The sequence below is a fragment of the Streptomyces iranensis genome, from assembly GCF_017874715.1.
GTDB classification, from domain to species: domain Bacteria; phylum Actinomycetota; class Actinomycetes; order Streptomycetales; family Streptomycetaceae; genus Streptomyces; species Streptomyces iranensis.
This window is the reverse complement of sequence record NZ_JAGGLR010000006.1, coordinates 228,690-452,426: the sequence shown is the minus strand read 5'-3', so window position 1 is coordinate 452,426 and position 223,737 is coordinate 228,690. Positions and strand designations below refer to the sequence as shown.

The 223,737-nt window shown below is 70.9% G+C and carries 212 protein-coding genes, 5 tRNA genes and 4 pseudogenes (2 of these 221 running past the window's edge); 138 read left to right on the top strand and 83 right to left on the bottom strand.

Features of this window, described 5'->3' with window-relative positions; all coding sequences use genetic code 11:
- Window positions 1-149 carry the 5' portion of a zinc-binding dehydrogenase gene (locus J2Z30_RS13835; RefSeq protein ID WP_308279924.1) on the bottom strand. It extends 328 nt beyond the left edge of the window, so only the first 149 of its 477 coding nucleotides appear in the window; its start codon is at window positions 147-149; the stop codon falls past the left edge of the window.
- An 18-nt stretch (window positions 150-167) separates the two neighbouring features.
- Complete coding sequence (locus J2Z30_RS13830) at window positions 168-857, bottom strand: recombinase family protein (protein ID WP_308279923.1); 690 nt, start codon at window positions 855-857, stop codon at window positions 168-170.
- 245 nt (window positions 858-1,102) lie between these two features.
- On the opposite strand from J2Z30_RS13830, the gene J2Z30_RS13825 reads away from it, so the two are divergent.
- Window positions 1,103-1,372, top strand: a complete 270-nt coding sequence (locus J2Z30_RS13825; RefSeq protein WP_209468666.1) for a hypothetical protein — start codon at window positions 1,103-1,105, stop codon at window positions 1,370-1,372.
- 3 nt (window positions 1,373-1,375) lie between these two features.
- On the top strand, window positions 1,376-2,323 hold the full coding sequence (locus J2Z30_RS13820) for an ATP-grasp domain-containing protein (RefSeq protein WP_209468665.1): 948 nt from the start codon (window positions 1,376-1,378) through the stop codon (window positions 2,321-2,323).
- A gap of 50 nt (window positions 2,324-2,373) precedes the next feature.
- On the opposite strand, the gene J2Z30_RS50905 is transcribed toward J2Z30_RS13820, so the two are convergent.
- From J2Z30_RS50905 to J2Z30_RS13800, 4 genes and pseudogenes are all read right to left on the bottom strand, one after another.
- Window positions 2,374-2,943, bottom strand: a complete 570-nt coding sequence (locus J2Z30_RS50905; RefSeq protein WP_308279928.1) for a Tn3 family transposase — start codon at window positions 2,941-2,943, stop codon at window positions 2,374-2,376.
- A 23-nt stretch (window positions 2,944-2,966) separates the two neighbouring features.
- On the bottom strand, window positions 2,967-4,961 hold the full coding sequence (locus tag J2Z30_RS51335) for a Tn3 family transposase (protein ID WP_209468664.1): 1,995 nt from the start codon (window positions 4,959-4,961) through the stop codon (window positions 2,967-2,969).
- 118 nt (window positions 4,962-5,079) lie between these two features.
- Window positions 5,080-5,337 carry a DUF4158 domain-containing protein gene (locus tag J2Z30_RS13805; RefSeq protein ID WP_052701538.1) on the bottom strand — a complete coding sequence of 86 codons (258 nt, stop codon included), beginning with the start codon at window positions 5,335-5,337 and terminating at the stop codon, window positions 5,080-5,082.
- Between the two features lie 146 nt (window positions 5,338-5,483).
- Window positions 5,484-5,783 (bottom strand): annotated as a pseudogene (locus J2Z30_RS13800) (alcohol dehydrogenase catalytic domain-containing protein); the annotation flags it as partial.
- 99 nt (window positions 5,784-5,882) lie between these two features.
- On the opposite strand from J2Z30_RS13800, the gene J2Z30_RS13795 reads away from it, so the two are divergent.
- Window positions 5,883-6,557, top strand: coding sequence for a TetR/AcrR family transcriptional regulator (locus J2Z30_RS13795; protein WP_308279922.1), 675 nt, complete (start codon window positions 5,883-5,885; stop codon window positions 6,555-6,557).
- Window positions 6,558-6,595: 38 nt separating this feature from the next.
- Here the strand turns inward: J2Z30_RS13795 and J2Z30_RS13790 are convergent, their stop codons facing one another.
- Window positions 6,596-7,009 (bottom strand): DUF3592 domain-containing protein, encoded by a 414-nt coding sequence (locus J2Z30_RS13790; protein WP_044574484.1) that lies wholly within the window; start codon window positions 7,007-7,009, stop codon window positions 6,596-6,598.
- Between the two features lie 263 nt (window positions 7,010-7,272).
- On the opposite strand from J2Z30_RS13790, the gene J2Z30_RS13785 reads away from it, so the two are divergent.
- Complete coding sequence (locus tag J2Z30_RS13785; protein WP_044574486.1) at window positions 7,273-8,469, top strand: RNA-guided endonuclease InsQ/TnpB family protein; 1,197 nt, start codon at window positions 7,273-7,275, stop codon at window positions 8,467-8,469.
- Between the two features lie 91 nt (window positions 8,470-8,560).
- Window positions 8,561-8,686: a hypothetical protein gene (locus J2Z30_RS50895; protein WP_281062695.1), complete on the top strand. Its 126-nt coding sequence runs from the start codon at window positions 8,561-8,563 to the stop codon at window positions 8,684-8,686.
- On the opposite strand, the gene yicI is transcribed toward J2Z30_RS50895, so the two are convergent.
- The 5 genes from yicI to J2Z30_RS13760 form a co-directional block, all read right to left on the bottom strand.
- Window positions 8,667-10,961, bottom strand: a complete 2,295-nt coding sequence (yicI, locus tag J2Z30_RS13780; RefSeq protein WP_044574488.1) for an alpha-xylosidase — start codon at window positions 10,959-10,961, stop codon at window positions 8,667-8,669. The genes J2Z30_RS50895 and yicI overlap by 20 nt on opposite strands.
- A 19-nt stretch (window positions 10,962-10,980) precedes the next feature.
- Window positions 10,981-11,745, bottom strand: a complete 765-nt coding sequence (locus J2Z30_RS13775) for a carbohydrate ABC transporter permease (protein ID WP_044581860.1) — start codon at window positions 11,743-11,745, stop codon at window positions 10,981-10,983.
- Between the two features lie 71 nt (window positions 11,746-11,816).
- Window positions 11,817-12,731 (bottom strand): carbohydrate ABC transporter permease, encoded by a 915-nt coding sequence (locus J2Z30_RS13770; RefSeq protein ID WP_044574490.1) that lies wholly within the window; start codon window positions 12,729-12,731, stop codon window positions 11,817-11,819.
- The gene (locus J2Z30_RS13765) at window positions 12,728-14,032 is read right to left on the bottom strand and encodes an extracellular solute-binding protein (RefSeq protein WP_044574491.1); all 1,305 of its coding nucleotides are present in this window, start codon (window positions 14,030-14,032) and stop codon (window positions 12,728-12,730) included. Before J2Z30_RS13765 ends, J2Z30_RS13770 begins: the two co-directional genes overlap by 4 nt.
- A 147-nt stretch (window positions 14,033-14,179) precedes the next feature.
- Entirely contained in the window at window positions 14,180-15,073 is an 894-nt protein-coding gene (locus tag J2Z30_RS13760; RefSeq protein WP_044574493.1) for a LysR substrate-binding domain-containing protein, read from the bottom strand.
- A 93-nt stretch (window positions 15,074-15,166) separates the two neighbouring features.
- On the opposite strand from J2Z30_RS13760, the gene J2Z30_RS13755 reads away from it, so the two are divergent.
- On the top strand, window positions 15,167-16,018 hold the full coding sequence (locus J2Z30_RS13755; RefSeq protein WP_044574495.1) for an alpha/beta hydrolase: 852 nt from the start codon (window positions 15,167-15,169) through the stop codon (window positions 16,016-16,018).
- 31 nt (window positions 16,019-16,049) lie between these two features.
- Here J2Z30_RS13755 and J2Z30_RS13750 read toward each other — a convergent pair.
- Window positions 16,050-17,303 (bottom strand): annotated as a pseudogene (locus tag J2Z30_RS13750) (MFS transporter); the annotation flags it as partial.
- A 121-nt stretch (window positions 17,304-17,424) separates the two neighbouring features.
- Between J2Z30_RS13750 and J2Z30_RS13745 the strand changes: the two are divergent.
- Complete coding sequence (locus tag J2Z30_RS13745) at window positions 17,425-18,408, top strand: LysR family transcriptional regulator (protein WP_044581862.1); 984 nt, start codon at window positions 17,425-17,427, stop codon at window positions 18,406-18,408.
- Here the strand turns inward: J2Z30_RS13745 and J2Z30_RS13740 are convergent.
- A complete protein-coding gene (locus tag J2Z30_RS13740) occupies window positions 18,383-18,667 on the bottom strand; it encodes a hypothetical protein (RefSeq protein ID WP_044574497.1) in 285 nt (94 codons plus the stop codon). The two genes, J2Z30_RS13745 and J2Z30_RS13740, sit on opposite strands and share 26 nt — an antisense overlap.
- Window positions 18,664-19,032: a hypothetical protein gene (locus J2Z30_RS13735; RefSeq protein WP_044574499.1), complete on the bottom strand. Its 369-nt coding sequence runs from the start codon at window positions 19,030-19,032 to the stop codon at window positions 18,664-18,666. Before J2Z30_RS13735 ends, J2Z30_RS13740 begins: the two co-directional genes overlap by 4 nt.
- Window positions 19,033-19,285: 253 nt before the next feature.
- Between J2Z30_RS13735 and J2Z30_RS13730 the strand changes: the two genes are divergently transcribed.
- The 6 genes from J2Z30_RS13730 (at window position 19,286) to J2Z30_RS13705 (ending at window position 26,962) form a co-directional block, all read left to right on the top strand.
- Window positions 19,286-20,686: a nitrate/nitrite transporter gene (locus J2Z30_RS13730; protein WP_044574501.1), complete on the top strand. Its 1,401-nt coding sequence runs from the start codon at window positions 19,286-19,288 to the stop codon at window positions 20,684-20,686.
- Between the two features lie 222 nt (window positions 20,687-20,908).
- A complete protein-coding gene (locus tag J2Z30_RS13725; RefSeq protein ID WP_044574503.1) occupies window positions 20,909-22,075 on the top strand; it encodes a uroporphyrinogen-III synthase in 1,167 nt (388 codons plus the stop codon).
- Window positions 22,076-22,234: 159 nt separating this feature from the next.
- Window positions 22,235-22,837, top strand: coding sequence for a CGNR zinc finger domain-containing protein (locus J2Z30_RS13720; RefSeq protein WP_044574505.1), 603 nt, complete (start codon window positions 22,235-22,237; stop codon window positions 22,835-22,837).
- Window positions 22,838-23,098: 261 nt separating this feature from the next.
- A complete protein-coding gene (locus tag J2Z30_RS13715) occupies window positions 23,099-23,620 on the top strand; it encodes a sigma-70 family RNA polymerase sigma factor (protein ID WP_020870913.1) in 522 nt (173 codons plus the stop codon).
- The gene (locus tag J2Z30_RS13710) at window positions 23,617-24,381 is read left to right on the top strand and encodes an anti-sigma factor family protein (RefSeq protein ID WP_044574508.1); all 765 of its coding nucleotides are present in this window, start codon (window positions 23,617-23,619) and stop codon (window positions 24,379-24,381) included. The genes J2Z30_RS13715 and J2Z30_RS13710 overlap by 4 nt, the downstream gene beginning before the upstream one ends.
- A gap of 64 nt (window positions 24,382-24,445) precedes the next feature.
- Window positions 24,446-26,962 carry a HelD family protein gene (locus J2Z30_RS13705; RefSeq protein WP_063790964.1) on the top strand — a complete coding sequence of 839 codons (2,517 nt, stop codon included), beginning with the start codon at window positions 24,446-24,448 and terminating at the stop codon, window positions 26,960-26,962.
- A gap of 278 nt (window positions 26,963-27,240) precedes the next feature.
- Here J2Z30_RS13705 and J2Z30_RS13700 read toward each other — a convergent pair whose 3' ends face one another.
- The gene (locus J2Z30_RS13700) at window positions 27,241-27,450 is read right to left on the bottom strand and encodes a cold-shock protein (RefSeq protein WP_014061093.1); all 210 of its coding nucleotides are present in this window, start codon (window positions 27,448-27,450) and stop codon (window positions 27,241-27,243) included.
- Window positions 27,451-27,729: 279 nt separating this feature from the next.
- Here J2Z30_RS13700 and J2Z30_RS13695 point away from each other — a divergent pair, with 279 nt between their 5' ends.
- Together J2Z30_RS13695 and J2Z30_RS13690 are read left to right on the top strand one after the other, a co-directional pair.
- Entirely contained in the window at window positions 27,730-29,151 is a 1,422-nt protein-coding gene (locus tag J2Z30_RS13695) for an NAD-dependent malic enzyme (protein ID WP_044574511.1), read from the top strand.
- 255 nt (window positions 29,152-29,406) lie between these two features.
- Window positions 29,407-29,688, top strand: coding sequence for an HU family DNA-binding protein (locus tag J2Z30_RS13690; protein ID WP_009717479.1), 282 nt, complete (start codon window positions 29,407-29,409; stop codon window positions 29,686-29,688).
- Window positions 29,689-29,828: 140 nt separating this feature from the next.
- Here J2Z30_RS13690 and murA read toward each other — a convergent pair whose 3' ends face one another.
- Window positions 29,829-31,172, bottom strand: coding sequence for a UDP-N-acetylglucosamine 1-carboxyvinyltransferase (murA, locus tag J2Z30_RS13685; RefSeq protein ID WP_044574517.1), 1,344 nt, complete (start codon window positions 31,170-31,172; stop codon window positions 29,829-29,831).
- A 255-nt stretch (window positions 31,173-31,427) separates the two neighbouring features.
- Here murA and J2Z30_RS13680 point away from each other — a divergent pair, with 255 nt between their 5' ends.
- The 11 genes from J2Z30_RS13680 (at window position 31,428) to J2Z30_RS13630 (ending at window position 44,728) form a co-directional block, all read left to right on the top strand.
- Complete coding sequence (locus tag J2Z30_RS13680; protein WP_044581864.1) at window positions 31,428-32,015, top strand: YqgE/AlgH family protein; 588 nt, start codon at window positions 31,428-31,430, stop codon at window positions 32,013-32,015.
- Between the two features lie 21 nt (window positions 32,016-32,036).
- The gene (locus tag J2Z30_RS13675; protein ID WP_075200572.1) at window positions 32,037-32,324 is read left to right on the top strand and encodes a DUF3039 domain-containing protein; all 288 of its coding nucleotides are present in this window, start codon (window positions 32,037-32,039) and stop codon (window positions 32,322-32,324) included.
- A 147-nt stretch (window positions 32,325-32,471) separates the two neighbouring features.
- Window positions 32,472-32,882 (top strand): recombinase family protein, encoded by a 411-nt coding sequence (locus J2Z30_RS13670; protein WP_044574522.1) that lies wholly within the window; start codon window positions 32,472-32,474, stop codon window positions 32,880-32,882.
- A 157-nt stretch (window positions 32,883-33,039) separates the two neighbouring features.
- A complete protein-coding gene (locus J2Z30_RS13665) occupies window positions 33,040-34,377 on the top strand; it encodes an extracellular solute-binding protein (RefSeq protein WP_044574524.1) in 1,338 nt (445 codons plus the stop codon).
- The gene (locus J2Z30_RS13660; protein WP_044574526.1) at window positions 34,374-35,372 is read left to right on the top strand and encodes a carbohydrate ABC transporter permease; all 999 of its coding nucleotides are present in this window, start codon (window positions 34,374-34,376) and stop codon (window positions 35,370-35,372) included. The genes J2Z30_RS13665 and J2Z30_RS13660 overlap by 4 nt, the downstream gene beginning before the upstream one ends.
- A complete protein-coding gene (locus J2Z30_RS13655; protein WP_020870924.1) occupies window positions 35,369-36,238 on the top strand; it encodes a carbohydrate ABC transporter permease in 870 nt (289 codons plus the stop codon). Before J2Z30_RS13660 ends, J2Z30_RS13655 begins: the two co-directional genes overlap by 4 nt.
- Window positions 36,239-36,328: 90 nt before the next feature.
- Entirely contained in the window at window positions 36,329-37,984 is a 1,656-nt protein-coding gene (locus J2Z30_RS13650) for a beta-N-acetylhexosaminidase (RefSeq protein WP_044574528.1), read from the top strand.
- 275 nt (window positions 37,985-38,259) lie between these two features.
- The gene (locus J2Z30_RS13645) at window positions 38,260-39,159 is read left to right on the top strand and encodes an FAD binding domain-containing protein (protein WP_044574530.1); all 900 of its coding nucleotides are present in this window, start codon (window positions 38,260-38,262) and stop codon (window positions 39,157-39,159) included.
- Complete coding sequence (locus tag J2Z30_RS13640; RefSeq protein WP_044574532.1) at window positions 39,156-41,390, top strand: 2Fe-2S iron-sulfur cluster-binding protein; 2,235 nt, start codon at window positions 39,156-39,158, stop codon at window positions 41,388-41,390. The genes J2Z30_RS13645 and J2Z30_RS13640 overlap by 4 nt, the downstream gene beginning before the upstream one ends.
- Window positions 41,387-43,708 carry a xanthine dehydrogenase family protein molybdopterin-binding subunit gene (locus J2Z30_RS13635; RefSeq protein WP_044574534.1) on the top strand — a complete coding sequence of 774 codons (2,322 nt, stop codon included), beginning with the start codon at window positions 41,387-41,389 and terminating at the stop codon, window positions 43,706-43,708. The genes J2Z30_RS13640 and J2Z30_RS13635 overlap by 4 nt, the downstream gene beginning before the upstream one ends.
- 216 nt (window positions 43,709-43,924) lie before the next feature.
- A complete protein-coding gene (locus tag J2Z30_RS13630; RefSeq protein WP_044581866.1) occupies window positions 43,925-44,728 on the top strand; it encodes a polysaccharide deacetylase family protein in 804 nt (267 codons plus the stop codon).
- A gap of 60 nt (window positions 44,729-44,788) precedes the next feature.
- Here the strand turns inward: J2Z30_RS13630 and gntA are convergent, their stop codons facing one another.
- The 4 genes from gntA to J2Z30_RS13610 all read right to left on the bottom strand — a co-directional run bounded on the left by gntA (window position 44,789) and on the right by J2Z30_RS13610 (window position 51,464).
- Window positions 44,789-45,481 carry a guanitoxin biosynthesis heme-dependent pre-guanitoxin N-hydroxylase GntA gene (gntA, locus tag J2Z30_RS13625; protein ID WP_044574537.1) on the bottom strand — a complete coding sequence of 231 codons (693 nt, stop codon included), beginning with the start codon at window positions 45,479-45,481 and terminating at the stop codon, window positions 44,789-44,791.
- 226 nt (window positions 45,482-45,707) lie between these two features.
- Window positions 45,708-49,970, bottom strand: coding sequence for a non-ribosomal peptide synthetase (locus J2Z30_RS13620; RefSeq protein WP_044574539.1), 4,263 nt, complete (start codon window positions 49,968-49,970; stop codon window positions 45,708-45,710).
- Window positions 49,971-50,326: 356 nt separating this feature from the next.
- Window positions 50,327-50,398 (bottom strand) — tRNA-Cys (locus tag J2Z30_RS13615).
- 190 nt (window positions 50,399-50,588) lie between these two features.
- The gene (locus J2Z30_RS13610) at window positions 50,589-51,464 is read right to left on the bottom strand and encodes an alpha/beta fold hydrolase (protein ID WP_044574541.1); all 876 of its coding nucleotides are present in this window, start codon (window positions 51,462-51,464) and stop codon (window positions 50,589-50,591) included.
- A gap of 282 nt (window positions 51,465-51,746) precedes the next feature.
- Between J2Z30_RS13610 and J2Z30_RS13605 the strand changes: the two genes are divergently transcribed.
- The 9 genes from J2Z30_RS13605 (at window position 51,747) to J2Z30_RS13565 (ending at window position 60,734) form a co-directional block, all read left to right on the top strand.
- Window positions 51,747-52,652 carry a LysR family transcriptional regulator gene (locus tag J2Z30_RS13605; RefSeq protein WP_044574543.1) on the top strand — a complete coding sequence of 302 codons (906 nt, stop codon included), beginning with the start codon at window positions 51,747-51,749 and terminating at the stop codon, window positions 52,650-52,652.
- Between the two features lie 98 nt (window positions 52,653-52,750).
- A complete protein-coding gene (locus tag J2Z30_RS13600; protein WP_044574545.1) occupies window positions 52,751-53,383 on the top strand; it encodes a cysteine dioxygenase family protein in 633 nt (210 codons plus the stop codon).
- A complete protein-coding gene (locus tag J2Z30_RS13595; RefSeq protein ID WP_078956852.1) occupies window positions 53,380-54,465 on the top strand; it encodes a YeiH family protein in 1,086 nt (361 codons plus the stop codon). The genes J2Z30_RS13600 and J2Z30_RS13595 overlap by 4 nt, the downstream gene beginning before the upstream one ends.
- 88 nt (window positions 54,466-54,553) lie before the next feature.
- Complete coding sequence (locus J2Z30_RS13590; protein ID WP_044574546.1) at window positions 54,554-56,089, top strand: MFS transporter; 1,536 nt, start codon at window positions 54,554-54,556, stop codon at window positions 56,087-56,089.
- Window positions 56,090-56,130: 41 nt separating this feature from the next.
- Window positions 56,131-56,328, top strand: coding sequence for a ribbon-helix-helix protein, CopG family (locus tag J2Z30_RS13585; protein ID WP_044581868.1), 198 nt, complete (start codon window positions 56,131-56,133; stop codon window positions 56,326-56,328).
- Complete coding sequence (locus J2Z30_RS13580; RefSeq protein WP_044574548.1) at window positions 56,329-56,712, top strand: type II toxin-antitoxin system death-on-curing family toxin; 384 nt, start codon at window positions 56,329-56,331, stop codon at window positions 56,710-56,712. It begins immediately after the preceding gene.
- A gap of 111 nt (window positions 56,713-56,823) precedes the next feature.
- Window positions 56,824-58,620 carry a DEAD/DEAH box helicase gene (locus J2Z30_RS13575; protein ID WP_044574550.1) on the top strand — a complete coding sequence of 599 codons (1,797 nt, stop codon included), beginning with the start codon at window positions 56,824-56,826 and terminating at the stop codon, window positions 58,618-58,620.
- A gap of 571 nt (window positions 58,621-59,191) precedes the next feature.
- On the top strand, window positions 59,192-59,833 hold the full coding sequence (locus J2Z30_RS13570) for an IclR family transcriptional regulator (RefSeq protein WP_044574552.1): 642 nt from the start codon (window positions 59,192-59,194) through the stop codon (window positions 59,831-59,833).
- A 115-nt stretch (window positions 59,834-59,948) separates the two neighbouring features.
- Window positions 59,949-60,734 (top strand): S16 family serine protease, encoded by a 786-nt coding sequence (locus tag J2Z30_RS13565; RefSeq protein ID WP_044574555.1) that lies wholly within the window; start codon window positions 59,949-59,951, stop codon window positions 60,732-60,734.
- Here the strand turns inward: J2Z30_RS13565 and J2Z30_RS13560 are convergent.
- The 4 genes from J2Z30_RS13560 to J2Z30_RS13545 all read right to left on the bottom strand — a co-directional run bounded on the left by J2Z30_RS13560 (window position 60,673) and on the right by J2Z30_RS13545 (window position 63,432).
- Window positions 60,673-62,037, bottom strand: coding sequence for an MFS transporter (locus J2Z30_RS13560; protein WP_044574558.1), 1,365 nt, complete (start codon window positions 62,035-62,037; stop codon window positions 60,673-60,675). The two genes, J2Z30_RS13565 and J2Z30_RS13560, sit on opposite strands and share 62 nt — an antisense overlap.
- A gap of 1 nt (window position 62,038) precedes the next feature.
- On the bottom strand, window positions 62,039-62,254 hold the full coding sequence (locus tag J2Z30_RS13555) for a hypothetical protein (protein WP_044574559.1): 216 nt from the start codon (window positions 62,252-62,254) through the stop codon (window positions 62,039-62,041).
- 21 nt (window positions 62,255-62,275) lie between these two features.
- A complete protein-coding gene (locus tag J2Z30_RS13550) occupies window positions 62,276-62,872 on the bottom strand; it encodes an ArsR/SmtB family transcription factor (protein WP_245387933.1) in 597 nt (198 codons plus the stop codon).
- A 92-nt stretch (window positions 62,873-62,964) separates the two neighbouring features.
- Window positions 62,965-63,432, bottom strand: coding sequence for an Lrp/AsnC family transcriptional regulator (locus J2Z30_RS13545; protein WP_020870947.1), 468 nt, complete (start codon window positions 63,430-63,432; stop codon window positions 62,965-62,967).
- A 159-nt stretch (window positions 63,433-63,591) separates the two neighbouring features.
- Between J2Z30_RS13545 and hppD the strand changes: the two genes are divergently transcribed.
- The 3 genes from hppD (at window position 63,592) to J2Z30_RS13530 (ending at window position 67,459) form a co-directional block, all read left to right on the top strand.
- Window positions 63,592-64,740, top strand: coding sequence for a 4-hydroxyphenylpyruvate dioxygenase (gene hppD, locus J2Z30_RS13540; RefSeq protein ID WP_044574564.1), 1,149 nt, complete (start codon window positions 63,592-63,594; stop codon window positions 64,738-64,740).
- Between the two features lie 243 nt (window positions 64,741-64,983).
- Window positions 64,984-65,979, top strand: a complete 996-nt coding sequence (locus J2Z30_RS13535) for a phage baseplate protein (RefSeq protein ID WP_245387932.1) — start codon at window positions 64,984-64,986, stop codon at window positions 65,977-65,979.
- A gap of 112 nt (window positions 65,980-66,091) precedes the next feature.
- Window positions 66,092-67,459, top strand: a complete 1,368-nt coding sequence (locus J2Z30_RS13530) for an FAD-binding oxidoreductase (RefSeq protein ID WP_044574567.1) — start codon at window positions 66,092-66,094, stop codon at window positions 67,457-67,459.
- 100 nt (window positions 67,460-67,559) lie between these two features.
- Here the strand turns inward: J2Z30_RS13530 and J2Z30_RS13525 are convergent, their stop codons facing one another.
- The 3 genes from J2Z30_RS13525 to J2Z30_RS13515 all read right to left on the bottom strand — a co-directional run bounded on the left by J2Z30_RS13525 (window position 67,560) and on the right by J2Z30_RS13515 (window position 71,323).
- Complete coding sequence (locus J2Z30_RS13525; protein WP_044574569.1) at window positions 67,560-68,609, bottom strand: NAD(P)-dependent alcohol dehydrogenase; 1,050 nt, start codon at window positions 68,607-68,609, stop codon at window positions 67,560-67,562.
- Window positions 68,610-68,718: 109 nt separating this feature from the next.
- A complete protein-coding gene (locus J2Z30_RS13520) occupies window positions 68,719-69,639 on the bottom strand; it encodes a helix-turn-helix transcriptional regulator (protein WP_044574572.1) in 921 nt (306 codons plus the stop codon).
- A 475-nt stretch (window positions 69,640-70,114) separates the two neighbouring features.
- Window positions 70,115-71,323: a helix-turn-helix domain-containing protein gene (locus tag J2Z30_RS13515; protein WP_078956853.1), complete on the bottom strand. Its 1,209-nt coding sequence runs from the start codon at window positions 71,321-71,323 to the stop codon at window positions 70,115-70,117.
- Between the two features lie 602 nt (window positions 71,324-71,925).
- On the opposite strand from J2Z30_RS13515, the gene J2Z30_RS13505 reads away from it, so the two are divergent.
- Entirely contained in the window at window positions 71,926-72,270 is a 345-nt protein-coding gene (locus J2Z30_RS13505; protein ID WP_078956854.1) for a recombinase family protein, read from the top strand.
- Between the two features lie 1,813 nt (window positions 72,271-74,083).
- On the opposite strand, the gene J2Z30_RS13500 is transcribed toward J2Z30_RS13505, so the two are convergent.
- Window positions 74,084-74,866 carry a GntR family transcriptional regulator gene (locus J2Z30_RS13500; RefSeq protein WP_044574573.1) on the bottom strand — a complete coding sequence of 261 codons (783 nt, stop codon included), beginning with the start codon at window positions 74,864-74,866 and terminating at the stop codon, window positions 74,084-74,086.
- A gap of 184 nt (window positions 74,867-75,050) precedes the next feature.
- On the opposite strand from J2Z30_RS13500, the gene J2Z30_RS13495 reads away from it, so the two are divergent.
- The 6 genes from J2Z30_RS13495 to J2Z30_RS13470 all read left to right on the top strand — a co-directional run bounded on the left by J2Z30_RS13495 (window position 75,051) and on the right by J2Z30_RS13470 (window position 79,110).
- Window positions 75,051-75,425, top strand: a complete 375-nt coding sequence (locus J2Z30_RS13495; protein ID WP_044574575.1) for an SCO3933 family regulatory protein — start codon at window positions 75,051-75,053, stop codon at window positions 75,423-75,425.
- Window positions 75,425-75,649, top strand: coding sequence for a hypothetical protein (locus tag J2Z30_RS13490; RefSeq protein WP_209468663.1), 225 nt, complete (start codon window positions 75,425-75,427; stop codon window positions 75,647-75,649). Before J2Z30_RS13495 ends, J2Z30_RS13490 begins: the two co-directional genes overlap by 1 nt.
- Window positions 75,625-75,840: a hypothetical protein gene (locus J2Z30_RS13485; RefSeq protein ID WP_209468662.1), complete on the top strand. Its 216-nt coding sequence runs from the start codon at window positions 75,625-75,627 to the stop codon at window positions 75,838-75,840. Before J2Z30_RS13490 ends, J2Z30_RS13485 begins: the two co-directional genes overlap by 25 nt.
- The gene (locus J2Z30_RS13480; RefSeq protein WP_052701544.1) at window positions 75,840-77,186 is read left to right on the top strand and encodes an FtsK/SpoIIIE domain-containing protein; all 1,347 of its coding nucleotides are present in this window, start codon (window positions 75,840-75,842) and stop codon (window positions 77,184-77,186) included. Before J2Z30_RS13485 ends, J2Z30_RS13480 begins: the two co-directional genes overlap by 1 nt.
- Window positions 77,179-77,364 carry a hypothetical protein gene (locus J2Z30_RS13475; RefSeq protein ID WP_198271192.1) on the top strand — a complete coding sequence of 62 codons (186 nt, stop codon included), beginning with the start codon at window positions 77,179-77,181 and terminating at the stop codon, window positions 77,362-77,364. The genes J2Z30_RS13480 and J2Z30_RS13475 overlap by 8 nt, the downstream gene beginning before the upstream one ends.
- Before the next feature lie 273 nt (window positions 77,365-77,637).
- The gene (locus J2Z30_RS13470) at window positions 77,638-79,110 is read left to right on the top strand and encodes a replication initiator (protein ID WP_078956855.1); all 1,473 of its coding nucleotides are present in this window, start codon (window positions 77,638-77,640) and stop codon (window positions 79,108-79,110) included.
- An 80-nt stretch (window positions 79,111-79,190) separates the two neighbouring features.
- Here J2Z30_RS13470 and J2Z30_RS13465 read toward each other — a convergent pair whose 3' ends face one another.
- Entirely contained in the window at window positions 79,191-80,966 is a 1,776-nt protein-coding gene (locus J2Z30_RS13465; RefSeq protein ID WP_078956856.1) for a recombinase family protein, read from the bottom strand.
- Here J2Z30_RS13465 and J2Z30_RS13460 point away from each other — a divergent pair.
- The 3 genes from J2Z30_RS13460 to J2Z30_RS13450 all read left to right on the top strand — a co-directional run bounded on the left by J2Z30_RS13460 (window position 80,965) and on the right by J2Z30_RS13450 (window position 84,042).
- Entirely contained in the window at window positions 80,965-82,707 is a 1,743-nt protein-coding gene (locus J2Z30_RS13460; RefSeq protein WP_044574579.1) for an RDD family protein, read from the top strand. The two genes, J2Z30_RS13465 and J2Z30_RS13460, sit on opposite strands and share 2 nt — an antisense overlap.
- A 157-nt stretch (window positions 82,708-82,864) precedes the next feature.
- A complete protein-coding gene (locus J2Z30_RS13455; protein ID WP_044574581.1) occupies window positions 82,865-83,458 on the top strand; it encodes an RDD family protein in 594 nt (197 codons plus the stop codon).
- Between the two features lie 77 nt (window positions 83,459-83,535).
- A complete protein-coding gene (locus J2Z30_RS13450) occupies window positions 83,536-84,042 on the top strand; it encodes an RDD family protein (RefSeq protein WP_044574582.1) in 507 nt (168 codons plus the stop codon).
- On the opposite strand, the gene J2Z30_RS13445 is transcribed toward J2Z30_RS13450, so the two are convergent.
- Window positions 84,028-84,309 (bottom strand): hypothetical protein, encoded by a 282-nt coding sequence (locus J2Z30_RS13445; protein ID WP_044574583.1) that lies wholly within the window; start codon window positions 84,307-84,309, stop codon window positions 84,028-84,030. The genes J2Z30_RS13450 and J2Z30_RS13445 overlap by 15 nt on opposite strands.
- Before the next feature lie 319 nt (window positions 84,310-84,628).
- On the opposite strand from J2Z30_RS13445, the gene J2Z30_RS13440 reads away from it, so the two are divergent.
- Window positions 84,629-87,016 (top strand): immune inhibitor A domain-containing protein, encoded by a 2,388-nt coding sequence (locus J2Z30_RS13440; protein ID WP_078956857.1) that lies wholly within the window; start codon window positions 84,629-84,631, stop codon window positions 87,014-87,016.
- Between the two features lie 134 nt (window positions 87,017-87,150).
- The gene (locus J2Z30_RS13435; RefSeq protein WP_044574587.1) at window positions 87,151-87,465 is read left to right on the top strand and encodes a hypothetical protein; all 315 of its coding nucleotides are present in this window, start codon (window positions 87,151-87,153) and stop codon (window positions 87,463-87,465) included.
- Window positions 87,466-87,706: 241 nt separating this feature from the next.
- Here J2Z30_RS13435 and J2Z30_RS13430 read toward each other — a convergent pair whose 3' ends face one another.
- Window positions 87,707-88,291, bottom strand: coding sequence for a nicotinamidase (locus J2Z30_RS13430; RefSeq protein ID WP_044574589.1), 585 nt, complete (start codon window positions 88,289-88,291; stop codon window positions 87,707-87,709).
- 75 nt (window positions 88,292-88,366) lie between these two features.
- Window positions 88,367-89,701 carry a nicotinate phosphoribosyltransferase gene (locus tag J2Z30_RS13425; RefSeq protein ID WP_044574591.1) on the bottom strand — a complete coding sequence of 445 codons (1,335 nt, stop codon included), beginning with the start codon at window positions 89,699-89,701 and terminating at the stop codon, window positions 88,367-88,369.
- A gap of 83 nt (window positions 89,702-89,784) precedes the next feature.
- On the opposite strand from J2Z30_RS13425, the gene clpS reads away from it, so the two are divergent.
- The 8 genes from clpS to J2Z30_RS13390 all read left to right on the top strand — a co-directional run bounded on the left by clpS (window position 89,785) and on the right by J2Z30_RS13390 (window position 95,322).
- The gene (gene clpS / locus J2Z30_RS13420) at window positions 89,785-90,096 is read left to right on the top strand and encodes an ATP-dependent Clp protease adapter ClpS (RefSeq protein ID WP_037962133.1); all 312 of its coding nucleotides are present in this window, start codon (window positions 89,785-89,787) and stop codon (window positions 90,094-90,096) included.
- Window positions 90,096-90,707: a DUF2017 domain-containing protein gene (locus tag J2Z30_RS13415; protein ID WP_044574593.1), complete on the top strand. Its 612-nt coding sequence runs from the start codon at window positions 90,096-90,098 to the stop codon at window positions 90,705-90,707. The genes clpS and J2Z30_RS13415 overlap by 1 nt, the downstream gene beginning before the upstream one ends.
- Before the next feature lie 211 nt (window positions 90,708-90,918).
- Window positions 90,919-92,334, top strand: a complete 1,416-nt coding sequence (locus J2Z30_RS13410) for an amino acid permease (RefSeq protein WP_044574596.1) — start codon at window positions 90,919-90,921, stop codon at window positions 92,332-92,334.
- A gap of 80 nt (window positions 92,335-92,414) precedes the next feature.
- Window positions 92,415-92,840, top strand: coding sequence for a M67 family metallopeptidase (locus tag J2Z30_RS13405; RefSeq protein ID WP_044574598.1), 426 nt, complete (start codon window positions 92,415-92,417; stop codon window positions 92,838-92,840).
- 91 nt (window positions 92,841-92,931) lie between these two features.
- Entirely contained in the window at window positions 92,932-93,048 is a 117-nt protein-coding gene (locus J2Z30_RS51675; RefSeq protein ID WP_345662506.1) for a putative leader peptide, read from the top strand.
- Window positions 93,049-93,153: 105 nt separating this feature from the next.
- Window positions 93,154-93,432, top strand: a complete 279-nt coding sequence (locus tag J2Z30_RS13400) for a MoaD/ThiS family protein (protein WP_044574600.1) — start codon at window positions 93,154-93,156, stop codon at window positions 93,430-93,432.
- Window positions 93,432-94,382 (top strand): PLP-dependent cysteine synthase family protein, encoded by a 951-nt coding sequence (locus J2Z30_RS13395; protein ID WP_044574602.1) that lies wholly within the window; start codon window positions 93,432-93,434, stop codon window positions 94,380-94,382. Before J2Z30_RS13400 ends, J2Z30_RS13395 begins: the two co-directional genes overlap by 1 nt.
- Window positions 94,383-94,569: 187 nt before the next feature.
- Window positions 94,570-95,322 (top strand): MBL fold metallo-hydrolase, encoded by a 753-nt coding sequence (locus J2Z30_RS13390; RefSeq protein ID WP_044574604.1) that lies wholly within the window; start codon window positions 94,570-94,572, stop codon window positions 95,320-95,322.
- 78 nt (window positions 95,323-95,400) lie between these two features.
- Here the strand turns inward: J2Z30_RS13390 and J2Z30_RS13385 are convergent, their stop codons facing one another.
- Window positions 95,401-96,651: a PTS transporter subunit EIIC gene (locus tag J2Z30_RS13385; protein ID WP_044574605.1), complete on the bottom strand. Its 1,251-nt coding sequence runs from the start codon at window positions 96,649-96,651 to the stop codon at window positions 95,401-95,403.
- Window positions 96,652-96,848: 197 nt separating this feature from the next.
- Between J2Z30_RS13385 and J2Z30_RS13380 the strand changes: the two genes are divergently transcribed.
- The 4 genes from J2Z30_RS13380 (at window position 96,849) to rdgB (ending at window position 99,033) form a co-directional block, all read left to right on the top strand.
- Complete coding sequence (locus J2Z30_RS13380; RefSeq protein ID WP_044574606.1) at window positions 96,849-97,082, top strand: PTS sugar transporter subunit IIB; 234 nt, start codon at window positions 96,849-96,851, stop codon at window positions 97,080-97,082.
- Window positions 97,083-97,142: 60 nt separating this feature from the next.
- The gene (gene rph, locus J2Z30_RS13375) at window positions 97,143-97,874 is read left to right on the top strand and encodes a ribonuclease PH (RefSeq protein ID WP_044574607.1); all 732 of its coding nucleotides are present in this window, start codon (window positions 97,143-97,145) and stop codon (window positions 97,872-97,874) included.
- A gap of 80 nt (window positions 97,875-97,954) precedes the next feature.
- The gene (locus J2Z30_RS13370; protein ID WP_044574608.1) at window positions 97,955-98,350 is read left to right on the top strand and encodes a hypothetical protein; all 396 of its coding nucleotides are present in this window, start codon (window positions 97,955-97,957) and stop codon (window positions 98,348-98,350) included.
- A gap of 47 nt (window positions 98,351-98,397) precedes the next feature.
- Window positions 98,398-99,033, top strand: a complete 636-nt coding sequence (gene rdgB / locus J2Z30_RS13365; protein ID WP_044574609.1) for an RdgB/HAM1 family non-canonical purine NTP pyrophosphatase — start codon at window positions 98,398-98,400, stop codon at window positions 99,031-99,033.
- A 43-nt stretch (window positions 99,034-99,076) separates the two neighbouring features.
- On the opposite strand, the gene J2Z30_RS13360 is transcribed toward rdgB, so the two are convergent.
- From J2Z30_RS13360 to bcp, 3 genes are all read right to left on the bottom strand, one after another.
- A tRNA-Leu gene (locus tag J2Z30_RS13360) sits at window positions 99,077-99,151 on the bottom strand.
- Window positions 99,152-99,181: 30 nt separating this feature from the next.
- On the bottom strand, window positions 99,182-99,769 hold the full coding sequence (locus J2Z30_RS13355) for an HNH endonuclease signature motif containing protein (RefSeq protein WP_245387931.1): 588 nt from the start codon (window positions 99,767-99,769) through the stop codon (window positions 99,182-99,184).
- Window positions 99,770-100,486: 717 nt separating this feature from the next.
- On the bottom strand, window positions 100,487-100,954 hold the full coding sequence (bcp, locus tag J2Z30_RS13345) for a thioredoxin-dependent thiol peroxidase (protein ID WP_044574611.1): 468 nt from the start codon (window positions 100,952-100,954) through the stop codon (window positions 100,487-100,489).
- Window positions 100,955-101,096: 142 nt separating this feature from the next.
- Here bcp and J2Z30_RS13340 point away from each other — a divergent pair, with 142 nt between their 5' ends.
- Both J2Z30_RS13340 and J2Z30_RS13335 read left to right on the top strand, forming a co-directional pair.
- A complete protein-coding gene (locus J2Z30_RS13340) occupies window positions 101,097-101,459 on the top strand; it encodes a DUF3618 domain-containing protein (RefSeq protein ID WP_044574613.1) in 363 nt (120 codons plus the stop codon).
- A 103-nt stretch (window positions 101,460-101,562) separates the two neighbouring features.
- The gene (locus J2Z30_RS13335) at window positions 101,563-101,865 is read left to right on the top strand and encodes a GroES family chaperonin (RefSeq protein ID WP_044581870.1); all 303 of its coding nucleotides are present in this window, start codon (window positions 101,563-101,565) and stop codon (window positions 101,863-101,865) included.
- A gap of 411 nt (window positions 101,866-102,276) precedes the next feature.
- Here J2Z30_RS13335 and J2Z30_RS13330 read toward each other — a convergent pair whose 3' ends face one another.
- A complete protein-coding gene (locus tag J2Z30_RS13330) occupies window positions 102,277-104,634 on the bottom strand; it encodes a transglycosylase domain-containing protein (protein ID WP_044574614.1) in 2,358 nt (785 codons plus the stop codon).
- Between the two features lie 300 nt (window positions 104,635-104,934).
- Between J2Z30_RS13330 and J2Z30_RS13325 the strand changes: the two genes are divergently transcribed.
- The 4 genes from J2Z30_RS13325 to J2Z30_RS13310 all read left to right on the top strand — a co-directional run bounded on the left by J2Z30_RS13325 (window position 104,935) and on the right by J2Z30_RS13310 (window position 108,409).
- Window positions 104,935-105,735 (top strand): ABC transporter permease, encoded by an 801-nt coding sequence (locus J2Z30_RS13325; protein ID WP_044574615.1) that lies wholly within the window; start codon window positions 104,935-104,937, stop codon window positions 105,733-105,735.
- A 46-nt stretch (window positions 105,736-105,781) separates the two neighbouring features.
- Complete coding sequence (locus J2Z30_RS13320; protein ID WP_308279927.1) at window positions 105,782-106,546, top strand: ABC transporter permease; 765 nt, start codon at window positions 105,782-105,784, stop codon at window positions 106,544-106,546.
- A 5-nt stretch (window positions 106,547-106,551) separates the two neighbouring features.
- Window positions 106,552-107,559 carry an ABC transporter ATP-binding protein gene (locus tag J2Z30_RS13315; RefSeq protein WP_209468659.1) on the top strand — a complete coding sequence of 336 codons (1,008 nt, stop codon included), beginning with the start codon at window positions 106,552-106,554 and terminating at the stop codon, window positions 107,557-107,559.
- Window positions 107,560-107,644: 85 nt separating this feature from the next.
- The gene (locus J2Z30_RS13310) at window positions 107,645-108,409 is read left to right on the top strand and encodes a DUF1707 SHOCT-like domain-containing protein (protein WP_063790966.1); all 765 of its coding nucleotides are present in this window, start codon (window positions 107,645-107,647) and stop codon (window positions 108,407-108,409) included.
- A gap of 223 nt (window positions 108,410-108,632) precedes the next feature.
- Here the strand turns inward: J2Z30_RS13310 and J2Z30_RS13305 are convergent, their stop codons facing one another.
- A complete protein-coding gene (locus J2Z30_RS13305) occupies window positions 108,633-109,943 on the bottom strand; it encodes an SGNH/GDSL hydrolase family protein (protein ID WP_044574619.1) in 1,311 nt (436 codons plus the stop codon).
- 277 nt (window positions 109,944-110,220) lie between these two features.
- On the opposite strand from J2Z30_RS13305, the gene J2Z30_RS13300 reads away from it, so the two are divergent.
- From J2Z30_RS13300 to J2Z30_RS13280, 5 genes are all read left to right on the top strand, one after another.
- Window positions 110,221-111,543, top strand: coding sequence for a DUF445 domain-containing protein (locus tag J2Z30_RS13300; protein WP_372453272.1), 1,323 nt, complete (start codon window positions 110,221-110,223; stop codon window positions 111,541-111,543).
- 134 nt (window positions 111,544-111,677) lie between these two features.
- Window positions 111,678-112,448, top strand: a complete 771-nt coding sequence (locus J2Z30_RS13295) for a class E sortase (RefSeq protein ID WP_044574622.1) — start codon at window positions 111,678-111,680, stop codon at window positions 112,446-112,448.
- Window positions 112,449-112,746: 298 nt separating this feature from the next.
- Window positions 112,747-113,067, top strand: coding sequence for a DUF6412 domain-containing protein (locus tag J2Z30_RS13290; protein ID WP_044581873.1), 321 nt, complete (start codon window positions 112,747-112,749; stop codon window positions 113,065-113,067).
- 112 nt (window positions 113,068-113,179) lie between these two features.
- Window positions 113,180-113,839 (top strand): YidC/Oxa1 family membrane protein insertase, encoded by a 660-nt coding sequence (locus J2Z30_RS13285; protein WP_044574624.1) that lies wholly within the window; start codon window positions 113,180-113,182, stop codon window positions 113,837-113,839.
- A 138-nt stretch (window positions 113,840-113,977) separates the two neighbouring features.
- Window positions 113,978-114,844, top strand: a complete 867-nt coding sequence (locus J2Z30_RS13280; protein ID WP_044574625.1) for a fumarylacetoacetate hydrolase family protein — start codon at window positions 113,978-113,980, stop codon at window positions 114,842-114,844.
- A gap of 62 nt (window positions 114,845-114,906) precedes the next feature.
- On the opposite strand, the gene J2Z30_RS13275 is transcribed toward J2Z30_RS13280, so the two are convergent.
- Entirely contained in the window at window positions 114,907-115,395 is a 489-nt protein-coding gene (locus J2Z30_RS13275) for a heme-degrading domain-containing protein (protein WP_044574627.1), read from the bottom strand.
- The gene (locus J2Z30_RS13270; protein ID WP_044581874.1) at window positions 115,392-116,492 is read right to left on the bottom strand and encodes a Gfo/Idh/MocA family protein; all 1,101 of its coding nucleotides are present in this window, start codon (window positions 116,490-116,492) and stop codon (window positions 115,392-115,394) included. Before J2Z30_RS13270 ends, J2Z30_RS13275 begins: the two co-directional genes overlap by 4 nt.
- Before the next feature lie 68 nt (window positions 116,493-116,560).
- On the opposite strand from J2Z30_RS13270, the gene J2Z30_RS13265 reads away from it, so the two are divergent.
- Together J2Z30_RS13265 and J2Z30_RS13260 are read left to right on the top strand one after the other, a co-directional pair.
- Window positions 116,561-117,649 (top strand): ROK family transcriptional regulator, encoded by a 1,089-nt coding sequence (locus J2Z30_RS13265; protein WP_044581875.1) that lies wholly within the window; start codon window positions 116,561-116,563, stop codon window positions 117,647-117,649.
- Between the two features lie 118 nt (window positions 117,650-117,767).
- A complete protein-coding gene (locus J2Z30_RS13260; protein WP_052701546.1) occupies window positions 117,768-119,360 on the top strand; it encodes a hypothetical protein in 1,593 nt (530 codons plus the stop codon).
- A gap of 43 nt (window positions 119,361-119,403) precedes the next feature.
- Here J2Z30_RS13260 and J2Z30_RS13255 read toward each other — a convergent pair whose 3' ends face one another.
- The gene (locus J2Z30_RS13255) at window positions 119,404-119,592 is read right to left on the bottom strand and encodes an antitoxin (protein WP_044574629.1); all 189 of its coding nucleotides are present in this window, start codon (window positions 119,590-119,592) and stop codon (window positions 119,404-119,406) included.
- Window positions 119,593-119,851: 259 nt separating this feature from the next.
- On the opposite strand from J2Z30_RS13255, the gene J2Z30_RS13250 reads away from it, so the two are divergent.
- From J2Z30_RS13250 to J2Z30_RS13235, 4 genes are all read left to right on the top strand, one after another.
- Window positions 119,852-120,634: an HAD-IIA family hydrolase gene (locus J2Z30_RS13250; protein WP_044574631.1), complete on the top strand. Its 783-nt coding sequence runs from the start codon at window positions 119,852-119,854 to the stop codon at window positions 120,632-120,634.
- 124 nt (window positions 120,635-120,758) lie between these two features.
- Entirely contained in the window at window positions 120,759-121,349 is a 591-nt protein-coding gene (locus J2Z30_RS13245) for a hypothetical protein (RefSeq protein WP_044574633.1), read from the top strand.
- 80 nt (window positions 121,350-121,429) lie between these two features.
- Window positions 121,430-122,137: a class F sortase gene (locus tag J2Z30_RS13240; protein ID WP_107073555.1), complete on the top strand. Its 708-nt coding sequence runs from the start codon at window positions 121,430-121,432 to the stop codon at window positions 122,135-122,137.
- Between the two features lie 196 nt (window positions 122,138-122,333).
- Window positions 122,334-123,416, top strand: coding sequence for a glycoside hydrolase family 6 protein (locus tag J2Z30_RS13235; RefSeq protein ID WP_044574635.1), 1,083 nt, complete (start codon window positions 122,334-122,336; stop codon window positions 123,414-123,416).
- Between the two features lie 3 nt (window positions 123,417-123,419).
- Here J2Z30_RS13235 and glxA read toward each other — a convergent pair whose 3' ends face one another.
- Window positions 123,420-125,366, bottom strand: a complete 1,947-nt coding sequence (glxA, locus tag J2Z30_RS13230) for a radical copper oxidase GlxA (protein WP_044574637.1) — start codon at window positions 125,364-125,366, stop codon at window positions 123,420-123,422.
- Between the two features lie 3 nt (window positions 125,367-125,369).
- Window positions 125,370-127,208, bottom strand: a complete 1,839-nt coding sequence (locus J2Z30_RS13225; RefSeq protein WP_044574639.1) for a glycosyltransferase family 2 protein — start codon at window positions 127,206-127,208, stop codon at window positions 125,370-125,372.
- A gap of 366 nt (window positions 127,209-127,574) precedes the next feature.
- On the opposite strand from J2Z30_RS13225, the gene uppS reads away from it, so the two are divergent.
- Together uppS and J2Z30_RS13215 are read left to right on the top strand one after the other, a co-directional pair.
- A complete protein-coding gene (uppS, locus tag J2Z30_RS13220; protein ID WP_044581878.1) occupies window positions 127,575-128,276 on the top strand; it encodes a polyprenyl diphosphate synthase in 702 nt (233 codons plus the stop codon).
- Complete coding sequence (locus J2Z30_RS13215; protein WP_044574641.1) at window positions 128,273-129,730, top strand: oxygenase MpaB family protein; 1,458 nt, start codon at window positions 128,273-128,275, stop codon at window positions 129,728-129,730. Before uppS ends, J2Z30_RS13215 begins: the two co-directional genes overlap by 4 nt.
- 5 nt (window positions 129,731-129,735) lie before the next feature.
- Here the strand turns inward: J2Z30_RS13215 and J2Z30_RS13210 are convergent, their stop codons facing one another.
- Together J2Z30_RS13210 and J2Z30_RS13205 are read right to left on the bottom strand one after the other, a co-directional pair.
- On the bottom strand, window positions 129,736-130,416 hold the full coding sequence (locus tag J2Z30_RS13210) for a FadR/GntR family transcriptional regulator (RefSeq protein ID WP_044574643.1): 681 nt from the start codon (window positions 130,414-130,416) through the stop codon (window positions 129,736-129,738).
- Between the two features lie 61 nt (window positions 130,417-130,477).
- Window positions 130,478-130,969 carry a Scr1 family TA system antitoxin-like transcriptional regulator gene (locus J2Z30_RS13205; RefSeq protein WP_308279919.1) on the bottom strand — a complete coding sequence of 164 codons (492 nt, stop codon included), beginning with the start codon at window positions 130,967-130,969 and terminating at the stop codon, window positions 130,478-130,480.
- A gap of 572 nt (window positions 130,970-131,541) precedes the next feature.
- Between J2Z30_RS13205 and J2Z30_RS13200 the strand changes: the two genes are divergently transcribed.
- Window positions 131,542-132,129: a choice-of-anchor C family protein gene (locus J2Z30_RS13200; RefSeq protein WP_044574644.1), complete on the top strand. Its 588-nt coding sequence runs from the start codon at window positions 131,542-131,544 to the stop codon at window positions 132,127-132,129.
- Between the two features lie 67 nt (window positions 132,130-132,196).
- Here J2Z30_RS13200 and J2Z30_RS13195 read toward each other — a convergent pair whose 3' ends face one another.
- Window positions 132,197-132,682 (bottom strand): hypothetical protein, encoded by a 486-nt coding sequence (locus tag J2Z30_RS13195; RefSeq protein WP_052701549.1) that lies wholly within the window; start codon window positions 132,680-132,682, stop codon window positions 132,197-132,199.
- Window positions 132,683-132,686: 4 nt separating this feature from the next.
- Window positions 132,687-133,361 carry a TMEM175 family protein gene (locus J2Z30_RS13190; RefSeq protein ID WP_044574646.1) on the bottom strand — a complete coding sequence of 225 codons (675 nt, stop codon included), beginning with the start codon at window positions 133,359-133,361 and terminating at the stop codon, window positions 132,687-132,689.
- 175 nt (window positions 133,362-133,536) lie between these two features.
- Between J2Z30_RS13190 and J2Z30_RS13185 the strand changes: the two genes are divergently transcribed.
- The 3 genes from J2Z30_RS13185 to J2Z30_RS13175 are packed head-to-tail and all read left to right on the top strand — an operon-like array spanning window position 133,537 to window position 136,150.
- A complete protein-coding gene (locus tag J2Z30_RS13185; RefSeq protein WP_044574648.1) occupies window positions 133,537-134,202 on the top strand; it encodes a hypothetical protein in 666 nt (221 codons plus the stop codon).
- Window positions 134,203-134,243: 41 nt separating this feature from the next.
- Window positions 134,244-134,816 carry a hypothetical protein gene (locus tag J2Z30_RS13180; RefSeq protein ID WP_052701551.1) on the top strand — a complete coding sequence of 191 codons (573 nt, stop codon included), beginning with the start codon at window positions 134,244-134,246 and terminating at the stop codon, window positions 134,814-134,816.
- Window positions 134,816-136,150: a carotenoid oxygenase family protein gene (locus tag J2Z30_RS13175; RefSeq protein WP_078956860.1), complete on the top strand. Its 1,335-nt coding sequence runs from the start codon at window positions 134,816-134,818 to the stop codon at window positions 136,148-136,150. The genes J2Z30_RS13180 and J2Z30_RS13175 overlap by 1 nt, the downstream gene beginning before the upstream one ends.
- Window positions 136,151-136,264: 114 nt before the next feature.
- Here J2Z30_RS13175 and J2Z30_RS13170 read toward each other — a convergent pair whose 3' ends face one another.
- Window positions 136,265-136,807, bottom strand: a complete 543-nt coding sequence (locus tag J2Z30_RS13170) for a PadR family transcriptional regulator (protein ID WP_044574656.1) — start codon at window positions 136,805-136,807, stop codon at window positions 136,265-136,267.
- A 152-nt stretch (window positions 136,808-136,959) separates the two neighbouring features.
- A tRNA-Lys gene (locus J2Z30_RS13165) sits at window positions 136,960-137,036 on the bottom strand.
- Between the two features lie 197 nt (window positions 137,037-137,233).
- Here J2Z30_RS13165 and J2Z30_RS13160 point away from each other — a divergent pair.
- Entirely contained in the window at window positions 137,234-137,827 is a 594-nt protein-coding gene (locus J2Z30_RS13160; protein WP_044574659.1) for a lytic polysaccharide monooxygenase auxiliary activity family 9 protein, read from the top strand.
- A gap of 51 nt (window positions 137,828-137,878) precedes the next feature.
- On the opposite strand, the gene J2Z30_RS13155 is transcribed toward J2Z30_RS13160, so the two are convergent.
- On the bottom strand, window positions 137,879-138,088 hold the full coding sequence (locus tag J2Z30_RS13155; protein WP_044574661.1) for a DUF397 domain-containing protein: 210 nt from the start codon (window positions 138,086-138,088) through the stop codon (window positions 137,879-137,881).
- 17 nt (window positions 138,089-138,105) lie between these two features.
- Window positions 138,106-138,990, bottom strand: coding sequence for a DUF5753 domain-containing protein (locus J2Z30_RS13150; protein WP_044574663.1), 885 nt, complete (start codon window positions 138,988-138,990; stop codon window positions 138,106-138,108).
- Window positions 138,991-139,144: 154 nt separating this feature from the next.
- Here J2Z30_RS13150 and J2Z30_RS13145 point away from each other — a divergent pair, with 154 nt between their 5' ends.
- From J2Z30_RS13145 to J2Z30_RS13120, 6 genes are all read left to right on the top strand, one after another.
- Window positions 139,145-139,546: an ATP-binding protein gene (locus tag J2Z30_RS13145; RefSeq protein ID WP_044574664.1), complete on the top strand. Its 402-nt coding sequence runs from the start codon at window positions 139,145-139,147 to the stop codon at window positions 139,544-139,546.
- A 49-nt stretch (window positions 139,547-139,595) separates the two neighbouring features.
- Window positions 139,596-139,997 (top strand): hypothetical protein, encoded by a 402-nt coding sequence (locus J2Z30_RS13140; protein ID WP_044574667.1) that lies wholly within the window; start codon window positions 139,596-139,598, stop codon window positions 139,995-139,997.
- 390 nt (window positions 139,998-140,387) lie between these two features.
- Complete coding sequence (locus J2Z30_RS13135; RefSeq protein WP_044574671.1) at window positions 140,388-141,182, top strand: response regulator transcription factor; 795 nt, start codon at window positions 140,388-140,390, stop codon at window positions 141,180-141,182.
- Between the two features lie 54 nt (window positions 141,183-141,236).
- Window positions 141,237-142,145 carry a LuxR family transcriptional regulator gene (locus tag J2Z30_RS13130; protein WP_044574673.1) on the top strand — a complete coding sequence of 303 codons (909 nt, stop codon included), beginning with the start codon at window positions 141,237-141,239 and terminating at the stop codon, window positions 142,143-142,145.
- 500 nt (window positions 142,146-142,645) lie between these two features.
- Window positions 142,646-143,209, top strand: a complete 564-nt coding sequence (locus tag J2Z30_RS49510) for an ABC transporter permease (RefSeq protein WP_240813168.1) — start codon at window positions 142,646-142,648, stop codon at window positions 143,207-143,209.
- A 26-nt stretch (window positions 143,210-143,235) separates the two neighbouring features.
- Window positions 143,236-144,288 (top strand): ABC transporter substrate-binding protein, encoded by a 1,053-nt coding sequence (locus J2Z30_RS13120; RefSeq protein ID WP_078956861.1) that lies wholly within the window; start codon window positions 143,236-143,238, stop codon window positions 144,286-144,288.
- Between the two features lie 16 nt (window positions 144,289-144,304).
- On the opposite strand, the gene J2Z30_RS13115 is transcribed toward J2Z30_RS13120, so the two are convergent.
- From J2Z30_RS13115 to J2Z30_RS13100, 4 genes are all read right to left on the bottom strand, one after another.
- On the bottom strand, window positions 144,305-145,564 hold the full coding sequence (locus J2Z30_RS13115; protein ID WP_308279918.1) for an MFS transporter: 1,260 nt from the start codon (window positions 145,562-145,564) through the stop codon (window positions 144,305-144,307).
- Window positions 145,561-146,343, bottom strand: coding sequence for an LLM class F420-dependent oxidoreductase (locus tag J2Z30_RS13110; RefSeq protein WP_044574678.1), 783 nt, complete (start codon window positions 146,341-146,343; stop codon window positions 145,561-145,563). Before J2Z30_RS13110 ends, J2Z30_RS13115 begins: the two co-directional genes overlap by 4 nt.
- 110 nt (window positions 146,344-146,453) lie before the next feature.
- Window positions 146,454-147,470: a zinc-dependent alcohol dehydrogenase gene (locus tag J2Z30_RS13105; protein ID WP_044574681.1), complete on the bottom strand. Its 1,017-nt coding sequence runs from the start codon at window positions 147,468-147,470 to the stop codon at window positions 146,454-146,456.
- A gap of 76 nt (window positions 147,471-147,546) precedes the next feature.
- A complete protein-coding gene (locus tag J2Z30_RS13100) occupies window positions 147,547-149,112 on the bottom strand; it encodes an MFS transporter (RefSeq protein WP_044574685.1) in 1,566 nt (521 codons plus the stop codon).
- A 344-nt stretch (window positions 149,113-149,456) separates the two neighbouring features.
- Between J2Z30_RS13100 and J2Z30_RS13095 the strand changes: the two genes are divergently transcribed.
- The 21 genes from J2Z30_RS13095 to J2Z30_RS12995 all read left to right on the top strand — a co-directional run bounded on the left by J2Z30_RS13095 (window position 149,457) and on the right by J2Z30_RS12995 (window position 167,433).
- On the top strand, window positions 149,457-150,206 hold the full coding sequence (locus J2Z30_RS13095) for a helix-turn-helix transcriptional regulator (protein ID WP_044574688.1): 750 nt from the start codon (window positions 149,457-149,459) through the stop codon (window positions 150,204-150,206).
- A gap of 284 nt (window positions 150,207-150,490) precedes the next feature.
- Complete coding sequence (locus J2Z30_RS13090; protein WP_044574691.1) at window positions 150,491-150,742, top strand: acyl carrier protein; 252 nt, start codon at window positions 150,491-150,493, stop codon at window positions 150,740-150,742.
- A gap of 39 nt (window positions 150,743-150,781) precedes the next feature.
- Window positions 150,782-152,023 carry a beta-ketoacyl-[acyl-carrier-protein] synthase family protein gene (locus J2Z30_RS13085; RefSeq protein ID WP_044574694.1) on the top strand — a complete coding sequence of 414 codons (1,242 nt, stop codon included), beginning with the start codon at window positions 150,782-150,784 and terminating at the stop codon, window positions 152,021-152,023.
- Entirely contained in the window at window positions 152,020-153,165 is a 1,146-nt protein-coding gene (locus tag J2Z30_RS13080; protein ID WP_044574698.1) for a beta-ketoacyl-[acyl-carrier-protein] synthase family protein, read from the top strand. The genes J2Z30_RS13085 and J2Z30_RS13080 overlap by 4 nt, the downstream gene beginning before the upstream one ends.
- On the top strand, window positions 153,162-154,295 hold the full coding sequence (locus J2Z30_RS13075) for a beta-ketoacyl synthase N-terminal-like domain-containing protein (protein ID WP_044574701.1): 1,134 nt from the start codon (window positions 153,162-153,164) through the stop codon (window positions 154,293-154,295). The genes J2Z30_RS13080 and J2Z30_RS13075 overlap by 4 nt, the downstream gene beginning before the upstream one ends.
- A complete protein-coding gene (locus J2Z30_RS13070) occupies window positions 154,292-155,284 on the top strand; it encodes an acyl-CoA thioesterase family protein (protein ID WP_044574704.1) in 993 nt (330 codons plus the stop codon). The genes J2Z30_RS13075 and J2Z30_RS13070 overlap by 4 nt, the downstream gene beginning before the upstream one ends.
- A complete protein-coding gene (locus tag J2Z30_RS13065) occupies window positions 155,284-156,528 on the top strand; it encodes a beta-ketoacyl synthase N-terminal-like domain-containing protein (RefSeq protein WP_044574707.1) in 1,245 nt (414 codons plus the stop codon). The genes J2Z30_RS13070 and J2Z30_RS13065 overlap by 1 nt, the downstream gene beginning before the upstream one ends.
- Window positions 156,525-157,562 carry a beta-ketoacyl synthase N-terminal-like domain-containing protein gene (locus J2Z30_RS13060; protein WP_052701555.1) on the top strand — a complete coding sequence of 346 codons (1,038 nt, stop codon included), beginning with the start codon at window positions 156,525-156,527 and terminating at the stop codon, window positions 157,560-157,562. The genes J2Z30_RS13065 and J2Z30_RS13060 overlap by 4 nt, the downstream gene beginning before the upstream one ends.
- Window positions 157,559-158,350, top strand: a complete 792-nt coding sequence (locus tag J2Z30_RS13055; protein ID WP_037956204.1) for an SDR family oxidoreductase — start codon at window positions 157,559-157,561, stop codon at window positions 158,348-158,350. Before J2Z30_RS13060 ends, J2Z30_RS13055 begins: the two co-directional genes overlap by 4 nt.
- The gene (locus tag J2Z30_RS13050; protein WP_044574712.1) at window positions 158,347-158,673 is read left to right on the top strand and encodes a DsrE family protein; all 327 of its coding nucleotides are present in this window, start codon (window positions 158,347-158,349) and stop codon (window positions 158,671-158,673) included. Before J2Z30_RS13055 ends, J2Z30_RS13050 begins: the two co-directional genes overlap by 4 nt.
- Window positions 158,673-159,080 carry a hypothetical protein gene (locus J2Z30_RS13045; protein WP_044581884.1) on the top strand — a complete coding sequence of 136 codons (408 nt, stop codon included), beginning with the start codon at window positions 158,673-158,675 and terminating at the stop codon, window positions 159,078-159,080. Before J2Z30_RS13050 ends, J2Z30_RS13045 begins: the two co-directional genes overlap by 1 nt.
- Before the next feature lie 3 nt (window positions 159,081-159,083).
- Window positions 159,084-159,479 carry a hypothetical protein gene (locus tag J2Z30_RS13040; RefSeq protein WP_044574715.1) on the top strand — a complete coding sequence of 132 codons (396 nt, stop codon included), beginning with the start codon at window positions 159,084-159,086 and terminating at the stop codon, window positions 159,477-159,479.
- 50 nt (window positions 159,480-159,529) lie between these two features.
- Window positions 159,530-160,648 carry a beta-ketoacyl synthase N-terminal-like domain-containing protein gene (locus J2Z30_RS13035; RefSeq protein ID WP_044574720.1) on the top strand — a complete coding sequence of 373 codons (1,119 nt, stop codon included), beginning with the start codon at window positions 159,530-159,532 and terminating at the stop codon, window positions 160,646-160,648.
- Window positions 160,649-160,685: 37 nt separating this feature from the next.
- Window positions 160,686-161,690: an ACP S-malonyltransferase gene (locus tag J2Z30_RS13030; RefSeq protein WP_078956862.1), complete on the top strand. Its 1,005-nt coding sequence runs from the start codon at window positions 160,686-160,688 to the stop codon at window positions 161,688-161,690.
- 34 nt (window positions 161,691-161,724) lie between these two features.
- The gene (locus J2Z30_RS13025) at window positions 161,725-161,979 is read left to right on the top strand and encodes an acyl carrier protein (RefSeq protein WP_044574722.1); all 255 of its coding nucleotides are present in this window, start codon (window positions 161,725-161,727) and stop codon (window positions 161,977-161,979) included.
- A 1-nt stretch (window position 161,980) separates the two neighbouring features.
- Window positions 161,981-162,442 (top strand): 3-hydroxyacyl-ACP dehydratase FabZ family protein, encoded by a 462-nt coding sequence (locus J2Z30_RS13020; protein ID WP_044574723.1) that lies wholly within the window; start codon window positions 161,981-161,983, stop codon window positions 162,440-162,442.
- A complete protein-coding gene (locus J2Z30_RS13015; protein ID WP_044574726.1) occupies window positions 162,439-162,930 on the top strand; it encodes a 3-hydroxyacyl-ACP dehydratase FabZ family protein in 492 nt (163 codons plus the stop codon). Before J2Z30_RS13020 ends, J2Z30_RS13015 begins: the two co-directional genes overlap by 4 nt.
- Before the next feature lie 34 nt (window positions 162,931-162,964).
- On the top strand, window positions 162,965-163,768 hold the full coding sequence (gene fabG / locus J2Z30_RS13010; protein WP_245387929.1) for a 3-oxoacyl-ACP reductase FabG: 804 nt from the start codon (window positions 162,965-162,967) through the stop codon (window positions 163,766-163,768).
- A 30-nt stretch (window positions 163,769-163,798) separates the two neighbouring features.
- A complete protein-coding gene (locus J2Z30_RS13005; RefSeq protein WP_044574728.1) occupies window positions 163,799-164,572 on the top strand; it encodes a DsbA family protein in 774 nt (257 codons plus the stop codon).
- A gap of 110 nt (window positions 164,573-164,682) precedes the next feature.
- Complete coding sequence (locus J2Z30_RS13000) at window positions 164,683-165,612, top strand: alpha/beta hydrolase (RefSeq protein ID WP_044574729.1); 930 nt, start codon at window positions 164,683-164,685, stop codon at window positions 165,610-165,612.
- A 54-nt stretch (window positions 165,613-165,666) separates the two neighbouring features.
- Entirely contained in the window at window positions 165,667-167,433 is a 1,767-nt protein-coding gene (locus tag J2Z30_RS12995) for an acetyl/propionyl/methylcrotonyl-CoA carboxylase subunit alpha (RefSeq protein ID WP_209468658.1), read from the top strand.
- A 56-nt stretch (window positions 167,434-167,489) separates the two neighbouring features.
- On the opposite strand, the gene J2Z30_RS12990 is transcribed toward J2Z30_RS12995, so the two are convergent.
- Window positions 167,490-168,401, bottom strand: a complete 912-nt coding sequence (locus tag J2Z30_RS12990; protein ID WP_044574734.1) for an alpha/beta hydrolase — start codon at window positions 168,399-168,401, stop codon at window positions 167,490-167,492.
- A gap of 278 nt (window positions 168,402-168,679) precedes the next feature.
- On the opposite strand from J2Z30_RS12990, the gene J2Z30_RS12985 reads away from it, so the two are divergent.
- Genes J2Z30_RS12985 through J2Z30_RS12975 form a run of 3 tightly spaced genes read left to right on the top strand, consistent with a single transcriptional unit; the run spans window position 168,680 to window position 170,640 of the window.
- A complete protein-coding gene (locus tag J2Z30_RS12985; RefSeq protein ID WP_052701557.1) occupies window positions 168,680-169,510 on the top strand; it encodes a 4'-phosphopantetheinyl transferase family protein in 831 nt (276 codons plus the stop codon).
- 23 nt (window positions 169,511-169,533) lie between these two features.
- Window positions 169,534-170,388, top strand: coding sequence for an alpha/beta fold hydrolase (locus J2Z30_RS12980; protein WP_044574736.1), 855 nt, complete (start codon window positions 169,534-169,536; stop codon window positions 170,386-170,388).
- Window positions 170,389-170,421: 33 nt separating this feature from the next.
- A complete protein-coding gene (locus J2Z30_RS12975; protein ID WP_044574738.1) occupies window positions 170,422-170,640 on the top strand; it encodes a DUF2277 domain-containing protein in 219 nt (72 codons plus the stop codon).
- A gap of 95 nt (window positions 170,641-170,735) precedes the next feature.
- Here J2Z30_RS12975 and J2Z30_RS49505 read toward each other — a convergent pair.
- The 5 genes and pseudogenes from J2Z30_RS49505 to J2Z30_RS12945 form a co-directional block, all read right to left on the bottom strand.
- Window positions 170,736-172,603, bottom strand: a pseudogene (locus tag J2Z30_RS49505) (DEAD/DEAH box helicase); the annotation flags it as partial.
- A gap of 24 nt (window positions 172,604-172,627) precedes the next feature.
- Window positions 172,628-173,104: pseudogene (locus J2Z30_RS12960) on the bottom strand (BREX system ATP-binding domain-containing protein); the annotation flags it as partial.
- Window positions 173,105-173,571: 467 nt separating this feature from the next.
- Window positions 173,572-174,159, bottom strand: a complete 588-nt coding sequence (locus J2Z30_RS12955; protein WP_044574740.1) for a Uma2 family endonuclease — start codon at window positions 174,157-174,159, stop codon at window positions 173,572-173,574.
- Window positions 174,160-174,280: 121 nt separating this feature from the next.
- Window positions 174,281-175,789, bottom strand: a complete 1,509-nt coding sequence (locus J2Z30_RS12950) for a hypothetical protein (protein ID WP_052701559.1) — start codon at window positions 175,787-175,789, stop codon at window positions 174,281-174,283.
- Window positions 175,732-176,463, bottom strand: a complete 732-nt coding sequence (locus tag J2Z30_RS12945) for a hypothetical protein (protein ID WP_052701561.1) — start codon at window positions 176,461-176,463, stop codon at window positions 175,732-175,734. The genes J2Z30_RS12950 and J2Z30_RS12945 overlap by 58 nt, the downstream gene beginning before the upstream one ends.
- A 15-nt stretch (window positions 176,464-176,478) precedes the next feature.
- Between J2Z30_RS12945 and J2Z30_RS12940 the strand changes: the two genes are divergently transcribed.
- Window positions 176,479-177,102: a hypothetical protein gene (locus J2Z30_RS12940; RefSeq protein WP_245387928.1), complete on the top strand. Its 624-nt coding sequence runs from the start codon at window positions 176,479-176,481 to the stop codon at window positions 177,100-177,102.
- 106 nt (window positions 177,103-177,208) lie between these two features.
- Here J2Z30_RS12940 and J2Z30_RS12935 read toward each other — a convergent pair.
- From J2Z30_RS12935 to ehuB, 6 genes are all read right to left on the bottom strand, one after another.
- Window positions 177,209-177,282: transfer RNA gene (locus J2Z30_RS12935), tRNA-Lys, on the bottom strand.
- Between the two features lie 92 nt (window positions 177,283-177,374).
- Entirely contained in the window at window positions 177,375-178,136 is a 762-nt protein-coding gene (locus tag J2Z30_RS12930) for an IclR family transcriptional regulator (RefSeq protein ID WP_044574743.1), read from the bottom strand.
- A 259-nt stretch (window positions 178,137-178,395) separates the two neighbouring features.
- Complete coding sequence (gene ehuA, locus J2Z30_RS12925) at window positions 178,396-179,166, bottom strand: ectoine/hydroxyectoine ABC transporter ATP-binding protein EhuA (RefSeq protein WP_044574746.1); 771 nt, start codon at window positions 179,164-179,166, stop codon at window positions 178,396-178,398.
- A 22-nt stretch (window positions 179,167-179,188) separates the two neighbouring features.
- Window positions 179,189-179,839 carry an ectoine/hydroxyectoine ABC transporter permease subunit EhuD gene (gene ehuD, locus J2Z30_RS12920; RefSeq protein ID WP_044574748.1) on the bottom strand — a complete coding sequence of 217 codons (651 nt, stop codon included), beginning with the start codon at window positions 179,837-179,839 and terminating at the stop codon, window positions 179,189-179,191.
- Window positions 179,836-180,588, bottom strand: coding sequence for an ectoine/hydroxyectoine ABC transporter permease subunit EhuC (ehuC, locus tag J2Z30_RS12915; protein WP_044574751.1), 753 nt, complete (start codon window positions 180,586-180,588; stop codon window positions 179,836-179,838). The genes ehuD and ehuC overlap by 4 nt, the downstream gene beginning before the upstream one ends.
- Entirely contained in the window at window positions 180,585-181,508 is a 924-nt protein-coding gene (gene ehuB, locus J2Z30_RS12910; protein ID WP_044574754.1) for an ectoine/hydroxyectoine ABC transporter substrate-binding protein EhuB, read from the bottom strand. The genes ehuC and ehuB overlap by 4 nt, the downstream gene beginning before the upstream one ends.
- 120 nt (window positions 181,509-181,628) lie before the next feature.
- Between ehuB and J2Z30_RS12905 the strand changes: the two genes are divergently transcribed.
- Window positions 181,629-182,138 carry a DUF3830 family protein gene (locus J2Z30_RS12905; protein ID WP_044574757.1) on the top strand — a complete coding sequence of 170 codons (510 nt, stop codon included), beginning with the start codon at window positions 181,629-181,631 and terminating at the stop codon, window positions 182,136-182,138.
- Between the two features lie 190 nt (window positions 182,139-182,328).
- On the opposite strand, the gene J2Z30_RS12900 is transcribed toward J2Z30_RS12905, so the two are convergent.
- Together J2Z30_RS12900 and J2Z30_RS12895 are read right to left on the bottom strand one after the other, a co-directional pair.
- Window positions 182,329-183,744, bottom strand: coding sequence for an amidase (locus tag J2Z30_RS12900; protein ID WP_044574760.1), 1,416 nt, complete (start codon window positions 183,742-183,744; stop codon window positions 182,329-182,331).
- Window positions 183,745-183,769: 25 nt separating this feature from the next.
- Entirely contained in the window at window positions 183,770-184,717 is a 948-nt protein-coding gene (locus J2Z30_RS12895; protein WP_044574764.1) for a D-2-hydroxyacid dehydrogenase, read from the bottom strand.
- Between the two features lie 208 nt (window positions 184,718-184,925).
- Here J2Z30_RS12895 and J2Z30_RS12890 point away from each other — a divergent pair, with 208 nt between their 5' ends.
- The 6 genes from J2Z30_RS12890 (at window position 184,926) to J2Z30_RS12865 (ending at window position 193,005) form a co-directional block, all read left to right on the top strand.
- Complete coding sequence (locus J2Z30_RS12890; RefSeq protein WP_044574766.1) at window positions 184,926-185,909, top strand: maleate cis-trans isomerase family protein; 984 nt, start codon at window positions 184,926-184,928, stop codon at window positions 185,907-185,909.
- A gap of 333 nt (window positions 185,910-186,242) precedes the next feature.
- Window positions 186,243-186,998: a maleate cis-trans isomerase family protein gene (locus tag J2Z30_RS12885; RefSeq protein WP_044574768.1), complete on the top strand. Its 756-nt coding sequence runs from the start codon at window positions 186,243-186,245 to the stop codon at window positions 186,996-186,998.
- A gap of 141 nt (window positions 186,999-187,139) precedes the next feature.
- A complete protein-coding gene (locus J2Z30_RS12880; RefSeq protein WP_044574771.1) occupies window positions 187,140-188,387 on the top strand; it encodes an EfeM/EfeO family lipoprotein in 1,248 nt (415 codons plus the stop codon).
- Window positions 188,384-189,607: an iron uptake transporter deferrochelatase/peroxidase subunit gene (gene efeB, locus J2Z30_RS12875; RefSeq protein WP_044574774.1), complete on the top strand. Its 1,224-nt coding sequence runs from the start codon at window positions 188,384-188,386 to the stop codon at window positions 189,605-189,607. The genes J2Z30_RS12880 and efeB overlap by 4 nt, the downstream gene beginning before the upstream one ends.
- A gap of 157 nt (window positions 189,608-189,764) precedes the next feature.
- On the top strand, window positions 189,765-191,639 hold the full coding sequence (locus J2Z30_RS12870) for a phospholipase C (RefSeq protein ID WP_044574776.1): 1,875 nt from the start codon (window positions 189,765-189,767) through the stop codon (window positions 191,637-191,639).
- 238 nt (window positions 191,640-191,877) lie between these two features.
- A complete protein-coding gene (locus J2Z30_RS12865; RefSeq protein WP_209468656.1) occupies window positions 191,878-193,005 on the top strand; it encodes an LLM class flavin-dependent oxidoreductase in 1,128 nt (375 codons plus the stop codon).
- A 48-nt stretch (window positions 193,006-193,053) separates the two neighbouring features.
- Here the strand turns inward: J2Z30_RS12865 and J2Z30_RS12860 are convergent, their stop codons facing one another.
- The gene (locus tag J2Z30_RS12860) at window positions 193,054-194,697 is read right to left on the bottom strand and encodes a putative bifunctional diguanylate cyclase/phosphodiesterase (RefSeq protein WP_281062697.1); all 1,644 of its coding nucleotides are present in this window, start codon (window positions 194,695-194,697) and stop codon (window positions 193,054-193,056) included.
- A 696-nt stretch (window positions 194,698-195,393) separates the two neighbouring features.
- Here J2Z30_RS12860 and J2Z30_RS12855 point away from each other — a divergent pair.
- From J2Z30_RS12855 to J2Z30_RS12845, 3 genes are all read left to right on the top strand, one after another.
- Complete coding sequence (locus J2Z30_RS12855; protein WP_044574780.1) at window positions 195,394-196,659, top strand: M6 family metalloprotease domain-containing protein; 1,266 nt, start codon at window positions 195,394-195,396, stop codon at window positions 196,657-196,659.
- 190 nt (window positions 196,660-196,849) lie between these two features.
- Complete coding sequence (locus J2Z30_RS12850; protein WP_052701563.1) at window positions 196,850-198,493, top strand: AMP-binding protein; 1,644 nt, start codon at window positions 196,850-196,852, stop codon at window positions 198,491-198,493.
- A gap of 150 nt (window positions 198,494-198,643) precedes the next feature.
- Window positions 198,644-199,249 (top strand): response regulator transcription factor, encoded by a 606-nt coding sequence (locus tag J2Z30_RS12845; protein ID WP_044574783.1) that lies wholly within the window; start codon window positions 198,644-198,646, stop codon window positions 199,247-199,249.
- 65 nt (window positions 199,250-199,314) lie between these two features.
- Here the strand turns inward: J2Z30_RS12845 and J2Z30_RS12840 are convergent, their stop codons facing one another.
- The 3 genes from J2Z30_RS12840 to J2Z30_RS12830 all read right to left on the bottom strand — a co-directional run bounded on the left by J2Z30_RS12840 (window position 199,315) and on the right by J2Z30_RS12830 (window position 203,412).
- A complete protein-coding gene (locus J2Z30_RS12840; RefSeq protein ID WP_245387926.1) occupies window positions 199,315-200,535 on the bottom strand; it encodes a sensor histidine kinase in 1,221 nt (406 codons plus the stop codon).
- A gap of 137 nt (window positions 200,536-200,672) precedes the next feature.
- Complete coding sequence (locus J2Z30_RS12835) at window positions 200,673-203,132, bottom strand: TOMM precursor leader peptide-binding protein (RefSeq protein WP_044574789.1); 2,460 nt, start codon at window positions 203,130-203,132, stop codon at window positions 200,673-200,675.
- Between the two features lie 7 nt (window positions 203,133-203,139).
- Window positions 203,140-203,412, bottom strand: a complete 273-nt coding sequence (locus J2Z30_RS12830) for a hypothetical protein (protein WP_044574790.1) — start codon at window positions 203,410-203,412, stop codon at window positions 203,140-203,142.
- A 183-nt stretch (window positions 203,413-203,595) separates the two neighbouring features.
- On the opposite strand from J2Z30_RS12830, the gene J2Z30_RS12825 reads away from it, so the two are divergent.
- The 5 genes from J2Z30_RS12825 to J2Z30_RS12805 all read left to right on the top strand — a co-directional run bounded on the left by J2Z30_RS12825 (window position 203,596) and on the right by J2Z30_RS12805 (window position 209,357).
- Entirely contained in the window at window positions 203,596-204,420 is an 825-nt protein-coding gene (locus J2Z30_RS12825) for an AfsR/SARP family transcriptional regulator (RefSeq protein ID WP_037953152.1), read from the top strand.
- Window positions 204,421-204,746: 326 nt separating this feature from the next.
- Window positions 204,747-205,982, top strand: a complete 1,236-nt coding sequence (locus tag J2Z30_RS12820) for an FAD-dependent monooxygenase (protein WP_044574792.1) — start codon at window positions 204,747-204,749, stop codon at window positions 205,980-205,982.
- A gap of 92 nt (window positions 205,983-206,074) precedes the next feature.
- Window positions 206,075-207,025 carry a GlxA family transcriptional regulator gene (locus tag J2Z30_RS12815; protein ID WP_044574794.1) on the top strand — a complete coding sequence of 317 codons (951 nt, stop codon included), beginning with the start codon at window positions 206,075-206,077 and terminating at the stop codon, window positions 207,023-207,025.
- A 103-nt stretch (window positions 207,026-207,128) separates the two neighbouring features.
- Entirely contained in the window at window positions 207,129-207,935 is an 807-nt protein-coding gene (locus tag J2Z30_RS12810) for an SDR family NAD(P)-dependent oxidoreductase (RefSeq protein WP_052701565.1), read from the top strand.
- A 90-nt stretch (window positions 207,936-208,025) separates the two neighbouring features.
- The gene (locus tag J2Z30_RS12805; protein WP_044581894.1) at window positions 208,026-209,357 is read left to right on the top strand and encodes a nucleotide disphospho-sugar-binding domain-containing protein; all 1,332 of its coding nucleotides are present in this window, start codon (window positions 208,026-208,028) and stop codon (window positions 209,355-209,357) included.
- Window positions 209,358-209,435: 78 nt separating this feature from the next.
- Here the strand turns inward: J2Z30_RS12805 and J2Z30_RS12800 are convergent.
- The 7 genes from J2Z30_RS12800 to J2Z30_RS12770 form a co-directional block, all read right to left on the bottom strand.
- Window positions 209,436-209,509, bottom strand: a tRNA-Lys gene (locus J2Z30_RS12800).
- Window positions 209,510-209,565: 56 nt separating this feature from the next.
- Window positions 209,566-210,252, bottom strand: coding sequence for a bifunctional DNA primase/polymerase (locus J2Z30_RS12795; RefSeq protein ID WP_044574796.1), 687 nt, complete (start codon window positions 210,250-210,252; stop codon window positions 209,566-209,568).
- 114 nt (window positions 210,253-210,366) lie between these two features.
- Window positions 210,367-210,732, bottom strand: coding sequence for a DUF8844 domain-containing protein (locus J2Z30_RS12790; RefSeq protein ID WP_044574798.1), 366 nt, complete (start codon window positions 210,730-210,732; stop codon window positions 210,367-210,369).
- A gap of 279 nt (window positions 210,733-211,011) precedes the next feature.
- Entirely contained in the window at window positions 211,012-212,394 is a 1,383-nt protein-coding gene (locus tag J2Z30_RS12785) for an AAA domain-containing protein (protein ID WP_308279926.1), read from the bottom strand.
- Window positions 212,394-214,100, bottom strand: coding sequence for an ICP22 family protein (locus tag J2Z30_RS12780; protein WP_044574801.1), 1,707 nt, complete (start codon window positions 214,098-214,100; stop codon window positions 212,394-212,396). Before J2Z30_RS12780 ends, J2Z30_RS12785 begins: the two co-directional genes overlap by 1 nt.
- On the bottom strand, window positions 214,091-215,269 hold the full coding sequence (locus J2Z30_RS12775; protein WP_107073556.1) for a hypothetical protein: 1,179 nt from the start codon (window positions 215,267-215,269) through the stop codon (window positions 214,091-214,093). The genes J2Z30_RS12780 and J2Z30_RS12775 overlap by 10 nt, the downstream gene beginning before the upstream one ends.
- Window positions 215,270-215,300: 31 nt before the next feature.
- Entirely contained in the window at window positions 215,301-216,326 is a 1,026-nt protein-coding gene (locus J2Z30_RS12770) for a phosphatase PAP2 family protein (RefSeq protein ID WP_044574805.1), read from the bottom strand.
- A gap of 309 nt (window positions 216,327-216,635) precedes the next feature.
- Between J2Z30_RS12770 and J2Z30_RS12765 the strand changes: the two genes are divergently transcribed.
- The gene (locus J2Z30_RS12765) at window positions 216,636-217,229 is read left to right on the top strand and encodes a histidine phosphatase family protein (protein ID WP_044574806.1); all 594 of its coding nucleotides are present in this window, start codon (window positions 216,636-216,638) and stop codon (window positions 217,227-217,229) included.
- A 50-nt stretch (window positions 217,230-217,279) separates the two neighbouring features.
- On the opposite strand, the gene J2Z30_RS12760 is transcribed toward J2Z30_RS12765, so the two are convergent.
- Entirely contained in the window at window positions 217,280-218,734 is a 1,455-nt protein-coding gene (locus J2Z30_RS12760) for an NsdA family TPR-like regulatory protein (RefSeq protein ID WP_044574809.1), read from the bottom strand.
- Window positions 218,735-218,938: 204 nt separating this feature from the next.
- Here J2Z30_RS12760 and J2Z30_RS12755 point away from each other — a divergent pair, with 204 nt between their 5' ends.
- Window positions 218,939-219,496, top strand: a complete 558-nt coding sequence (locus J2Z30_RS12755) for a hypothetical protein (RefSeq protein ID WP_044574813.1) — start codon at window positions 218,939-218,941, stop codon at window positions 219,494-219,496.
- A 40-nt stretch (window positions 219,497-219,536) separates the two neighbouring features.
- The gene (locus J2Z30_RS12750) at window positions 219,537-220,427 is read left to right on the top strand and encodes a spermidine synthase (protein WP_044574816.1); all 891 of its coding nucleotides are present in this window, start codon (window positions 219,537-219,539) and stop codon (window positions 220,425-220,427) included.
- Between the two features lie 260 nt (window positions 220,428-220,687).
- On the opposite strand, the gene J2Z30_RS12745 is transcribed toward J2Z30_RS12750, so the two are convergent.
- Window positions 220,688-221,269, bottom strand: a complete 582-nt coding sequence (locus tag J2Z30_RS12745) for a hypothetical protein (RefSeq protein WP_044574818.1) — start codon at window positions 221,267-221,269, stop codon at window positions 220,688-220,690.
- Between the two features lie 42 nt (window positions 221,270-221,311).
- Between J2Z30_RS12745 and J2Z30_RS12740 the strand changes: the two genes are divergently transcribed.
- From J2Z30_RS12740 to J2Z30_RS12730, 3 genes are all read left to right on the top strand, one after another.
- Window positions 221,312-222,025, top strand: coding sequence for a response regulator transcription factor (locus tag J2Z30_RS12740; RefSeq protein ID WP_044574822.1), 714 nt, complete (start codon window positions 221,312-221,314; stop codon window positions 222,023-222,025).
- Window positions 222,022-223,416, top strand: a complete 1,395-nt coding sequence (locus J2Z30_RS12735; protein WP_044574825.1) for a sensor histidine kinase — start codon at window positions 222,022-222,024, stop codon at window positions 223,414-223,416. The genes J2Z30_RS12740 and J2Z30_RS12735 overlap by 4 nt, the downstream gene beginning before the upstream one ends.
- 139 nt (window positions 223,417-223,555) lie before the next feature.
- Window positions 223,556-223,737, top strand: the beginning of a protein-coding gene (locus tag J2Z30_RS12730) for a chitinase (protein ID WP_044574826.1). 871 nt of this gene lie beyond the right edge of the window; 182 of the gene's 1,053 nt are visible here — the first part of the coding sequence; it begins with the start codon at window positions 223,556-223,558; its stop codon lies beyond the right edge, outside the window.

Here is a 223,737-nt window from a genome sequence, read left to right as displayed (position 1 = left end):
ACCACGTCCACCACCCCGTGCACCGGCTCGCCGACCTCCTCCGGCCCCGCGATCACCTCATGTGCGCCCAGCGCCCGTAGGTCGTCGCCGTGGGCGGCGGGGTCGCCGGTGGTGGCGATGACATGGGGTGCCGGTAAGAAGGCTGTCACCAGCCGCAGACGAACCCGTCAGGGCTTCGTGGGCGCAGTGCTTTTGGGCTGTCGTGGCACGGTCTTCTCGAGGTCGAGGTGCCCATAGACCGTTGAGCGTGGCACGCCGAACAGGTCGGCGATCTGCTGGACGGTCTTCTCCCGGGCGTCGTAGAGCTGCTGGGCGAGTGCGGCCTGATCCTCGGTGAGGCTCGGGCGCCGGCCGCCCTTGCGGCCGCGGGCGCGTGCGGCAGCCAGGCCGTCCATTGTGTTGGCCACGATGAGTTCGCGCTGGAGCTCGGCCAGTACCGACAGCATCCCGAACATTGCGCGCCCTTCCACAGTGGTGGTGTCGATGCCCTGCTCGATGACGTGCAGGCCGATGCCGCGCTCACGCAGGTTGGCGCCGAGTGTGACGAGGTGGAGGACGGAACGGGAAAGCCGGTCGAGCCGGGTGATCTTGAGCGTGTCGCCGGGCCGCAGCAGCTGCAGCACGAGGTCGAGCTTCGGGCGGGACGCCTTCGCGCCACTTGCGGTGTCGATGTGGATGTCGCCCCGCTCCACCCCGTGCCGCAGGTGCGCGTCGATCTGATGATCCGGGTTCTGGTCCGCGGTCGAGACCCGGGCGTAGCCCAAGAGCATGCGTCGGAATCCACCTGATACACCGTTCACCGACGTTGATATTCGACGCCAGTTGTCGACACTGCCCACCTGCGGGTTCGCGATCACGGTGCCGAGTGTCGGCAGACGATCGTTTGTCGACACATTGGCTGGTTGTGATCGGCGCGACACGGGTCGTGTGAACCGGCGCTGACGACCACCCGTTGTAGACCTGCGGCGGCCATGGTTGCCGCAGGTGTCGATCGATGGCGTCGCCGACCTGCTCAAAGAGGTGTAGAACCCTGCGAATCAGCTCAATGATCTGGCGCAATCGGCGGCCGGTAGGCCGGCAGTCGGGAGATAGGGGAGTGAATTTGTCCGGCAAGCAGGAGCATAAGGCTAGCCCGTCGACCAACCAGGAAGAGGAGTCGGCTCCTGTTCCGGAGCGACCGACCGAATCCGCGGCGGAGGCGTCGTCGAAAGCCGCAGGGACAGTCGATGCAATCGATGAGGTTCTTGAGGAGTTCGATGATCTGACGCTCGAAGAGCTGGGATTCCAGAAAGAGGACAAGGTGGACCCTGCTTTGGTGGACAAGGCCATCGAGGAGAAGGTCAAGGGGTTCCAGCAGAAGGGCGGCCAGTAGTCGATGGCCCGTCCGGCATCGAAACCCGCACTCCTGCTCAATGGCGAAGAACTCGGCGAGCATATCGACTTCGCGAGCGAGCTGCTCGCCGCTGGGGTTGATGTCGTTTTCTGCAACATCGAGGAACTCGCCATCGACATCGGGCCGGGAGGAGCCCGTATCCGTGAGACGGTGAGCGGGCGGGACCTAGCCGACTTCGGCCTCGTGCAAATCCTGGCTTACCCACGGCCCACCGCGACTCTGTTGAACACGGTCGCGGACTACCTCGCCGCCAATGGTGTCCGCGCTGTTAACGCCACGGGTGTTGGCGTGCCCACCAGGCTGTTCAAGTACGTGAGGCTGGCCAACCGAGGACTGTCTGTGCCGTCCACGGTCTATCTACCACCCCGATTGCCCTCAGACGCCTATCGCGATCTCGCTCTCCGGCTTGACCTGCCGTTCGTGTTGAAAACGGTCACGGGAGGCGGCAGGGACAGCATCGTCGGCAATGAAGAAGCGTTCACTGAGAAGCTCCAAGGTGCGGGAAACGCACGAGGGTTCCTCGCCCAGGAGTTCGTCCCACCTGATGGCTCGTATTTCCTGCTAGTATTGGGAGGTTATGTCTCGTTTGCTCTGCGGCATCGCAGCATCGATGGCGGTGATCTGCTGGAGAGTTCGGGCTGGGCGGAAGCAATTCTCGTCGAACCGCAAAGCCTGGATCCAGTGGCGCGGGCGACGGCTGTGCAAGCCGCGACGTCATTGGATTACGACATCGCCGGTGTCCACCTCGTCCGGCATTGGACGACCAGACAATGGTGTGTCGTGGATGTGAGCCCGAACCCACCGATTGGCAGTGGCGGGCACGTAGCCGACAAGGTCAGTGCTTACTCGGCATACCTGAAAGGACGACTAGCCGATCCTCATCAGGAGGATGCCGAAAGCTTGTTGGACCCGATGCGCCGCCTGGATTGACCCTCGACGCATTTCCGCACTACGTCAAGGGCCCTCGACGGTACGCGAGCTCACACGTACTCGGCCGACTGCTGGTCGTCGGCGTCCGCTGGTACCCGAGGGCCCGGCACGGTGACCGCGGCGAGGTTCAGTCGGGTGTCCATGTTGAGGTTCACCTCCCCGTACGGACGCACGTGCGACCAGAACAGCGGGGTCAGGCCACGCAGATCGGCCGGCGTGAGGAGGTCGGCCCACTCCGGTTCGCCGAGGATGTCCTGAAGCATCAGGGTGTTGACGAAGACCAAGGCGGATTGCGGGATCCGCAGGCACAGCACGAACATCTCCTGTTCGTCGCGCCGGTTCGAGGCGATCTCGCCGCCCTTGCCGTAGGCGATCACGGAGCCCGCGCCGTTGGAGGACTCCATCACGTTCAGACCCTCCTCGATCTCCCGCTGAAGGTCCCGAAGCCGCAGGTAGCGGGCCACGAAGATGGTCTTCTGAGCGCGCCCGACCTCCAGCATGGCCGCGTAGGTGGGGTGGGAGGCGTTGCGGGTGAAGCGGCGCAGGATCGCCTCGGTGGAGGCGGTCCTGGTGCGGATCGCGGTCGCGTACTTGAACATCTGGTCGTACTGCTGGGCGATCAGTTCCCAGCGGATGGGGCGGGTCAGCGCCGGGGCGAGCCGTGGGTAGGCGTCCGGCTCGCCCCGGCGACGGGCCGGTAGAGCTTCACCTTGTTGATCGGCTTGATGCGCGGGAGCCGGTCGAAGTTCAGCAGTCTGGTGATGCCGAACCCGATCTCCGACTGGCCGTGCGAATCCGTGTAGTTGGCCTGGACGTCCATGGTGGTGCCGTGCCGCATCGCGCCCTCGACCATTGCGGCGACCTCGGAAGCGGTGCAGTTGATCAGTTGGGAGTGGATGGCCAGGGACTTCTTCTCCATGTGCCAGTAGATGAGCACCCCGCGTCCGCCGTAGCGCGAGTGCCACTCGGTGAACAGGTTCTGGTCCCAGGCGCGCACGTGCGTCGAGTCGGAGGCGACCGCGGTCGAGCCCTGCCCCCACAGCTGCGTGCTGCGGGCGGCGAAGGTGGCGTTCGCGATCTGCACTGCGATGGCGCGGGCGGCCTCGGCGGACAGGTAGCGGCTGCGCACGTAGCGCAGTTCGTCCTCACTGTGGCCGTGGCCACCGGAGGAGACGGCCTTGATCCCGGTGTTCGTACCGTAGGCGTAGATCACCAACAGCAGGCGTTCGGCCAGATCGTCCGCCGGCAGGCTGCCGCCGCCGGAGACAGGGGTGACCGCGTCCAGGCAGCCGGTGCGCAGCACCGCCTCCTTGAGGATGTCGATGAGCGGCACGATGCCCCAGCGGCGTTGGACCTCGCCCTTGATCCGGCGCAGGTTGCGTGGCTCGGGCTGGGCCTCGGCCGGGGTCAGTCGGATCGCGCCGGACTTCCGCTCGGCGATGTCCAGCCAGCTCAGCTTGGGCAGCCGGTCGTCCAGCAGGGCAAGTTCGGTGGTCATCTGCTCGCGCAGCTCGTCGATGAAGACCTGCGGGTCCAGCGGTTTGCGCAGCTCGCGGTAGTTCTCCTCACGCCGTTCGCTGAAGTCTGGGGGCAGGTCCGCATCCGGGTTGCGCCACCTGTCGGCGCCGATGACCCAGATCTCCTTGCACTTGAGCTGGTCGCGCAGGGCCTGGAAGGCGACGACCTCGTAGACCATGCGCACCACCCTGGGCCTCCCGCGTTTGTCGGTGCGGTGGACGACCTCGGCCCAGTCCCCGCCCATGGCCTTGTGGACCGGCACGGTCTCGCCCAGCGGGTAGTACGTGGTGTTGCCCGCCGCCGCGTACCGGGCCACCAGCGCGAGGGCCTCGATCACCGGCTGGTGCGTGTGGTTGGACGAGCGGAACTCCAGCACGTCCAGCAGCCTGATCAGCCCGCGCCGGTAGTGGTTGGTGTACGACGCCTTCAACGTCGTCTGCACCGTGCGCCGGTAGACCGGGCCACGGGTCTTGAACTCGTGCACCAACTCCCGCAACGTCTGCTCACCGCCCGACACGGCCGGGTAGACAACCTCGCGGACCGTGCCCTCCGGCTCGCACAGCGACGCCTCCGCCAGCTTGAACAGGATGTTCTCCTTGCCCGACACCTTCTTGAACGCGTTGACCAGCTGCTCGGTGACCCTCTTCTCCGCCCGCGCTCCGATCCGGTGCACCGTGGAAATCAGCAGTTCCACAAGCGTGTCCGTGATCTCCCGCTCCCGCTCGTACAGCAGCGCGGCGAGTAGCGTGACCCGCAGCGGCAGCGGGTGAGTGCGCAGGTGGGAAGGGGATTCCACTGCGGCCCGTGCTCGCCATCCGGCTACCACCTTCGGCGCGACGTCGGCGAACAGGTCTGCCGGTAGCCTGACTGCGCGGACCGCGAGCAGCTTGTGGATCTCGGTGAGCATCGTCTCCAGGCTCACATTGCCCGGAGCCTCCTTGATCTTCCTCAGGACCGGCAAGCCGTCCCCGTCGCCGCCACCGCCCTCACCGGTCACGGCGTCGTCCTCCTGGGCAGCGCCGGCGACCAGGGCGACGATCCGCTCGGTGCTCTCGACCGTGAGCCGCGCCGAGATCCTCGCCGTCAGCGTCTCCTCGGCCACTCTCAGTGCGGCGCCCACGATCCGGTCGCACCTGCTCCGGCCGCCGCTCCTTACACGCGACATGCTCAGCAAGCCAGACAGTCAGTTTCTCCGCGTCCGCGACACTGCACTCACGGAAGCCCAGGTGCCCGCGGATCTACGCGCGGTGGTACTCGATCGTCCGGCCGCTCCACTCGTACACATCCAGCTCGGACGCTGGTACCTGCACCTGCCGGGCGACGAACTCCACGGCCTCGCCCGACAGTTCGAACCGGCCCCGGGGAAACCGACCGTACTGCGTGTAGAACTTCAGCAACACGGCGAAGCCCAGTCGCGTCGCACCGCGCTTGCCGGACACGAGCACCTGCTCGTCCTTCAACAGCGTCCAGTGCTCAACCAGCTCGTCAAGATCCATCGGCGACCGTGTCACGGTCGCCGATCGTCCCGTCACGACACCGCCCGCCGCAGCGCTAGAGCTCTCCACTCACCCGAAAGAGTGACGCGAGGGCCCGCGAGTCACGTTTGCGGCTGGTGACACGGTTCTTACCGACACCCCGGGACGCCGAGCATTCCGGTGTCCACCGCGCGCAGCTCCGCCCAGCCGCCGTCCGCGCCCAGGGTGACGACGGGGGTTCCGGCGGCCGGTCCCGAGCCGTCGGCGGCGGCGCGCTCGACCACTCCGGCGGCGTCCCAGCCCAGCACGGTGCCGTCGGGGGCCTCGGTCCGGTGGGTGACCTCGCCGTAGTTGAGGGAGGTGGCGGTCACCCGGACCAGCGCCTGGTGGGGGGCGGGTTCGGGGTCGGCGGCCGCGCCGAGGCGGAGGCCGGAGAGGGAGGAGTGGTCAACGAGCAGGGGGCGCATGGCGGTTCGCCTTTCCGGTGAATGATGGCGACATCAGTTATGCCACTGAGTGGCAAACGCGTGCAAGTGGCGTCATCGATGACGGCTACACTCTTCGCCGTGACTGCCGCTCCCAACTCCTCACTGCGCGAACGCAAGAAGCGGCGCACCCGTCAGACGCTGATAGACACCGCGCTGGAGCTGTTCACCCGGCGCGGCTTCGGCGGGGTGACGCTGGACGAGTTGTGCGAGGAGGTGGAGGTCTCCAAGCGCACCTTCTTCCGCACCTTCACCAGCAAGGAAGATGTCGCGATGGCCCCCGACCAGGACCTGTGGCGGGCCTTCCTGGAGGAGCTGGAGACCGCGGAACCGGCCGAGTTGCCGGTGGTGGAGCTGGGGCGGGACGCGCTGCTGGCCGCGCTGGCGCGGATGGACGACGAGGGCTGGGCCCGCCGGATGCTGCTCAGCCGGCGGCTGGCCGAGCGGACGCCCTCGATGGGCGCGCACGGTTTGCAGTTCTGCGAGGCCACCACGCAGGAGGCGCTGGCGATCCTGCACCGCCGCTTCGGCCTCGGCGCGCCGGGCGACCTCCGGCCGCGGCTGGCCGTGGACATGCTGGTCGCCGCGTTCCACGGGGCGCTGGCGAGCTGGGTGGCACAGGCGGATGCGGCGGGCGGCGTGAGCGGGACGGGCCGTACGCGTAGCGAGCCGCCGCACCGCCACGACCTGGCCGACCGCCTCCGCGAGGCCGTCGCCGCCCTCCCCGCGAGCCTCGCCCTGACCACGTCCCGCTGACGCCCGGCGGCCGTGCCCACCCGTGCTATGGCCGCCCTTCAGCTGAAGGCGATCACCAGGCCGAAGCCGAGGAAGATCGTGCCGATCAGGGTCAGGACCGCCGCCGGGCCGAGTATGTGGCGTCGCATCCATACCCGGGCCTTTTGCGACTCGCCCGGGAGGTACATCACCTCCACCCTCCGGCCGTTCGCCAGCCCCAAGCCGACGCCCTGGACCGCGGTCGTGAACTCCACCATGTAGCCCTGGTGGTCGTGGAACCGGATGACCGGCGTCTGGGTCGTGCTGCGGCTCCTGTTCTGGCTGTGGTGGTTCACGATGTTGGCGACCACCACCCCCTCCGTACGGACCCCCTCGCGGCGCAGCCGTCGCACCAGCCGGGTGTCGCGCCAGGCGCAGGCGTAGAGCGACAGTCCGACCGCGGCGCACAGCAGATCCGCTCCGGGCATGGCCATCGATGAACCGCCTCTCGTCGTGTTCGATTCCCCCCTCTGAACAGGGGACGCGGTGATCCGGAACTTCGGTTGCCATCCGCGGGTGCTCTGTCGCGAACGGGCGGGGTACGGGCTCCTGCCGTGCCATGAGGAGACCTGTGAACCGTCATGCGCGTGCCTGGAGCTGGCCGTCGTTATTGAGCTGGTCGCCGCCCAGGGCGGGAACGGCGTCCAATTATCCGGCATGTGAGGCGGTTACAGACTGGCATGTGAGTGTGTGACCCGTGGCTACTCGTGTGAGGCGGGCGTTCAAGTACCGCTTCTACCCAACGGATGCGCAGGCGGCGGAGCTGTCACGCACGTTCGGATGCGTGCGGAAGGTCTACAACATGGCCCTTGCCGCCCGCACCCAGGCGTGGGTGCGTGGGGAGCGAATCAACTACAGCCGCACCTCGGCGATGCTGACGGCGTGGAAGAAGACCGAGGAACTGGCGTATCTCAACGAGGTGTCGTCCGTTCCGCTCCAGCAGGCTCTGCGGCACCTCCAGGCGGCGTTCACGAACTTCTTCGCCAAGCAGGCCAAGTACCCGCGCTTCAAGTCCCGTAAGCGGTCGAGGAACAGTGCCGAGTACACCACGTCCGCGTTCCGGTTCCGAGACGGTGAGCTGACCCTGGCGAAGATGTCAGAGCCACTGAACATTGTGTGGTCCCGGCATCTGCCCGAAGGGGCCCAGCCCTCGACAGTGACGGTGTCGCACGACAGCGCGGACCGATGGTTCGTATCCCTGTTGTGCGAGGACCCGGCAGTGGGACCGCTTCCGGCAACGGACGCGGCGATTGGTGTGGATGTGGGGCTGGACCACCTGCTGACGTTTTCCACCGGGGAGAAGATCGTCAACCCCCGGTATGAGCGCAGGGACCGTGCCCGGCTGGCCAGGGCCCAGCGGGCACTGGCGCGTAAGGCCAGGGGCGACGGAGCGAACCGGGCCAAGGCCCGGCGCGCGGTCGCCCGCGTCCACGCTCGAATCGCCGACCGCAGGCGTGACCTGCTGCACAAGATCACCACTCGTCTCGTCCGCGAAAACCAAGTGGTCGTAATCGAGGACCTGACCGTTCGGAATATGGTGAAGAACGGCGCGCTCGCCTGTGCTATCTCCGATGCTGCGTGGCGAGAGTTTCGCACGATGCTGGAGTACAAGGCCCAGTGGTACGGCCGCGAAGTGATCGCGGTGGACCGCTGGTTTCCCTCGTCCAAGCTGTGCTCGAACTGCGGCAATCTCGCCGAAGTGATGCCGTTGCACGTCCGTACCTGGACGTGCGGCGACTGCGGCGTGACCCACGACCGGGACGTGAACGCGGCGAATAATCTTCTGGCCGCCGGGCTGGCGGTGTCTGTCTGTGGAGCCGGTGTAAGATCTCAACGGAGAACTCCGAGCGGGCAGTCGGCGGCGAAGCAGAAACCCCTACAGCGCGAGCCGTAGGGATCCTCCTCCTATTAGGAGGAAGCCAAGAAGCTGTCCAACAACATGCCAACGTCCCTCACCTCAACAGCCTGGAGGCGAGGACGCGATCGTGGTGACGCTCGCGAAGTCCGGCGAGGGCCGTGCGGAGGCGGTGCGGCCCCGTGCCGTACGGGGCGCCGCTACGGCCGACGCCGGACTACTCGAATGCTCCTGGGTCAAGCCCCGCCGCTGTTAGGCGCCAACGGCGGGAGCGGCACCGTCAGCACCGCCGTCCCCGCCGCCGCCTCCGCGGACGGGCCGCCGGCCACCTCCAGCCGCCACGGCGCCGAGGTGCCGGCGGCCTCGGCGCGCAGCACCGCCCCGTCCCGGACGACGGTGAAGGTGGCGGCCGTCGTGCCGTCCGGGCGCGGCACCCGCACCGTGACCGGGCCCGCCGCCGGTTCGTACACCCACAGTGTGATCCCGTCCGCCCAGTCGGCGTCGGGGCGGTCGTCGGCCGCCCCGAACGGGATCACCGCGCCGGGGCGGGCCAGCAGCGGGACGCCGAGGAAGCCGTGGGTCTCGCGCACCCAGCGCGGGCCGCGCACCGTCCGCCCGCTGGGCACATGCGTCCAGACGCCCTCGGGCACGTAGTACGTCACGTCGCCCTCGTCGTCGAAGACCGGGGCGACCAGCAGATCCCCGCCGAGCATGTACTGCCGCTCGAGACCCGCGCACCCGGGGTCGTCCGGGAACTCCAGGACCATGGCGCGCATCACCGGGATGCCCTCGGTGTGCGCCTGCCGCGCCGCCTCGTACAGATACGGCATCAGCCGCAGCTTCAGCCGGGTGAAGTGGCGCAGCACCTCGACCGACTCCTCGTCGAAGAGCCACGGCACCCGGTAGGAGGACGAGCCGTGCAGTCTGCTGTGCGAGGACAGCAGCCCGAAGGCGATCCACCGCTTGAACAGGGCCGGGTCCGGGGTGCCCTCGAAGCCGCCGATGTCATGGCTCCAGAAGCCGAAGCCGGAGAGACCCAGCGAGAGCCCGCCGCGCAGCGATTCGGCCATCGCCTCGTAGGTGGACTCGCAGTCGCCGCCCCAGTGCACCGGGAACCGCTGGCCGCCCGCCGTGGCCGAGCGCGCGAAGACCACCGCCTCGCCCTCACCGCGCCGCTCGATCAGCGCCTCGTGGACGGTGCGGTTGTAGAGGTGGGTGTAGTAGTTGTGCATTCGCTCGGGGTCGGAGCCGTCCGCGTACACCACGTCCAGCGGCACCCGCTCGCCGAAGTCGGTCTTGAAACAGTCCACGCCCATGTCCAGCAGCGCGGTCAGCTTGGCCGCGTACCAGGCGCGGGCCTCGGGGCTGGTGAAGTCCACCAGCGCCATGCCCGGCTGCCACAGGTCCCACTGCCACACCGAGCCGTCCGGCCGCTTCAGCAGATGCCCGGCGGCCTTGCCCTCGGCGAAGAGCGGGGAGCGCTGGCCGATGTACGGATTGATCCAGACGGAGATTCTCAGCCCCCGCTCGCGCAGCCGTCGCAGCATGCCCTCCGGGTCGGGGAAGACCCGCGGATCCCAGGTGAAGTCGCACCACTGGTACTCGCGCATCCAGAAGCAGTCGAAGTGGAAGACGGACAGCGGCAGCGCGCGCTCCGCCATGCCGTCGACGAAGCCGGTGACCGTCTCCTCGTCGTAGGAGGTGGTGAAGGAGGTGGACAGCCACAGCCCGAAGGACCACGCGGGCGGCAGCGCGGGGCGGCCGGTGAGCGCGGTGTAGCGGCGCAGGATCTCCTTCGGGGTGGGCCCGTGGATGACGTAGTACGTGAGCTCCTGGTCCTCGGCGCTGAACTGGAGCCGGGAGACCGCCTCCGAACCGACCTCGAAGGAGACCCGGCCGGGGTGGTCCACGAAGACGCCGTAGCCCGCGTCGGTGAGGAGGAACGGGACGTTCTTGTACGCCTGCTCGGTGGCGGTGCCGCCGTCGGCGTTCCAGACGTCCACGGCCTGGCCGTTCCTCACCAGCGGGCCGAAGCGCTCGCCGAGGCCGTATACGGAGGTGCCGACCCGCAGCGCGAGCCGTTCGCGCAGGTGGTGGTGGCCGTCGGCGGTCTCCATGATGCCCATGTCCTTGACGCCGCTGCTGGTGAGCGTGCGCCCGGCGGCCTCGAAGTCCATGCGCCAGGGTCCGGTGCGGGCGAAGCGTACCGAGAGCGCGCCCGAGGTGAGCCGGGCCTCCCCGTCATCGCGGCTCACCTCGGCGCCGTACGTCTCGCGGGCGATCTCGAAGGACGGGCCGCGCTCCACCCCGCCCGCGAAGTGGGTGATCCGGACGGCGATCACATCGGGCATGGGGGCGGTGCAGGTCAGGGTGAGGGCGGGGCCCTTGAGCAGATCGCCGCGGTGGCGTACGGGATGGGTGGGGGCGTGGACGGTGAGGGTGCCGGGGCCGGTCTCCACATCGAGCACCCCCTGGGGGTACGCGGCGTGGACGCCCTCGCGCAGTCTCCAATAGCCATCGCTGAACTTCATGCGAATGCGGCCCTCCTCGTCATTTGACCGCGCCCATGGCGATGCCACGGGTCAGGGTCCGCTGGAAGATCAGGAAGAAGCAGAACGCGGGGAGCACCCCCAGCAGGGCGGCCGCGTTGGTCATGGTGGCGTCCATCAGCCGCTGGCCCTGGAGGACGCCGAGCGCCACCGAGACCGTCTGGTTGTCGTTGGAGATCAGCATCACCAGGGGCAGCAGGAACTCGTTCCAGGTCCAGATGAAGAAGAAGACCAGCAGGACTCCGATGGTGGGGCGGCTGACCGGCACCACGACCCGCCACAGCACCTGCCATTTGGTGGCGCCGTCGATCCGGGCCGCCTCGATGACCTCCTTGGGGAAGGCGCCGAGCACGGAGGAGAGCAGATAGGTGCCGAAGGCCGACTGGATCACGGTGAAGACGATGATCACGCTCAGCCGGGTGTCGTACAGGCCCACCTGCTTGGACAGGTAGTAGACGGGGTAGACCAGGGCCTCCTGCGGCAGCATGTTGGCCAGCACGAAGAAGGCCAGCACCCAGGGGCGGCCCCTGACCCGCCCGATGCCGATCGCATACGCGTTGAGCACCGAAAGCAGCGCGGCGAGCACCGCCACCGAGCCGGAGATCAGCACGGAGTTGAACAGCTTCCGGCCGAAGTCGACCCGCTGCCAGAAGTCCCTCAGGCCGTCGAGGTGGATCCCCTCGGGCAGGCTCAGCGGGCCGTTCGCGGAGTAGTCGGCGGGCGATTTCACCGCGTTGAGGGCCACCACGAGGAACGGCAGCACCATGAGGGCGGCCGCGACGATCAGCGCGGCAAGCACCGGAAAGCGGGCTGGGGCGCGTTGTCCCTTGACGGCGTTCACTGGTCCTCCGCCCGGGTTTGCAGGCGCAATGCCACCAGGGCCAGCGCCAGGATGATCACGGTGAGGGCGGTGGAGACCGCGGAGCCGTAGCCGACCTGTGTCTTCTCGAAGAAGGACTGGAAGGAGAAGTACGAGGGGACATTGGTGGCCCCACCCGGTCCGCCCTTGGTGAGCACATACACCGCGCCGAAGACCTTGAGCGCCGCGATGGTGCACCACAGCAGCACGACATAGATCTCCGGGCGGATCTGGGGCAGCGTCACATGCCAGAACCGCCGCCACCACGACGCCCCGTCCAGCTCGGCCGCCTCGTGCAGGGACGGGTCGGCGCGCTGCAGCCCCGCCATGAAGACCACCAGTGGAAAGCCGAGCTGGACCCAGACCATCACCGCCATCACGCTGTAGAGCGCGAAGTCCGGGTCGCCCAGCCAGTCGTGGCGCAGCGAACCGAGGCCGACGGCGCCCAGCGCCTCGTTGAGCGCGCCGTTCTCCGGGGCGAGGATCCAGCTCCAGACGATTCCGGCCACCGCGATCGGCAGCACCTGCGGCAGATAGAAGCAGGCGCGCAGCACGCTCGCGGTGCGGGTGGAGACGTGTTTGGCGATGTAGTCGAAGAGCGCGGCGGCCAGCACCAGGCCGAGGACGGTGGGGAGCACCGCCATCGCCACCACCATGGCCAGGCTGTGCCGGAAGGACTCCCAGAAGGCGGAGTCGTCCAGCAGATCGCGGTAGTTGGCGAGCCCGGCCCACTTCGGGCTGCCCACGCCCTGCCAGTGGGTGAGGCTGATCCCGGTGTTCATCAGGAACGGGACGACGATGACGGCGAGGAAGGCCAGCGCGCCGGGGAGCAGGAACAGGGCGTACGGATACTCGCGGCGCCCGCGGCGGACGCCGTGGCTGTGGGAGCTCATCCCTTCGGCGCGCCCGCGTCGTACGCCTTCTTCAGCGCGTCCAGATAGGCGTCCGGTTCCGCGCTGCCGGTGAGCAGCTTCTGGGTCTCGGAGACGAGGACGTCATAGAAGCCGGGGACCGGCCAGTCGGGGTAGAAGGCCAGGCCATCGCCGTCGGCGTAGGTGGTGAAGTCCTTGATCAGGGCCTTGGACTTGGGGTCGGTGATCGCCGAGGGATCGGCGGCCACGGGCACTCCGCCGTTGTTGCCGAGGGTGTTCTGGATGCCCTTCTTCATCGTGATGTCGATGAAGTCGTAGGCGAGCTCCTTGTTCTTGGCGCCCTTGGGGACGACCCAGAGATTGCCGCCGGAGCCGAGGGTGAGCTTGGAGCCGGGGAAGGGGAAGGTGCCCCATTCGTCCTTCATCTCGGATTTGAAGCGGCCGAACCACCAGCTGCCGGAGAAGAACATCGGATACTTCCCGGCGATGAAGGCCGCGCCCGCGTCCTCGGCCTTGGCGCCGCTCGAACTCTTGGCGATATAGCCCTTCTTCACCCAGTCGGCGAAGGTGGCGGCGCCGTAGGTCCAGGCGGCGTCGTGGAAGTCCGGCTTGCCCTGGTACTGCTCGTAGGCGTCCACCCAGGAGCGGTCGGCCTTGGAGAGGGCGAGCTGGTAGACGTACTGGTGGGCAGGGTATTCGGCGCCCGCGCTGGCCAGTGGGGTGACGCCCTTGTTCTTGAACGCCTTGAGGGCGGCGGTGAATTCGGCGAAGGTGGCCGGGACCTTGATGTGGTGCTGGTCGAAGAGGGTCTTGTTGTAGAAGACCATCGTGTATTCGGCGTAGTTGGGGATCCCGTACCAGTTGCCTGAGCCCATCACGCCCTGGGCGTCGTAGCGGCTGGTGGTGCGCACGCCGGGGCTGAGCGGCTTGTCCCAGCCACGCTTGGTGACCTCGGGGGTGAGGTCGGTGAGCAGGCCCTGCTTGGAGAGCAGCCCGGTGGTGGCGTTGCCCTTGTTGTACTCCATCAGATCGGGTGCGTCACCGGAGTTGAGAACCATCGAGGCGGTCTTCTGAATCTGTTCGAAGCCCTTCTCCTCGACCTTCACCGTGACGCCCGGATGGCTCTTCTTGAACTCCTCGATGGCCTGTTTCCAGGCGATGCCCATGGCGCTGTTGGGTGCCTCGTAGTGCCACAGCTTGAGTGACTTGCCGTCCCCGGCCTCGTCCCCGCCATCCCCGCAACCCGCCATGAGCAGGGAAGTTGCGAGCATGGCCGCGATGACGGCCACCGTTCGTTTCGTCCGTTTCCATGCCGTCAACATCCGCTGCCTCCGGGAGGGTTGGAAGGAAGGGCGCATGTGCAACGTTCGTCGAAGCGCTTCGATGGGGAGAGGTATACGAGGGGTGATAGAGATATGTCAATGCCGTTGACAAAACGGGCGGGAGCGGGCACGCACCGGGCGGCGGTGTCAGCCCCGATGGACCTGGCGCACCGTGCGGAGGAAGGCACCCAGGACGCTCGGGACCGGGCCGAAGCGGTGGGCGAGGTGGAACTCCAGCCCGGCGGCGGCCGGTTCCAGCGGCAGCAGGGTCACCCCCACATGCCGGAAGCGCCGCATCCCCGCCGGTCCGATGCCGATGCCGAGCCCGCAGGCGACCAGCCCCAGCAGGGTGTGCAGATTGTGCGCCTCATGCGCGATCCGCGGCTCGACCCCGGCGGCGCGGCATACGGCCAGCGCCACATCGGCGGCGGCGGGCTCGGCCTGCCGCGAGGAGAGAATCAGCGGCTCGCTGTCCAGCGCCCGTACGGGCACGGCCGCGGCACTGGTCAGCGGATGGCCGGACGGCACCGCCGCGACCAGGGTCTCCCGGGCCAGCGGCAGGCTGGTCAGCCGCCGCCGGGCGGCCGTGGGCGGCGGGCCGCAGATGACCCCGGCGTCCAGGCTGCCGTCCAGCAGCGCCTCGATCTGCCGGGCGCTGGGGAGTTCCCGCAGCTCCAGCCGGACCTGCGGGCGGCGGGTCCGGAAGGCGGTGAGCACCTCGGGCAGCACGGCGGCGAGCGCGGTGCCGAGGAAGCCGATGGCGAGCGAACCGGTCTCGCCCCGCCCGGCGTCGGCCGCGTCCCGTACGGCGAGGTCGAGATGGTCCAGCACCTGCCGGGCGCGGGCCAGGAACGCCTCACCCGCGGCGGTGGGCCGCACCCCGTGCCCGGTGCGGTCGAAGAGCCGTACGCCCAGCTCGGTCTCCAGCGCCTTGATCTGCTGGGACAGCGGGGGCTGCCGGATGCCCAGCGCGGCGGCGGCGCGGCCGAAGTGGGCGTGCTCGGCGAGGGCGAGCGCGTAGCGGAGATGGCGCAGCTCCATAAGGGCCAAGCCTATATCTGATCGCGAATAATCCCTTCACCTCTCATATATTAAAGAGGAAAGCATCGTCGCGCCGGTGCTCGACTGGCCCGCATGAGCGAAACGCCAGAACACCGCGAGACGACGATCGAAGGCGTACGGCTGCACTGGGTGCGGGCGGCGGGGCCGGGAACCCCCGTCGTCCTGCTCCACGGCTGGCCGCAGACCTGGTACGCCTGGCGCAAGGTGATCCCCGAACTCGCCCGCCACCACGAGGTGTTCGCGGTGGACCTGCCGGGCCTGGGCGACTCGGGCTCCTCCCCGCACGGCCACGGGGTCCGGATAGCCGCCGATCTGCTGGACGCCTGGCGCGCCGAGCTGGGCCTGGACCGGGTCCATGTCGTCGGCCACGACCTGGGCGGCCCCATCGGCTATGCGTGGGCCGCCGCGCACCCCGCCCGGGTCCGCAGCTTCACCCTGCTCGCCGTGCCACTGCACGGCTTCGGGCTGAGCGAGCTGATCGCCCGCGCCGGGCTCTGGCACTTCGGCTTCTTCTCGGTGCCCGGTCTCGCGGAGGAGCTGGCGGAGGGCCGGGAGCGGATCCTGCTGGAGCACTTCTACGGGCACGCCCTGGAGACCGGGGCCATCCGCCCCGCCGATGTCGACACCTATCTGCGCACCTACACCCGTCCGGGCCGGCTGGCCAACGGCTTCGCGTACTACCGCAACGCCCCCGCCGACACCACCGCCCTCACCGAACTCGCCCGCACCCCGCTCCCGATGCCCACCCTGGCCATCGGCTGCGGCCAGGCCGGTGGCCCGGCCCCCGTCCACAGCCTCGGCCAGGTCGCCCCGGCGACCCGCGGCGCCGTGATCGACGACAGCGGCCACTTCCTCCCCGAGGAACGCCCTGGCCCCCTGCTGTCCCTGCTCGGGCCCTTCCTGGCGGAGGCCGACGCGTCGTGACCGCCCGTTCGGACCGGGCACCGGGGCGGGGCCGCAGGCGGCCCCGCCCCGCCCAGGCGATGGCGAAGGCGAGGGCGGCTGCCGTCGCCGGGGTGAGGTAGGCGGAGGTGGAGCCCAGGTGGTCCACCGTCCAGCCGCCGGCCGCGGCACCCGTGGAGATGCCGATGAGCAGACCGGTGTAGACGGTGGTCATCCCCTCGTTGAGGCGGGCGGCCGGGACCAGCCGGTGGACCAGGGTCATACCGGTGATCATCGTGGGGGCCGTGGCCATGCCCGCCAGGAAGAGCAGCGGGGCGAGGGCGGCGAGGCTGTGGGCGGTCAGGAGGGGGAGGACGGCGAGGGCCATCGCGGCCACGCCCGCCACCAGCCGCCCTCCGGCCGTACCGCGCGGTGGCAGCGCGCCGAAGGCCAGCCCGGCCGCGCAGGACCCCGCGGCCTGGAGGGCGAGGACGGCGCTGCTCGCCGTGGAGCCCCCGTACGAGCCGACGGCGGCGACCGTCGCCACCTCCATCGAGCCGAAGACGGCGCCGGTCGCGAGGAAGGTCATCAGGACGACCCGCAGACCGGGGGTGAGCAGGACGCGGCCCCGGGCGGGGCGGGGATCCGGCGGTGGTTCGGTGCGGCGCTGGGCGGCGAACAGCAGGGTGCCGATGAGCAGCAGCACCGCCGCCGTGACCAGCCCCGCCTCGGGGTGGACCGCCGTGCACAGCACCATGGCCAGCGCGGGCCCGGCCATGAAGCAGACCTCGTCGACGACCTGCTCGAAGGAGGCGGCGGTGTGCCGGGCGGCCGGGTCGTCGCGGTGGAGCGCGGCCCAGCGGGCGCGGGTCATCGAGCCCAGGCTGGGCACCCCGGACGAGCCCACCGCGCAGCAGAACAGCGTCCAGGCCGGGGCGCCGAGATGGACGCAGAGCACCATGGCGATCGCCCCGGCCACGAAGACGAGGACGGCGGGGACCGCGACCCTGGCCTGTCCGTACCGGTCGACCAGGCGACCCAGCAGCGGTCCCGCGATCGCCGTCGCTGCGACTCCGGTCGCCGAGACGGCGCCCGCGAGCGCGTACGAGTCCCGCACCGTGGCGATCATGAGCACCGTGGAGACGCCGAGCATCGAGCCCGGCAGCCGCCCGACGGAGGCCGCGAGGGTGAAGGCGAGTGCGCCGGGGGCGGTGAAGAGGCGGCGGTACGGGGTGAGCGGGGAGCGGTGGCGCGGTGGGGTGGTGCCGGGACGGGAAGGGCGGGAGGGGCGGGGGACGACGGGGCGGGAGGCGAGGAAGAGGATCACGCCACTACGGTCCCGGGCCCGGCCGGGGGCGGTCCAACACCTGATCGGGAGGCATTCACGCAGCTCCGTTGTCAATGCCGGCCGGGTGAGGATCGAGGGGCGCGTCGGTCACCATGTGCGGGTGAACCGGGACATCGAACCGCGCCTGCTGCGCGCCTTCGCCGCCGTCGCCGACGAGCTGCACTTCACCCGTGCCGCCGCCCGCCTCTACGTCGCCCAGCAGGCCCTCAGCCGCGACATCCGGCGCCTGGAGCGGGAGTTGGGCGCGGAGCTGTTCGTCCGTACCACCCGCCAGGTCGCCCTCACGGCCGCGGGCGTACGGCTGCTGCCGTACGCCCGGAGGGTGCTCCAGGCCCAGGACGACCTGGCGGCGGCCTTCAGCGGGGCCGAGCGCCGCCCGCTGCTGGTGGACGTGAGCGCCCCGGTGAGCACCGGAAACCAGGTGCTGGCGGAGGCGCGGCGCCGCATCGGCCCCGAGACCGAGCTGGTGGCCCGCTTCCACAGTGGGCTGGCCGGGGCCGCCGCCGAACTCCTCGCCGGACGCCTGGACGTCTCCTTCGGCCGGGCCCGCGGCCTCGACCCCGCCGTGCTCGCCCGGCTGGACCACCGGCTGATCCGCTACGAGCGCATCGCCGTGGTCCTGCGCGAGGACCACCCGCTCGCCCGGCTCGAGGAGATCCCGCTGTCCGCGCTGGCGGGCGAGACCCTGTACGCGGCGGCGGGCAACGACACCACCACCGAGTGGACGGACCTGGCCGCCCAGCTCTTCGCGGGGCGCGGGATCGCGATGGCGGAGCCGTTCCCGGAGATCGACGGGGACGAGGAGTTCATCCGGGTGGTGACCAAGCGCCGCTGGTCGGTGCTGGCCAGCGAGGTGTTCACCCACCTCCCCGGCGCGGTGCTGCGCCCCCTCACCGAGCCCGTTCCGCTCTCACCGGTCTCCATCGTGTGGCGCAGGGGCCTCACCCACCCCGGCCTGGACGCCCTCCACGCCGCGGCCCGCGCGCTCTCCACCACGTCCGGCTGGCTCCACCGCCCACCGGGCTTCTGGCTGCCGCGCCCCGAGGCGGGCCGGGTGCTCAGAGATCTTCGAACGGCGGAATGACGCGTGTGACGACGAGGAGCCGCAGACGTGGCATGGCCAGGAAATACAGCCAGCCGTCCCCGCCAATACCGAGGCGGCGCAGCCCACCCGGGACACCCGGTTGAGGCCCCTTGCCGATGTCCGTGACATCGACGCCCAGGTCGGCGAGGTCGACCAGTTCATGCGCGAGGCGCTCGACCTCGCCGAGCACGTGGCTGGGCAGCCCCGCGACGACGTGCGCTTCGTCCGGGTCGTACTCCCAGCGCCATGCGTCGCTCACGCCTCTCCTCGCTTCACCCCGGCCTCGGCGAACGCGGCGTCCAGGATCCGGCCGACCTCCGCGGCGGCCTCGCGTGCCTGGACGAGGTCGTCCGTCTCGGCGATCAGCGCTTCCAGCTCGCGGAGACGGGCAGCGCGCGCCGGATGGCGCGCGATCGCCACGTTGACCGCCCATTGCCGGGTGAAGCTGCGCAGCGGGGCCGCGCTCACCTCGGCGCGGGCCTGCCGCACCACCTCCGCTCGCTCGGCGTCGAAGGCGGCCAGGGACCCGGGTGCGACCTGCGCCACCGCCGCGCGCAGCGCCTCGGGCGTACTGGCAGGTTGTGCGGTCACCGGGTCGTACGGGTGATCCGGCTGGCTGCTCATGCGATCCTCCGGCGGGGCGGGGCGGGCGGTGCACCGCGTACGGTACCGGGCGATACCTCGCGCCGCGTATGCGATGGGCACGGCTCCACCGGATGAGGGAATCCCCGGGGCGCGGGACCCGGGCCCCGGACTCCCCTCACCGCCACCCGGCCCTCCGGGTGAGAGCAAGGTTTCGTCCGCGTCACCTGCCGCCACAGCCCGGAAATCCACCGTCCCTACCGTCTGTGGCGACACCGAGAACTGTGGAGGCGTGATGACTGCCCCGACCACCACCGCCGCGCGCAAAGGGGGCCGCTGGATCGAGCAGTGGGACCCGGAGGACGAGAGGTTCTGGAGGGAGAAGGGGGAGCGGATCGCCGCCCGGAACCTGGTCTTCTCCATCCTCTCCGAGCACATCGGGTTCTCGATCTGGAGCCTGTGGTCGGTGATGGTGCTGTTCATGGGGCCGGAGTACGGCGTCGACCCGGCCGGTAAGTTCTTCCTGGTCGCCATGCCCACGCTGGTGGGCGGGGTGCTGCGGGTGCCGTACACCTTCGCCGTCGCGCGGTTCGGCGGGCGCAACTGGACGATCGTCAGCGCCGGGATGCTGCTCGTGCCCGCGATCACCGCCGCCGTGGTGATGGAGCCCGGGACCTCGTACACCACGTTCCTGGTGGTCGCGGCGCTCACCGGGGTCGGCGGCGGCAACTTCGCCTCGTCCATGACCAACATCAACTCCTTCTACCCGCTGCGCAGGAAGGGCTGGGCGCTCGGCCTCAACGCGGGCGGCGGCAACATCGGCGTCCCGGTGATCCAGCTGGTCGGGCTGCTGGTGATCGGCACCGCCGGCGCGGCCCATCCGCGGCTCGTGCTCGCCGTCTACATCCCGCTGATCGTCGTCGCGGCGGCGCTCTCGGCGCTGTTCATGGACAACCTGGCGCCGGTGCGCAACGACGCCGGGGCGGCCAAGGAGGCGGCGCGGGACGCCCACACCTGGATCATGTCGCTGCTCTACATCGGCACCTTCGGTTCGTTCATCGGCTACAGCTTCGCCTTCGGTCTCGTGCTGCAGAACCAGTTCGACCGCACCCCGCTCCAGGCCGCCGCGCTGACCTTCATCGGCCCGCTGCTCGGGTCGCTCATCCGGCCCGTCGGCGGCCGGCTCGCCGACGCCCACGGCGGTGCGAAGATCACGCTGTGGACCTTCGCCGCCATGGCCGCCGCGACCGTCGTGGTCGTCTACGCCTCCGCGCAGAAGTCGCTGTCCGTCTTCCTCGTGGGCTTCATCGCACTCTTCGTCCTCAGCGGGCTCGGCAACGGCTCCACCTTCAAGATGATCCCCGGCATCTTCCAGGCGAAGGCCGTGGCCCGCGGTCTGACCGGCGAGGAGGCCGCGGCCTACGGGCGGCGGCTGTCGGGCGCGGCGATGGGGCTGATCGGGGCGGTCGGCGCGCTCGGCGGGCTCGGGATCAACCTCGCCTTCCGTGAGTCGTTCGCGGGCGCCCACTCCGGGACCCCCGCCTTCGTCTCCTTCCTCGCCTTCTACGCGGTGTGCTCCGCGGTCACCTGGGCCGTATACCTCCGTGGCGCGCGCCGCCCGGCCGCGGTGTCCGGCGCGCAGGCGGATGCGCATGATCCGCGGTCGGAGCGGCAACCCGCCTACGCGGACGTCTGAGCGGGCCGCCGAGGGGCGCCCGACCGGGCCGCCGAGCGGCTTACGGGCGGGCGTTGCGGCGACTCGGGGCGTACGGTCGGCCGGGGAAGCCCCCGGCCGTACTCCCCGTTACACCTGGGAAACCTCCGCGAACCGCCACCGACACGGGACGGCGACAGGATGCGGAACCGAAGGCGCCCATACACGAGTGAATCGGGAGATCGGAAGATCGGGACGAGAGCCATGCACCGAGAACAGACCGGAGCCGCGGGCGGCGAGACGCCCGTCGGCCCTCTCGCCGGATTCACCGTGGGAGTCACCGCAGCACGGCGCGCGGACGAACTCGGCGCCCTGCTGCGGCGCCGTGGCGCGGAGGTGATGCACGCGCCCGCACTGCGGATCGTGCCACTCGCCGACGACTCCGAACTCCTCGCCGCCACCAAGCAGTTGATCGACAGCGCGCCCGATGTCGTGGTCGCCACCACCGCCATCGGCTTCCGCGGCTGGGTCGAGGCCGCCGACGGCTGGGGCCTGGGCGACGCCCTGCTCGACCGGCTGCGCGAGGTGCGGCTGCTGGCCCGCGGGCCCAAGGTACGCGGGGCGATCCGGGCCGCCGGGCTCACCGAGGAGTGGTACCCGGCCTCCGAGTCGATGGCCGAGGTGCTCGAGCGGCTGCTGGAGGAGGGCGTCGAGGGCCACCGCATCGCCGTCCAGCTGCACGGCGAGCCGCTGCCCGGCTTCGTCGAGTCGCTGCGGGCCGGGGGAGCGGAGGTGGTCGGGGTGCCGGTGTACCGCTGGATGCCACCGGAGGACATCGGACCGGTGGACCGGCTGCTGGACGCGACGGTGGCCCGCGCCCTGGACGCCGTCACCTTCACGAGCGCGCCCGCCGCCGCGAGCCTCCTGGACCGGGCGGAGCGGCGCGGAATGCGCGAGGAGCTGCTGGACGCGCTCCGCCATGATGTGCTGCCCGCGTGTGTCGGGCCGGTCACCGCGCTGCCGCTGGAGGCCCACGACATTCCCACCTCCCAGCCCGAACGGTTCCGGCTCGGGCCGCTGGTGCAGCTGCTGACCGCGGAACTTCCGGGGCGGGTGCGGCCGTTGCCGGTCGCCGGGCGGCGGCTGGAGATCCGTGGCCACGCGGTGGTCGTGGACGGGGAGCTGCGTACCGTGCCGCCCGCCGGGATGGCGTTGCTGCGGGCCCTGGCCCGCCGGCCCGGCTGGGTCGTGGCGCGGTCGGAGCTGCTGCGGTCGTTGCCGGGGGCTGGGCGTGATGAGCATGCGGTGGAGACGGCGATGGCTCGGCTGCGGACCTCGCTTGGCTCGCCGAAGCTGATCCAGACGGTGGTCAAGCGGGGGTATCGGCTGGCGCTCGATCCGTCGGCCGACACGAAGTATGGGGGCGAGTAGCTGTTCTGTTGCCGGGGCTCCGCCCCGGACCCCGCTCCTCAAACGCCGGAGGGGCTGGGTTGACCGGAGGGGCTGGGTTGAGGGGGTTACGGGTAACACCCGGGGCGGGCACTCTGAAGGGTGACCGGATCGGGCCTTCCCCGAAGGGGTGACGGGAACATGGCGTCGGCGTCGGCCTACGACCTGCGGTTCGACTCGGGGCGGATCTGCCTGGACCTGGTGGCCACGGTCGGCGGCCGGCTCAGCGAGGCGCCCGTCGAGCGGCTCGGCGGGGTGGAGCCCCTCCGGGCGTGGCTGCTGGGCACCGGGCTGGTGCCCGGCGGCACCTCGCTCGAGGCCGTGGACCACCGCTGGCTCATCCGCTTCCGGGCCGCCCGCGACCTGCTGCACCGCATAATCCACACCGAGGTCGAGGGCCATGCCGCGGCCGCCGATCTGGAGCGGATGAACGCGCTGGCCGCCACCGGCCCGCCCGCCCTGCGCGCCGTACGGACCCCCGACGGCACCCTGGTCGGCGCCTTCGCCGGGAAGGCGGACTGCGGTGCGCTGCTCTCCCAGATCGCCCGGGACGCGGTGCAGTTGCTCACCGACCCGGTGGCGCGCGGGCAGCTGCGGCGCTGTGAGGGGGAGACCTGCTCGCTGGTCTACCTCGACACCTCGCGCGGCCGCCGCAGGCGCTGGTGCTCCAGCGAAGTCTGCGGAAATCGCGAGCGGGTTGCCCGTCACCGCCGCCGGGTAAACCCGAGCATCAGCAAAGCATGAGCGAAATTCAGTCATGACCCGGACATGACGCAGGCCCCGGATGGGGGGACCGGGGCCTGCGGGGCGGATTTGGGGAGGGAGCCCTTCCTGGTAGCCGACACCCGCCCGGCGTCGGCCTTACTCGGACTCAAGTACGCACCGCACACCGGGAGATGTTCAGTCCGGGATTGGGATGTACATCACACGGTGGTCGATGAACGGCGAGCGTTTCCAGCCCGTACCCCCCTCGACCCGGCGGCTTGCGTACGCAAAGATGCCCTCGTGACCGAGAGGACGACACCGGACGACGCGCTCATGCGCGCGCTCTACGCGGAGCACGCAGGCCCGCTTCTCGCCTTCGTCCTGCGCCTGGTCGCGGGCGACCGGCACCGCGCCGAGGACGTGGTCCAGGAGACCCTCCTGCGCGCCTGGCGGAACGCCGACCAACTGCGGCGCTCCGGAGGATCGGTACGACCCTGGCTGGTGACCGTGGCCCGCCGTATTGTCATCGACGGCCACCGCCAACGCCGCGCACGTCCCCACGAAGTGGACGCGGCGCCGCTCCATGTGATGCCCGCCGCGGACGACATCGACCGCGCGTTGCGCCAGATGACCATTTCTGACGCGTTGAATGACCTCACCGACGCACATAGAGCGGCGCTCGTCGAGACATACTTCAAGGGACGGACGGTGAGTGAGGCGGCCGAAGTGCTGGGCGTTCCCGCCGGGACGGTGAGGTCCCGGGTCTTCTACGCGCTGCGCTCCCTGAAGCTCTCGCTCGAGGAACGGGGGGTCACGGCATGATGCCGGCAGCGGACGACCAGCAGCACACCGCGGTCGGCGCCTATGCGCTCGGGGTGCTCGACCCCGCCGACGCGGCGCGCTTCGAGGACCACCTCATCGGGTGCGAGCGGTGCGCCGCCGAGCTCGATGAGCTGATGGGCCTCCCGCCGCTGCTGGCCGAGTACGCCACCGCCGCCGACGGCACCGCGCTCCCGGATCCGGCGGTGGTCACCGCCCGCCCGGGGCCCGAACTGCTCGACCGGCTGATGGACGACGTCGCGGTGAGTCGCAAGGCCTCCGGCAGACGGCGTCTCTTCCTCGTCGCCGCGGCCGCCGTCCTCATCGTCGGCGGCCCGCTCGCGGGAGCGGCCATCACCGCGAGCTCCGACGGCGGCGGGGGCAAGGACCAGGTGGCGGCCTCCTCCTCCAAGCAGGTGTACGACCAGGGCGAGAAGTTCGGCTCGGTCGACCCCGTCACCAAGGTGGACGCCTCCGTCTCGCTCCAGCAGAAGGGGTGGGGCACCTCCGTCGCCCTCAAGCTGGGCAACCTGAAGGGGCCGCGCAGCTGTGACCTGGTCGCCATCGGCAAGGACGGCCACGAGGAGACCATCACCACCTGGGCCGTGCCCACCTCGGGCTACGGCGTCAAGGACGGGGACGGCTCCCGCTGGAGCAAGGAGCCGCTCTACGCCCAGGGCGGCGCCGCCATGAACACCAACGACATCGAGCGGTTCGAGGTCCGCACCCTGGACGGCCAGCGCCTGGCCCAGGTCAGGCTCTGAGAAACCCCCTCCCCTTCAGGTGTACGGTTGACGGCTGCCCTTAAGAACACAGAAGGGGGCCTGGGTGGCCGCGCAGAACGCCACGCATGACGACCGGACGGCACCGCGGGGGGACCGCGGGGACGGCGTCCGGGACAGCGAGATCCGGATCGAACAGACGCATCTGGACCGGGTGTACCACCGCCTCGCGGAGAAGATCCACGAGGCGGAGTTCCTCATGGACGACGCCGCCAAGCGCGGTCAGGTCGGCACGCCCGGCGCGCTCGCCGAACGGGACGCCCAGGTCTTCCGGGCCGGGGTCCACCTCAACCGGCTGAACAGCGAGTTCGAGGACTTCCTCTTCGGCCGCATCGATCTGCTGCCGGGCAAGGACGGCCGACGCGGGCCCGACGGCGCCTACACCTCCGTGGAGCCCGCCGACGACGCCATCCGCACCGGCCCGGACGGCGACCGCGCGGAGATCGCGGAAACGTTGCACATCGGCCGCATCGGCGTCCTGGACGCCGACTACGCCCCGCTGGTGATCGACTGGCGGGCGCCCGCCGCCGCGCCCTTCTACCGCTCCACCCCGGTCGCCCCCGGCCGCGTCGTCCGCCGCCGGGTGATCCGCAGCAAGGGCCGCCGGGTGCTCGGCGTCGAGGACGACCTGCTGCGCCCGGAGCTCAGCGCCACCCTCGACGGCGGGGCGCTGCCGGTGGTCGGCGACGGCGCGCTGATGGCCGCGCTCGGCCAGGCCCGCGGCCACACCATGCGCGACATCGTGGCCTCCATCCAGGCCGAGCAGGACCAGGTGATCCGCGCCCCCGCCGCCTCCGTCACCGAGGTCGAGGGCGGCCCCGGCACCGGCAAGACGGCGGTCGCGCTGCACCGCGCGGCGTACCTCCTCTACCAGGACCGGCGGCGCTACGCGGGCGGCATCCTCGTGGTCAGCCCCACCCCGCTGCTGGTCGCCTACACCGAGGGCGTGCTGCCCTCGCTGGGCGAGGAGGGCCAGGTGGCCATCCGGGCGGTGGGCTCGCTGGTGGAGGGCGCCGAGGCCACCACGTACGACACCCCGGCCGTGGCCCGCGTCAAGGGCTCGTCCCGGATGGTGAAGGTGCTGCGCAACGCCGCGCGCGGCGCGCTGGAGCTGCCGCGCGGGGCCGCCGCGTCCGCCGGTCCGGCCTCTTCGTCGCCATCGGCTTCGTCCTCGCCATCGGCTTCGTCCTCGTCATCCGACGAGGGCCAGCTGACGCTGGACGGGGCGCTGGAGGCCCACGGCGGCAGACCCGGTGCGGGCTCCGGGTCCAGACCCGGCGGCCCGCCCGAGCGGCTGCGCGTGGTCGCCTTCGGCGCCCGGATCGAGCTGGGCGCCGATGAGCTGCGCACCATCCGTCGACACGTGCTGGGCGGCACCGCGCCCGTCAATCTGCTGCGCCCGCGCGCCCGGCGGCTGCTCCTGGACGCGCTGTGGGCCCGCTCCGGCGCCCCCGGGCGGTACACCGACGCCGAGCTGGCCGCCGAGGCGCGGGAGGGCTTCGACGAGGACATCTCCTCCGAGGACTCCTTCCACGAGTTCCTCGACGCCTGGTGGCCCGAGCTCACCCCCCGCTCCGTCCTCGCCGCGATGGCCGATGAGAAGCGGCTGAACCGCTGGGCACGGCGGGTGCTCAACCCCCGCGAGGTCCGCCAGGTGGCCCGGTCGCTGGCCCGGCTCGGCCCGGACGGGCAGGGCCGGCTGTCGGTCCACGACGTGGCGCTGCTGGACGAGCTGACCACCCTCCTGGGCACCCCCGCCCGCCCCGCGGGCCCCCGCGAGGCCGATCCGCTGGACCAGCTCACCGGTCTGGACGAGCTGACCACCTACGCCGACCGGGTCAGCCCCCGCCGCAGCCGCGCCGAGCGGGCCGAGCGGGAGCGCGCCGACTACGCCCATGTGATCGTCGACGAGGCGCAGGACCTCACCCCGATGCAGTGGCGGATGATCGGACGGCGTGGCCGCCACGCCACCTGGACGGTCGTCGGCGACCCGGCCCAGAGCTCCTGGTCCGACCCGGAAGAGGCGGGGCGGGCCCGGGACGAGGCGCTCGGCAGCCGCCCGCGCCGCCGCTTCACCCTCACCGTCAACTACCGCAACCCCGCGGAGATCGCCGAACTGGCCACCAAGGTCCTCACCCTCGCCATGCCCGGCACCCCCGCCCCCGAGGCGGTCCGCTCCACGGGCGTGGCGCCGCGCTTCGTACCGGGCGCGGACGGCGACCTCGGCGCGGCCGCGCGCCGCGAGGCGGTCCGGCTGCTGGACGAGGTGGACGGCACCGTCGGCGTCGTCGTCGCGATGAACCGGCGCGCCCAGGCCCGTCAGTGGCTGACGGGCCTGGGCGACCGGGCGGTGGCGCTGGGCAGCCTGGAGGCGAAGGGGCTCGAGTACGACGCGACGGTCGTGGTCTCGCCCGCCGAGATCGCCGACGAGTCCCCGGCGGGGCTCCGGGTGCTGTACGTGGCGCTCACCCGCGCCACCCAGCGGCTGACGGTCGTGTCGGGCGACCGCGACGAGCCGGACGGCAACGCCGTCCCCGACCTGCTGCGGGACCCCCCTTTTTGAGGCTTGGTTCTCCCCCAGCTACCGCTGGGAGGTGCCCCCGGCCGGAGGACCCCCGCGCCCGGTGCACTCAAATGCCCGGTGCTCGGAGGGCCTCCAAAATCCACCCCCGGGAGGGGAATCCCTTCCCGGGCCTGTTTGTTAGCCTTGACGTGGCACCGGCCCGATCCAAGCCCCCGGGCCCAACCTTCGTCGCTTCGAGCGACCACTTGCCGCGAGGCGAGCATGGCGGGTCGGTGCCACTTTCCATCTCTTCCGCGAGAGGTCCGCGCCCGGCGGCGTCAGCCGCCCAGGATGCGGACCTCTTCCGCTTGTGGGCCCTTGCGGCCCTGCACGATCTGGAATTCGACCCGCTGCTCGTCGACCAGGCTGCGGTAGCCGCTGCCGTCGATCGAGCTGTAGTGGACGAAGACATCCGGTCCGCCGTCCTCCTGGGCGATGAAGCCGTAGCCCTTCTCGGCGTTGAACCACTTCACGGTGCCCTGAGCCATGCCCGCGCTCCTCGTTGTCTCTTCCTCGACGTCCTTACGACGCTGTAGCGCGCCAGAGCCTAGGGCGGCGGCTGCGGCGGGCGGCCCGCCTCGCCAGGCGTTCCCGCGAAGGAGTGGGGCTTTCCACTCGCCTGACCCCACTCTGCTATGTCAGAACAATATGTCCGAAAGTCGGGCCGGGTTACCCCGTACCCAGAGGTAGGTGTAACCATCTGAGGACGTGGCCCGGCATCCCGAGGCCCGGAGAGCATGAACAAGGGAAAGCAGAGGAAGCAGGCCATGGCAACGGCGCCCAGCGTCTCGTACTCGATGACGGTCCGGCTGGAGGTGCCCGCGAGCGGAACCGCGGTCAGCCAGCTGACCACGGCCGTGGAGTCCTCCGGTGGCTCGGTAACGGGCCTCGATGTGACCGCCTCCGGCCACGAGAAGCTCCGTATCGACGTGACCATCGCCGCGACCTCGACCGCGCACGCCCAGGAGATCGTGGAGAAGCTGCGGGGCATCGAGGGTGTCTCGCTCGGCAAGGTCTCCGACCGTACGTTCCTGATGCACCTCGGCGGCAAGATCGAGATGTCGTCGAAACACCCCATCCGCAACCGTGACGATCTCTCCATGGTCTACACCCCGGGCGTGGCCCGGGTCTGCCAGGCCATCGCGGACAACCCCGAGGACGCCCGCCGCCTCACCATCAAGCGCAACAGTGTGGCCGTCGTCACCGACGGCTCCGCGGTGCTGGGCCTCGGCAACATCGGCCCCAAGGCCGCCCTGCCGGTCATGGAGGGCAAGGCGGCGCTCTTCAAGCGGTTCGCGGGCATCGACGCCTGGCCGATCTGCCTGGACACCCAGGACACCGACGAGATCGTCGCGATCGTGAAGGCCATCGCCCCCGGCTTCGCCGGGATCAACCTGGAGGACATCTCCGCACCCCGCTGCTTCGAGATCGAGGCGCGGCTGCGCGAGGCCGTGGACATCCCGGTCTTCCACGACGACCAGCACGGCACCGCGATCGTGGTGCTGGCCGCCCTCACCAACGCGCTGCGGGTGGTCGACAAGAAGATCGAGGATGTGAGGGTCGTCATGTCCGGCGCGGGCGCCGCCGGCACGGCCATCCTGCGGCTGCTGATCGCCGCGGGCGTACGGCACGCGGTGGTGGCCGACATCCACGGGGTGGTGCACGCCGGGCGGCAGGACCTGGTCTCCGCCGACCCGGAGTCCCCGCTGCGCTGGATCGCCGACAACACCAACCCTGAGGGCGTCACGGGCACCCTGCGCGAGGCCGTGCGGGGCGCGGACGTCTTCATCGGCGTCTCGGCCCCGAACGTGCTCTCCGGCGACGACGTGGCCGCCATGGCGGACGGCGCGATCGTCTTCGCACTGGCCAATCCGGACCCCGAGGTGGACCCGGCGATCGCCCGCCAGACCGCCGCCGTGGTCGCCACCGGACGCTCGGACTTCCCGAACCAGATCAACAATGTCCTGGTGTTCCCGGGCGTTTTCCGTGGTTTGCTGGACGCGCAGTCGCGTACGGTGAACACCGAGATGATGCTGGCTGCTGCCGGTGCGCTCGCCGACGTCGTCCACGACGACGAGCTCAATGCCAACTACATCATTCCGAGCGTCTTCAACGACAAGGTCGCGGGGGCGGTCGCCGGGGCCGTGCGAGACGCGGCCCGCGCTGTGACCGGTACCACTGCGGTCTAGGCGGGGTACGGCGCGTCGCGCGCTCCGGGGTCCCGGAAGCGGCCATAGGGTGGCGGACAGGAAAACGACCGCCACGGCGCTTTTCGTGTGACTCTCCAGGGCTCCGGATTGGCATTCCCGCCACAGGTGGGGGCAGGATGCGTTCCGGGCGCGAGGGTCTGAACAGCAGACCCGGGTCCGGGGACTGTCCGAGGGCCCTGGCAGCATCGGCTTCGATCTCACGCCTCATTGGCAAGATGAACACGGGAGTACAACATGAACCGCAGTGAGCTGGTGGCCGCTCTGTCCGAGCGCGCCGAGGTGACCCGAAAGGACGCCGACGCCGTGCTGGCCGCCCTCGCCGAGGTGACTGGTGAGGTCGTCGCGAAGGGCGACGAGAAGGTCACCATCCCCGGCTTCCTGACCTTCGAGCGCACCCACCGTGCCGCTCGCACCGCGCGCAACCCGCAGACCGGTGAGCCGATCGAGATCCCGGCCGGCTACAGCGTGAAGGTGTCCGCGGGCTCCAAGCTCAAGGAAGCCGCCAAGGGCAAGTAAGCCCCCGCGAATGAGAGGGGCGGCCACCCGTGAGGGTGGCCGCCCCTTCGGCGCTCCTACGGGCCCTGAGGCCCATCCACGAGCCTCCACGAGGCCCCAGGAGGCTCTACACGGCGTTTTCCCCGCCGCCCGGGAGCTCCCTACGCGGTGTTGCCGCCGCCCGGGAGCTCGACCTTCGCGCCCAGCTCCACGAGCTTCTCCATGAAGTTCTCGTAGCCGCGGTTGATCAGGTCGATGCCGTGGACCCGCGAGGTGCCCTGGGCGGCCAGGGCCGCGATCAGGTAAGAGAAGCCGCCGCGGAGGTCGGGGATGACCAGGTCGGAGCCCTGGAGCTTGGTGGGTCCCGAGACGACCGCGGAGTGCAGGAAGTTACGCTGGCCGAACCGGCACGCGGAGCCGCCCAGGCATTCGCGGTAGAGCTGGATGTGCGCGCCCATCTGGTTGAGCGCCGAGGTGAAGCCCAGCCGGGACTCGTAGACCGTCTCGTGGACGATGGACAGGCCCGACGCCTGGGTCAGGGCCACCACCAGCGGCTGCTGCCAGTCCGTCTGGAAGCCGGGGTGTACGTCGGTCTCCAGGGCGATCGCGTTGAGCTTGCCGCCCGGGTGCCAGAACCGTATGCCCTCGTCACCGATGTCGAAGGCGCCGCCGACCTTGCGGTAGGTGTTCAGGAAGGTCATCATCTCGCGCTGGCGGGCGCCGCGCACATAGATGCCACCCTCGGTGGCCAGTGCCGCGCTCGCCCAGGAGGCGGCCTCCAGGCGGTCCGGGAGGGCGCGGTGGTTGTAGCCGCCGAGCTGGTCGACACCGGTGATCCGGATCGTACGGTCGGTGTCCATGGAGATGATGGCGCCCATCTTCTGCAGTACGCAGATGAGGTCCTCGATCTCCGGCTCGACCGCCGCGTTGGAGAGTTCCGTCACACCCTCGGCGAGCACCGCCGTCAGCAGCACCTGCTCGGTGGAGCCCACCGACGGGTACGGCAGCCGGATCTTGGTGCCGCGCAGCCGGTGCGGGGCCTCCAGGTACTGGCCGTCCGCCCGCTTCTCGATCGTCGCCCCGAACTGGCGCAGCACGTCGAAGTGGAAGTCGATCGGCCGGCCGCCGATGTCGCAGCCGCCCAGGCCCGGGATGAAGGCGTGGCCGAGGCGGTGCAGCAGCGGGCCGCAGAAGAGGATCGGGATCCGCGAGGAACCTGCGTGTGCGTCGATGTCGGCGACATTGGCGCTCTCCACATGCGTGGGATCGAGCACCAGCTCACCGGACTCGTCACCGGGGCGCACCGTCACGCCGTGCAGCTGCAGCAGCCCGCGCACCACCCGCACATCGCGGATGTCGGGGACGTTGCGCAGCCTGCTGGGCGCACTGCCGAGCAGGGCGGCCACCATGGCCTTCGGCACGAGGTTCTTCGCGCCGCGGACACGGATCTCGCCTTCGAGCGGGGTGCCGCCATGGACGAGCAGGACATCGTTCGAGCGGGTCATCTGGTCTCGCGTTCCTGAGACGGGCAAGGGCCAAAAGGCACAAGGGCCAAAGGGCAAGAGTAATAGCCCCGGAGACCGCCTCCGTAAGGCTCTTGCACCCTTTGCGTCACCCCGTAGGCGACGCAACACGTTCCGTTTCGATCGAAAGGCCCACAGTCACGTGCGCCGCATCTGCTGTCTTGCGCCCCGACCTGCTCTCATACGGGACTCGACTTCCACTCCCCCTCGGGCCCGGATATGGGGGATCATGTGGCCATGACCGAGGTGTCCTCGCTCACAGGACGGCTGCTTGTCGCGACACCGGCGCTTGCTGACCCGAATTTCGACCGTGCGGTGGTGCTCCTCCTCGACCATGACGAGGAGGGCTCGCTCGGCGTGGTCCTGAACCGCCCGACCCCGGTGGGGGTGAGCGACATCCTGGAGTCGTGGGCCTCGCTGGCCGGGGAGCCGGGGGTGGTCTTCCAGGGCGGTCCGGTCTCGCTGGACTCGGCGCTGGGCGTGGCCGTCGTACCGGGCGAGTCGGGCCGGTCCTCGGCGCGCAGCGAGGACGGGCCACTCGGTTGGCGCAGAGTGCACGGCGCCATCGGCCTGGTGGACCTGGAGGCGCCGCCGGAGCTGCTGGCGGCGGCCGTGGGCTCGTTGCGCATCTTCGCCGGTTACGCGGGTTGGGGGCCCGGCCAGCTGGAGGACGAGCTCGCCGAGGGCGCGTGGTACGTGGTGGAGTCCGAGCCGGGCGATGTGTCCTCGCCCGCCCCCGAGCGGTTGTGGCGGTCGGTGCTGCGCCGCCAGCGCAGTGAGCTGGCCATGGTCGCCACGTATCCGGACGACCCTTCTCTCAACTAGGCATGAGTACCCTAGGGCTGTATGAGCACTCTTGAGCCCGAGCGCGGGGCAGGCACGGGGACCCTCGTTGAGCCGACACCGCAGGTGTCGCACGGTGACGGCGACCACGAGCGCTATGCCCACTATGTACAGAAAGACAAGATCATGGAGAGCGCCCTCTCCGGATCTCCCGTCGTCGCACTCTGCGGCAAGGTCTGGGTCCCGGGTCGTGACCCGAAGAAGTACCCGGTCTGCCCCATGTGCAAGGAGATCTTCGAGGGCATGGGCGCCGGCGGCGACAAGGGCAAGGACGGCGACGGCAAGAAGTAGCCGGTCCGTCGGCCCTGGGCGCTGACGAAAAGCCTCGCGCGAACAGACGGCACGCCCGGCCCGCGATCCCGAGACGGGGTCGCGGGCCGGGCGTGCCGTGCCTTGTGCGCCCTGCCGCGCGCCGGACGGCCCCAGTAGGGTCGGCCCATGAGCGGGCGTACGGAGAACGGGGCGGCGCGGGCCGCCTATCTGGTGTTCGGGGCGCGTGAGGTCGACGAGCCCGAAGCGGAAGGCGCCAGCGCCTACTGCCAGTTCGAGAAGGACTGGGACGCCCAGCTGGAGCGGTGCGGGCGGCTGGCCGCCGAGCGGGGCTACCGGCTCTCCGGCGGGTGCGTGATGTCGGTCGCCCAGCCGACCCTTCCCAGACTCCTGGAGTGGGCGGAGGACCCGGGCGCCGATGTGGTGCTGGTGGCCAGCGACCGCGTTCTGGAGCGGTTCCGGAAGACCTGGCCGGACTGGGACCGGGTGGTCGAGCGCCTGGCGGAAGCGGGTGCGCGGGTGGAGGCCGTGCCGTATGTTGAACCCGCCTATCCGGGCGAGGAGTTGCCGCGTCGCTAGCGCGAAGTTCCTTTTGTCGCGGAGTGCTTCGGCTCGCTTTATCACGAAGTGGTTCAGACCTCTTGTGGGGTCGCTCAAGGTTCCCTAGCCTCACGCATATTGTGCTGAGCGAAACATGCGTTGCATTACTTGCAACGCCAAATGTTTAAGGGTCCTTATGAAGTCGTCCCATCTCTCTGTTTCCTCCCGGTTGTCCTCCCGCGTCACCGTGCCCGTGGTGGCACTCGCCCTGGCGGGGCTGGCCATGACCGGATGTGCCCCCTCCACCTCCGACAACAGCTCCAAGGAGGACGAGAAGAGCGGCAAGCTGCGTGTCTGGCTCTTCCAGGAGGTCAATAACGCGCCCAAGAAGAAGGTGATCGACGCGGCGGTCGCCGGCTTCGAGAAGGAGCACGACGGAACCGACGTCGAGGTGACCTACATTCCCATCGACACCCGGGCGCAGAAGATCAAGGCGGCTTTCAACGACCCCAAGAGCGCTCCCGACGTCATCGAGTTCGGCAACACCGACACCGCCGGCTATGTCAAGGACGGCGGGCTGCTGGACATCAGCAAGGAGTTCGGCGCCTGGGTCGACTCGACCAATATCGACCCCACCGCGAAGTACTCGCTGACCATCGGCGGCAAGGTCTACGGCGCCCCGCTCTTCGTCGGCGTACGGGCGCTGTACTACCGGACGGACGTCTTCAAGGATCTCGACCTGGAGCCGCCGGCCACCCAGGACGAGTTGATTGCGACCGCGAAGAAGATCCACTCGGAGCGGCCGGATCTGTACGGTCTCGCGGTCGGCGGCGCCTACACCTACGGCGCGATGCCCTTCATCTGGGCCAACGGCGGCGACCTCGCCGATGAGAAGGGCAAGTTCGGCTCCAACGAGTACGAGGCGGCCATCGACAGCGCCGACGCCCAGAAGGGCGTCAAGGCGTACACCTCGCTCTTCGGCAACGACAACTGCCCGGCCGCCAAGTGCGCCCAGTGGGGCGGCAACGACACCGTCGAGGCGTTCGCCTCGGGCAAGGCGGGCATGGCGATCGGCGGCGACTTCAACCGCCAGGCGATCGAGGCGGGCAAGGCCAAGGGCAAGTACAAGGTCGTGCCGCTGCCGGGGGTGAAGAAGGGCGACATCGCACCGGCCTTCGCGGGCGGGAACAACCTCGGGGTGCTCAAGAGCACCTCGCACCGCACGATCGCCGTGGACCTGCTCAAGAGCCTCGCCGGGAAGCAGACCCAGCGCGAGCTCTACGACGCCATGGGCTTCCTGCCCACCTTCACCGATGTGCGCGGCGACGTCGCCCACAAGGACGCCTTCGTCAAGCCCTTCGTGGAGACCCTCAACGACAGCGCCAAGTTCGTGCCCGCCTCGCCCGGCTGGGCGGCCATCGACGCGCAGCTCGTCCTGCCCACCATGTTCCAGGAGATCGTCAGCGGCCGTAAGAGCGTGCCGGCCGCCACCCAGGACGCCGCGAAGAAGATGGACGAGGCATTCGAGCAGTGAGCGCCGGCACCGCACAGCACGCCCGGCGAGCCCCCGCCAAGGGCCGCCGGTCCCGGCCGGGATCCACCGCCCCGGCCGGGCGCCGATCCGGGAAGGGCTCCCGGCGCGGCACCTGGACCCCCTGGCTCTATCTCGCCCCGGCGCTCATCGTCCTGGGCGGGCTGCTCGTCTACCCCATCTACCAGCTCGGTCTGATCTCCTTCCTGGAGTACACCCAGGCGCAGGTCAGCGGCGGTGAACCGACCACCTTCCAGGGGTTCGCCAACTACGCCGAGCTGTTCGGCGACAGCGAGTTCTGGAACGTCGCCGTCGCCACCCTGCTCTTCGCCGCCGTCTGCGTGGTGTCCACCCTCGCGGTCGGCTGTGCGCTGGCGGTGCTGCTGACGCGCGTACGGGCGATTCCGCGGCTGGCGCTGATGCTGGCCGCGCTCGGCGCCTGGGCCACTCCGGCGGTCACCGGCTCGACGGTCTGGGTCTTCCTCTTCGACCCGGACTTCGGACCGGTGAACAAGGTCCTGGTGTGGCTCGGCCTCTCCGGCTTCGAGAACTACTCCTGGACCTACGACCGCTACAGCGCCTTCGCCCTGGTGCTGTTCGAGGTCGTGTGGTGCTCGTTCCCGTTCGTGATGGTCACCGTCTACGCGGGCATCCGGGCCATCCCCACCGAGGTGCTGGAGGCCGCGGCCCTGGACGGCGCCTCCGCCTGGCGGATCTGGCGCACGATCATGGCGCCGATGCTGCGGCCGATCCTCGTCGTGGTGACCATCCAGTCCATCATCTGGGACTTCAAGGTCTTCACACAGATCTACGTCATGACGAACGGCGGCGGGATCGCCGGCCAGAACATGGTGCTCAACGTGTACGCGTACCAGAAGGCGTTCGCGTCCTCGCAGTACAGCCTGGGCTCGGCGATCGGCGTGGTGATGCTGCTGATCCTGCTGGCCGTCACGCTGGTCTATCTGCGGCTGCTGCGACGCCAGGGAGAAGAACTGTGAGCCACTCGCGCGTCTCGCTGCGCATCCGCCGTCCCTGGCGCTTCGCCGCCGAGGTCACCGCCCTGATCGTGGCGGCCGTGGTCGCCTTCCCGCTGTACTGGATGGTGCTCTCGGCCTTCAAACCGGAGGGGGAGATCCAGTCCACCGAGCCCCGGCCGTGGACGGGGTCCCCGTCGCTGGACTCCTTCCGGCGCGTCTTCGAACAGCAGGACTTCGGGCGCTACTTCCTCAACAGCCTGTTCGTGGCCGGGGTGGTGGTGGTCGCCTCGGCGCTGATCGCCTTCCTGGCGGCCACGGCGGTCGCCCGCTTCAAGTTCCGCTTCCGCACCACGCTGCTGATCATGTTCCTGGTCGCCCAGATGGTGCCGATCGAGGCGCTGACCATCCCCATGTTCTTCCTGATGCGCGATCTGGGGGAGACGGTGCCCGGGGTGGGGCTCAACACCCTGGGCTCGCTGATCCTGCCGCATATCGCCTTCTCGCTGCCGTTCGCCATCTGGATGCTGCGCGGCTTCGTCAAGGCGGTGCCCGAGGCGCTGGAGGAGGCGGCCTATCTGGACGGGGCCAGCCGCTCCCGCTTCCTGTGGCAGATCCTCTTCCCCCTCGTCTTCCCCGGACTCGTGGCGACGAGCGTCTTCTCCTTCATCTCCGCATGGAACGACTTCCTCTTCGCCAAGTCCTTCATCATCAGCGCGACCGAGAACTCCACCCTTCCGATGGCGCTGCTGGTCTTCTTCAAGGACGAGGGGAACGACTGGGGAGGGATCATGGCGGCGTCCACCGTCATGACCATCCCCGTGCTGATCTTCTTCGTGCTCGTCCAGCGCCGGCTGGTCTCCGGCCTCGGCGGCGCGGTGAAGGACTGACGCGTACGGGTGAAGGACTGACGAGTGCTGAGGACTGACGAGCACTGACAAGAGCTGACAAGAACTGACGAGGGGCCGACAGGGGAGCAGATGACTCACGACGCCGCGGGGCTGATCCCCGCGCCCCGCCATGACCAGAGCCGTCCCGGCCGCGCGGGCGCGCGGATCCACCCGCGGCGCACCGCCCTGGCCGCCGGGCCCGGCACCGAGGGGGTGGCGCGGCTGCTGCGCACCACCCTCGGCCAGGCGCTCGGCCTGTCCCTGCCGGACGGCGCGCCCGGCGGCGACGACACCATCAGCCTGCGGATCGACGCCGCGCTGGAGCCCGAGGGCTACCGGCTCACCGTGGCCGACGGCCGGGTGGAGATCGCGGGCGGCACGGCCGCGGGCGTCCACTGGGGCACGCAGACCCTCCGTCAGCTGCTGGGTCCCGACGCCTTCCGCCGGGCCCCGCTCAGGGGCGCGGAGCCCGGCTGGGAGCTGGCGGAGCGGACGGTCGAGGACGCGCCGCGGTTCGCCTGGCGCGGGCTGATGCTGGACGTGGCCCGGCACTTCATGCCCAAGGACGGCGTCCTGGCCTATCTGGACCTGCTCGCCGCCCACAAGCTCAATGTGTTCCACTTCCATCTCACCGACGACCAGGGCTGGCGTGTCGAGATCCGCCGCTACCCGAAGCTGACCGAGGTCGGCGCCTGGCGCGAGCGCACCAAGCTGGGCCACCGGGCGTCCCCGCTGTGGGACGAGCGGCCGCACGGCGGCCACTACACCCAGGACGACATCCGCGAGATCGTCGCCTACGCCGCCGAGCGGCATATCACCGTCGTGCCCGAGATCGACATCCCCGGACACTCGCAGGCCGCCATCGCCGCGTACCCGGAACTGGGCAACACCGACGTCATCGACACCGCCTCCCTCGGAGTCTGGACCACCTGGGGCATCAACCCGAACGTACTCGCCCCCACCGACAACACGCTCCGCTTCTACGAACACGTGCTGGAAGAGGTCCTGGAGCTGTTCCCCGGTGCCTTCGTCCACATCGGCGGCGACGAGTGCCCCAAGGACCAGTGGAAGGCGTCCCCGGCCGCCCAGGAGCGCATCCGCGCCCTGGGCCTGGCCGACGAGGACGAGCTGCAGAGCTGGTTCATCCGCCACTTCGGCCACTGGCTCGCCGAGCGCGGCCGCCGGCTGATCGGCTGGGACGAGATCCTCGAGGGCGGCGCGCCCGACGCCCCGCTGCCCGAGGGCGCCGCGGTCTCCTCCTGGCGCGGCTACGCGGGCGGGATCGCCGCCGCGCGGGCCGGCCACGACGTCGTCATGTGCCCCGAGCAGCAGGTGTACTTCGACCACCGGCAGGCCCCGGGCGAGGACGAGCCGGTGCCGATCGGCTACGTCCGCACCCTGGAGGACGTCTACCGTTTCGAACCGGTTCCCCCGCAGCTCACCGGCGCCGACGCGGACCGGGTGCTGGGCGCCCAGGCCAATCTCTGGACCGAGGTGATGGAGGACCGCCGGCGGGTGGACTACCAGGCCTTTCCCCGGCTCGCCGCCTTCGCCGAGGTCGTCTGGTCGGCGCTGCCGCCCTCTCCCGAACGGGACTTCGAGGCGTTCCAGGGGCGCATGGAGGCACATTACGCGCGCCTGGACGCGCTCGGTGTGAGCTACCGCCCGCCCGCAGGGCCGCTTCCCTGGCAGCGGCGCCCCGGCCTTCTCGGACGCCCGCGCGAGGGGGCGCCCCCGATCGTGTGAGCCGCCCGTAAGGTGCGCACCGCGCTCCGCCGCCCCTGGGAGCGTAGTCCCACCGGCGCAAGCCCAAATCGCACAAGGGTCCCTGAAACGTGGCAATCCACTCCCGACGGAGACGTCGTAAGAAACCCGTACCATCCCCCAGGTCAGGGACGGATCCACGGATCACGGACCCCCGCGACGGCGGGCTCGCAAGATGTGCCAGAGTTGCCACGTCCGGGCTGTCAGCACGTACCGTACGGCGCAACAGCCGGGACACCGGGGAAGGGGCAGCTGGGTTGACCACGCACGCACCGCAGGCGGCGCACACGGTGACGTTGCCGGGCACGCTCGACGAGGCCGTGGCGGCGCTGGCCGCCATGCCCGCCGCCGTGCCCGTGGCGGGCGGTACCGATCTCATGGCCGCGGTCAACTCCGGCCTGCTGCGGCCCGCCGCGCTCGTCGGCCTCGGCCGGATCAGCGAAATCCGCGGCTGGCGCTATCTGGACGGGCACGCCCTCCTCGGCGCCGGACTCACCCACGCCCGGATGGGCCGCCCCGACTTCGCCGCGCTGATCCCGGCGCTGGCCGCGGCCGCGCGCGCCGCCGGGCCCCCGCAGATCCGCAACGCCGGCACCCTGGGCGGCAACATCGTCACCGCCGCCCCCACCGGCGACGCGCTGCCGGTGCTCGCCGCCCTGGAGGCCACGGTGATCATCGCCGGGCCCGAGGGGTCCCGCCGCGAGATCCCGGTCAGCCATCTGCTCGCCGGGGTCGATCTGTTGCGCCCCGGTGAACTCGTCGGATTCGTCCGGGTTCCGCTGCTGCACGCCCCGCAGACCTTCCTGAAGGCCACCGGGCGCACCGGGCCCGGCCGGTCCACCGCCTCCGTCGCCCTCGTCCTGGACCCCGCGCGGCGCGGGGTGCGCTGCGCCGTCGGCGCGGTCGCGCCGATGCCGCTGCGCCCCCTGGAGGCCGAGCGCTGGGTCGCCTCGCTCATCGACTGGGACGGCGACCGCGGCCATCTGGACCCGCAGGTCACAACCGCTTTCGGCGAGTACGTCGCCGCCGCGTGCATCCCCGATCCGCTGCCCCCGCAGGACGGAAGTGAGCCGGTCCCCCTGCCGCCTGCCGCGATCCACCTGAGGCGTACCGTGGCAGCCCTGGCCCGCCGAGCACTGGGGAGGGCACTCGCGTGAGTGATGAACAGCAGCCGCACCGGCCGGAGCCGGGGAGCGGATGGCAGCCGATGCCGCACGGCCCGGAGTACGACGCCGAGTCGACGGCCTTCGTCCAACTGCCGCCCGAATTCGCCCACCCGGACCCGACCGACCCCTCCGGCCGTTGGGACCCGCTCGCGGCGCCCGGCACGGGCTACGCGCCCCCGCCGATGGACACCGGGCACGGTGACCCGTCCCAGGGCGGCCACTGGCAGCCGTCCGGCCACGGCCAGGGCGTGCCCCACGACCAGGGCATGACCGGGCAGTGGACCACCGCGGAGACCGACGGTGGCTACCTCTATGGCGGCCACCACGAGCCCCATCACGGGTCAGGCCAGTGGCCGGTGCCCGCCGAGGACCAGCAGGGCCACCATCTGTCGCACACCGGCCACTGGCCGGCTCCGGCGGCCGAGGAGCCGGTGGACGACTGGCCGGTGGACGACTGGCCGGTGCCCGCCCCGTCCGACGACGGCGCCGGCGGACCCGTGCACACCAGCCAGTGGACCATCCCGGTCGCGGGCGACGACGGTGTGGACGAGACCGGTGAGTACCGCGTCGACGAACACCCGGGCCCGGCCGCCCCTCCGTACGGCGGCCACGCGGACGGGCCCCAGGACCCGCAGACGACGGCCCAGTTGCGGATGCCCTTCGCCGGGTCGGCACAGCCCCGGCAGCAGCCCCATCAGCAGCCCCATCAGCCCCATCAGCCGCACCCTGGGCAGCCGCAGCCCGGAGGGCAGCAGCAGGGGCACTCCGGCCAGTGGTCGGTTCCGGCCGCCGACGAGGGCGCGGAGGACTCCGGGGAGTACGCGGTCGAGGGCCGCGCGTCCGCACCACCGGCCGCGCCCATGCCGCCGCCCGCCCGCCGCCGGCTGCGCATGCCCGACCGCGACGAACCGGCCCCGGCCGCGGACCCGGCGTGGCCGGGCCCCTCCGCCGGGGACTCGGGCGAGTTCGCGACCGAGGGGCACCAGGGGCTGCACACCCCGCCCCGCGGCACCCCGCCGCACGGCACGCTCCCGCACGGCACGCCCCCGCACGGCACCCCGCCGCACGGCGGCCCCGCCCCCGGGCGGCCCGCCGCCGACGATCGCGGCCGGCGGCCGGGCGATCCGGCCGCCGGGGACTCCGGCGAGTTCCCGGTCGACGGGCAGCACGCCGGGCTGGAGACCCCGCCGCACGGCAGACCGGCGCCCGGACTGCCCCAGGAGGCGTCCTGGCACGGCGCGTTCGCGGACGACCGGTTGGCGGACAACCGGCCTGCGGGCGCCCCATTCGCGGGGGACGCCCATGGGCACGCCCCGCACCCCGGTCCCGAGGGCGGCGCGGGCCACACCGACGCCGCCGACGCCGTGCCGGGCGCCGCCGAGGCCCCCGCCGAGGCGGTACCGGACGACGCCGGGCCCGAGTTCACCGATACCGCGGTCGAGTCCGAACCGGCCCCGGCCGAGGGCGAGTTCACGGACGCGCCAGTCGCCGCCGGAGCACCCGCGCCGGCCGGGACCCCCGCGGACGCTCCCGAGGCCGCTGACACCCCCGTCGAGTCCCTCGCCGAGGCCGCCCAGGTCGCGGACGAGAGCCCGAGCCACAGCGAGCATCCGCTCGCCTCGTACGTGCTGCACGTCAACGGCGCCGACCGCCCCGTCACCGACGTCTGGATCGGCGAGTCGCTGCTCTACGTCCTGCGCGAGCGCCTCGGCCTCGCCGGGGCCAAGGACGGCTGCTCCCAGGGCGAGTGCGGGGCCTGCTCGGTCCAGGTCGACGGGCGGCTCGTCGCCTCCTGCCTGGTGCCCGCCGCCACCGCCGCGGGCAGCGAGGTCCGTACCGTCGAGGGTCTCGCCACCGGCGGACAGCCCTCCGACGTCCAGCGCGCGCTCGCCCAGTGCGGGGCCGTGCAGTGCGGTTTCTGCGTGCCCGGACTCGCGATGACCGTGCACGACCTCCTCGAGGGCAACCACGCCCCGACCGACCAGGAGACCCGCCAGGCGATCTCCGGCAACCTCTGCCGTTGTTCCGGCTACCGCGGGGTCCTCGACGCCGTCCGCGAGGTCGTCGCGGGCCGTGAGGCCGCCGCCGAGGCGGAGGCCGAGGCGGACGAGGGACACGACGCCCACCAGGACCCGGCCCGCATCCCGCACCAGACGGGACCGCACGGCGTCACGGGCAATGGGAGCGTCAACGGAAGCGGTAGCGGAAGGGCATCGGCATGACCGGAATCGCGGACGGCGCGGGCGCCGTCACCGCCACGCCCGCCGCCGGAACGCCCGTACAGCCCCCGTCCACCATGGGCCTCGGTGTGTCCCTGCCGCCCACCGACTCGGCCGCCAAGACCTCGGGCACCTTCCCGTACGCGGCGGACCTGTGGGCCGAGGGGCTGCTGTGGGCCGCCGTGCTGCGCGCCCCGCACCCGCACGCCCGCATCGTCTCCATCGACACCAAGCAGGCCGTCGACATGCCCGGCGTACGGGCCGTGGTGACCCACACCGACGTGCCCGGCGACGCCTCCCACGGCCGCCGGGTCGCCGACCGTCCGGTGTTCGCCAAGGATCTGGTCCGCCACCACGGCGAGCCCATCGCCGCGGTCGCCGCCGACCACCCCGACACGGCCCGGCTGGCGGCCGCCGCCATCGCCGTCGAGTACGAGGTGCTGGAGCCGGTCACCGACCCCGAGCAGGCGTTCTCCGCCGAACCGCTGCACCCCGACGGCAACCTGGTCCGCCACATCCCGCTGGCCTTCGGCGACCCGGACGTGGTCGGCGAGGTCATCGTCGAGGGGCTGTACCGCATCGGCCGCCAGGACCCGGCGCCCATCGGCGCCGAGGCGGGCCTGGCCGTGCCGCGCCCCGACGGCGGGGTGGAGATCTACACCGCCTCCACCGATCCGCACGCCGACCGCGACCTGGCCGCCGCCTGCTTCGGTCTTGAGCCGGAGCGGGTGAAGGTCGTCGTCACCGGCGTCCCGGGTGCCATGGGCGAGCGCGAGGACCCGGGGATGCAGCTGCCGCTCGGGCTGCTGGCGCTGCGCACCGGCCATCCGGTGAAGCTGGCCGCGACCCGGGAGGAGTCCTTCCTCGGCCACGCCCACCGCCACCCCACTCTGCTGCGCTACCGCCACCACGCGGACTCCCAGGGCAAGCTGGTCAAGGTCGAGGCGCAGATCCTGCTGGACTCGGGCGCCTACGCCGACTCCTCGGCGGACACGCTGGCCGCCGCCGTCTCCTTCGCCTGCGGCCCCTATGTCGTTCCGCACGCCTTCATCGAGGGCTGGGCGGTGCGCACCAACAACCCGCCCTCCGGCCATGTGCGCGGCGAGGGCGCGATGCAGGTGTGCGCGGCGTACGAGGGCCAGATGGACAAGCTGGCGGCCAAGCTGGGCCTCGACCCGGTCGAGATCCGGATGCGCAATGTGATGGCCACCGGCGATCTGCTGCCCACCGGACAGACCGTCACCTGCCCGGCCCCGGTCGCCGAACTGCTGCAGGCCGTAAGGGACGCACCGCTGCCCACCCTCCCCAAGGACGACCCCGAGGAGGAGTGGCTGCTGCCGGGCGGCCTGGAGGGCGCGGGCGATCCGGCCGCGGTGCGGCGCGGGGTCGGCTACGCCCTGGGCATGGTCCACATGCTCGGCGCCGAGGGGAGGGACGAGGTCTCCACCGCCACCGTCAAGGTCACCGGGCCGGTGGCCACCGTCATCTGCGCGGCCGTCGAGACCGGCCAGGGTTTCACCACCCTGGCCCGCCAGATCGTCCAGGACGTCCTCGGTATCGAGGAGGTCCATGTGGCGCCCATCGACACCGACCAGCCCCCGGCCGGGCCCGCCTCGCGCGGCCGCCACACCTGGGTCTCGGGCGGTGCGGTCGAGCGCGCCGCGAAGATGGTCCGCACCCAGCTGCTGCAGCCGCTGGCGCACACGTTCGGCATGTCCACCGAGCTGCTCAGCATCGCCGACGGCAAGATCACCTCGTATGACGGGGTGCTCAGCACCACCGTCGAGGAGGCCCTGGAGGGCAAGGAGCTGTGGGCCACCGCGCAGTGCCGCCCGCACCCCACCGAGCCGCTGGACGAGACCGGCCAGGGTGACGCCTTCGTCGGGCTCGCCTACTGCGCGGTGCGCGCCGTGGTGGACGTCGACATCGAGATCGGCGCGGTACGGGTCGTCGATATGACGGTGGCCCAGGACGTGGGCCGGGTCCTCAACCCGCGTCAGCTCAAGGCCCGTATCGAGGCGGGCGTCGCCCAGGGCATCGGCGCGGCCCTCACCGAGAACCTGCGCACCTCACGCGGTGTGGTCCGGCACCCCGACCTGACCGGCTACGCCCTGCCGACCGCCCTGGACATCCCCGACGTCCGCATCGTCAAGCTGGTCGAGGAGCGGGACGTGGTGGCCCCCTTCGGCGCCAAGGCGGCCAGCGCGGTGCCGGTGGTCACCACCCCGGCGGCGGTGGCGGCAGCGGTCCGCGCGGCCACCGGCCGTCCGGTCAACCGCCTCCCGATCCGCCCTCAGGCGGCGGTGGTCAACCGGGGCTAGGCGCTCCGCGGGAAGTGGCGCGAGGTGCGGTCGTCCATCCGCGGAAGAGGCCGCGGGCGGGCTCGCCGCCCGCGCCTCGCCGGCCGCGGCGCGGGACTGTGTGAGACGTGCGGTCGCGGGATTGTGCGAGATATGTAACAGAGGGATCCCTTCCCGCCCCAACTCCATCCTCATGTTTGCGAAAGCGACACAGGAGACATGGGGAGCGAGGCGGACATGGCACGGCACCGGGTTCTGGGGACGAACGGCCGAGTACTGGTGGCGGCGTTCGGCGTGGTGGGGGTGACCGCCCTGGCCGCCGTGTGGACCGCCCAGGCCGGAACCGCCGAGGCGGGGGCGGGTGCGTCGGCGACGCCGAAGCCGACGCCGATCGTGGGCCAGACCTCCAAGCCGGACCCCGAACTGCCCGACCCCGTGGTCAACATGGACATAGCCCACGCCTCCGACAAGGGCGCCAAGGGCGTCAACATCACGATCGACGACGGTCCGGATCCGACCTGGACCCCGCAGGTCCTCCAGGTGCTCAAGGCCAACGGCGTCAAGGCCACCTTCTGCATGGTCGGTCCGCAGGCCCAGGCCCATCCGGACCTGGTCAAGGACGTGGTCGCGGACGGGCACCGGCTGTGCGACCACTCCATCTCGCACGACACGACGATGGGCACCAAGTCATCCGCCTACCAGTCCAAGGAGATCCTCGACGCCCAGCGAATGATCACCAAGGCGTCGGGGGGCGTCAAGCCGCTCTACTACCGTGCCCCGGGCGGTGCGTTCACCCCGTACAGCCGTCAGATCGCCGCCTCGCAGGGCATGCGGCCGCTGGGCTGGAACGTGGACTCCAAGGACTTCGAGAAGCCGGGGGTCGAGGCGATGGTCAACACCGTCAAGAACGAGATCTCCAGCGGCCCCACCGTGCTCTTCCATGACGCGGGCGGCGACCGCGGCCAGACGGTCGAGGCGCTGCGCCAGGTCCTGCCGTGGCTGAAGCAGGAGGGGTACAGCTTCGGTTTCCCGGTGCGCTGACGGCCGCCGTGGCCGTCACCGGCGGGCGCCAGCCGCCCGCCGGTGACAGGTGCTGTGCGCTCAGGCCGGGGGCGGACCCGTCAGGGCGGGCTCGCGCTCGCCCTCGTGGGCGGCGAACGGGCACTGCCAGTCAGCGGGCTTCGGGCGGCCGGAGTAGCGGCGGGCCTCGGAGAGCTCCTCGTACTCGAGCAGGTTGGGGTTTATGTCGCCCTGGAGCTGGATGTCCTGCTTGCGTATCTTCTCCGCCAGCCGGTCCCACATCTTGGCGCCCTTGATGCGGTCGAACTGCTCATGGGAGTTGAAGGCCAGCATCGGGAAGGGCGGACGGCGGCCCCAGCGGCGGTGGGTCTCGTGCAGACCGATGACGAAGAAGGGGTGACCGGCGACGCTGTAGGCGAACTCCTCGGCCTGCGGATCGGATGAACGGCCCTCGGCCCAGCGATAGGACCGGGAGTCCTGTTCGTGGAGTAGCTGGAGCTGTTCCCACAGCAGCTCCTCGAACCGCAGTTCATCCACCCCGCGAGGTCGCTCGAAGGTCGCGATGAAGCTCGTGAACGACCGGTGGCTCCAGTCGGCCGAGTCCACGAAATCCGCGAGATCGAGTGCCATCAGCCGGGCCGAGTCGTCGGATCCCATCAGGTCGTAGTGACGATGGGTGATGCCACCCTTGCGCCAGGCGGACCGTCCCGCCAGGCAGGCGAACCGGTCCCCCAGAATGAACCGCTCCACCTCGTCCGTTACGTCCACTGTCATGGCCAGCCTTCCTTCCAACTACGTGCCTCCTCGCTGGGAGCTCATCTCCTTCTCCACATGAAGGCGCCCACCCTGCTCACCTGCGTAGGAGAGCAGGAGAACGAGATGGGGCGCCTGGCTGAATTGTGATCGGCGAAGGGCCCATAGGCGAAATCCGGGTCGGGGCCCGGCCCGAGGGGCCGCCCCCTCGGGGGCTGCCCCGACCCGGACCCCGGGCCCCGGCCCTTCAGTTCCGGGCGCGGTCCAGCGCCGCCGCCACCACCGGGCCGATCCGGGCCACATGCTCCTGGCGCATCATGTGGTGGTGCTGCGCCCGCACATGGTGCACCTTCACCGCACCGTCCAGATGCGGCCGCCACGACTCCGGGGTGTGCGCCGGACGCGGGAAGCCGGGGGTCTCGTACTCCGCCGCGAACAGCAGCAGATCGCCGTTGAACCGGTCCGGGCGGAACTTCTTCGTCAGCTCGATATCGCTGCGCATGATGTCCAGCAGCGGGAACGTGGCCTCGCCCGCCAGCAGCCGCGCGGGCAGTCCGGACTCGCGCACGAGGTCCGCGGCCAGTTCGGCGGCGTCGCGCTCCGGCTCGTCGGCGGTCTCGGCGAACTCGGCCGTCCCGGCCCACGGGATGATGATGTCGCCGCCCCGCAGGCTCTCCAGGAGCATCTCCAGCCACTCGCGCTTGCTGTAGTCGGGCAGCCCGAACTCCCACTGGTTGTCGGGGTAGGCGTCCAGGATCGACAGCACGCCGACCCGCTCGCCCTCGCGCTGGAGCCGTGTCGCCATCGCGTACGCCACCAGACCGCCGAAGGACCAGCCCAGGAGGTGGTACGGGCCCTCGGGCCGGACCTCGCGGATCTGCCGCAGATAGTCGGCGGCCATCTCGTCCACGCTGGAGGGCAGGATCTCGTCCTCATGGAGCCCGCGCGACTGGAGGGCGTAGACCGGGCGTTCGGGGCCGAGATGGCGCAGCAGACCGGTGTAGAGCCAGCCGAGGCCGCCGCCGGGGTGGACGCAGAACAGCGGGGCATGACGCCCCTGGGCGCGCAGCGTGAGCAGCGGCTCCAGCCCGCGCTCCACCGTACGGCCATCGGCCGCCTCGTCCTCGTCCGCCGCTTTGTCCGCCGTCTCGTCCTCGTCGAGGCGCTCGGCGAGCTGGGCGACGGTCGACGCCTCGAAGAGGGTGCGGACCTCCAGGGGGACGTCGAGTGCGTCGCGGACCCTGGAGACGAGCCGGGCCGCGAGCATCGAATGGCCGCCGAGTTCGAAGAACCCGTCGTCGACGCCGACCGAGGGAAGGCCGAGCACCTCGGCGAACAGCCCGCACAGGGTCCGCTCGCGCGCCGTGCGCGGTGCGCGCGAGGCGGCGGTGCCGGTGAGGTCGGGGGCGGGCAGGGCCCGGCGGTTGACCTTACCGGTCTCGGTCAGCGGCAGGTCGTCCAGGACGACGGCGGCGGCCGGGACCATGTGGTCGGGCAGCCGGCGGGCCACCGCGCGGCGGATTCCGGCGGGGTCCAGGTCGGCGTTCCCATCGGCGTCGGTGCCGGCGTCCTGGCCGTGGCCGCCGGCCGGTACGACATAGGCGATGAGCCGCTTGTCCCCGGGCCGGGTCTCGTGCGCGACGATGACCGCCCGCTCGACGCCGGGGAGCGACCGCACCGCCTCCTCGACCTCGCCCAGCTCGATCCGGAAGCCGCGGATCTTGACCTGGTCGTCGGCGCGGCCGAGGTACTCCAGCTCCCCGTCGGCGGTCCACCGGGCCAGGTCGCCGGTGCGGTACATCCGCTCGCCGGGGGCGCCGTACGGATCGGCGACGAACCGTTGGGCCGTCAGCCCCGGACGGTTCAGATAGCCGCGGGCCAGACCCGGCCCCGATACGTACATCTCGCCGACCGTCCCCGGCACGGCCGGGCGCAGCGCCGTGTCCAGTACCTGGACCCGCAGATCGGGGATGCCGGTGCCGACGACGCTGCCGGGCAGGGTCGCGGCGGCCGCGCGGTCCAGGGCGCGGTAGGTGACGTGCACGGTGGTCTCGGTGATCCCGTACATGTTCACCAGCACGGGCGCGGTGTCGGAGTGTCGCGCGTACCAGTCCGCCAACCGCCGCAGGTCCAGCGCCTCGCCGCCGAAGACGACGGCGCGCAGCGCGGTGAGCCTCGCTCCGGTCGCGGGGTCCTCCTGGTCCGCGTGGATGAGCTGCTGGAAGGCGGAGGGGGTCTGGCTGAGCACGGTGACCCGTTCGTCCGCGAGCAGGCGCAGGAACGCGTCGGGGGAGCGGCTGATCGCGTGCGGGACGACCACGAGCCGGCCGCCGTGCAGCAGCGGGCCCCAGATCTCCCAGACCGAGAAGTCGAAGGCGTAGCTGTGGAACATGGTCCACACGTCGTCGGCGCGGAACCGGAACCAGCCGTCGGTGGCGCCGAAGAGCCGGACCACGTTCTGGTGGGGCACGACGACGCCCTTGGGGGTGCCGGTGGAGCCGGAGGTGAAGATCGTGTACGCGGGGTGCCCGGGGGAGAGCGGGGCGCGGCGCTGTGCGTCGGTGGGGTCGTCCTCGGGCTGTCCGGCGAGGGCCGTAAGGGTGTCCGGAGCGTCCAGGGGCAGCGCGGCGGAGGCCGCCCCGGTCAGCGTTCCGGCGAGGTCGCCGGTGGTGATGACGAGCGTCGGGTCGGCCTGCCGGAGCATCAGCTCCAGGCGCTCGCGCGGATAGCCGGGGTCCAGCGGGAGGTATCCGGCCCCGGACTTGAGCACCGCGAGCACGGCGACGATCAGGTCGGCCGAGCGAGGGAGGGCGAGGGCGACGAGCCGTTCGGGGCCCGCGCCCCGGGCTATCAGCAGATGCGCCAGGCGGTTCGCGGCGCGGTTGAGCTCGGCGTAGGTGAGGGAGGCCGTGCCGTCGCCGACCGCCACCGCGGAGGGGGTGCGGGCGGCCTGCGCGGCGAACAGGTCGGGGAGCGTGGCGGCGGGGATGTCCGGGACCGCGGGAGTCTCCGTTGCCGTGCTGCGGTCCGTGCCGCCGCTCGTGCCGCTGTCCGCGCCGCTGTGCGTGCCGCTGTCCGTGCTGCCGCCAGTGCTGCCGTCCGTGCTCCGGTGGCCGCTCCAGGCCAGCACCTTGGCCCGTTCCTCGACGGTCAGCAGCTCGATGCCGCCGATGGTGCGCTCGGGGTCCGAGGCGTCGGCGAAGGCGTGGACGAGCGTGAGGAAGCGGGCGCGGTGGGCGGCCAGGTCCTCCTCGCCGTACAGATCCGCGTTGGCGTTGAGGTCGATGCGGATGCCCGTGCCGTCGGACCGGTCATAGGCCATGATCGACAGGTCCTCGACCAGCCCGTTCGAAATATTGTGGGCGGTGACGCGATGTCCCGCGAAGTCGAAGTCGTACTCGAAGGACATGATGTTGACGTGGGGGCCCAGGAAATTGTTGCCCCCGTCCGGGAGATGCAGATCCCGCACCATGTCGATACGGCGGTAGCGCTGATGCCGCAGCGCCTTTCGCGCCTCCTTCGAGGCCCGTCGGATGAGATCCCGCACCCGCATATGCGGGGTGACGTCGAGCCGGAGCGGGGCGACGTTGGCGAACATGCCCGGATGTGCGCGCATCGCGGCGTCGGTACGGGCCGATACCGGCAGGGTGAGAATGATGTCCCGCTTTCCGGTCATCCGGTGCAGATAAGCGGCGGTCGCCGCGATCATCAGGGCCGACCAGTGGGTGCCCGCCTTTCGCGCGGCACCGCGCAGCGCGGTCGCCTCCTCCTCGGTCAGATACGCGGTCTCGCGCCGGAAGTCCCGCAGGTTCTTGCCCGGCCGCCCGGCGAGCCGGGCTGGTTCCGGGCAATCCCCGAACCGCTCCAGCCAGTATTTTCGGTCCGTGTCGAAATCGTCCGACGCGCGGTATTTCTCATCCCATTCGAGCATGTCCCGGAGAGATCCGCGATCGGCCCCCGGGTCCGTCTCGCACCGGTCCTCGTCGGCCCCGTTCCCGGCCCTGTCACCGTCTCCGGCCACGCGCCGCGTGTAGAGCTCCGCCACCCGCCGTGCGGTGCCGGCCGCCCCCGCGGCATCCGTCACGATGTGATGCGGCGCCTGATACCACGCGAACTGCTCCGGGCCCAGCTTGAACAGAGCGAAGGCGAACAACGGGGCGCGGGTCAGATCGGTCGGCCGGGCCATCTCCGCCCGCATCCACCGCTCGGCCGCCGCCCGGGGCTCCGCCTCGCCGCTGACGTCGAGATACGGCAACTCCCAGTCGGTCACCGGTTCCAGGACCTGCCACGGCACCCCGTCGTCCGCGCCGAAACGCGTGTTGTACGGCTCGGTTTCGGCGACCGCCTGACGGAGCGCCGATTCAAACAGCTCCCGGTCGACCGGGCCATGGATTTCCAGATACTCGCCCACCCGGAAGCGAGTGCTCTCCGGTGTCAGTTGCTGGCCCAGCCAGATTTCGCTCTGGCTGGTCGACAGCGGGAGGCGGGTACCCCTGGCGTCGGGCTGCAAAATTCCCCCATACGGGATAAGAGGCGTGGTCGAGTCGGAAATGCCTGGCGGTCACGGGGAGTGGTTGCAGGCGCCGGTCCGACCTTAAAAGAGGAACCTTGCGGGACCGCGAGCGGGTCCGGGAAGTTGACGCGATTTTAACCGGGAGGCGGAGAATCTTTACATGCCTTGCGGAGAGTCGGAAACCATTCGGTGACGGTCGTGTGAACGCGGTTATCCGAATCTTCCGAAAAGGGAACCTGTCGCCCCTTCGGGGATGGTTTCAGCGATACGGGTCCGAGCATGCGCCCAGCGCCTCCGGGTGTCCAGAGATTGGCCGGAAGTTCACCAGGACGGGCCGATCGACGGTCCATCGGAGGCCGTGGCGGGAATCGAACCCACGTAACTCGATTTGCAGTCGAGCCCCTCAACCACTCGGGCACACGGCCGATGTCGTGCTGTGTTCCCGACGGTAGGCCGGGAGCGGGGCGGGCACAACGGCGCGGCGGGGGCTGCCATACGACTGACACACTGCGTTCATGGCCCGCCGTTCATGGCCCGCCGGGGCGCCCCCGCCGGGCGCGCCCCGGCCCCCTTCACGGCGTGGGCACACGGCCTGTTTTCACCGCGTGGGGCGCTTCACCGCGTGGGGCGCTGCGCCAGGAAGTCCTCGACCACCTGGCGGAAGAGATCCGGCTCGTCGACCCACGGATAGTGGCCCACCCCGGGCAGCGGCCGCGCCTGGCCGTCCGGGAAGGACTCGGCCACCAGCTCTCCGGCCCGCATCCCGGTCACCGCGTCCCGGTCGCCGGTGATCGCCAGTACGGGGCACGGCACCTCGTGCAGCCGGGCCAGCACCGCGCGCCGCCCCGCCTCGTCGACGCCCTGCCAGAAGCCCGCCCGCGCCACCCGCCCCAGCTGCTCGCCCTCGCTCTCGGCGTGCGCCCGCTGAGGCTCCTCCCAGCGGCCGTACGCCATGGGGGCGGCCTGGAGCAGCAGCCTGCGCATCTCGGCGAGGTCGGTGGTGTCGGGCAGCAGCTGCACCGCCGTGTACGCGTCCTGCCACCAAGGCTCGCCGGCGCGGGATTCGAAGATCTCCCGGGCGTCCTCGGGGAGTTCGCCCTGCAGCCGGGCGCCCGGACTGACCAGGATCAGCCGGCTGAGCCGCTCGGGGTGGGCGGCCGCGTACGCCTGGGCCGTGGCGGCGGCCGCGTCATGGGCGAGCAGCGGGAAGCGGACGAGGTCCAGATGGCGGCGGAGCGCCTCGAGGTCCTCGGCGAGCCCGGGGAAGGCGTAGCCGATGGGGTCGAAGGCCGGCGGGGAGTCCCCGGTGCCGCGGCTGTCGGGGATGAGGAGGGTGTGATGGGCGTCCAGCCCGCCGAGGTCGCCCAGATAGGCGGCGTTCCGCCCCGGCCCGCCCGCCAGGCAGATCAGCGGTGGCCCCGCCGAGCCGTCCCGGGCCTCCAGGACGCGGTAGGCCAGCTCGGTTCCGTCGTACGAGGTGTAGTGCGGCATGGGGTCAGCTTGCCCCAGCTTCGCCTTCTTGACCGTGCTTGACGCTTGACCGGGTGTCCTCGTGTACCGGGTGTGGCGCCGGGCGGTATGTCGCGTGGCGCCGGGCGGTATGTCTCATGGCGCCGGGCCGTGGCGCGGCTCCGGCCCGGCTCAGTGGCCGGGCTCGGTGGCCGGGCTCAGTGGCGCGGCGCTCCGCGTGACGCAAAAGCGCCGGTAGGGGTGATCTTGTGTGGCCCCAAATCCCGCTTATGGTTTCGGTTCCGGGCTCCGTATGATGCGAGTGTGTTCGATTCCCGGCACATCAAGACGTTTCACGAGGTGGTCCGCTCCGGCTCCTACTCCGGGGCCGCCCGTGCCCTCGGGTACACCCAGCCGGCCATCACCCAGCAGATGAAGGCGCTCGAACGGGCCGTGGGCAGTCCGCTGTTCATCCGGGTCGGCCGGGGGATGCGGCTCACCGAGGCGGGGGAGACCCTCGCCCGGCACGCCGACACCATTCTGACCAGCATCTCCACCGCCCAGCAGCAGATGAGCGCCATCACCCGGCTGCGCTCGGGCCGGGTGCGGGTCTGCGCCTTCCCCAGCGCCAACGCGACCCTCATCCCCGAGACCATGGCCCGGCTCGCCGCCGCCCATCCGGGGGTGCGGGTGGAGCTGCTGGAGGGCGAGCCGCCGGATTCGCTGGGGCGGGTGGTGCGTGGGGAGTGCGACATCACCCTCGCCTTCACCTATCCCGGGCTGCGTGAGGAGGCACCCGCCGAGCTGGTGGAGATCCCGCTGCTGGAGGACCAGCTGACGGTGCTGCTGCCGACCGGGCACCCGCTGGCCCGGCGGCGGGCGGTCAAGCTGGCCGAGCTGAGCGAGGAGCGCTGGATCGCCGGATGTCTGCGGTGCCGCGCCAACTTCCTGCACGAATGCGCCGAGCAGGGCTTCGCCCCGGACATCGCCTTCACCACCGATGACAATCTGGTGGTGCAGAGCATGGTCGCGGCCGGGCTCGGCGTGGCGATGATGCCGGGCCTGGTGCTGTCGTTCCTGTGCCACCAGAAGGTCACCGGGCGCGCCCTGGACCCCGCCTCGCGCCGCCATGTCTCGGCGTACGTCCTCCGCGAGCACCTGGGGATACCGGCCACCGCGCGGGTGCTGGAGGAGCTGAGGACGGTGGCCGGGAACCGGGTCGGTTGTTGACCCCTTACCCATAAGCGCCTCACCCATAAGCGGAGCTTGGGGAGGGCTCAACAACCTGTCGTTGGACGTGATGGTGCGGGCGGCAGGACGCTGCCGCCATGACCACCCCGACCGCGTATCCGTCCTCCCGTCTTCTCACGGCACGCCTCGGCGCGTTCGTCGGCGACGTCCGCGAGGCCGTCGGCCGGGGCCTGGCGCCCGATGTGACCGCCTATCTGGTGGGCGAGCGGCTCGCGCCCCACCTCGGCGCGGACGATCTGCTCACCCCCGGGCAGCGCGAGGGCGACCCCGACCGCTACCGCCAGCACATCCTGCACGCCGAGCCCGACGGCAGCTTCTCGATCGTCGCGCTGGTGTGGCTGCCCGGCCAGCGCACGGCGATCCATGACCATGTGTCCTGGTGTGTGACCGGCGTCCACGAGGGCGAGGAGCACGAGCGGCGCTACCGCCTCGTGCCGGACGGACCGGGCTCGCGGCTGATCGCGGTGGAGGACGTGGCCAATCCGCGCGGCGCGGTGTGCGGATTCGCGCCGCCCGGAGATATCCACAGGGTGTGGAACGCCTGCGGGGCGAAGGCGATCTCGATCCATGTCTACGGGGCGGACATCGCCCGCCTGGGCAGCAGCGTCCGGCGGGTCTACGACCTCCCGGTGGCGGACGACCACCTTCCGGTGGCGGGCGACCGCCTTCCGACGGCGGACGGCCATCTTCCGACGGCGGACGGCCAGTGACGCTGACCGCCGCGCCCGGCCGGGCGCGGCAGGCTGCCGGATGGCGGCCGCCCGCCCCGGCGTACGGGCTCGGGCTGGCCGCGGCCGGGGTCGGGGCCGCCTGGGGCGTCCACCGGCTGCTTCCCGCCGTGCCCCTGCTGACCGCCGCCGTGGTGCTGGGCATCGTCGCCGCGCATCTGCCGGGGGCGCGCGGCCTGGTCCGGGGCGTCTGCCGGGCCGGGCTCTCGCTCGCCGGGAAGCGGCTGATGCGCCTGGGCATCGTGCTGCTCGGCCTCAAGCTCAGTCTGAACGATGTGCTGGGCCTGGGCTGGGCCACCGTGGCGATGGTCCTGGGCGTGGTCGCCGCCACTTTCTGCGGCACCTGGTGGCTCGGCCGCCGGATGGGGCTGAGCGGCGACCAGCCGCTGCTGATCGCGACCGGCTACTCGATCTGCGGTGCGTCCGCGATCGGCGCGGTGGGTGAGGTGTCGGACAGCGATGAGCGCGATGTGGCCACCTCCGTGGCGCTGGTGACGCTGTGCGGCACGCTCGCCATCGCCGTCCTGCCGCTGCTTCAGCACCCCTTGGGGCTCGGCGACGAGGCGTTCGGCCGGTGGGTGGGGGCCAGCGTGCACGACGTGGGCCAGGTGGTGGCCACCGCGCAGACCGCGGGGCCGTCGGCGCTGGGCGACGCGGTGCTGGTCAAGCTGGTGCGGGTGGCCCTGCTCGCGCCGCTGGTCGCGGTGCTCGCGACGTCCGTACGGGCGCGGGGGCGCGCCAGGAAGGCGGAAGGCGAGCAGGCGCAGGGTGAGCAGGCACCAAGCGAGCAGGCGGAGCGGCGGCGGCCGCCGCTGGTGCCGCTCTTCGTCCTCGGCTTTCTCGCGATGACGGCCCTGCGCAGCACGGACGTCCTGTCCACCACCGTGCTGGACAGCGCCGCCACGGCCCAGGAACTGCTCCTCGCCGCCGCCCTCTTCGGCCTCGGCAGCGCCGTCCACCTCCCCTCCCTCACCCGCACCGGGGCCCGGGTCGCCGCGCTGGGGCTGTGCGCGTGGGTGGTGATCGCGGGCGCGTCCTACGGGGGCGTCCTGCTCACCACGTAGGGCGTCGGATGTACCTAGGCCCAGCGGCCGAGCGCGGCTCCGTCCCGCGACAGGTGTGACGCCCCGGAACGCCACTTACCCTGACGCCATGACCCCTCGCGACCCCCTCGATGTCGGTGCAGCCGACGCCGCCGTCGCGGACGGCGCCCTGCCACCCCAGGCGGCCGCCGCCTCCGCCGTCCACCCCGATCCGGCAGCCGGAGACCTCGGTCCGGCGCCGGCCGGTGACCTGGACTTTACGGACGACGGCGACACCGGCGGCACCGTACTGGGGAGGCGCTACCGCGCCCTCACCCTCGGCATCGTCACGGTCGTCTCCCTCATCGCCTTCGAGGCGAGCGCGGTCAACACCGCGATGCCGGTCGCGGCCCGCGCGCTGGACGGGGTCGAGCTCTACGCGTACGCCTTCTCCGCCTACTTCACCGCGAGCCTGTTCGCGATGGCCCTGTCGGGGGAGTGGTGCGACCGCAAGGGGCCGCTGGCGCCGCTGTTCGCCGGGATCGCGGCGTTCGCCGCCGGGCTGCTGGTGGCCGGTTCGGCACAGCGGATGTGGATGTTCGTGGGCGGGCGCGCGGTGCAGGGCATAGGCGGCGGGCTGGTGATCGTCGCGCTGTACGTGGTGGTGGGCCGTGCCTATCCGCAGCGGCTCCAGCCCGCCGTGCTGGCGTCCTTCTCCGCCGCCTGGGTACTGCCCGCCATCGTCGGCCCGCTCGCCGCCGGGACCGTCACCGAACACGCGGGCTGGCGCTGGGTGTTCCTCGCCATCCCGGTGCTGGTGCTGCCGCCGCTCGCGGTGATGCTCCCCGCGCTGCGCGCACTGCCCCCGGGCGAGCTCTCCGCGGGCATGAACCGCCGCCGCATCCTGCTGGCGCTCGCCGTCGCGGTGGGCGCCGGACTGCTGCAGTACGCGGGCCAGGACCTCAACTGGCTCTCCCTCGTCCCGGCCGCCGCCGGGCTGGCCCTGCTCGTCCCGTGCGTACTGCGGCTGCTGCCCAAGGGCACCTTCCGCGCCGCCCGCGGCCTGCCGTCGGTGATCCTGCTGCGCGGCGTGGCGGCCGGGTCCTTCCTGGGCGCGGAGAGCTTCGTCCCGCTGATGCTGGTGACCCAGCGCGGCCTGTCCGCGACCGCCGCCGGGCTCTGCCTCACCGGCGGCGGCCTCACCTGGGCCCTGGGCTCCTACACCCAGAGCCACCCCCGCCTGGAGCCGCACCGCGAACGGCTGATGGGCCTCGGCATGCTCCTCATGGCCGTCTCCATCGCCATGGTGCTCCTGGCCCTCACCGATTCCGTCCCCGCCTGGATCGTGGCCGTGGCCTGGGTGATCGGCGGCTACGGAATGGGGCTGGCCATCTCCAGCGGAAGCGTGCTGCTGCTGAAGCTCTCCCGCCCGGAGGACGCGGGCAGCAACTCCGCCTCCCTCCAGGTCTCCGACGCGCTCGGCAACATCACGCTGGTGGGCCTCAGCGGCGTCCTCTTCGTTACCTTCGGCGGCGGCGAGATCGCCCCCACCGGCACCGCGGCCACCCACCAGCCGGCCGCCTTCGGGTCGGTCTACGTGGCGATGACGGCGGTGGCGCTGGCGGGCGCCTGGGTGACGACGCGGTTGCGGCCCGTCACTGTATAGTACCAATCTGGCCCCAAGGGTGGTACCGTTTTGGTATGGCTATGAATCTCCGACTGCGCGACGACCAGCAAGAGGCGCTCAAGCAGCGGGCCGAGGAGGAGGGCCGCAGTATGCACGCCATAGTGCTTCAGGCGATCGACCGGTATCTGGAGCAGGAGGCGGACCGGAAGACGGTCCAGCGCCTGGGGGCAAAGTACGCGGCACGCCACGCGGACCTTCTGCGGAGGCTGGGGGAGTAAGTGAAGTACCTGACGGTCCAGGAAGTGCTGGACCTGGCGGAAATCGCCTGTGGGGGGCAGCAGATCGCGGTGCGCGATCTGGGGTTGCTGAGCTCGGCTGTGCATCGCCCGCAGTCGCAGATGTTCGGCATAGAGGCGTACACCGACCTCTTCGAGAAGGCCGCCGCGCTGCTCCAGTCGCTCGCCATCAACCACCCGCTGGTGGACGGCAACAAGCGAATGGCGTGGATGTGCACCGTGGTCTTCCTCGACCTCAACGGCACCGAGATGCTCGACATCGACCAGGACGAGGCGTACAAGCTGGTGGTCGGTGTGGCCTCGGGCGTGCTCGAGGACGTGGGGGACATCGCGTCGAGATTGCGCAGGCTGTACGAGGCGATGTGAGCCTGATCCCACCCTCGGGTGGGATCCGCCCGTACCCCGGAGTGTGAAGGACGGCACCGGTAGGCTGACGCGGTTCCCGATCGACCCCGCCGAGTCAGCCCGACGGAGACCGTGAGTACTACTGCCGCCTCCACCAGCCATCACCTCTCGCCCGCCTTTCCCGGCCGGGCGCCTTGGGGTACCGCGAGTAAGCTGCGCGCCTGGCAGCAGGGCGCGTTGGACAAGTACATCCAGGAGCAGCCGCGGGACTTCCTCGCGGTGGCGACCCCCGGCGCCGGTAAGACCACCTTCGCCCTGACCCTCGCCTCCTGGCTGCTGCACCACCACGTCATCCAGCAGGTGACGGTCGTCGCGCCGACCGAGCACCTGAAGAAGCAGTGGGCGGAGGCCGCCGCGCGGATCGGCATCAAGCTGGACCCGGAGTACAGCGCGGGCCCGCTGAGCCGGGAGTACCACGGCATCGCCATCACCTACGCGGGCGTCGGCGTCCGGCCCATGCTGCACCGCAACCGGATCGAGCAGCGCAAGACGCTCGTCATCCTCGACGAGATCCACCACGCCGGTGACTCCCGCTCCTGGGGCGAGGCGTGTCTGGAGGCGTTCGAGCCGGCCACCCGGCGGCTGGCCCTCACCGGCACCCCGTTCCGGTCCGACACCAACCCCATCCCCTTCGTCACCTACGAAGAGGGCAACGACGGCATCCGGCGCTCCTCCGCCGACTACACCTACGGCTACGGCAACGCGCTGGGCGACGGCGTCGTGCGCCCCGTCATCTTCCTCTCCTACAGCGGCAACATGCGCTGGCGCACCAAGGCGGGCGACGAGATCGAGGCGCGGCTCGGCGAGCCGATGACCAAGGACGCCGTCTCCCAGGCGTGGCGCACCGCGCTCGACCCGCGCGGCGACTGGATGCCGAACGTGCTGCGCGCCGCCGACCAGCGGCTGTCCGAGGTCCGTAAGGGCATCCCCGACGCGGGAGCGCTCGTCATCGCCTCCGACCAGGACTCGGCCCGCGCCTACGCCAAGCTGATCCGCGAGATCACCGGCACCAAGGCGACGCTCGTGCTCTCCGACGAGGCGGCGGCCTCCCAGCGGATCGAGGACTTCACCCACTCCGACGACCGCTGGATGGTCGCGGTCCGCATGGTGTCCGAGGGCGTGGACGTGCCCCGGCTGGCGGTCGGGGTGTACGCGACCACCATCTCAACGCCGCTCTTCTTCGCCCAGGCCGTCGGCCGCTTCGTACGGTCGCGGCGGCGCGGCGAGACCGCGTCCGTCTTCCTCCCCACCATCCCGAACCTGCTCGGCTTCGCCAATGAGATGGAGGTCGAGCGCGACCACGTCCTGGACAAGCCGAAGAAGGACGGCGAGGAGGAGAACCCGTACGCGGAGGAGGAGAAGCTCCTCGAAGAGGCCGAGAAGCAGCAGGACGAGGACACCGGCGAACAGGACCAACTGCCCTTCGAGGCACTGGAGTCGGACGCGGTCTTCGACCGGGTGCTGTACGACGGCGCCGAGTTCGGCATGCAGGCGCACCCGGGCAGCGAGGAGGAGCAGGACTACCTCGGCATCCCGGGGCTCCTCGAACCCGACCAGGTGCAGATGCTGCTCCAGAAGCGCCAGGCCAAGCAGATCGCGCACAGCCGCAAGAAGCCGGATACGGAGGCGGATCTGCTGGAGCTTCCGGCGGAGCGGCGACCGGTGGTCACCCACAAGGAGCTGCTGGAGCTCCGCAAGGAGCTCAACTCGCTGGTCGGGGCGTATGTCCACCAGAGCGGAAAGCCGCATGGCGTGATCCACACCGAGCTGCGCCGGGTGTGCGGCGGACCGCCGAGCGCGGAGGCGACGGCGGGGCAGATCCGCGAGCGGATCAAGAAGGTCCGGGAGTGGGCAACGCGCATGCGCTGACCCGCGGTTCTTTCCCCTCCCCGCCCCTCCCCGCACCAGGGGCCCCGCCCCTGGACCCCGGGCCCGGGGAGCCCCGGGCGCCCTCTGGTGCGCTGGCATGTCAGGGCCACGGGGTCTGGCGGTTGGGGTGGCGGGGTTGGCGGATTGATGTGCGGCTGCGGGGCGTGGCAGGGGCTTCGCCCCTTGAGCCGGGGTCTGGGGCGGAGCCTCAGTTTCGGGAAGGGGCGGGGAGGGGAGCAGCGCCCGCCGCAGGCGTCCCGTTCTGCGCAACCCTCTTTCGAAAAATTTCATGAACCGGTCGCAGACCCCCCTCATGAAACCGGGCAAAACGGGATAACCTCGGGCGCTCTTGCGCCATACGCTTTGGCAGCTCCGCTCGTATTCTGGACAAACCCTTCCGCAAAGCGGACCGGCTCGCTAGCGTTCGGGCACGCACACGCCCCGTGGCAGCGCCGCCGCGGAGCGCAGCCGGTGCGTGACCACCGCGACCGGCGGCCTCTTCGCGCGCCGTCGTCGGGACCGGCGGGGCACCGCACGAAGAGCCGCCACTCATCACCGAGGAGGGGGCGTCGTGACCGCGGAGACCTCTCAGACGCTCGATCGGGGACTGCGCGTCCTCAAACTGCTCGCCGACACCGACCACGGGCTGACCGTGACCGAGCTGTCCAACAAGCTCGGCGTCAACCGCACCGTGGTCTACCGGCTGCTGGCCACCCTCGAGCAGCACTCCCTGGTCCGCCGGGACATCGGCGGGCGGGCGCGCGTCGGGCTCGGGGTGCTCCAGCTCGGCCGCCAGGTGCATCCGCTCGTACGGGAGGCGGCGCTGCCCGCGCTGCGCTCCCTCGCCGAGGACGTCGGCGCGACCGCCCACCTCACCCTGGTCGACGGCACCGAGGCACTCGCCGTCGCGGTCGTCGAGCCGACCTGGACCGACTACCACGTGGCCTACCGGGCCGGATTCCGGCATCCGCTCGACCGGGGCGCCGCCGGGCGCGCGATCCTCGCCGCCCGCGCCGGCCGCCCCGACGATCCCGGGTACGCCCTCACCCACGGCGAACTGGAAGCGGGCGCGAGCGGCGCGGCCGCCCCGCTCATCGGGGTGACGGGGATAGAGGGCAGCGTCGGGGTCGTGATGCTCTGCGACTCGGTCCCGGAGCGGGTCGGCCCCCGGGTGGTCGACGCGGCCCGAGAGGTCTCGGACGCCTTGAGGTGAGCGCGGGCCGCCACGCGGCGGCCGGGCACCACGGTCGGGTGCACACCGCCCCCGGGCGGCCCCGTGGGGCCGGGGTGGCGGCTCATGCCTCCCGGTAGTCAACTAGATTCGCACCATGCCTGCCGTCTCCCCCCGCGCCCGTCGCCTCGCGCTCTGCTCCGCGCCCGTGCTCGCCCTGCTCGCGGTGGCCGCGTTCGCGCCGCTGCCGTTCACCGTCGCCCAGCCCGGTTCGACCGTGAACGTCCTGGGCTCCGACCGCGGCAAGCAGGTGATCAGCGTCTCGGGGACCGGCACCCGCAAGACCGCCGGGCAGCTGCGGATGACGACGATCCTGGCGACCGGCCCGGACGCCACCGTGCGGGTGAAGGACGTGGTCAGCGGCTGGTTCGCCACTGACCGCGCCGTCATGCCGCATGACTCGGTCTACGTCGGCGGCACCACCGAGGAGATCGAGCGGCACAACTCCGAGGAGATGCGGGAGTCCCAGTCCTCGGCCACCAGTGCCGCGCTCGGCTATCTCCACCGCTCCCCGCGCGACGTCAAGGTCACCCTGCGCCTCGCCGACGTCGGTGGTCCGAGCGCCGGGCTGCTCTTCTCCCTCGGCATCGTCGACAAGCTGGACGGCGACGGCAGCGGCGGCGACCTCACCGGTGGCCGGACGATCGCGGGCACCGGCACCATCGACGCCAAGGGCAAGGTCGGGGCCGTGGGCGGGGTCCCGCTGAAGACGCAGGCCGCCAAGCGGGACGGCGCCACGGTCTTCCTGGTGCCGAAGGCCGAGTGTGCCGATGCCACGGCCGAACTGCCCAAGGGGCTGCGGCTGATCCCCGTCACCACCCTCAAGGGTGCGGTGACGGCTCTGCGGGCGCTGCGGTCGGGCGACGCGGTCCCGCACTGCTGACCGGCGCCGCCGCCCCCTCCTCCGCCGTCGTCGCCGCCCCCTCGTCCATCCCGCGCCAGGCCGGGAAGACCAGCGGACTGAGCGTGGCCAGGAAGTAGACACCGCCCGTCATCAGGAAGGCGGCGGTCAGCCCCACCCCCTCGACCAGGCACCCGGCGGCGAGCCCGCCGAGCGGCATCACCACCCACACCCCCGCGGTGAGCGCCCCCGAGACCCGGCTGCGCAGCTCATCGGGGACGGCCTCGTACGTCACCGTGGTCAGGATCGGGTTGAGCATCCCGGCCGCGACCCCGCTGATCGCCATCGTCACGGCGAGCGGGGACACCCCGGGCACGAACGCGGCGATCAGGAACCTCGGCAGCCCGCACACCAGGAAGCTCACCGCGAACACGGTCCGGCGCGGAAAGCGGTCGCCCACGGCCCCGTACAGCAGCGCCCCCACCAGCGCCCCGCCGCCGAACAGCGCCGTGAGCAGCCCCAGTTGCACGGAACCGCCCAGGTGCCGCTCGGCGTGGACCGGCAGCAGTACCGAGGACAGGCCCTGGTCGAGGCCGTTGGTGACCATGACCATCAGCACGATGGCCAGCAGCAGCCGGTGGCGCAGCAGGAAGCGGTAGCCCTCGCCCAGTTCGGCGCGGTAGGCGCGGGCGGACACCGGGACGACGGGCTTGCGCGGCGCGGCGGCGGGCAGTCCGCGCAGCCCCGCCATGATCAGCACCGCGGATGCCGCGAACGTCGCCGCGTCCAGCAGCAGTACCGCCGGCGGGCCGAGCAGCGCGATCAGCAGCCCGCCGAGCGCGGCGCCCAGCATCCTGGCCCCGCGCGAGGCCCCGTCGTAGAAGCTGGCCGCGCGGCTGAGGGTGGTGCCCGCCCGTTCGGCCAGCGCGGGGACGAGGACCTGGCGGGCGGTCTCGCCCGGCGCGTGGAGCAGTCCGCAGAACGCCATCAGCGCGCACAGCTGCCAGAACCGCAGCACCCCGGCGAAGTGCAGTACCGGAATCGCGGCGACGGCCGCCCCGCACAGCGAGTCGGAGGCGATGGAGACCCGTCGGCGGCCGATCCGGTCGATGACCGGCCCGCCGATGACGGCGGAGACGACCACCGGCAGGGTCGCGCAGAAGGACACGAACCCGGCCTTGGCCGCGCTGCCCGTCGTCTCCAGGACGAACCACGGGACGGCGATCAGGGTGAGGGAATTGCCCGCTATGGAGACGGTGTTGGCGGCGAGGACGAGAAGGAGTGGTCTTCGGTCGTCCCCGCTGTTCCCCCGGCGCTCTCTGTCTCCTATGTCGTCGGAGCTCATATCAGTGGTCGAACCTGGCGGTCAGACCGGATTGCGGTAGCCGCGGCGTGGCCAGCCGCAGCCCGACCTCCACCAGCGTCCAGCCGACCCGGGCGCGCAGCACCCGGGCGCGGGCAGATCGGGAGCGGCGGTGCGGCCGGGACGCCTCGCGGGCCTCGTCCCGCAGACGCTCGGCGCGTATGTGGTGCAGCCACAGATGGATCTCGTCGCCGTACATGTGGTTCCCCCCAGGGATCGGTCAGTCCTCGTCGCGCGGGAAGGCGTGCAGATGGACGCGGTACGGGGCGGAGCCCTCGGTGTCCCGGTCCGCTTCCTTCTCGCGGTAGCTCTCGATCAGTTCTTGCACCTTGTCGCGCATTTCGCGGGCGAGCTCAGGGGTGAGGCGCATGCGGAAGTCGCTGATCTCCCAGGCGGCCCGCCACTCCTCCGGCCAGTCGTGGAGGGTGCCCAGAGAGGTGGACATCTCCTGCATGTGCTGGGTGGCCATCTCGTGCAGCACGGTGTTCACCGCCCCCCGTACGGCCGGGTCGGGGTGGGCCAGGAACTTGGGGATACCCCAGCGCGTACGCCTGTGCACCGCCTTCCACCACCGCTCCCGCCCCTTGCCTCGCTCCGGGTCGTCCTCGACGAAGCCATAGGTGGCCAGTTGTCGCAGATGGTAGCTCGTGGCGCCGCTCGACTCCCCCAATCTGTCGGCCAGTTGGGACGCGGTGGCCGGTCCGTACTCGCGCAGCGCGCTGAGCAGGCGCATCCGCAGCGGATGCGCGAGCCCGCGCAGGGAGCGTGGGTCGAGCACCCGGACTTCGTCGGACGCAGGCTGTTCGTTCTCTGCCATGCACCGCAGCGTAAGCATGCAAAGACTCCGTTGCAACCCTTTCTTTGCAACGGAGTCTTTGGATCCGCTTCAGCGACCCGGAGCCGCCCCGCTCAGTCCCGCGCCGCCTGCCGCACCAGCGGGATGATCCGCAGCGGCACCGGGTTCTCCATCACGATCGCCGTCGAGGCCCGGACGATCCCCCCGAACCCCACCACCAGGTCGATCACCCGCTGGAGATCGGCGTTGGAGCGGGCCACCAGTCGGCACAGCATGTCCCCGTGGCCCGTGGTGGTGTGCAGTTCCAGCACCTCCGGAACGGTCGCCAGATGGGCCCGTACGTCCGGCCCCTGCCCCTGTTCGATCTCCAGCGTCGCGAAGGCGGTGACCGGGTAGCCGAGCGCCGCCGGGTCCACTTCGGGGCCGAAGCCCCGGATCACCCCCTGCGCCCGCAGCCGGTCCAGCCGCGCCTGCGCCGTGCCGCGGGCGACACCGAGGCGGCGCGACGCCTCCAGCACCCCTATCCGTGGCTCCTCGGCGAGCAGCTCGATCAGGCGGGCGTCGAGCCCGTCGATTCCCATGCGGTCCCCCTCCAGGTCCCAGGCTTCTCTCCAGGCGTCCTCTGTGGCGGTAGTCACCCTGTACAGGATGCGCGGTCGGGCGCAGCCGCGGCTATACACACTGACCAGCGATTTCGCGAAGTGTTGCGCACCTTGAGCCACCGAGGGACGCTTCGAAGTATGACTGAGACGACAGAGATGCTGCAGCAGGGGGACGCACGGCACGCCGACCCGTTCCCCGTGAAGGGGATGGACGCGGTCGTCTTCGCCGTCGGCAACGCCAAGCAGGCCGCGCACTACTACGCCACCGCCTTCGGCATGAAGCTCGTCGCCTACTCCGGCCCGGAGAACGGCAGCCGGGAGACGGCCAGTTACGTCCTCGTCTCGGGCAGCGCCCGCTTCGTGTTCACCTCCGTCGTCAAACCGGTGAGCGCCTGGGGCCGCTTCCTGTCCGAGCATGTCGCCGAGCACGGCGACGGGGTGATCGACCTCGCGGTCGAGGTGCCGGACGCGCGCGCCGCGTACGCGTACGCCCTCGAGCACGGCGCCACCGGGATCGAGGAGCCGCACGAGGTCAAGGACGAGCACGGCACGGTGGTCATGGCCTCGATCCGCACCTACGGCGACACCCGCCACACCCTCGTCGAGCGCACCGGCTACTTCGGCCCGTACCTCCCCGGCTACGCCGAGGCCGAGCCGATCGTCGCCCCGCCGGCGCGCCGGAACTTCCAGGCCATCGACCACTGCGTGGGCAATGTGGAGCTCGGCCGGATGGACGAGTGGGTCGGTTTCTACAACAACGTCATGGGCTTCACCAATATGAAGGAGTTCGTGGGCGACGACATCGCCACCGAGTACTCCGCGCTGATGTCGAAGGTCGTGGCGGACGGCACCCGCAAGGTGAAGTTCCCGCTCAACGAGCCCGCGGTCGGCAAGAAGAAGTCCCAGATCGACGAGTATCTGGAGTTCTACGGCGGCCCCGGCGTCCAGCACATCGCGCTCGCCACCAACGACATCGTCGCCACCGTGCAGGCGATGCGTGCGGCCGGGGTGAGCTTCCTGGACACGCCGGACTCGTACTACGACACCCTGGGGGAGTGGGTCGGCGACACCCGCGTCCCGCTGGACACCCTCCGTGAGCTGAAGATCCTCGCCGACCGGGACGAGGACGGCTATCTGCTCCAGATCTTCACCAAGCCGGTCCAGGACCGGCCGACCGTCTTCTTCGAGCTGATCGAGCGGCATGGCTCGATGGGCTTCGGCAAGGGCAACTTCAAGGCGCTCTTCCAGGCGATCGAGCGCGAGCAGGCCAAGCGCGGCAACCTCTGACCGCCCCGGGGGGCGGGCCGCGGCCCGCGGCCCGCCCCGCACGGCCGCGCCCATCCCCCCAATTCCGCGCACATGCGCCCACACTCCCGTACTCATGCGCCGCTGGTGCCAGAAAAAGCGAACACCTGAATGGGAGCGCTTTCTCACCGTCTACACTCACGGCGATCTGTTCACTCCAACACGGCGTGATCACACGGGAGTTGTTGAGTATCAATGCACACGGAAAAGTACACTGCGGGCCGTTTGACCAGGCGTAGGTTCACCCTCGGCGGGGGAGTCGCCGCGGCCGGCGCGCTCGGTGCCTTCGCCGCCCGCGCGGGGGCCACCACCGTGGCGGGCGGCCGGTTCGACCTGTCGGTGCCCTCCACCCAGCTGATCCGCGAGAAGACCCCGCACAACTCCACCGTGCTGCAGTCCTTCGCGTTCGACGACGTGGGCGGGCACGTCTACACGATCCAGCTGATGGAGGGCGGGATCCGGCTCAGCGGGGAGTCCGCCCCCGTCTCCGGCGCCGACCGCGCCGCCCACGGCGATCTGTGCGTCACCAAGCTGTCCCTGGCCGGGGCGGAGCTGGGCTCGATGTACCTCAAGGGGTTCGGGCACGGCGTCGCCATGGGCTGTGAGCCGGTCGGTTCCACGGCCTATCTGTGGACCGAGTCGGACGCCAACCCCGACTCCGGCTACGGCCGCGCCATCAGCCGCTTCAAGTTCGCCGACGGCACCGTGCTGTCGTCCGGTTCGTCCTCGCCGGCCAAGCACCGCCCGGTGGCGGGCTCCACCAGCAATCAGCCCGCCGTCGACATGCTCAACCGCCGGCTGCTGCTGCGCCACCGCCTCGACGGCGAGGTCCGCTACCGGCTGATGAGCCTGTCCGGGGTCAGCGCGGGCGACTACACCGCGGTGTACGACGACATACCCCAGACCGGTGTCGAGGACGGCGAGGTCTTCCAGGGCTTCACGGTCCTCGGCGACTACGTGTACCAGCTGACCGGCACCGCCTACACCGGCGAGGACGGCGCCAACCCGCCCTCCGGCCACGGCAACACCTATGTCTCCTGCGTCGATCTGCGCACCGGTGAGCTCGTCCAGCGCGCCCGCACCGAGGCCGCCTACTCACTGAGCTACCGCGAGCCCGAGGGGATGGCCGTCCAGCTGTCCAGCCCGCGCCGGCTGTGCATGGGCTTCGCCTCGGGCGCCGCCGGGGACCGTAAGGTCAGCGTCTACTACAAGCCGCAGTAGCGTCCGTGCCGCACGGCGGCCCTGCTCGCGGGCCTCCTCAAGGCCCTCCTCGCGGTCATCCGTCCGCTGCAGCGATCTTCCCCGGGCGCTTCCCGAGTGCGAGTCTGGAGATATGACGGACCTCATCGAGCTGCTGCGGGAGGGCCTCCCCGAGGAGGCGGTGCTCACCGACCCCGATGTGACCGGGGCCTACGCCAATGACATGGCGAGCTTCTGCGAGGCGGGCGCGCCCGCCGTGGTCGTTCTCCCGCGCACGGTGGAGCAGGTGCAGCACGTGTGCCGCACCGCCACCGCGCTGCGCGTCCCGATCGTGCCCCAGGGTGCGCGCACCGGGCTGTCGGGCGCGGCCAACGCGTCCGACGGCTGCGTCGTGCTGTCCCTGGTCAAGATGGACCGGATCCTGGAGATCAACCCGGTGGACCGGATCGCGGTCGTCGAACCGGGCGTGATCAACGCGACCCTGTCCCGCGCGGTCATGGAGAAGGGCCTCTACTATCCGCCGGACCCCTCCAGCTGGGAACAGTGCACGATCGGCGGCAACATCGGCACCGCGTCCGGCGGGCTGTGCTGTGTGAAGTACGGCGTCACCGCCGAATACGTGCTCGGGCTCGATGTCGTCCTCGCCGACGGCCGGCTGCTGAAGACCGGCCGCCGCACCGCCAAGGGCGTCGCGGGCTACGATCTGACCCGGCTCTTCGTCGGCTCCGAGGGCAGCCTCGGCATCGTCGTACGCGCGGTCCTCGCCCTCAAGCCCGCCCCGCTCGAACAGCTCGTGCTCGCCGCCGAGTTCCCCTCCACCGCGTCCGCCTGCGACGCCATCTGCCGGATCATGGAGCGCGGCCACGCCCCCTCGCTGCTGGAGCTGATGGACCGTACGAGCGTCCGCGCGGTCAACGCGATGGGGAACATGGGCCTCCCGGAGTCCACCGAGGCGCTGCTGATGGCCGCCTTCGACACCCCGGACCCGGCCCCCGACCTCGCCGCCGTGGCCGAGCTGTGCACGGCGGCCGGTGCCACGGAGGTGGTCCCGGCCGAGGACGCCGCCGAGTCCGACATGCTGCTCCAGGCCCGCCGGATGACGCTTCCGGCGCTGGAGGCGGTCAAGGGCGTCACCATGATCGACGACGTCTGTGTGCCCCGCTCCCGGCTCGCCGAGATGATCGACGGCACGGCCGCCATCGCCACGAAGTACGGCCTGACCATCGGCGTCGTCGCCCACGCCGGGGACGGCAACACCCATCCCACGGTGTGCTTCGACCCCGCCGACCCCGATGAGTCCCGCCGCGCCCGGGAGTCCTTCGACGCCATCATGGCGCTGGGCCTCGAGCTCGGCGGCACCATCACCGGGGAGCACGGCGTCGGCGTCCTCAAGCGGGAGTGGCTGGCGCGTGAACTGGGCCCGGTGGGGGTGGAGATGCAGCGCGGTATCAAGCAGGTCTTCGATCCGCTGGGCCTGCTCAACCCCGGCAAGTTGTTCTGAGGGCCGGCTGTTGTGAGGCCGCCCGGACCCGGGGGTGGTCCGGACGGCCTCGGTCCCAGTGGCCGATCAGGTTTCGGCGCTGATCATGCCTCGACGCCGATCACGCCTTGAGCGAGGCGATGTCGATCACGAAGCGGTACCGCACATCGCTGCTCACGACGCGGTCGTACGCCTCGTTGATCCGCTCGCCGTCGATCACCTCGATCTCCGCGCCGAGCCCGTGCTCGGCGCAGAAGTCGAGCATCTCCTGGGTCTGCCGGATGCCGCCGATCTTGGATCCGGCCATCGACCTCCGGCCCGTGATCAGCGAGAACTGGTTGAACGCGCTGGAGTTCTCCGGCGCGCCCACGTGCACCAGCGTGCCGTCCAGCTTCAGCAGCGACAGATAGCCGTCCAGCGGGAGGTTCGCCGAGGTCGTGTTGACGATCAGGTCGAAGGTGCCCGCCAGCTCGGTGAAGGTGGACTCGTCGCTGGTGGCGTAGAAGCGGTCGGCGCCCAGCCGCAGCCCGTCGTCCTTCTTGCGGAGCGTCTGGCTCAGCACCGTCACCTCGGCGCCCATCGTATGGGCGATCTTCACACCCATGTGGCCGAGGCCGCCGAGGCCCACGATGGCGACCTTCTTGCCGGGACCGGCGTTCCAGTGGGCCAGCGGGGAGTAGAGGGTGATCCCGGCGCACAGCAGCGGGGCGGCGACGTCCAGCGAGATCCCCTCGGGGATGCGCAGCACGTAGTTCTCGTCCACCACGGTGTGGGTGCTGTAGCCACCGTAGGTGGGGGCGCCGTCGTACTCGTTGCCGTTGTACGTGGGCACCTCGCCCTTGAGGCAGTACTGCTCCTCGCCCGCGAGGCAGTTCTCGCACTCGCGGCAGGAGTCGACGAAGCAGCCCACGCCGACCCGGTCGCCGACGGCGTACTTGGTGACGGCGGAGCCGACCTCGGCGACCACACCGGCGATCTCATGGCCGGGCACCATCGGGAAGAGGGCGGTGCCCCACTCCTCACGGGCCTGGTGGATGTCGGAGTGGCAGATACCGGCGTAGGCGATCTCGATCAGCACGTCGTGCTCGCGCAGGGCGCGGCGCTCGACGGTGGTCCTTTCCAGCGGGGCCTTCGGAGCGGGGGCTGCGTAGGCGGTGACGCTGGTGGTCATAAACGTATCTCCCTGTGACGAACTAGGAAAAAGAGGATGGGTGAAGGGAAGGGGGAGGTAAGGAGAGGGAAGGGGGAAGGGGAAAGGGTGTGCGGGGGGAGGGGTGGGATCAGGGGGAGACGTCGGAGGACGGTCCCCCCGGAGGACGCGCTTCGGACGAGGGCGCGGAAGGATCGACCGAGGGGGTCGCGGTCCAGCTCGCCAGCAGCCGCAGGGCCGCCTCGGAGGGGGAGCCGGGCTCGACCGTGTAGATGCACAGAGCCTGGTCGGGATCGCCGGGCACGGTCACGTTCTCGTAGGCCAGCGTCATGTCCCCGACCACCGGATGGTGGTAGAGCTTGACGCCGTGGGTCTTCTCCCGCACGTTGTGGTCGGCCCACCACGTGCGGAACTCAGGGCTCTTGATGGTGAGCTCGCCCACGAGCTCGGTCAGCCGGGGATCGTCGGGATGGCGCCCGGCCTCCAGCCGGAGGGACGCCACCATCTCCGCCGCGACCGTCTCCCACTCCGGCCACAGCGAACGGGCCGCCTCGTCGAGGAACATGAAACGGGCCATGTTCCGCTCGTGGTACGGGAGCGCCTCGAAGTCGATGATCAGCGCCCGCGCCAGCTGGTTGGAGGCCAGGACATCGCCCCTGCGCCCGAGGACGAAGGCCGGTGAGACCCCGTCCAGCATGCGCAGCAGCGCGTGCACCCCGGGCCGCACCCGCTGGGCGCGGGGCGGCCGGCGGCGCACCGTGCGCCGGGGGCGCGGCCGGGTCAGCTCGAAGAGGTACGCACGTTCGGTTTCGTCGAGCTGAAGAGCGCGGGCCACGGCGTCCAGCACCGTCTCCGACACATTGAGGTGACGGCCCTGCTCCAGACGCGTGTAGTAGTCCGTGCTGACGCCGGCCAGCTGCGCCAGCTCCTCGCGGCGCAGCCCCGGCACCCGACGGGGGCTGTCGTTGCTCACGCTCACGCCCGCGTCGCCGGGGCTCAGACGTGCCCTGCGGCTCCGCAGGAACTCACTGAGCTCGGTGTTGCGGTCCATGGGTTCCAGTATTGGCAACGGAAAAGGCATCTGAGCGTGCCAAAGTAGGTCTGCTGAACCTAGGCCGGGCGGGGCCATGCGGGCCGTCGCCGCTCGTACGGCTTCGTGGCGCTCGCACGGGAGAGTGGTGGCGGGAGCGGTGGGCTGGTGCCGGTGGGCCGGTCTGATAGACCTTGACCGCGCGCTCCGGGTTGCACTGCGGCTCCTGTACGGCAAACTGCTTACGCCCCACCCTCACCGCGAGGCACCGCAAAGGCGCAGCGCAGTACAGCACGGCCGAGCAGATACGGGACATCGGAGATCATGAGCGCCCCTACCTCAGGATCCGCGGACGGCAGCTCCATTCCTGGTTTTTATCCTGATCCTTCATACGACTAACCGGCTATTTTCTGTGGTCGCTTTGACCTGCGGAAATAGCCGGACAGTGATCGTTGGCGGGGCGCTGCTCGTGAGCTGGGCCGAGCGTCCGTGTTGATCAGCGGCCGATCGACTTCATGCCCTGGTACGCCTCGCGTAGGTCGGACGCCTCGGGTAGCTGTCGGGCTTCAACGGCCTTCACTACCTCCAGCCCTCGCCAGTGGTTCGAGGGGACCACTCGACCGCTCTGTATGGCCTTGGACGCCGAGTCGCATGCTTCGTCCAGGCGGTTGTCTTTCAGCAGTACCAAGGCAAGATCGATGTTGGCCGATGCTACGCGGCGTGGCCACTTCGTGATATCGGTGCCGGGTTGCAGTCGAGCGATCACTTCCCGTGCATAGGGTTCGGCACCTCGATCACCAAGCCATGCGAGGGTGGTTGCTGTGTAGGCCAGCGCTTTCGCTGGGTCGTACCGATAGTGGTGCTCTGGGTTATCTGGCTTCTGAAGGGACCCGGACAGCTTTTGCACCCGTTCGATTGCGTCGTAGGTTTCGTCGGCCTGCCCTAGGCGTGCTCGCGCCCTGCCTTCTTGGGCTGTCGATTGGATGAGTGCGGAGCTTCCTGAAGGAGCGATGGCTTGGGCGGCCTGGGCGAGCTGGACGGCACGCGAGTAGTCCCCTGACGTCAGAACGCGCCAAGCCTCTGTCTCCAGGCACCATGCTTGGATTTCGGGATGCTCGGCCTGCTTGGCGAGTGCAGCGGCAGTCTGTAGCCGAGCCGTGGCTGCGTTCTCCTGCTTTAGGTCAATATGGAGTGTGGCGCCGAAAAGGGAAAGCCAGCCGCCTACGACCAATAGGCGTCGGTGCTCTTTCAGAGTCTTTCTGGCGTCCAAGAGTCGGGCAACATAAGCAGAATGCTGCTTAACGTGCTGCAAGAGTTGTTCCGGTGACGTAATTGGGTACGCCATCGCGAGATCATCGAATGTCTTTTCAAGGCGATTAAGAGTTTCTGGGCCGACGTCGCTAGCCTCCACTCGGCGCATTAGCTCCCACGCCTCGAACTCGTCATTATCGGACGACTCGATCTGTGCATTGAATAGGTTTGCTTGGGGCTGTGCCGAGGCCCCAGTCAGGAGAGAATTGAGCTCTTCCGGACTGATACCTAGAGCTTTTTGGATCGCCGGACGCTGGAATGGGTGCGGATCGGCATCCCCTGCTTCCCACCGATAAACGGTGCTGCGATTAGTGCCGACCGCTTCCGCGAATGATTCTTGACTGTACCCGCGTGCCTTGCGGCGATCTGCGAAGCGCTGTCGCTTGCCAGGCATCTCCCCACCCTTCTCTTGGCCTAGGGCAAGGGTAGACCCCTGAGCGGAACTGCATCAGTAGTGCATCAAACATGCACTGTTCGGATGAGCCTGGCCAGAGTTACCTGGATGGGACGCCATGGAAGGGACCCCCGCGACCGTCCGACCGGCCCGGGGGCGTGGCCATCAACTACAGGGAGTTGACGACATGGGCAAACATATCCGATGGCTCTTAGAGTCGCTGCTGCGGCGGTTACTTCCGGGCCGTGGGCATCACCGAGCCGTGGGGGTAGTGGTCTCGACGCTGCGTCAGGCGTCGCCGGTAGCCACGTGTAATGCGGCAGCGGCGGTTCAGCGGCCTAGCCTCGCTGCGGTGTGGTCGCCGGATGCCGACACGCTGATCTTCCTTCGTCCGTTCCCGGACCCGAATCCCGTGCGGCCGTATGTGCTCGCGCACGAGCGGAAACGACGGGAGGCCGAGTGGTGAGCGCGAACAATCCCTCTGCTGATCCGCAAGAGCCACAGCAGGGATCCGGTGGTCCCTCCACTCCTCAGGACTTGGATAAGCTCGCGCGCGACCTGAAGAAGAAGATTGACAAGCATCTTGGCCGAGGAAAGAAGTCATGACCGACGATGCGCCCGCGTTTGTGTTCATCTACGATCGCGAATTTGCCGACGACGCGGAATCGTCTGAATCGCGCATCAGTGCCTGCCGTGAGTACGCACGGTTGATGGGCTGGGAGGTAGCCGGGCAATGGGTGGAACCCCAAGGCTCGGGGAATCGGCTTAACTGGCGTGGGATGGCGGCAGCGATGGCACACCAAGGGAACGGCAGGAAGGCTATCTGCCTTGTTTCCGGCTGGGACCGTATCAGCATTGATCCGCAGGAATGGGTTGCGCTTCGTCGTCTTGTCCATCGAGCGGGCGGAATGTGCTGGTCAGTCGATACCGCTAGTTCCGTTTCGTAAAGCTCCTGCCTCAATCCCGCATAAGTGGGGCAGGAACAGCCTGAGGGCTTTGGTCGAACACTCTCGGGCTGCAACCTCCGAATAGGAGGGCAGTGGAAAGGATCTCCCGCCCGATTTCCCAGTCGCGTAGGTGTCGGGCGGGGGATTCCAACCCTGGTTGGTCTTTCTTGGCTCCGCTTTGGCTCTCTCGCCGTAGCCGAAGCGGTTCAGGTCCCGTCCATGCGCTACCCCTGTCGCGTGGGCGGGGCCTTCTGTTGTCTCTGGCTAGCTGTGGTTAACAGCCGTCACGTATGGCGCTAAGTGGTTGACATGTACCCGGGTGGTCTCTGCATGCTGGCACTCATTGGAACGAGTGACGACCAGATGAGTGGTCGGCTCCCTGTGAGTGGAGAGGACGTGATCATGTTCTATTGGCGGCCTGGGTTGGTGATGTGGTTCCTGGTGCTGGTGGCGTTAATGGGGCTGTGCGGGCACCCGGGGACGCGGTAGCGGTGTCCCCTCAGAAGCGGCTTGTTTCGGGCTCAACGCGCACAGACCGTGCGCACGCCATCCCGAGCAGTAGTGAAATCCGAGTGTCAGACGTGACACGAGTGACTCTGGTCATATTGGATCGTGTGTGCGGGGGCTGGATGGCCTATGGGTGGGGAGGTGACCACTCCGGTGGTGGATCGTGACCCTGAGTGGGATGAGCATCAGCGGCCGCGAGAGGTGGAACAGCCGGAAGAGGCTGTGTGGGTGCCGGATGCTCGGTACGTGGCCGCGTGGCGCGAGGCTCGGGACGCAACCGATGCCCTGACTGACGCGCTGGCTGCCGTGGACGGCGGGTGTGTAAGCAGAGGTGACGTGGTGCTGACACCGAGCACCGATGGCGTGGGCAGGCCCGTGGTGCGTTTCGCGGGTCGGGCCAGTCCTGAGGCGGTTCGGCGGGTGGCTGATGTGCTCAGGCGCGGCGCGGGGGCGCGGCCTGGGTGGTCGGCTGGTCGGTGAATTGAGCGCGCGGTGCTGGATCGGCGCGCTGTGGGCACGCCGCCGGCCGTAGCGGCTTTTTGGGCGGGAGCTGCCACGGGGCGAGAGAACAGGGGGCCTTACGCTGGCCCGGCGAATCGGGCGGGTCTGTGATCCTGCCCGCGTTTGCGACCGATTGGCCCCCTGTTCTTAGAGGCTCGCCCCGTGGTGGCTGCCTAAAAAGCCGCGTAGGCCGTCGGCCCCAGCCACGACGGCTCAGCCTCGATGGATGCTGCGGAGTGCCCCTTGCTGTGGGGGCAGATGGCGCGGAGCATGGCCAGGGACCGAACGACATAGGGAGGTCGGTATGAGGTTCTTCGGTGAAAGGCGCAAGCCAGATCCGCCGTTACGGACTCGCGGGCGCGGCAAGGTGCGAGTTGAGAAGGACAGGCGGGGGCGTGAGTGGGTGACGTGCACGGGGTGCGGTCGCCGCAAGATGAATCCCGGCTTCGCGCCAAGCAAGTTCGCTGCCCGCGACCATGCGGACTCGTGCACCTGCTGAGTGGCTTGCGTCCGGCGCGGAGCCTGGTGAGAGGCTGTTAGGCGAGACAGCTGAGCGGCACCTAGAACGGGCCTGGTCGGCGCGGTGGTTCGTGGAATCCGCGGGAAGGGTCCGCCTATCTGCGAACGCATGAGGAAAGCCCCCGCGCGGTATGCGGGGGCTTCTTGCTGTCCGGGGCCGAGCGAGTGTGTCGGGCGGCGGGGCGTCCGGACGGACCGGCCGCTAGGCCGCAGCCGTCCGGGGCGGCCTGGCCGACCGGCGCGCCGCTAGGCGCGCCCTTGAGGAAGTAAAGAAGATCTAGTCGCGTTAGCCGCGCTTGGGCGTTGTTGGTGTGATGCGGTAGCTGAGGCTGGCGGACTCCGCGCTCATGCGCAGCTCTTCCACGAGTAGCGCGCGGCCGTTCTGGTCCTCGGTCACGCGGTGCGTGATCAGGATCGTGTCGGCCATGCCGAGGGCGGCTTGCTCGTCCGGGCGCGCGGATCGGGCCGTCACGTTCTCCCAGAAGGAAAGTGTGTGTCCGGCGGCGGTGAGCATGGCGTACAGCTCTTCGGGGTGGGCGTCGGGACGGTCGGCTAGGGCCGGTACTTCGTCGGCGATGTCGAACGGGATCACGGTGACGGCGGCGGCCCGAACTCCGGTGTCCTCGTCGATGATCAGCAGTTCTGCTGTGAGGGTGTGGACGGCGCCTCGGCCGATGAGGCGGGCGATGGTTCCGCGTGCGTGACCCCGCGTGACAGTCACGGTCTCGGCCATCGTGAACGGATGGCCGAGCTCCAGCTTCTTGCCCTTGCGGATCAGCGTCCGCTTGATCGCGTGGGTCTGCTCGGGCTCCTGGCGGACGTAGGTCCCCTTGCCCTGCTGGCTGACCGCAAGCCCCATCCTGCGCAGCTCTGCAACCGCCTGCCTGACCGTATTGCGGGACACCTGGTATCGCTCCAAGAGTTCTGTCTCAGACGGCAGTTGGCTGCCCGGGGGATAGTCGCCTTCTTCGCCTTCTGCGATGGCGTCGGCCAAGATCCGTGCGAGCTGGCGGTAGCGCGGCTCGCTATGCAACGGCTGAGCGTCGGTGCTGTGGCTGCGTCCCGGCATGGTGCGTGCTCCTCGGGGTCTGGCCCTGCGGCGGGCTTCGGCTCGGTTACGGGGGTGGAGGTGCACTCATCAGAATAAGTGCTTGCCCCTTCGGGTCAACATGGCGCATGCTCTCACTCATTGGTACGAGTAATAACCAGATGAGAGGTCTGGTGCTCGTGTGATCGCAGAGAGAGGTGAGCTTGTGCAGACCATCCCTGTGGACGTGGCGCGTCTGGGCGCACTGATGTGCGTCGTTCCACCCGAGCCCCGGGTGAATCGGGAGACAGGAGAAGTCCGCACGGACCGGGAGGGACGGCGGCTCTACGTGGTCGGCGTCTCGGTCCGTCAGCCGGAATCCCGGCGGGCGGATGTGATCGAGGTCGTCGTACCGGGCGGGGCTCCGACCGTCGCGGAAGGTATGCGGGTCCGGATTCAGGATCTCGTCGCGGTGGCCTGGGAGATCGACGGTCGGCGTGGCACCAGTTACCGCGCTGTGGCCATCACCCCTGCGGAGAGCGAGGGGAAGGCGGCGCCGATCGCGGGCCGGGCCAAGTCGTCGTCTGGGGGTGACGCGTGATGGATCCGTCCGAGCTTCGGCTTGCCGCCGTGGACTGGACAACCCTGCGGCGGCATGTCCGGGAGTTGGCCAGCCAGATGGATGCCGACTTCGACCAGATGGACGCGGGTGATCGCGAGCGGCTGGCGCGGGTCGCGCTGGCAGTCGCGCATCTCGCTCAAACCATGATCACGCGCTCTGGAAGTGGGGGGTACCAGTGGTGGAATCCACCGACATCGTCGTGAGGCGGCTGATGCGGAATCTCCGCATGCTGAGCGGCTGTGACGACTTGCTGACCGCCATGGAGGGCGGCTCGATGGTCGCTGAGGTCATGGCGCTCACGGCGCGCACTGCTCAGCAGACCGCCGACGACGCTCGAACCATGCTCCTGACGCTCCGTCAGGACGGCAGTAGCGGTCGGGGAGGTGATCACTGATGCCGTGGGAACTGGTGGTCTGGCTGCTCCTCCTGCTGGCCTTCCTGACACAGGCGCGCTGGGAACACCGACTGCCTACGATGCCTCGTGGGCTGCGCCGGTTGGGGGCGCTGCCGTGGCGCTGGTACTTGGGCGGCTTCCCTTCCGCGGTGTTCAGGATGCGGTTCACCTGGCGCCGGTTCACCAGGAACGCCGACCTGGCGGTGCAGCGTCAGCCGCCGCGTGCACTGGTCGGCCGCGAACTGATCGTGACGGGCCGGGCTGTGCGGATGATCCCGCCTCGGCTGGGGCTGCCACGTCCTACGCGAGATGGCCTGGTGGCGCGGGTTCAACTGCATCCCGGACAGACACCGATTCCGTACATCGAGGCGGCACCGGCTATGGCGCATGCCTGGCGGATGCACTCGGTTCGGGTGGTCTCGTTTCGGCGTGGTGAGGTGACGATCACTGCCACCTGGCGGGACCCCCTGACTGATGCGGGCACCGAGCCGAAGCGCTTCCCGGGGCGGATACTCGCTGCGCAGGTGGGCCGTACAGAGCTGGGTATGGGCTGGACTCTGGACATGCGGCAGGTGCCGCATTGGCTGGTGGTCGGCGCGACCCAATCGGGGAAAAGCACCCTGCTTGCGTCCCTGGTGGCTGAGCTGGCACCGCAGCCGGTAGCGCTCGTCGGTATCGACTGCAAAGGCGGCATGGAGCTGTCGCTGTTCGAGCGTCGGCTGTCCGCGCTGGCCTGTAGTCGGACGGAAGCGCTGGCGCTCCTGGTGGCGCTCCTGGATGAGGCGCGCGACCGCATGGCCGTCTGCCGTAGGGCTGGTGCCCGGTCTATCTGGGAGCTGCCTGAGCACGTACGGCCGGTGCCGGTCGTGCTCCTGGTCGATGAGCTGGCTGAGCTGTACCTGGTCGACGGATCGCGGGTCAGTCGGCAAGAGGCGGCCGAGTGCTCAACGGCTCTGCTCCGGCTGGGGCAGCTCGGGGCGGCTCTGGGGTTGCACCTGGTGGTAGCCGGACAGCGCATCGGCTCCGAGCTGGGGGCCGGGGTAACTGCTCTGCGGGCTCAGCTCGGCGGCCGTATCTGCCACCGAGTGCATGACCAGCAGACCGCAGAAATGGCCCTTGGTGACCTTGCTGAAGACGCAGTGGTTGCGGCTCAGGTGATCACTGAGGAAGAACAGGGCGTCGCTATTACGACGGTCGGCGGCACCTGGACCCGTGTGCGGTCCCGACTGACCACTACTGCGGATGCTCGGGAAGTCGTGGCGCAGAATGTCGACAAGACACCGGCCATTCCCGCTCTGGTGCGTGCCATGGACGCAGTGAATAAGGAGGTGGGCGGAAATGACTGAAGCACAGGCAATGCCGATTGCGATCGTCGTCGGCCTGCTCTGCATTCTGATCCTCCGGTCCCGAGAAGTTGTCTGGTGGGTCGGGGCGCTCTTCTTCCTCTGGGGATTCACCATGGCAAGCACCACTCCGGGGCTGACCATCACGGATTTCTTGCAGTGGGCGGTCTACCAGAAATAGCGGGTCCAGGGGAGGAAGGAATGTCTCACCTGTATGTGAGGTGCCGTGCCTGCGGTCGGTGGCGCCTGCGCACTCGGGGCGGCCGTCTGAGGCGGTGCCGCTGCTGTCGGCGTCGTCCGCCACGGGGCTGACGTCTGATAGCTGACCGTGACGGCCGGCGTGAACCCAGCGTGACAATCCCCAGCTCAAACCCTAGAGGAGCAATGCCCGTGTACCTGGCCATCGATCGCCTCTCCGCCATGGCGGCGGACTACCAAGAAAGGGCACCGCCGCATGACGTCCCCGTGGGACACCCCTCGTGCGCGGCGCTCCGCACTCGAAATCGCGGGGCGCCTTCGCACGCTCTCAGAGACTGAACGCGACATGATCCGACTGGTTGGCGCTCCCGGTTTCCGCCGGTGGCTCGACCAAATCCACAACATCGGCGGCTGCGCCGACCCCATTTACCTGGCTGGGCGGACCATAACCCGCGACGCTGTCACGGGTGCCGTAATGCGCGTCTACACCACCGCCAATGAACCGGGCGGGGTGTTGGCCCTGCGGTGCGGTAATCGGCGTGATACACGCTGCGCGCCATGCTCGCGCATCCACGCTGGCGACACATTCCATTTGGTACGGGCCGGGCTTCTGGGCGGCAAGGAAGTTCCCTCGACAGTGACCGGACATCCGCGGCTGTTCGTCACTCTGACAGCGCCTGGATTCGGTGCCGTACACAGAGTCACGGACTCAAGGGATCGTAAATGCCGCCCTCGCCGTGATGGCGGGGAATGTCCGCACGGAAGGCCGATCGGATGTAATCAGGTTCATTCCGAAGCTGACCCAAGAGTCGGACAGCCCATATGCGGCCGGTGTTACGACTACGCGGCACATGTGCTCTGGCATGCAAAGACAGGGGCACTCTGGAATCGCACCACGATTCTGATCAGGCGTCACCTTGCGGCGGCGATGGGGATTACACAGAGAACACTCAATTCCCATCTCCGTGTCTCGTTTGCCAAGGTGGCCGAGTATCAGAAACGCGGAGCTATCCACTTGCATGCCGTGGTGCGCGTCGATGGCCCTTCCGGGCCCGAGGACGCTCCGCCATCTGAGGTCACGGCGGAGATTCTAGAGACGGTCGTCCGAAGCGCTGTAGAGGCCGCTGAGGCCCGTACGCCATACGCCCCGGGCTTGGGGGAGCACATCATCCGTTGGGGCGCCGAGATCGACGTACACGCGATCCACAGCGTGCATTCGGAGATTGACGGCGTGCCGATGACCGATGAGGCCGTTGCCGCGTACATCGCGAAGTACGTGTCGAAGAGCGTGGGGGAAGTGGGAGGCATTGACCGGCGCATCGCATCAGCCGGTGAGATCGATCGGCTGCGGATCAGCCCCCATGTGCGCGCACTCATGGGCACCTGTTGGCGCCTGGGCGGCGTAGTCGAGCTGGCCCCGCTCCGCCTGCGCCTGTGGGCTCATGCACTCGGCTACCGAGGCCATGTGCTCACCAAGTCGCGGCGCTACTCCACTACCTATGAGCAACTGCGCGCCGTCCGTGCTGAATACCGAAAGACGAAAGCGGCTGGCGGCTCAGTTCCGGCTGATGTGCCTACGGAAATTGAGTCCGCGTGGAGATACGTGCGGTCGGGACATACACCCGCTGAGGCAGAGATAGCAGCGGGTGTTTCGCAAGACCTTTCCCGTAGCCGCGACATAGGTCGCTCTGAGCTAAGTAATGAAGAGGGAAGGCGGGTTTATGGCTGAGCGGCACGGCAGGGTCAATCGCAATGATCCTGCCGTGTGCGCTTGGGTGGCCCGCCATTTGGCGCGTGCTCCGGATCTAACTAATGAGGAGCGGGTACATCTGCGGTCGCTTCTCCGGGGGTTCGGCCAGAGGGGCGACCCCCCTGCTCCCGCCAGATAGGAATTACGGTATTCGGGTCGAATTTGCCTCGACCCTTAGGCCCCTTGAGAAGCTGTATGTGTTTCATGTAGCGCTTGATTATCGTGCGCTTCTCAACGTTGTCCCCTGACCTCCATAGCATTAGGTCGCTCTCTACGGCTTTGGGGTCAGGGGCGGAGCCTAGGTCTTCGAGTTTCTCGATAAGCTCTCGAATCTTCTTCGATATCACTCCGATGTGTTCGTAGTAATCCTCGTTTGACCACCCAACGTCAGAGAGTTCTCCGCGCTCCCACTTCTCCTTAAGTCGATCCTTTTCCCCGATCGCTGCGCTTTTCTGCTCCTCTAGTTCGGTGCGCTGCTCGGTGATTTCTTCATCTTCTTCATCGCCCTCGTTGAGTGAAACTCCTAGTTTCTCAATCAGGAACTCCTCCATGAGTATGTCTATGAGATCGTCAAGGGGTGCCATCTTTCGTGCGGTTGAGCCGCATGCGCCGTTTCGTCCGCGAGATTGGCAACGGTACTGGTGGTATTGCGCCTTTCCGTTCCAGCGGCCTTCCATGGGCTTCTTGCATTTGTAGCAACGGACAACCCCTGTTAGTAGGTACTTTCCGTATTCATGCCCTCCTACGGGGGTGGTGTCTACCCCGTTCTGCTCTTGGCGTGCTTTTAGAATGCCTTGGGCTTTGAACCATGTCTGTGGGGACACGATTTCATCCCAGGTCCCCATTACGGGATTCCCGTTCTCGTCGGTGAGTAGCTTAGACATTCCGTCGTGTTGCTTGGATGGTTCGAGCCGGTGGCGTCCGCTGTAGAGAACCATTCCCGCATATCGTGGATTCGAGAGAATGAGTTTCACTGTGGCCGTGGTCCAATCGCCTCCACCCGGAGAGGGGATTTCTGAAAGCGTCAGACCTCGTGTGATGGACGACGGAGTTCCATTCTTCTCCACTAGCTCACGGAAGATGCGCCTTACGACTTTTGCCTCTTCCTCAATCTTCGTGCCTACATCCTCGCCCTTGCGCACCCATCCGTAACCGAGGCGGCCTATGGGGATTCCCACCTCAGCTGCTGCTAATGTGTCTCGGGCAACGCGTCGGGCTGTGTCCTGGGACTGTTTCAACAGCATGACGCACATGACGCGCGCCATATTGCAATCGGATTCCCTGACGAGGTTGAGTTCGCTTGTTGCTCCGATGGCGGGCCGCTTTACTTCGTTGACCACATTCGCGAGATCTTCTAGGTCCCTTGGCTGCCTAACGAGGCGGTCCAAGTCATAGAAGATGATTCCGTCAATCACTCCATTTAGCAGATCTTTCAGCATTTGTTGAAAATCTTCGCGAAGTACGACCCAATCGACGCTCCCGTCAGGGCGGGTGATCCTCTTCTTCTTGTAGGCGCTCGTATCGTCGTCTATGTACAGCTTGGCGAACTTGCCCCACTTGAGTGCCTGGCGCTTGGCCTCGATGTCCTCGGTCTGTCGTTCGATGGCGGTCTTCCTTTTGGACGCCTCCTTCCGGGCTCGTCGTTCTTCGTTAATGTCATGCATAGAGAGACGTAGGTATCCGCCCGGTCGCTGTGGTACGTACTGCGCGTAGCCCGCAGAGAGGTCCAGGGTGGTCGTGCGGCCTCGCTCGCGTAGCTGCGTGATCATCGGGTCGTCGATGCCGGATACGGCGGACAGGTCAAGCGTGTTGGCCGTGAAGGGAGTAGGGGACATGGCGACGCCTCCTAGTGGCGGGGGTTCGGCAGAAATGCCCGGGGTGGGGTACTACCCAGATCCGTCCATCCCTGGCTACATCCGTTACTGGAACGGCGCCGCCTGGGTGCCCGGCACCAGCCGTCCCGCCCCGGCCGAGGGCGAGGCCATGCCCGCGCCGCCGCCCGGGGTCACCCACACCCAGGTGATCAGCCCGCCGCCGGACGAGACGGGCCCGATGTTCCTGGACGAGGATCCGGCGCCGCAGGCCGCCGAGGAGACCGGCAGCGCACTGCCCGAGCTGCGCCGGAGCGCCGAGATGGACGTCCGGGGCGCGGGCGGGCCGCCCGAGGCCGCGGGCGGTGGCATGGGAGCGCAGCCGGTGCCGCCCGGCGGGGTTCCGGCGTCCGTGGACTGGAACGATCCCCAGCGGCTGCACGGCACCCGCCCCGACGCCGGCACGGCCTGGCACGCGGACGCCGCCCAGCAGGGCGGGTTCGGCGGTGAGCAGGACCGCCGGATCTCCTGGGGCGCGGAGCCGGACGCCCCCGGCGACCCCCAGGCCGGTGGGGGACAAGCCGGTGGCGGGCAGTGGCCCGGCGTGCCCGACCCGCGCCGCGCGGGTCCGGGTGAGGACGCCGGGCGCGATGACGGCACGCTGACCATGCGCGCGGGCGGGAGCGGGCGCACGTCGGACCGCTCGACGCAGGCCCTGCCGCCCGTCCGCCGGGCCCCGGAGCTGCCCCCGGCGGACGAGGGCGGGACCCCCGCCCCGGCGGGCGACGGGACGATGACGTTCCGCACGGTGGGGCGCGGCGGCGGAGCGGCACCCACGACCGGCCAGGGGCAGGGTCAGGGGCAGGACCAGGGCTGGGACCAGGGCCGGGGCCAGACGGCGGGCCGGGACGACGGGACGATGGCGATCCGGGCGATCGGTCGCGGCGGCGCGAGCAAGGGCGCCGAGGCCGCACCCCCGGCCCAGCCCCCGCACCAGCCCCAGCAGCCTCCGCAGACACACCAGCCCCAGCAGCCCCAGCAGCCCTTCGGCGGTATCCCCGCCCAGGGCGGCGGCCCTGCCTGGCAGCCGCAGGGGCAGTTCACCCAGCAGCCCGGCCCGCCGCAGAGCCCGCCGCAGGCCGCCCCGCACGCTCCCCAGGCGGCCCCGCAGGCGGCGCCCCAGGCGGCCCCGCACGGCGCGGCCCCGGGCGCGCCCGAGGGCGTCATCCCCTGGAAGCCGCCGGTCGACAATCCCTTCCTCCTGGCCGCCCAGGCCGAGGGCCGGCCCGCCTCGCTCGGCCGCCGCCTCGCCGCCCGGCTGATCGACTCGGTCGTGCTGCTCGGCGTCGTCGGCGCCGTCGCGTTCCCGCTGTGGAGCAAGGCGAGCGACCACATCGACGAGAAGGTCGAGACGGCCAAGCAGAGCGGCGAGACCGTCACGGTCTACTTCCTGGACGGCACCACCAGCGGCTATCTGGGCATCGTCCTCGGTCTGCTGCTCGTCCTCGGCGTCGTCCTGGAGACTCTGCCGACCGCCAAGTGGGGCCGCACGCTCGGCAAGAGGCTGTGCGGGGTGCGGGTGCTGGACATCGAGGAGCACGACACCCCGTCCTTCGGCACCGCGCTGCGCCGCTGGCTGGTCTACTCGGTGCTGGGGGTGCTCGTCATCGGTGTGCTGAACGTGCTGTGGTGCCTGTTCGACCGCCCGTGGCGGCAGTGCTGGCACGACAAGGCGGCCCGCACCTTCGTCGCGTCGGCCGACTGAGCGCCGGCCGACTGAGCGTCGCCGACTGAGCGCCGGCCGACCGAGCCGCCCTCCGCCGAACCGAACATCCGCCCCGGCTGCGGCGGATGGACGATCCCGGTCGCCCGAACGGGGCGCGCCGGATGCGGCGGTCCCGGCTCCGGGGTCGACTCGGGCCATGAGCACCGACCAGCCGCCGCCCGGGTCCGACGAGCCCCGGGACCGGGACAGCAGCGATCCGTTCGCAAAACAACCGCGTGCGAACGGCTCCCCGTACGGGGACCACGGGGACCACGGGGACCACACCGCGGGACCCGAGCCGTACGCCGGGATGCCCCCGCTCGCGCACCTCGGCCGCCGTCTGATCGCCCGGATCATCGACGCGCTGCTCATCGGCATCCCGGTCGGGCTCGTCGTGACCGCGATCGCCGGGGGCTATGACCCGATCGAGGGCAGCGCGCGTTCGACCACCGTCACGCTGGTCTACGTCCTGGTCTACTTCCTCTACGAGGGGCTGATGCTGACCCGGGACGGCCAGACCGTCGGCAAGAAGGCGATGAAGATCCGGGTCGCCATGCTGGAGAACGGGCGGCCGCCGGCCGGCCAGGCGGGCTGGCTGCGCGCCGGGGTGTATGCCCTGCCCGAGATCGTGCCCTGCTGTGGCTTCCTCTTCTGGCTGATCAATGTGTTGTGGTGCACCTGGGACCGGCCCTACCGGCAGTGCCTGCACGACAAGGCGGCCAAGACGCTGGTGGTCTCGGCCGTGCCCTGATCCCCGGGGTGCGCCCCGAGCCCCCGAGGTGCCCCCTGAGCTTCCGGTCCTCCGGGAGCGCTGATGTAATCGGGGGCATGGCCCCCGACCCGCTGTCCTCGCCCCCGCCTGTGATCCCCCCGGGGATGCCCCCGCTGGCCACCCCTGGTCAGCGCTTCACCGCCCGGCTCATCGACATCGTCATCCTCGGCGCGATCTGGACGGTGGCGCTCACGGCGACCGGCGCGCTCCAGTACACGATGGACCACCCGGGCGAGCAGGACATGGGCAAGGTGACTCTCGCGCTCGTCATCACGATGGCGCTCTACTTCGGCTACGAGGGCGTCATGCTGGCCCGCAGCGGACAGACGCTCGGCAAGAAGGCACTGCGCATCCGGGTGGCGATGCTGTCCGACGGGAATGTGCCGGCCGGTCAGGGCTGGGTCCGCGCGGCGGTCTACGTGCTGCCGGGGATGCTCATCCCGCTGCTGGTCGGCACGGTCTTCTGGCTGGTCAACTCGGTCTCACTGCTGTGGGACAAGCCGTTCCAGCGCTGTCTGCACGACAAGGCCGCGCGGACCGTCGTGGTGTCAGCCGTGCAGTGAGTCGGCGTGCGCCCGGGTGTGCGCCCGCGCCGGGTCGGCCGGTCCGGACCCCGCCACCGGGCGGCTGGTGCGGACGGTGCGGCCGGGGCGGGACACCCGGGCCACCGGCACGGTGACAGCGACGATGAGCCCGAGAACCAGCCCGACCACGGTCACCACCGCCACCCCGAGCCCCGATCGGGTCTGGGAGAGCAGCAGCATGGCGAAGGTCGAGAGAACGACGGTGGCCGAACCATAGGCAAGCTGTGCAGGAGTCGGACGCGGCATGGCGGGATCCGTCCTCGGGGGCGATATGCAGGGGGCATGAGTCAGGCTGAAGTGCACCGTCAGTCCTGACTCTACGGTCCTGCATGCCCGTGGGGAACGGAAGTAAGCGTGACCTCACCCACGACGCCGTTGCACAGGGGGCGCACGGAATCATCGGGTGTGCCAACCGGCGTGCATGGCGCGCCCGTTGCTGTCCGTTAAACGGAACATCGGGATCGCAGAACGTACTTGTCTCACCAGTCCAAGTCAAGGTCTGTCTTTTCTCCTGCCACTCCGGTCAAATGTCCGGCACTGGTGTGGAAAGGGGAGGACTGAGCGAGTGAACAGCCAACGGAGGACGGCCAGATCGGCCGCCATAGCCACTGTGGTGGCCGCGCTCGGAGCGGCGGCACTATCGACCGGCATGGCCCAGGCGGACGCACCGTCTACGCGTGTCGAGCGCCATGATCCGGCGCCCGCGAAGACGGATGTCCAGCACGACCTCGAGGGCCCCTACAGCAAGCAGCGGGAGGCACAGCGCCAGGAGGCGCTGCGCCAGGTCATCTCCGGCGACACCAAGGCGACCACGCGCGGGGCGTCCAAGGTCGTGAAGCTCGGCAAGGGCAAGTACGTCGAGCTGGCCCGGGAGAAGACCGACAAGATCTTCACCATCCTGGTCGAGTTCGGCGACAAGGTGGACGACACCACCATGTACGACCCGGACGGGGACGGCCCCAAGCCGCCGGTGAAGAAGTACGGCGGCGACCCGGGCCCGGCGCACAACACCATAGGCCGGCCGGACCGCGCCGACGACAACAGCACGGCCTGGCAGAAGGACTACAACCGCCAGCACTTCCAGGACCTCTACTTCTCCAAGGACAAGAAGAAGGAGTCCCTGAAGAAGTACTACGAGAAGCAGTCCTCGGGCCGCTACTCGGTGGACGGCGAGGTCTCCGACTGGGCCAAGGTCGACTGGAACGAGGCCCGCTACGGCTCCAACTACTGCGGCGACACCAACTGCGCCAACGCCTGGGACCTGATCCGCGACGGCGTCAACCAGTGGGCCAAGGACCAGAAGGCGGCCGGCCGCACCGACGCGCAGATCAAGGCGGACCTGGCCAAGTACGACCAGTGGGACCGCTACGACTACGACGCCGACGGCAACTTCAACGAGCCCGACGGCTACATCGACCACTTCCAGATCGTCCACGCCGGTGAGGACGAGTCCGCGGGCGGCGGGGTCCAGGGCGAGAACGCCATCTGGGCGCACCGCTGGTACGCGTACGGCACCGACGCGGGCAAGACCGGCCCCGGCGAGAACAAGTCGGGCGGTACGCAGATCGGCGACACCGGCATCTGGGTCGGCGACTACACCATGCAGCCGGAGAACGGCGGCCTCGGCGTCTTCGCCCATGAGTACGGCCATGACCTGGGCCTGCCGGACGAGTACGACACCACCGGCAAGGGGGAGTCGTCCGTCGCCTACTGGTCGCTGATGTCCGCGGGATCCTGGCTCGGCACCGGTAAGGACGCCATCGGCGATCTGCCCGGGGACATGAACGCCTGGGACAAGCTCCAGCTGGGCTGGCTGAACTACGCCTCGGCCAAGGCCGGTAAGAAGTCCACCCACACCCTCGGGGTGGCCGAGTACAACACCAAGAACAAGCAGGCGCTGGTGGTCGAGCTGCCCGCCAAGGCCGTCACCACCGAGGTGGTCGCCCCCGCCGAGGGCTCCAAGCAGTGGTGGAGCGGAATGGGTGACGACCTCAAGAACACCCTGACCCGGTCCGTGGACCTCACGGGTAAGTCCAAGGCCAGCCTGGACCTCCAGGGCTGGTGGGACATCGAGGAGAACTACGACTACCTCTACGCCGAGGTCTCCACGGACGGCGGCGCCAACTGGACGCCCGTCGACGGCACCGCGGACGGCAAGGCCATCCCGCGCGACGCCGGTGACAAGCCCGCGCTGACCGGCACCTCCGGCGCGTACAAGAAGCTCTCCTTCCCGCTGGACGCCTACGCGGGCAAGAAGATCGACCTGCGCTTCCGCTACCAGACCGACGGCGGTGTGGCGCAGAAGGGCTTCGCGGCCGACGCGATCACCCTGACCGCGGACGGCGCCCCGGTCTTCAGCGACGGCGCCGAGGGCGACGACAACGGCTGGACGGCGAAGGGCTTCTCGCGCATCGGCGGCTCCTTCACCAAGGACTACCCGCAGTACTACCTCGCCGAGAACCGCCAGTACGTGTCGTACGACACCACCCTCAAGACCGGTCCGTACAACTTCGGCTGGGCCTCCAGCCGGCCCAACTGGGTCGAGCACTTCCCGTACCAGAACGGGCTGCTGATCTGGCAGTGGGACACCTCGCAGCCGGACAACAACGTCGGTGTCCACCCGGGCAGCGGTCTGATCCTGCCGATCGACGCGCACCCCGCCGCCGAGAAGTGGGCGGACGGCGCGCTGATGCGCAACCGGATCCAGGCGTACGACTCCCCCTTCAGCCGGCTCCCCTCGGACGGCTTCACGCTGCACAACGACGGCAAGGCCGCCAAGGTGAAGCCGAAGCCGGGCCTTCCGGTCTTTGACGACCACAAGGGTACGTACTGGGACAAGAGCAACCCGACCGGCAGTGTCGAGACTGCTGACACCAATACCCGGATCAAGATCCTCAAGGAGCTCCCGGGTGGCTCGACGATGACCGTCCAGGTTGGACCGTCCGCCTCCTAGATCCACACCAGTCTGCATTTTCGCAGGTCAGAGCGGTAGCGGCCGTCGCCCCCTAGCGGGCGGCGGCCGTTCGCGTTTAGATGCCCCTTAGACCTTCTTGTTGACACGACGTCTCACGGGGGACATGACCCGCAATGGCCGACGGAGGATTCACCAAGCTGCCGGGCGGCAGTGTGGTGGTCGCACTGACGCTGCCGCGCCCGCTGGGCGAGGGCGGCGTCCGCGTACTGGTACACGCCGCGAACCGCCAGCGAGCCCTGACCAGGCTCCGCAATCTCGGGCTTCGCGCTGTCTATCTGCGCGGCAACGCCGCGCCGCCGACGCCCGACGAGGTGACGGCGGTGCTCCACCATCCCGACGGGGTGGTCTGGCGCGCCGCGCCGGACCGCGGAGGGGAGCTCTGGCATCCCATGGCCGCCCTCCTCAGACCACCGGCTCCGGCCTCGTAGGGGTGCCCGGCGGCTTGTGTCGCCTGCGGCGGGCTGTTCCCCTACCCGCCCCTTCCCGAAACTGGGGCTCCGCCCCAGACCCCGCTCCTCAAACGCCGGAGGGGCTGATTTCAGCCCGTCCGGGGTCCAGGGGTGGGGAGGGGGAAGATCCGCCGGATGCGCCGCGTAGCACCGGGGCCCGGGAGGGCGGGGGAGCCGTCGGGAAGGGCGCTGGGGGCCGCTGTGAGCGCCTCCGGCGCCGTCAGACGACCGGCTTGCCGCTGAGCTCGACCCCGGCCGCCCGCAGCTCCTCCAGGGCGCGCTCGGTCGTGCCCGGGGAGACGCCCGCGGTCAGGTCCAGCAGGACATGCGCCGCGAACCCCTCGCGGCGCGCGTCCAGCGCCGTGGCCCGCACGCAGTGGTCGGTGGCGATGCCCACCACGTCCACCTCGGTCACCTCCCGCTCGCGCAGCCACTGGGCGAGCGGGGTCCCGTGCTCGTCGGTGCCCTCGAAGCCGCTGTACGCCCCCGTGTACGCGCCCTTGTCGAAGACCGCGTCGATCGCGCCGGAGGCGACGGCGGGCGCGAAGTTCGGGTGGAAGCCGACGCCCTCGGTGCCCGCGACACAGTGCACCGGCCAGGTGTGCTCGTAGTCCGGGTTGTCCGAGAAGTGATCGCCCGGATCGATGTGGTGATCACGGGTGGCGACGACATGCCGGTAACCGGGCGTGGCCTCCCCGATCAGATCGGTGATCGCGGCGGCGACGTCCGCGCCCCCCGTCACCGCGAGGCTTCCGCCCTCGCAGAAGTCGTTCTGGACGTCGACGACGATCAGTGCCCGGTGCATGTCACCGAGGGTAGACACTCCGCGCCGATTGCGGCAGTGGGCGTGCCCCGTGTTCCCGCTCATGACCCGCCCGCCTCAGGCCCGCGCGTACTCGGTGGGCAGGACCGGCTCCCCGCGCGAGAGCTGGGTCGCCGACAGCGGCAGCCCGGCCCGTGCCGCGATGTGCCGGTCCCGCGCCGCGTCCAGCGGCTCGCGGGCCACGATCTCGCCCCCGCGCACCAGCTCCACCAGCAGTTGATGGTCCGCCAGCTCATCGGGGACCTCACCGGTGCCGATCACCTCGGCCTCGGCCACACCGTGCTCGTCCACCCGCCGCGCGGCCCATTTGCGGCCGCCCACCGAGGTCTTGGCGCCCATGGACTTCTTGGCCACCGGCAGCAGCGGCGCGTCCGCGTCGTCCGAAACCGCCCGCGCCACCAGCTTGTAGACCATCGAGCTGGTGGGGTGGCCGCTGCCGGTGACCAGCTGGGTGCCGACCCCGTACGCGTCCACGGGGGCCGCGGCCAGCGAGGCGATCGCGTACTCGTCGAGGTCGCTGGTCACCACGATCTTGGTGTTCTTGGCGTCCAGCTCGTCCAGCTGCTGGCGCACCCGGTGGGCGAGCAGCAGCAGATCGCCGGAGTCGATCCTTACGGCGCCCAGGTCCTTGCCGGCCACCTCCACGGCGGTGCGCACCGCCTCGGCGACGTCATAGGTGTCCACGAGCAGGGTGGTGTCGCTGCCATGGGCCTGGACCTGCGCCGTGAAGGCGTCCCGTTCGCTGTCGTGCAGCAGGGTGAAGGCGTGGGCGCTGGTGCCCACGGTGGGGATGTTGTAGCGGAATCCGGCCGCGAGGTCGGAGGTGGTGGTGAAGCCGCCGACGTAGGCGGCGCGGGCGGCGGCCACGGCGGCCAGCTCATGGGTGCGGCGGGCGCCCATCTCGATGAGCGGCCGGTCGCCGGCGGCGGTGGACATCCGGGACGCGGCGGCGGCCACCGCGGAGTCGTGGTTGAGGATGGAGAGGATGACCGTCTCCAGCAGCACCGCCTCGGCGAAGGTGCCCTCCACCCGGATGATCGGCGAGCCGGGGAAGTAGACCTCGCCCTCGGGGTAGCCCCAGATGTCGCCGCGGAAGCGGTAGTCGGCGAGCCAGCCGAGCGTGGGCTCGTCCACGATCCGCTGCTGGGCGAGGAAGTCCAGCACGCCGGCGTCGAAGCGGAAGTTCTCGACGGCGTCCAGCACCCGCCCGGTGCCCGCCACGACGCCGTAGCGCCGGCCCTCGGGGAGGCGCCTGGTGAAGACCTCGAAGACCGAGCGGCGGTCGGCGGTGCCCGCCCGCAGCGCGGCCTGAAGCATGGTGAGTTCGTACCGGTCGGTGAAGAGTGCGGTCGACGGCACGTCCACCGGCAGTCCCAAGTCCGCAGTGTCCATGGTTGACGATGCTACCTCCCGTACTCGTCAGAGTGACGAGATCTGGGTGCCGGTTTAGGCGGCGGCCTGTGCCGGGTGGCAGCATGGGACGTGTGAGTGTCGCGCCCGTGGAGATCGAACGTCCTGAATCCCGTGAAGCACCGTCGTCGGTGCCGGAACCCGACGTTCCCTGGGTGACGGTGGTCCACAACGACCCCGTCAATCTCATGAGCTATGTGACCTACGTCTTTCAGAGCTACTTCGGCTACTCCAAGGACAAGGCCAACCGTTTGATGCTCGACGTCCACCACAAAGGCCGCGCGATCGTCTCGAGCGGCACCCGCGAGGAGATGGAGCGCGACGTGCAGGCGATGCACGGCTACGGCCTGTGGGCGACCCTCCAGCAGGAGCGCTGATGTCGGGACGTTTCGAGCCTCTGCCTGGCGGCGGCGCCGCCATCGCCCTGGACGAGGTGGAGATCTCCATCCTGCGCAGCCTGGCCATGCAGCTCGCCGAGCTGATCGGTCCGGGCGACCAGCCCGCCGGGGGCGACGACCCGCTGGCCGCGCTCTTCGCGGACGGCCCCAGCAAGCCGCCGGAGGATCCGGCGCTCGCCCGGCTCTTCCCGGACGCCTACTCCCCGCCTGACCAGGAGCTCGGGGCGCGGGAGGAGAAGGAGGCGCGGGAGGCGTCCGCGGAGTTCCGCCGCTTCACCGAGAACGACCTGCGGGCGCGCAAGCGGGACGACGCCCTGACGGTGGTGCGCGACCTGGACGCGCTGGGCTCCGGCTCCTCGCGCGGGGCCCCGGCGGTGCTGGAGCTGGCGCCGGAGCGGGCCCGGCACTGGCTGTGCGCGCTCAACGACCTGCGGCTGGCCATCGGGACCCGGCTGGAGGTCACCGACGAGGACGACGGCGGTGAGCTGCTGGGGCTGCCGGACTCCGATCCGCGCAAGCCGATGGTGATGGCGTACTTCTGGCTCGGCGGGCTCCAGGAGACCCTGATCGAGACGCTCATGCCGGAATGATTCCCTCCGGCAATCACTGAGTGTTCGTTTAGAGGATGCTCAACTCCGGATAACGATCGCATCACTGCGATCGTCAACTTTGTTGAGCACCACAACTTTTGTCCGCTTCTCCCTGTGGTGTGCGCCACACGTGGCTCAGCCGGTCAGTGTTGCCGACGTGATAAATCTTCACGATCGCAGCCAGCCGCCACAGGGAGAAAGGCGCAGCAATATGACCTCAGCGGCTCCTGAAGAGGGCTATGAGCGCGGCCTTGGCAGTCGCCAGGTCCAGATGATCGCTATCGGCGGCGCCATCGGCGTCGGCCTGTTCATGGGTGCCGGGGCGAACATCGCCAAGGCGGGCCCGAGCATCATCCTGATGTACGCCCTTGCGGGCGTGATCGTCTTCTTCATCATGAGAGCGCTCGGTGAGCTGCTCCTCTACCGGCGGTCCACGGGCTCCTTCGCGGAATACATCCGGGAGTTCCTGGGCCCGTTCTTCGGCTATGTGACCGGCTGGACCTACTGGCTCCTGTGGGTGGTGACCGGCATGGCCGAGCTCACGGCCGCCGCCATCTACATCAACTTCTGGTTCCCCTCGATCCCGCAGTGGGTCAGCGCCCTGGTCTTCCTGGTGGTGCTCTTCGGGGTCAACCTGATCTCGGTCAAGGTCTTCGGTGAGGTCGAGTTCTGGTTCTCGATGGTCAAGGTCACCGCGATCATCGGCATGATCGTGATCGGCCTCGGTGTGCTCACCCTCGGTTTCTCCGACGCCGGTGACACCGCCGCCGCCTCGAACCTCTGGTCCCATGGCGGGTTCTTCCCCAACGGCATCGGCGACAGCCTGATGACCCTCCAGGGCGTGATGTTCGCCTACATCGCCGTCGAGCTCGTCGGCGTCACCGCGAGCGAGTCCGAGGACCCGGAGAAGACCCTGCCCAAGGCGATCAATACGCTGCCGTGGCGCATCATCATCTTCTACGTCGGCGCCCTGGTGGTGCTGCTCGCCGTCGTCAAGTGGACCGAGTTCTCGGCCGGTGAGAGCCCCTTCGTGCACGGCTTCTCCAAGATCGGCATCCCCCTCGCCGCCGGTATCGTCAACTTCGTCGTCCTGACCGCGGCCCTGTCCTCCTGTAACTCCGGTATGTACTCCACCGGCCGGATGCTGCGCGACCTGGCGACCAGCGGTGAGGGGCCGAGGATCTTCGCCCGGCTCAACGTCCGCAAGTCCCCGGCCCTCGGCATCACCTTCTCCGTCCTCTTCATGGCTATCGGCGTGGTCCTCAACTACGTCGTCCCCGAGAAGGCGTTCACCTACGTCACCTCGGTGTCCACGGCCTGTGGCATCTGGACCTGGCTGATGATCCTGTTCGCCCACATCCGGTACCGCCGCGCGTTCCGCGCCGGCCGGCTGCCCGCCTCCTCCTTCCCGGCTCCCGGCGGCTCGGTCTTCAGCTGGGTGGCGGTGGTCTTCCTGCTGTTCGTGACCTGCCTGGTCGCCTACGACAAGGACGGCCGGGTCTCCCTGTACGTCGGCGCCGGGTGGGCCGTCTGTCTGGTGATCGGCTGGTACGTCCTCAAGGCCCGCGGCGGGGCTCAGCCGCTCGACCAGAGTGACGCGGTGGAGCCGGAGTACGCGCGTAAGTAAGCCGTATCGCCTTTCGGGCGCAGCATCTCAGCAGGCGGGCTCCGGACCTCTGTCCGGAGCCCGCCTCCTATTGTGTGCTCATGCTGACCATCACCCAGGCGCTCCACGACAAGATCGTCGCGCATGCCCGCGCCGACCACCCCGACGAGGCATGCGGTGTGATCGCGGGCCCGGCCGGAAGCGGCCGCCCCGAGCGGTTCATCCCGATGCTGAACGCGGCCCGTTCCCCCACCTTCTACGAGTTCGACTCGGGTGACCTGCTCAAGCTCTACCGCGAGATGGACGACCGGGACGAGGAGCCGGTGGTCATCTACCACTCGCACACCGCCACCGAGGCGTACCCCTCCCGTACCGACATCTCCTACGCCAATGAGCCCGGGGCCCACTACGTTCTGGTCTCCACGGCCGAATGCGGCAATGAGGAGGGCCCCATCCAGTTCCGGTCCTTCCGGATCGTGGACGGCGAGGTCACCGAGGAAGAGGTGGAGATCGTCCCGGGCGGCTGAATCGCCATGCTGTCTCGTATCGCGGTCACTACCCGTCCGTATCGCGGGATCACCTACCGGAGTCCGGTTCGGGAATCGATACGATGAGTCCATGGTTTCCGATGACGTGAGCGAGAAGACGCCGGGCATGCTGCTCGTGGCGCGGCTCCACGTCGACCTGTGCCGGCTCGCCAGCGCGATGTGTCCGCGCCGCGCCGTGGCCGCCTGAGCGCGCGCCCGAGACGCCCGACGAGACGCCCGACGCCCTTCGACGACGCCTTCCCGGCCGCTCCCGGTCCGGGAGTCCACCCCGCCCTCCGACAGGAGCCCAGACATGGCCATCGAGGTCCGCATCCCGACCATCCTCCGCACCTACACCGACGGCCAGAAGGCGGTCGAGGGCAGCGGGGCCACGCTCGCCGAGCTCTTCGCCGACCTGGAGAGCCGGCACTCCGGGATCCAGGAGCGCCTGGTCGACGGCGGCGAGCTGCGCCGCTTCGTCAACGTCTATCTGAACGACGAGGACGTCCGCTTCCTCGACGGCATCTCCACCAAGGTCTCGGACGGCGACAATGTGACGATCCTCCCGGCTGTCGCCGGCGGAAGGCTCTGATGCGGTACGACAGCCCCCTGGCCGCGGTCGGCAATACGCCGCTCGTCGGGCTGCCGCGGCTCTCGCCCTCGTCCGACGTACGGATCTGGGCCAAGCTGGAGGACCGCAACCCCACCGGCTCGGTCAAGGACCGCCCCGCGCTCCATATGATCGAACAGGCCGAGAAGGACGGCCGGTTGACCCCCGGCTGCACCATCCTCGAGCCCACCTCCGGCAACACCGGCATCTCCCTGGCGATGGCGGCCAAGCTCAAGGGCTACCGCATCGTCTGCGTGATGCCGGAGAACACCAGCGAGGAGCGGCGCCAGCTGCTCGCCATGTGGGGCGCGGAGATCATCTCCTCGCCCGCCGCCGGCGGCTCCAACACCGCCGTCCGGGTGGCCAAGGAGCTGGCCGAGCAGCACCCGGACTGGGTGATGCTGTACCAGTACGGAAACCCGGACAACGCCGGCGCCCACTACGCCACCACCGGCCCCGAGATCCTGGCCGACCTGCCCTCCATCACCCACTTCGTCGCCGGTCTGGGCACGACCGGCACCCTGATGGGCGTCGGCCGCTTCCTGCGCGAGAACAAGCCGGGCGTCCAGATCGTCGCCGCCGAACCGCGCTACGACGACGTCGTCTACGGACTCCGCAACCTCGACGAGGGCTTCGTCCCCGAGCTGTACGACGAGTCCGTCCTGACCACCCGCTTCTCCGTCGGCTCCGAGGACGCGGTGTCCCGTACCCGGGAACTCCTCGCCCAGGAGGGCATCTTCGCGGGCGTCTCGACCGGGGCCGCGCTGCACGCCGCCCTCGGTGTCGCCCGTAAGGCGGTCACGGCCGGGCAGAGCGCCGATGTGGTCTTCATCGTCGCCGACGGCGGCTGGAAGTACCTCTCCACCGGTGTCTACACGGCGGCCACCACCGAGGAGGCGATCGAGACGCTGCACGGCCAGCTCTGGGCGTAGGGGCCGAATCGGCCGACGGGGGGCATGGCCGGGCGCCACCCGGCTCCGTCCTGGTGATTCCGCCCACAACGCGGCCCAGTGGAGGAGCTGCCTGGGCTTTTGCGCCTTACGCTCGTGGGCACCGCATGACCCCCCGCACCTGCCCATGGCCCTCGGCATGGGGACCCCTCAAGGAGGTTCCTGCTTCATGAAGCTCACCGTCGTCGGATGCTCAGGGTCGTTCCCGTCCGCGGAATCGGCCTGCTCGAGCTACCTCCTCGAGGCCGACGGCTTCCGGCTGCTCCTCGACATGGGCAATGGCGCCCTTGGCGAGCTGCAGCGCCACTGCGGTCTTTACGACCTCGACGCCGTGCTGCTGTCCCATCTCCACCCCGATCACTTCATCGACATGTGCGGATACTTCGTCGCGCGCTACTACCGGCACGACGGTGGCCGCGCCGAGACGATCCCCGTCTACGGCCCCGAGGACACCGAGCGGCGGCTGGTCCAGGCGTACGACGACGTGCCCGACGAGAAGTCGATGCGCGAGGTCTTCGACTTCCGCACGCTCACGCCCGGCAGCTTCGAGATCGGCCCCTTCACCATCCGCGCCGAGCGCGTGTGCCATCCGGTGGAGGCGTACGGCTTCCGGATCGAGTACGGCGGCCGCTCGCTGGTCTACTCGGGCGACACGGGCCCCTGTGAGGCCCTGGTGGACCTGGCCCGGGGCGGCGACCTCTTCCTGTGCGAGGCGGCCTTCACGCACGGCAAGGAGGACATCCCGGGGCTGCACCTCAACGGCCGCGAGGCGGGCGAGCACGCGCTGCGGGCGGGGGTCGGGGCCCTGGTGCTCACCCATGTGCCGCCGTGGACGGACCCACAGATCAACCAGCGCGACGCCCAGGCGGTCTTCGGCGGCCCGGTGGAGCTGGCCAAGGCGGGCGCGGTCTACGAGGTGTAGGCGCACGGTCCCCGTACGCGCGAGGGCCCCGGAACCGAACCGGTTCCGGGGCCCTCGCGCGGGGCGCGGGTCGAAGGTCTACGCCTTGGTGAGGTCCTCGACCTCTTCCTCGGGCTCACGGCCCGGGGTGGGCAGATCGAACTTGGTGATCGCGAAGCGGAAGACCACGTAGTAGACCACCGCGAAGACCAGCCCCACCGGGATGATCAGCAGTGGTTTGGTGGCATGGCTCCAGTTCAGCACGTAGTCGATGAACCCCGCGGAGAAGTTGAAGCCCGCGTGTACGCCCAGGGCCCAGGTGATCGCCATCGAGAGCGCGGTCAGCACCGCGTGGATCACATAGAGCAGCGGGGCGATGAACATGAACGAGAACTCGATCGGCTCGGTCACGCCCGTGACGAACGAGGTCAGCGCCAGCGAGATCATCATGCCGAGCACGGCCTTGCGGCGCTCGGGGCGGGCGGTGTGCGCCATGGCCAGGGCGGCGGCCGGCAGACCGAACATCATGATCGGGAAGAAGCCGGACATGAACATGCCCGCGCTCGCGTCGCCGGCCAGGAAGCGGCTGAGGTCGCCGTGCACGGTCTCACCGGCCGCGTTGGTGAAGTCGCCGAGCTGGAACCAGGCCACAGTGTTCACGAACTGGTGCATGCCGATCGGGATCAGGGCGCGGTTGACGGCACCGAAGAGGGCCGATCCCGCGGAGCCGAGCCCGGTCATCCACTCACCGAAGTTGCTGATGCCGTCGCCGATGGGCTCCCAGACCAGGCCGAAGAAGACGCCCACCACGATACCGGTGAAGGCCATGATGATCGGCACCAGCCGGCGGCCATTGAAGAAGCCGAGCCAGTCCACCAGCCGGGTGCGGTGGTACCGCTGCCACAGCACCGCGGTGAGCAGCCCCATGATGATGCCGCCGAGCACCCCGGGGTCGTTGAACTTGGCCGGTATGTCCTCGCCCTTCTGGATCACCGCGTCGGCGACCGGGAACGCCTCCAGCACCTTGCTGTAGACCAGGAACCCGACCACGGCGGCCAGCGCGGTGGAGCCGTCCGACTTCTTGGCGAACCCGATGGCCACGCCGACGCAGAACAGCAGCGGAAGGGCGCCGGTGAGCGCGCCACCGGCGTTGTTGAACACGGCGGCGACCTTGTCCCAGCCCAGTCCGTCGGCGCCGAACACATCGGGCTGTCCGAGCCGGACCATGATTCCGGCGGCGGGCAGGACCGCGATCGGCAGCTGAAGGCTGCGGCCGACCTTCTGGAGTCCCTGGAACAGGCCGGCACCCCGCTTCTGGGCGGGCGCCGCCTTGGCGGTGGCCGTACTCATCGGATTCCTCCTGGTGAGGCGGGCTCTCGGGGGAAGGGACGGCCCGCTTTATGGTCTAAACCACATGTGGTGTAGACCTGTTGTAGCACGGAGGGATCCGATGAAGGAATCTATCGTTCCAAGTGACGTGTAACGTCTTCGCCCGCATAATGGTGTAGACCACTTGCCGCATGGCGAACGGACGACAGGGAGCGAACATGGCCAGCAAGGCTGAGAAGATCGTCGAGGGGCTCGGCGGCATCGACAACATCATCGAGGTCGAGGGCTGCATCACCCGACTCCGTACCGAGGTCAAGGACGTCTCCCTGGTCGACGAGGCGCTGCTGAAGGCCGCGGGCGCCCATGGCGTGGTGAAGATGGGCAGCGCGATCCAGGTGGTCATCGGCACCGACGCGGACCCCGTCGCCGCCGAGATCGAAGACCTGATGTGAGCCGCTGAGCCCGCCGCGGACGCGGACCGGAGCCCTTCGCGATGCCGATAGGCTCATCCCATGTCTCGTATCGACGGCCGCACCCCCGACCAGCTCCGCCCCGTGACCATCGAGCGCGGTTGGAGCAAGCATGCCGAGGGCTCGGTCCTCGTCTCCTTCGGCGATACGCGGGTCCTGTGTACCGCGAGCGTCACCGAAGGCGTGCCGCGCTGGCGCAAGGGCAGCGGCGAGGGCTGGGTCACCGCGGAGTACGCGATGCTGCCGCGCTCCACCAACACCCGGGGCGACCGCGAGTCCGTCCGCGGCAAGATCGGCGGCCGTACGCATGAGATCTCCCGGCTCATCGGCCGCTCGCTGCGCGCCGTCATCGACTACAAGGCGCTCGGCGAGAACACCATCGTCCTGGACTGCGATGTCCTCCAGGCCGACGGCGGCACCCGCACCGCCGCCATCACCGGCGCCTATGTGGCCCTGGCCGACGCCGTCGGCTGGGCCCGGGGGAAGAAGCTGATCAAGGCCACCCGGCAGCCGCTGACCGGCACCGTCTCCGCGGTCAGCGTCGGCATCGTCGGCGGCGTCCCCCTGCTCGACCTCTGCTACGAGGAGGACGTGCGCGCGGAGACCGACATGAACGTGGTCTGTACCGGTGACGGACGCTTCGTCGAGGTGCAGGGCACCGCCGAGGGCGAGCCCTTCGCCCGCGAGGAGCTGAACGGGCTGCTGGACCTCGCCGTGGCGGGCTGTGACGCCCTGTCCGGAATCCAGCGCGCGGCACTGGCCGAGGAGAACTGACGGCGGCACCAGGCAACCGTCGCACGGCGCCTGGCGTTTAGTCAGGTACCAGCACCTTTTCTTGGGGAAGGACCCATTCCATGGCGCCGCGCCACCGTCACCGCCGTACCACTGTCATCACCGCCCTCGCCGCCGTCGCGCTCGCCGTGCCGGTCACCGTGGGCTGCAGCGCGGTGGAGAAGGCCCTGGACTGCGCCCAGCTCGCGGTCGAGATATCCAACGACGTGGACAACCTCCAGGACGCCCTGACCGACGCCGCCGTCGACCCGCAGCAGGCCGACAAGATCCTGGACGCCCTCGATGCGGACATCGACAAGGTGGGCGACCGCACCGACAACGCGGACGTCGGCAAGGCCATCGACGACCTCCAGAAGGCCGTGGACAACGTCCAGAAGTCCGTCGACAGCGGCAAGGACCCGGATCTGACCCCGGTCAAGGACGCGGCGGGCGAGCTGACCAGCGTCTGCTCGCCCTGACCTCCCCCTGATCGGCACGAATCACGCACCCTCGATAATCGAGAGCTATGCAGCAACGCACTGAGGGACACCCTCCGCACCCCCGCCGTCTCATCCTCGCCACCCGCAACGCCTACAAGATCACCGAGCTGCGCTCGATCCTGGGCGAGACCGGCCTCGACGTCGAACTCGTCGGCGCCGACGCCTATCCGGAGGTCCCGGACGTCAAGGAGACCGGCGTGACCTTCGCGGAGAACGCCCTCCTCAAGGCCCACGCCCTGGCCGGGGCCACCGGCCACCCCGCCATCGCCGACGACTCCGGGCTCTGCGTGGACGTCATCGGCGGCGCCCCCGGCATCTTCTCGGCCCGCTGGTCGGGCCGGCACGGCGACGACCGCGCCAACCTCGATCTGCTGCTGGCCCAGCTCGCCGACGTCCCCGACGAACACCGCGGCGCCCACTTCGAATGCGCCGCCGCCCTCGCCCTCCCCGACGGCACCGAGCGCGTGGTCTCCGGACGGCTCACCGGCACCCTCCGCCACGAGCCCGTGGGCGGCGGGGGGTTCGGCTACGACCCGATCCTCCAGCCCCACGGCGAGACCCGCACCTGCGCCGAACTGACCCCCGACGAGAAGAACGCCATCAGCCACCGCGGCAAGGCGTTCCGCGCCATCGCCCCGGTCGTCCGCGAACTCCTGGGGTGAACAACGAAGGCGCGGCACCCGCGTGGTGCCGCGCCTTCCGCGATGGGCCCGGTGGGACTCGAACCCACGACACACCGGACCTAAACCGGCGCCCTCTGGCCAGCTGGGGTACGGGCCCGCGAGCGCAACTGTACTGTGTGTCGATTCCCTAACGCCAAGTGGTGGTGCTCAGCCGTCCTCGGCCGGAGAAGTTCTTTGTCTGGCTATGACAGGACGGGCAGAGATACCGTAGATTTCCGATGTTGTTGTCCAACCGGTCCCCATTGATGTGGTCGATCTCCAGAACGAGTCGTCTGCCCTGCCAGCTGTCGCCTGTGCCGCACTCGTCGCAGACCTGGGGCACACCAATCTCATCGAGGGCACGCCTCAGCAGTGCGGTCCTCGTGCGGGTACTACCGGGATCAAGCCGCTGAAGGACCGTCGACGCGGACTTGCGCTGGGGAGAGGCATGACCGCGTCGGTGCCCTCGGCCGGTGAAGTGAGCGGTGGAGATCCCATACGCGGCGACACTCCTCCGTACCAGCGAACGTCCTGCGCCGCCCACGGGTATTTCCAGAAGGCGCAGCACCCCCGCCACGCTGTACGAGTCCGAGATGGCCCGCGCCAACGCGGATCGGGGGAGCAGCCTCTCCGGGGCTGTGCCCCGTTTGCCGGTAAAATGCGCGGTGTCGATGCCGAACTGTTCCAGCTTCTTTCTGAGGTGGCTGTAGGCGCTGTCGTAGGGAGGGATGTCCATGAACGCGAGCATCTCCCGGACACTGTGACCCGCAGATTTCCCATGCGGTTGTCCCACCAGTCCCCGTTGATGTGGTCGATTTCGTGGCGCAGTGGCTTGCCGTTCCACTTCGGGCCGGTGCCACACATCGCGCATCTCTCCGGAAGGCCACGGCCAATGAGCTCTCTGCGCAGCCGCTCGCCGGGAATTCTCCCGCCCGAAGGCGACCCCAGAATCAGGCGGTCGCGGGTCGGCCTCTTGGGCTGCCGAGGGACCTGAGGTGAAAAGTGTGAGGTGTCGATCCCGAAGGCGGCCAGGCGCCTTCCGATATGCGCCTGATTGCCGCCCACGGGGCTGATCCCCAGGCGCCGAACCACCTCGGCCACGCTGCTGGAGCGGGCGACGACCTCCCTGAGCCTCGTTTCGGTGTGCCGCACCCGCTCCGTGCGCAGGTGAGGGGCGTCGATGCCCGCTTCGGCCAGCTTGCGCCGGAGGTAACTCCTGCTGCCGGCGGTGGGCTCGCCGCCGCAGCGGCGTATGGCTTCGTCGATGGTCTTCGCGCTGCTAGCGGTTTCGACGAGCAGCTCATAGGTGTATCTCGCGGGCATTGCCCTCCCCTCCCATGCGATCACATGTCGTGCGATCGCACTGAGTAACGCACAAGGCGCCGGAGGGTCACCCACGCATGAGAGAGGTCCCGCACCGATCTGGTGCGGGACCCTCGGGGAAGCGTCGGGGTCACAGCCCCAGGTCTTTGATGATCTTGGCGACGTGGCCGGTGGCCTTCACGTTGTACAGGGCGCGCTCGACCTTGCCCTGCTCGTCCACGATGACGGTGGACCGGATCACGCCCGTCACCGTCTTGCCGTAGAGCTTCTTCTCGCCGAAGGCGCCGTACGCCTCCAGGGTCTCCTTGGAGGGGTCGGCGAGCAGGGTGACCTTCAGGTCCTCCTGGGCGCGGAACTTGGCCAGCTTCTCCGGCTTGTCGGGGGAGATGCCGATGACGTCGTAGCCGTGGCCGGAGAGGAACTCGAGGTTGTCGGTGAAGTCGCACGCCTGCTTGGTGCAGCCCGGGGTGAGGGCCGCGGGGTAGAAGTAGACGATCACTTTGCGGCCGGTGTGGTCGGCGAGCGAAACCTGCTTGCCGTCCGCGTCGGGGAGGGTGAAGGCGGGGGCGGTGTCGCCGGGCTGCAGTCGCTCGCTCATGGTCTGGTGCTCCTCGTGGCATCGGGGGGTACACACCCGACATTAGCCAGCTTCCCGTCCGGGGGTGCCGTGGGGCGGTGAGGAGAGCGAGCTGACAGACTGTCCACTACGAATCATCGAGACTGACGACGGAGGCAGCGCGGTGTCGGATGCCAGGACCCCTGCGCAGATCGAGGCGGACATCGCCCGCAGGCGGCAGGAGCTCGCCGTGACGCTCGACGAGATCGGGGTGCGGGTGCACCCGAAGACGATCATCGGGGACGCGAAGGCGAAGGCGGCGTCGGCCGTGGACCGGACCGCCGGGCGGGCCTATGTGTCCGTCAACCGAGTGGTGACGGGCGTGCGCGGCCAGCTGGTGTCGGAGGAGGGCGGGCCCCGCATGGAGCGGATCGTGCCGGCCGCGCTCCTCGTGACCGGGCTGGTCGGCCTGCTCGCGCTCTCGGCCAGGTCCTCCCGGTCCGCCAAGGCGTCCCGCTCCTCGTGGTGCGCCAAGCGGCGCCGGTGACGGAAGGGCGGCGGGCTCCGGCCCTGGGGCGTCATCCCGCCCTCCGGCCAGGTACGGTCATGGCGTGAGTGCGAACACGACCCATGACAAGCTGCCCATCCGGATGCTGCACGACCGCGTGCTGGTCCGCACCGACATTCCGGAGGGCGAACGCCGGTCGTCCGGCGGAATCGTCATCCCCGCCACTGCGGCGGTCGGCCGGCGGCTGGCCTGGGCCGAGGTGGTCGCGGTCGGGCAGAACGTACGGACCGTGGAGCCCGGTGACCGGGTGCTCTACGACCCGGAGGATCGGGCCGAGGTCGAGGTCCGCGGGGTCGCCTACGTACTGATGCGGGAGCGCGATCTGCACGCGGTGGCCGCGGAGCGGCTGGAGGGCGCGGACGACTCCACGGGCCTTTACCTGTAGGACTGCCTGTAGGACTGCCTACTGCCTGTAGGGCCGCCCAGGGGTGCCCGCCGGGTCTTGGCGCCTGCGGCGGGCTGTTCCCCTCCCCGCCCCTTCCCACAACTGGGGCTCCGCCCCAGACCCCGGGCCGTGGCTGCGCCCCAGACCCCGGGGCAGTGGCTGCGCCCCAGAGTCCGGGCCGTGGCTCCGCCCCAGACCCCGGGGTCCAGGGGCGGAGCCCCTGCCACGCGGCGGAGCCGCATATCGATGCCGCGGGAAGGGGCGGGGAGGGGAAAGAGTCGTCGCAACTCCAGCGCTTCGCTGGACGTGCCCGACCTGCCGTCGGTCGTCTGCGGCGACCGCGGTCGGCCGTTCGCGCCCACGCGGCGGAGCCGCACATCGACACAGCCCCGCGCCCCTTCGGGGCGCCCCTCAGCCGCCCACCGGGCCTCCTGGGTCGCCACCGGGATCACCTGGCCCACCCGGGTCGCCGGGACCGCCGGGGCCGCCCGGACCGGGCTCGGTCGTCGGGCCGCCGGTGGGGAAGTCCGTCGGCGGGGTGGGGATCGTCGGCTCGTCCGTCGGCAGGGTCGGCGGGGTGTAGGTCGGTGCCGTGGGGACCGAGGTGTCCGGCGGCGCGCCGGTCGGGGGAGTGGTGACCACCGGCGGCGGGGAGCCCGGAGGCTGCTGGGTCTCGGAGCCGTCGGGGGCGCCCGCGCCGTCCTCCAGCCGCAGATCGAACTCGGCCGGTTCCTTGCCGTCCAGTGCCCCCGATGTGTACTGCGCCCAGATCTCGGCGGGGTAGCCGCCGCCGTTGATCCGCTCCAGGCCCGTCGCCCCGTACAGCGGCTTCTGCACGCCCGTATTGGAGTCCTGGCCCATCACCGCGACCACGGTCGCCAGATCCGGGGTGTAGCCCGCGAACCAGGCGGCCTTGTCCTCCTCCGCGGTGCCGGTCTTGCCCGCCGCCGGGCGCTCGGCGGCCTGGGCGGCGGTGCCGGTGCCGCCGTCGACCACGCTCTGCAGTATCGAGGTGGTGGTGTCGGCGGCGCCGCGCGGGATGGCCTGACGGCTCTCCCGCGCCGGGAGCTTGATCCGCGCACCGTCCTTGGTGACCTCATCGACCAGGCTGTACCGGCCGTGCTCACCGTGGTTGGCGAGGGTCGCGTACGCCTCGGTCATGTCCAGCACGCTCGCGGTGGCCGGGCCGAGCGCGATCGAGGGGGAGGCGTGCAGATCGGGGGTGCTCTTGGGGACGCCCAGGTCGATGGCGGTCTGCTTGACCTTGGAGGGGCCGACGTCCTCGGCCATCTGCGCGTACACCGAGTTCACCGAGTTGTCGGTGGCCGTGGTGACGTCGATGTCGCCGTAGTCCACGTCGTCCTCGTTGGCGGGGGCGTAGCCGGTGGGCCCGTCGGAGCCGATGACCTCGCGCTTGTTGTCGCCGTTGTAGAGGGTGTCCGGCGTGATCGTCTGGCCGTCCTGGGTGGTGGCGCCATAGCGCACCGCCGAGGTGAAGACGAATGGCTTGAAGGTGGACCCCACCTGGTAGTCACGGCGGGTCGCGTTGTTGACGAACTGCTTGGTGTAGTCGATCCCGCCGTAGAGGGCGACCACCTTCCCGGTCTTGGGGTCGATCGAGGCGCCGCCCGCGCGGACGTAGGCGTCGACCTTGCGGTCCTTGCTGAGCTTGCTCATCAGCCGGTCGCGCACGGCCTCCGTGAAGGAGTCCTGCTTGTCCTTGTCGATCGTGGTGGTGATGCGGTAGCCGCCGCGCGCCAGAGTCTGCTCGTCGATGATCCCGTTGCTGGTGAGGTAGTCCTCGACGGCCTCGATGAGATAGCCGCGCTGGCCGGACATGCCGGAGGGGGCCTTGGCCTCGGAGGGCCCGGGGAAGGTCATCTTCTGCCGCTCGGCCCTGGTCAGCCAGTGCTTCTTCACCATGCCGTCGAGCACGTAGTTCCAGCGGGCCACGGCCCGGCCCTTGTTCTGCGGATGGGCGACGATGTCGTAGGAGCTGGGGGCGTTCAGCAGGGTGGCGAGATACGCGCCCTGGGCGGTGTTGAGCTCGCCGATGTCCTTGCCGTAGTACGCCTGGGCGGCGGCCTGGATCCCGTAGGCGTTGCGCCCGAAGTAGCTGGTGTTGAGATAGCCCTCGAGGATCTTGTCCTTGCTCACCTCGCGGTCCAGCTTGATCGCGATGAAGAACTCCTTGGCCTTGCGGGAGACCGTCTGCTCCTGGTCCAGGTAGTAGTTCTTCACGTACTGCTGGGTGATGGTGGAGCCGGACTGCTTGCCCTTGCCGGTGGCGGTGTTCCAGGCGGCCCGGATCATCGCCTGGGGGTCGATGGCCGACTCCGAGTAGAAGTCCCGGTCCTCGGCCGCCAGCACCGCGTGCTGGATCCGCTTGGGCACCTGGCTGAGCTGTACGCTCTCCCGGTTGACCGCGCCCTCGCGGGCCAGCTGGGAGCCGTCGGAGTAGAGGAAGACATTGCTCTGGGCGATGGCGGCCTTGTTGGCCGGGGGGATGTCGACGAGCAGATAGCCGGTGACGAGCCCGCCCGCGACCAGCAGGACGATCAGCAGGAAGCCGCCGAGGACCATGCGCCAGGTGGGCAGCAGACGGCGCCATCCGGTGCGCTGGGGACGCCCCTTTCTGCCCTTGGCCGGTTTGCCCTCGGGGAGGCCGTCCGCACGGTGCGGCGTGTCGTGGTTGCCATCGTCGGTGCCGGGCCGGTCACCCAGTCCGGCCGCGTTGCCACCATCGATCAACTGGGGCTCGTCGCTCATGTCTCCTGAGACTCCTCGGCCGCCGTCGAGGGTTGCGCGGCGGCAGGATCGTGCACGGTCGGGCGATTCGCGTCGTACGCCCGATAAAACACTGTCGCATCATCCGTTCCGGGCCGAGGACGAGGCGCGCACCTGTGACTGGTCTGTGACCGGTCGAATGGATGATTCCGCTCACACCATCCGGTGAATAATGCCTGGCCGCCTCTCCCGTCACCCCGCTAGGCTCCGGATTTTGGCGCCGTTCGGGGCGGTGCGGTCGGGCCGGTCGGGCGATGCGGTCGGGGAGGGAGGCAGGAGCGGATGCGGCTGTACACGGCCGTCGCGGTCAGCGGCTTCAAACGCTACGCGACGTATCGGGTCGCCACGGTGGCCGGGGTCTTCACCAACACGGTTTTCGGCTTCATCCTCGCCTACACCTACACCGCGCTGTGGAACGAGCGGCCGCACCTCGGCGGTTACGACCACGCCCAGGCGCTGACCTTCGTCTGGCTCGGCCAGGCGCTGCTGGCGGCCATCGGGCTGCTGGGCGGCGGCTTCGAGGAGGAGTTGCAGGAGCGCATCCGCTCCGGTGACATCGCCGTGGACCTCTACCGCCCCGTCGACCTCCAGACCTGGTGGCTGGCCACCGAGCTCGGCCGGGCGCTGTTCCAGCTGCTGGGGCGCGGCGTGGTGCCGATGGCGATCGGGGCGCTGGTCTTCGAACTCCGCATGCCCGCCTCGCCCTTGACCTGGCTGTGGTTCCTGCTGACCGTGGCGCTCGCGGTGTGCGTCGGCTTCGCGGTGCGCTATCTGGTGTCGCTCGCCTCCTTCTGGCTGCTCGACGGGGCGGGTCTTTCCATGCTGAGCGGGCTGCTGTGCCTGTTCTTCTCCGGGATGATCCTGCCGCTCAACGTCTTCCCCGGGCAGCTGGGCGAGATCGCCCGCGCGCTGCCCTGGGCGGCGATGCTCCAGGTGCCCGCGGATGTCTTCCTGGAGGAGCGCCGGGGCTCGGGGCTGCTGGAGGCGTTCGCCTTCCAGGCGGGGTGGGCGGTGGTGCTGCTGGCGGCCGGCCGTGCGCTGCAGTCGGCGGCGACCCGGAAGGTGGTGGTCCAGGGTGGCTGAGTCCGCCGTGGCCAACGGGCTGCGGGCCTACGGCCTGATCGTCGGGATGTGGGTGCGCTCCACGATGGCGTATCGCACCTCGTTCCTGATCATGACGCTGGGGAACTTCCTCGCGACCGGTCTTGACTTCGTCACGATCGCGCTGATGTTCACTCACATCGGGGAGCTGGGCGGCTTCACCCTGGACGAGGTCGCCTTCCTCTACGGCACCACCAGCGTCGCCTTCGGCCTCGCCGATCTCGTGCTGGGCACCATGGGCCGGCTGGGCCGGCGGGTGCGCGACGGCACGATGGACACCCTGCTGGTGCGGCCGGTGCCGATACTCGCCCAGGTGGCCGCCGACCGCTTCGCGCTGCGCCGGCTGGGCCGGATCACCCAGGCGGCGGTGGTGCTCGGCTGGTCGCTGGCCCGGCTGGACATCGACTGGACGGTGGACCGGGCGCTGCTGATGCCGGTGATGCTGCTGAGCGGGGGCGCCATCTTCGGGGCGCTGTTCGTGCTCGGCGGCGCCTTCCAGTTCTGGGCCAAGGACGCCTCCGAGGTGCAGAGCGCCTTCACCTTCGGCGGGACCACGCTGCTGGAGTACCCGCCGACGGTCTTCGGCAAGGAACTGCTGCGGGGCGTCACCTTCGTCATCCCGCTGGCCTTCGTCAACTGGCTCCCGGCGCTGCACATCCTGGGCCGGCCCGATCCGCTGGGGCTCCCGGCCTGGATCGGCTTCGCGGCGCCGCTGGTCGCGGGCGGCTGCTGTGCGGTGGCGGGGCTGGCGTGGCGGGCGGGGCTGCGCGCGTATCAGAGCACGGGGAGCTGAGGGGAATGGCCGTGGGGAATGGCATGGGGAGTGCCGTGGACGATCTGATCGAGCTCGACGGCGTCGAGAAGGTCTTCCAGGTGCGGCGCAAGGCCGGGCTGATGCGCCGTGAGCGCCGCGAGGTGCGCGCCGTGGACGGCATCAGCTTCCGGGTGCCGCGCGGCGAGATGGTGGGCTACATCGGCCCGAACGGCGCCGGGAAGTCCACCACCATCAAGATGCTGACCGGGATCCTGGTGCCCAGCGGCGGACGGCTCAGGGTCGCCGGAATCGACCCCGCCAGGGAACGGACGAGGCTCGCGCGCCGGATCGGGGTGGTCTTCGGGCAGCGCACCACGCTGTGGTGGGATCTGCCGCTGCGCGACTCGTACGCGCTGGTGCGGCGGATGTACCGGATCCCCGACGACCGCTACCGGCACAACCTGGACCGCTGTGTGGAACTGCTCAACCTCGGTGCGCTGTTGGACGTGCCGGTGCGTCAGCTCTCGCTCGGCCAGCGGATGCGCGGCGATATCGCGGCCGCCCTGCTGCACGACCCCGAGGTGCTCTATCTCGACGAGCCGACCATCGGGCTCGACGTGGTCAGCAAGGCGAAGGTGCGGGAGTTCCTGCGCGATGTGAACGCCGAGCAGGGTACGACGGTGCTGCTCACCACCCACGATCTGACCGATATCGAGCTGCTGTGCAAGCGGGTGATGGTCATCGACCACGGGCGGCTGGTCTACGACGGCGGGCTGGACGGGCTGCACGCGGTGGGGGAGAGCGAACGCACCCTCGTGGTCGACCTGGAGCGGGAGCTGCCGCCCATCGAGGTCCCCGGCGCCCGGACGGTGCGGGTCGAGGGGCCCCGGCAGTGGCTGGCCTTCCCGGCGAACAGCAGCGCGGCGCCGATCGTCGCGGCGGTCGCCGACGGCTGGCCGCTGGTGGACCTCTCGGTGCGCGAACCCGAGATCGAGGACGTCATCGCGAGGATGCTGCACGGGGCGGAGGACCGGGCGGGGCGGACCTCGTGAGAGGGCGAGGGCGCGGTGTGCGAGAACGACGAGGGCACGGTGTGTGAGAGGGGCCAGGGCCGGTGCCCGCCATTAGTCTGTCCGTATGACGAGCGCTGGTTCTTCCCAGGGGGCGAGCCCCGACCTCCCGGACCCGGCCGGGATGCGGGCATCGGACGCCGAGCGTGAGCGGATCGCCGAGGTTCTCCGCGAGGCGGTCGCCGAAGGCCGCCTGGACATGGAGGAGTTCGATGAGCGGCTGGGCGCGGCCTACGCGGCGCGCACCCATGGCCAGCTGGAGCCGCTGGTACGGGACCTCCCGGTGCCCGGCAGCGCCGCTCCGGCCCCGCCGTCCCCCGCCGACCGCACCGGCTGGGCCGAGCGGATCGGCGGCATCCCGACCTCGAAGTGGGCCGTGGCGATCATGGGCGGCTTCCAGCGCAAGGGGACCTGGACCGTCCCGCGTGCCTTCACCGCCTTCGCCGTCATGGGCGGCGGTGAGATCGATCTGCGCGAGGCCCGGTTCGAGGGCCGCGATGTGGTGATCCGCTGCTTCGCGCTCATGGGCGGGGTGCAGATCATCGTCCCGCCGGACCTGGAGACGCATGTCAGTGGCATCGGTCTCATGGGTGGTTTCGACCACACCGGGTCCGCCGACGGGGATCCCACCGGCCCTCGGGTGACCGTGACCGGCCTCGCGCTCTTCGGCGGGGTCAGCGTCGAGCGCAAGCTCCGCAAGGAGGAGCACCGGCGCATGAAGGAGGAGCGCCGTCGGCTGAAGGCCGAGCGCCGGGAGGAGCTGCGGAGCGCGCGGCGCGATGAGCGTGAGGAGCGGCGGCTGTCCCTGGAGAAGGAACGCCGCGAGGACTAGCCGACGACGGAGATTGGCACCTGCGGCGGGCTGTTCCTCACCCCGCCCCTTCCCACAACTGGGGCTCCGCCCCAGACCCCGCTCCTCAATCTCCCCCAGCTACCGCTGGGAGGTGCCCCCTGGAGGGGCTGGAAGGCGGGGCTCCGGCCCAGGCGCCGGGGTCCAGGGGCGGAGCCCTTGGTATCGGGAAGGGGCGGGTGGGGAACGACCCGGCCGACGTCCTCTAGAGCTCGGCCGCCGTGCGGCCCCGCAGGTGGTCCAGGTTCAGCGCTCGCGCCATCGCGCGGTAGCCGTCGTCGCTGGGGTGCAGATGGTCGCCCGAGTCGAACATCGGGCGCAGCCGCAGCGGGCTGATCGGGTCGCGCAGCGCCTTGTCGAAGTCCACGACCTCGTCGAAGACCCGCCCGGCGCGGATCTGCGTGTTGACCTGTTCGCGCACGGCGTCCAGCCGGGGGGTGTAGCCGCGGTGCCCGTAGAAGGGCGTCAGGGTGGCTCCGATGACCCGCAGGCCCCGGGCGTGGGCCTGCTCGGTCAGCCGCTTCAGACCCCACACGATCCGGTTGGGGTCGGTCTGGTGGGGGATGCGGAGTATGTCGTTGACGCCCAGCTCGATGATCACGGCCTTGACGCCCGTACGGGACAGTACGTCGCGGTCGAAGCGGGACAGCCCGCTGGGGTTGTTGGGCGGGAACTGCGTGCCGTCGCTCAGTACGCGGTTGCCGCTGATGCCCTGGTTGAGAACGCCGAAGCGGGGCGCCCCGGGCTCGCTGCGCAGCCGCTCGGAGAGGAAGTCCGTCCACCGGTGGTTGGCCCCGGCGGTGGAGGTGATTCCGTCGGTGATCGAGTCGCCCAGCACCGCGACGGCGCCCTCGGCCTGCTTGGACCACACGTCCACACCGGTCAGATAGCGCCAGTACGGGCTCTGCTGGGTGTAGGCGGAGCCCGCCGTGTCCTCCGTACGGTCGCCACGCGCCATGTACGACGTCTGGCGGGCGTGCGGGTGGTAGGTCACGGAGCCGGACGCCTGCGGGGTGTAGGTGGTGACCAGCAGATCGGCCGCGTCCGGGACGGCGAGCCGCACCGGGTCGCTGGCGGCGGCCTTACCGGGCGGGATCGTCACCCAGGTGCGGTTGTTGAAGGTGAGACGGCGCATGGTGCCGGCGGCCGCGGTGGGGTTGCTGGGCGCGGCGGCCAGTGCCACCGAGGCATGCGTGATCGTCAGCGGACGGCTGCTGTAGAAGTTCGAGAGCTGGATCCGGGTGCTGGTGCCGCCGATGCTGGTGTGCACCACGTTCCGTATCGACATGCCCGAGGGGCCGCCGCGCAGCGCCCTCGGCTCGGCGGCCGCGGCCGAGGTCGACCAGGTGCCCACCCAGGCACCGGCCGAGGCCGGGGCGGCCGAGCCGCGGGCTCCCTGCGCACGGGGGTCCGAACCGTCCTTGTCGCCACCGAGCCCGATGAATATCGCGGTGGAGACGAGGACCACCACAGCCGCCAGCGCAGCGAGCACGGCATACCCCGTGCGTCTGGGCATTGGGGGCACGCTCATGGGCGGGTTGTCTCCTCGGGCAGACGGAGCCCGAGGCTCCGGAAGTGGACGGGAACGGCGGGTGGTATCCGGCAATGCCGATGCGGTCCGGTCGGTCTCCCATGATCCCATGGTGGGACCCGGCTCCGCCCGTCGGCCTGCCCCCAATGTGCTGGGTCGCTCCCCCGGACAGACGACGGGAACTCACCGTTCGTTCCACACATGGGCGACTGAGACCGGAAAGAGACAATGCATGGGGAGACGGGTCGACCAGGTGGAGCGTATGGAGCGAAGAACGACGGGTGAGACGGCGGCCCCGCCGTCTCGGGGCGCGGCCGTGCCCTTCGTCACGGACAGCCCCCTCGACGTGGAGCGGCGGCGCGGGGTGCGCCGGATGAAGGCGTTCGCCACCGGACTGCTCCTCGGCGTCGCACTGGTGTACGTGCTCGCCACCTGGGCGCGGTCCTCCGGCATCGACGGCTGGCCCGGCTATGTGGCCGCGGCCGCCGAGGCGGGCATGGTGGGCGCCCTGGCCGACTGGTTCGCGGTCACCGCGCTCTTCCGGCGGCCCATGGGGCTGCCGATTCCCCATACGGCGATCATCCCCACCAAGAAGGACCAGCTCGGGGCCAGCCTCGGGGAGTTCGTCGGGGAGAACTTCCTCTCCGGCGACGTCGTACGGATGCGGCTGCGCGCGGTCGACATCGGCAGTCGGCTCGGCACCTGGCTGGCCGAGCCCGAGCACGCCGACCGGGTGACCGCCGAACTGGCCACCGCGCTGCGCGGCGCGCTCACGGTGCTGCGCGACTCCGATGTGCAGGCGGTGGTGGGCGAGGCGATCACCCGCCGGGCCGACAGCCAGGAGATCGCGCCGGGCCTGGGCAAGCTGCTGGAGCGGGTGGTCGCGGACGGCGGCCACCGCCGCGCCGTGGACCTGGTGTGTCTGCGCGCCCACGACTGGCTGGTGGAGCACAACGACTCGGTGATGCAGGCGGTGACCGGTGGCGCCCCCGGCTGGACGCCGAGGTTCGTGGACCGCAAGGTCGGCGAGCGCGTCTACAAGGAACTGCTGCGCTTCGTGACCGAGATGCGCGACATGCCCGACCATCCGGCGCGCGGCGCCCTGGACCGCTTCCTCACCGACTTCGCCGGGGACCTGCAGTCCGACACCGACACCCGGCTGCGGGTGGAGCGGGTGAAGAGCGAGGTGCTGGGGCGCGGCGACGTCCAGGACCTCATCGCCTCGGCCTGGGCCTCGGTGCGAGCGATGATCGTCGCGGCGGCGGAGGACGAGCGCAGCGAGCTGCGGCAGCGGGCGCGGGCGGCGATTCTGTCGCTGGGCAGCCGGATGGTGACGGACCGACGGCTGCGGGACAAGATCGACGGCTGGCTGGAGGACGCCGCCGTCTATGTGGTGACGACGTATCGGGACGAGATCACCTCGCTGATCACCGAGACGGTGGCGAGCTGGGACGCGGACCACACCTCGCGGAAGATCGAGGCGCACATCGGCCGTGATCTGCAGTTCATCCGGATCAACGGCACGGTGGTGGGTGCCCTGGCCGGGCTGGTGATCTATACGGTCTCGCGGACGCTGGGCGGATAGCGCGCGGGCGGTGGGAGTTGGCCCGCGGCGCCGGGCGGACAGCGCGCGGGCGGTGGGCGGTTGGCCCGCGGCGCCGGGCTGATTGCCGCGCCGCGGCTCTGGAAGGTGTACGCGGCCTGGCCTATGGTGCCCGCGTGCGACGTCGTGGAGGGCGTGCCGTGCTCGCCCGGGGGCTGTGGACGGCCGGTGAGCTCGCCGTCACCCTCGGGGTCGTGGTGCTGCTCTTCGTCGTCCACCAGCTGTGGTGGACCAACCGGCAGGCGAGGGCGGGCGCGCGGCACGAGGTGTCGGTGCTGGAGCGGCGGTGGCAGGACGGGGCGGTGGAGTCCGCGACGCCGAAGCCGGGGGCGACGGGATCCTCCGATTCCGCTCAGGGGGACGAAGGCGACCGTGACCGGTCGGCCGGGAGCGGCGCCGGGAGCCAAGGGCCGCGCCGGGACCAGGCGTACGCGGTGCTCAGGATCCCGCGTATCGGCCTTACGGTGCCCATCGCCGAGGGCATCAGCCGCGCGGCGGTGCTCAACAAGGGCTATGTGGGCCACTATCCGCGCACCGCCCAGCCGGGCCAGGCGGGCAACGTCGCCCTCGCGGGCCACCGCAACACCCACGGCGAGCCCTTCCGGCAGCTGGACGAGGTGCGCCCCGGCGACACGGTGCGCATCGACACCGCCGACGCCCGCTATACGTACGTGATCGAGCGCACCCTGCCGCGCACCTCGCCCGCCGACGGCACGGTGGTCGCGCGAGTGCCCTACAGCTCCGCCCACCCCCGCTACCGCTACACCGAGCCGGGCTACTACCTCACGCTGACGACCTGCACCCCCGAATTCACCTCCCGCTACCGCCTGGTGGTCTGGGCCCGGCTGAAGACCGCCGCGCCACGGGATGTCGGCGGGGGTCACTAGGGGATGTCGGGCGGTCGTGACGCCTGCGGCGGGCTGTTCCCCTCCCCGCCCCTTCCCGTAACTGGGGCTCCGCCCCAGACCCCAAACCGGGGCTTCGCCCCTTCCCGCAGTATCGATATGCGGCTCCGCCGCGTGGCGGGCCTTCGCCCAGACCCCCGGGGTCCAGGGGCGGAGCCCCTGGTGACGGGAAGGGGCGGGGAGGGGAAAATATCGATATGCGGCTCCGCCGCGTGGCCCCCGATCTGCTTAGACTGGCGGAGCCAGGAGGGGAGACCGGCCGGGAGAGGGGGACGTGACGGTGTCGCGACGACTTGAACGCTTGCGGACGCATCTGGGCGTCTGCCTGTTCCTGCTGACCGGGGTTCTGCTGACGCAGAGCGGTGTGGTCAGCGCCGTCGCCCTCGCCGCCACCGTCGCGACCACGACCGCCGTCGCCGCCGCGCTGGCCATGTGCGCGATCCTCGCCTCCCGTGGCCGGATGCCCGTCCCCGCCGGGCGGGTTCGCACCGCGATACGGGACCGGGAGCGCCGTACGGCGTTCCTGCCGCAGCGGGATCCCGATGCGGCCGGACGCCCGAGGCCCCGAGCGCCGGGCCGTCGCCTGCCGACGGCCGCGTAGGCGCACCGGGGCGGAGCCCCAATGGGGTCCAGGATCCGTACCGCCGCGCCACGCGGCTCGTCACGCCGATGTCTTCCTCACTCCGGCACGACGAGACCCGCGGAGGGCTCCCATGTCCCTTTTCTCTTCCCTCGGCTCCCTGTTGACCACCATGGCGGACGGACTCGATCCGCTCTTCGGCGCGTCCGCGGCGGCGGTCGCCATCATCCTGTTCACGCTGTGCGTCCGCGCCGCGCTGCATCCCCTCGCCCGCGCCGCGGTGCGCGGCGAGAAGGCGCGGGCCGCGCTCGCGCCGAAGATCACCGAGCTGGGCCGCAAGCACCGGGACGACCCCGAGCGGATGCGGCGCGCCATGGCGGAGCTCCAGACGAAGGAGGGCGCGTCACCGCTGGCGGGGTGTCTGCCGACGCTCGCCCAGCTTCCGGTCTTCTTCGTCATGTACCACGTGTTCTCCACCGGCAGCGGCGCCGGAGACCTCCTCGACCACACGCTCGCCGGGGCCCCGCTCGGCGCCGACTGGGGCGGGGTGCTCAGCGGTGGGCCGGGTCTGGTCTACTCCGGGCTCTTCGCGCTGATCGCGGCCGTGGCCACCTGGACGTATCTCCGCGCCCGTAAGGCGACGGTCCCCGGGGCGCCCGGAGTGGCCAGGGCGCTGCCGCTGCTGTCGTTCGGCACCCTCGTCACCGCCGCCGTGGTCCCGCTGGCGGCGGCGCTCTACCTGGCGACCAGCACGACCTGGACGGCGGTGGAGCGGGCCCTGCTGCACCGCTGACGACGACGCCGGCCGTGGTCACCCTTGAGACCGATGTCCCAGTCCGTGAATGAGGTCTTGCGGGCTGGACGCCCCTGAAGGGAGGATCAATCGGCCGGTAGGCGCCTCGCACCGGCCTGTGACCTCGGGAGTCTTGGGATGAAACTGCTGCGAGTCGGACCGGCGGGCGCGGAACGCCCCGCGCTGCTCGATCAGAACGGCACCCTGCGCGATCTGTCCGCCCTGGTCCCGGACATCGACGGCGCCCTCCTCGCCGATGAGGCCGCCCTCGCGCGGGTGCGCGCGGCGGCGGCCGCAGAGGGGGACGACGCGCTGCCCGCGATCGAGGACGGCGGGGTGCGGATCGGCCCGCCGCTCGGCCGTATCGGCAAGATCGTATGCATCGGGCTGAACTACCACGACCACGCCACCGAGACCGGCGCGAGCATCCCCGAAGAGCCCATCGTCTTCATGAAGGCCCCGGACACGGTCGTCGGCCCCGATGACACGGTCCTCGTCCCGCGCGGCAGCGTGAAGACCGACTGGGAGGTCGAGCTCGCCATCGTCATCGGCCGCACTGCCCGCTACCTCGACTCCGACGAGGCCGCCCTCGCCGCGGTCGCGGGCTACGCGGTGGCCCACGACGTCTCCGAGCGCGCCTTCCAGATCGAGCGCGGCGGCCAGTGGGACAAGGGCAAGAACTGCGAGACGTTCAACCCCCTGGGCCCCTGGCTGGTGACCGCCGACGAGGTCCCCGACCCGCAGGCCCTGGGCCTGCGCCTCTGGGTCAACGGCGAGCTCCAGCAGAACGGCAACACGGCGGACCAGATCTTCGGCGTGGCCGAGGTGGTCCGCTACCTCAGCCAGTTCATGACCCTCTACCCCGGCGATGTCATCAACACCGGTACCCCGGCGGGCGTGGCCATGGGCCGCCCCGAGCCCAAGCCGTACCTCCGCGCGGGCGATGTCGTCGAGCTCGAGATCGAGGGGCTGGGCCGCCAGCGCCAGGAGTTCAAGGACGCCTGACGCGGGACCGGATCATTTGGATGGGGGAGGGGCGGCCCCGCCGGGGCCGCCCCTCCCTCGACTCAGCCCTGGGCCGTCGACAGATAGCGCTCCAGCGCCTCCACCACCAGCGCGTGGTCCTCGGCCTGCGGCAGCCCCGAGACCGCGACCGCGCCGATGACGCCCGTGCCCGTCACATGGATCGGGAAGGCGCCCCCGTGCGCCGCGTACCGGTCGGGGGCGAGGCGCGAGGACTCCTCGAAGCTGCTGCCCTTGGCGCGGAAGCGGGTGCCGACCAGGAACGAGCTCGCCCCGTAGCGCTCCACGACCCGGCACTTGCGCTCCAGCCAGGCGTCGTTGTCGGGGGAGGTGCCCGGAAGCGCGCGGTGGAAGAGGCGCTGACCGGCGCGCTGGACGCCGATCGTCACGGCGGCGCCGCGCTCCTGGGCCAGGTCGGCGATGAGGCAGCCCAGCCGCCAGGCGTCGTCGTTGTCGAAGCGGGGGAGCCGCAGCCGGCGCTCCTGCTCCTCCAGCTCCGCCACGTGGGATATCGCGTCAGTGTGCTCGCTCATGCGGGGACCTCGATCCGGACGGTACGGCGCTCCGCGGCCGCCACCCGGGCCGCCGCCAGCACATGCAGGGTGGCCGCGGCCTCGGCGGCGGTGACCGGCGGCGGGGTGCCGTCGCGGAGGGCGGCGGCGACGGCGGCGTAGTACGCGGGGTAGTCGCCCCGGAGGGTCTCCACCGGAACGCCGCCGCCGGTCGTCGGGGACTCTCCCGCGCCCAGCCGGCCCCAGTCGCCCTCCGGTTCGGCGCCCCATGCGACGGACGGGTCGCCGGGGCGCAGCCCCTCGCGCAGGGCGGCCTCCTGCGGGTCGAGGCCGTACTTCACATAGCCGGACTCGCTGCCCAGCACCCGGAAGCGCGGGCCGAGCTGGGCGGTGGTCGCGCTCATCCACAGATGGGAGCGGACCCCGCCGGTGTGGGTGAGGGCGATGAAGGTGTCGTCGTCGGTCTGTGCCCCGGGACGGCGCACATCGACCTCGGCGTAGACGGACTCGACCGGGCCGAAGAGGGTGAGCGCCTGGTCGACCAGATGGCTGCCCAGGTCGTACAGCAGCCCGCCGGCCTCGGCAGGGTCGCCGGACTCCCGCCAGCCGCCCTTGAGCTGCGGCCGCCACCGCTCGTAGCGGGACTCGAAGCGCTGCACCTCGCCCAGCGCGCCCTCGGCGAGCAGCTTGCGGAGGGTGCGGAAGTCGTTGTCCCAGCGGCGGTTCTGGAAGACGGTCAGCAGCAGCCCGCGGGCCTCGGCGAGCGCGGCCAGCTCCTCGGCCTCGGCAGCGGTCGCGGCCAGCGGCTTGTCCACTACGGTCGGCAGCCCGGCCTCGAGGGCGGCGCGGGCGAGCGGGACATGGGTGCGGTTCGGGGAGGCGATGACGATCAGGTCCAGCTCATCCGCCCTGGCCCACACCTCATCGGCGGAGTCCACGAGCCGGACGTCGGGGAACTCGGCGCGCGCCTGCCGCTGCCGCTCCGGGCTGGAGGTGACGATGGTGTCGAGGACCAGTCCCTCGGTGGCCGCGATCAAGGGGGCGTGGAAGACGGATCCGGCCAGGCCGTAGCCGATCAGTCCCACTCGGGTGGTGCTGCTGTCATCGGTGGCATCCATGAAGCCCACTTTGACAACAGTGTTGCCAAAGTGCAAGCGGTGGCCACAATGGAGGGGTGAACAGCACGATGTCCGGAGCGGCCGGGCCCGGAGCCAATCTGACCGCCCTGCGCAGCCACAACGCCGCACTCGTCCTGCGACTGCTGCGGGACGCGGGCGAGGACGGCGTCAGCCGGCCGGAGCTGGCCGGGCGCACCGGCCTCACCCCCCAGGCGGTCAGCAAGATCACGGCCCGGCTGAGGGCGGAGGGGCTGCTGGCGGAGGCCGGTCAGCGCGCCTCGACCGGCGGCAAGCCGCCCACCGCGCTCCGGCTGGTCCCGGACGCCCGCCATGCGATCGGGCTCCAGCTCGACCGCGACGAGGTGACGGCGGTCCTGGTCGACCTCGCGGGCACCTCGGTCGCGGCCCGCTCGGCCCCCTTCGACTTCGGCGCGCCCGCGGAGGAGGCGCTCGCGGCGGCCACGGCCGAGGTCAGGGCGCTCCTCGCGGACGCGGCGGCGGGCGGCGGGCTGCTCGGCGTCGGCGTCGCCGCGCCCGGACCGCTCGACCACGGCTCGGGCGTGCTGCACCGCGTCACCGGCTTCCCCCAGTGGGACGGCTTCCCGCTGCGCGACGCGCTCGCCGACCTGCTCGCCCTCCCCGTCGTCCTCGACAAGGACACCAACGCCGCGGCGCTCGGGCTGGTGACCGCCGGGACCGCCGAGTCGGCCGCGTATCTCCACCTGGGCACCGGCCTGGGCGCCGGTCTGGTGCTCGGCGGGGATGTGTACCGGGGGGCGCGGACCGACGCGGGGGAGTTCGGGCACCAGGTGATACAGCTCGACGGGCCGCCCTGCGACTGCGGCAACAACGGCTGTCTGGAGGCGCTGTGCCTCGCCGCCGTCGCGCGTGGCGACCGTACGGACGCCGCGCGGCTGCTCGGCATCGGCGCGACCAACCTCGTACGGCTCCTCGACATCGACCGGGTGCTCCTGGGCGGCCGGATGGTGCTGGCCGACCCCGAGCCGTACGTTCGCGGTGTGGCCACGATGATCGCCGAGGACTCCGCCCGCGCCAGCCGCCCCCCGGTCTCCGTGGACGTCGTGGAGCGGGGCGAGCGGGCCGTCGTCGAGGGCGCCGCCCGGCTGGTGCTCGCACCGCTGTTCGCACTGGGCTGATCGAGGGGGATCCTGACCGCCAGTCGGGGGCAATCCGGGCCTGGTGCGGTGTGTCGGCGTGCGGACGCGGAATGTAGCGGAGTGCTCGGGGAAAACCGCAGCACAGCAGAGGTCACTCATGCGCTTGCCCACCGCACTGTCCCTACGAGCTGTCCTTCCGGCGGCCGCGCTCGCGTTCGCCCCGGCCCTCTATGGGGTCCCGGCGTACGCCGCCGAGGCCGAGCCCGCCGCCTGCGGGGACCGGAACGCCTCCGACTTTCCGATCGAAGCCCATCTGCGCGGCGGTCCTGACCAGTACGCCCTGGGCGGCGGCTGGCGCGGCTGGCACCTCGAACTGCGCAATGCCACGGACACCGGCTGCCGCGCCATCCACCCCATCGCCGTCCTGGTCGACCAGGCCCATCAACTGCGGCCCCGCCATATCGGCTTCGAGTTCCTTGACCCCTCCGCGGACGGCGGTGCCACCTGGCGGACCGTCTCCTTCCAGACCACGGACGAGGACGAGAACATCGGGGTCTTCGACGACCACTTCAAGGGCTTCACCGTGCCCGCGCACAAGACCGTCGACGTCCAGGTGCGCACGCGCTTCACCGCGGACGCGCCCGAGGGGCCGGTGACGGCCAACGCGATCGCCGTACAGCGGCGCGCGGACGACGGCGACTGGGTGGGGCAGTCGAACGACTACGTCTTCCGCATCGGCGGGGCGGCTACGGGTTCGGGTACGGGCTCGGATACGGATGCCGGTACTACGGGCACTGGTACCGGCACCGGCACCAGCACCGGAACCACGGGCCCGGACGCCGGAACGCGTACGAGGGCGGCCACGCGCTCCGGCGGGCTTACGGAGGCCGGGACGGACACCGGTGTCGGCGCCGGAGCCGCCACCGACGGGGACGCCGAGACGAAGCCCGCTCCGGAACCGACCACCCGTTCCAAGCGCCCCACGGCCACGCCGAGCCGAACGTCCGAGGAGACCGCCTCGGCCGCGCCGAGCCGGAAGCCGAGCGCCACCAGAAGCCCCGGCGCGATCCATAAGGAGAGCAGCCCGGCCGCGGTGCCGCCCCGTGCCGACAGCGACGTTGACGCCGACACGGAGGCGGACGCCGACGTCGGCGCGGAGGCCGACATCGACTCCGACCCCAGCGTCGAAGAGGACGCGGGGACCGGAGCGGATACCGGCACCGATACGGATTCCGAGTTGGGCGCGGATGTCGATACGGACATGGACACCGACCTCGGGGCGGACACGGATCCGGGCTCGGACTCAAGCGCGGACGCCGATACGGGCACCGACACCGAGACGGGTACTGACACCGGCACCGACACCGACACCGAGACGGGCTCCGACACCGGCACCGGTACCGACCTCGACGAGGGCCTGGAGACCGACACCGACCTCGGTACGGAGACCGATCCCGGCACTGACGTGGGGACCGACCTCGGCACCGACACCGGGCTGGGTACGGAGACCGACGACCCCGGCGCCGAAACCGACCCCGGACGCGAGCCCCAGACCGAGCCCAGCACCGGTACCGGCAGTGACGGCCGTCACGAGGAGGACGGCGGCCACGAGCGCGAGCACGAGCGGATGCCCGAACTCGCCGCGACGGGCCGTCACACCGCCCTGCTCGTGGGGCTCGGCGTCATCAGCGCCGCGCTCGTGACCTGCGGAACCGTCCTCGTGGTGAGGTCCCGGCGCTCGGGGGTCTGAAGTCCCGAACCCCCGGCGCCCTCACATCCGGCGCATGTACGAACTACTGGCCCCGGGGCCCCTCGCCCCGGCGGCGCAGTTCGTCGTCGACCTTGTCCGAGCCGGACTGGATCTGCTCCGAGTGCTTGCCGCCGGTCTTCTTGTCCGCGGTCTCGGACCCCTTACGAGCGCCCTTCCGGGCCTTGTCCGGGTTCTTGCTGATCGCGCCCTTGAGCTTGTCCATCATGCCCATCGCGGCCTCCTTACGGTCCGGCCTCACGGTCCGGCTCGTTCCACGGAGGGGCGGATTCCGCCCCTTCCCCAGGATCAGACACCTGTGCGGATCTGTCGCGCTGGGACGGAACGCGAACGGATGGCGAAACGGACGGCGAAACGGATGGCGTAACGGACGGCGAACGGATCGTGCTCCGGAACACAGGGCGGTCTCCCCAGCGCTTTCCCCGGTTACGCTGAGGTCGTCGTAGAGGCCGATTCCGAGCGGAGAGCAACCAGTGGCAGAGCGCAAGCCGATCGAGTCATGGCTCACCGACATGGACGGTGTGCTGATGCACGAGGGCATACCGGTGCCCGGTGCCGACGCTTTCATCAAGCGGCTGCGCGAATCCGACACGCCCTTCCTGGTGCTCACCAACAACTCCATCTACACCCCGCGCGACCTCCACGCCCGGCTGTCCCGGATCGGGCTGGACGTTCCGGTGGCCAACATCTGGACGTCGGCGCTGGCCAGCGCCCAGTTCCTGGACGAGCAGCGCCCCGGCGGCACCGCGTATGTCATCGGCGAGGCGGGGCTGACCACCGCGCTGCACGACATCGGCTACGTCCTTACGGATGTCGAGCCGGACTATGTGGTGCTCGGCGAGACCCGTACGTACAGCTTCGAGGCGCTCACCAAGGCCATCCGGCTGATCAACGACGGTGCGCGGTTCATCGCCACCAACCCCGATGAGATCGGCCCCTCCGCCGAGGGCGCGCTGCCCGCCACCGGCTCCGTGGCCGCGCTGATCACCAAGGCCACCGGCCAGGAGCCCTACTTCGTCGGCAAGCCCAACCCGCTGATGATGCGGTCCGGGCTGAACGCGATCGGCGCCCACTCCGAGTCCAGCGCGATGATCGGCGACCGGATGGACACGGATGTGCGGGCCGGGCTCGAGGCCGGTATGGAGACCTTCCTGGTGCTCACCGGGGTGACCAAGGCGGGAGAGGTGGACCGGTATCCGTACCGCCCGTCCACGGTCGTCGACTCCATCGCGGACCTCGTGGAACGCATCGCATGACCCGCGCGTGAGCCCTGGCACGACCCGCCGGTGAGCCCTGTGCCCCGGATGGCGCAGTAGGCGCCCGCAGCGGATGCGGGGCCCTGCCGGGCGCGTGAGCCTCTTGGTATCGGGAGGTTTCACCATGCGCATTGTCGCACTCACTCTCTGTAGCGCAGCGTGCGCCGTCGTCGCGGCGGTGACGGCCGCGGCTCCGGCCCTCGCCGAGCAGCGCCACTCCGCCACCACCACGATCCGGATCAGTCCGCGGGCCCTCGCCCCCGGCGCCGAGGTCGAGGTCTGGGCCTTCGGCTGCCCGGACCGGGTGGCCACTGCCTCGTCACCGGTGTTCGTGGACGACGCGGAGCTGACGCCCGAGGGGGACGCGCTCTTCAGCGAGGCGACGATCCGCTCGACGGCGGCCAAGGGGGCGCACCGGGTCACCCTGGACTGCGCGGACGGCGGCCTCGTCCGCGCGGACGGAACGGGCGCGGACAGCGCGGGCGGGGACGGGCAGGGCGGCGCGGGCGGGGTCGCCCTCGCCGTGGAGCGCCCGCCCTCGCCCGTCGCCCCCGTCCGCGCCGGCGGGGGCGGTACCGCGCCCGACGAGGCGCGGCCACGCGACGACATCGGCGCCGCGGAGGCGTACGGCCTGGTGCTCTCCGGCGGTACGGCCGTGGCCGTCGGCGGCCTCGCGGTCCACCGCCGCCGCCATCCCTCCCGTGCCGCGAGCTGACCCCCATGGATCTGGATACGGAGATGGACGGAAGCAACGGAAGCAACGGAAGCGATGGAAACGACGGAAACGACGGAAACATGGACGGCATCAGGAAGCGCTTCTCCAGCCTCGGACGGCCGGCCATCGGACTCGCCTGGGCGGCACTGCTGCTGGGCCTGTGGATGTGGGGCCGGGACGCGACGGAGGGCACGGGCGGTCCGGCGCCCATGACCGGGGACGTGGCCGCGGTCGGGCGGCCGTCCGCCCATCCGCTGCCCCCGGCGCACGCGCCGCTGGCCTCCGCCCGGCCGAAGCGGGTCGTGATCGAGGCGGCGGGGGTCCGCGCCCCCATCGTCGCCAGCGGCCTGGACCGCGACGGGGCCGTGCAGCCCCCGCCCTTCAGCCGCCCCGGCACGGTCGGCTGGTACCGCGCCGGCCCCGAGCCCGGCTCCCCGGGCGCCGCCCTGCTGGTCGGCCACCTGGACACGAAGAGCAAACCGGCGGTCTTCCACGAGCTGAGCGACCTCAAGCGGGGGGAGCGGGTGCGGGTCGCGCGATCGGACGGGACGACGGCGGAGTTCACGGTCGAGGACGTCGAGGTGGTGCCGGAGAAGCACTTCGACGCGCGACGGGTGTACGGGTCGCGGTCCCATGACCGCGCGGAGCTGCGGCTGATCACATGCGGGGGCAAGTACGACCGCTCGACCCGGACGTACTCGGCGAACGTCGTCGTCTCGGCCTACCTGACGGGCACGACGGGCTCCCCCGGCAACGTGTCGGCGGGCAGCCGCAGTGCGCCGCACTAGCCGGTGCGACGGCACCCCCTCCGAGGGCCGCGCCGCGCCGCGTCGCGGCTCGTCGTGGGCGTACGGGCGAAAAGCGGGGCGGGTCGTGGATGAGGGCACGGTGGTTCGGGGTGGTGTGTAAGGATTGATTCGACCGGTCTTGTCCCGCCGGGGGAGCGCCGTTTGTTCCCCGGAGCGTGCACCCAAGGGGGAGTGGATGTACGGCAGTTGCGCCGGCCGTTCGCATCACGTCGCCCGTGCCCACGTCGGCGCCCGCAGCCGTACCCGCGTGGTCTCCGTCGCCGGGGCGCTCTTGTCGTGCGCCGTGGTCTCCGGGTGTTTCGGGGCCTCGGAGGGGGACAGTGACCATGCCTCGCTCGCCGGGCAGCCGAAGCAGCGGCCCAAGGCCACGATCCCCTATTGGGTGAATCCGGACGGCAGCGCGGCGCGCCAGCTCGCGGCGTATCGGAAGAAGGGCGAGGACGGCGAGGCCAGGCTGATAGCGAAGATCGCGGAGCAGCCCGTCGCGGAGTGGCTGGGGGTGGACGACCCGGAGGGGCAGGCGCGGGGGTTCACCGCGGCCGCGGATCAGGTGAACCGGGATGCGCTGCTGGTCTTCTACAACATCCCGCACCGCGACTGCGGGCAGTACTCCAAGGGCGGCGCGGCCGATGGCGACGCCTATCGCATCTGGCTGGACAAGGTGGTCCGGGGGATCGGCGACCGCCGGGCGACGGTCGTCCTGGAGCCCGACGCGCTGCCGCACGTGGTGGACGGCTGTACGCCCAAGCAGTTCCACGAGGAGCGGTACGACTTACTGACCGGCGCGGTGGACAAGCTCAAGGGGCTGCCGCGCACCAAGGTCTATCTGGACGCCGGAAACCCCCACTGGATCAAGGACCCGCGCCGGATGGTCGAGCCGCTGAAGCGGGCCGGTATCCGTAAGGCCGACGGCTTCGCGCTGAACACCTCGAACTACCAGACGACCCAGGAGAACCGGGCCTACGGCAAGCGGCTGTCCGCGCTGATCGGCGGCAAGCCCTTCGTGATCGACACCAGCCGTAACGGCAATGGCCCGGTCCCGGGGAAGAACGACCCGCAGGCGTGGTGCAATCCGAAGGGCCGGGCGCTGGGCGAGAGGCCGACCGTCGACACCGGGGACAAGCGGATCGACGCCTATCTGTGGATCAAGCGTCCGGGCGAGTCGGACGGCACCTGCAAGGGCGGTCCCACCGCGGGTCGGTGGTGGCCCCGGTACGCGCTCGATCTCGCCCGTAACGCCGACCGTGGAAGTAGTTAGCCGTCACTTCCTCTTCGGGGCGGGCACCTTCACCCACGCCGCCTTCGACGGCGTTCCCTGGTCGTCCACCGCGTTGAGCATGTACCACCCCGGCGGCACCACGGACGAGTCCTTCGGCAGGGTCACCGTCACCCCGTCCTTCGTCCGGGTGAAGTCAAGGGCGATCGACCGCTGCTCGACATTGGTCACATGGGTGAAGGAGCCGGGCCGGATCAGCCGCATCTTGGTGATCGCCGATGCGTGCGCGGTCCGGTAAGTGGTCTTCCCGCCGAGCTTGACCGTCCTGGGCGCGGTGTCGGCGAGCTTCGGACGGGAGTCGCGGAAGAGATACGGCGGGGTGTAGAGGTCGATCTGCTGCTGGAACTCACCCGGCGTGGTGTTGGCCTTGTCGGCGAAGAGCGAGTCCGAGCCGAAGGTCATGACCCGGCCGTCCGGCAGGAGCAGCGCCCCCGAGTGGTAGTTGCGGCCCACCAGCGGATCGGCCACCGCGCGCGCGGTGTTGCTCTTCGGGTTGTAGAGCTCGGCCTTCAGCACGTTGGTGGCGCCGCGGCCCCGGTAGTCGCCCGAGCCGTTCGTGGTCAGAACGGTGTCATCGGGAAGGATCACACTGCTCGGATAGCGCACCTTCGCATACAGTTCCGGGCCATTGCGGAACCGCGGCTTATCGGCGTGCAGATCGACGATCCGGGTCTTCGCCGAGGACTTGGGGTCCTCGCCGACCCCGCCCCCGCCCTGCACCATGTACCGCTGGTCCTGCGCGGGCGGCAGCAGCACGGACATCGACGTCTCCAGGGCGTCGGAGTCGCTGATGCCCGGGACCACATCGAACCGATTGGTCTTCAGATCCCAGATGCCGGGCGTGCGGCCCTTGTCATCCGGGCCGTATCCGGCGTTCGAGCCGGTGTAGAAGACCCGGCCCTTGTCGGTCAGGAACAGCGCGGGGTAGGTCGGGAAGAAGCGCTTCTTGGGCAGGTACTTCCACTTCTTGGTCTTGGGGTCGTAGATCTCGTTCTTCCCCGGCACCACCTGGCCGATCTCGTCCAGCCCGGAGACCGCGAGCACCTTGCCGTCCTGGAGGGTGGTCAGGGTCGGATACCAGCGGGCCTCGTTCATCGGACCGACCGGGACATACCGCTCGGCCTCCGGGTCGAACTCATACGCCTGCTTGATGCCCTGGAAGTCCTTCTTGTCGAACGACAGCTTCTGGGCGATCCCGTAGAAGTTCCGCTTGTCCTTTCCCCTCAGCCCGGAGATCCGGTAATTGTCCTCGGTGCCGGTCTGGTACTTCTTGCCCTTGCGCAGCGCCTCCACATAGACCCGCGCCGTGCTCGCGGTGACGGTGACCTTCCCCTTGCGATTCTTGCTCTTCTTCGCGCGCGGAACGAGAATCGGGTCCTTGGACTCGAAGGTCTTGCCGCTCTCCTTCCCCGTGAAGCGGGTCCCGGCGGGGAGGGTCTTAGGCTTGTCGGGGCTCTCGTTGTGGACGAACATCAGTCCGCCCGCCTTCTCGACATTGCCCCTGAGCTTCTCATAGCGCTGGGTACCTCCCGCCACCAGCAGCTTTCCGTCCGGGAGCTGGCTGTGCCCGGAGCAGAAGAGGTCCTTGGGGGTGGGAATGTTGGTGAAGGTGTTCTGCTCCGGGTCCCATAGGACGCTGCGGAAGGATTTGGCGGCGAAGTTCTTGGCGTTGTTCCCGGAGCCGGCCACCAGCAGCACTTTGCCGGTGTGCAGCAGGGCGGCGTGGATCGTATTGATCCGGTATTCCTCGGGGACATCGACCACATCCCAGTGGCCGTTCTCCGCCTTGTACTCCGGTTGGTCGATTTTGTACGCGTGGTACTTGTCCGAGCTGAAACGGTAGAGGGCCGGGCCGTTCATCCCGGCCAGCACGAAGACAGCCGCCGCACCGATCCCGAAGCGGCGGGTGCGGCGACTCGGTCGGTACTTCACTTCTTATCGTCCCCCAAGGGCGGGCTGCGTGTTCCGTTTCTCCTGGCGGACGGTCCACCGCCAGGCGATGATCGGCGCGGCTGTGACAGCCAGGGCAAGTGATGCCCAAACGGTCATCGCGGGATGACTGTGGCCGAAGTAGAAGGAAGAGGCGAGCGACCCGCCGAAGACCACCAGGAAGAAAAGATGGATCCGGAAGGTGCCGAAGAGGGTGTCGGGGCTCGCGGAGTCGCCCTTCGGAGTCACCACGAAGCGGCTCTTGCGGCGCAGCACGGTATCGAGCAGCGAGCGGGCGTAAATGGGCGCGGCCAGCGCCGACATGACCATTCCGGCCACCCCGCCGGACCCCTCCGGCTCATGGGGGGAAACGTTGTGTCTCCGGTTCCAGACATAGAGGCCGATCTGGAGCGCGGAGGCATTGCCGTAGAGCATCATCCAGATGGCGGGGTCGATCTCGACGCCGGAGGCGCCGAAGCCCAGGAACAGCGCGCAGCTCAGCGCGGCCAGGATCCAGTTCAGCGCCGACATCGGATAGAAGATCATCATCAGGGAGTAGTTGAAGAGCCTGCCGGGCCGCAGCGAGAACGGCGCCTTCCAGAGCTGCTTGACGATCGTCTCGTAGGTACCGCGCGACCAGCGCAGCTGCTGGGTGAAGAAGTCCGTCCAGGCGTTCGGCCCCTCTCCGACCGCCAGTACATCCGGGGTGTAGACCGACCCCCATGAGCCGCCGGTCGCCGGATTGCGGTGGCGGTGCAGCTCGAATCCGGTGGCCATGTCCTCGGTGATCGAGTCGTACACCCCGCCGATCTGCTGGATCGCGCTGATCCGCACCGCGTTGTTGGTGCCCACGAACATCGGTGCCCGGTAGGCGTTCCCCGCCCGCTGGATCAGCGCGTGGAAGAGGAACTGCTGACTCTCGGCGGCCTTGGTGACGGCCGCGTCGTAGTTGCCGTAGACCTGCGGGCCGACGACGAAGGCGATGTCCGGATCGCGGAAGTAGCCGAGCATCCGCTCCAGATAGTTGGGCAGCGGCACATGGTCGGTGTCCACGGAGGCGAAGAAGTCGTACTCATCGCCGTGCGCGTCCAGCCAGGCGTTGTAGTTGCCGTGTTTGGTCCTGGCGCGGTGCGGGCCCTTGGGCTGGTTCCACTTCTCGACGCCCTTACGGGTGAAGTGATAGACGTTCAGCCGCCGGCAGACCTCCCTGACCTCCGGATCGTCCCCCTCGTCCAGCAGCCAGACATGCAGCACCCCGCGGTGCCGGACGCGGATCGCGGCCTCCAGGGTCTTCCGCACCATCGCCGGCGGCTCCTTGCCGGGGACATAGGTGGTGATGAAGGCGACCTTGGTGCCGGTCTCCGGCACGACGGGGACGGGGTCGCGGGCGACGAGCGTCGCATGCGCGTTGGACGTGACGTTCAGCGTCCGGAATAACTCGATCAGCCCTATCGAGACCAGCATCACGACGTCCATGACCGCCAGGACCGGGCCGGTGCCCTCCCGGCTGGTCCAGTGCGCGGGCTGCGTCAGCCAGACCAGCAGCCCCAGCGAGACCAGCGGCGCGGCGCCGAGCAGCAGCGCCGCGCGGATCCGGTGCGGCTCCTCGGCGAGCAGACTGCGGTAGCGCACCCGGTACGGTTTGCCGGGCTCGGGCTCGGGCTGGGTCAGCGGTCCGGCCAGCCTGCTGTAGTGCTCGTAGTCGTACTTCGGCAGTGGCCGCCGCCGGGGCCGGTGCCGGTCCGGCCCGGTCGGGTGCTGCCTCGGGATGCGCAGGCGCCTGGTCGTGGACGAGTCGTACTCGCCGTACGACGGATGGCGGGCGCCAGTCGGCGTCGACGTCATGAGTCATCCCCCCGCACGCAGGACTGAGTGCGTGCCGTCACGTTCTGTCGGCCCCCGGCCCCCCTTCGGCCGCAGGGGAACGATAGTGGAGGCAGCCGACCTTACGGACATGGAATGGCTGCCTTCCGGATTCGGTGCCGATTGATTCGGACAACAGATCCAAGGGTGAATGCGTGGCTCCGGCGCGCCATTCGGGCTCGGGGGCTGGCACCCTGCTTCAGGTGCGATCGCCGTGTCGACCTGTGGTGGCGGGCCAAGGGGAGGGCTGCCGTGGTAGCTGGGCACACTGTGGGCGATGCGTTCGCCGATCCCGCTTCCGCGTTGCGGTTCGCCGATGGTGACCGGTCGCTCAGGGTGCCGCGTCACGTGGCGTGTGTGATGGATGGCAACGGACGGTGGGCGGCCCAGCGGTCGCTGCCGCGTACGTCGGGTCATCGGGCGGCGGAGACGACCGTGATCGACGTCATCGAGGCGGCTCGGGCCGCGGGCGTGGAGTGGCTGAGCCTGTACGCCTTCTCCACCGAGAACTGGAGCCGGCCGAGTGCCGAGGTCGACTATTTGATGCGGCTGGTGCGCACGGTGGTGCGCAAGCACGCGCCGCTGCTGCACGCACGGGGGATCCGCTGCCGCTTCCTCGGGGTGAGCGACCCGAGGATCCCTCGGGCACTGGCACGCGACTTCGCCGACCTGATGACACTGACCGGCGACAACCGAGGGATGACCCTGACCGTCGCGTTCAATCACGGCGGCCGCGGGGACATCGTCGCGGCCGCGCGGTCACTGATCCGCGCGGGTGTGGCGGCCGAGGCGGTGGACGAGCGGAGTTTCGCCGCCCATCTGCCCTTCCCCGACACACCCGACGTGGACCTGGTCATCCGGACCTCGGGGGAACAGCGCATCTCCAACTTCATGCTCTGGCAGGTCGCCTATGCGGAATGGGTCTTCCCGACCGTGCTCTGGCCCGACTTCCGCGCGCCGCACTTCCTCGAATGCCTGCACACCTACCGGCAACGCGATCGCCGCTTCGGTGGCGTGCTGCCCGAGCAGAACGGAGATTCCCGATCGTGACCATCGCAGACGGCGGAACCCCCGACAGCGCCCAGGACGGTGGGTTGTTCGGCGCGGGCTCGCAGTTCCAGGAATTCGTCAACGATCCGCGATGGGCCCTGGCCATGGTCCGGGCGACTGTGCTGGAGGCCGCGCACCCGCAGGTCGGCGCCGCGCTGATCGACAACTCCACTTTCGTCGCCCACCCGTGGCGACGGCTGCGCAACACCATCCGCAGCTTGCAGCGCATGTTCGGTGACGACGAACAGCTACGGCTCCGCGAGGCGGCACGGCTCAACCGCCTCCACGCACGGCTCAGCGGAACCGACCCGCGGGGCCGGCCCTACAGCGCGATGGACCCCGCCGTACGGGCCTGGGTGGTGGCCACCATCTTCGAGTCCACCGTGACCATGTGCCGACTGAGCGGACAGCCTCTTGAGCAGCACGCCATGGAGCGGCTGTACACCGAGTTCCAGGCATACCTGGCCGCCATGGGAGACGAGGCCGGTCACCTGCCGCCCACCCTCTCCGAGTTCTGGCTCTACTACGACGACGTGGTGGCGCGGGAGCTGGAGAACACCGAGGCGATGCGGATCATCCTCTACAAGCTGTTCGACCATCTGCCCGCTCCGGCCCTGTTGGGCGGGTTGCCCACGCTGTGGGCCACCGGCCGGGCCGTCGTCGGCCCGCTCATCGGGGCGATCACCGTAGCCTCGCTCCCGGAGCCCTTCCGACGGCGTGCCGGGCTGCCCGAGATGCCCGGTGCGCAGACCCTGATGCAGGGGGCTTATCTGGCCGTCGGTCTGACCCGGTTCCTGCCGGACGGCTGGGTCCGAGCCGACGCCATCGCCGACCTGCTGGCTCTCTCGCCCCACAGTGACGACCCACGAGCTCGGGCGGTCACCGCCCTGCACGACAAAATGCGGCGAGCCGGTGCCCTGATCCGGCTCATCACGCCTCTCCCTCCGCAACCGGAACCCGGCTCCCGCACCGGCACCGAACGCGGTGCGGAGGAGTTCTTCCGCGAGGTGCTCGACCAGACCGGCGACGGGTACGTGGACTGGCCGGACCTCGCCGCCATGGCCCGCGAACTGTCCACCCGCCTCGATCTGGAGGAGCCCGAGGAAACGAGGCTCTACAACGCCTACGCCGACTGGTGGCGTGAGCTCCAGACGGCACTGGACACCGACGGTGACGGCCGCGTCAGCGCCCGCGAGTACGCCGCCGCCGTTCCCTCCCTGGCCGGCCCCGCACTGATCAAGGTCGCCGAGGTCCTCTTCGACGCCACGGACAAGGACGGCGACCAGCACATCGACGCCGACGAATACCGGACGCTGTTTCAGACCGCGTTCCACCGCGACACCGTCGGCACCGGCCGTACCTACACGCGCGGCGCCTTCATCGGGGACTTCCTGGCCTTCATGTCCGGCCGCCGACGATCGGCAGCCTACGACCCTCTGCTCGCCCAGGCGTGAGCCGCTCAGTCGCTATGCGCCGACCGCAGTCGGATGCGGATGTTCCCGAAGTGGTCGCGGATCGCCTCTTCGGCCCGTAGGGCGTCCCCCGAGCGCACCGACTCCAGGATCTCCCGGTGCTGTTTGCAGGTGACCTTCGGATCGGTGGGCACGTCCACGAGGTCGGTGCGCACCCGGTGGAAGGCGTCCCAGAACGCCTCCAGCACCTCGCTCAGCAGCGTGTTGTCCAGGCTTCCGTAGAGCGCGGCGTGAAAGGCCCGGTCGGTCTCGGCCCGCACCGAGCCCTCCGCCGCCTCCGCCTCCATCCGCCGCACGACCGCGTCCAGCTCGGCGAGATCCGCCTCCGGGATCCGCCCGGCCAGCCGCGCGATCAGCCCCGTCTCCACGGCCTCGCGCAGCTCGAGCAGTTGGAGGAGGCTGTCCTCGCCCCGGTAGTGCCCCGCGACGGTACGGAAGATCAGCCCCTCGATCATCGGCGCCATCGACATCGGCCCGACGTACGTCCCGAAGCCGTGCCGGATCTCCACGATCCCCATCGCCTGGAGCGCCTTGAGCGCCTCCCGCACGGAGTTACGGCTGACGCCGAGCAGCTCCATCAGCTCGGTCTCGGTGGGCAGCGGGGCGCCCGAGGGGAGCCGCTGGTCGATGATCAGCCGCTTGATGCGTTCCTGGATGTCGTTCGTCATCCCCCGCGAATGCGAATGCGAATTCGAGTGCGCCGTCACCGCCACCTCCGATCCGAACAGCTTAGCGGCGGCGGCGCGAGCAGGTCAGATGTGTGCGATGAAGGCGGCGCTGGAGGAGGACGCTCACGTCTTTCGGCGCAACTATCAGGCTGCTCGAACGTTGCCCTTCGGTGTAGCCGACCCACTGATGGTCCGAGGTCTCGGCCAGGTACATGTGGCCGTCGACACCGGAGTGCTCCTCTCGTCGCAGCGGCATGAGCTGGATCTCCACGTTAAGCCGATGGCCCACCTCCAGCAGATGGTCGATCACCGCCCGGGTCACCTCCGAACCTCCCATGTTCCGTTCGAGGACGGCCTGTTCGATGATGAAGCTGAACGCCGTGTTCGGCCTCTCGGTGAGAAGGCGCTGGCGGTTCAGGCGGGCTGTCACCTCGCGCGCGACCTGTTCCTCGGTGGCGGGCGGCAGCCTCCGCTCAAAGAGGGCGCAGAAGGCGCCCACGTCGGACGACGAGGAGCGAAGGGGGCCGGGCAAGACCGTATGGGCGCGGATCACCGAGGCGAGGTGACTTTGAGCATGGGGCCGGGGGTGGGGGGCCGGGGCCTCGCCGCCGGCCGCCGGGCCGGTGGGGGCCGGTGCCGTGGCGGCTTCCGTGTCCGAGGGCCGGGGCCGATCCGGGGTGCGGGCCGACGGGCCCGGGGCGGCCCCTCCGGGTATCCCTCCCAAAAACGCTTGATCTGAAGCAACTAATTTGTCAAACAGTTTCGAGACCACCCCCCGGCAGGCGGTCCGGCAACGGCCTTCGCTCCGGAAGACCGTGGCCGCCACCGGCGGCCACAACCGGCCGCCCGGCGCCCGGCGACGCGGCCGCGCCCCCCACCCCCTGCCCCGCTGCTCAAATGCGCCGAAGGCGCGAGACGGTGCCGCACCCGACCAAATCGAGCAACCCACACCCTCCCTCCCCGAGGGGCGGCTAGGCGTGATCGACCGGCGCACCAGCCGCGCTCGACCCGGTCCGCACCACGGTGCGCCGGGGGGCGGGCCCTGGCGTGTGATCCTCCGGTACGGAAGATTCAGCGGCGCCATCAATTCGGCACATTGCCGAATGAGTCGCACTGGAGGGGAACATGTCGCCTATTCGCATCTTTGTCGCATCGCTCGCCGTCGCCGGGGTGCTGGCCGGTATGGGGGCCGGTACCGCGACGGCCGCCGCCGTCAGCCGCTTCGACGACGGCAGCTTCGAGACGCCCACGGTGGCGGCCAACACGTTCGTGGACCTGGGGATGGGCGCGTCCATCGGGCCGTGGAAGGTCACGGCCGGAAGCGTGGACCACATTGGGGACGGCTACTGGCAGGCGGCCGAGGGGGGCCAGTCCGTGGACCTCAACGGTCAGGGCGCCGGGGCCGTGGCGCAGACCTTCAGCACGGTCCCGGGGAAGCGGTACTCGGTGACGTACTCCCTGGCCGGTAATCCGGGGGGAGGCCCGACCGTGAAGACCGGGAAGGTGATGGTGGACGGGCAGAACTTCCAGGATTTCAGCTTTGACGTCACGGGCAAGACCTTCGCGAACATGGGCTATGTGACCCGGGAGGTGACCTTCGTGGCGCGCGGGACCTCCACGACGCTGGCGTTCGCCAGCACGAAGGACAGTGCCTACGGGCCGGTCATCGACGACGTCAGGGTCAGCGCCTGCACGCCCTGCCCCTCCTGCTGAGCACCATGCCGACCCGGAGTCCCGGCGCGCAGGCGCGCCGGGACTCCCCGTCTCGGGAGCCCGCCGCTCAGACCGCCGCCCGCTGGTCACGGGCCACGGCGGATACCGCGCCCGTGGCGATGGCCAGGACGAAGGCGATGCCCATGGCCGGGTTGACGTATCCGGGGACCGCGGCGTCGTAACTTCCGCCCTCGTCGATCCGGCAGGTGAAGCGCAGCGGAAGGTAGCTCGCCGAGTAGCGGTCGACCTGGGCCGCCTTCGCCGCCCCGCCCGCCTTGGCGCACTCCTCGCGCATGTTGTCGCTCTCCATGAACATCACGTGGAGCGCGCCCCAGGCGTACAGGGCGATGGTCGCGCAGACGGACAGCAGGGCGGTTCCCCCGAGCCATTCGGCCCGCGTCTTCCGGCGGCCGGTGCGCCGGGCGATGCCGGAGCCGAGCATGCCGATCAGGGTGAAGATGACGATGACCCCGATCAGGCAGATGAACAGCAGCAGGATCGAGTCGTGCCCGCCGCCCGAATCGGCCGCCAGTAATGAAGGTGCTTCGCTCACCGCATCATCTTGTTGCACTTCCCGAAGCCGTAGTAGAGGGGCGGGGCGACTCGGTCGCCGCGTGCTTGCGCTTCTTGGCGTGGTGCCGTGCGAGGCAGTACCGGACGGGAACGGCCAGGATCCACCAGTACTCCGCCACGTCGGACGAGACGATCACCGCCACCGGCACCGAGCTTCCGAAGACGATCGCGACACCCACGGTCTGCTGGAGCGTCTGGGTGACCAGGCCGCGCGGAGTGTCGCTGTCGCGCAGGTCGGGGCGGTTGAGGAGGTGGGCCGCCATCGCCGTGATCAGCAGAGCGGCCAGGGTGATCGTGCCGGCGTACAGCGAGGTCGCGATCGCGCTGCTGTGGTACTCCGTGACGATCTTCGTCGGAAACGGCAGGGCGGCGACGAGGGCCATCAGCGCCAGATCCAGGTAGAGCAGCGGGCCGTTCACCACCTTGGCCATCCGGAACAGCCGGTGATGAGAGATCCACAGCGCCCCGACCACCACGAAGCTGAGCAGGTACCCGGCGATGGACGGGAGCGCCTCCTCCTTCAGGGCGTGCCCGAGCTCGGCCGCCGGGAGGCCCTCGGGGACCTTGATTTCCAGGGCGAGGAGCGTGATCGCGATGGCGAAGACCGCGTCGGCGAACGCTCGTATCCGCTCGACGTCGATTCCGTACAGAGGTCTCACCGTCAACAGCTCCTGACTCATTCCGGGTGTGGGTGCGGCCTGGTGGGACTCTGCACACTACAACTCTGACATGTCAAGTCGGCGCATGACTGTTGAGTCCTGCCTTGTTGGGCGGGTGTCCAGCCATGCAAGCGTTGCTTTTGACATGTCGAGGATGACATGTAGGTTGAGTCGCATGAGCTTCTTCGAGGTTTTGGCCGCCGTGGCGGTCGTCGTGGCCCTCATCGCGCGCCAATTGCGAGGAGAGGCGCTCACCGGCCGGCGGCTGATGCTGCTGCCCGTGGTCCTCACGGTGATCGGCATAGCCGATCTGAGTCGGCATGGCCGCCATCCGGCCTCCATCGACGTGGTGTGCCTGGTGGCCGGAGCGCTGCTGGCCGCCGGTATCGGCGCCGCTCAGGGCGCGACGATCCGGCTGGAGCGGCGCGCCGGGGTGCTGTGGGCGCGGATGCCGGCGGTCGGCCTGTGGCTGTGGGCCCTGCTGGTGGTCACCCGCGTGGGGATGATGGCCGTCGCACACGTAGTGGACGCGAAGGTGGCGGCGTCCTCGGCGACCATTCTGCTGATGCTGGGCGTCAACCGGCTCGGACAGGCGCTCGTCCTCGTTCCGCGCGTGCTGTCCTCCGGCATGGCGTTCGCCCCGGAGCGGGACGGCAGGACGTTTCCGGAACAGGTGTCGCAGCGGTTCACGCCCCCGCCACTGGACGAAGAGGCCCCCGGGCGGCCGTACGGCCCCGCCCCGGCGGCGCCGTACGCCGACGGACATCAGGGCGATCGGCTGGACCTCATCCGCAGCCGTAGGCAGCAGCGCCGGGCGCGCCGGTTCAGCGACTGGAGGTGACGGCCCACGGTGGCCGAAATCCCCCATCAACAAGGAGTGGAATGCAATTCATCAAGGGTTTCCTGCCATGGGTGGCTTTCGCGGGCCTGGCCGCTTTCGGATGGCAGTGGGCATCCCTGGGCGCTCTCGTCGTCAGCACCTTGGTCCTGGTCAAGGGGATGATGGACGGCTACAAGGCCGACGCCCTCGTTCTGGAGTACAGCAACACCCTGTTCTTCGCGCTGTGGACCGTGCTGGCCTTCGCCGACACGAACAGCCCCGCCGAGCATCTCGACGGGCCGGTGTCCATGGCCTGGCTGGCCGCCACCGCATGGGGGTCGATCGTCTTCGGCCACCCGTTCACCACCGGTCTCGCGAAGCGGGACGTAAGGCCCGATATGTGGAACCACCCCGGCTTCATCAGGACCAACCTGATCCTCACCAGGGTCTGGGCCACCGCCTTCTCGATCAGCACCCTCACCCTGGGCCTGGTCGTGGTCGCCGACCTGAACGTGGCGTTCAGGGTCTTCTTCCAGGTCACCGGGCTCGTCGTCCCCGCCATCGTCACGGTCCAGTACCCCAAGCGCGTCCAGGCACGGATGAACGACGCCATGGTTCAAGGAGTCCGATCATGATGACCACGACACCCGTCCCGCACCTCGCGCAGAACTTCGCCCCGGTGATGGACGAGATGACCGTCCGGGACCTGGAGGTCACCGGGGCGATTCCGCCGGAGCTCAGCGGCTGGTACGTGCGGAACGGGCCCAACCCCCAGGACGCCGACTCCGCCCACTGGTTCTTCGGCGACGGCATGGTGCACGGCGTCCGTCTCGACGGCGGCAGGGCGACCTCGTACCGCAACCGCTGGGTCAGGACCACGAAGTACACGGACGGCCGGACGACCTACGCCAACGGTCCCGAGGAGGACTTGGCCGCGGGCTCGGCCAACACCCACGTGGTGCGGCACGCGGGGCGCACCTTCGCCCTGGTGGAGGGGACCCTTCCGTACGAGCTCGACAGCCGCCCCGGTCGCGAGCTCGACACCATCGGGGCCCACGACTTCGGCGGGCGTCTCACCACCGGCATGACCGCGCACCCCAAGACGTGCCCGGTCACCGGCGAGCTCCACTTCTTCGGATACGGCGGCTTCAAGCCCCCCTTCCTCACGTACCACCGGGCGGACGCGTCGGGCGCCCTGACGGTCAGTCGGCCGATCAATGTGCCGGCGCACACGATGATGCACGACTTCCATCTGACCGCCTCCTACCTCGTCTTCATGGACCTGCCCGTCCTCTTCGACCAGGACACGGCCCTCCACGGCGACGGTCTTCCGTACAAGTGGCACCCGACGTACGGGGCGCGGCTCGGCGTGCTGCGCCGCAATGACCCGTTCGGTGTCGTCCGCTGGCTCCCCATCGAGCCGTGCTACGTGTTCCACGCGCTGAACGCGTACGACGGGGGGCCCGACAGCGGGCGGATCGTGATGCACGTGGCCCGCTACCCGGTCTACAACGAGACCAATGCCACCCTGTGGCGGTGGGAGATCGACCTCGACGCGGGCAAGGTCACCGAGGTCCAGATCGACGACACCCCGTGTGAGTTCCCCCGCGTGGACGACCGCCTCGCGGGCCAGGACTCCCGATTCGGGCACGTCACGGTGGCCGACAGCCCGCATGTCGGCACCGGCCTGCCGCGCTCCTATCTGGTCCGCTACGACCTGCACTCGGGCACCGCGACGCGCCACGAGTTCGCCGCGGGCCGGACTCCGGGCGAGGCCGCGTTCGCCGCGGCCGACGACACTCCGGGCGGCCCCGGCTGGCTGCTGAGCTACGTCTACGACGCGAGCACCGACAAGAGCGACCTGGTGATCCTGGACGCCCAGAACGTCGTGGCACCACCCGTGGCCACGATCCACCTTCCCCGCCGCGTCCCGTTCGGCTTTCACGGCAACTGGCTGCCGGACGAGTGACGGCGTCGCCGACCGGGACGCGGCGGCGGAGCACGGACGGGGGCGCCACGGGTTCCGTGGCGCCCCCGTCCGTTGGGCCGTGGCGGGCCCGGAGGAGGCGAGGCGAGGCGATGCCTATGCCGAATCGGACCCTTGGCGCCTGTTCACGTGCTCGATGGCCCACAGCGCCCAGTCGTGAGTCGCCTGGTACTGGCGCAGGCCGTACTCCGCGGCGAGCTGCCCGAGGGTGTCGCGGCCCTGTCGTGGTTCGGCGTCCTGTTCCTCGCGGAGCCTGCGGAGCTCGGAGATGCGCCCCTCGGCGTGTTCGACGAGGTCGCGCAGCGCGGTGACGGTCTCGTCCGGTTCCAGTGCCTCGAGCAGGAACAGCCGCAGGACCTGCTCATTGCGCACCACGCCCTGACCCCATGGCGCGAGCAGCCAGCTCCTCAGTTCCTCGCGGCCCTTGTCCGTCACCGCGTAGGTCCGGCTACGGCGAGCGCCCTCGTGCGTCACCTCGACGAGCCCTTGCTCCGTCATCCGGATCAGCTCGGGGTACACGCTCGTGTGGCCGGCCTGCCAGGCGTACCGCCCGAGGTCGCGCTCGAACTCCTTGCTCAGTTCGTAGCCGCTCGCGGGCTCGATGGCGAGGAGGCCCAGCAGTGCGTGCGACAGAGACATATGCGCATCTTACATGTCATCTTTGGCAGGTCTCGCGGCGTAAGCAGCACTGCTGGGGCCTTTTGACGCGTCAAGTGAAGAGTGAAGACTGTTCGCCACAACGAATGGGCGTCCTCGGAGGCCGAGGACGCCCTGGTCAGCGATATGGGTACTGGTGCGCCGCCAGGGACTCGAACCCCGGACCCGCTGATTAAGAGTCAGCTGCTCTAACCAACTGAGCTAGCGGCGCCTGCTGACGTGGAAATCCTACCCGACCCGGCAGGGTGGTCGGGGCGCCGTCAGGGCCCGTCCACCCCGCGTCCACCCGCCGCGCGCACCCCACGCCATTGGTATGGACATGACTATTGCCCCTGGATACTCTCAAACTTGGTCTAGACCGCCGTGCACGGCTCGTCGAAGCACTCCCCACGTCTTCAGGAGCGAAGCATGCGCAAGAAGATCAGCGCCGCCGTCATCGGCATCGGTCTCGCGGCGATTTCCGTCCTCGCGACCGGCGGCAGCGCCTCCAGCCACGGCTACACCGACTCGCCCATCAGCCGCCAGAAGCTGTGCGCCAACGGCACGGTGACGGGCTGCGGCGACATCCAGTACGAGCCCCAGAGCGTCGAGGGCCCGAAGGGCTTCCCCTCGGGCGGTCCCGCGGACGGCTCGATCTGCGCGGGCGGCAACAGCCGGTTCTCGCAGCTCGACGACCCGCGGGGCGGCGGCTGGCCCGCGACCAAGCTGACCGCCGGCCGGAGCTACACCTTCAACTGGCGGTTCACGGCCTCCCACGCGACCACGGACTTCAAGTACTACATCACCAGGAACGGCTGGAACCCCAGCCAGAAGCTGACCCGTGCGAGCCTGGAGTCCCAGCCCTTCCTGACCGTTCCGTACAACGGTCAGCGTCCGCCGTCCACGCTCTCCCACTCGGGCACCATCCCGAGCGGTAAGACCGGCAGACACGTGATCCTGGCCGTGTGGACCATCGCGGACACCTCGAACGCCTTCTATGCCTGCTCGGACGTCCAGTTCTGACGTCGCTGGTGTGGTGCCGTCCCGGGGCGGCACCACACCGTCGTCATACGATCAGGCGTCGAACGCGCCCGCCTTCGCGCTCCGGACGAAGGCGGCGAGCACCGCCGGCCCGGTGGTCAGGACGGTGCCGGGGTCGTCGCTCTCCCGCAGCCGGACGCGGCCGGCGGCGGAGGTGACCTCGACACACTGTCCCTCGCCCACGGAGTACGAGGACTTGCGCCAGTGAGGGTGGCGATGCGCGGTCATTGCAGAGGTGTTCATATGTGGGGCCCTCTTTCTCATACCAGACCAGCGATGAGGGCCTTCGTCGCATCCGTGGACAGCGCGCGGTCCACGATATGGCCGAAGGCGTCGGCGAAGACGTTGACGTCGTCGACTCCTTCGACGTATGTGGGGCCGCGCAGGTTCTCCTGGGTGACGACATCCGGCATGGGCCCCGGGAAGGCCACGAGTGTGAACGCTCCCGCATCCCCGGGGTTGGGGGCCGCGTCGATCGGCATCACCTGGAGGGTGACCGTGGGCCAGTCCGCCACATCCAGCAGCCGCTTGAGCTGAGCTGTCATGATGCCGCGCCGGCCGGTGAACCTGCGGCGCAGCGCCGCCTCGTGGATGACCGCCCACAGCCGCAGCGGTTGGCAGGAGCGGGTGAGGACGGCCTGGCGGGCCAGGCGCACCTCGGCGAGGGCGTCGACCTCGGAGGCGGTGCGGGCCACGGCGTTCGCCGCGATGGTCTCGCGGGCGTAGTCGGCCGTCTGGAGCAGGCCGGGGACGACGAGTGAGGCGTAGTCGCGGACGCTCTCCGCATCGCTCTCCAGCGAGATGTAGTCGGCGTAGGCCGGGCCCACGACGCCGCGATAGGTCTGCCACCAGCCGCGTTTGCCCGCGTCCTTGGCCAGTCCCTCCAGGGCTGTGCGGGTGCCCGGGTCGGTGACGGCGTAGGCCCTCAGCAGGGTTTCGACCTCGGTGGTGCGGATCGTCGCGTTGGCGTTCTCGATCCGGGAGAGCTTCGGCGCCGTCCAGCGGCGGGCGTCGGACGATCCGTTCGCGGCCGCATTGAGTGCGTCGGCCGCCGCGTCCAGTGTCATCCCCGCTTCGGTGCGCAGTTTCCGTAGCGTGGAGCCCAGGCGCCTGCGCCGAACGGTGGGCACTGGCTGGTAGGACATGTCGCCAGTCTGTCGTATTGCCAACTACGCCTACCAGCCAGGCATATGCCACTCTTGTGCGACTGGGTCGAAACATTGCGAGTGGGACGTTCCATAGGCCAGGATCGCTAGGGGACACGGCAGCGCGTCGTGCTTTGGAGGGGCCCCGGAGCATATGGCTGAGAACATCTCGCAGCGATACGAACTGCGCCTCCGTGCCCATCCGCGGATACTCGCCGACATACGCCGCGCCGTTGGGGCGCGACTGCGGCTGTGGGGGCGTGAGGAGCTGATCAGCGCGGCGGGGATGTGCGTCACCGAGCTGTTGTCCAACGTCCACAAGCACGCGGCCTCTCCCGAATGCGTCCTCACCCTGGAGAACCTCCCCCACGGGATCCACGCGGCGGTCAGCGACACCGAGTCCGGGCTGCCGGTGGTCAAGGAGCCGGACTTCCTCTCCGAGAGCGGCCGGGGGATGTTCCTGCTGAGCAAGACGGCCCATGACTGGGGCACGGATCTCACCCCGACCGGCAAGACGGTCTGGTTCACCCTCCGCGCGGAAGCGGTGGAACCGTGACCAGCGGCGCCGGTAGCGTAGGGCCCCGATCGAGGGCAGGGGGTGGGCCATGGACCCGGTGACGGGGGGTGCGCTGGTCGCCGCGGTCAACGCGGCGGTGTCGGGCGCCGGCGGCGAGGCCGGGCGGCGGGCCCTGGAGTCCTTCGGCACGCTGGTCCGCAGGGTGCTGCGGTGGGGCGAGGGCGAACCGGCCGGTGAGCCGGATCCGGATCCGGATCCGCTGGCGATTCCGTACGACGATGGCGCCCGGCTGCGCCAGTTGGCCGATCTGCTGGTCGAACGGGCCCGGCGGGACCCGGAGTTCGGCCGTGACCTGGCGGCCTGGATGCGTGAGCACGGCGAATCGGCCGGGGAGGCGGGGGCCGTGCACAACCGCATCGGGGGCAACGCCCGTATCACCGGCCCGGTCATCCAGGCGAAGGACATCAACGGGCCGATCAGCTTCGGCTGATACCGATCTTCGGTGCCGAGTTGGCAGTAACCGGACACCGGCCCCCACTCCGCGTCGCCGAACGGCGTCGAATCGCTGCGGTCCGTAGTCACCCCGGAGCCGGAAGGTGCACTCGCCGGTAACTTGTGGACATGCGCCCCCGGCGCATCGGCGGCGCGACAGCATGACGCACGCCGCCACGCGCCGTTTTGACAACTCTTTACCTCACGCCCTGCGTTGACGCGGTCGCTGTGCGCGAATTAGTGTCGTCATGGATTTCGCACAATGCTGCCCGCGCATTTCGGGGCAGGGAAATTGACGAGAATCAGGCCGGTATTCGCATAACCAGGTCACTGTCACCCGGCAGGGGAAGTCATGGTTGGTCTTGTGAGGGTGTCCGAGCCTTCTCCCATGAGCACGGAGAGCACGGAGACTCCCTCGTCAGGCGCCATCGACTATGTCGAGCACGCGCTGCTGGCCGCCCGTGATCTGATCGAGTCCACGGTCACCCGGCACCGAAGGGAGCTGGCCCAGGACTCCTGGGCGGGGACGGCTCTGGGGAAGGTGCCGCTCGCCGAGGTCGTCGACACGCTGGTCGACTGCGCCGAGCGGACCGTCAGCGTGGTGCTGTCGGGGAACGAGGAGCAGACGCGGGCCGTCTGCGCCGCGCTCGCCCGGCCGGCCAGGGGAGCCCGGCGCGCCGTCGTCGTACGGCTGTTGTGCGAGGAGCCGGTGCTGGCCTCGGGGGCGGTACGGGCGCTGGCGCGCACCGATCCGCGGTGCGAGATCCGGATCTGCGACGGCGGGCTGCCGGCGTTACCCGAGGCGCTGCTCATCGACGCCGAGGTGGTCTACCTCAGGAGGGGGCCGTCGGAGCCGGGGCGCGGCCCGGGGCAGGCGTCGCTCGTCGAGGACCCCGCCACGGTGCGGGCCCTGGAGATGATGTTCGCCGGGACCTGGGGGAACGCCGTGGCGCTCGCGGACTATCCGCGGCTGGGCGGGCGGTTGTGCCCGGACTCCGTACGGCGGATCCTGGAGTGTCTGCGCACCGGCCACACCGATGAGGTGGCGGCGCGCCAGATGCAGGTCTCCCTGCGCACCTACCGCCGGTATGTGGCGGAGATCATGCGCGAGCTGGGGGCCAACTCCCGCTTCGAGGCGGGGGTGCGGGCGGTGGAAATGGGGCTGCTGCCCAGCCGTCACTGAACGGCGCTCGAGACCTTGACCACGTCACGAGGCGGAAAGTGCGGGAATATCGACATGATGGAGCGCGGACGCGATCCTGGACCGGAGGCCGCGCTCGCGGGGGACACTCTGGAGGGGACGCTACGGGAGGTACGGGACCTCATCGAGTCCACGGTGATCCAGCACCGCGCCCGGCGGACCCGGGACGCGCGGTTCACCGAGGTGGGGGTGGAGGACGCCGCGTTCCTCGCCGCCGCCGAGGAGGTGATCGGCCAGGCGGGGCGGAGCGTGGACGCCGTCTTCCCCGAGTGCTCGTCCCGGATGGCGCCGGTGCAGGCCGCGCTCGGCGCGCTGCTCACGGACCTCGGCGAGCCGGTCGGGGTGCGGGTGCTGCGCGGCAGATCCGCCCCTGGCCCCGGATCGACCGGGCCTGCCTCCGGGTCCACGGGGTCCGCCGGACCCGCCTCTGGGCCCGGGGCCGCTGCCGGAACTGCGCCGTCGGGGCCCGTACCGCGGCCGATCCCCGGGCCCGCGCCGCCCGCCGAGGCCTCCGGCGCCGCCCCGGCCGCGCGCCCCGCGCAGGTGCGGATCGCGTCGGTGCCGCTGCCCACGGCGGTGATCGCCGACGGCCGGACCGCCCTGGTGTGCACCGAGGCCGAGGAGGGGCGGCAGACCTCTGTCATCGAGGACCCGGTGGTGGTGGCCACCCTGTACGGCATGTTCCGCTCCATCTGGGGCGGCGCCGTGCCCGCCGCCCGCCCGCTCGACTTCGGCAACCGGGCCCGCACCGAAATGGTCCGCCGGGTGCTGGCCCGGCTGCGCGACGGGGTCACCGACGAGGCCGCCGCCCGCGACCTGGCGATCTCGGTGCGTACGTACCGCCGCTATGTCACCGGGATCCTGGAGCTGCTGGAGGCGAACTCCCGTTTCCAGGCCGGGGTGCGCGCCACTGAGCTCGGCATCCTTGGAAATACGTCCACATGATAATTTCGTTTTCCCCATCGACATTGTGATCCGGAGCGTGCTGGCGATAGGTTGCCTGCGGGCGTGCCGAGATCTGGCAACAGCCGGTAATGCAAGGGGATTTGGGGATGACCGAAGGGCACGGAAGGGGCGCGACCGCCACGGCGGGCGCGGACGGCGAGTCGACTGCGGACGAGCCGTATTCACCCCGACCGGGACATGCGCGAAAGACCGGCGACGGCGGCGGAAATGGTGAGAAGTCGCGGTCCGGGGCCGGCCGGAAAATGACCGGAGCGGGATCCGGAGCGGCATCCGGGACGGCTCTCGCCGACCGGCGCGGAACGCTGCTCCGGAGTGTGCTGCCGCCGCTGGTATTCGGGGTGTTGCTGCTTGCCGTCTGGGACATCGTGACCCGGACCGGAGCCGTTGCGGAATTCTATCTTCCGGCTCCGCTGGACCTCGCGCGGCAATTCCTCGATGACGTCTTCCACGGTGATCTCGTCGACTACACCAAGGAGACGGTGTGGGAGGCGCTGGCGGGCAGCGGAATCGGCATCGGAGTGGCGCTGCCGCTCGGCTATCTGATCGCCCGCAGCGAGATCGCCGCGGCGGCCCTCCAGCCCTATGTGGCCGCCTCGCAGGCCATGCCCGCGGTGGCGCTGGCCCCCCTGCTGGCCCTGTGGATCGGGTACGGACTGCTGCCCATCGCGGTCCTCTGCGCGCTGCTGGTCTTCTTCCCCATCCTCGTCAACACCGTGCTGGGGCTGCGGTCGCTGGACCCCGATGTGATGGGGGCCGCGCGGGTGGACGGGGTGGGGTGGTGGGGGATGCTCTGGTACATCGAGCTGCCGCTCGCCCTGCCCAGCGTCCTCGCGGGGGTGCGCAACGGCCTCACGCTCTCCATCACCGGCGCGGTCGTCGGCGAATTCGTGATGGGCGGCGACGGACTGGGGCAGCTGCTGTCGGTGCAGCGCCAGGAGGCCGACACCATCGGACTGTTCTCGACGCTCGTCATGCTCGGCCTTCTCGCCGCCGTCTCGTACGGAGTGGTCCGCCTGGTCGAGCGGCTCGTTCAGCGCGACTGACAACTTTCACCCAAGAGGAGAAGTACGTGCGTTTCGTGCAGACGTCCATGAGGCGTGCTCACAGACATCGGGTCACGGGCACGGCCGTCCTCGCCTCGGTGGTGGCGCTGGCCACTTTGACCTCATGCGCCGAGGAGCCGAAGAACGCGAGGGCCAAGGGCGGCGCAAGCATCACCGTGGGACTGACCTACACGCCCAACATCCAGTTCTCGCCGTTCTATGTGGCCGCCGAAAAGGGCTACTACAAGGACGCCGGACTCAATGTGACACTGCGCCACCACGGCGCGGCCGAAGATCTCTTCGGGGCCCTCACATCGGGCAAGGAAGATGTGATCTACGCGGGCGGCGACGAGATGCTCCAGGCGCGCGCCAAGAATGTGCCCGTCGTGGACATCGCCACCTTTTACCAGAAATACCCGGTGGGGCTGATCGTGCCCAAGGAATCCGACATCCGGACCCCCGCCGACCTCAAGGGCCGGAAGATCGGCACCCCCGGCGCCTTCGGCGAGACCTATTTCGGTTTGCTGGCGCTCCTGAAGGAGGGCGGCCTTTCCGCCAAGGACGCCAAGGTACAGAACATCGGCTTCACCCAGCAGGCGGCCCTCACCGGAAACAAGGTCGAGGGAGTGATGGGCTATCTGAACAATGACGCCGTCTCGTTCAAGGAGGCGGGCAAGGCCGTCCGGTCGATAACCCTCAACTCGGGGTCGGCGGGGGATCAGCTGGTCGGCGTGGGCCTCGGCGCCAAGAAGAAGACGCTCGACAAGCGCGGCGACGACATCAAGAAGTTCGTCGACGCGTCCTTGCGCGGATTGCGCTATGCGATCGACCACCAGGACGAGGCCATCAAGCTCAGCGAGAAGTACGTACCGGGGCTGCGCGGCGAGAAGCAGCGGAACAACGCCCGCGCGGTGCTCAAGGCCACCGCGCCGCTGATGAAGAACGATCAGGGCGAGCTGGGCGCGATCGACCCGCAGACCTGGACCCGGATGGCCGACTTCATGTACGACCAGGGGCTCCTGGAGAAGAGCGTCACGCCTGAGGACGCCTACGACACGTCGTATCTGCCCAAGTCGTGATGGTGCTGGACGGCGGTCAGGAGCCCGCCGTCCGGCTGTGCAGCGCGGCGGCCACCGTGAACGCGGCCGCCGCGCCGAGGGCGAGGGCCAGCCAGCCGCCCGTGGCCGAGGCGTTGGCCACGACGAACAGCCCGATCGGTGGGCCGGAGGCGGTGCCCAGGTTCCAGGCCAGCGACGCCAGGGCGCCCGCCCGGCCCACCGCCTCCTCACCCGACCAGCGCAACAGCAGTGGGTAGAAGGCGGAGGAGTACATCAGCTCGCCCGCCGCGAAGATCACCGCGAAGGCGAGCAGGAGTCCGTACCGCACGGCGGCCGGAGCCGTCTCCCAGGCCAGCGCCGCGCCCAGACCGCAGCCGAACGCCCCGGTCCACAGCACCGGACCGGCGGCCAGGCTCACGGTCTCCGGCAGCCGTTCCAGCCGTCGGCGCAGCAGCGGCTGCAGGGCGATCAGGGCGAAGGAGTTGGCCGCCACCACCGTGCTGACCCAGCCCAGCGTGACCGCCATACGGTCGTGCATCAGCAGCGGTACGGTCGCCTCGATCTGGGTGAAGCCGACGATCGCGAAGAGCGCCTGGGCCAGGATCAGCAGCGCCATCGGGCGGGCCCGCAGCAGGGTGCGATAGGTCGGCCCGCCCCCGGGCTTCTCCGCGGAAGCGTCCCGTTCCTCCGGCTCGGGCCGGGTGCGGGGCCGTACGCCCAGGATCACCGCGATCAGCGGCAGCGCCGCCAGCCCGTTGGCCAGGTACAGCCAGCGCAGCGCCCCCACCGGGGTGGCCGCGCCGTGCAGCGCGAGCCCGGCCGCGACCGAACCCAGCCCGATCCCCGCGTTGTTGACGATGTGCCGGATGGTGAAGGCCGAGCGGCGGCCGCTCTCGGGGACGGCGGTGTCCACGATGCCCACGATCGAGGCGTAGAAGAGCCCGAAGCCCGCCCCGACGCACACCCCCGAGGCGAGCACCAGCGCCACCGAACCGGCCGGTGCCAGCAGGGCGTACCCGACGGCGAGCGCCGCGCCGCCCAGCGCGCCCACCCGGTGCGGGCTGCCCCGGTCGGCCAGCGGCCCACCGGCCAGGGCGGCGGCGAAGCTGGCCGCGGCCATCGCGATGAAGTAGCCGCCCGCCGCGCGGCCGCCGAGCCCCAGCAACTGGCTGATGTAGATCGAGGTGAACGGGAAGCACAGCCCGTTGCCCAGGCTGGAGAGCAGCAGCGCGCCCATGAGCAGGCCGAAGCGGCGCCCCAGGGGCGTACGGGGCGCCGTGGCGCGTATGGCCGTCACGAGGTGAGCGCGGCGCGCACCTTGAGCAGCTCCTCGACCCTGCGCAGGTCGTACGGGGCCGGGAGGGAGAGCACCACATGGACCGCCCCGGCCTCGGCGAACCCCTCGACCAGCGGCAGCTGGTCCGGGTTGACCATCACCGTACGGGCCACCTCGCCCGGGTCCCGGCCGACCCGTTCGCACCACTCGTCCAGCACGCCGCTCAGCTCGCGGAACTCGGCGACCGGGTCCTCGGAGGCCCAGCCGTACCAGTTCCACCAGTCGGCCTCGCGGGCCACCAGCTCCAGGGTGCGCCGCCGTCCGGCGCCGCCGATCAGCAGCGGAAGCGGGCCCGCCGGGCCGGGGTTGAGCTTGGCCAGCCGATCCTTGACGGCGGTGACGGACGCGGCGAACGCGTCCATGCGCCCGGCCGGTCCGGGGAAGGGCAGCCCGTACTCGGCGTGCTCGGCCTCGAACCAGCCCGCGCCCAGGCCCAGCACCAGCCGCCCGCCGCTGAGCTGGTCGACGGTGCGGGCCATGTCCGCCAGCAGATCCGGATTGCGGAACGCGGTGCAGCTCACCAGCGGCCCGATGGTGGCCCGCCGGGTCTCGACCGCCATCGCGGACAGCAGCGACCAGCACTCGTAGTGGCGCCCGGCGGGGTCGCCGGTGTGCGGCAGGAAGTGGTCCCAGGTCCACAGCGAGTCGACCCCGATGGCGTCGGCCTCCCGCCACGCGGTGCGCAGCTCGGCGATTCCGGTGTGCTGGGGGTGGAGTTGGACGCCTACGCGCAGGGACACGGAGGGGAATCCTTTCTCTTGGCGATCCTCATGGCGATTCTCTTGGCGATGCACTTGCGATTCGGGCGAAAGCGCTGTGCGGCAGCGCTACGGAGGGGCGCCGCGGACGGCTACGGCGTGACGACGACGCGGTAGACGGGCGTCTCCGCGGCCTGCTTGAGCGCCTTCTCGACCTCGTCCAGCGAGTAGCGCGCCGTGACCAGCGTCTCCAGCCGCCCGGACAGCTGCCCGCCGCGCAGCAGTTCGGCGGCGGCGCGCCAGTCGTCCGGCTCATGGCTGAAGGAGCCGGTGACGGTCAGCTGGCGGCGGTGCACCTCATAGCCGGGGAGCTCGGCGGGCGGGCCGCCGGGGCCGCCGCCGTAGAGGACGACGGTGCCGCCGTCGGCGACCGCGGCGAGCGCCGACGCGATGGCCTCCCTGGACGCGATGGTCACGAAGACCACGTCGGCGGGCGGCAGTTGGCCGACCTCTTCGGGGGTGACGGCCGCGTCGGCGCCCGCCGCCGCGATGGCGGCCAGCCGCTGCTCGTCCCGTTCGACCACCGCGACGCCGCGGGCCTGGAGACGCGCGGCGACGGCGAGGTGGAGATGGCCCATGTAGCCGGCGCCGATGACGGTGACCCGGTCCCCGGCGCGGAAGCCGCCGCGGCGCAGCGAGTGGACCACACAGGCCAGCGGCTCGCCCATGGCGGCCACGGCGGGGTCGGCGTCGCCGACCGACCACACCCGGGAGGCGGGCAGGGCGATGTACTCGGCGAGCCCCGCGCCCATGGTGATCGCGCCGTCCTCCCGCTTGTGCCCCTGGAGCGCGACGCAGATGGCGGTCTGGCCCCGCCGGCAGCTGCGGCAGGCGCCGCAGCGCGGCAGTCCGTCGAGCGCGACGAGGGAGCCGACGGCGGGCATGTCCTCCAGCGCGGCGGCCTTGGCGCCGATCCGCTCGACCCAGCCGGATATCTCATGTCCGGCGGCGGCGGGGTAGACCGTCATCCGCCCCGCGTAGAGATTGGCCTCCATGGTGCAGATGCCGCAGGCCGCGATGCGTACCAGCACCTCGGAGTCACCGATGTCGGGGACAGGTATCTCTCTGGTCTCCACCTGGCCTGCCGCCGTGATGACAGCTGTACGCATATGAACTGCCTTCCCCGTTACGGATGTTGTGCCCGGGAGGCTATGCCGGGGCGACGGGGGTGGCAAGGAAGAACGATCACATGCTGGATCGCGCTCCGGAAGATGTCCTGCGGAAGCCCCACCAGATGATCAGGGCTCCGGCCGCGGCGGCGGCCGCGCCGACGACCGAGGCCACGTGCATGGCGTGGACGAACCCCTCGTCGGCGATGGCCGACAGCCGGGGCAGCCGCATCTTCGCGCCGAGCAGCCGGGTGGCCTCGGGCGACTCCGCGGCGCCGTCGGCGGCACGGGACGGCAGTCCGCTCAGGCGCGGGGTGACCCGGTCGCGGTAGACGCTGACCAGGACGGAGCCGAGGACCGCCACCCCGAGGACGCCGCCGATCTGCCGCAGCGAGTTGTTGACGGCGGAGCCCGCGCCGGTCCGGTCGGCGGGGAGGATCGCCATGATGGCCTCGGTGGTGGGGGCGACGGCGGCGCCCATGCCCAGGCCCTGGAGGATGAGGAAGACCCAGAACAGCGGCAGTCCGCTGTGCTCGTCGAGGAACACGTAGGCGACGAAGCCGGTGGTGGCGATCAGCATGGCCGCGGTGACGACCGGGCGCACCCCGTAGGCCCGTACCAGCTTGGCCGAGAGCGGGGCGCCCAGCAGTACGCCGAGGGCGACCGGGGCGATGGAAAGACCGCACTCCAGCGGGGTCTGGCCGTGGACGCCCTGGAGATAGAAGCTGGTGTAGTACATCGAGCCGTTGAGCCCGAAGAACGTGAGCATGACGGCGACGCTGGCGCCGGTGAAGCGGATGTCGCGGAAGAGCCGTACGTCGAAGCTGGGGTTGGCGACGCGCAGTTCGACGAGGACGAAGACCGCGACCAGCAGCACACCCCCGGCCAGCGAGGCGACGATGGCCGGGTCGGTCCAGTCGTTGCGGTGGCCGCCCTCGATGACGCCCCAGACGATGGCGAAGAGCCCGGCGGTGGAGAGCACCACGCCCAGCGGGTCGAACTTCTGCCGCACCCGGGTGACCACACCGGGCAGGAATACGAACGATCCGGCCACGCACGCCACCACGATCGGCACGTTCACCAGGAAGACCGAACCCCACCAGAAGTGGTCGAGCAGCACTCCGCTGAGCATCGGCCCGGTGGCGATCGCGATTCCACTGGAACCCGACCAGATGGCGATGGCGGTGGCCCGGTGCCGCTCGTCGAAGACCTGGGCGATCAGGGCGAGGGTCGCGGGCATGATCAGGGCGCTGCCGATGCCCATCGCACCGCGCGCCACGATCAGTTCGGTGGCGGAGCCGGAGTAGGCGGCCCAGGCGGAGGCCGCGCCGAAGAGCACCATGCCGGTCAGCAGTAAGCGGCGGTGGCCGTAGCGGTCGGCGAGCACCCCGCCGGTGAACAGCAGCACCGCGAAGACCAGGGTGTAGGAGCTGATGCTCCACTGGAGCTGATTGGGGCTGGCGCCGAGCCCCTCGGTGGGGTCGGCCAGGGTCTTGAGGGCGACGTTCAGCACGGTGTTGTCCAGCCACACCGCGAGTTGGGACAGGACGAGCACCGAAAGCGCGAGCCACTGGCGACCGGTGGGGGAGTGCGAAGGACCGGCCTGGGTGGCATCGGTGGTCGCGGTGTTCTGTGCAGCCATGGGGGCGGCGCCTTTCGGGACCCAAGGCATGGTGGGGGGTCCGCGTCGTATGGCAAGGGATGGCGTGCTGGCTCTAGAGGAAGTTACCAATCCGCCGAGCGGAGGCGCAGCCCCTTGCCGACACGGGGAGGTGTGGTGGCCGGAACGCGAGGGTATTTCCCGGCGGGAAGTGTCCCATAAGGAGCGATCTTCCTTGCCGTGTGCCAGGGGGCTCGTTACTGTTCCCGGAAAGGGAACGGGGGTGTCCTTTGAGCCATTTCGGAATTCAACCAAATGGGCGAGTGCCTATTGATGGATTTGACGGGGAGGTGGGTACGGGGGGCGCGGTTCGAACGGAGCCGGACATGGGGTCGGACAACCTGGAGGAGACTCTGGGCCAGGCGTTACGCCTCCTGGAGTCCGCCGTGCACCACCACCGCCGCTCCGCGCTGGCCTCGGCGTCCGCCGAACTGCCGGTGGACGGGGAGGCCGTGGCCGGGTGGGTGGCGCGGCTGGTGCTGCGCGCCGAGCGGGATGTGATCTGGAGTCTGCCGGAGGTCACGGGCGAGGACCACGCCCGGCTCGTCGGGCAGACGCTCGCCCAGCTGGCGGGCAAGGGGGTCAGGACCCGGATGCTGTGTCCGCCGGCGGTCATCCGGGGCGCGGCGTGGCAGCGCTCGGTGGGCACCGTGGCGCGCCTGGAGGTGCGCGTCTTCGAAGGGGTGCGGCAGGAGTTGGTGGTCGTGGACGGTGCGGCGGTCATCGCGCCCGACGCCTCGCCGGGCGAGCCCGGCGGCTCCCGCGCCTCGATGATCCAGAACTCGACCGTGGCCGATATGCTGCACCAACTGCTGTGCGGCATGTGGGACACGGCCCAGCGCCCGATGCGGCCGCTGTCGTTCGAGGGCGGCGCGCGCGGCCGGGTGCTGCGCGAGGTGCTGACGCTGATGGCGGAGGGCTACAAGGACGACGCCGCGGCGCGCAAACTCGGCCTTTCGGTGCGTACCTACCGTCGCTATGTGGCCGACATCATGCGGGACCTGCAGGTCGAATCGCGGTTCCAGGCCGGAGTGCGCGCCGTGCGCGCCGGGCTGATGGAGTCCGACCTCGAGTAGGGGGGCCGTCGCACCGCGACGGTGGCCGGGTTGTTGGCGGTTTGAATGATATTGGCACGCTTCTGTCCGCCGGCGACCTGGCAGCTTCCTGCAGATTCCATCTTCTGACCGTCGGGTAACCGGCTGCCATCTGCAGCTTTATGACACGCCGACTAGTCGAACGCTGGTGTTCATCGGGCGCGTGACAGCTAGTGGACTCTGGGGTTGTCCCCTCCCGGACCGGCGCCTAGCGTCAGCGGAAGCTTCGTCGCTTTGCCCATGCCCGAAAATGGAGGTGCGCGGTAATGACCGCCATCGTCGAAGAGCGTCGTGAATCCATCAAGGAAATCGTCACCGATATTCTTGAGATCGACCCCGACGAGGTCACCGAGACCAGTCTCTTCAAAGAAGAGCATGACGCGGATTCACTGCGTGCCATTGAAATACTCGCGGCATTGGAGAAGACCTTCAACATTGTCATAGACCAGTCCGAACTCAGCCGGATGGTAAACCTCCGGGGCGTCTATGAGGTTGTCTCCGACGCGGCGGGCTGGTGACCGCCGGATCCTGGCGGACTCCTCGGAAGGCAGGGCGAAATGCGTGGTGAGCCGGGTCGTAGGGTCGTTGTCACCGGCCTCGGAGCGGTGTCCGGCATCGGCATCGGCGCGGCGGAATTCCTCGCCGGACTGCGCGCCGGGAAGAGCGCGGCGGGGCCCATCACCGCGTTCGACACGGAGGGCTTCGACCGATCTACGGCGTGTGAGGTCAAGGATTTCGAGCCGGACCGGTGGATTCGAAATCTCGATGTGCGGACGCTCGGCCGGGCGAGCCGGTTCTCGGTCGCGGCGGCCCGTATGGCGGTGGCCGACGCCGGATTCCCCGAGCCGGAGAGCGCGCTGTGCGACGTTCCCTGTCTGATCTCCGTCGGCACGACCGACGGCGAGTCCAGGGACCTGGACCATCTGGTCGAGGAGGAAGTGGACCTGGGGCCCGAGCGGATGGACCCCACGGTCGCCCGGCGGGTGCCCGCCGGACGGCTTTCGAGCGCGATCGCCCAGGAGTTCGGCCTCACCCGCGCCGAGGCGGTCACCCTCCCCACCGCGTGCGCCGCCGGGAACTACGCGGTCGGCTACGGCTACGACGCCATCCGCGGCGGGGACGTGGACGTGGCGCTGTGCGGCGGGGCCGACGCGCTGTGCCGCAAGACCTTCACCGGCTTCTACCGCCTGGGCACCATCGCCCCCGAGCGCTGTCAGCCCTTCGACAAGGACCGCAAGGGCATCCTGACCGGCGAGGGCGCGGGCATCCTGGTGCTGGAGAGCCTGGAGTCGGCGCTGGCCCGCGGCGCCCGTATCTACGCCGAGGTGCTCGGCTACGGCCTCAACTGCGACGCGGACCACCCCGTGGCCCCCAATCAGGACAGCGTGGTCCGCTGTATGCGGCTCGCCCTGGACAACGCCCGCGTCAAGCCGGACGAGGTCGACTTCATTTCCGCGCACGGCACCGGCACCAAGGCCAACGACATCACCGAGGCCCGCGCCATCCGCCAGGTCTTCGGGGACGCCGCCCCGCCGCGCACGGTCTCCATCAAGTCGATGATCGGCCATTCCATGGGTGCCGCCGGGGCCCTGGCCTCGATCGCCTGCTCCCTCGCGCTCACCGAGGGCTTCATCCCGCCGACCATCAACCATGAGCACACCGACCCCGAGTGCGGTCTGGACTGTGTGCCCAACCAGGCCGTGGCAGCGGACCTGAAGGTGGTCCAGAACAACGGGCTGGCATTCGGCGGCAACAACGCCGTCGTCATCTTCGGCAAGGCCCGAGCGGACTGGTCATGAGTCAGCTGGTGACGGGCGCGGGCGCGGTGGCGAGCGTGGGCGAGGGCGTCGACGAGGTCTTCCGGGCCCTGTGCGCGGGCACCAGCGGACTCGGCGAGCTGCGCGGCTTCGACCGGGAGCGGTACCGGACCCGCCACGCCTACGAGATCGACGACCGTCCCGCGCCCGGCACCGACCTCCCGGGCCGCGCCACCGACTGGCTGCTGCGCGCGGTCGGCGAGGCCGCGGCCCAGGCGGGGCTCGGCGAGGACCTGAGCGACGTACCGGTCCTCGTCGGCACCGGGCTGCGGGAGCTGCGCTCGGCCGAGCTCGCCTGGCGCGACGGCACCCCCTTCGACATCGGCCGGCTGCACTTCGGCACCGCACTGCGGACACGTTTCGGCGCGGTCCGCACCCACACCTTCTCCGGGGCCTGCTCGGCCTCCCTCTACGCGCTCGCACTCGCCGCCGACCTGCTGACCACCGGCGCCGAGGACACCGTCGTGGTGGCCGGAGTCGACACTCTCACCGAGTCGATGTACGGGCTGCTGGACCGCGTCAACGGCGAACCCCCCGACCGCCTCCGGCCGTTCGACCGGGACCGCCGCGGGGTGCTCATGGGCGACGGCGCGGCCGCCGTGGTGCTGCGCCGGGAGGAGCCCGGCGCGGAGACCCGCGCGCTCGGCCGGGTGCGCGCCGTCAGCATGAACTGCGACGCGACCCATGTGACCGCCCCCGACCCCCAGGGCATCGCGCGGGCGGTGCACGAGGCGCAGTGGCGGGCGGGCGTCAAACCGGGCGACATCGACCTGGTGCTGCTGCACGGGACCGGCACCCAGCTGAACGACGCCGCCGAGGCGGCCGCCATCGCCGAGGTCTTCGGCCGCGAGGTCAGCGGGCCCCTGATGACCGCCATAAAGTGCATGACCGGCCACACCTCGGGCGGCTCCGGGCTGCTCAGCCTCATCGTCGCGCTGGAATCCCTGGCCTCCGGCCGGGTGCCGCCCACCCTGGGCCTGGCCGAACCGCTGCCCGAGGCCGAGGCGTTCCGCTTCGTCCGGGAGGAGGCGCGGGAGGACGGGGATCTGCGGGTCGCGCAGATCGACGCGTTCGGCTTCGGCGGGGTCAACGCGGTCGCCATCGTCGAGAGGGCCGGCCGATGACGCATGGCCCCGGCGAAGTCGTCGTCACCGGCGTCGGCCTGGCCCTCCCCGGTGTCGGCACCCCCGAGGCGCTGCTGCGCCGCACCGCCTGCCCCGTCACCGGGCCCGCCCCCGAACCGTTCGACACCGGCGCCCGGATCGGCCGCCGGGGCCACCGCTACAAGGACCGGGCGACCCGGCTGGCGCTGTGCGCCGCGCTGGAGGCGCTGCGGAACGCGGACCTGATCCCCTCCGACGGCGAGGAGGTGACCGTGCCCGGCGACACCGTCGGCGTGGTCGCCAGCTCCAACCTGGGCAACCTCGACACCGCCTGCCTCACCGCCGCCGCCATCGCCGAACGGTCGGCCTTGGACCTCAGCCCCATGAGCCTGCCGAACGCCTCCAGCAATGTGATCGCCTCCTGGGTGGCCATCCGCCACGGGCTGCGCGGCCCCAATCTGATGCTGTGCAACGGGGCGACCTCCGGCCTGGACGCCGTGCACTGGGGCGCCGCGCTGGTCGCGGCGGGCCGGGTGCGGCGCGCGGTGGTGATCGGCGTGGAGACGCACAACGCGGTCGTGGAGGATCTGCTCGGCCGGTCCGCCGGTGAGCTGCTGGACGGCGCCGCCGCCGTCGTCGTCGAGGGCGCGCGCTGGGCCGGGGCCCGGGGGGCGCGGGCCGTCGCCGTCCTCGGGCCGTACGAACGACGGGCCGGGCTCGGCGGCTGCGTCGAGGCCCTGCTGCCCGACGGTGCCGCCCCCGGCGTCTGGTTCACCCCCGAGCGTTACGCCGAGGGGCTTGCCGGGGCCGTACCGGTGCCGGGGGCCGTGCCGCGCTACGACGTCACCGGTGCGGTGGGCCGGGCCTCCGGGGCCCTCGGGGTGCTCCAGTGCGCGGCGGCCGTCGGCTGGCTGGCCCGCGCCGGGACCGGAGCCGGAACTGGGCCGGGAGCGGGAACCGGGAGCGCCGCCTTCGAGGCCGCCGGTCCCGGGGCCGCGCCGGGCCCGGCGCCCGCGTTCCGCCAGGCGCTGATCACCAGCGGGGACGACACCGCGGACGCCGTGGCCGGACTGCTGCTGCGCCCCGCGCCCGACCGGTGCGCCCCGCACCCCGCACGTGCCGCCCTTATCTCCATGGAGTGTTCCCGATGACCGCCGCCGCCCCGCCGATGTCGACCAAAGCCCTGCTGACGGACGTCACCACCGTCCGGCTGCGCCCGCGCTACGAGGGGTCGAACATCTGCACCTGGATCGGCTTCAAACACGTCAACTACCTCGTCGAGGAGGCCGTGCTGGTGCACTTCGCGGACTCCGGCGCGCCCGCCCGGCGGCTGTACGAGGAGCACGGTCTCGGGCTGGACATCGTCGCCCTGGAGACCCGCATCCTGCACGCCTTCCACATGGACGACATGGCCGAGGCCGAGGTGGTGCCGGACACCCAGGACGACGACCGCACCCTCGGCTTCCGGGTGACCCTCCGCGTGGAGCGCGACGGCTCGGTCCTCAAGGCCGTGGCCGCCAAGGTGCGGGTCTCGCTGCGCGCCGACACCTATCTGCCGGAGGTCGGCGAACCCCCGGCCGAATTCGTGCCCTTCGTGGTGGACCGGCTGGGGGCCGAGGCGCGTACGGGCGAACTCGCGCCGATCCGGGTGCAGATGCCGGACGGGGACGAGGCCGCCGTCCTGGCGTCGCTGACCGACGGCCGCAACGCCCACGCCTGGAAGTGGAACATCTCCTACCCCTACTGCCACTTCACCGAGCGGCTCCAGATGTCCGGCTATCTGCGGCTGCTGGAGGAGGCCAAGGACCGCTTCGTCCTGGACCGCGGCATCTCCATCAAGACCCTGCTGGACGAGCGCAAATGGATACCGGTCGTCCCCCAGTCCTCGGTGCGCGTCCTCGACGAGGCGGTGATGGAGGAGGACCTCTACTCCGTCTACACGGTCGAGGAGATCTTCAAGGACCTCACCTACACCGCCCGGATGGACTGCTTCGTGGTCCGCGACGGCGCGCTCACCCTCACCGCCACCGGCCGGATCACCCACGGCTACGCGGTGATCGACAACCGCAGCGACTGGCGGCTGGTCCCCTTCGACCGGCGGGTGCTGGACGCGCTCGGCGCGGAACAGAGCGGCACCTGATGGACGACGTACTGGTCACCGGCCTCGGCGCGCTGTCCCCGCTGGGAGCGGGCACAGGCGCCTTCTGGCGCGGGATGCACAAGGCGGACACCGCGCCGACGCGGGTCCCCGATCCGCTCGCCCACATGGACCGTCCACTGATGTACCTGGTGCCGGAGGCCGACCTTCCGGACGGGCCCGAGGAGCAGGACGGCCTGCCGCTGGGGCGCGGCTCGCGGTTCGCGCTCGCGGCGGCGCGCGAGGCGGTCGCCGACGCGGGGCTGGCCGCGCTGCCGGGGCCGGCCGAGCTGCCGGGGCCGGGCGGGAGGCCGGAGGCCAAGGGCCTCGATCCGCGCCGGGTGGCCGTCGCCCTCAGCACCGGTATGGGCGACACGGATCTGCACGAGGGCTGGTGGACCGGCGAGGCACCCGCGTCCGGCCGCTGGGCGCCGCCCTTCCCGCTGGCCTCGGTGGTCGGCGGGTGGTTCGGCGCCCAGGGCGTCAACACCTGCGTCAGCAACGCGTGCGCCGCCAGCGGCTACGCGCTCTCGGTGGGCGCTGACCTGATCCGCTCCGGCGAGGCCGACGTGGTCATCGCGGGCGGCGCCGAGGCGTACTCCCGCGTTGCGCTGGCCTGCTTCAACCGGCTGGGCGCCATCGACCCCGAGCGCTGCCGCCCGTTCGCCGCCGAACGGCGGGGCACCGTCTTCGGCGAGGGTGCCGCCGTGCTCGTCCTGGAGTCCGCCACGCACGCCCGCGCGCGCGGCGCGCGCACCGTCTACGGGCGTCTGGCGGGCGCCGGCTGGAGCTGCGACGCCTACCACGCGACCGCCCCCGAGCCCTCCGGTGAGCAGATCGAGCGCGCGATGCGCGAGGCGCTCCGGGAGGCGGGGGCCGGGTCCGGGGCCGAATCCGGCTCCGGCGGGCTGGGGTTCGTGATCCCGCACGGCACCGGCACCGAGCTCAACGACGTGGTGGAGAGCCGGGTGCTGGACGCGCTGACCCCCCGTACGCCCCTCTACAGCGTCAAGGCGCTCATCGGGCACACCGGCGGTGCGGCGGGCGCCTTCGCCGCGCTGGCCGCCAGCTTGATGCTGCACCACAGGACGCTGCCGCCGAACGTGCCGGTCGGCGAGCAGGACCCGGAGTGCGCGGTGCAGCTGCCATCCGGCTCGGCGCCTATGACCGGGGCGTACGGCCTGGTCAACGCCTATGCCTTCGGGGGCAACAACATCTCGCTGGTCTTCGGGGAGGCCGCCGCGTGAGTAACGAACCGGCCGTCGGCCTGGTGGTGACGGGCATCGGCACCGTGGGCGCGGACGGCTTCGACTTCCGTACGGCGCTCGGCAGGCACGGCTACAAGTACCTGCCCGCCGCCTCCCAGTACTTCCTCGCCGCGGCCAAGCGCGCGCTGGCCCAGGCGGGCCCGGACGCCCTGGAGGCGGTCGGGCCCGAGGAGCGGGGCGCCGCGGTGGGCACCAACAGCGCGGCCGTCGCCCTGCACCACACGATGGACCGTACGGTCACCGCCACCGGGGCGGGCGATCTGTCCCCGGTCACCGCGCCCTACTTCTCCATCAACCTCTTCGGCAGCCGACTGGCCACCGAACACGACCTCAAGGGCTTCAACCTCACCTTCACCAGCCCCCGGATCGCGGGCCTGGAGGCGCTCCAGACCGGCCAGCGCGCCCTCGCCACCGGCCGGGCCCGGCGGCTGCTGGCCGGGGCCACCGAGGAGGCGCTGCCCGAGGTCGAACCGGGGGCGGACACCTCGGAGGCCGGAGCCGTCGCGCTGGTCCTGGAGCCCGAACCGGCCGCCCGGAGCCGGGGGGTGGCGGCGCTGGGGCGGGTGGGCGTCCGCTCGTTCTTCCTGCCGCCGAAGGTGGCCGCCTCCGCCGAGGGAGCCGAGCGGGCCGCGGCGCTGCTGCGGGACGCGCTGGACGCCCTCGGCCACCGGCCGGACCGGCCCCTGGCCGTCACCGCCGTCCTCGACGGCTCCCCGGTCGGCGAGGCCATGGCGGCGGCGCTGGACGAGAAGGCGCTGGGCGGGCGGGCCCTGGCGGGGAAGCCCGAGTGGGTCCCGGCGGGCGCGGGCGCCCTGGAGCCGGTGGCGCGGGTGGCCGCCGCCCTCGCCGCGCCGGAGGGCCACCCCCACGCCGTGGTCACCGCGGCGGCCGAGGGGAACGCCGCCGTCTGCCTGGTGACCCCGGGCGCCCAGCTGGACGAACTCTCCGGGACCGAAGCGAGCGACGGGGGCGAGCAGCCCATGAGCGGACGACGGAGGGCGAGCGACCGATGATCACCCGACTCGAAGGTTCCTGGTGCCTGGTGCTGGGCGCCTCCAGCGGTATGGGCCTGGCCATCGCCCATGAACTGGCCCGCGAGGGTGTCCACATCCTCGGCGTCCACTTCGACACCACCGACGGCCAGGAGAAGGCCGCCGTCGCCCGGGAGGAGATGCGCGGCCACGGCGTCGAGGCCCACTTCTTCAACGCCAACGCCGCCTCCGCCCGCACCCGCGAGGAGCTGCTGCCCCGGTTCGAGGAGCTGACCGGCGGCACGGGCATCCGGATCGTGGTGCACTCCCTCGCCTTCGGCACCCTGCTGCCGTACGTCGGCGCCGAGGGCGAGGACAGCCTGACCGCCCGCCAGATGAACATGACGCTCGACGTGATGGCGCATTCGCTCGTCTACTGGACCCAGGACCTGTTCACCGCGGGGCTGCTGCGCCAGGGCGCCAAGGTGTACGCGATGACCAGCGCCGGGGGCGCCAGGGTGATGCCCCACTACGGCGCCGTCTCCGCCGCCAAGGCCGCCCTGGAGTCCCATGTGCGGCAGCTCGCCCTGGAGCTCGCCCCCTCCGGCATCGCCGTCAACGCGCTGCGCGCCGGGGTCACCCCGACCCCGTCCATGGAGCGCATCCCCGGCAGCGACCGGCTCGCCGCCTACGCCCGGGATCTCAATCCGCACCGGCGGCTGACCCGGCCCGAGGACGTCGCCGAGGCGGTATCGCTGCTCTCGCGCACCGACTCCTCCTGGATCACCGGCAATGTGATCGGCGTGGACGGCGGTGAGCTGCTGACATGACGGCCCATCTGCTGATCGAGAGCGGCGGGCCGCAGACCGGACCCGCCTGTGAGCGGTTCCTCGGCGATGCCGCGCGGCTGGCCAGGGACGGCCACCAGGTGGTGCTGTTCCTCGTGGAGAACGGCGTGACCGCCGCCGTCCCCGGCACCGCCCCGGGCATCGAGACGTTCCTGAGCGACGGCGGCGAGCTGTGGGTGGACGCCTTCTCCGCTGCCCAGCGCGCCCTGCCCGCCGACGATCTGACGCCCCGGGCGCGGCTGGTGGAGATGGACGACGTGGCCGCCAAGCTGCTGGAGCCGCGGATCAGGGCGGTGTGGCACTGATGCCCAGGCCCGTCCCCCGTACCGATGTGCTGCTCAACCTCTTCGGCGCACCCCACCAGACCGACCTGGTCACCTCGGCGCTGCGGCTGGCGGCCGCGCTGCTGCGCCGGGGCGCCCGGGTGCAGATCTGGACCTGCGGCGACGCCACCCGGCTGACCGGCGCGGCCCTCGGCGACACCAAACCCCGCGACTACACCGACCTGGGGCGCGAGCACCCCTCCACCGCCCGAATCGTCCGCGAGCTGATCGAGGATCACCCCGACCGGCTGTACTGGTACGTGTGCCGGTTCTGCGCCGCGGAGCGCGGCGCCGCCGACCAGATCCCGCAGGTCCGCACGCGGGCGCCGTTCGTCTTCGCCGAGCATGTGAACGCGGCGGACAAGAGCCTGCTCATGGGGGTGTGCTGAGCCATGGGCGACCAGGCGCGCTGGCTGCTGATCGTGGAGAAGGCGTACCGGGGCTCGGTCGAGACCCAGTACGCCGACGTGCTGTACTGCGTGCCCGATCTGCACCGGCAGAGCGGCGGCTGCGATCTGGCGCTGCGCGGCCCCGCCGCCGGCTACGCCCTCGACACCGGCCCCCGGCCCGCGCTGCGCCTCGGCGGCCGCACCCTGGACACCCTGCCCGATCCGCCCACCTCCGTGGCGAAGCTGCTGGCCGCCGGGGTGACCGTGCTGGTCGAGGAGGACGGTCTGGCCGCGCTCGGCCGCACCGCCGCCGAGCGGCTGCTGCCCGGCGTATGCGTCATCGGGGGCGACGACCTCGCGGCCCGCTGGCCCTCCTACGAACAGGTGTGGTTCCTGTGACCCGCCCCTCCCACGGCCCCCTGGGCCCTACCGAAGGAGTACCCGTACCCATGGTCAACGCCCCCTCCGGGGCAGCCCCGGTCATCTCGGCCTGGACCGCCGTATCGCCCCTGGGACTGCGCGGGGCCGACTTCACCGCGGCCCTGCGGTCCGGCCGCCCGGCCGCCCGGCCGCTGGACCCCGAGGAGTGGTCGGCGCCGTTCCGCGAGGCGAGCCTCGTGCCCGACTTCCACATCCGGCAGATCCTCGGCCGCAAGGGCACCCGCTCCATGGACCGGGCCACCGGCCTTGCCGTCACCGCGATACGCCATCTGCTGACCGGGGAACGGGAGTACGGCGAGGGCGAGCGGCTGCCGGGGGTGGGCGAGGAGACCGGTCTCGCGCTCGGTACCAGCACCGGCTCCGCCCAGAGCATCATGGACTTCACCCGGGACTCGCTGGTGGGCGAGAAGCCCTTCTACGTGGACCCGGCCCGGTTCCCCAACACCGTGATGAACTGCGCGGCCGGCCAGTCCGCCATCTGGCACGGGCTCAGGGGCCCCAACACCACCATCGCGGGCGGCCGCGCCACCGGGCTGCTCGCCCTGCGGTACGCGGTGCGGCTCCAGCGGGCCGGCCGGGCCGAGGCCGTGCTGTGCGGGGCGGTCGAGGAGTTCTCCTCCGCCCGCGCCTGGCTGGAATGGCACGCCCGCGCGGACGGGAACAGCGCCGCCGTGCTCGGCGAGGGCGCGGCCGTATGGCTGCTGGAGCCCGACGCCTCGGCGCGCGAGCACGGCCGCGACGGGCTCGCCGAGGTGGTGGGCCTGGAGTTCGGCTGCGCCGCGGACGCGAAGGCCGCCCGTACGGTGCTCGCCGAGGCGATCGGCCGGCTGCTGGACCGCACCGGTGTGGCCCCCGGCGAGCTGAGCGCCGTCGCCGACTCCGGCGCCCCCGGCGCCGAGGGGGAGGCCGAGCTCGCCGCCCTCGCCGACGCCCTCGGCGGCAAGGAGCCACCGAGGATCACGGCCGCCGACACCATCGGGGACACCTGCGCCGCCGCGGCGGCCTTCCAGATCGCCGCCGTGCTCGCGATGGCCGAGCGCAAGGAGATCCCCTCCGGCGGGAGCGCCCTGGTCACCACCGTGGACCGGGACGGCGTGGTCGGCGCGGCCCTGCTGCGGATCCGGTGACGGGCCGCCGCCCCCTGAACTGAAGGAGCTGGTTGAGATGACGGACCGAGAGACGATGGCCGCGGCCCCCGCGGCCCCTGCGGCCCCTGCGGCCCCCGCGGACGAGGGGCCCCGTACGGCGCTGGTCTTCCCCGGGCAGGGCGCCCAGAAGGCGGGCATGGGCGAGGCGTGGCGGGACACCGCGTCCTGGGCGCTGGTGGCGGAGATCTCCGAGTACACCGGTGTCGACGTCGACGAACTCCTCCTGAAAGCCGACGACGAGACGCTGCGCCGCACCGACCTCGCCCAGATCGCCGTCTTCACCACCGAGGTGCTCGCCCACCGCGAGGCGGAGGCCGCCGGGCTGCTGGCCGGCGTGGTGGCCTGCGCCGGGCACAGCCTGGGCGAGTACACCGCGCTGCACGCCGCCGGGGCCGTGCCGCTCGCCGACACCGCCCGCCTCGTGGCCGCCCGCGGCCGGGCCATGCGCGCGTGCGCCGAGGAGTCGCCCGGCACCATGGCCGCCGTGGTGCGGCTCGGCCCGGAGACCGTGGAGGCGCTGGTCGCCCGGGTCCAGGAGGACGGCGGCCAGGTCTGGATCGCCAATGTGAACGCTCCCGGCGCCATCGTGCTCTCGGGCACCGCCGAGGCCGTCGACCGGCTCGCCGAACTGGCCGTGGAGAGCGAGGGCAAGGTGATCCGGCTCGCCGTCGGCGGCGCCTTCCACAGCCCGCTGATGGCTGCTGCCGCCGACGAACTGCGCGCGGCCCTGGCCGCCGTGGACTTCGCCCCCGAGCACACCCCGGTCGTCGCCAACGTGGACGCCCAGTCGTACGCGAGCGGCGGGCACTGGCGGGACCTCGAACTGGCCCAGCTCACCAGCCCGGTGCGCTGGGAGGAGAGCGTCCGCACGCTCGCCGGCGAGCTGGGCTGCGTCCGGTTCGTGGAGCTGGGCCCCGGGCGTCAGCTGACCGGCATGATCCGCCGGATCGCGGACGGCGCGCTCACCGTCCCGGTCGAGTCGGCCGCCGCCCTCGCCAAGCTCATCACCCCCGAACCCTGAGCCCCACGCTCTGAGAGCGGAAGGAGACCCCCGCATGGCCGACGCCACCGCCGCCCTGGACATGGACGAGCTGCGCACCTTCGTCGCGGATGTGCTCGACGTGGACGAGGAGGACGTCACCGACGACGCCGACTTCGTCAAGACCCTCGGCGTGGACTCCCTGATGGCCCTCGAGGTCATGGTCGTCCTGGAGAAGAAGTACTCGGTGAAGCTGGAGGAGCGGGAGATGAAGGACATCACCACGCTCCGGAAGGTGCACGACCTGCTCGCCTCGAAGCTGGGGGAGTGAGATGCCGGCGGCGGCGTGCGGGCCGGTGGACGGCACCGTGGAGGTCGTGGACCCTGGCCTCCCCGGTGAGCGGCCCGCCCGGTGCGTGGCCGTGGTCGGCGTGTCGGAGAAGGTGTTCGCCGGGCACTTCCCGGGGTTCGCCATCTTCCCCGGGGTGTGTGTCGTGGAGTACGTGCAGCGCGGCGCCCTCGCCACCATGCCGGAGCGCGAACCGGGCGGACGCTGGGTCCTGGCGGCCGTCGAATCCTCCCGCTTCCTCAGCCCGGTCTACCCCGGTGACGAGCTGACCAGTGAATACGTCTGGTCGCGCAAGGACGGTGGCTGGCGCTGCCGGGCCTCGGCGGCCACCGGGCGCGGGCCCGCCGCGCAGATAAGGCTGCGCTTCGAGAACCGGGACGCTCCGGGCCCGGTGGCCGGTGCGGGGGAGCGGAGCGAGCAGGACCGAGGAGCGGACGCCGGATGATCACCGTCGACGAGATCAAGCGGATGCTGCCGCACCGCTACCCCATGCTGCTGGTCGACCGGGTCACCGAGCTGGTGCCGGGCGAGCGGGCGAGCGGGCTGAAGGCGGTCACCTGCAACGAGCCCTGGTACGAGGGGATGCCGGACACGGCGACCGAGGAGGACTACCACTATCCGTGGACGGTGCTCATCGAGTCCTGGTGCCATGTGGCCGGGGTGCTGGTCACCTGGGACCGGCCCAACCCCGATGTGCGCTCGGGCAAGGCGATGCTGCTGGGCGGCATCGCGGACGCCGAGTTCCACCGGCCGGTGGTGCCCGGCGATGTGGTGGAGCATCATGTGCGGCTGGCCCGCCAGGTCGGCGAGACCTATGTCTTCGAGGGCGAGAGCCTGGTCGGCAAGGAGACCGCCCTCACCATAGGGCGGCTGACGATGACCATGCGCCCGGCCTCCGACCTGACCGCCCCGCCCGTGCCCGACCCGCTCTGACCGCACACCACCCCCGGGAGAAGGACCTCACCGTATGTCCGACCGAATATCCGACGACACGGGCCGCGCATCCGGTGACGAGGAGCCGACGCCTGAGGAGAGGCCGACGCCGCGCGTCGCGCTGGTCTCCGGCGGCTCCCGCGGCATAGGCCGGGCCACCGTGCTCCGGCTGGCCCGGGACGGTCTCGATGTGGCGTTCTGCCATCGCTCCAGCCCCGACGCCGCCCGTGAACTGGAGGAGGAGGCGGCGCGGCTCGGCGGCGGGCGGGTGCTCGGCCGGCAGACGGACGTCCGCGACGCGGGCGCGGTGCGCGAGCTGGTCGCCTTCGCCGAGGAGTCGCTCGGCCCGGTCGAGGTCGCGGTCACCTCCGCCGGGATCACCCGGGACAATCCGCTGCTGCTGATGACGGACGAGGAGTGGCACGGCGTCCTGGAGGTCAACCTGGACGGCACCTATCACCTGTGCCGTTCCGTGGTGTTCGGAATGATGAAACGCAAGTCCGGATGCGTCATCAACATCTCGTCCGTGGCCGGTGTCCACGGCAATGCGACCCAGAGCAATTACGCGGCCTCCAAAGCGGGGATCATCGGCTTCACCAAGTCGCTCGCCAAGGAGGTCGGCCGCTACGGCATTCGAGCCAATGTGGTGGCACCCGGCTTTGTCGAGACCGATATGACGGCCGAGCTCTCCGACCGGGTGCGCAAGGAGGCGGAACAGAGCATCCCGCTGCGCCGCTTCGGCCGTCCCGAGGAGGTCGCCGACATGGTCGCGTACCTGGTCGGAGCGGATTATGTGACCGGTGCGGTGTTCCAGGTGGACGGCGGCATCGTCCTCTGACCGGAGACGGACGAGCGAGGGGGTACGGACGTGGCAGCCAAGCGCAGCAAAGTACCGCGGTTCTATTTCAATTTCCGCAGCCCGTACAGCTGGATCGCCTACCGTGATCTGATGGGCCGCTATCCGGATGTCGCGCAGGCGGTGGAATGGCACCTGTGGTGGGAGCCGGACGCGGAAGGGGAGCGCCGTATGGCCGAACACGGCCATCACTTCCCCTATTCGGCGATGTCCCGGGAGAAGCATCTCTATATCCTCCAGGATGTGCGACGGCTGACGACCGACCGCGGCCTCGCGGTCAGCTGGCCGGTGGATCACGACCCGGTCTGGGAGGTGCCCCATCTGCCGTACTTCCTCGCGCTGGACGCGGGGCTCGGCCCCGCCTGGATCGAGCGCGTCTACCGAGCGCGCTGGCAGGAGGGCCGCGACATCTGCGACCGTACGACCATCGCGGACATCGCCGGGGAGCTGGGGCTGCCGGCCGAACGGGCGGCGGCGGCCGCCGATGACGAGGAGCTGCGCGCCGGCCGGGGGCTCCAGGCCCTGCTCGCGCTCAGCGACGCAGGGGCGTTCGGCGTGCCGTTCTTCACCCACGGCTATGACAAGTTCTGGGGCGTGGACCGGCTGGCGGCCTTCGTCGCCTCGGTCCGCTCGGGGTCCGGCTCGGGGTTCGGACCCGGGTCCGGCTCCCGGTCCCGGGACACGCCTCTTGTCGGGGCGCCGGACGCGGACGTCGCCGAGCTTCCGGACGCGGGCTTCGCCGCCGCCCGGTCGGCCGATCCGGGCCATGCCGGAGGCTGTGGCTGACTCTTCGCCCGCCCGCTCGTTCACACGTTGTCGCCCGTCCATCCGCCCGTTCAGACCGAGACGAGAACGCCCTGACCGCCGACGGACACTCCCCCTCCTGGAGGACGCAGATGCCCGAGCCACGCCAGACGTCGGCGCGGCCTCCTTCCCTGGGAGCCCGCGCCCTCTCGGCCGCGGCCCTGCCGGTCGCCCCGCTGTTCGGGGTCTCGCTGGCGTATCTGGCCTTCCATCCGCGGCGCCGGGAACAGCGGGAGCACCCCCGGGACCACGGGCTGCCCTGCACCGAGCTGAAGGTCCCCTTCGCGGCGCGGAAGCACCTCGACACCTGGCTGTGCCCGGGGTCCCCCGAGAAGGTGGTGGTGCTCGGGCACAGCATGGCGACGGCGAAGGACCACAGCCTCCGCCACGCCAAGTTCCTGCACGACGCCGGGTACACCGTCTGTCTGTTCGACCACCGCAACCATGGGGCCAGCAGCGACGACCGGGCGCTGTTCGGGCTCGGCGACCGGTTCGCGAGCGATGTCACCGCCGTGGTGTCCCATCTGCGCGGCCGGCGCGGGTACGGCACGGCGCGGATAGCCTTCTACGGCTTCTCGTTCTCGTGCTTCTCGTCCATGTGGGCGCTGACGCACGACGGGTTCGAACTTGACGCGCTGGTGTGCGACAGCGGGCCGGGACACGACGTCCCGCCGCTGCTGCGCAAGTTCCTGGAGGCTGGGGCGCTGCCGCTGCCCGCCGTGCTGAAGGGCGAACCGGCCCGTTCGGTGGTGGCGCGGACGCTGTGCGCGGTGGGACCGGCCATGCTCCGGGCCCAGTGGCCGCCGCCCGCGACGGGCAAGTTCGCCAAGATCCCCCTGTTGTTCATGTCGGGCGAGCACGATGCGATCGTGCCGCCCTCCTCGGTGGACGCGCTGGCCGAGCGCTATGCCCAAGCCGAGACGCACGTCCTACCGGGAGCCGAGCATCTGCTCGGGCTGGAGACCGATCCCGAAGGCTACGCGAGCGTGGTGCTGGATTTCCTCGAGCGGGCCCTGGGGTAGCCACCTTGACCGTCCCCGACGGGACGGAACTTTTCGGAAGAGGGAAGAGAGAGCATGCAAAAGGTGCTCATCGCCAACCGTGGCGAGATCGCTGTCCGTGTTGCCCGTGCCTGCCGGGATGCCGGGATCGCGAGCGTAGCCGTCTACGCCGATCCGGACCGGGACGCATGTCATGTGCGCGCGGCCGATGAAGCCTATGCACTGGGCGGTGACACCCCGGCGGCCAGCTATCTCGACCAGGCCAAGGTCCTGGCCGCGGCCGCCGAATCCGGCGCCGACGCCGTCCACCCCGGCTACGGATTCCTCTCCGAGAACGCCGAGTTCGCCCAGGCCGTCCTCGACGCGGGACTGACCTGGATCGGCCCCCCGCCACACGCCATCCGCGACCTGGGCGACAAGGTCGCCGCCCGCCACATCGCCCAGCGCGCCGGCGCCCCGCTGGTCGCCGGCACCCCCGACCCCGTCTCCGGGGCCGAGGAAGTCCTGGCCTTCGCCGGGCAGCACGGCCTGCCCATCGCCATCAAAGCCGCCTTCGGCGGCGGCGGCCGCGGCCTGAAGGTCGCCCGCACGATGGAAGAAGTCCCCGAGCTCTACGACTCCGCCGTCCGCGAGGCCGTGGCCGCCTTCGGCCGCGGCGAATGCTTCGTCGAGCGCTACCTGGACAAACCACGCCACGTCGAGACCCAGTGCCTGGCCGACACCCACGGCAACGTCGTCGTGGTCTCCACCCGCGACTGCTCCCTCCAGCGCCGCCACCAGAAACTCGTCGAAGAGGCCCCCGCCCCCTTCCTCACCGAGGACCAGAACGCCCAGCTCTACGCCGCCTCCAAGGCCATCCTCAAGGAGGCCGGATACGTCGGCGCGGGCACCGTGGAGTTCCTCGTCGGCAACGACGGCACCATCTCCTTCCTCGAGGTCAACACCCGCCTCCAGGTGGAGCACCCGGTCACCGAAGAGGTCACCGGCATCGACCTGGTCCGCGAGATGTTCCGCATCGCCGACGGCGAGGCCATCGGCTACGACGACCCGCCGATGCGCGGCCACTCCTTCGAGTTCCGGATCAACGGCGAGGACCCGGGCCGCAACTTCCTGCCCGCACCGGGCACCGTGACCTCCTTCGTCCCGCCGACCGGCCCCGGTGTGCGGCTGGACGCGGGCGTGGAGTCCGGCAGCGTCATCGGCCCCGCGTGGGACTCCCTGCTGGCCAAGCTGATCGTCACCGGCGCCACCCGCACCCAGGCCCTCCAGCGCGCGGCCCGCGCCCTGGCCGAGTTCCAGGTCGAGGGCATGGCCACCGCGATCCCGTTCCACCAGGCGGTGGTGACGGACCCGGCGTTCACCAGCGAGCCGTTCACCATCCACACCCGCTGGATCGAGACCGAGTTCAACAACACCATCGCCCCGTTCACCCCGACCGGGGCGGACGAGGCCGAGGAGCCCACCGCACGCGAGACAGTCGTCGTCGAGGTCGGCGGCAAGCGGCTGGAGATCTCCCTCCCGGCGGTCCTCGGCCTGGCGGTGTCGCCCGGGGAGGCCGCGGGCTCCGTGGGCGGTTCGAAGAAGCCGAAGCGCAAGGCGGTCAAGAAGTCCGGCTCCGCCGCCTCCGGCGACGCCCTGGCCTCCCCGATGCAGGGCACCATCGTCAAGGTGGCCGTGGGCGAGGGCGACACGGTGGCCGAGGGCGATCTCATCGTGGTCCTGGAGGCCATGAAGATGGAGCAGCCCCTCAACGCCCACCGCGCGGGCATCGTCAAGAACCTGAACGCGGACGTCGGCGCCTCGGTCAGCGCGGGCGCGGTGATCTGCGAACTCAAGGACTGACCCGCCGCCATGGCGTCCTTACGGTGGGCCGGGTCCGGCCGGGCCCACCGTAAGGCTCAGTCCTTGAGCGTCCGCTCCAGGAAGGCCAGGACGGTCTCCGCGTACGTCTCCGGCTGGGTCTTGATGCCCTGCAGATGCTCGGTGTCGGGCAGGGTGTGCACCTCGGCCAGCGGATAGCGCTCGGCCAGCGCCCGGACCCCCGAGGCGGGGATCATGGTGTCGCGCTCACCGGCCAGGAAGAGCATCGGGGTGCGCTCGTACGCCCCCCCGAGCGGCGGCGGCCACTGCACCCGCAGCATCGCCACGGCGGCCGACGAGGCGACCGACTCCACGACCGGGCGGGAGGGACCGGCGCCCAGCGGGCCCGGGATGGGCACCCCGCCGGCCGCGACGAAGTTCCGGAACAGCGGGGCCAGCTCGAGCGCCGGGCCGCTGTCGAAGACCACCGCGTCGACCGGGCAGTCCTCCCTCTTGAGCATGTAGAAGGAGGGGAAGGTCGAGATCGAGAAGCCGTAGATGGCGATGCGCGCCGCGGCGTACTCGTCCATCGACCGCATGTGCCGCACCACGGCGACCACGTCGTCGGTGTGACGGTCGCTCATGCCCCAGCCCGCCCGGTCCGCGACGCTCTTACCGTGGTTGCGGTGGTCGAACATGGCGACCGTGTAGCCCGCCTCGCTGAGCAGTCGCGCGTGCGCCAGGCTCGCGGACTTGCTGAGTCCCAGGCCGTGTCCGAGCACCACGACCCGCTCGGCGTCGCCGGGGATGAGCCAGACATGCAGCCCGCGGCCCTGCCGCCCGTTCAGCGGAACGTTGACGTCGGTGCTGGTCAGCCCCAGGTCGGCGGGGGTCTTGTGATGCGGTCTGCGGGGCGGGTGGAAGATCATGTACGAGAGGAAGGCGCCGTACAGCGGTGCCACCGGCAGGGTCACCGCTGAGGCCGCCTTGGCCAGGAATCCCGTCGCCATGGTCGTCAAACCCCCATCACCGATCGTGCCCGGACGTGCGCGATCGTAGTGCGGACGGACAGGTGACCGCGTCGGCCGGACCGTGAACGTGGCCTAAGTCACCGGGTGTCCGCGATCGGCAACGCGGCCTTGTGACAGGGGGGTTGGGGGCGTGTGAAGCGGTCGTGGTGGCGCGTTCCGACGGCGGGCCACCCACGGCGCGCCGCGCGCGCCGCTGTACCGTCAGTACGTCCGCAGCGAGCGCATCATCGGCCAATAGCACGGGGGGAAGCCGAACAGTGTCCTTCACCAGCCCGGTTCAGCCCGCACATGAGCCCCGGCGATGGGCCCCGGTCCGCGCCCTGCCCGGCCCCGGGGACCGCCCCGGCCCCGGTGAGGTGGCCGTATGGCTGCTGCGGATCCCGCCGTACGCCGCCGCTGCCGCCGCCGTCGCGGAGGGCATGCTGGACGAGCGGGAGCGCGAGCGCGCGGCGCGGCTGCGGTCGGACGTGGCGCGCGAGCGCTATGTGACCTCCCATGTGGGGCTGCGGACGCTGCTCGGCGGCTATCTCGGCATCGACCCGGCCGAGGTCGCGTTCACCCGGGAGACCTGTGGCATGCCGGACTGCGACAAGCCGCACGGCCGCCCGGCCCTGGCGGGCGGGGACGCGCTGCACTTCTCCCTCTCCCACTCCGGGGACGCGGCCCTGTGTGCCGTCGCCGGAGTACCCGTCGGCGCCGATGTCGAGGAGCGGGACCCCGGGCGCGCCGGGGCCCGGCTGACGGGGCTGGTCGGGCAGTTGCACCCCGAGGAGCGGTCGGCGATCGACGCGCTTCCGGAGGAGCTGCGGGAGGAGGCGTTCCTGGGCTGCTGGGTCCGTAAGGAGGCGTACCTCAAGGGCATCGGCACCGGGCTGCCGGGCGGGATCGGCGCCCACCACGTCGGGCTCGCCGAGGGCCTGGCCCCCGCCGGTGCCCCGCCGGGCCCGCGCGGCTGGGCCTTCGCCGACCTGGACGCCCCGCCCGGCTACCACGCGGCGGTCGCCGTAAGGGACGCCGTACGGGGCGAGGGCGCGTCCGGCGACGCGGCGCGTCCGGTGGTGACGCTGGCCGGTCTGCCTCTGGAGTGATCACCCCGGGTACAGTCGGCGCCATGCCGCATCTCGAGGTGGAACTCTCGGCAGGCGTCATCGAGTACGAGGACACGGGAGGCGAGGGCCCCGTCGCGGTCCTGCTGCACGGAGTCGCCATGGACGGCTCCCTGTGGCGCGATGTGGTCGCCGCGCTGGCCCCCGACATCCGCTGTGTCGTCCCCACCCTCCCCCTGGGCGGGCACCGCCGCCCGATGCGGCCCGACGCGGATCTGTCGGTGCTCGGAGTGGCTCGGCTGGTCGCCGAGTTCCTGGACCGGCTCGACCTTACGGATGTCACGCTGGCCATGAACGACTGGGGCGGCGCGCAGGCGCTGATCGCCGACGGCCGCGACCAGCGGATCGGCCGACTGGTGATCACCTCCTGCGAGGCGTTCGAGAACTACCCTCCCGGGCTGCCCGGCAAGAATCTGCGGCTGGCCGCGAAGCTGCCGGGCGGGCTCAACGCCGCCTTCAAGCTGCTGAAGCTCGCACCCCTGCGACGGCTGCCGATGACCTGGGGCTGGATGACCAAGCGCCCGGTGGACCGCGAGGTGATGGACGCCTGGTTCCAGCCGCTGTGGACCTCCCCGGAGGTCCGCCGCGACCTGCGGAAGTACGCCCTCGGCGTGCCACCGGTGAACGAGCTGCTCCACTGGGCCGACGCCCTGCGCACCTTCGACCGACCCGCCCTGGTGGCCTGGGCGTCCGAGGACCGCGTCATGCCGCCCGAGCACGGTCTGCGCCTGGCTGGTCTGCTGCCCCGGGGCAGTCTGGTGGAGATCCCCGACAGCTACACCCTGATCCCCCAGGACCAGCCGGGCCCCCTGGCCGACCTGATCCGCGCCTTCGTCGTGGGCGGCCCCGAGACGGCCTAGGGGCTGTCGTACCCCCGGCGTACCGTCGTCAGTATGTGCAGATCCATCAAGACGCTCCGCCCGCCCTACGCCGAGTCCGTCACCGAGGCCGATATGCGCGCCGCAGCCCTCCAGTACGTCCGCAAGATCTCCGGCTTCCGCAGCCCGGCCGCCCACAACGCGGAGGCGTTCGACAAGGCCGTCGAGGCCATCGCCGCCGCCACGGGGGAGCTGCTGGACTCGCTCGAGGTGCGCGGCGGGGCGGCACGCTGAATGGCCCGGGGCTGTCGAGAGCACCCGGGCCATTCGCTTGATCAGTTGTGCGCCGAAAATGCCAGGTCACCGCTCAGCTGAGGCGAATCTGACGGCGCAGTGTTGAACTTGAGCCCGCTTGCTGCACGGGCGTCCACGGCAGGCAGGCAGAGCCGACTTTCGGCCTCGGCCTTCGCTTTTTGCCAATCGTCAGGGGTGAGATCCTCGCGAAGCCTGACATAGGTGTCTGTGGGGCGCTGGAGCGGGTCGGCGATGTTCGTGAGCGTGGCCGCCAGGGTGGCGTTGGCGCGATAGCCGGCCCATGTCCACCACCGGACGTTGGTGTCCCGTCCGCCGCGTAGGATCACCGTTCCGTCCGGGTGAACGTATTCCGCGTTGTCTTCCCGAACCTGGGCCAGAGCCGACTCTGCGCGCTTGGTCAGCGTCACCGGTGGATCGGCTCCCAGGAGAACCTCCCGAGCCGCGCCCGTCAGCTCGTGCGAGAGTGCCCGCAGGGCCCGACCGCTGCTCCACCGGGCCTTGCCGCCGCCGTCCACCGGCTCGACGAAGCAGCGCCGCCGGGACCAGTCGATGTAGGTCACTTGCCAGTTGCGCCCCGCCAGCAGCAGCCGCCGCGGTCCGGCCACCTCCTCGGTCAGTAGCTGTGGATCGGTCGTGCCGATCTCGCTGCGGCCGGACAGCACCGTGAACTCTGGTGCGGCAGTGAACACCGCCGTCAGGTCCATGAAATGCCGGTACCCGAAGCGTCGCTCGGCCTCCGGGCCGATGAACAGCAGGTCACCGTCCCGTTCGAGATATCCCTCACCCACCAGGTGCCGGACAATCGGTTCGGCCGCCGGTCCGAAGGGGCCCAGCCCGCCCCACCACTCCTGCCACAGCCGATCCCCGACTGTATGTTCCTGGAGGCAGAGGGCCAGCACCTGCTGCGCCACGATGTGCCGTGGTTCCGGGGGAGCTACGACCGCCTCGACCCAGCCACGCGACCACAGCAGTAGCAGTGCCGAAGCGGCGAGCAGCCCGCCCTCACCCGTCGCGAGGAACAGACAGTTACGGACCGACCCCGCTCGTCGATCGACAGCGACGCATGCGACAGGAACGTCGTCACGCCTTTGGCGCGCAGACTCTCGCCCAGCTCCTCGACCTGCTTGCGGGATTCGCAGAACACCAGCCGTTTTTCGCCCAGGTGCAGAGCGGAGATCACCGTGGCCGCGTTCTCCAGTGAGCCGACATGATCGAGCTGGATATCGCCGGGCGGAGGCAGGGTGGGGGCCGTCTCCCGCAGGTGTGGCGCCACCACCTGGGCCATGCGCTGTCCGGCCCCCGAGCCCTGCAACCAGCCCAGCAACTGTTCCGGGTTCCCGACCGTCGCCGACAGCCCCACCCGTTGCACCGGCCGCCCGACCACCCGTTCCAGCCGCTCCAGCACGGCCAGCAGATGCCATCCACGGTCGTCCCCGGCGAAGGCGTGCACCTCGTCCACCACGATCGAACGCAGCCCGGCGAAGAACGCCCGGTGATCCACGTTGGCGCTGACCAACATCGACTCAAGGGACTCCGGCGTGGTCAGAAGGATGTCCGGCCGCGCCCGCAGGATCCCTTTCCTGCGTGCTGACGACACGTCCCCGTGCCAGAGTGCCGCGGTCCGGCCCAGCCAGGAGGCGTACGTCTCCAGGCGCGGCAGCAAGTTGTTCAGCAGGGCCTTCAGCGGACAGACGTACAGCACCGAGGTGCCGCTTCAGTTCTCCTCCGCCATCCGCGACAGCAGAGGGAAGGCCGCGGCCTCTGTCTTACCGCCCGCGGTGGGAGCGAGCAGGATGGCGTCCGAACCGTCCAGCAAAGGGACGATGGCCTCATTCTGGAGAGGACGCAGAGCGCGCCAGCCAAGGGTGTTGACGATGTGGTGGACCAGGCCGGGGTGCAACCGGTCCAGCCGGCGTGGATCGAAGTCCGCGTGTTCGTCCACCCGGTCCAACACGTCCACCAGCTTTTTCAGAAAGAGCCGGGGTGCGATGCCCACGCGCCCGCCGAGCGTTCCGGTGAGAGCGGTGGCCAGCTCCCCGATGTACGCGTCGTCGGCCCGTTCGGCGATCCGCTCGGGGTGGCGGGTGCCACCCGCGTAGAGATCGCGGACCGACCTGCCCAACTCGTCGAGCTTGGCCAGGTCGAATCCGGTGAGCCGGAGCTGTACGGCGCGCGGCGAGTCGAAGCGGGGTCGGTGGAGAAATCGGTGGCGAGCCGCCCGGCGAGTGGGGGGGAGCCGCTGTACACCCTGCTGCCCGTCGTAGAAGGCCGGGGTACCGGTGATGACGAGGAAAAGCCCGGGAAAGCGTCCCGCGTCGATCTCGTCCAGCAGCTGGCGAAGGGCGTTGAGTCCTTTCTCCCGTACGTCTCCGCGAACGCGTTGCAGGGTCTCGATCTCGTCCAGGACGACGAGCAGTCCGGGGTGGCCGCAGTCCTTCAACACGGTCAGCAGTCCCTGAAGGAAGCCGAGCGCCCCGACACGGGGCCTGCGCCGCCCCGACGGCGGCGTACTCGCACTGCCACTCCAGATCAGCGGCGGCGGACGGCAACTCGCCGTCACCGAATTGCGGCTGACCCCCGCCTCGGCGGAGCAGTTGCACGCGGCCCTGTGCCATGCGCTGGACGGACAGCTTCCGCCCAGTGACGCCCCGGAATGCCGACAGCCGGTCCGCTACCCGGGCGGTCGGCAGCGGTACTGAAGACCGCCGCCCGCCCTTGCCGCCCCTGCTCAAAGGCGGCAGGGCGGGCGGCTCACGGCCCCGGAAGCGCGGGGCATGCGTCCCTGTTGCGCGGCGCCCCCGTGCCCGTTTCATGCGTCCGGCGGCAGAGTTCATGCCCTCTGAGTCCAAGCCCGGGTACGCCAGTGTGTACCCGGGCTGCTGTTCAGGCCGCAGGCCTGGCGGCCGGGCCTCAGCGGACGTAGTTCTTGAGGATGTCCGTGTCGAGCGTGATGCCCACCGGGTCGGGCAGGTCCACCCGCTCGCCGAAGGGGGCCCGGTGGATGTCGAGGTAGCAGCCGCTCTTCGGGTCGGGGTTGGTGTGGACGATGACCGCGCAGGCGTCACGGTCCACGAGGAGATAGACGGGAATGCCCGACGCCGCGTAGGCAGCGGGCTTGTCGATACGGTCGCGGCGGTCGGTGTCTCCGTCATGCGAGGTGACCTCGACGGCCATCAGGACCCCCTCGGGGTCGGACCACTCGCCGTGTCCCCTGAAGTGCCCCTCCGGCGCCAGCACTCCGTCCGGGCGGGCCCGCCCCTTGCGGTAGGCCTCGACCTTCAGCCCACGCTCGCCCGCGTAGAGCCAGAGGTCGGGGCGGTGCTGCATGCAGCGCTTCTGCAGCCACCTGACGATCTCGTCGTGATCCCCGTCCGGCACGTACTTCTCCTCGATCCGTCCGTTGATGAACTCCAACGTGACGGTTTCGGGCGCGGTGGAAGCGATCTCCTCGAACTCCTCCACCAGCATGTGGGACGTGCGCTCGGTCATAACCGTCATGTTGCACCCCTTTCCTGGAGGAAGCCAGTGTTCCCGGGCACCTGCGCGGCTGGGGTGCGGTCCGTGGTGGATCACTCCCACGAGTGACGGCTCGACATCAGGCGGTGACGCGCGCAGAGGCTCAGCCGAGTCGGGTCGCCCCGGCGTCACCGCTCCGCGACGGCGCCGGCTCCTCCGCACGCTCCAGCTCCTTTTCGAGCTTGCGCAGATACGACTCCGTCAGCACCACGCGCTCCGCGTCGCCGCCGGTGATCTCCACCGTGCGCCCGTCCAGCACCGGTACGCCCTGGGGGTTGCGCGTGGGCGTCAGCAGCCACAGGCCGCCCGGCAGCCCACCGGGCTGCCGGGCGGAACGTTGCAGGCCGACCAGCAGGTCGTGGCCGCCCGCCTCGTAGTAGTGCGCGAGCAGGCCCGCAGTGTGGCCGAAGAGCACCGTGTCACTCTCCTTCTGGGCCACGGCGTCCAGCCGGGCCTGGACGCGGGACCAGACGCGGGACACGTAGGAGCGCAGGCCGCCCGGAAGCTCGCCGGTGCGGGTGAAGCGCGTGTCGGCGCCGAGGACCTGATCCCAGGCGGTGCCGTGTTCCCGGGCCAGGCCGCGGAACTCCGCGAGGAACAGCCCGGCGAGGTCCACCCGCGTGACGGGGAAGGCGGCGGCGATCAGGTCGGCGGCGCCGCGCAGGTGCCTGACGTCCACGTTGAGGGCGAGGAAACCGCCCTGCCGGGTCGCGGTGTCCAACTTGGCCGTGAGCAGTACCCAGGGTTCGCGCCGCTCGCGCCCCGCCCGGGTTCTGGCCCGCTCGGCCAGAACACTCGCCGTCGCGGCGCTTCGGCTGACCGAGGTGGCAGAGCTTGTGGTGAGTGACACCCGGGTGCCGGTGAGCCAGCTCGTGCCGGAGACGGCGGGCGGGGCGGGCGGGCGGAAACGGTCGGTTTCCGTGTCGTACGTGAGGGGGAACCCCGCGTGCTTGAGTGCCTCCTCGACCTCAACGTACGTCGGTGTGCCGAGTCGCATGTCCGGGAAGCGGGAGCGCACCCGGGAGAGCAGACCTTCCAGGCTGATGCCGACTTCACGGCGCACGCCGGCCGCCGCCTGGGAGAGCGCCAGCGCCCGTGACAGCTCCAGCGTCCTCGGGTACAGCTCCAGCCGGGGCGACGAGGCCGCAGTCTCGGAAGCCGCCGCCGCCAGAGGGACGATCCGGGACTCCGGCAGTGGGGCCATACCCTTCGGCAGTGATACACCGCGCAGGTCACGCAGTATGGCGGGCCGGTCCGCGAGTGGATCGGCCGCTGCCAGGACGTCCGCTTTTTCCCCCAGCTCGATGGCGTAGTCGGCCATCTCCTCGGACGTCGGGTCGTCCGACCCCTCCAGCGACTCCATGGCGATCAGTACCCGGCCCCGCCTTCGCAGCGCGGCGAGCCGTGGCTCGTGGTTCTTGGCGTTGCCGTTCAGGAGTTTCTCGGCGGCCAGCGCGGCCCGTACGACCGCCAGTGCGGTGGCCTCCGTACGTTCGGCGGAGTCGCCCCCGGCGCCGTGCCGGGCCCGCAGTTCCAGGGCGAGCTGCCGGGCGGTCATGACCCGGCCCGCCTCGCGGACGGTCTCCACCAACTCGTCCCGCAGCGCCGACATCCATCCGGCCTCCGCCCACTCCGTGCTGGCGGCGGTGATGTGCTTGGAGACGGTGAAGTGGGAGAGGCCGAGTGCCTCTGCGACCTTCTTGCCGGTGACCCAGGGGGGCAGGTCCAGGGGGGGGCGTCCGGAACGCCTTCGGGCGCGGGAAGGCCAAGGAACGCGGCGATGACCTGGGGGAGCTTGTTGTCCTTGCGGCCGGGGCGGGGCGGGTTCAGCAGTCCGGCCAGCCGCTCAATGGGCAGGCGGGCGTCCAGCGAGGCGGTGAGTAGATCGTCCTCCTCGCGCGCAGGGCGCCGTGCCTTGGCGGGGGCCGTCGTCGGCTTCTTGGCGCGCAGGGCGGCCGTCCACTGGCGGTGGCGCCGGTGCAACTCCCGCTTGACGACCACGCCAATGCCACGCTGCTTCTGCTGGAAGCGGTACAGCGGTACGTTCAGCAGTTCCCTCACGGTGGTGGCGCCGAAGTCCGCTGCGACGCCCTGAGCACGCGGCGTGAGCCCGGACTGCTCCAGCGGGGTGTCCAGGGTGGCCCGCTCCGCGTACAGGTCCCGGATCTCGTCCAGGGACAGGTGCTCCGGCACATCGCCCAGGGTGGTCAGGGACAGAGTGTCGGACGTGGGCGAGGGCGCCGCGGTCTCCGCCGCCCTGAAAACCGCCCGCCATGCGTCGTGCATCAGCTCCAGCGAGTCATGGCGGCGGTTGATATCCCGGTGCAGGGCGCGGCGGAAGAACTCTTCGAGGTCCCGGCGCAGGGACTGCTCGAAGGAGTCGGCGAACAGATGGGGGTCTCGTCGTCCAGGTCGGCCGCCTCGGTCGCACCGTCGCCCCACACCGGGCGCTCGCCGGAGGCCATCGGCGTCCTGGGGTGGCCCGGACGGGAGCAGCGCACCACGATCTACACGACGACAGCAACTGTCGCCGCGCTGGTGGGCAGCTTCGTCACCGCAGCCATTGCCCAGTACGCGGCTTCGACTGGTCGGCGCATGCATGAACTGCGCACGAACCGACGCCTTGGCCCGCAGTTCCGTCGCAACTGGGTCAGCATCCTGAGTGCCACGCTGACGATTTCCGGACTGTGCCTGTTGGCCACCGTCCTTGACACGACGGAGCATGACCCAGGAGGGGTGCACTGGCTGACAGAGATCGCGATAATTCTTGGTGCGGTGCGATCGATGCGCCTGATCTGGCTCTTCAACAAGGTCATTGAGGTGGGCGACGAGGATCTCGCGGATAATCGCCCTTCCCTGCCTGAAGCTGGCACGCCATCGTCCGCCGCGCCATCCCGGACTCGGGTACTTCCTCCGGGGACGTAGCGAAGTGCAGGCACCGGACATCGACGTGATCCCCGACCATGACCTGTACTGGCCAAACGCCGACTGGGGTTTCTCGAAGAATCGAGAAACCCCAGTCCTGTCACGGTGCGCCGCCAGGGACTCGAACCCCGGACCCGCTGATTAAGAGTCAGCTGCTCTAACCAACTGAGCTAGCGGCGCCTGCTGACGACATAAATAGTACCTGGTCCGAAGGGGTGGTTTTGACCATCCCGCTCCGGGGCCGAGCAGCTCAGATGGAGAGGCCGAGCAGTTCAGATAGAGAGGGAGAGCAGCATCGGGGCCGCCTCGCGGTTGAGGGCGTCGGCGGCCTGGCGGAGGCGGTGGGCATGGGCCAGGGGGAGGGAGAGGGCCAGACAGCCCACCGAGCGCCCGGCGCTGATCGGAACCGCCGCACAGACCGTGCCGACCGCGTATTCCTGCAGGTCAAGGACGGGGACGGTGGCGGGCTGGCTGTCCAGCTTGCGGAACAGCACCTTTTCGTTGGTGGTGGTCCGGGAGGTGAGCCGCACCGTCTTGTGGCGGGCGAGGTGATCGCGGCGGCTGTCGTGGTCGAGCTGGGTGAGCAGGCATTTGCCGAGCGCCATGGCGTGGGCGGCGGAGCGGAAGTCCACCCATTCGTTGACCTTGGGGGCGCGCGGCCCGTCCGCATACTGGGTGATCTTGATTTCGCCGTCCACATAGCGACTCAGGTAGACCGCCGCGCCCACCGAGTCGCGCAGGGCGATGAGCGACTGCTGGAGCTTGTCCCGGACGGCATGGCCGCGGTCGGGGGCGGCGGAGCCCAGCAGGGTCAGGGCGTTGCCACCGACGTAGGCGCCGTCGGCGATCTGCTCCACATAGCCCTCGCGGCGCAGCATCCGCAGCAGATCGGCGAGCTGGTGGGCCGGAAGCCGGGTCTCCCTGGCGAGCATGATGTCGCTGACGCCGGACGAGTGTTTGGCGACGACCTCCAGGATGCGGAGGGCGTGCTGCACCGAGTGGAACGGCGCGGTCGGCTCGGGCCTGAGCGCCACGATTTCCCCCCTCGCAGGTTGGCGTGGCTTTGTATCACGATAACCGCCAAGGGGCTTATCCGGATCGGCTGTTGAGGATATTGCCGAGGCGCCTCGGCCCCGGTCAGCTGGGGCGTATGTCCTGGGCATATGACAATGGCGTGCCCCCGCGGGAGGGTCGCGGGGGCAGCGCCGGACCGGGCCCGGCCGGGGCCGGATGATCTACCCGTCAGGGGGCGGGGGATCAGCCCGGCAGCGGTTGGACGGGCCGGCCGGAGGGCTAGAGAACCGCGCTCAGGAACTCCCTCGTCCGCTCGTGCTCCGGCTCGGTGAAGATCTTCTCCGGCGGTCCGGACTCGATCACCCGGCCCGAGTCGAACATCAGTACATCGTCGGAGATGTCCCGCGCGAAGTTCATCTCATGGGTGACACAGAGCATGGTGATGTCCGTTGTGTGAGCGATGTCACGCAGCACATCCAGCACCCCGGCCACCAGCTCCGGGTCCAGCGCCGACGTCACCTCGTCCAGCAGCATCACCTGCGGCCGCATCGCCAGCGCCCGCGCGATCGCCACCCGCTGCTGCTGCCCGCCGGACAGCTGCGTCGGGTACGCGTCGCACTTGTCGCCGAGCCCGACCAGGTCGAGCAGCTCCCGGGCGCGGGTCTCGGCCTCGTCCTTGCTGAGGCCCAGCACATTCACCGGGGCCTCGGTGATGTTCCGCAGCACCCGCATATTGGGGAAGAGGTTGAACTGCTGGAAGACCATTCCGATCTTCTTGCGCACCTCTCTGGTGTGCTTCTCGCCCGCCGGGACCAGCTTGCCGGCCCTGTCCTCATGGGTCAGGTAGTCGCCGTCGACCTTGATCGTGCCCTCGTCCGGCTTGATCAGCGTCATCAGCAGCCGCAGGATCGTGGTCTTGCCCGAACCCGAGGGGCCGATCAGGGTGACGTGCTTGCCGGAGGAGACCGAGAAGTCGAGGTTGTCCAGGACCGTATTGCTGCCGAAGCGCTTGGTCACCTGGTCGAAGCGGATCAGTTCACTGCCGTCCACGGCAGGGTTCGTGTGGTCGGTTTCAGTGGCCAAGACGACGCTCCAGGGCTCGCATCAGAAGGGAAGCCGGATAGGCGATGACGATGAAGGCGATGCCGACCATCGTGTAGGGCTCGATGTACTGGAAGGACGACGCGCCCTCCGCGCGCGCCTTCTGCAGCATGTCGACGACGCCGATCAGCGCGAGCATCGGGGAGTCCTTCAGCATCGCGATGACGTAGTTGCCCAGTGCGGGCACCACCCGGCGAATGGCCTGCGGCAGGATCACCGCAATCCAGGTACGGCCGCGGGAGAGGCTGAGCGCGGTCGCCGCCTCCCACTGGCCCTTGGGCACACCGTCGATACCGGCCCGGTAGACCTCGGCGGTGTACGTCGAGTAGTGCAGACCGAGCGCGATCACCCCGGTGGTGAGCGCCGAGAACTTGATGTCCCAGGTCGGCAGCACGTAGTAGAAGAAGAACAGCTGCACCAGCAGCGGCGTGTTGCGGATGAACTCCACGACCGCCGCCACCGGCCAGCGGACGAAGCGGGTAGGCGAGCGGAAGGCCATCGCCCACACCAGGCCGAGCGCGAACGCCAGGACCGAGCCCAGGGCGGTCGCCTCCAGGGTGATCAGCAGTCCCTTGCCCAGCTCGGGGAGGAAGTCCTTCGCCACATCCCAGTTCCAGCTCACTGGGCACCTCCCGCCGTGATGATGTTGGACGACTGCTCGGCCTCCTGGCGCGCGGACAGCTTCCGGGTGATCAGCGGGCCCTTGCCGGACTTCACGGGGGCCTGGCCGATGCCCGCCTTGGCGCGCCGCTCCAGCAGCCGCATCAGCCGGGTGAGGACGAAGGCCAGCACGAAGTAGAGGACCAGGATGATCGCGTAGATCTCGAGGCTGTCACCGGTCGCCAGCCGCGAGAGCTGGGCGGCGAAGGTGATGTCGGCGACGCTCACCGCGGAGACCAGGGCGGTCGCCTTCAACAGCTCGATCAGCAGATTGTTGAAGGGCGGGATCATCTCCGGGATCGCCTGCGGCAGGATCACCCGGCGCATCCGCTGCGCGGGCGTGAAGCTGAGCGCGATGGCCGCCTCACGCTGTGCCGGAGCCACCGCGGCGATCGCGCCACGCACGATCTCCGAGCCGTACGCCCCGTAGGTGAGCCCCAGCGCCAGTACCGCGGCCCACATCGGCACCAGCTGGTACTGGAACGCCAGCGGCATCACGAAGAACAGCCAGAACATCAGCACCAGGGCCGAGGTGCCGCGGAAGACCTCCACATAGAAGCCGGTCAGAAAGCGGACGATCCACAGCGGGGAGGTGCGCGCGATCCCGATGCCGAACGCCACGACGGCCGCGAAGATCGCGCTGTACAGGGTCAGCTGGATGGTGATCCAGACGCCCGGAAGAAGCCAGTTTTCCCACAGCCCGGCCGTCATGAGCACAGCTCCTTGGCGGTCAGATCGGTCATCTCTTCCTTGGTGAAGCCGAAGGGCCGCACGATGCGCAGCAGCTCGCCGCTCTTCTTCATCTTGTGCAGCTCCACGTTGAAGGCGTCCCGGAGCTTGGTCTCCTCCGGCCGGAAGGCGAAGCCGCCGGCGCCGATGTCCGGCTTGCCGTCGACGTACGCCTGGAACGGCTCGGTGGCCTCGGCCCGCTGGCTGTTCCGCTGCTTCACCACGTTGTGGACGGTCACGGTCGTGCCCGCGAAGACATCGGCCCGGCCCTGCTCCACGGCGAGCAGCCCGGCCAGCTGGTCGGGGAGGATCAGCATGTCGCTCTGCTTGATCCCGACGTCCTCCGCATAGCCGATCTCGGCGTAGGCGGTGCCGGTGGCCATTTTGGCCTTCTTTTTAAAGATATCTTCGTAATTGTGCAGGTTTTTGGGGTTTCCCTTGCGCACGATGAACGCGTCACGCATGCGGTAGTCGGGGTCCGAGAAGATCACCTGGGCGCAGCGCTCGGGGTTGATGTACATCCCCGCCGAGACCACGTCGAACTGCTGCGACCGAAGGCCCGGGATGAGCGAGCCGAACTCGGTCGGAACCGGCTGGACCTTGGGCACGCCCAGCCGCTTGAAGATGACTTTCGCGATCTCCGGCGCCTCGCCGGTGAACTCGCCCTTCTCGTCGATGTAGCCGAATGGGATCTCCCCCGCAATTCCCAGCCGGACCGTCCCTTGCGACCGCAGTCGCTCCAGCAGGTTGCCCCCGTCCTTGGCGCCGGAGCCGGACACCCGGCTGCAGCCGGCCGCGCCCAGCAGACCCAGAGCCGCACCGCCGGCGAGAAGGGCGCGGCGGCTTGGGCCCATTTTGGCTATTTCTCTGCTATCGGTGTCTTTCCCACGTGGTGGAGCCATGGGCGCGCGGCTACCCGACTCCGGCAAATGTATGCAGGTCGTTTCCGGCCCTTGATACAGCCGATGTCTGGGTAGTCCCCTGGGACAGGACTGGTTCCGAAGCGACCTGGAGGAAAGTCGATGGTTGACCGAGCCGACCGGTTCATCGAGGTCTCGCTCGACAAGCGCGGGGTGAGGTGCACGGCCAAGCTCCTTGACGATCTCGCGCCGATCACCTGCGACGCGGTGTGGAACGCGCTGCCGCTCGGGGGTGATGTGTATCACGCGAAGTACGCACGCAACGAGATCTACGCGCTGCTGCCCCCCTTCGCGCCCGAGGAGCCGCCCCTCGAGAACCCGACGATCACCCCGATCCCCGGGGACCTGTGCTACTTCACCTTCTCGGACACCCAGCTCGGGACCAAGTCGTACGGCTACGAGACCGAGGCCAAGCACCAGGGACGGCGGCAGGTGATCGACCTGGCGCTCTTCTACGAGCGGAACAACCTGCTGATCAACGGCGACGCGGGCTGGGTGCCCGGGATCGTCTGGGGCACGATCGTGGACGGCCTCGACCGCATGGCCGACGCCTGCCAGGATCTGTGGCGCGCGGGGGCGCTGGGGGAGACCCTGAACTTCCGCCGAGCGTAGACCTCGGCGCTCGCGCCGGGCGTAGACCTCGGCTCGCGCCGGGCACAGGCCCTCGGCTTGTGCCCGGCGCGGCGCATGGCCCTCGGCCTGCGCCCGGCGCGGCGCATGGTCCCCGGCCTGTGCCTCGCGCAGCGCATGGGCGGGGCCCGTGGCCCTGGGCGGAGCCGCCCCGGGCCACGAGCAGCGGGCCTTACGCCGCCGGGGGGCGCACCCCGTCCGCCAGCCCCGCCTCGAACAGCGCGTGCGCCGCGCGCAGCACAAGCGCGTCCGCGTGGCGCGCGCCCACCAGCTGCACCCCGATCGGCAGGCCCGCGCCGCTGAGGCCGCACGGCACCGAGGCCGCGGGCTGCTGGGTCAGGTTGAACGGGTAGGTGAACGGCGTCCAGCCGGTCCACCGGGGGTGCTCCGACCCCTTGGGCACCTCGACCCCCGCCTCGAACGCGGTGATCGGCAGCGCGGGGGTGACCAGCAGGTCGTACGCGGAGTGGAACCGCCCCATGGCGTGGCCGAGCGCCATCCGCACATCCACGGCCGCCAGATAGTCCAGCGCGCTGTACGACGCCCCCTGGGCGCAGATCTCGCGCAGCCCCGGGTCCAGCAGCTCCCAGTCCTCCTGCCCCAGCGGCTGCACCACCCGGGCCGCGCCGCTGAACCACAGCGTGTGGAACGCCTCCACCGGGTCCTCGAACCCCGGGTCGATCTCCTCGACCACCGCGCCCAGCTCCGCCAGCAGGTCCACCGCCCGCCGCACCGACGCGGCCACCTCCGGGTCGACCACGGCCGCGCCGCCGAGCGCGGGGCTGTAGGCGATCCGCAGGCCGTCCACTCCGCCCCCGCCGGAGGTGAGCGCCTCCCGGAAGCCGCCCTCGGCGGGGCCCAGCTGGGACCAGTCGCGCCAGTCCGGACCGGAGATCACATCCATCAGCAGCGCCGCGTCGGCCGCGTCCCGGGCCATCGGCCCCACATGGGCCAGGGTGCCGAACGCGCTCGCCGGATAGAGCGGAACCCTCCCATAGGTGGGTTTCAGCGCGAAGATGCCGCAGAAGGCCGCCGGGATACGGACCGAGCCCCCGCCGTCCGTCCCCAGGCTCAGCGGACCCGCGCCCAGCGCGACCGCGGCCGCGCTGCCGCCACTGGAGCCGCCCGCGGTCCGCTGGGGGTCGTACGGATTGCCGGTGACCCCGTGGACCGGGCTGTCGGTGACGCCCTTCCAGCCGAACTCCGGGGTCGTGGTCTTCCCGACGAACACCGCGCCGTGCTCGCGCAGCCGCGCCACCGAGGGCGCGTCCTCGTCCCATGCGCTGCCCTCGGGCCGTACGGTCCGCGAACCGCGCAGGGTGGGGGCGCCGCGCTGCAACAGGATGTCCTTCACCGACACCGGGACGCCGTCCACCAGGCCCACCGGGGTCCCGCGCCGCCACCGCTCGGCGGACTCCTCCGCCTGCCGCAGCGCGCCCTCGGCGTCCACCCGGGTGAAGGCGTTCACCTCCGGCTGAATCTGCTCGATCCGGTGGAGGACGGCACGGGTCGCCTCGACGGGGGAGAGCTCGCCGGAGGCATAGCGCTCGACGAGTTGAACGGCTGTCAGGTCGTGAATGTCGGTCATCCGGCTCTCCGTTCAGGTCCTGCGATCAGTCCACCGGTACGTACCCGAGGCGTTTGTCGACGATGTTGAGCAGTGGTTCGCCCGCGCACCAGCGCTCGTAGTTGTCCTGGAACTGGTCGGCCAGATGGTCGCGCCACCCGACCGTGTCGCCGCTCATATGGGGCGAGACGAACAGCCCGGGTACGTCCCACAGGGGATCGTCCGAGGCCAGCGGCTCGTGTTCGAAGACGTCCAGGGCCGCGCCGGCGATCCGCCGGGCGACCAGGGCCGCCGTAAGGTCCTTCTCGACGACCAGGGGGCCGCGGCCGACGTTGATGAACCGGGCGGACGGCTTCATCCGGTCGAAGACGGTGCGGTCGAACATGCCGCGGTTGGCGTCGGTGAGCGGCGCCGCGCTCACCACCCAGTCGGCCGACGGAAGCAGCTCGGGCAGCTCGTCGCCGCCGCGCACGCCCTGCCGCGCGGTGCGGCCCACCAGGTCGACCACCACGCCGAGCGCGGCCAGGGTGGAGCCGATCGCCCGGCCGATGGGACCCGCGCCCACGACCACGGCGCGCGTTCCGGCCAGCCGCATCGTCTCGCGGTGCTGCCAGCGCCGCTGCCGCTGCAGCTCCCAGCTTCCGTGGAAGTCCTTGGCCATGGCGACCACGAGACCGGCCACGTACTCCGCGATCGGCTGCTCGAAGACCCCTCGGGCATTGGTCAGTACCGTGTCGGACGCGACGAGTTCGGGGCAGAGCAGCCGGTCCACCCCCGCGCTCGCGGTATGGACCCACGCCGGCCGGGGGCCCTCGCCGGGCCAGGCGTCGCGGACCGCGTCGGAGGTGAAGTCCCAGACCAGGAGCACATCCGCGGTGGGGAGCGCCTGGGGCAGCGAATTCTCGTCACACACGAGCACCTTGGCCCGGCCGGCCACCCGGTCCAGGTGGACCGGCGGCTGGTCGCCGAAGACGACAACTGTGCTTTCGGACATAGGCGGGAAACCGTTTCGAAACGTGGATGGGTTTGCCTGAAGAAGGAGCGGGCAGGCGCCTCAGTTTGAGGATTGACCACGCTAGGCAGCGGAAACTACCGTCGTCAACAACGGCATCTGTCCCGGCGTCCCCCGGCATCAGTCCGGCTCTCTCCATCCAAATCTCTGGCCAATGGTCCAGTCCCTCCGTTCCGTATTGGGGCTCGCTTTGGACGTCTCTTTTCTGGGTGGCCCACGACCGCAGCGCGGCGTGGGTGTGGTGGCACCGTTCGACTTCGCACTCGACCGTGAGCTGTGGCGCTGGGTGCCGGACGAGGTGTCCCTCCACCTCACCCGTACCCCGTTCGTACCCGTCGAGGTGAGCCTCGACCTGGCGCGGCTCGTAAGTGAGCACGAGACCTTGCACGACGCGGTGCAGGCGCTGGCGGCCGTCGCACCGGAAGTGGTGGCGTACGCGTGCACCTCGGGCAGTTTCGTCGGCGGTGTGGCCGGGGAGCGCGCGATGTGCGCGGCCATGTCCCAGGCGGGTGAGATCCCGTCGCTGACCACCTCGGGCGCGCTGCTGGAGGCGCTGCGGGAGATCGGCGCCCGGCGGATCGCGGTGGTGACGCCGTACACCCAGTCCGTCACCGACTCGCTGGAGGAGTATCTGGCCGAAGGCGGGATGACCGTCACCGGGCGGGCGTACCTCGGACTGACCCGGCACATCTGGAAGGTGCCGTACCGCGATGTGGTCGACATGGCCCGGCAGGCGGTGGTCGGGGCCACCGACGCGCTCTTCATCAGCTGCACCAATCTGCCGACCTACGACGTGATCCCGCAGCTGGAGGCGGAGCTGCGAATGCCCGTGCTGTCCGCGAACCAGGTCACCATGTGGGCGGCGCTGCGGGCGATCGGCGCCCAGGCCGTGGGGCCGTACCAGGCGCTGCTGGACCCGGTGGCCCGGTCCGGTCCGGCGGGGATGTCGGTGTCGCCGAGCGGCCCGTTCCCGGTGACGGACCCGGTCGTCGAGTCGATGCTCGGGGCCGTGGAGGCGGTCGAGTCCGTGGTGGACGAGCCGGAGGCGGCGCTGGCCGGGGCGGCCTCGCCGGGGCCGGACGGCGACCCGGCCGACGGGCTCGACCCCGGCTTCGGCACCGGCCTCGGCGAGGGCCCGTACCTGGACGATTCCGGAGGCCCGGCCGCGGGGTGAGACGGCCCGGCGGGATGTGACGTGATGTGACGGGTGCCCGCCGCTGGGCGAGGGGGCGGGCGCCCTGGCGCGGCCGGACCCGGCCCGGCGTTCGGGGTGGGTGCCCCGTGCCCCGGCGTGGCGTTCGGGGCGGGTGTCCCGTGTCCCGGCGCGACGTTCGGGGTGGGTGCCCCGGCGTGGCCGGGAAGCCTGTCCGGGTGGGACGGGCAGGCCCGGCACCTACGCGAGGGAGGCTGTCCGGCGGGTGGGAACCCGCCGGGTGTCCGCGGTGTAGAAGAAGTGACAGCAGTGCAGCGGCGGCGCTCGCGGGGGCCGCCAGTCAAGGAGGCAGTCATGGTGGACTCGACGCACCCGGCCCCGGACACGGTCGGCTTTCTCTACCCCGGATACTCCGCCGAGGACGAATACCCGCGCCTGGAAGGCATGCTCGGCGGCGACAGCGGCGACATCCGGCTTCCGCTCGTCCACACCGACATCGGTGAGGACGCCCATCGGGTGGACGCCCTGCTGGAGATGGGATCGGCGGCCCGCCTCTCGGCCGGGGTCGCCGAGCTCGCCGAGCGCGGCGCCCGTGCCGTGGTCTGGGCGTGCACCAGCGCCAGCTTCGTCTTCGGCTGGGAGGGTGCCAAGGAGCAGGTGCGCGAGCTGAGCGAGACGGCGGGGATGCCCGCCTCCAGCACCTCCTTCGCCTTCGCCCACGCGGTGCAGGCGCTCGGCGCCGACCGGGTGGCCATCGCCGCCACCTACCCGGAGGACGTCGCCGACTACTTCCGGGCATTTTTGAAGGCGGCCGGCGCCGAGGTGGTCTCGATGCGCGGCAGCGGGATCATCACGGCCGCGGAGGTCGGCACCTGGGGCCGGGAGGAGGTGCTGGAGCTGGGCCGCGCCGGGGACCACCCCGAGGCCCAGGCGGTGCTCCTGCCGGACACCGCCCTGCACACCGCCGCCTGGATTCCGGATCTGGAGGCGGAGCTGGGCAAGCCGGTGCTCACGGCCAACCAGGTCACGGTCTGGGAGGGGCTGCGGCTGCTGGGCCGTGATCCGGTCCATGACCGGCTGGGCACGCTCTTCGCCCGGAGTGGCGGATAGCGCGGCGGGTGGCGCGGCCGCGGGCGGGCGCGCCGAGGGGCCCGAGGAGCCGGTGACCGGGAGCTGAATCCCGGCGGAATTCCATGGCGCTCTTTTGCCATCAGGGCATTCCGCTTATCGGACTGCGCCTAGCATGCAGCCGTGCGTCGCCAACATCTCTCCCCGGTCCCGCCGGCACGTCATCTGCTGGTCGCCGGTGCGGTGACGGTGGCCACGGCCGTCGGAATCGGCGCGCTGGCGGTCGGCGGAGGCTCCTCGGACGGTCCTCGTGCACACCCCTCCGCGAGCGGAAGCGCGCCCACGAAGGCATCGGACGGGCTGCGGCACACCTCCGTCGAGGTGTCCGAGGGCGGCTGTGGCCGTGGCTGGACCGATGCCACCCGTGGCAAGCAGGTCTTCGATCTGCGGAACACCTCCAGCAGACCGGCCGAGGTCTATCTCACCAATCCGGCGAACGGCGCCGTCTACGGAGAGGTGGAGGGTCTGGGCCCCGGCACCAGCAGACCGCTGAGCGTCACCCTCGGCGGGGGCTCCTACGCCTTCGTCTGCCTGCCCGACGACGCGGACGCGGTCACCGGGCCCACCGTCACCGTGTCCGGACCGGCGCGGGGCGGTGGACCGGCCGCGGTCCCGGTCAGCCAGCAGGATCTGATCCCGCCCACCATCGCCTACCAGAAGTGGGTGGCGGGCCGGATGGACGAACTGGTGCGGCGCACGGACGCGCTGCGCTCGGCCCTCCACTGCGGTGACCTGGCCACGGCCCGTGCGGCCTGGCTGCCCGCCCATCTGGTGTACGAGCGGATGGGCGCCGCCTATGGCGCCTTCGGCGACGCCGACGGGGCGATCAACGGCACCACGGCGGGGCTGTCCGACGGGGTCCACGATCCGGACTTCACCGGCTTCCACCGCCTCGAGTACGGCCTGTGGCACGGCGAGTCCGCGAGCTCACTGCGCCCGGTCGCCGACCGGCTCGCGAGGGATGTCCGAGACCTGCGGGACGATTGGCCGCAGGAGCGGATGGACCCGGCCGACCTGGGCCTGCGGGCGCACGAGATCATGGAGAACACCGTGCAGTTCGAGCTGACCGGCCGCGCCGACTACGGCAGCGGCACCAATCTGGCCACCGCGCGGGCCAACCTGGACGGCACCCGGGCCGTGCTGCGCCGGCTGGAGCCGCTGCTGAAGCCCCGTGCCCCCTGGCTGCCCGAGCTGGAGAGCGACCTGGACCGCACCCAGCGGACCCTGGAGCGCTCGCACCACGGCGACCGCTGGACCCCGCTGGACCGGCTGAGCCGCACCGGGCGCCAGCGGCTCAACGCGGACACGGGCGCGCTGGTGGAGCGGCTGGCCCAGGTGGCGGCGCTGATGGATGTGCGGAGGACCCGGTGAGCGAGGTGCTGCGAAGGGGCTTTCTGCTGGGCGCCGCCGCGGGCACGGTCGGCGCGGTGGCGGGCACGGCGGCCGCGGGCACGGCGGCCGCGAAGGAGGACGGGCCGGAGAAGAAGCCCACCCGTGTCGCCTTTCACGGCACCCATCAGGCCGGGATCCTCACCCCGCCCCAGCGGGCCACCGCGTTCGTCGCCTTCGACACCATGGCCGAGGGCCGCAAGGAGCTGGCCGACGCCTTCCGTACGCTCACCGAGCGGTGCCGCTTCCTCACCGCCGGAGGCGCCCCCGATCCGGTCGGGATCACCGCGCCGCCCGCCGACTCCGGCACCCTGGGCCCCGAGGTGGCCGCCGACCGGCTGACCGCGACCGTCGGCGTGGGCGCCTCGCTCTTCGACGAGCGCTACGGACTGCGGGACCGCAGGCCCCGGCGGCTGCACGCGATGCGGTCCTTCCCCGATGACGATCTCGACCCCGACTGGTGCCATGGCGATCTGAGCGTCCAACTGTGCGCCGACAGCACGGACACGGTGCTGCACGCGCTGCGCGACATCGCCCGCCACACCCGGGGCGCGCTGCAGATCCGCTGGCGTGTCGACGGCTTCGTCAGCCCGCCGCGCCCGTCCGGCACCCCGCGCAACCACATGGGGTTCAAGGACGGCACCGCCAACCCGGACACCGGGGACGTCCGGGCGATGGACCGTCTGGTGTGGGTGGGCGCCCACGCCGGGGAGCCCGCCTGGGCCACCGGCGGCAGCTATCAGGTGATCCGGCTGATCCGGATGCTGGTGGAGTTCTGGGACCGGGTCTCGATCAGCGAGCAGGAGCGCATGTTCGGCCGCAGCCGGGACTCGGGCGCCCCGCTGGACGGTCAGCACGAGTTCGACGCCCCGCGCTTCGCGCAGGACCCCAAGGGCGACGTCATTCCGCTCGACAGCCATATACGGATGGCCAATCCGCGCACCGCCCGGACCGAGGACCAGCGCATCCTCCGCCGTGCCTACAACTACGACCGGGGCATGGACGGCAATGGCAACTTGGACATGGGGCTGTTGTTCTGCTGCTACCAGCAGGACCTCGAGCGCCAGTTCGAGACCGTGCAGAAGCGGCTGGCGAGGGAGCCGCTGGTGGACTACGTCACCCCCTTCGGCGGCGGCTATTTCTTCGCCCTCCCCGGAGTGAGGGACCGCTCCGACTGGCTGGGACGGACCCTTCTGTCCTGATCGTCGCCCCACCATCCGGTCAAGAACACCTCAAGACTTCCTTGGATTCTTCTGACCCTCTATTCACTCGGCCGCCTCCATGGATTCCATCGGAGAGTCCTGCCCGCGGCACAGGATCAGGCGCAGGCGTGAAACGCGAATCATGTGGAGGCATGGCATGGGCGGCACGGCAGGATCCGAAGGCGGCCGACGACGTGGCCGGGTCGCGCGCTGGGGTGCCCTGGCCGGCGCCGCGGCCCTGGCGACCGTGGGCGGGGTGGCCCCCGCATGGGCCGTGCCCGCGAAGGGCGGCCACACCGCGACCCCGGTGAAGCATGTGGTGGTGATCTTCGACGAGAACAACTCGTTCGACCACTACTTCGGTACCTACCCCAAGGCGGCGAACACGGACGGCACCAAGTTCACGCCGGCCAAGGACACCCCCAAGGACATCGACACCCTGGCGCATGCCGGGCTGCTGGAGAAGAACCCCAATCTCTACAAGCCCAAGCGGCTGCGCGGCGACCAGGCCATGACCTGCGACCAGAACCACTCCTACGGCCCCGAGCAGTACGCCGCCAATGCTGGCAAGGCCGATAAGTTCGTGGAGAACACCGAGGTCAGCAAGTGCACCGGGCTATTCGGCGAGCCCGGTCTGGTGATGGACTACTACGACGGAAACACCGTCACCGGCCTGTGGAACTACGCCCAGCACTACGCGATGAGCGACCGCTCCTTCAGCTCTGCCTACGGTCCCTCCACCCCCGGAGCGCTGGAGCTGGTCTCGGGCCAGACCCATGGCGTGATCTCCACCGACCCCAAGTCCTCGACCGAGGACCCGAAGCAGACCGACAAGCCGGACGCGTACGCGGTGGCCTCGCCGGACGCCAAGGGCGTCGGCACGATGATCAACGACCCGGATCCGGCCTTCGACGACTGCTCCAACAAGGACCACACCAGCGGCAACGCCCTGGCCCTGATGAAGGGCCGGAACGTCGGCGATCTGCTCAACGCCAAGGACGTGAGCTGGGGCTGGTTCCAGGGCGGCTTCCGCCCCAGCACCGCCTGGGACGGTGAGCAGGACCACTACGCCAAGTGCTCCGGCACCACCCACAAGAACGTCGGCGGCGCGGCCTCGGTGGACTACAGCCCGCACCACGCGCCGTTCCAGTACTACAAGTCCACGGCCAACCCGCATCACCTCCCGCCGAAGAACGTCCAGGAGATCGGGCACAGCGGCCGGGCCAACCACAACTACGACCTCACCGACTTCGACGCGGCGCTCAAGACGGGCCATCTGCCGTCCGTCAGCTTCCTGAAGGCCGCCGAGTACCAGGACGGTCACGCCGGCTACTCCGACCCGGTCGACGAGCAGCACTTCCTCGTCAAGCAGATCAACGCGATCCAGAAGTCGCCGCAGTGGAAGGACACCGCGATCGTCGTCGCGTACGACGACAGCGACGGCTGGTACGACCACGCCTACGCCAAGCCCCTCAACGGGTCGACCGACAAGACCACGGGTTCGGGCGGCAAGGCCACCGACAGCCCCGCCTGCCAGTCCGCTCCGAAGCCCGCGCGCGGCTACCAGGACCGCTGTGGCCCCGGCCCCCGGCAGCCGCTGCTGGTGATCTCGCCCTTCAGCAAGTCCAACAAGGTCGATCACACTCAGACCGAGCAGACCTCGGTCACCCGCTTCATCGAGGACAACTGGCACACCGGCCGGATCGGTGACGCCTCCTTCGACCGCCGGGCGAACACCCTCTCCGGGCTCTTCGACTTCCGTCACCCCAACAACACCCAGGTGCTGCTGAAGTCCGACGGCTCGGTCGCGTCGGTCCACACGTCCGGTCACTACACGACCTCCGCCCTGGCCGCCCACGCCCCGATCGTGAACGCCGCGGCCGCCGACGCCCCGACCACCCGGCGGCTCGCCGACGACAAGGGCATCTCCGCCGCCCTGCCCATCGGCCTCACGGCGGGTGCGCTGGTGCTCGGCGGCGCCGGTACGGCGCTGGCCCTCCACCGCCGCCGCACCGCGCGGACCGCGGGCTAGGCCCGTTCCGCGCGAGCGCGCGGCACACCGTCGTCGGGTCCGCCGCCACACCTCCTCCCCAGGTGACGGCGGGCCCGGCCGTTCACCGGAGGCCGCGGAACCAGGGCCGGGAATAAAGCGGAGCCTTTCTCCGGTTGAATGTCGCCGGTAGACGTGGAGGCGTGGCGGCGCAGCGCCGCACACGCTCACGCACACGACATACGCGCACCGTGCGGTGCGACCAGGGAGGCGGGCCACCGTGGCCGATGAGCAGGACCGGCGAGACGACCAGCGCGACCCCATCCGGGCCCGGCCCCTCGGCAGCGCACCGGTGCCCCTGTCGGTGCTGGACCTCGCGACCGTCGGCAGCGGGGTGACGGCCACCGAGGCGCTGCGGACCACCACCGAGCTCGCCCGGCTCGCCGAGCGCCGGGGCTTCCAGCGCTTCTGGGTCGCCGAGCACCACTCCATGCCCGGGGTCGCCAGCTCCTCCCCGGCCGTGATCCTCGCCCATCTCGCCGCGCACACCGAGCGGATCCGGCTGGGCTCCGGCGGGGTGATGCTCCCCAACCACGCCCCGCTGGTCATCGCCGAGCAGTTCGGCACCCTGGAGGCGCTCGCCCCCGGCCGGGTGGACCTCGGCCTCGGCCGGGCGCCCGGCACCGACGGGGCCACGGCCGCCGCGCTGCGCCGCACCGAGCGGCTGCGCGAGGGCGCCGACGACTTCCCCCAGCAGCTCGCCGAGCTGACCCGCTTCCTGGACGACGACTTCCCCGACGGCCACCGCTACGCCCGTATCCACGCGGTGCCGGGGCCGGTGCAGGGCACCGTGCCCGGCGGGGCCCAGTCCGCCGACCGGCCGTCGATCTGGCTGCTGGGCTCCAGCGGGTTCAGCGCCCGGCTCGCCGGGATGCTCGGCCTGCCGTTCTCCTTCGCCCACCACTTCTCCGCGGCCAACACCGTCCCCGCGCTCGACCTCTACCGGGAGACCTTCCGGCCGTCCGCCGTGCTGGACAAGCCGTACGCCTCGATCGGGGTCTCGGCCTTCGCCGCCGAGGACGAGAAGGAGGCCCACCGCCAGGTGCTCACCGGCGCCCTGGCCATGATCCGGCTGCGCACCGGACGCCCCGGCCTGGTGCCGACGCCCGAGGAGGCCGAGGGGCACGAGTTCAACGAGATCGAGCGCGACTTCATCAACAGCTGGCTCGCCAATGTCGAGTACGGCAGCCCGGACCAGGTCCGCGAGGGGCTCGATGGGCTGATCAAGCGCACCGGAGCGGACGAAGTCAAGATCACGGCCAATGCCCACGGCCGTGACGCCCGTCTGCGCTCGTACGAGCTGATCGCCGACGCCTACGATCTGCCGACGGCGCAGACGGAGGCTTAGGGCCCTTCTGGCGGATCGCTGCGGAGATCCGCCAGAAGGACCCCGGCCCTAACCCGGCGCCGGGCGGTTGATCATTGCCTGGATGCGGTCCGGCGGCACCGGACGGGAGTAGAACCACCCCTGTCCGGTATCGCAGCCGATCCGCCTCAGCCGCTCCGCCTGCTCGGCGCTCTCCACACATTCGGCCGTCACCGTGAGGCCCAGCCGGTGCGCGAGCTGCACCAGCGCCTCGACGATGGTCTCGTCGGCCGGATTCGGATGCTCCTCCGCCCGGAACCCCTGGACGAACGAGCCGTCCAGCTTGAGCGTGGAGACCGGCAGCCGGCTGAGATAGGCGAGGTTGGAGTAGCCCGTTCCGAAGTCGTCGATCGCGATGGCCACCCCCATGTCGCTGAGCGCCTGCAGCGCCTGGAGCGGCCGCCCCGTGGACCCCATCACCGCCGACTCGGTCAGCTCCAGCTGGAGCAGATGCGGCGGCAGCCCGGTCTCCGCCAGGATCGCGCCGACATCGGCCACCAGATCGGAGTCCCACACCTGGCGGACCGCCACATTCACGCTGACCACCAGCGGATGCGGCGGTTCGGCCAGCTGCCAGGCACGGGCCTGGCGGCAGGCCGTGCGCAGCACCCACCGGCCCAGCGGCACGATCGCGCCGTTCTCCTCGGCCAGCGGGATGAACCGGTTCGGCGACAGCCGCCCGAACTGCGGATGGTCCCAGCGCACCAGCGCCTCCACCCCCCGGACGACCCCGTCGCCCAACCCCACCAGCGGCTGGTAGTCGAGCACGAACTCGTCCCGCTCGACCGCCGGGCGCAGGGTGCTGGACAGCGCCTGCCGGGTCATCCGATGGGCGTTGCGCTCCGGGTCGAAGAGGGTCCAGCGCGCCTTGCCGTCCTCCTTCGCCCAGTACAGCGTGGTGTCCGCGGCCTGCATCAGCCAGGTGGTGTGGGTGCCGGCCGCGGGCCGCTCCACCACGCCGATGCTCGCCGACACCGACAGCCGCTGTCCGCCCACGTCGAACGGTTCCTGAAGGGCGGCCAGCACCGTCCGGGCGAGGTCGCACAGCTGCTCGGTGCCGGTGGAGTTGCGGACCAGCAGGGCGAACTCGTCCCCGCCGAGCCGCGCCACCAGATGGCCGTCGGGCGCCGCGCAGTCGGTGAGCCGCTGGGCGACCGCGCCGAGCAGCCGGTCGCCGACCCGGTGGCCGAGGGTGTCGTTGACCGCCTTGAAGCCGTCCAGGTCGAGATAGCAGAGCCCGATCCGGCCGGTGCCCCCGTGGTCGTAGGTGGCCGCCTCCAGCGCCCTGGTCATCCGCTCGAAGAACAGGCTGCGGTTGGGCAGCCGGGTCACCGGGTCGTGCATCTGCAGATGGCGCAGCCGCCCCTGGAGGTCGCGCTGGTCGCTGATGTCGGCCATCGACAGCAGCAGACTGCAGCTGTCCGGCGCGGGCTCGAGGGTGATCTCGGCCCACAGGGCATGGCCGTCGGCGCGCCGCAGCCGCCGGGTGCGGCGCAGCCGCGCGGCGCGGCCGCCGAGGACGTCCCGGTACTCCCGCCAGGTGCGCGGATCCTCGCGCAGATCGGCCAGGTCCGCCGCGCTGCGGGTGATCAGCAGGGCCGGATCGGTGCCGAGCAGGGCGCCGAGCGCGGGGTTGGCGTCGAGCACCCTGCCCTCGCGGTCGACGACGGCCATGGCGAGGCGCGCCACATTGAAGGCGGCGCGGTAGTCGCCGGGCGCGGGGCCGGTCGTGGGACCGGTGGTATGCCCGGTGGCGGGGCCGGTGGCGGGCCCGGCGGTATGCCCCGCCGTGGGCCCGGTGGTATGCCCCGTTGGGTGCCCCGCGCCCGGGGGCGCGCCGGGGCCTGGGGGCGTGCCCAGGACCGACGGCGCGCCGGGGGCCGGACGGGGTGCGCCGGGGTCCTCCGCGACCGGAAGGACGCTCGGCATAGCCTCACGCTCTGTGATCGTCGGCAGTGTCGCGCCCGGGGCGCGTCCCTGCCCGTCGGGGGTTCCGCTCACCGCTCGCTCCCGCGTGGCGTCTGTTGTGTCCAAGTTGTTCGTACACATCTTGTGCATGTCTCACACCGGGTGCCGGGCCGACCGTAAGTGCCTGCCTGAAGGGGGATTCCCCGCTGGAAATGTGCCGATCATAGGGGCTCGTACTCCGGGCGTTCCATCGATGCCATCGCGCTCACCGCCGCCTTGACAATGTGTTTGGTCGTATCTGTTCGACTCTGCGCGGGCCAACGGCCGCTCTGACCGATTGTGACCGTCTGTTACGTACCCGGATCGCGGCCTCTTCACTCGACCAGCCCAACTCAACAGGGCGTACCCCGCCAATTCACCTCAGGGTGGAGTGGGTGTTCCGACTACGCCCGGGAGGTCGACATGGTGCGTCCTCAGGTACCCGAGGGGGTGCACCGACAGCCTCGGCTGCGTCGGACCGGAGCCCTGCTCACCTCGCTGAGCGCGCTCATCGCGACCACCGTGGTGGCGGGCCCCGCCGTCGCGGCCGGCCCCGGCGGCCCCTGTGACCTGGAACGCACCGATGCCCACCACTCGGAGGGCGTGGACACCTGGAACTCCCGCTATCCGCGGCCGGTCCGCCGCCTGGACGCGGCGATGGTCTTCCTGTCCTTCCCGGACGCCCGGCCCCGGGTGACCCCCGCCCAACTGGCCGCCGACCACATCCCGGCGACCCCCAATTTCTTCAAACGGGCCTCCTACGGGAAGTTCGGCTTACGGGTGCATCCGCTGCGGCGCTGGATCACCATGCCCCAGCGCTCCACCGCGTACGCCATACAGCGCGACTGGAACGCCCAGCGCCGCGCGGCCTATCTGAGCGACGCCATCGAGGCCGCCGATCCGCACCTCGACTTCGCCCGCTACGACCTCGTCTATCTGGTCGCCGACCCCGACGCCCCCGGTGTGGACGCCGACGCGACGAAAGTGGTCAACTTCGAAAAGCCACTGCGCGCGGACGGTGTCGAGCTGCGCCGCCTGGTCACCGTTTTCGAGCACCATCCGCCGGACCGCAATGTGCTGGCCCATGAGACCGGGCATGTCTTCGACCTGCCCGACCTCTACCACCGGCCGAAGGACACCGACGGCAACGCCGAATGGGACACCTACGTCGGCGACTGGGACCTGATGGGAAGCCAGTTCGGCATGGCACCCGATCCGTTCGGCTGGCACAAGTGGAAGCTCGGCTGGCTCGGCGCGCGCCAGGTGGCCTGCGACCGCGCCACCGGACCGCGCCGATACACCCTCCAGCCCCTCGCCGCCCCCATGGCGCGCGGCCGGTCCGGCCCCGACACCCGCACCCGGCTGGTCGTGGTCCGCACCGGGCCCACCACCGCACTGGCCATCGAGGCGCGCGGCGGCAGCGGCAACGACGCGGGCACCTGCACCGAGGGCGTGCTGGTCTACCGCGTCCGCAACGACAAGGCGTCGGGCGACGGCCCCGTCCAGGTGCTGGACGGCCACCCCGCCACCTCCGCCTGCTGGAACGAGTCGGTCTACCCCGAACTCGCCGACGCCCCGCTCGGCGTCGGGGACAGCATGTCGGTCAAGGAGGACGCCGTACGGATCACGGTGGCGGGCCGCACCGCCGGCGGGGGCTGGACCGTCCGGGTCAACCGCCGGGCGCGCTGATGACGGCCGATGACGGGGCCGCGATGGCCAGGCGGTCCGCTGCCGGACCCGCGCCGACGCGGCAGGTCGGGCCGCTGCCGGACCCACGCCGAGGACCGGGGCGGGCTCCTAACCGTTGATCAAGTCGGCTTCGAGGTGGCACTTCGAGACTGTGGGCCCCTTTTCGACGTCGGGCGCCCGGGAGTTGAGAATGCCGCGATACGCGAATCTGGCCGAGGCCCTGAAGGAACGGGCCCTCCGGCGCCCCGACGGCACGGCGCTCGCCCACCCCGCCGCCGATGGCACCGAACACCGCGTGTCCTACGCCGCGCTCGATGCCCGCGCCGACGCCGTGGCCGCCTGGCTGCGCGCCCGGGACGCCGTCGGCCGCCGGGTGCTGCTCGCCATGGACCCCGGTCCGTGCGCGGCGGTCGCGCTGCTCGGCTGTCTGTACGCGGGGGCCGTCGCGGTGCCCGTACCAGCGCCGTCCGCCTCCCGGACCGATGCCGAGCGCACCGCCTCGATCGTCCGGGACGCCGCCGTGGACCTCGTCCTCACCGAGACCGCCCACGCCACCGAGACCTCCCGCCGGCTCTCCCGGATCGGCCGCGCCGGTCTGACCTGCCTCGCCATCGACGGAATGCGCCCCGACGCGGGCGCCGACACGCCCCGGCAACCCCTCCGAACCACCGCCGACAGCCTCGCGCTGCTCGCCTACGACTCCGGGCCCGCCACCGCCCCCCGCGGCGCCCTGCTGACGCATGGCAACCTTACGGCGGCCATGGCCGGGCTGCGGCGGACGCTCGGCACCGACCACCGGTCCCGGATCGGCGGCTGGCTGCCCCGCCGCCACACCCCCGGGCTGATCGGGCAGGTGCTGCACCCCTTATGGCTCGGCGCCACCGCCGTGACACTTCCGGCGGAGCCGTACCGCACCGATCCGCTCGGCTGGCTGCGCGCCATCAGCCGCCACGGCATCACCGAAACCCTCGCGCCCGACATCCTCCACGCCCGCTGCGCCGCGCTCCTCGGCGACGAGCCACCGGCCGGGCTCGACCTCTCCCGCTGGCGGACCGCGCTGAATGCCGGGGAGCCCGTTTCGGCCGGGACCATGGCCGCCTTCCCCCACCGCTGCGCCCCGCTGGGCCTGCGGCCGGGCACCCTGGTGGCCGGGTACGTCCCGGCCGAGGGGGCGCCGGTGCCGCTGGCCACGGGGCGCGCACCGGTGCCGGGCGCGGACTTCGCCGTCGTGGACCCGCTGACCGGGCGCCGGCTGCCCGACGGGGCGCCCGGGGAGATCTGGGTGCGCGGCCCCGCCGTCGCCACCGGCCACTGGGGCCGTCCATCGGACACCGCGCTGCTGTTCGCCGCCCGCGTCGCCGAGGGGCCTGGCGGCTTTCTGCGCACCGGCGATCTCGGCCTTACGGTCAACGGCCGGCTCCGGATGACCGGCCGGGTCCGTGACGCCCTCCTGGTGGACGGCCACACCCTGCACCCCCAGGACGTGGAGCGCGAACTGCTGCGCTGCGCGAAGGCGCTGGGGTCGGCCCGGGTGTTCTGCGCGGGGCCGGGCGCGGGGGCGCTGGTGGTCGTCCAGGAGGTCGTCCGTACGGTGGGCGGGGTGCGCACCGGGCTGCCCCGGCTGGCGGCCCGGATCCGCGCCCTGATCGCGGAGGAGTTCGGAGTCGAGACCGGCGCGCTGCTGCTGGTGCGCCCCGGCACCGTGCGCGGGGCGGGAACCGCCAAGGTACGGCGGGCCCTGCTGCGCGAGCGCTATCTGCGGGGTGAAGTGCGCGCGCTGCACGCCGAGTTCGGGCCGGGGGTCGGTGAGCCCTGCCGGGGTGGTGCGGCGTGAAAAGGGGGCGCACGGTCGCGTTCGCGCAACGGGATGGGCGTTCGACGGGCGTATTTCCCCGCGAATCGATGGAATGGCCGAGAGGGCGGGGGAATAATCCCCATGCGGGGTGAGGCCGGGCGGGGACAGTAGGGGACAGCAGGGGGCGGCATGGTCAGGGTGCTGATCGCGGAAGACATGCATATGTTGCGCAAGGCACTGGTCGCCCTGCTGGAATTCGAACCGGATATCGACGTGGTCGCCGAATTCTCCAACGGCGCCGAAATCCTGCCGCGCGCCCGAGAACTCCGCCCGGACGTCGCCGTGCTCGACATCGATCTGCCGGGCGTGGACGGGCTCACCGCCGCCGCCGAGTTGAGCACCGCCGTCCCCGAATGCCGCACCATGATGCTCACCAGCCTCGGCCGCCCCGGAAATCTGCGCCGGGCGCTGGCCGCCCAGGTCTCCGGCTTCCTGCTGAAGGACAGCAGCCCGGAGAAGCTGAGCGACGCCATCCGCGCCGTCGCCAAGGGCGAGCGGGTGATCGATCCCCAACTCGCGCTGGCCGCCCTGGACGACGGGCCACAGCCGCTGACCCCACGGGAGCTGGAGGTCCTGCGGTTCGCCGCGAAGGGCGAGGACTCCGGGCAGATCGCGGCCAAGCTGTTCCTGTCGGTGGGCACGGTGCGCAACTATCTGACGTCCGCCGTGACCAAGCTGGACGCCCGCAACCGGGTGGACGCCATCCGGATCGCCCGCGAGGCGGGCTGGCTGTAAGGCGGCGTACCGGCCTTCCCACGCGCTGGTCGGGCCTCAGGGGTTCCACGACCCGTCAGGGGCCGTTACGCCGTCACCGTCGGCCCCGGGCCGTACTCCCGGCCGCTCCGCGGCGGCGCGTCCACGGACACATCCAGCTCCGCCCGTAACTCGAACCTGCCGTCCGACCGCACGCCCGCGCGCAGCCGCCCGCCGAGGTTCTCCACCCGCACCCGGAGGTTGCCGATGCCGCTGCCGCCGTCCGAGCTGTCGGCGCGCAGGATCGTGGACGGCCGGCCCACCCCGTCGTTGACGAGGGTCAGCGACACCCGGTGTCCGCTGCGCCGCGCCTCGACCGCGCAGTGGTCGGCCTTGCTGTGCCGCAGCACATTGGTCAGCCCCTCGCGCAACACGCTCGCCAGCACCGTGTCCATCAGCTCCGGCAGCGGTCCGCAGTCGATCTCGGCCGTGGCGCTGATGCCCGCCGCGGCCAGCATCGAGCGGGCCGTCGCCGCCTCCGCCGACAGCGACATCTTGCGATAGCCGCTGGCCACCGCCCTTACGTCGGCGAGGGCCTGACGGGAGGTCTGCAGGATCTCCGAGAGCTCCTGCTGGGCGCGGGAGTTCTGCCGGGGCACCAGCCGGTGCACCAGCTCGCATTTGAGGGTGATCGTGGACAGGCTGTAGCCCAGCAGATCGTGCACGTCCCGGGAGAACCGCAGCCGCTCCTGGGCGACCGCCAGCCGGGCCAGCTCGGCCCGGGACCGGTACACCTCGGCGACCAGCCCGGACAGCCGCGAGAGCCCGAAGACCACCAGCCCGGTCAGCGCGGTGGAGACCGTGGTGTACGCGACCTGACCCCAGCCGAAGCCCACCTGGAACAGCAGGACGTCCGTGCACAGCAGGATGGCCGCGAACGCGGGCCACGCCAGCGCCGGGACCAGCACCAGCAGCGAGGAGCCGGCCAGGAAGCCCGGCATGCCCAGCCAGGCGTGTTTGAAGATGGCGAAGGGGGCGAAGGTCAGCACCGTCTGGAGCGCCAGCGTCCAGCGCCGCGCACCGCTGAGCCTGGGCGCGAGACCGGGGAAGGAGTGCAGCATCTGGAGGCAGAGCAGCACGGTCATCGGCAGCAGGGCGAGACCGAGCATCGCCGCGTCGACCGACCTGCCCGAACGATTGCCGTCGACCACATAGGTGACGGCCACGGCGAAGTACCCCACCAGCACGAGGACCGTGATGACCACGGCCAGACGCGGCGCCAGATCGTCCTGGTGGCGCGGTGGATGGTTCCCGGCATCGTCGGGCAAGAGGCTCCCCTGCACTCGTCCTCCGGATGGTCGGGCCGGATTGGGTGGCTTGCCCGAGAGTATCCGATCTTCACTGGGGTGGAGAGGCCCTGTGGAAGGCTCATGGTGTACGCAGAGTTACTGGATATCACGGGGGATCACAGGAAAAACGGAATCGGGTTGAGGTCCGCATAGGGCGTGGGCCCCGGCAGCCGGCCCAGTGCCACGGGGGCGTCGAAGAGCCGGCCGGGCGCGAACCGGGCCCAGTGCGGGCGCATTCCGGGCACCAGCACCTTGGCCACCGGCAGCCCCACATCCGGCCGGGTCTGGTCCAGCACCAGCAGTTCCAGACCGCGCCCGCGCGCCAACTCCCCTACGGTGGCCAGCGCGCCGCCCTCCGGGGGCTCCGGGGGGCCGGATGTCCCCGGGGGCGGTACGGCCGCCGGATCGGGGGCCAGATACGGGTGGTCGACGAGGGTCGCGGTACGGAACCAGCGCAGCGCCTCGGGCTCGGCGGCGCCGTAACCCCCGCCGTCGGCACGGGCCTCGACCACCGCCGGAAGCATCTGGTTCAGCTCGGCGAAGGCGTGGCACAGCGCGGTGTGCCGGTCGAAGTGGGCGCCGAAGCCGAAGGTGATGTCCTCGGCGGGCTTGTCGAGCCGCCGGGAGAGCGCGGCGACCACCGGGATGCCGAAGTCCGTGGTGAGATCCAGGGCCCACACCTCGCGCCGCACGCCCCGGTGGGCGGCGCGCACTTCGGCCAGCCACGAGTCGTCGAAGGCGTCCAGGGCCACGGCGGGCTGCCGGGTGCGGTTGTACCACCACAGGGCGACCGCGTCCCGCTCCACGAGCTCCAGGAAGCCCCGTACGACGGCGTCGGCCAGGGTGCCGCCCGCCGCCGCGCCGTTGGAGTCCGCCCGGCAGCAGCGGTGGCCCGGGGGCTGTGGGGCGCCGTAGTACAGCAGCGCGGTGGGCAGCAGCCGGTGGCGCTCGGCGGTGAGCGACCACACCGGGGTCCAGTCCAGCTCCGCGCCCTCGTCGAACGGATCCTGGACGCGGTGGCGCGCGGGGAGGGCGGGGTCCCGGAACTGGCGCGGGTCGAAGAGCTGGACGGTGTCCGGGTGCACCGCGTCCTCCGGGCGCAGATCGCGGTAGCGGGCGCGCTGACGCGGCTCGTCCCCCTGGAAGTGGCCGCTGTAGTGCTCCAGGGCCTCGCACAGCGCGCTCGCCCGCGCCTGTTCGGCCGTGCGGCCCTTACCGTGGGCGGCGGCCCCCAGCCCGGCCCTTACGGCGTCCAGGCCGCTGTGGGGGCCCGCTCCGGCGTACGAAGGGTGGCGGGCGTGGAAGCAGTTGAGGACTGCGGGGCCGCGCGGATCGCGCCGGATCTCGGTGACCAGCCCGGTGACGGGGTCCACCAGATGTCCGTAGCGCTCCATGATCCCGCGCGGGGAGGTGTCGGCAGCGGTCCCGGTTTCGGTCAGTGGCTCCCGTGGCTCCCTTGACTCCTGTGGCTCCCGTGGCGAGGGCAGCGACAGGGGCGCCCGTATCCGGGCCGCGACCAGCGCCGGATCGCCGCAGCCGGCGCACTGCGGGCGTCGGGAGAGCGGATGGCGGTCCACGGTGGCGGTGAGGCTGTCCAGGGTGCGCAGCTCCCGCTGGCCCGGGTGCCGGTACCCGGCCAGCCACTTGGCGGCCTCCAGGGCGGCGAGCTGGAGCGCGGCGGCGCGGCTCGCGGGCAGGGAGGCGGGCGGCCGCGGCACGGGTCCGGGGCGGCCGAGCCGGCGCTGGAGATACGCCTCGGCCTGCCGTCCGCGCCACAGCCGGTCGGCCAGACAGACCCAGCACGGATCGTCCGGGGCGCCGAGGAACGGGCCCAGCCACGCCTGGGTGCCCACCGGTTTGACGGGCAGCCAGCGACGGCCGGCGGCCCGGTGCGCGGCGTCCACGGCGGCGAGCCGCGGATCGAGGTAGTCATCGCACACCACAAGGGTGAGTTCTGCGGCGCCATGTTGACGGAGGGCGATTTGACATATCTCCCGCCGAGGGCTATTGGCTCCCGAGGCCGTCGGATCGCCGTCCGCCGCCTCCGCGTTCACGGACCTCGGGTCCGCCGTCTCGCCGTCCACGGTCCCCAGCCCCGCGACGCGCAGCGCCCGGACCACCTCGTCCGGACCGGTCGAACCGAGCACCAGCGGGGCCACGGCGGGGCGGGCGGACGCGGGCGTGGGGGCCGGGGCGGAGCCGCCCGTGCCCAGCCCGGCCAGCTCCCAGTACGCCTCCTCGGGGCTCCAGGCGTGCTCCCGCTCGGAGACCAGCCCGGCCGCGCGGAGACGGGCGATGACGCGCTCGGCCTGCCCGGCCGGGACCGCGTCGGCCGGGACCGCGTCGGCCGGGACCGCGCCGGGCGGGCCCGCGGCGGGCGGGACCGCGGCGCGGCCGGGCGCGGCGGCCTCGGTGAGGATGTGGGCGAGGTCCCGCGACCCGTCGAGCAGCGGCGCCAGCGCGGCGATCGCCCGCCCGTGCAGCGCCGTGACCCCGTGCTCGGAGACGAGGTAGACGGCCTCGCCGGGCACCGGCTCGACCCGCAGATGTGGTGTGAAGCCCAGTTCGCCGGTCATCGCCCGGTCATTCGGCGCCGACGGTGCAGATGCAGATGCCCGGCGCGGGGATGGGCCAGGCGGTGTCGGAGAGATCCTCGATGACCAGGTCGTCGTCCTCGGCGGGCGGACGAACGGCCTCGGCGGTCTCGGCGCCCCCGGTGGCCTTGGCGCGCTCGGTGATCTGGACGACTCCGGTGACCCCGACGACCCCGACGACCCCGGTGACCTCGGCGTTCTCGGCGGGATGAGCCAGGGCGGCGGGGCTCGTGGGCTCATGTGGGACGGGCGTATCGGTCATCGCGGACTCTCTTATCGCCAGGGGTGTGAATTTGTCATGGTGCGAGGCTCTGGAACTCATATCGAGCTCGTTACTCCGGCACTGGCCGTACAGGCCGCCCACAAGCGAGGCTCTTAGATGCCTCGGTGGCAGGGCCGCGCGGCCAGGAGGCACTTGACGGACCGTTGACGGAGGTACACGACCATGGACATCAAGGTGTTGGGGCCGCTGAGCGTCGAGGCGTGCGGTCAGTCGATCGTGCCCAGCGCGGGCAAGCCGCGCCAGATCCTTGCACTGCTTTCCGTCTACGCCAACCAGATGCTCCCGGTGCCCACTCTTATGGAGGAAATCTGGGGCACGCAGATGCCGCGCAGCGCGCTCACCACTTTGCAGACCTACATCCTGCAGCTGCGCCGCAGGCTGGCCGCGGCCTATGGCCCACAGGCCCCGCAGGCTTCCAAGGACGTGCTCGCCACGCGGTACGGCGGATATGTGCTGGAGGCCCAGCCGGGCGCGGTGGACATCCATGAGTACGACCGGCTGGTGGCCGCGGGGCGGGACGCGCTGGACGCCGGGGACGATGTCCAGGCGTCCCTGCTGCTGCGCGAGGCGCTGGCCGTCTGGCGCGGCCCCGCGCTGGTGGATGTGAAGGTCGGGCCGGTCCTGGAGATCGAGCTGGCCCGTCTGGAGGAGAGCCGGCTCGGCGTCCTGGAGCGCCGTATCGAGGCCGATCTGCGGCTGGGCCGCCATGCCGAGCTGCTCACGGAGCTCACCGAGCTGACCGCCCGTCATCCGCTGCACGAGGGGCTGCACGCCCAGTGCATGGCCGCGCTCTACCGCGCGGGCCGCCCCTGGCAGGCGCTGGAGGTCTACCAGGGGCTGCGCGCCAGACTGGTGGAGGACCTCGGGCTGGAGCCGTCGCCGCGGCTGCAGAAGCTCCAGCAGGCAGTGCTCGCCTCCGATCCGGCGCTCGATCTGGACCTGGACGGCCACTGGCGCCGCCCGGTGCTCGATCTGTTCGCCGCATAGCCCCCGGCCGACGGCCCCCAACCCCTCAGCGTCGGCCCCCGCCCACAGCCCCCGCAGAGCGGAGCCCCGAGATCCCCGATATCCCCGACACCGCCCCGTCCCCGTCCGGAGTCCCGTAGGTCCCGTACCAGCCGTCCCCGTCCGGCGAACCATCCCCCCCAATACGCCCGGCGCCGCCCTTCAGCCGGGCCTGCTACGGCTCCGCTGCCCGATCCCCCCGCGCGGGCAAGCGGAGCCGTAGCGCGTCCAGGAGCTGTCACAGGCGCCCGATGCCCGATGCCCAAGGCCTGAAGCCCTGGACCTGAGCCCGACCAGCAGGAGGCGCGATGATGCGCGAGATCGACACCGATGTGTGCGTGGTCGGGGGCGGCCCGGCCGGTCTGGTGCTGGCGCTGCTGATGCTGCGGTCGGGGGCTCGGGTGACCGTGGTGGAGTGCGCCCGCGCGCATCAGCGCGTGGTCCGCGGCGAAATACTCCAGCCCGGCGCGATGGAGCTGTTGGACGCGCTCGATGTGCTCGCCGGCGCCCGCGCCCGCGGCGCCCATGAGCACCACCGGTTCCTGGTGATCGAGGGCGAGCGGGTGCTGCTGGAGGCCGACTACCGGCTGCTTCCGGCCCCGTACGACCACCTGCTGAGCGTGGTGCGCCCCCATCTGCTGGACGAGCTCCTCGCCCGCTGCCGCCGCTCGCCCGGCTTCCGCTATCTGCCCGGACGGCGGGCCGGGGCGCTGTTGCGGCGGGAGGGGCGGATCGCCGGGGTCATCGCCGAAGGCCCGCCGGGCCGCTGTGCCGTACGGGCCCGGGTGGTGGTCGGTGCGGACGGCCGGTTCTCGCGGATCCGGCGGCTGGCGGGCATCGGGGCGGGCCGCGCCGACGCGTTCGCCCAGGATGTGCTGTGGTGCACCCTCGTCACGCCACCGGAAGAGCCGCCGGTCCGCGATGTGCGGGTGTACCGCACCGGCGGCGGCCCGGTGCTGGTCTATGGCTCCTGGCCGAACCGGATCCAGATCGGCTGGACCCTGCCGCACCGGCGCTACGGCCATATCGCCGCTCTCGGCCTCGACCACGTCAAGGAGCGGCTGGTGCGTGCCGTGCCGCGGTACGCCACGCTGATCCGCGATCAGATCCGCACCACCGCCGACCTCGGTGTGCTCGATGTCTTCTCCGCACGCGCCGAGCGCTGGGTGGCCGACGGGCTGGTGCTGATCGGCGATGCCGCCCACACCCACAGCCCGATCGGCGCCCAGGGCATCAACCTCGCGGTGCAGGACGCGGTGGTGCTGCATCCCCTGCTGGCCCGTGCCCTGGCCGAGGGCGACACCAGTGCCGAGCGGCTGGCGGAGTTCGAGCGGCGGCGCGGGCCCGATATCGCGGCGGTGATGCGGATGCAGACCCTGCAGAGCCGGGCGATCCTCTCGCAGGGCGCGTTCACCACCCGGGTGCGCCCCCGTCTCGCGCGGGCGCTGCGTCGTACGCCGCTCTATCGCAAGATCCTCCAGCGCATGGCCTACGGCAACCCCTCGATCCGTATCGCCGACGCCGGGGTGTGCGGCCGTACATGACACCCCCGAGCGCGATGGCTGGAAACCATCCCTACACCGGCTTCTCGCCACCCGGCATTGGCGTCATATCCCGTACAGCCTAGGTTGAGGCCATGCACACTGTCGTGATCCTGGCGCTGGACCAGGTCATCGCCTTCGATCTGGCCACCCCGATCGAGGTGTTCACCCGCACCCGGCTGCCGGACGGCCGTGAGCCCTACCGGGTCCGGGTCTGCGCCCCCGCGCCCGCCGTCGACGCCGGGGTGTTCGCCCTCCAGGCTCCGTACGGGCTCGAGGCGCTCGCCGAGGCCGACACCATCGTCGTGCCCGGCCGCGGCGACCCCCTGCTCCCGGTCCCCGACGAGGTGGTCGAGGCGCTGCGGGACGCGGCCGGGCGGGGCACCCGTATCGCCTCGATCTGCTCCGGGGCCTTCATCCTCGCCGCCACCGGGCTGCTCGACGGACTCCGGGCCACCACGCACTGGCTCGGCGGCGCGCTGCTCGCCGAGCTCCATCCGAAGATCCAGGTCGACCCGGATGTGCTCTATGTGGACAACGGCCAGTTCCTCACCTCGGCCGGCGCCGCGGCCGGGCTCGATCTGTGTCTGCACCTCATCCGGCGCGACCATGGCTCCGCCGTGGCCGCCGACGCCGCCCGGCTGTCCGTGATGCCCCTGGAACGGGAGGGCGGACAGGCCCAGTTCATCGTCCACGACCAGCCGCCCGTGCCGCGCGGCTCGCTGTTCGAACCCCTGCTGCGGTGGATGGAGGACAACGCCGGACGGGACCTCACCCTCAACGAGATCGCCGCCCACGTCGGCATGAGCACCCGCACCCTCAACCGCCGCTTCCGGGAGCACACCGGGACCACCCCGCTGCAATGGCTGCACCGCGCCCGGATCCGCCAGGCGCAGTATCTGCTGGAGGCCACCACCCACCCCGTCGAACGCATCGCTTCCCAGGTCGGGTTCGGCTCGCCCACCTCCTTCCGGGACCGCTTCAAGCGCGTCGTCGGCACCAGCCCGCACAGCTATCGCTCCGCCTTCCAGCGAAACGCCGGATAGCCGCCGAGCGAGACCCCGGACGGGGTCGGGCGCGGGTCGAGGCAGGCTCGAGTCACGGCGGCGACCATGGCCTTCTCAGTGGGAACGACCGCGAGGAGCGCCCATGTTGGACCTCGGCCTGGAGGGGCGCACGGTCCTGGTCACCGGGGCCACCGGGACCATCGGCAGCGCCGCGGCGCGCGCCTTCGCGGAGCAGGGGGCCCGGGTCGCGCTCGCCTTCCGGCACCGCCGCGAAACCGCCGAGGCGCTGGCCGTCGAGCTGTCCGGACCGGACCGGGGCAGGGCCTTCGCCGTGCCGTACGCCCTGGACGACGCCGCGTCGCCGCGCTGGGTCGTGGCCGCCGTGGAGGAGCACTGGGGCGGTCTGGACGTGCTGGTGGCGGCCGCCCGGCGAAGGGGCGCGCGGCGTGAGCCGCACGCCCGGTTCGAGGACGTCCCGGAGGAGCACTGGCGGCCGCTCGTCGCCGATGCCTTCGCGCCCGCCATCCGTACGGTCCAGTGGGCCGTCGCCGGGATGCGCAAGCGCGGCTGGGGCCGGATCGCGCTGGTGGCCCCGCCGCACGCGCCGGAGGGCGACCCGGGCGGGGAGTTCCACGCGGTGGCGCGGGCCGGGCTGCAAGGTCTGGTCCGCGGACTGGTGGGTGAGGTGGGCGGGGACGGAGTGCTGATCAACGCCGTGTGCCCCGGGCCCACCCCGCCCGACCGGCCGCCGACCCCGCCCGACCGGCCGCCGACCCTGCCCGACCGGCCGCCCACCGCCCCCGAGGGCCGCACCGCCCCCGAGGGCCCCACGACGCCCGAGGGCCCCACGACCACCCCCGAGGACATCGCCCGCGCTCTCGTCTTCCTGTGCTCGGCGGCCAACGGCGCGATCACCGGCGAGACGCTGACGCTCGCGGGGCGCCGCTGAGCCCGCCGGGGGCGGGAGGGGTCGGCCCGGTGTCATGTCCATCGGCCGGACGGGTCGGTCCGGTCGGCTCGACCTCTGCGGGAGGTGACCGTGCGCGTCCTGTTCACGACCTGGGCCTCGGGTGCCCATCTCGTCCCCATGGTGCCGCTGGCCCGTGCCCTGCTCGAGGCCGGGCACCAGGTGCGGGTCGCGGTGCCGTCCGAATGTGCGGCGGCCGTCGCCCGCACCGGCCTGGTGCCGGTGCAGATCGGCGCCCTGCCCGTGGCGGTGGTCAGAGCGCCGGCCGTGGCGCGCCGGCCGCGTGGCATCTGGCCCACGGACTGGCCGGTGCGGCCTGCCGCGCTCACCCCGGAGCAGCACGGCGTGCTGCGCGCGTGCGGCGACCGGCAGGTGCGGATCGCCGAGGCGATGGCGCAGGGTCTAGTGGCCTTCGCCCGCTGCTGGCAGCCGGAGCTGGTGGTGCACGACGCGGGCGCGTACGCGGGCACGGTGGCCGCGGGGGCGCTGGGGGTGCCCGCGGTCGGCCAGCTGTGGGGGAGCGCGGCCGTCCTGCGGCTGGACCGCCAGCGGCTGGAAGGCCCACCGCTGCCCGGCTACGCCCGGCTGATGCGGCGTTACGGCGCCGACCCGGCACGCGAGCCCGACCTGTGGCTCGACCCCTGCCCGCCGAGCCTCGCGCTGCCCTCGCGGGCGCGGCGGCTGCCGGTGCGCTTCGTGCCGTACGACGGGACGTCGCCGGGTGAGACGCCGTCGCCGTACGAGGCCCGCCGCGCCGGGGCGCACCCCGCGAGCCATGAACACCCCGGGCGTCACGAACACCCCGGGCACTCCGGGCGCCACGAGCACCTGGGGCGCCCCGGGCGCCACACCGCCGCGTCGAACGGGCGGCGCGGGCCGGGCGGCGGTCCCAGGCGCTCCGGGCCGGTGCGGGTGTGCGCGGCGTGGGACGACGCCGGTGGCCCGCCGGACACCGTACGGGCCGCGCTGTGGGCCGCCGAGTCGCGGGGCGTGGAGGTCGTCCGGGTCGGAAGCGCCGCCGAGGGGCGGCCGCCCGCCGGGCCGCTGCACCGGGTGCTGCCGGGCTGCCGGGCGCTGCTCCACCAGGGCGGGGGCGCGGCGGTGCTGGCCGCCGCCATGGCCGGGGTGCCGCAGCTGGTCGTCGCGCCCCGCCTGGAGCACCAGCTGAACGGGGCGCGGCTGGCCCGGGTGGGCGCCGGGATGTATCTGCCCGCCGACGCCCTCGACGCCGCCCGGCCCGGGGCGCGGGCGGCGGGCGCCCGGCTGGCCCTGGATCTGTTCGCGTTGCTGGAGCAGCCCTCGTACGCCGCGGCGGCGCACGCCCTGCGCCGGGAGGCGCTCGCGATGCCCGGCCCGGACAAGGCAGTGCGGGCGGTCACCCGGCTCGCGGGCCCGGCGGTGTGAGCTGGCCGTCACGCGCGACCCGTGTGGCCGGACCACGCGAAAGGCCCCCCACCGAAGTGAGGGGCCTTCCACTGTCTGTGCGCCGCCAGGGACTCGAACCCCGGACCCGCTGATTAAGAGTCAGCTGCTCTAACCAACTGAGCTAGCGGCGCCTGCTGACGTAGGAGACCTTAGCACCCGGACGCCATGGAGTGAAAATCGATAAGTTTCAGCCCGGAAAGGCGGCGGGTGCGCTGGTCACAGCCGTGCTGACGAGATCACTACCGGCGGTGCGGGCCGCCCTCACACAGGCCCACAGCAGCACCTCGGGGCCGGGCAGCCAGGGGCTGCGGACATCGGGCGCGACCAGCCAGCGCGGCGACGGCATCGGGGCGGACTCCCGGACTCCGGACTCCCGGACTGCGGACTCCGGGGCCCGGGACTCCCGGGCACCGGGCTTCATGGCGTCGGCCTCTTGGGGATCGCCCTCCAGGGGCGCCGCCTCCTGTGGACCGGGGTCCGGTGGGAACAGCGGCGGCACGGTCACCGCGTCGCCGCGGCCGTAGCAGAGCAGCGGGGGAGCGGCCGCGCCCCACTCCTCCCAGCCGAGCAGCGCGGGCAGCCGCTGGGCGGTCCCCGGAGTGGCGAAGAGCATGACCCGGCCGCCCTGGGCCGCGACCGGTCCGGTGCCGGGGCCGTCGGTCCATAACCGGCCCACCACCCGGCGGCCGAAGAGCGCGTCCATGCTGATCACGTCGAACGCCGTGCCGCACGGCAGCGTCACCGGGGCGGTCGGGGCAGCGGCCCACAGGGCCTGCACACCGCGCGGGGAGGCGCTGGCCGAGGCCAGCCAGTCCGCGCCTGCCGGGGTGACGAAGGCGGCGGTGTGCAGTGAGTCCTGCGGCGATCTGCTCATGTTTCCACCTTTACCGTCAGCGGTGACGGTGTAGAGAGATGAGACGAAACCGGGACATCGGACGGCGGTATCGGGTACCTTCCACCCGCATATGCCCCGGGCTCACGCCTGCCGTCAGTCCAGCAGCTCGCCGCCCCGCATCAGCTCACGACCGAATTCGACCATCTTCTTGGCGTAGTCCTCGGTCCACTCGGCACGCTCGGCGATCACGGCGGGGGTCAGCCGATCGAACCGCCTCGGGTCGGCGAGCTGCGCGGCCGCCATCGCCTGGAACTCCATGGCCCGGTCCGTCGCCGCGCGGAACGCCAGCACCAGCTCCGTCGAGCGGGACAGCAGCTCACGCGGGTCTTCGATCGACTCCAGGTCGAAGAAGTGCGCCTCGTCCGACGCGGCGGCGGCCGGTTCGAAGAGCAGGGGCGCGGGCTTCAGCCGCCGGGGCGCGGAGCCGTGCCGGCCGTGAGCCGAATCCGGCTCGGGCATGTGATCTCTCCTCCTGGCTCGTGAGACACGTACGGTTCGCGGGTCTTGTCGTCTCCATTGTCGCGCGTAGGGCAAGGGCACCCCCGCCGTACGCCGCCGACCTGGGGTCTCTCCCCACCCCACCGCCCCCTGAACCATGGCCGCACCTCTCACCCCGGTGACGCACCGTACGGCCACCGGTAACGCGCCGCCCTTACGGCCCTGGGCGACACGCTCCTACGGCCGCCCGAGCCGCGCCCGCACGCTCTCACGGTCGCCCGAGCCGCGCCCATCACGCCCTTACGGCCGCCATGCCACCCGGTGCTCCGACAGGTGCGCCAGCACCGCGTGATTGGCCTCCCAGCCGTCCGGGAACTTCACCGTGACGCCCAGCTGCACCGGCTCCGTGGACGGATGCTCGTCCAGCAGCTCGGCCACCCCCGCCCGGCACACCACCACACACGCCTGCCGGTGCCGCGACGCCAGCACGCACAGCCGCCCCGTCTCCAGGTGGAAGGCCGTGGCGTCCGGCCGCCCCGACAGCGGGTGGAGCACGACCGTGACGTCGAACTCACGCCCTTGGAGGCGATTGGCGGTGTCGACGGTGACGCCGGAGACCCCGAGCCCCGCCAGCGCCGCCCGGACCGCGGCCGCCTGGTCCCGGTGCGCCGTGCCCACCGCGATCCGGTCCGCGGCGACCGGCTGTGGCTCGTCGGACCGCTCGCTGACCGCCACCGCGCCCCGGTCCAGCAGCCGCCGCACCACCTGGGCCACGGCCGCCACCGCCTCCGGATCGGTGCGCGGGGTGCGCCGGGCGGGCAGCTCCAGCAGTCCCCAGCCGGACGCGGCGGCCTCGTCCAGCACCCGGTCGGGCCCCGAGCCGTCGGAGGCCACCCCGAAGCTCAGCCGCCGCTCGCCGTGGCCGGTGCCGCTGCGGAAGGGCGTGTACGGGTAGAACGCGTGTGAGACCAGCGGCGCGGCCGAGGCCGGGAGCCGCCAGGAGACCGGCAGCCGGTGCTGCGGAAGCCGCGGATTATGGGCGAGCAGGGTGGTGACGGCGCTCGCCGACGGGTCGTACGAAAGCCCCGCCCACTGGTCGGCACCCACCACGCTGAACGGGTCCAGCTGCCCGGGGTCGCCCACGAACAGCGCCCGCTCGAACAGCCCGGCGACCGCCAGCAGCGCGTCGGAGCGCATCTGGTACGCCTCGTCCACGATCGCGTGCCGCCACGGCTCGACGTGTCTGATGTGCGCCCACTTCGCGGCCGTGGAGACCACGATGTCGAGCCCGGCGAGGTCGGCGATCTTGGCGGAGGCGCGGACCGACTCATGACCGTCGAGCACCGGGTCGTACGGATGCGGATCGCTGCTGTGCAGCCGCCCCACCGGGAGGTCGGGGTCCGCCGTGGCCAGCCGGTCCACCAGGTCGTCCACCTGGGCGTTGGTCTGCGCGACCACCATCAGCCGCCGCCCGGCGGCGGCCAGCTCCCGCGCCGCCCGCACCACCAGCGTCGACTTGCCCGCACCGGGCGGGGAGTCCACGACGACGCCGCGGTCCGCTCCGTGCAGCGTGTCGTGCAGGATCGCCTCGGTGGCACGCGCCGCCGCGGCCGACGGGTCGAACGGCTCGGCCGCGCGGGCACGGCCCGGGTGGGCCGCGGCGGCGGCCGGGTCCGCGCCGATCACAGATAGTCCTCCTCGGTCATCGGGTCGGGCTGGGGGCTCTGGGCCGGGGCGGCGGTGTCCGGCGGGCCGCCATGGGTCCATGGGGTGCTCTCCGCGTCGGGCAGCTCGGGGCCTCCGCGCGGGGCGTGCTCGAACAGCGTCCAGCACACCCGGTCGCCCTTCTCGGGCACCGTGCCCGGCTCGGGCTGCTTGCCCCGGCCCATCCCGCCGGTCAGCCGCACCACCAGCGCGCGGCCCGGACCGTCCGCGCCGGCCGGACCGTCCGCGTCGCCCTGGCCCTCCGCATCGCCCTGGCCCTCCGCGACATCGGCCTCGTCGGCCTCGTCGGACCCGTCAGCCTCGTCGGCACCGTCCAGGTCCGCGTGACCGGCGAACTCCCCGCTCTGTGCCCTGCCGTCGGCCGTGACCCGGTGCAGCTTGACCCGCTCGGCCAGGTGCGGACGGTCCTCGGTGCGGATCGTGACCAGCGGGCGCGGGCGTGGCACCTTCGCGTCCGACCAGGCCATCTCCACATCGATCACCTCGCCCGCGAACGCCTCACCGGCCAGCCGCCGCCCCGCCATGACCAGCGGATCGTCCAGCGCCTCATGGGCGTCCAGCTGGGCCTGCGCGGTCTCGCGCGCGGCGAGCTTCTGCGCCGCCGTCACCGCGTCGTCCAGCTTGGGCTGCGGCGGTTCCCCGGCCCGGACCCGGTCCCGGTGACCGGTGTAGGACCAGCGGTCCCGCTTCCAGCGGTCGGCCACCCGCGCGCCCTCCGGGAGGGTGCGCAGCAGATCCACCCCGCGCCACAGCGCGTCCCAGGTGGGCCGCAGCTGTGACTCGATCAGCCCGCGCAGCTCCGCCTCGGCGAGCCGCAGCCGTGCCGAGCCCCCGGCCACGCCCTGTGACGCCTCGGTACGGGCCGCGTCGTAGCGGGACATCGCCGGGGCCAGCAGCTTGTTGTCGAAGGCGGGGTCGGTGGCCGGGCCGGCGGGCGGGCAGCGCAGCCGGCCGTCCTCGTCCCGCTCCGACTCCGCCCGCAGCGCCGCCTCCGCGCCCGGTACGCCCTCCGGGGGGTCGATCCAGGCCAGCAGCGAGCCCAGGTGCTGATCCTCCAGATTGCTCTGTCCGGTCGCCCAGTGACGGCTCAGCGACTCGGTGAGCGACAGCAGCAGACAGGAGCCGGGCACCCGCGCCCGCTCCCCGTAGTGGGTCAGCCAGCGCCCCAGCAGCGGTACCCGCGCGGGCGCCGGGAAGGGCGTCTCCGGGTCCTGCTCGGCGGTCCGCCGGAACCGCATCGACCGGCCCAGCAGCCGGACGAACGCCACCCCCGCGGTGCTGGGGACCAGCAGCTGCGGCGCGTCCTGACAGAGCTCGACCTGGACCGGCACCTTCTTACCGGTCTCCGGATCGGTCTCCTTGCGCTCCTCCAGCTCGACCTCGTCCCCGTACGAGTCCAGATATGGCTGGATCTCCTCGGCGAGCTCGGCGAGGAACGCGAACCGCAGGTCGCGGTCGCGCGGTTGGGCCACGATCAGCAGCCGCGGCGCGTCCCGGTCGGTGCCCACCAGCGCCCCGAGCGGCGCCCCCGTCTCACCGGCGGTGGTGAGCGGGACGAACGCCAGCGGACGCTCCGACAGATGGCGGTGGCGCACGGTGGTCAGGGGCTGGGCCCGCCCTTCCCGGACCGCCTCCATCCGGGCCAGGGTGGTGATCAGCGACATGCCGCCGCCTCGGGGCGGGACGCGAGCTCGGGGCGGGACGCGAGCGCCTCGGCGCGCAGGGCCGCCGCACGGCGCAGGGCGTCCACGGCGGGGTCACCGGTGGGCGCTTCGTCGGCGGGGCCGTTCATGGCGGCCGTAAGGACGGCGTCCACGGTGGTGAATCCGCCCAGCTCGCCCCGGACGCCACGGCCCAGCGCCTCGACCTGTCCCGCCGCGCGGGACCGCGTCCGGCAGTGGGCGGCCAGCTCACAGGTGGAGAGGCACTCCGGCGCGTACGCCGCGTCGACCGCGTCCACGGCGGCCGTGAGCTCCTCGACCGGCCGGGTCGGGAGCCGGCCGTCGTCGGTGAGCCGGAGGTCGAAGGTGGTGCCCTCGGGGAGGGCGGCGGCGATCTCCTCGATCCGGGTCAGCCGGTCCAGCTGCCGCCGGGTGACCGCCAGCTGCTTGCGCACATCGACCAGTTCGGCGGTCGGCAGGTTGGAGAAGTCCTTGGGGCAGACGAGCAGCACCTGATGCCGCACCCGGACCCGCACGGGAGCGCGGTCCGCCCTGTTCGCCGCCTCCGCCGCCTCCGCCGCGTCGCCGCCCTCCTCCGGCTCGCCGATCATCGACGCGACCCGCTCCAGCGCCAGCGTGTAGACCGCCGACTGCCGGGCGGCCGCGCCCACCTTGGCCGGGTCCGCGGAGCCGTCCACCATGGGGAAGGACTTGATCTCGATGACCGTCCACGTCCCGTCGGGGTGGACCACGACCGCGTCCGGCTCCAGGAAGGCGGGCGAGCCCGCGACGTCCAGGCTCACCATCGGATGGTCCAGCAGCGCCCAGCGCCCCGCCTCCGTGGCCTCCCGCAGCGCGAGCGCCGTACGGGCGGTGCGGCCCTGCGGTCCGGAGGCGGTCAGGTCGGGGGTCGCGACGGCGCCGGGGCCGGGCGGCTCCGAGCCGTCGCGCAGCCGCTCGTGCAGCAGCCGGACCAGATCCGCGCCGCCGTCGGCCTTGACCCGGGCCTCGAAGGAGTTGCCGCGCTGATGCGCGAACTGGGACTGACCGAAGTTCGCGGGAGCTCCCAGGGCCTGCGCCAGCGCGCCCTTGTCGACCCCGGCCCCGTCCAGCAGTGCGCGGCGGCGGCAGCCCGGGTTGGCGGCCAGCGCCGCCAGCGCTCGGGCGTCCATCGGACGGGGAGCGGTGGCCGGGCCGCGCAGCTCAGCGAGCCGCTGCCGGAGCCCCGTCACCTGCCGTGGAGGCCGCGCCGTCCGTGGCCGTGGCGTCCCGGCCGCCGACACCGGCACCGGCTCCCCTGCCGCCGTCGTCCGCGGCACCGTCGGTGCGTTGCCTGTCCGCGCCCCTGCCCTGCTGTCGGGGGATCCGTTCCCGTTCACGCGCCGAAGTCTCGCACCTGTCACCGACATTCGCGGGCACACCCGCGTTTCGGGCGGCGACGGGGGCCTCCTGGGCCGGGCGCAGGCGGGTGCGCAGGGCCTCCGTGAGCCGCAGCGCCGGGCCCGCCAGCAGCGCCCCGAGCCCCATGGTGGCGACGCCGGCGGCAGCGTCCAGGAAGTAGTGGTTGGCGGTGCCCATCACCACGAGCGCGATCACCAGCGGATAGCCGACCGCGCCGACCTTGGCCCACACCGAGCGCCCGTGCCGCCACAGGGCGACGCCGCACCACAGCGCCCATCCCACATGGAGGCTGGGCATCGCCGCGTACTGGTTGGTCAGTCCGCCGAGCCCGCGCGGTGCGCTGGCGTCGCCGCCCCACCAGCCGTACGAGCCGTACTGCGCCATGGTGTCCACGAAGCCGTGGCTCGCGTCCAGGAGCCGTGGCGGGCACGTCGGCAGCAGTGTGAAGCCGATGAGCCCGATGACCGTGGAGACCAGCAGCCAGGTGCGCAGAAAGCGGTAGTCCGACGCCTTACGGCGCTTCCACAGCCACATCAGGATGGCCGGGGTGAGGACGTAGTGCAGCGAGGCGTAGGCGAAGTCCGCCGGTATGCCTATGACCGCGTGGTTCGTGAAGAGGTCGTTCAGCGGCGACTCGAAGTCGATATTCAGACGCTGTTCGAAATGGAGGATCGCCAGACCGTGATCGACGGCGGTGGACACATCGCCGCGGGCCAGGAGCCGACCGGCCGAATACGCGGCGTACACCACCGCTATGAGCGGCAGTTCGGTCCACCAACGGGGCCGACTGCCCTGTGCTGCTCCGGCACGGGGCACGGTATAGGGCATTCGGACGCTCTCCAAAGTTCAGCCGGCCAGAAAAAGGCGCGCGGTCAACCGTACGGTGTAGGCGAAGCGACCTATGCACCGCCCCCATCCGCGAGCACGCCCACTGTCGGGACCCCCTGGCGGACTCGCGCGCAGCCTGGAAGACGCCAGGAGCGACCCGGAGGTTGCCTGCCGATCACGTGCGCGATGATGGAGGGATGGTGATCGGCCATGTGCCGGTCCCGTGATGTGCACGAAACCGCAGGCAGCGACGTGTAACGGCGCACGGCGGCGCGGCGGTGCGGATCCGGTGAAAGAAGGCACTGCCCCATGGCCCCACGCATCCTCCTGGCCCGACACGGACAGACGCGGTGGTCGCTGACCGGAAAGCACACCGGCCGTACGGACATCCCGCTGCTGGACGAGGGGCGGCGCGGCGCCGAACTGCTCGGCGAGCGGCTGCACCACGGCCCCTGGGCGGGCCTGCCGGACGTCGAGGTGCGCACCAGCCCGCTGGCGCGGGCGAAGGAGACCTGTGCGCTGGCGGGCTTCGGCGACCGGGCGCGGGAGTGGGACGCGCTCATGGAGTGGGACTACGGCGCGTACGAGGGGATGACCCCCGCCGAGATCAAGGCCGTCCGGCCGGACTGGCTCATCTGGCGCGACGGGGTGCCCGAGGGCGAGTCGATCGCCTCGATCGCGGCGCGGGCCGACGAGGTGGTGGAGTGGGCGCGCTCGGCCGACCGCGATGTGCTGGTCTTCGCGCACGGCCACATCCTGCGGACGCTGGGTGCCCGTTGGCTCGGCCATGACGCCTCCTTCGCCGCCTGTATCCGGCTCGATCCCACGTCCCTGTCGGTGCTCGGCTGGGCGTACGGCGAGCCCGCCATCGAGCGCTGGAACGACATCGGCCATCTCGACTGAACCGGCCGTCGCACCGGCCATCCCGTCCCGATCGGGGGGCCGAACCGGCGTCAGACCGGGCTGGTGAGGCCGGCCGGCTCGGGACGCGCGGCCGGCTCGGGCCGGGCGGCGGCCTCGAGACGGGCGGTGACCGTCTCATAGCGGACGAGGAAGTCCGCGACCGCCGCATCGCGACCGTAAGGACGAAGTATCCGGGCCGTGTCGTCGAGCATCCGGCGGATCCGCGACGACTTCACCTGGTCCAGCAGGCCGAGCGCCCGGCCGGCCGAGGCGGCGGCCGCGTCCGGCGCGCCGCCCGCCACCAGATCGCTCGCCAGCTCCGTGGTGAACAGCGCGATGTTGCGGGTGAAGTGGGGGTTCTGGAGGGCGACCGCGCGCCGCGCGTGCTCCACGGCGCGCTTCCAGTCGCCGAGCGCCGACCAGCACTGCGCCTCCAGCCCCTCCAGTTCGGCCTCCCCGAAGAAACTCATCCACTCGGGGTCGGCGTCGCAGGGCCCGCGCTCGAACAGCGTCCGGGCGCGCAGCAGCGCCCGCTCACAGCCGCCCCGGTCGGTCAGCCAGGCGAGCCCCCCGGCCTCGCGCAGCGCGAGCAGCGACAGCAGCCGTGGCGAGGCGAGCCGCTCGGCGACCCGCTGGGCCGCCTGCGCCGCCCTCACGGCCTCGCGGGGGTGTCCGGCGTCGCGGGCGAGGAAGGCGGTGTTGCAGAACGCGTGCGCCTCCAGGGCGGCGTCGCCGGAGACCCGCGCGGTGGCCAGGGCCTCGGCGTAGTGGGACCGTGCGTCGGACAGCCGCCCGGAGTCATGGGCCAGCCAGCCCACCGAGATGGCCAGTTCGCCCGCGCCCGCGAAGAGCCGCTCGGCGATCGAGCGGCTGTAGCCGCCCGCGTCGAGCAGGGCGTAGGCGGCGCTCAGCGGTTTGGCGGTGTGCGCGTAGAGGGGGTCGGCGCCGTGCCGGTCGTCCAGCACCCGGATCCGCCGTACGGCCTCCTCCACGGCGGCGGCCTCGGCCTCGCCCACCCGCCGTCCCGCCCGCCGGGGCGGTGTTCCGGCCCGGGGCGCGGCGGCCACGGCGGCGGCCGCAGCCCCACCGGCCATGAACGAGCGGCGCAGCAGTTCGCTCTCCTCGAAGACGTCGACGGGCCCCTTGCCCTGGGGCTCGCAGGGCCCGGGGCGCGGGCCGGGGAAGGGGGCGGGCACGGGGGCGGGAGGGCCCATGGGGCCGCGCGCCTGGTGGCCGCGCACCGACTCACGGGAGGCGAAGCCGAGATCCGTAAGGGTGCGGCTGGGGAACATATGGCGGAAGACCCGCTCGTACGCGTAGTTGGGGCAGCGGATCGCCCCCGACTCGACACGGCCGATATAGCGGGCGTCGCAGGAGACCTGCTCGCCGATCTCACGGGCGGCACGGCGCACGGACGCCGCGAACTCGGAGGGCGAGAGCTGTCCGCGCAGTCGGCGGAACGCGGTGTTCGGCCGGGGTGGCGGGGGCTCCGGAAGCGGCGTCATCTGAGCCTCTCCCTTGGTGGTGCCAGGTGGGCGGGGGAGAACCGTACCGGCTGTGAGATCCACGACACTCGGAGATTTCCGGCAAATGTGGCGTCTCGCCCACGATCTGCCATGAACTGCCATCCTTTACGGCGGCATTCAGCCGTAGCCGTTGACACCGCCGCGCGTTGAACCAGGTGCTACCCGATGAAGAGGGAGGCCGGAGTGGATACCAGCCGCTCACGGACGACTGCCCAGCACCCCCAGCGCCAGGACTGCGATCTCGTCACCGTGCCCGCCCGCCAGGGGCTGGAGGCGGTGGACATCCTGCGTCGTGCGTGCGACGGCCTCGGTCCCGTCCTGCATGACAACGCCTGCGACACCCTCGGCTTCCTGGTCCCGCCCGGCACGGCGGACGGCTGGGACCTGCCGGGCTCGGCGTGCACCCAGACATCCGGACGCGGGATCCGGATAAATATCGGCTCCGGCACCGGCACCCCCGCCGAGGCCGGAGACACCCGAACCGGAGGCTCCGCATTCGGAGACCCCTCGTCCGGGGACAGCGAATCCGGAGATACCGCATCCGGGGACAGCGAATCCGGAGACAGCGAATCCGGAGACAGCGAATCCGGCGCGGCCGGGAACGAGGCCCCGCCGGGCATCGGCACCGGCTGGCTGGTGCCGCCCGACGCGGCGTACACGGTCGCCACCGACCCCGTCGAGCTCCGGGCGGCGCTCGGTGAGGCGGCCCGCACGATCGAGGCCGTCGACCGCTGCCAGTGAGTCCCGGGGGCTGTCAGTGGTCGGCCCCATACTGGGACACATGGCGAAAGGCACGAACAGGCGAGCCGCGCGCGGGCGCGGAGCGGCGCGGGGACGCACCCCCGAGCCGGTCACCGCATCCGTCGACGGGGGGCTCGCCGAGCTCGTGCCGGACCGGGACCGGCCGCGTGGCTGGACGCTGCTGCTCGACGGCAAGCCGCAGTCGCATGTGGACCTCGACGATCCCGCGTATCTCGACTTCGAGTACCAGCGCAGACTCGGCCATGTCGCCGATCTCGCCGCCCCTCCCGGCCGCCCGCTGCGCGCGGTCCATCTGGGCGGCGGCGCCTTCACTCTCGCCCGCTATATAGCGGCCACCCGCCCCCGCTCCACCCAGCAGATCATCGAGATCGACGCCCCCCTCGTCCAGTTCGTCCGGCGTGAGCTGCCGCTGGACCCAGGTGACCGGATACGGGTGCGCGGCGCCGATGCCCGAGCCGGGCTCGCCAAGGTGCCCGACGGCTGGGCCGATCTGATCATCGCGGATGTCTTCAGCGGGGCCCGTACGCCCGCCCATCTCACCAGCGCGGAGTTCCTCGCCGAGGTGCGCCGCGCCCTGCGCCCCGATGGGTGCTACGCCGCGAATCTCGCCGACGGCCCGCCGCTGGCCCATCTGAAGGCCCAGATCGCCACCGCCCGCGCCGCGTTCGCCGAGATGTGTCTGACCGCCGACCCCGCCCTGCTGCGCGGCCGCCGCTTCGGCAACGCCGTGCTGCTGGCCGCCGACCGGGAGCTGCCGCTGGCCGAGCTCACCCGCCGCGCCGCGGGCGATCCGCACCCCGCCCGGGTCGAACACGGCCGCGCGCTGGCCGACTTCACCGGTGGCGCGGCCCCGGTCACCGACGCGACCGCCGCCCCCTCCCCGGCCCCGCCGCCCGCCGTCTTCGCCTGACTGTCCCGGCGGGTCTTTCCCCGCCCCGCCCCTTCCCGCAACCACGGGCTCCGCCCCTGGACCCCGAAATTCGGGGCGAAGCCCCGCCTGCCAGCCCCTCCAGGGGGCACCTCCCAGCGGTAGCTTGAGGAGCGGGGTCTGGGGCGGAGCCCCCCACGCGGCGGAGCCCCCTCACGCGGCGGAGCCCCCCACGCGGCGGAGCCCCCCACGCGGCGGAGCCGCGTGGCCCGCCGCAGGCGCCAAGACCCCTCGGACGCGCCCTAGTGCTCGTCGATGCGGACCTGGGGCGGGCCGTCGTGCCAGGTGCAGAAGATCGTGGTGGTGTCGGCCCCGGAGACGAAGTCCACCCGGATCCACTCGCTCTGCTTCCACACCTGCATCTGCCATCCGCCGTCCGGGGTCGCCGAGACCAGATCCGCCGACGCCGCCCGGATGTCGAAGACCGCCCGGCCGCCCTTGGCCGGATAGCTGCGCACCTCCCCGCTCTCCTCCGGCCGCGCCGACTCCCGCCGGGACGGCGTCTGCGTCGGCTTCCGGGTGCGCCCGGCCGAACCGGACTCCTTGGCCCTGTCCTTGTCCCCGCCGGACCCCGCGTCCCTCCCGGGAGGCGAGGGCGAGGACGGTGAGGACGGTGAAGTGGCCGACGGCGAGGGCGGTTTGGGCCGGTGCGTGGAGGAGGACCAGGCCCCGTTCGCCGATCCGGAGCCGTCCGTGATCGGCAGCGCGCGAGGCGGATCGTAGGCCGTACCGGTCAGCACCGTCCGCACGCCGTACCACGACAGCGTGACCGCGGCGCCGGTCGCCAGCACCCAGGCCAGACATTGGACCAGACCTCTTTGCATCTTCCTCATCTTGCCTCACCCGAATGGCGTACGGTGCCGCTCATGGCAAGTGTGCTTGTGGTCGAGGACGACCAGTTCGTGCGCTCAGCCCTCATACGGCAGTTGACCGAGGCGTCCCATACCGTGCGCAGCGTCGGCACCGCCCTGGAGGCGTTGCGTGAGGTGGCGCAGATCGGATTCGACGTCGTCATCCTGGACCTCGGCCTGCCCGACCTGGACGGGGCGGAGGCGCTCAAGATGCTGCGCGGCATCACCGATGTGCCGGTCATCGTGGCCACCGCCCGTGACGACGAGGGTGAGATCGTCCGGCTGCTCAACGACGGCGCCGACGACTACCTGGTCAAACCGTTCTCCGTGGCCCATCTCTCCGCCCGGATGACCGCCGTGCTGCGCCGTACGCGCGGGGGCGGGGCGGGCGAGCCGGGCGGCGCGGCGGCGCCCCCCGCGGTGCTCCGGGTCGGCGGACTGGCCGTCGACCCGCTGCGCCGCCAGGCCCAGTTGGACGGGATGACGCTCGATCTGACCCGGCGGGAATTCGACCTGCTGGCCTATCTCGCCGGGCGGCCCGGCGTCGTGGTGCCGCGCCGGGAGCTCCTCGCCGAGGTCTGGCGGCAGGCGTACGGGGACGACCAGACCATAGACGTCCATCTGTCCTGGCTGCGCCGCAAGCTGGGCGAGACGGCCGCCCGGCCGCGCTATCTCCATACACTGCGGGGGGTCGGGGTCAAACTGGAGCCCCCGGCGGAGCACACGTGAGATGGGCCCTGGTCAAGGTTTGTCTGGCGGTCACGGCGATGGTCGTGGTCGCCTTCGCCGTACCGCTCGGACTCGTCGTCAAGGAGCTGGCCCGGGACCGGGCGTTCGCCGACGCCGAGCGGCAGGCCGCCACCATCGGCCCGGCGCTCGCCATCACCACCGAGCGGGCGCGGCTGCAGCGCGCGGTCGCCAGCACCCAGGCGGGCGGGGACGGCCGGATGGCGGTGCACGTCCCCGATGAGCCGGGGGAGCGGGAAAGCGGCTACGACCTGGGCAAGAGCCGTGCGCCCAAGGATGAGCTGGCCACCGCGCGGCGGCTCGGCCGCGCCTCGGTGTCCGGCGCGCCCGGGGGCTACGCGCTGCTCCAGCCGACCGCGCTGAGCAGCGGTCAGGTCGCGGTCGTGGAGGTGTATGTCCCGCGTGGCGTGGTCACCAGCGGGGTGACCACGTCATGGCTGGTGCTCGCGGGTGTCGGGCTCGCGCTGATCGTCGGCGCGGTGGCCATCGCCGACCGGCTCGGCACCCGGCTGGTGCGCCCCGCCGGACGGCTCGCCGAGGCCGCCCACGACCTGGGCCGGGGCGAGCTCGGGGTGCGCGTCCCGGAGGACGGCCCGGCCGAACTGCGGGCGGCGGCCGCCGCGTTCAACTCCATGGCCGACCAGGTGGTCCAGCTCCTGGCCGGTGAGCGCGAGCTGGCCGCCGACCTCTCCCACCGGCTCCGCACCCCGCTCACCGTGCTGCGCCTCAACGCCGCCTCGCTGGGCGAGGGACCGGCGGCCGACCAGACCCGCGCCGCCGTCGCCCAGTTGGAGGGCGAGGTCGACCAGATCATCCGCACCGCGCGCCAGCAGAAGACCCACACCCCCTCCGGCTGTGACGCCTCCGAGGTGATCCGGGACCGGATGGAGTTCTGGTCCGCGCTCGCCGAGGACGAGGACCGTACGGTGCGGCTGGCCGGGGTCGACCGCACCGTGCGGGTGCCGGTCGCCCGCCCCGAACTGGGCGCCGCGCTGGACGCCCTGCTCGGCAATGTCTTCCGGCACACGCCCGAGGGCACGGCGCTCGCGGTCGACGTCCACAACGGCGAGGACAGCGTGATCATCCTGGTCTCCGACGCGGGCCCCGGCATCGCCGACCCCGACGCGGCCCTCCGCCGGGGCCACGGCGACGGCAGCCCCGGCTCGACCGGCCTCGGCCTGGACATCGTGCGCCGGGTCGCGGAGTCCACGGGCGGCGATCTGCGGATCGGGCGGTCCGTACTGGGCGGCACCGAGGTGCGGGTGTGGCTCTCGCTGAACGGCGCCGGCTCCACCGACCCGGGGCAGCGGCGGCGCGGCCGTAAGAAGAGGACCCGGGGCCGCGGCAGGGCCAAGGAGCCCGCGGAGCATTAATCGCCGCCGATGGGTTCCTTAAGACAGCCATAAGATCCGTGGCCGGTGCACGGATCCTGCCATTTGTCCGACTTCCCCTCGCTAGCGTGTCGCCCGCACCACCAACCCCCCACATCCGTACAGCGAAGGCAGGCACCTGATGAGCAGTACGCACCGTCGCAAGGCGAGCCGGACCACCAAGGTGATCGGCGCGACCGCCGCCGCCGTCGTGGCGGGTGGCACGGCGTTCGCGCTCAGCGGGGCGGCGAATGCGGGAACCGTCTCCGAGAAGACCTCCGCCTCCGAGAAGCCCGCCGCGGCGGCGGGCGGCTTCGCCCCGTA

Excerpts from the sequence above, each read along its gene's own strand:
- J2Z30_RS13515 (WP_078956853.1), bottom strand. The coding sequence starts at position 71,323 with ATGCCTGGCAAGCGACAGCGCTTCGCAGATCGCCGCAAGGCACGCGGG.
- J2Z30_RS13525 (WP_044574569.1), bottom strand. The coding sequence starts at position 68,609 with ATGACCACCAGCGTCACCGCCTACGCAGCCCCCGCTCCGAAGGCCCCG.
- J2Z30_RS13455 (WP_044574581.1), top strand. The coding sequence starts at position 82,865 with ATGAGCACCGACCAGCCGCCGCCCGGGTCCGACGAGCCCCGGGACCGG.
- J2Z30_RS13080 (WP_044574698.1), top strand. The coding sequence starts at position 152,020 with ATGAGTCAGCTGGTGACGGGCGCGGGCGCGGTGGCGAGCGTGGGCGAG.
- ehuC (WP_044574751.1), bottom strand. The coding sequence starts at position 180,588 with ATGACGGCCGGGCTGTGGGAAAACTGGCTTCTTCCGGGCGTCTGGATC.
- J2Z30_RS13075 (WP_044574701.1), top strand. The coding sequence starts at position 153,162 with ATGACGCATGGCCCCGGCGAAGTCGTCGTCACCGGCGTCGGCCTGGCC.
- J2Z30_RS13160 (WP_044574659.1), top strand. The coding sequence starts at position 137,234 with ATGCGCAAGAAGATCAGCGCCGCCGTCATCGGCATCGGTCTCGCGGCG.
- J2Z30_RS13470 (WP_078956855.1), top strand. The coding sequence starts at position 77,638 with ATGACGTCCCCGTGGGACACCCCTCGTGCGCGGCGCTCCGCACTCGAA.
- J2Z30_RS13030 (WP_078956862.1), top strand. The coding sequence starts at position 160,686 with ATGACGGACCGAGAGACGATGGCCGCGGCCCCCGCGGCCCCTGCGGCC.
- rdgB (WP_044574609.1), top strand. The coding sequence starts at position 98,398 with ATGCAGCAACGCACTGAGGGACACCCTCCGCACCCCCGCCGTCTCATC.
- J2Z30_RS12790 (WP_044574798.1), bottom strand. The coding sequence starts at position 210,732 with ATGCCCGAGCCGGATTCGGCTCACGGCCGGCACGGCTCCGCGCCCCGG.
- J2Z30_RS13070 (WP_044574704.1), top strand. The coding sequence starts at position 154,292 with ATGACCGCCGCCGCCCCGCCGATGTCGACCAAAGCCCTGCTGACGGAC.
- J2Z30_RS13325 (WP_044574615.1), top strand. The coding sequence starts at position 104,935 with ATGCGGCTGTACACGGCCGTCGCGGTCAGCGGCTTCAAACGCTACGCG.
- J2Z30_RS13530 (WP_044574567.1), top strand. The coding sequence starts at position 66,092 with ATGACGGACCTCATCGAGCTGCTGCGGGAGGGCCTCCCCGAGGAGGCG.
- J2Z30_RS13105 (WP_044574681.1), bottom strand. The coding sequence starts at position 147,470 with ATGCGTACAGCTGTCATCACGGCGGCAGGCCAGGTGGAGACCAGAGAG.
- J2Z30_RS12860 (WP_281062697.1), bottom strand. The coding sequence starts at position 194,697 with ATGGCCGTCGTCGACCGCGAGGGCAGGGTGCTCGACGCCAACCCCGCG.
- J2Z30_RS13665 (WP_044574524.1), top strand. The coding sequence starts at position 33,040 with ATGAAGTCGTCCCATCTCTCTGTTTCCTCCCGGTTGTCCTCCCGCGTC.
- J2Z30_RS12845 (WP_044574783.1), top strand. The coding sequence starts at position 198,644 with ATGGTCAGGGTGCTGATCGCGGAAGACATGCATATGTTGCGCAAGGCA.
- J2Z30_RS13475 (WP_198271192.1), top strand. The coding sequence starts at position 77,179 with ATGACTGAAGCACAGGCAATGCCGATTGCGATCGTCGTCGGCCTGCTC.
- J2Z30_RS13065 (WP_044574707.1), top strand. The coding sequence starts at position 155,284 with ATGGACGACGTACTGGTCACCGGCCTCGGCGCGCTGTCCCCGCTGGGA.
- J2Z30_RS13430 (WP_044574589.1), bottom strand. The coding sequence starts at position 88,291 with ATGCACCGGGCACTGATCGTCGTCGACGTCCAGAACGACTTCTGCGAG.
- J2Z30_RS13585 (WP_044581868.1), top strand. The coding sequence starts at position 56,131 with ATGAATCTCCGACTGCGCGACGACCAGCAAGAGGCGCTCAAGCAGCGG.
- J2Z30_RS12905 (WP_044574757.1), top strand. The coding sequence starts at position 181,629 with ATGGTTGACCGAGCCGACCGGTTCATCGAGGTCTCGCTCGACAAGCGC.
- J2Z30_RS13405 (WP_044574598.1), top strand. The coding sequence starts at position 92,415 with ATGCTGACCATCACCCAGGCGCTCCACGACAAGATCGTCGCGCATGCC.
- J2Z30_RS13180 (WP_052701551.1), top strand. The coding sequence starts at position 134,244 with ATGCAATTCATCAAGGGTTTCCTGCCATGGGTGGCTTTCGCGGGCCTG.
- J2Z30_RS13245 (WP_044574633.1), top strand. The coding sequence starts at position 120,759 with ATGCGCATTGTCGCACTCACTCTCTGTAGCGCAGCGTGCGCCGTCGTC.
- J2Z30_RS12745 (WP_044574818.1), bottom strand. The coding sequence starts at position 221,269 with ATGCAAAGAGGTCTGGTCCAATGTCTGGCCTGGGTGCTGGCGACCGGC.
- J2Z30_RS13770 (WP_044574490.1), bottom strand. The coding sequence starts at position 12,731 with ATGAGCTCCCACAGCCACGGCGTCCGCCGCGGGCGCCGCGAGTATCCG.
- J2Z30_RS13550 (WP_245387933.1), bottom strand. The coding sequence starts at position 62,872 with ATGGCAGAGAACGAACAGCCTGCGTCCGACGAAGTCCGGGTGCTCGAC.
- J2Z30_RS13700 (WP_014061093.1), bottom strand. The coding sequence starts at position 27,450 with ATGGCTCAGGGCACCGTGAAGTGGTTCAACGCCGAGAAGGGCTACGGC.
- J2Z30_RS13600 (WP_044574545.1), top strand. The coding sequence starts at position 52,751 with ATGACCACCCCGACCGCGTATCCGTCCTCCCGTCTTCTCACGGCACGC.
- J2Z30_RS13095 (WP_044574688.1), top strand. The coding sequence starts at position 149,457 with ATGGGGTCGGACAACCTGGAGGAGACTCTGGGCCAGGCGTTACGCCTC.
- J2Z30_RS13690 (WP_009717479.1), top strand. The coding sequence starts at position 29,407 with ATGAACCGCAGTGAGCTGGTGGCCGCTCTGTCCGAGCGCGCCGAGGTG.
- J2Z30_RS12955 (WP_044574740.1), bottom strand. The coding sequence starts at position 174,159 with ATGACGGTTATGACCGAGCGCACGTCCCACATGCTGGTGGAGGAGTTC.
- J2Z30_RS13390 (WP_044574604.1), top strand. The coding sequence starts at position 94,570 with ATGAAGCTCACCGTCGTCGGATGCTCAGGGTCGTTCCCGTCCGCGGAA.
- J2Z30_RS13555 (WP_044574559.1), bottom strand. The coding sequence starts at position 62,254 with ATGTACGGCGACGAGATCCATCTGTGGCTGCACCACATACGCGCCGAG.
- J2Z30_RS13730 (WP_044574501.1), top strand. The coding sequence starts at position 19,286 with ATGACTGCCCCGACCACCACCGCCGCGCGCAAAGGGGGCCGCTGGATC.
- J2Z30_RS13240 (WP_107073555.1), top strand. The coding sequence starts at position 121,430 with ATGGACGGCATCAGGAAGCGCTTCTCCAGCCTCGGACGGCCGGCCATC.
- J2Z30_RS13170 (WP_044574656.1), bottom strand. The coding sequence starts at position 136,807 with ATGTCTCTGTCGCACGCACTGCTGGGCCTCCTCGCCATCGAGCCCGCG.
- J2Z30_RS13790 (WP_044574484.1), bottom strand. The coding sequence starts at position 7,009 with ATGGCCATGCCCGGAGCGGATCTGCTGTGCGCCGCGGTCGGACTGTCG.
- J2Z30_RS13235 (WP_044574635.1), top strand. The coding sequence starts at position 122,334 with ATGTACGGCAGTTGCGCCGGCCGTTCGCATCACGTCGCCCGTGCCCAC.
- J2Z30_RS12835 (WP_044574789.1), bottom strand. The coding sequence starts at position 203,132 with ATGACCGGCGAACTGGGCTTCACACCACATCTGCGGGTCGAGCCGGTG.
- J2Z30_RS13275 (WP_044574627.1), bottom strand. The coding sequence starts at position 115,395 with ATGAGCGAGCACACTGACGCGATATCCCACGTGGCGGAGCTGGAGGAG.
- J2Z30_RS13545 (WP_020870947.1), bottom strand. The coding sequence starts at position 63,432 with ATGGGAATCGACGGGCTCGACGCCCGCCTGATCGAGCTGCTCGCCGAG.
- J2Z30_RS13410 (WP_044574596.1), top strand. The coding sequence starts at position 90,919 with ATGACCTCAGCGGCTCCTGAAGAGGGCTATGAGCGCGGCCTTGGCAGT.
- J2Z30_RS13330 (WP_044574614.1), bottom strand. The coding sequence starts at position 104,634 with ATGAGCGACGAGCCCCAGTTGATCGATGGTGGCAACGCGGCCGGACTG.
- J2Z30_RS13260 (WP_052701546.1), top strand. The coding sequence starts at position 117,768 with ATGCGCTTGCCCACCGCACTGTCCCTACGAGCTGTCCTTCCGGCGGCC.
- J2Z30_RS12760 (WP_044574809.1), bottom strand. The coding sequence starts at position 218,734 with ATGACGCCGCTTCCGGAGCCCCCGCCACCCCGGCCGAACACCGCGTTC.
- J2Z30_RS13460 (WP_044574579.1), top strand. The coding sequence starts at position 80,965 with ATGGCGACGCCTCCTAGTGGCGGGGGTTCGGCAGAAATGCCCGGGGTG.
- J2Z30_RS13520 (WP_044574572.1), bottom strand. The coding sequence starts at position 69,639 with ATGGACCGCAACACCGAGCTCAGTGAGTTCCTGCGGAGCCGCAGGGCA.
- J2Z30_RS13155 (WP_044574661.1), bottom strand. The coding sequence starts at position 138,088 with ATGAACACCTCTGCAATGACCGCGCATCGCCACCCTCACTGGCGCAAG.
- J2Z30_RS12945 (WP_052701561.1), bottom strand. The coding sequence starts at position 176,463 with ATGCACGACGCATGGCGGGCGGTTTTCAGGGCGGCGGAGACCGCGGCG.
- ehuB (WP_044574754.1), bottom strand. The coding sequence starts at position 181,508 with ATGGCTCCACCACGTGGGAAAGACACCGATAGCAGAGAAATAGCCAAA.
- J2Z30_RS13565 (WP_044574555.1), top strand. The coding sequence starts at position 59,949 with ATGCCTGCCGTCTCCCCCCGCGCCCGTCGCCTCGCGCTCTGCTCCGCG.
- J2Z30_RS12750 (WP_044574816.1), top strand. The coding sequence starts at position 219,537 with ATGGCGAAAGGCACGAACAGGCGAGCCGCGCGCGGGCGCGGAGCGGCG.
- J2Z30_RS13020 (WP_044574723.1), top strand. The coding sequence starts at position 161,981 with ATGCCGGCGGCGGCGTGCGGGCCGGTGGACGGCACCGTGGAGGTCGTG.
- J2Z30_RS13610 (WP_044574541.1), bottom strand. The coding sequence starts at position 51,464 with ATGCCGCACTACACCTCGTACGACGGAACCGAGCTGGCCTACCGCGTC.
- J2Z30_RS12950 (WP_052701559.1), bottom strand. The coding sequence starts at position 175,789 with ATGTCGGCGCTGCGGGACGAGTTGGTGGAGACCGTCCGCGAGGCGGGC.
- J2Z30_RS13100 (WP_044574685.1), bottom strand. The coding sequence starts at position 149,112 with ATGGCTGCACAGAACACCGCGACCACCGATGCCACCCAGGCCGGTCCT.
- J2Z30_RS13015 (WP_044574726.1), top strand. The coding sequence starts at position 162,439 with ATGATCACCGTCGACGAGATCAAGCGGATGCTGCCGCACCGCTACCCC.
- J2Z30_RS13445 (WP_044574583.1), bottom strand. The coding sequence starts at position 84,309 with ATGCCGCGTCCGACTCCTGCACAGCTTGCCTATGGTTCGGCCACCGTC.
- J2Z30_RS12855 (WP_044574780.1), top strand. The coding sequence starts at position 195,394 with ATGGTGCGTCCTCAGGTACCCGAGGGGGTGCACCGACAGCCTCGGCTG.
- rph (WP_044574607.1), top strand. The coding sequence starts at position 97,143 with ATGTCTCGTATCGACGGCCGCACCCCCGACCAGCTCCGCCCCGTGACC.
- J2Z30_RS13805 (WP_052701538.1), bottom strand. The coding sequence starts at position 5,337 with ATGGATCTTGACGAGCTGGTTGAGCACTGGACGCTGTTGAAGGACGAG.
- J2Z30_RS12940 (WP_245387928.1), top strand. The coding sequence starts at position 176,479 with ATGGCGGCGGTTGATATCCCGGTGCAGGGCGCGGCGGAAGAACTCTTC.
- J2Z30_RS13755 (WP_044574495.1), top strand. The coding sequence starts at position 15,167 with ATGAGCGAAACGCCAGAACACCGCGAGACGACGATCGAAGGCGTACGG.
- J2Z30_RS12995 (WP_209468658.1), top strand. The coding sequence starts at position 165,667 with ATGCAAAAGGTGCTCATCGCCAACCGTGGCGAGATCGCTGTCCGTGTT.
- J2Z30_RS12975 (WP_044574738.1), top strand. The coding sequence starts at position 170,422 with ATGTGCAGATCCATCAAGACGCTCCGCCCGCCCTACGCCGAGTCCGTC.
- J2Z30_RS13090 (WP_044574691.1), top strand. The coding sequence starts at position 150,491 with ATGACCGCCATCGTCGAAGAGCGTCGTGAATCCATCAAGGAAATCGTC.
- murA (WP_044574517.1), bottom strand. The coding sequence starts at position 31,172 with ATGACCCGCTCGAACGATGTCCTGCTCGTCCATGGCGGCACCCCGCTC.
- J2Z30_RS13720 (WP_044574505.1), top strand. The coding sequence starts at position 22,235 with ATGGCGTCGGCGTCGGCCTACGACCTGCGGTTCGACTCGGGGCGGATC.
- J2Z30_RS12850 (WP_052701563.1), top strand. The coding sequence starts at position 196,850 with ATGCCGCGATACGCGAATCTGGCCGAGGCCCTGAAGGAACGGGCCCTC.
- J2Z30_RS13255 (WP_044574629.1), bottom strand. The coding sequence starts at position 119,592 with ATGGGCATGATGGACAAGCTCAAGGGCGCGATCAGCAAGAACCCGGAC.
- J2Z30_RS12780 (WP_044574801.1), bottom strand. The coding sequence starts at position 214,100 with ATGTCGCTGATCACCACCCTGGCCCGGATGGAGGCGGTCCGGGAAGGG.
- J2Z30_RS13185 (WP_044574648.1), top strand. The coding sequence starts at position 133,537 with ATGAGCTTCTTCGAGGTTTTGGCCGCCGTGGCGGTCGTCGTGGCCCTC.
- J2Z30_RS13175 (WP_078956860.1), top strand. The coding sequence starts at position 134,816 with ATGACCACGACACCCGTCCCGCACCTCGCGCAGAACTTCGCCCCGGTG.
- J2Z30_RS12980 (WP_044574736.1), top strand. The coding sequence starts at position 169,534 with ATGCCGCATCTCGAGGTGGAACTCTCGGCAGGCGTCATCGAGTACGAG.
- J2Z30_RS13280 (WP_044574625.1), top strand. The coding sequence starts at position 113,978 with ATGAAACTGCTGCGAGTCGGACCGGCGGGCGCGGAACGCCCCGCGCTG.
- J2Z30_RS13435 (WP_044574587.1), top strand. The coding sequence starts at position 87,151 with ATGGCCGACGGAGGATTCACCAAGCTGCCGGGCGGCAGTGTGGTGGTC.
- J2Z30_RS13320 (WP_308279927.1), top strand. The coding sequence starts at position 105,782 with ATGTGGGTGCGCTCCACGATGGCGTATCGCACCTCGTTCCTGATCATG.
- yicI (WP_044574488.1), bottom strand. The coding sequence starts at position 10,961 with ATGAAGTTCAGCGATGGCTATTGGAGACTGCGCGAGGGCGTCCACGCC.
- J2Z30_RS12810 (WP_052701565.1), top strand. The coding sequence starts at position 207,129 with ATGTTGGACCTCGGCCTGGAGGGGCGCACGGTCCTGGTCACCGGGGCC.
- J2Z30_RS13765 (WP_044574491.1), bottom strand. The coding sequence starts at position 14,032 with ATGTTGACGGCATGGAAACGGACGAAACGAACGGTGGCCGTCATCGCG.
- J2Z30_RS12825 (WP_037953152.1), top strand. The coding sequence starts at position 203,596 with ATGGACATCAAGGTGTTGGGGCCGCTGAGCGTCGAGGCGTGCGGTCAG.
- gntA (WP_044574537.1), bottom strand. The coding sequence starts at position 45,481 with ATGACAGTGGACGTAACGGACGAGGTGGAGCGGTTCATTCTGGGGGAC.
- J2Z30_RS13305 (WP_044574619.1), bottom strand. The coding sequence starts at position 109,943 with ATGCCCAGACGCACGGGGTATGCCGTGCTCGCTGCGCTGGCGGCTGTG.
- J2Z30_RS13480 (WP_052701544.1), top strand. The coding sequence starts at position 75,840 with ATGCCGTGGGAACTGGTGGTCTGGCTGCTCCTCCTGCTGGCCTTCCTG.
- J2Z30_RS13135 (WP_044574671.1), top strand. The coding sequence starts at position 140,388 with ATGAGCACGGAGAGCACGGAGACTCCCTCGTCAGGCGCCATCGACTAT.
- J2Z30_RS13650 (WP_044574528.1), top strand. The coding sequence starts at position 36,329 with ATGACTCACGACGCCGCGGGGCTGATCCCCGCGCCCCGCCATGACCAG.
- J2Z30_RS12990 (WP_044574734.1), bottom strand. The coding sequence starts at position 168,401 with ATGGCGACGGGATTCCTGGCCAAGGCGGCCTCAGCGGTGACCCTGCCG.
- J2Z30_RS13210 (WP_044574643.1), bottom strand. The coding sequence starts at position 130,416 with ATGACGAACGACATCCAGGAACGCATCAAGCGGCTGATCATCGACCAG.
- J2Z30_RS13285 (WP_044574624.1), top strand. The coding sequence starts at position 113,180 with ATGTCCCTTTTCTCTTCCCTCGGCTCCCTGTTGACCACCATGGCGGAC.
- J2Z30_RS13775 (WP_044581860.1), bottom strand. The coding sequence starts at position 11,745 with ATGGTGCTGCCGTTCCTCGTGGTGGCCCTCAACGCGGTGAAATCGCCC.
- J2Z30_RS13145 (WP_044574664.1), top strand. The coding sequence starts at position 139,145 with ATGGCTGAGAACATCTCGCAGCGATACGAACTGCGCCTCCGTGCCCAT.
- J2Z30_RS13140 (WP_044574667.1), top strand. The coding sequence starts at position 139,596 with ATGGACCCGGTGACGGGGGGTGCGCTGGTCGCCGCGGTCAACGCGGCG.
- J2Z30_RS13310 (WP_063790966.1), top strand. The coding sequence starts at position 107,645 with ATGACGAGCGCTGGTTCTTCCCAGGGGGCGAGCCCCGACCTCCCGGAC.
- J2Z30_RS13725 (WP_044574503.1), top strand. The coding sequence starts at position 20,909 with ATGCACCGAGAACAGACCGGAGCCGCGGGCGGCGAGACGCCCGTCGGC.
- J2Z30_RS13820 (WP_209468665.1), top strand. The coding sequence starts at position 1,376 with ATGGCCCGTCCGGCATCGAAACCCGCACTCCTGCTCAATGGCGAAGAA.
- J2Z30_RS12885 (WP_044574768.1), top strand. The coding sequence starts at position 186,243 with ATGGTGGACTCGACGCACCCGGCCCCGGACACGGTCGGCTTTCTCTAC.
- J2Z30_RS13465 (WP_078956856.1), bottom strand. The coding sequence starts at position 80,966 with ATGTCCCCTACTCCCTTCACGGCCAACACGCTTGACCTGTCCGCCGTA.
- J2Z30_RS13355 (WP_245387931.1), bottom strand. The coding sequence starts at position 99,769 with ATGGACATCCCTCCCTACGACAGCGCCTACAGCCACCTCAGAAAGAAG.
- J2Z30_RS13335 (WP_044581870.1), top strand. The coding sequence starts at position 101,563 with ATGCTGCACGACCGCGTGCTGGTCCGCACCGACATTCCGGAGGGCGAA.
- J2Z30_RS13000 (WP_044574729.1), top strand. The coding sequence starts at position 164,683 with ATGCCCGAGCCACGCCAGACGTCGGCGCGGCCTCCTTCCCTGGGAGCC.
- J2Z30_RS13450 (WP_044574582.1), top strand. The coding sequence starts at position 83,536 with ATGGCCCCCGACCCGCTGTCCTCGCCCCCGCCTGTGATCCCCCCGGGG.
- J2Z30_RS13500 (WP_044574573.1), bottom strand. The coding sequence starts at position 74,866 with ATGCCGGGACGCAGCCACAGCACCGACGCTCAGCCGTTGCATAGCGAG.
- J2Z30_RS13040 (WP_044574715.1), top strand. The coding sequence starts at position 159,084 with ATGGGCGACCAGGCGCGCTGGCTGCTGATCGTGGAGAAGGCGTACCGG.
- J2Z30_RS12830 (WP_044574790.1), bottom strand. The coding sequence starts at position 203,412 with ATGACCGATACGCCCGTCCCACATGAGCCCACGAGCCCCGCCGCCCTG.
- J2Z30_RS13590 (WP_044574546.1), top strand. The coding sequence starts at position 54,554 with ATGACCCCTCGCGACCCCCTCGATGTCGGTGCAGCCGACGCCGCCGTC.
- J2Z30_RS13695 (WP_044574511.1), top strand. The coding sequence starts at position 27,730 with ATGGCAACGGCGCCCAGCGTCTCGTACTCGATGACGGTCCGGCTGGAG.
- J2Z30_RS12895 (WP_044574764.1), bottom strand. The coding sequence starts at position 184,717 with ATGTCCGAAAGCACAGTTGTCGTCTTCGGCGACCAGCCGCCGGTCCAC.
- J2Z30_RS13680 (WP_044581864.1), top strand. The coding sequence starts at position 31,428 with ATGACCGAGGTGTCCTCGCTCACAGGACGGCTGCTTGTCGCGACACCG.
- J2Z30_RS13490 (WP_209468663.1), top strand. The coding sequence starts at position 75,425 with ATGGATCCGTCCGAGCTTCGGCTTGCCGCCGTGGACTGGACAACCCTG.
- J2Z30_RS13760 (WP_044574493.1), bottom strand. The coding sequence starts at position 15,073 with ATGGAGCTGCGCCATCTCCGCTACGCGCTCGCCCTCGCCGAGCACGCC.
- J2Z30_RS13385 (WP_044574605.1), bottom strand. The coding sequence starts at position 96,651 with ATGAGTACGGCCACCGCCAAGGCGGCGCCCGCCCAGAAGCGGGGTGCC.
- J2Z30_RS13300 (WP_372453272.1), top strand. The coding sequence starts at position 110,221 with ATGGAGCGAAGAACGACGGGTGAGACGGCGGCCCCGCCGTCTCGGGGC.
- J2Z30_RS13225 (WP_044574639.1), bottom strand. The coding sequence starts at position 127,208 with ATGACGTCGACGCCGACTGGCGCCCGCCATCCGTCGTACGGCGAGTAC.
- J2Z30_RS13735 (WP_044574499.1), bottom strand. The coding sequence starts at position 19,032 with ATGAGCAGCCAGCCGGATCACCCGTACGACCCGGTGACCGCACAACCT.
- J2Z30_RS12900 (WP_044574760.1), bottom strand. The coding sequence starts at position 183,744 with ATGACCGACATTCACGACCTGACAGCCGTTCAACTCGTCGAGCGCTAT.
- J2Z30_RS13265 (WP_044581875.1), top strand. The coding sequence starts at position 116,561 with ATGTCCGGAGCGGCCGGGCCCGGAGCCAATCTGACCGCCCTGCGCAGC.
- J2Z30_RS13200 (WP_044574644.1), top strand. The coding sequence starts at position 131,542 with ATGTCGCCTATTCGCATCTTTGTCGCATCGCTCGCCGTCGCCGGGGTG.
- J2Z30_RS13670 (WP_044574522.1), top strand. The coding sequence starts at position 32,472 with ATGAGCGGGCGTACGGAGAACGGGGCGGCGCGGGCCGCCTATCTGGTG.
- J2Z30_RS12775 (WP_107073556.1), bottom strand. The coding sequence starts at position 215,269 with ATGGACGCCCGAGCGCTGGCGGCGCTGGCCGCCAACCCGGGCTGCCGC.
- bcp (WP_044574611.1), bottom strand. The coding sequence starts at position 100,954 with ATGAGCGAGCGACTGCAGCCCGGCGACACCGCCCCCGCCTTCACCCTC.
- J2Z30_RS51675 (WP_345662506.1), top strand. The coding sequence starts at position 92,932 with ATGGTTTCCGATGACGTGAGCGAGAAGACGCCGGGCATGCTGCTCGTG.
- J2Z30_RS13395 (WP_044574602.1), top strand. The coding sequence starts at position 93,432 with ATGCGGTACGACAGCCCCCTGGCCGCGGTCGGCAATACGCCGCTCGTC.
- J2Z30_RS12770 (WP_044574805.1), bottom strand. The coding sequence starts at position 216,326 with ATGCCCTATACCGTGCCCCGTGCCGGAGCAGCACAGGGCAGTCGGCCC.
- J2Z30_RS13370 (WP_044574608.1), top strand. The coding sequence starts at position 97,955 with ATGGCGCCGCGCCACCGTCACCGCCGTACCACTGTCATCACCGCCCTC.
- J2Z30_RS13400 (WP_044574600.1), top strand. The coding sequence starts at position 93,154 with ATGGCCATCGAGGTCCGCATCCCGACCATCCTCCGCACCTACACCGAC.
- J2Z30_RS12870 (WP_044574776.1), top strand. The coding sequence starts at position 189,765 with ATGGGCGGCACGGCAGGATCCGAAGGCGGCCGACGACGTGGCCGGGTC.
- J2Z30_RS12795 (WP_044574796.1), bottom strand. The coding sequence starts at position 210,252 with ATGAGCAGATCGCCGCAGGACTCACTGCACACCGCCGCCTTCGTCACC.
- J2Z30_RS13315 (WP_209468659.1), top strand. The coding sequence starts at position 106,552 with ATGGCCGTGGGGAATGGCATGGGGAGTGCCGTGGACGATCTGATCGAG.
- J2Z30_RS13270 (WP_044581874.1), bottom strand. The coding sequence starts at position 116,492 with ATGGATGCCACCGATGACAGCAGCACCACCCGAGTGGGACTGATCGGC.
- J2Z30_RS13505 (WP_078956854.1), top strand. The coding sequence starts at position 71,926 with ATGACCGACGATGCGCCCGCGTTTGTGTTCATCTACGATCGCGAATTT.
- J2Z30_RS13710 (WP_044574508.1), top strand. The coding sequence starts at position 23,617 with ATGATGCCGGCAGCGGACGACCAGCAGCACACCGCGGTCGGCGCCTAT.
- J2Z30_RS13380 (WP_044574606.1), top strand. The coding sequence starts at position 96,849 with ATGGCCAGCAAGGCTGAGAAGATCGTCGAGGGGCTCGGCGGCATCGAC.
- clpS (WP_037962133.1), top strand. The coding sequence starts at position 89,785 with ATGGGACGTGTGAGTGTCGCGCCCGTGGAGATCGAACGTCCTGAATCC.
- hppD (WP_044574564.1), top strand. The coding sequence starts at position 63,592 with ATGACTGAGACGACAGAGATGCTGCAGCAGGGGGACGCACGGCACGCC.
- J2Z30_RS13630 (WP_044581866.1), top strand. The coding sequence starts at position 43,925 with ATGGCACGGCACCGGGTTCTGGGGACGAACGGCCGAGTACTGGTGGCG.
- J2Z30_RS12820 (WP_044574792.1), top strand. The coding sequence starts at position 204,747 with ATGATGCGCGAGATCGACACCGATGTGTGCGTGGTCGGGGGCGGCCCG.
- J2Z30_RS13050 (WP_044574712.1), top strand. The coding sequence starts at position 158,347 with ATGACGGCCCATCTGCTGATCGAGAGCGGCGGGCCGCAGACCGGACCC.
- J2Z30_RS13150 (WP_044574663.1), bottom strand. The coding sequence starts at position 138,990 with ATGTCCTACCAGCCAGTGCCCACCGTTCGGCGCAGGCGCCTGGGCTCC.
- J2Z30_RS13055 (WP_037956204.1), top strand. The coding sequence starts at position 157,559 with ATGATCACCCGACTCGAAGGTTCCTGGTGCCTGGTGCTGGGCGCCTCC.
- J2Z30_RS13425 (WP_044574591.1), bottom strand. The coding sequence starts at position 89,701 with ATGGACACTGCGGACTTGGGACTGCCGGTGGACGTGCCGTCGACCGCA.
- J2Z30_RS12765 (WP_044574806.1), top strand. The coding sequence starts at position 216,636 with ATGGCCCCACGCATCCTCCTGGCCCGACACGGACAGACGCGGTGGTCG.
- J2Z30_RS12740 (WP_044574822.1), top strand. The coding sequence starts at position 221,312 with ATGGCAAGTGTGCTTGTGGTCGAGGACGACCAGTTCGTGCGCTCAGCC.
- J2Z30_RS13045 (WP_044581884.1), top strand. The coding sequence starts at position 158,673 with ATGCCCAGGCCCGTCCCCCGTACCGATGTGCTGCTCAACCTCTTCGGC.
- J2Z30_RS13035 (WP_044574720.1), top strand. The coding sequence starts at position 159,530 with ATGGTCAACGCCCCCTCCGGGGCAGCCCCGGTCATCTCGGCCTGGACC.
- fabG (WP_245387929.1), top strand. The coding sequence starts at position 162,965 with ATGTCCGACCGAATATCCGACGACACGGGCCGCGCATCCGGTGACGAG.
- J2Z30_RS13025 (WP_044574722.1), top strand. The coding sequence starts at position 161,725 with ATGGCCGACGCCACCGCCGCCCTGGACATGGACGAGCTGCGCACCTTC.
- J2Z30_RS13635 (WP_044574534.1), top strand. The coding sequence starts at position 41,387 with ATGACCGGAATCGCGGACGGCGCGGGCGCCGTCACCGCCACGCCCGCC.
- J2Z30_RS13130 (WP_044574673.1), top strand. The coding sequence starts at position 141,237 with ATGATGGAGCGCGGACGCGATCCTGGACCGGAGGCCGCGCTCGCGGGG.
- J2Z30_RS12815 (WP_044574794.1), top strand. The coding sequence starts at position 206,075 with ATGCACACTGTCGTGATCCTGGCGCTGGACCAGGTCATCGCCTTCGAT.
- J2Z30_RS13415 (WP_044574593.1), top strand. The coding sequence starts at position 90,096 with ATGTCGGGACGTTTCGAGCCTCTGCCTGGCGGCGGCGCCGCCATCGCC.
- J2Z30_RS13560 (WP_044574558.1), bottom strand. The coding sequence starts at position 62,037 with ATGAGCTCCGACGACATAGGAGACAGAGAGCGCCGGGGGAACAGCGGG.
- J2Z30_RS13085 (WP_044574694.1), top strand. The coding sequence starts at position 150,782 with ATGCGTGGTGAGCCGGGTCGTAGGGTCGTTGTCACCGGCCTCGGAGCG.
- J2Z30_RS13675 (WP_075200572.1), top strand. The coding sequence starts at position 32,037 with ATGAGCACTCTTGAGCCCGAGCGCGGGGCAGGCACGGGGACCCTCGTT.